Origin of the sequence: Natrinema sp. LN54 (assembly GCF_052439245.1) — an archaeon.
In the GTDB taxonomy this organism is placed as follows: domain Archaea; phylum Halobacteriota; class Halobacteria; order Halobacteriales; family Natrialbaceae; genus Natrinema; species Natrinema versiforme_A.
Map to the genome: position 1 here is coordinate 108914 of NZ_JBQVRP010000006.1, position 208261 is coordinate 317174.

At 65.5% G+C, this 208261-nt stretch carries 204 protein-coding genes, 3 tRNA genes and 1 pseudogene (1 of these 208 only partly in view); 110 read left to right on the plus strand and 98 right to left on the minus strand.

Annotated features, from left to right (window positions below; all coding sequences use genetic code 11):
• A protein-coding gene (locus ACT4ML_RS17630; RefSeq protein WP_444722038.1) for a class I SAM-dependent methyltransferase crosses the window boundary here: on the plus strand, positions 1 to 355 show its 3' portion. 326 nt of this gene lie to the left of the window's left edge; only the last 355 of its 681 coding nucleotides appear in the window; the start codon falls outside the window, past its left edge; its stop codon occupies positions 353 to 355.
• Between the two features lie 32 nt (positions 356 to 387).
• On the opposite strand, the gene ACT4ML_RS17635 is transcribed toward ACT4ML_RS17630, so the two are convergent.
• Both ACT4ML_RS17635 and ACT4ML_RS17640 read right to left on the minus strand, forming a co-directional pair.
• Positions 388 to 2250: a PAS domain-containing protein gene (locus ACT4ML_RS17635; RefSeq protein WP_444722039.1), complete on the minus strand. Its 1863-nt coding sequence runs from the start codon at positions 2248 to 2250 to the stop codon at positions 388 to 390.
• A gap of 237 nt (positions 2251 to 2487) precedes the next feature.
• Complete coding sequence (locus ACT4ML_RS17640; protein ID WP_444722040.1) at positions 2488 to 3720, minus strand: GNAT family N-acetyltransferase; 1233 nt, start codon at positions 3718 to 3720, stop codon at positions 2488 to 2490.
• Positions 3721 to 3987: 267 nt separating this feature from the next.
• Here ACT4ML_RS17640 and ACT4ML_RS17645 point away from each other — a divergent pair, with 267 nt between their 5' ends.
• Positions 3988 to 5217: a sensor histidine kinase gene (locus tag ACT4ML_RS17645; protein WP_444722041.1), complete on the plus strand. Its 1230-nt coding sequence runs from the start codon at positions 3988 to 3990 to the stop codon at positions 5215 to 5217.
• 95 nt (positions 5218 to 5312) lie between these two features.
• Here the strand turns inward: ACT4ML_RS17645 and ACT4ML_RS17650 are convergent, their stop codons facing one another.
• The 3 genes from ACT4ML_RS17650 to ACT4ML_RS17660 form a co-directional block, all read right to left on the minus strand.
• Positions 5313 to 6470: a pyridoxal phosphate-dependent aminotransferase gene (locus ACT4ML_RS17650; RefSeq protein ID WP_444722042.1), complete on the minus strand. Its 1158-nt coding sequence runs from the start codon at positions 6468 to 6470 to the stop codon at positions 5313 to 5315.
• Between the two features lie 2 nt (positions 6471 to 6472).
• A complete protein-coding gene (locus ACT4ML_RS17655; protein WP_138245313.1) occupies positions 6473 to 6958 on the minus strand; it encodes an Lrp/AsnC family transcriptional regulator in 486 nt (161 codons plus the stop codon).
• 374 nt (positions 6959 to 7332) lie between these two features.
• Positions 7333 to 7968 (minus strand): hypothetical protein, encoded by a 636-nt coding sequence (locus tag ACT4ML_RS17660; RefSeq protein WP_444722043.1) that lies wholly within the window; start codon positions 7966 to 7968, stop codon positions 7333 to 7335.
• A gap of 117 nt (positions 7969 to 8085) precedes the next feature.
• Here ACT4ML_RS17660 and ACT4ML_RS17665 point away from each other — a divergent pair, with 117 nt between their 5' ends.
• From ACT4ML_RS17665 to ACT4ML_RS17675, 3 genes are all read left to right on the plus strand, one after another.
• Complete coding sequence (locus tag ACT4ML_RS17665; protein ID WP_444722044.1) at positions 8086 to 8664, plus strand: thioredoxin family protein; 579 nt, start codon at positions 8086 to 8088, stop codon at positions 8662 to 8664.
• A 93-nt stretch (positions 8665 to 8757) separates the two neighbouring features.
• On the plus strand, positions 8758 to 9546 hold the full coding sequence (locus ACT4ML_RS17670; RefSeq protein ID WP_444722045.1) for an HpcH/HpaI aldolase family protein: 789 nt from the start codon (positions 8758 to 8760) through the stop codon (positions 9544 to 9546).
• A 127-nt stretch (positions 9547 to 9673) separates the two neighbouring features.
• Complete coding sequence (locus ACT4ML_RS17675; RefSeq protein WP_444722046.1) at positions 9674 to 10834, plus strand: mechanosensitive ion channel family protein; 1161 nt, start codon at positions 9674 to 9676, stop codon at positions 10832 to 10834.
• Between the two features lie 33 nt (positions 10835 to 10867).
• Here ACT4ML_RS17675 and ACT4ML_RS17680 read toward each other — a convergent pair whose 3' ends face one another.
• A complete protein-coding gene (locus ACT4ML_RS17680) occupies positions 10868 to 11986 on the minus strand; it encodes an NADH:flavin oxidoreductase/NADH oxidase (protein WP_444722047.1) in 1119 nt (372 codons plus the stop codon).
• A 135-nt stretch (positions 11987 to 12121) separates the two neighbouring features.
• Here ACT4ML_RS17680 and ACT4ML_RS17685 point away from each other — a divergent pair, with 135 nt between their 5' ends.
• Positions 12122 to 12994: a BtpA/SgcQ family protein gene (locus ACT4ML_RS17685; protein ID WP_444722048.1), complete on the plus strand. Its 873-nt coding sequence runs from the start codon at positions 12122 to 12124 to the stop codon at positions 12992 to 12994.
• 17 nt (positions 12995 to 13011) lie between these two features.
• Here the strand turns inward: ACT4ML_RS17685 and ACT4ML_RS17690 are convergent, their stop codons facing one another.
• From ACT4ML_RS17690 to ACT4ML_RS17705, 4 genes are all read right to left on the minus strand, one after another.
• Positions 13012 to 14250, minus strand: coding sequence for a tripartite tricarboxylate transporter permease (locus tag ACT4ML_RS17690; protein ID WP_444722049.1), 1239 nt, complete (start codon positions 14248 to 14250; stop codon positions 13012 to 13014).
• 159 nt (positions 14251 to 14409) lie between these two features.
• Complete coding sequence (gene rpl12p / locus ACT4ML_RS17695; protein ID WP_444722050.1) at positions 14410 to 14763, minus strand: 50S ribosomal protein P1; 354 nt, start codon at positions 14761 to 14763, stop codon at positions 14410 to 14412.
• A gap of 21 nt (positions 14764 to 14784) precedes the next feature.
• Complete coding sequence (locus ACT4ML_RS17700) at positions 14785 to 15828, minus strand: 50S ribosomal protein L10 (RefSeq protein ID WP_444722051.1); 1044 nt, start codon at positions 15826 to 15828, stop codon at positions 14785 to 14787.
• Between the two features lies 1 nt (position 15829).
• A complete protein-coding gene (locus tag ACT4ML_RS17705) occupies positions 15830 to 16462 on the minus strand; it encodes a 50S ribosomal protein L1 (protein WP_138245323.1) in 633 nt (210 codons plus the stop codon).
• 298 nt (positions 16463 to 16760) lie between these two features.
• Here ACT4ML_RS17705 and ACT4ML_RS17710 point away from each other — a divergent pair, with 298 nt between their 5' ends.
• Complete coding sequence (locus tag ACT4ML_RS17710) at positions 16761 to 17339, plus strand: hypothetical protein (protein WP_444722052.1); 579 nt, start codon at positions 16761 to 16763, stop codon at positions 17337 to 17339.
• A 237-nt stretch (positions 17340 to 17576) separates the two neighbouring features.
• Here the strand turns inward: ACT4ML_RS17710 and ACT4ML_RS17715 are convergent, their stop codons facing one another.
• The 4 genes from ACT4ML_RS17715 to ACT4ML_RS17730 form a co-directional block, all read right to left on the minus strand.
• Positions 17577 to 18065 (minus strand): 50S ribosomal protein L11, encoded by a 489-nt coding sequence (locus ACT4ML_RS17715; protein ID WP_444722053.1) that lies wholly within the window; start codon positions 18063 to 18065, stop codon positions 17577 to 17579.
• 91 nt (positions 18066 to 18156) lie between these two features.
• Entirely contained in the window at positions 18157 to 18459 is a 303-nt protein-coding gene (gene cutA, locus ACT4ML_RS17720; protein WP_444722054.1) for a divalent-cation tolerance protein CutA, read from the minus strand.
• Between the two features lie 57 nt (positions 18460 to 18516).
• Positions 18517 to 18708, minus strand: a complete 192-nt coding sequence (locus tag ACT4ML_RS17725; RefSeq protein WP_444722055.1) for an HEWD family protein — start codon at positions 18706 to 18708, stop codon at positions 18517 to 18519.
• Positions 18709 to 18839: 131 nt separating this feature from the next.
• Positions 18840 to 20351 (minus strand): phosphoenolpyruvate carboxykinase (ATP), encoded by a 1512-nt coding sequence (locus ACT4ML_RS17730; RefSeq protein WP_444722056.1) that lies wholly within the window; start codon positions 20349 to 20351, stop codon positions 18840 to 18842.
• A gap of 295 nt (positions 20352 to 20646) precedes the next feature.
• On the opposite strand from ACT4ML_RS17730, the gene ACT4ML_RS17735 reads away from it, so the two are divergent.
• The gene (locus ACT4ML_RS17735) at positions 20647 to 24072 is read left to right on the plus strand and encodes a chromosome segregation ATPase (RefSeq protein ID WP_444722057.1); all 3426 of its coding nucleotides are present in this window, start codon (positions 20647 to 20649) and stop codon (positions 24070 to 24072) included.
• A 96-nt stretch (positions 24073 to 24168) separates the two neighbouring features.
• Here ACT4ML_RS17735 and ACT4ML_RS17740 read toward each other — a convergent pair whose 3' ends face one another.
• Both ACT4ML_RS17740 and ACT4ML_RS17745 read right to left on the minus strand, forming a co-directional pair.
• Positions 24169 to 24300, minus strand: coding sequence for a rubrerythrin-like domain-containing protein (locus ACT4ML_RS17740; RefSeq protein ID WP_444722058.1), 132 nt, complete (start codon positions 24298 to 24300; stop codon positions 24169 to 24171).
• 120 nt (positions 24301 to 24420) lie between these two features.
• Positions 24421 to 25647, minus strand: a complete 1227-nt coding sequence (locus ACT4ML_RS17745; RefSeq protein ID WP_444722059.1) for an MFS transporter — start codon at positions 25645 to 25647, stop codon at positions 24421 to 24423.
• A 165-nt stretch (positions 25648 to 25812) separates the two neighbouring features.
• Between ACT4ML_RS17745 and ACT4ML_RS17750 the strand changes: the two genes are divergently transcribed.
• Positions 25813 to 26412: a class I SAM-dependent methyltransferase gene (locus ACT4ML_RS17750; protein ID WP_444722060.1), complete on the plus strand. Its 600-nt coding sequence runs from the start codon at positions 25813 to 25815 to the stop codon at positions 26410 to 26412.
• Positions 26413 to 26539: 127 nt separating this feature from the next.
• Complete coding sequence (locus ACT4ML_RS17755) at positions 26540 to 26680, plus strand: rubrerythrin-like domain-containing protein (RefSeq protein WP_138245333.1); 141 nt, start codon at positions 26540 to 26542, stop codon at positions 26678 to 26680.
• 46 nt (positions 26681 to 26726) lie between these two features.
• On the opposite strand, the gene ACT4ML_RS17760 is transcribed toward ACT4ML_RS17755, so the two are convergent.
• From ACT4ML_RS17760 to ACT4ML_RS17770, 3 genes are all read right to left on the minus strand, one after another.
• Positions 26727 to 27197 carry a hypothetical protein gene (locus tag ACT4ML_RS17760; RefSeq protein WP_444722061.1) on the minus strand — a complete coding sequence of 157 codons (471 nt, stop codon included), beginning with the start codon at positions 27195 to 27197 and terminating at the stop codon, positions 26727 to 26729.
• A gap of 66 nt (positions 27198 to 27263) precedes the next feature.
• Positions 27264 to 28529: a M20 family metallopeptidase gene (locus ACT4ML_RS17765; RefSeq protein WP_444722062.1), complete on the minus strand. Its 1266-nt coding sequence runs from the start codon at positions 28527 to 28529 to the stop codon at positions 27264 to 27266.
• 114 nt (positions 28530 to 28643) lie between these two features.
• A complete protein-coding gene (locus ACT4ML_RS17770; protein WP_444722063.1) occupies positions 28644 to 29090 on the minus strand; it encodes a hypothetical protein in 447 nt (148 codons plus the stop codon).
• 186 nt (positions 29091 to 29276) lie between these two features.
• On the opposite strand from ACT4ML_RS17770, the gene ACT4ML_RS17775 reads away from it, so the two are divergent.
• The 4 genes from ACT4ML_RS17775 (at position 29277) to ACT4ML_RS17790 (ending at position 32503) form a co-directional block, all read left to right on the plus strand.
• On the plus strand, positions 29277 to 30062 hold the full coding sequence (locus ACT4ML_RS17775; RefSeq protein ID WP_444722064.1) for an HAD-IIA family hydrolase: 786 nt from the start codon (positions 29277 to 29279) through the stop codon (positions 30060 to 30062).
• Positions 30063 to 30148: 86 nt separating this feature from the next.
• Positions 30149 to 30376, plus strand: coding sequence for a hypothetical protein (locus tag ACT4ML_RS17780; protein ID WP_444722065.1), 228 nt, complete (start codon positions 30149 to 30151; stop codon positions 30374 to 30376).
• Between the two features lie 61 nt (positions 30377 to 30437).
• The gene (locus ACT4ML_RS17785; protein WP_444722219.1) at positions 30438 to 31619 is read left to right on the plus strand and encodes an ATP-binding protein; all 1182 of its coding nucleotides are present in this window, start codon (positions 30438 to 30440) and stop codon (positions 31617 to 31619) included.
• 89 nt (positions 31620 to 31708) lie between these two features.
• Positions 31709 to 32503: a TrmB family transcriptional regulator gene (locus ACT4ML_RS17790; protein WP_444722066.1), complete on the plus strand. Its 795-nt coding sequence runs from the start codon at positions 31709 to 31711 to the stop codon at positions 32501 to 32503.
• Positions 32504 to 32575: 72 nt separating this feature from the next.
• Here ACT4ML_RS17790 and ACT4ML_RS17795 read toward each other — a convergent pair whose 3' ends face one another.
• Entirely contained in the window at positions 32576 to 33025 is a 450-nt protein-coding gene (locus ACT4ML_RS17795; protein ID WP_138245340.1) for an acyl-CoA thioesterase, read from the minus strand.
• A 169-nt stretch (positions 33026 to 33194) separates the two neighbouring features.
• Between ACT4ML_RS17795 and ACT4ML_RS17800 the strand changes: the two genes are divergently transcribed.
• From ACT4ML_RS17800 to ACT4ML_RS17815, 4 genes are all read left to right on the plus strand, one after another.
• Positions 33195 to 34964, plus strand: a complete 1770-nt coding sequence (locus ACT4ML_RS17800; RefSeq protein ID WP_444722067.1) for a TraB/GumN family protein — start codon at positions 33195 to 33197, stop codon at positions 34962 to 34964.
• A complete protein-coding gene (locus ACT4ML_RS17805) occupies positions 34964 to 35629 on the plus strand; it encodes a metalloprotease (protein ID WP_444722068.1) in 666 nt (221 codons plus the stop codon). The genes ACT4ML_RS17800 and ACT4ML_RS17805 overlap by 1 nt, the downstream gene beginning before the upstream one ends.
• A 56-nt stretch (positions 35630 to 35685) precedes the next feature.
• Complete coding sequence (gene purM, locus ACT4ML_RS17810) at positions 35686 to 36681, plus strand: phosphoribosylformylglycinamidine cyclo-ligase (protein WP_444722069.1); 996 nt, start codon at positions 35686 to 35688, stop codon at positions 36679 to 36681.
• Positions 36682 to 37018: 337 nt separating this feature from the next.
• On the plus strand, positions 37019 to 37189 hold the full coding sequence (locus tag ACT4ML_RS17815) for a hypothetical protein (protein ID WP_444722070.1): 171 nt from the start codon (positions 37019 to 37021) through the stop codon (positions 37187 to 37189).
• A gap of 144 nt (positions 37190 to 37333) precedes the next feature.
• Here ACT4ML_RS17815 and ACT4ML_RS17820 read toward each other — a convergent pair whose 3' ends face one another.
• Both ACT4ML_RS17820 and ACT4ML_RS17825 read right to left on the minus strand, forming a co-directional pair.
• The gene (locus tag ACT4ML_RS17820; protein ID WP_444722071.1) at positions 37334 to 37903 is read right to left on the minus strand and encodes a macro domain-containing protein; all 570 of its coding nucleotides are present in this window, start codon (positions 37901 to 37903) and stop codon (positions 37334 to 37336) included.
• A gap of 74 nt (positions 37904 to 37977) precedes the next feature.
• Entirely contained in the window at positions 37978 to 38301 is a 324-nt protein-coding gene (locus ACT4ML_RS17825; RefSeq protein ID WP_138245351.1) for a hypothetical protein, read from the minus strand.
• A gap of 240 nt (positions 38302 to 38541) precedes the next feature.
• On the opposite strand from ACT4ML_RS17825, the gene ACT4ML_RS17830 reads away from it, so the two are divergent.
• Positions 38542 to 38709, plus strand: a complete 168-nt coding sequence (locus ACT4ML_RS17830; protein WP_444722072.1) for a hypothetical protein — start codon at positions 38542 to 38544, stop codon at positions 38707 to 38709.
• 128 nt (positions 38710 to 38837) lie between these two features.
• Here the strand turns inward: ACT4ML_RS17830 and dpsA are convergent, their stop codons facing one another.
• Positions 38838 to 39383 (minus strand): DNA starvation/stationary phase protection protein DpsA, encoded by a 546-nt coding sequence (gene dpsA, locus ACT4ML_RS17835; RefSeq protein ID WP_138245352.1) that lies wholly within the window; start codon positions 39381 to 39383, stop codon positions 38838 to 38840.
• A gap of 205 nt (positions 39384 to 39588) precedes the next feature.
• On the opposite strand from dpsA, the gene ACT4ML_RS17840 reads away from it, so the two are divergent.
• The gene (locus ACT4ML_RS17840; protein WP_444722073.1) at positions 39589 to 41058 is read left to right on the plus strand and encodes an aldehyde dehydrogenase family protein; all 1470 of its coding nucleotides are present in this window, start codon (positions 39589 to 39591) and stop codon (positions 41056 to 41058) included.
• 62 nt (positions 41059 to 41120) lie between these two features.
• Here the strand turns inward: ACT4ML_RS17840 and ACT4ML_RS17845 are convergent, their stop codons facing one another.
• Positions 41121 to 42242: a hypothetical protein gene (locus tag ACT4ML_RS17845; RefSeq protein ID WP_444722074.1), complete on the minus strand. Its 1122-nt coding sequence runs from the start codon at positions 42240 to 42242 to the stop codon at positions 41121 to 41123.
• Positions 42243 to 42325: 83 nt separating this feature from the next.
• Here ACT4ML_RS17845 and ACT4ML_RS17850 point away from each other — a divergent pair, with 83 nt between their 5' ends.
• The 6 genes from ACT4ML_RS17850 (at position 42326) to ACT4ML_RS17875 (ending at position 48018) form a co-directional block, all read left to right on the plus strand.
• Positions 42326 to 43285: a carbohydrate kinase family protein gene (locus ACT4ML_RS17850; protein ID WP_444722075.1), complete on the plus strand. Its 960-nt coding sequence runs from the start codon at positions 42326 to 42328 to the stop codon at positions 43283 to 43285.
• A gap of 70 nt (positions 43286 to 43355) precedes the next feature.
• Positions 43356 to 44528: a YhjD/YihY/BrkB family envelope integrity protein gene (locus ACT4ML_RS17855; protein WP_444722076.1), complete on the plus strand. Its 1173-nt coding sequence runs from the start codon at positions 43356 to 43358 to the stop codon at positions 44526 to 44528.
• 69 nt (positions 44529 to 44597) lie between these two features.
• A complete protein-coding gene (locus tag ACT4ML_RS17860; protein WP_444722077.1) occupies positions 44598 to 45020 on the plus strand; it encodes a hypothetical protein in 423 nt (140 codons plus the stop codon).
• A gap of 186 nt (positions 45021 to 45206) precedes the next feature.
• A complete protein-coding gene (locus ACT4ML_RS17865; protein ID WP_444722078.1) occupies positions 45207 to 46259 on the plus strand; it encodes a metal ABC transporter substrate-binding protein in 1053 nt (350 codons plus the stop codon).
• The gene (locus tag ACT4ML_RS17870; RefSeq protein ID WP_444722079.1) at positions 46256 to 46993 is read left to right on the plus strand and encodes a metal ABC transporter ATP-binding protein; all 738 of its coding nucleotides are present in this window, start codon (positions 46256 to 46258) and stop codon (positions 46991 to 46993) included. Before ACT4ML_RS17865 ends, ACT4ML_RS17870 begins: the two co-directional genes overlap by 4 nt.
• Positions 46993 to 48018: a metal ABC transporter permease gene (locus ACT4ML_RS17875; RefSeq protein ID WP_444722080.1), complete on the plus strand. Its 1026-nt coding sequence runs from the start codon at positions 46993 to 46995 to the stop codon at positions 48016 to 48018. Before ACT4ML_RS17870 ends, ACT4ML_RS17875 begins: the two co-directional genes overlap by 1 nt.
• A gap of 6 nt (positions 48019 to 48024) precedes the next feature.
• On the opposite strand, the gene ACT4ML_RS17880 is transcribed toward ACT4ML_RS17875, so the two are convergent.
• Positions 48025 to 48480 carry a hypothetical protein gene (locus ACT4ML_RS17880; protein WP_444722081.1) on the minus strand — a complete coding sequence of 152 codons (456 nt, stop codon included), beginning with the start codon at positions 48478 to 48480 and terminating at the stop codon, positions 48025 to 48027.
• 216 nt (positions 48481 to 48696) lie between these two features.
• Between ACT4ML_RS17880 and ACT4ML_RS17885 the strand changes: the two genes are divergently transcribed.
• The 3 genes from ACT4ML_RS17885 to ACT4ML_RS17895 all read left to right on the plus strand — a co-directional run bounded on the left by ACT4ML_RS17885 (position 48697) and on the right by ACT4ML_RS17895 (position 52393).
• Positions 48697 to 50808 (plus strand): acetate--CoA ligase family protein, encoded by a 2112-nt coding sequence (locus tag ACT4ML_RS17885; protein WP_444722082.1) that lies wholly within the window; start codon positions 48697 to 48699, stop codon positions 50806 to 50808.
• Entirely contained in the window at positions 50805 to 51965 is a 1161-nt protein-coding gene (locus ACT4ML_RS17890; RefSeq protein ID WP_444722083.1) for a phosphotransacetylase family protein, read from the plus strand. The genes ACT4ML_RS17885 and ACT4ML_RS17890 overlap by 4 nt, the downstream gene beginning before the upstream one ends.
• Positions 51966 to 52099: 134 nt before the next feature.
• On the plus strand, positions 52100 to 52393 hold the full coding sequence (locus ACT4ML_RS17895) for a PRC-barrel domain-containing protein (protein ID WP_138245363.1): 294 nt from the start codon (positions 52100 to 52102) through the stop codon (positions 52391 to 52393).
• Positions 52394 to 52425: 32 nt separating this feature from the next.
• On the opposite strand, the gene ACT4ML_RS17900 is transcribed toward ACT4ML_RS17895, so the two are convergent.
• Positions 52426 to 53883, minus strand: coding sequence for a DHH family phosphoesterase (locus ACT4ML_RS17900; RefSeq protein ID WP_444722084.1), 1458 nt, complete (start codon positions 53881 to 53883; stop codon positions 52426 to 52428).
• A 164-nt stretch (positions 53884 to 54047) separates the two neighbouring features.
• Here ACT4ML_RS17900 and ACT4ML_RS17905 point away from each other — a divergent pair.
• Positions 54048 to 54121, plus strand: a tRNA-Lys gene (locus tag ACT4ML_RS17905).
• 119 nt (positions 54122 to 54240) lie between these two features.
• Here ACT4ML_RS17905 and ACT4ML_RS17910 read toward each other — a convergent pair.
• Together ACT4ML_RS17910 and ACT4ML_RS17915 are read right to left on the minus strand one after the other, a co-directional pair.
• On the minus strand, positions 54241 to 55008 hold the full coding sequence (locus ACT4ML_RS17910) for an SDR family oxidoreductase (protein WP_444722085.1): 768 nt from the start codon (positions 55006 to 55008) through the stop codon (positions 54241 to 54243).
• 148 nt (positions 55009 to 55156) lie between these two features.
• Positions 55157 to 55413 (minus strand): annotated as a pseudogene (locus ACT4ML_RS17915) (IS4 family transposase); the annotation flags it as partial.
• 46 nt (positions 55414 to 55459) lie between these two features.
• Here ACT4ML_RS17915 and ACT4ML_RS17920 point away from each other — a divergent pair.
• Positions 55460 to 56395, plus strand: a complete 936-nt coding sequence (locus ACT4ML_RS17920; RefSeq protein ID WP_444722086.1) for an alpha/beta hydrolase — start codon at positions 55460 to 55462, stop codon at positions 56393 to 56395.
• 78 nt (positions 56396 to 56473) lie between these two features.
• Here ACT4ML_RS17920 and ACT4ML_RS17925 read toward each other — a convergent pair whose 3' ends face one another.
• Positions 56474 to 57985 (minus strand): hypothetical protein, encoded by a 1512-nt coding sequence (locus ACT4ML_RS17925; protein WP_444722087.1) that lies wholly within the window; start codon positions 57983 to 57985, stop codon positions 56474 to 56476.
• 236 nt (positions 57986 to 58221) lie between these two features.
• Between ACT4ML_RS17925 and ACT4ML_RS17930 the strand changes: the two genes are divergently transcribed.
• The 14 genes from ACT4ML_RS17930 (at position 58222) to ACT4ML_RS17995 (ending at position 73477) form a co-directional block, all read left to right on the plus strand.
• Positions 58222 to 58896: an MBL fold metallo-hydrolase gene (locus ACT4ML_RS17930; protein WP_444722088.1), complete on the plus strand. Its 675-nt coding sequence runs from the start codon at positions 58222 to 58224 to the stop codon at positions 58894 to 58896.
• Positions 58897 to 59105: 209 nt separating this feature from the next.
• Positions 59106 to 62267, plus strand: coding sequence for a molybdopterin-containing oxidoreductase family protein (locus ACT4ML_RS17935; RefSeq protein ID WP_444722089.1), 3162 nt, complete (start codon positions 59106 to 59108; stop codon positions 62265 to 62267).
• On the plus strand, positions 62267 to 63448 hold the full coding sequence (locus ACT4ML_RS17940; protein ID WP_006429982.1) for a 4Fe-4S dicluster domain-containing protein: 1182 nt from the start codon (positions 62267 to 62269) through the stop codon (positions 63446 to 63448). Before ACT4ML_RS17935 ends, ACT4ML_RS17940 begins: the two co-directional genes overlap by 1 nt.
• Before the next feature lie 7 nt (positions 63449 to 63455).
• A complete protein-coding gene (locus ACT4ML_RS17945) occupies positions 63456 to 64160 on the plus strand; it encodes a TorD/DmsD family molecular chaperone (RefSeq protein WP_444722090.1) in 705 nt (234 codons plus the stop codon).
• Positions 64157 to 65188 (plus strand): ethylbenzene dehydrogenase-related protein, encoded by a 1032-nt coding sequence (locus ACT4ML_RS17950; RefSeq protein ID WP_444722091.1) that lies wholly within the window; start codon positions 64157 to 64159, stop codon positions 65186 to 65188. Before ACT4ML_RS17945 ends, ACT4ML_RS17950 begins: the two co-directional genes overlap by 4 nt.
• Positions 65185 to 66087, plus strand: a complete 903-nt coding sequence (locus ACT4ML_RS17955) for a HEAT repeat domain-containing protein (protein ID WP_444722092.1) — start codon at positions 65185 to 65187, stop codon at positions 66085 to 66087. Before ACT4ML_RS17950 ends, ACT4ML_RS17955 begins: the two co-directional genes overlap by 4 nt.
• Complete coding sequence (locus tag ACT4ML_RS17960; RefSeq protein WP_444722093.1) at positions 66084 to 66776, plus strand: hypothetical protein; 693 nt, start codon at positions 66084 to 66086, stop codon at positions 66774 to 66776. The genes ACT4ML_RS17955 and ACT4ML_RS17960 overlap by 4 nt, the downstream gene beginning before the upstream one ends.
• Before the next feature lies 1 nt (position 66777).
• Positions 66778 to 68055: a P-loop NTPase gene (locus tag ACT4ML_RS17965; protein ID WP_444722094.1), complete on the plus strand. Its 1278-nt coding sequence runs from the start codon at positions 66778 to 66780 to the stop codon at positions 68053 to 68055.
• A gap of 97 nt (positions 68056 to 68152) precedes the next feature.
• Positions 68153 to 68704 carry a molybdopterin-guanine dinucleotide biosynthesis protein B gene (mobB, locus tag ACT4ML_RS17970; RefSeq protein WP_444722095.1) on the plus strand — a complete coding sequence of 184 codons (552 nt, stop codon included), beginning with the start codon at positions 68153 to 68155 and terminating at the stop codon, positions 68702 to 68704.
• 133 nt (positions 68705 to 68837) lie between these two features.
• Positions 68838 to 69800: an extracellular solute-binding protein gene (locus ACT4ML_RS17975; RefSeq protein ID WP_444722096.1), complete on the plus strand. Its 963-nt coding sequence runs from the start codon at positions 68838 to 68840 to the stop codon at positions 69798 to 69800.
• Positions 69797 to 70726 (plus strand): ABC transporter permease, encoded by a 930-nt coding sequence (locus ACT4ML_RS17980; protein WP_444722097.1) that lies wholly within the window; start codon positions 69797 to 69799, stop codon positions 70724 to 70726. The genes ACT4ML_RS17975 and ACT4ML_RS17980 overlap by 4 nt, the downstream gene beginning before the upstream one ends.
• A 133-nt stretch (positions 70727 to 70859) precedes the next feature.
• Positions 70860 to 71528 carry a helix-turn-helix domain-containing protein gene (locus ACT4ML_RS17985; protein ID WP_444722098.1) on the plus strand — a complete coding sequence of 223 codons (669 nt, stop codon included), beginning with the start codon at positions 70860 to 70862 and terminating at the stop codon, positions 71526 to 71528.
• A gap of 181 nt (positions 71529 to 71709) precedes the next feature.
• A complete protein-coding gene (locus ACT4ML_RS17990; protein WP_444722099.1) occupies positions 71710 to 72474 on the plus strand; it encodes an enoyl-CoA hydratase/isomerase family protein in 765 nt (254 codons plus the stop codon).
• A gap of 100 nt (positions 72475 to 72574) precedes the next feature.
• A complete protein-coding gene (locus ACT4ML_RS17995; RefSeq protein WP_444722100.1) occupies positions 72575 to 73477 on the plus strand; it encodes a hypothetical protein in 903 nt (300 codons plus the stop codon).
• Between the two features lie 134 nt (positions 73478 to 73611).
• Here the strand turns inward: ACT4ML_RS17995 and ACT4ML_RS18000 are convergent, their stop codons facing one another.
• The 4 genes from ACT4ML_RS18000 to pyrB all read right to left on the minus strand — a co-directional run bounded on the left by ACT4ML_RS18000 (position 73612) and on the right by pyrB (position 77711).
• On the minus strand, positions 73612 to 74919 hold the full coding sequence (locus ACT4ML_RS18000; protein ID WP_444722101.1) for a hypothetical protein: 1308 nt from the start codon (positions 74917 to 74919) through the stop codon (positions 73612 to 73614).
• A gap of 268 nt (positions 74920 to 75187) precedes the next feature.
• Positions 75188 to 76033, minus strand: coding sequence for a hypothetical protein (locus tag ACT4ML_RS18005; protein WP_444722102.1), 846 nt, complete (start codon positions 76031 to 76033; stop codon positions 75188 to 75190).
• A gap of 252 nt (positions 76034 to 76285) precedes the next feature.
• On the minus strand, positions 76286 to 76774 hold the full coding sequence (gene pyrI / locus ACT4ML_RS18010) for an aspartate carbamoyltransferase regulatory subunit (protein WP_444722103.1): 489 nt from the start codon (positions 76772 to 76774) through the stop codon (positions 76286 to 76288).
• The gene (gene pyrB / locus ACT4ML_RS18015; RefSeq protein ID WP_444722104.1) at positions 76767 to 77711 is read right to left on the minus strand and encodes an aspartate carbamoyltransferase; all 945 of its coding nucleotides are present in this window, start codon (positions 77709 to 77711) and stop codon (positions 76767 to 76769) included. Before pyrB ends, pyrI begins: the two co-directional genes overlap by 8 nt.
• A 167-nt stretch (positions 77712 to 77878) precedes the next feature.
• Here pyrB and ACT4ML_RS18020 point away from each other — a divergent pair, with 167 nt between their 5' ends.
• Entirely contained in the window at positions 77879 to 78505 is a 627-nt protein-coding gene (locus ACT4ML_RS18020) for an RAD55 family ATPase (RefSeq protein ID WP_138245385.1), read from the plus strand.
• Positions 78506 to 78535: 30 nt separating this feature from the next.
• On the opposite strand, the gene ACT4ML_RS18025 is transcribed toward ACT4ML_RS18020, so the two are convergent.
• Complete coding sequence (locus ACT4ML_RS18025; RefSeq protein WP_444722105.1) at positions 78536 to 79531, minus strand: hypothetical protein; 996 nt, start codon at positions 79529 to 79531, stop codon at positions 78536 to 78538.
• A gap of 90 nt (positions 79532 to 79621) precedes the next feature.
• Positions 79622 to 80587, minus strand: coding sequence for an FKBP-type peptidyl-prolyl cis-trans isomerase (locus ACT4ML_RS18030; RefSeq protein ID WP_138245387.1), 966 nt, complete (start codon positions 80585 to 80587; stop codon positions 79622 to 79624).
• Positions 80588 to 80675: 88 nt separating this feature from the next.
• On the opposite strand from ACT4ML_RS18030, the gene cyaB reads away from it, so the two are divergent.
• The 5 genes from cyaB to ACT4ML_RS18055 all read left to right on the plus strand — a co-directional run bounded on the left by cyaB (position 80676) and on the right by ACT4ML_RS18055 (position 86130).
• Entirely contained in the window at positions 80676 to 81218 is a 543-nt protein-coding gene (cyaB, locus tag ACT4ML_RS18035; RefSeq protein ID WP_444722106.1) for a class IV adenylate cyclase, read from the plus strand.
• A 104-nt stretch (positions 81219 to 81322) separates the two neighbouring features.
• The gene (locus ACT4ML_RS18040; RefSeq protein WP_444722107.1) at positions 81323 to 82528 is read left to right on the plus strand and encodes a methionine adenosyltransferase; all 1206 of its coding nucleotides are present in this window, start codon (positions 81323 to 81325) and stop codon (positions 82526 to 82528) included.
• Between the two features lie 167 nt (positions 82529 to 82695).
• Positions 82696 to 83955 carry an MFS transporter gene (locus tag ACT4ML_RS18045; RefSeq protein ID WP_444722108.1) on the plus strand — a complete coding sequence of 420 codons (1260 nt, stop codon included), beginning with the start codon at positions 82696 to 82698 and terminating at the stop codon, positions 83953 to 83955.
• An 82-nt stretch (positions 83956 to 84037) separates the two neighbouring features.
• Positions 84038 to 85216 carry a tRNA sulfurtransferase gene (locus tag ACT4ML_RS18050; RefSeq protein WP_444722109.1) on the plus strand — a complete coding sequence of 393 codons (1179 nt, stop codon included), beginning with the start codon at positions 84038 to 84040 and terminating at the stop codon, positions 85214 to 85216.
• Positions 85217 to 85497: 281 nt separating this feature from the next.
• Positions 85498 to 86130 (plus strand): DUF5804 family protein, encoded by a 633-nt coding sequence (locus tag ACT4ML_RS18055; RefSeq protein WP_444722110.1) that lies wholly within the window; start codon positions 85498 to 85500, stop codon positions 86128 to 86130.
• 24 nt (positions 86131 to 86154) lie between these two features.
• Here the strand turns inward: ACT4ML_RS18055 and ACT4ML_RS18060 are convergent, their stop codons facing one another.
• The gene (locus ACT4ML_RS18060; protein WP_444722111.1) at positions 86155 to 86844 is read right to left on the minus strand and encodes a hypothetical protein; all 690 of its coding nucleotides are present in this window, start codon (positions 86842 to 86844) and stop codon (positions 86155 to 86157) included.
• Between the two features lie 97 nt (positions 86845 to 86941).
• The gene (locus ACT4ML_RS18065) at positions 86942 to 87925 is read right to left on the minus strand and encodes a PLP-dependent cysteine synthase family protein (RefSeq protein ID WP_444722112.1); all 984 of its coding nucleotides are present in this window, start codon (positions 87923 to 87925) and stop codon (positions 86942 to 86944) included.
• 226 nt (positions 87926 to 88151) lie between these two features.
• On the opposite strand from ACT4ML_RS18065, the gene ACT4ML_RS18070 reads away from it, so the two are divergent.
• Positions 88152 to 88526 carry a TlpA family protein disulfide reductase gene (locus ACT4ML_RS18070; RefSeq protein WP_444722113.1) on the plus strand — a complete coding sequence of 125 codons (375 nt, stop codon included), beginning with the start codon at positions 88152 to 88154 and terminating at the stop codon, positions 88524 to 88526.
• Between the two features lie 87 nt (positions 88527 to 88613).
• On the opposite strand, the gene ACT4ML_RS18075 is transcribed toward ACT4ML_RS18070, so the two are convergent.
• The 4 genes from ACT4ML_RS18075 to ACT4ML_RS18090 all read right to left on the minus strand — a co-directional run bounded on the left by ACT4ML_RS18075 (position 88614) and on the right by ACT4ML_RS18090 (position 92730).
• Complete coding sequence (locus tag ACT4ML_RS18075; RefSeq protein ID WP_444722114.1) at positions 88614 to 90797, minus strand: thioredoxin domain-containing protein; 2184 nt, start codon at positions 90795 to 90797, stop codon at positions 88614 to 88616.
• 225 nt (positions 90798 to 91022) lie between these two features.
• Complete coding sequence (locus tag ACT4ML_RS18080) at positions 91023 to 91562, minus strand: dihydrofolate reductase (RefSeq protein ID WP_444722115.1); 540 nt, start codon at positions 91560 to 91562, stop codon at positions 91023 to 91025.
• Positions 91559 to 92575: a thymidylate synthase gene (gene thyA / locus ACT4ML_RS18085; RefSeq protein WP_444722116.1), complete on the minus strand. Its 1017-nt coding sequence runs from the start codon at positions 92573 to 92575 to the stop codon at positions 91559 to 91561. The genes ACT4ML_RS18080 and thyA overlap by 4 nt, the downstream gene beginning before the upstream one ends.
• 26 nt (positions 92576 to 92601) lie before the next feature.
• Entirely contained in the window at positions 92602 to 92730 is a 129-nt protein-coding gene (locus ACT4ML_RS18090; protein WP_444722117.1) for a hypothetical protein, read from the minus strand.
• 384 nt (positions 92731 to 93114) lie between these two features.
• Here ACT4ML_RS18090 and ACT4ML_RS18095 point away from each other — a divergent pair, with 384 nt between their 5' ends.
• Positions 93115 to 93324 carry a hypothetical protein gene (locus ACT4ML_RS18095; RefSeq protein WP_444722118.1) on the plus strand — a complete coding sequence of 70 codons (210 nt, stop codon included), beginning with the start codon at positions 93115 to 93117 and terminating at the stop codon, positions 93322 to 93324.
• 457 nt (positions 93325 to 93781) lie between these two features.
• Complete coding sequence (gene purD, locus ACT4ML_RS18100; RefSeq protein WP_444722119.1) at positions 93782 to 95074, plus strand: phosphoribosylamine--glycine ligase; 1293 nt, start codon at positions 93782 to 93784, stop codon at positions 95072 to 95074.
• A 65-nt stretch (positions 95075 to 95139) separates the two neighbouring features.
• On the opposite strand, the gene ACT4ML_RS18105 is transcribed toward purD, so the two are convergent.
• From ACT4ML_RS18105 to ACT4ML_RS18125, 5 genes are all read right to left on the minus strand, one after another.
• Positions 95140 to 96498, minus strand: a complete 1359-nt coding sequence (locus tag ACT4ML_RS18105; RefSeq protein ID WP_444722120.1) for an aminotransferase class III-fold pyridoxal phosphate-dependent enzyme — start codon at positions 96496 to 96498, stop codon at positions 95140 to 95142.
• Between the two features lie 41 nt (positions 96499 to 96539).
• Positions 96540 to 97838 carry an MgtC/SapB family protein gene (locus ACT4ML_RS18110; RefSeq protein WP_444722121.1) on the minus strand — a complete coding sequence of 433 codons (1299 nt, stop codon included), beginning with the start codon at positions 97836 to 97838 and terminating at the stop codon, positions 96540 to 96542.
• Positions 97839 to 97955: 117 nt separating this feature from the next.
• Entirely contained in the window at positions 97956 to 98231 is a 276-nt protein-coding gene (locus tag ACT4ML_RS18115) for a PadR family transcriptional regulator (protein ID WP_444722122.1), read from the minus strand.
• Positions 98232 to 98685: 454 nt separating this feature from the next.
• Positions 98686 to 98832: a hypothetical protein gene (locus ACT4ML_RS18120; protein ID WP_006429946.1), complete on the minus strand. Its 147-nt coding sequence runs from the start codon at positions 98830 to 98832 to the stop codon at positions 98686 to 98688.
• Between the two features lie 347 nt (positions 98833 to 99179).
• Positions 99180 to 99923, minus strand: coding sequence for a hypothetical protein (locus ACT4ML_RS18125; RefSeq protein WP_444722123.1), 744 nt, complete (start codon positions 99921 to 99923; stop codon positions 99180 to 99182).
• A gap of 316 nt (positions 99924 to 100239) precedes the next feature.
• On the opposite strand from ACT4ML_RS18125, the gene ACT4ML_RS18130 reads away from it, so the two are divergent.
• The 3 genes from ACT4ML_RS18130 to ACT4ML_RS18140 all read left to right on the plus strand — a co-directional run bounded on the left by ACT4ML_RS18130 (position 100240) and on the right by ACT4ML_RS18140 (position 103643).
• The gene (locus tag ACT4ML_RS18130; protein ID WP_444722124.1) at positions 100240 to 100950 is read left to right on the plus strand and encodes a DUF7117 family protein; all 711 of its coding nucleotides are present in this window, start codon (positions 100240 to 100242) and stop codon (positions 100948 to 100950) included.
• Between the two features lie 372 nt (positions 100951 to 101322).
• Complete coding sequence (locus ACT4ML_RS18135; protein ID WP_444722125.1) at positions 101323 to 103299, plus strand: OPT family oligopeptide transporter; 1977 nt, start codon at positions 101323 to 101325, stop codon at positions 103297 to 103299.
• A complete protein-coding gene (locus tag ACT4ML_RS18140) occupies positions 103296 to 103643 on the plus strand; it encodes a PqqD family protein (RefSeq protein WP_444722126.1) in 348 nt (115 codons plus the stop codon). Before ACT4ML_RS18135 ends, ACT4ML_RS18140 begins: the two co-directional genes overlap by 4 nt.
• 133 nt (positions 103644 to 103776) lie before the next feature.
• Here ACT4ML_RS18140 and ACT4ML_RS18145 read toward each other — a convergent pair whose 3' ends face one another.
• The 3 genes from ACT4ML_RS18145 to ACT4ML_RS18155 all read right to left on the minus strand — a co-directional run bounded on the left by ACT4ML_RS18145 (position 103777) and on the right by ACT4ML_RS18155 (position 106650).
• Positions 103777 to 104670, minus strand: coding sequence for a bifunctional methylenetetrahydrofolate dehydrogenase/methenyltetrahydrofolate cyclohydrolase (locus ACT4ML_RS18145; protein WP_444722127.1), 894 nt, complete (start codon positions 104668 to 104670; stop codon positions 103777 to 103779).
• Positions 104671 to 104768: 98 nt separating this feature from the next.
• Positions 104769 to 105581: an alpha/beta fold hydrolase gene (locus tag ACT4ML_RS18150; RefSeq protein ID WP_444722128.1), complete on the minus strand. Its 813-nt coding sequence runs from the start codon at positions 105579 to 105581 to the stop codon at positions 104769 to 104771.
• A 127-nt stretch (positions 105582 to 105708) separates the two neighbouring features.
• Entirely contained in the window at positions 105709 to 106650 is a 942-nt protein-coding gene (locus ACT4ML_RS18155) for a hypothetical protein (RefSeq protein WP_444722129.1), read from the minus strand.
• A 133-nt stretch (positions 106651 to 106783) separates the two neighbouring features.
• Here ACT4ML_RS18155 and ACT4ML_RS18160 point away from each other — a divergent pair, with 133 nt between their 5' ends.
• On the plus strand, positions 106784 to 106915 hold the full coding sequence (locus ACT4ML_RS18160) for a hypothetical protein (RefSeq protein ID WP_444722130.1): 132 nt from the start codon (positions 106784 to 106786) through the stop codon (positions 106913 to 106915).
• A gap of 37 nt (positions 106916 to 106952) precedes the next feature.
• Here ACT4ML_RS18160 and glyA read toward each other — a convergent pair whose 3' ends face one another.
• Complete coding sequence (glyA, locus tag ACT4ML_RS18165) at positions 106953 to 108200, minus strand: serine hydroxymethyltransferase (protein ID WP_444722131.1); 1248 nt, start codon at positions 108198 to 108200, stop codon at positions 106953 to 106955.
• 164 nt (positions 108201 to 108364) lie between these two features.
• On the opposite strand from glyA, the gene ACT4ML_RS18170 reads away from it, so the two are divergent.
• From ACT4ML_RS18170 to ACT4ML_RS18205, 8 genes are all read left to right on the plus strand, one after another.
• The gene (locus ACT4ML_RS18170; protein ID WP_444722132.1) at positions 108365 to 110506 is read left to right on the plus strand and encodes a hypothetical protein; all 2142 of its coding nucleotides are present in this window, start codon (positions 108365 to 108367) and stop codon (positions 110504 to 110506) included.
• Positions 110507 to 110898: 392 nt separating this feature from the next.
• On the plus strand, positions 110899 to 111717 hold the full coding sequence (tbsP, locus tag ACT4ML_RS18175; protein ID WP_444722133.1) for a transcriptional regulator TbsP: 819 nt from the start codon (positions 110899 to 110901) through the stop codon (positions 111715 to 111717).
• Between the two features lie 400 nt (positions 111718 to 112117).
• The gene (locus tag ACT4ML_RS18180; RefSeq protein ID WP_444722134.1) at positions 112118 to 112411 is read left to right on the plus strand and encodes a hypothetical protein; all 294 of its coding nucleotides are present in this window, start codon (positions 112118 to 112120) and stop codon (positions 112409 to 112411) included.
• Between the two features lie 160 nt (positions 112412 to 112571).
• Positions 112572 to 113276: an RNase P subunit p30 family protein gene (locus tag ACT4ML_RS18185; protein WP_444722135.1), complete on the plus strand. Its 705-nt coding sequence runs from the start codon at positions 112572 to 112574 to the stop codon at positions 113274 to 113276.
• Entirely contained in the window at positions 113260 to 113889 is a 630-nt protein-coding gene (locus ACT4ML_RS18190) for a class I SAM-dependent methyltransferase (RefSeq protein ID WP_444722136.1), read from the plus strand. The genes ACT4ML_RS18185 and ACT4ML_RS18190 overlap by 17 nt, the downstream gene beginning before the upstream one ends.
• A gap of 3 nt (positions 113890 to 113892) precedes the next feature.
• A complete protein-coding gene (locus ACT4ML_RS18195) occupies positions 113893 to 114378 on the plus strand; it encodes an Rpp14/Pop5 family protein (protein WP_444722137.1) in 486 nt (161 codons plus the stop codon).
• 4 nt (positions 114379 to 114382) lie between these two features.
• Positions 114383 to 115153, plus strand: coding sequence for an archaeal proteasome endopeptidase complex subunit alpha (gene psmA, locus ACT4ML_RS18200; RefSeq protein ID WP_444722138.1), 771 nt, complete (start codon positions 114383 to 114385; stop codon positions 115151 to 115153).
• A 137-nt stretch (positions 115154 to 115290) separates the two neighbouring features.
• Positions 115291 to 116016: a ribosome assembly factor SBDS gene (locus tag ACT4ML_RS18205; RefSeq protein ID WP_444722139.1), complete on the plus strand. Its 726-nt coding sequence runs from the start codon at positions 115291 to 115293 to the stop codon at positions 116014 to 116016.
• Positions 116017 to 116056: 40 nt separating this feature from the next.
• Here the strand turns inward: ACT4ML_RS18205 and ACT4ML_RS18210 are convergent, their stop codons facing one another.
• On the minus strand, positions 116057 to 116374 hold the full coding sequence (locus ACT4ML_RS18210; RefSeq protein ID WP_444722140.1) for an FUN14 domain-containing protein: 318 nt from the start codon (positions 116372 to 116374) through the stop codon (positions 116057 to 116059).
• A gap of 354 nt (positions 116375 to 116728) precedes the next feature.
• Here ACT4ML_RS18210 and hflX point away from each other — a divergent pair, with 354 nt between their 5' ends.
• Entirely contained in the window at positions 116729 to 118030 is a 1302-nt protein-coding gene (hflX, locus tag ACT4ML_RS18215) for a GTPase HflX (protein ID WP_444722141.1), read from the plus strand.
• Positions 118031 to 118098: 68 nt separating this feature from the next.
• Here hflX and ACT4ML_RS18220 read toward each other — a convergent pair whose 3' ends face one another.
• On the minus strand, positions 118099 to 118965 hold the full coding sequence (locus ACT4ML_RS18220) for a hypothetical protein (RefSeq protein ID WP_444722142.1): 867 nt from the start codon (positions 118963 to 118965) through the stop codon (positions 118099 to 118101).
• Positions 118966 to 119106: 141 nt separating this feature from the next.
• Between ACT4ML_RS18220 and ACT4ML_RS18225 the strand changes: the two genes are divergently transcribed.
• Together ACT4ML_RS18225 and ACT4ML_RS18230 are read left to right on the plus strand one after the other, a co-directional pair.
• Complete coding sequence (locus ACT4ML_RS18225; protein WP_444722143.1) at positions 119107 to 120264, plus strand: thiolase family protein; 1158 nt, start codon at positions 119107 to 119109, stop codon at positions 120262 to 120264.
• Positions 120261 to 120620 (plus strand): nucleic acid-binding protein, encoded by a 360-nt coding sequence (locus ACT4ML_RS18230; RefSeq protein WP_444722144.1) that lies wholly within the window; start codon positions 120261 to 120263, stop codon positions 120618 to 120620. Before ACT4ML_RS18225 ends, ACT4ML_RS18230 begins: the two co-directional genes overlap by 4 nt.
• 47 nt (positions 120621 to 120667) lie before the next feature.
• Here the strand turns inward: ACT4ML_RS18230 and ACT4ML_RS18235 are convergent, their stop codons facing one another.
• A complete protein-coding gene (locus ACT4ML_RS18235; RefSeq protein ID WP_444722145.1) occupies positions 120668 to 121456 on the minus strand; it encodes a DUF7547 family protein in 789 nt (262 codons plus the stop codon).
• A gap of 137 nt (positions 121457 to 121593) precedes the next feature.
• On the opposite strand from ACT4ML_RS18235, the gene ACT4ML_RS18240 reads away from it, so the two are divergent.
• The 3 genes from ACT4ML_RS18240 to ACT4ML_RS18250 all read left to right on the plus strand — a co-directional run bounded on the left by ACT4ML_RS18240 (position 121594) and on the right by ACT4ML_RS18250 (position 125120).
• A complete protein-coding gene (locus tag ACT4ML_RS18240; protein ID WP_444722146.1) occupies positions 121594 to 122250 on the plus strand; it encodes a DUF7504 family protein in 657 nt (218 codons plus the stop codon).
• Positions 122251 to 122440: 190 nt separating this feature from the next.
• The gene (locus ACT4ML_RS18245; RefSeq protein WP_444722147.1) at positions 122441 to 124300 is read left to right on the plus strand and encodes an AAA family ATPase; all 1860 of its coding nucleotides are present in this window, start codon (positions 122441 to 122443) and stop codon (positions 124298 to 124300) included.
• 67 nt (positions 124301 to 124367) lie between these two features.
• On the plus strand, positions 124368 to 125120 hold the full coding sequence (locus tag ACT4ML_RS18250) for a ribonuclease H-like domain-containing protein (RefSeq protein ID WP_444722148.1): 753 nt from the start codon (positions 124368 to 124370) through the stop codon (positions 125118 to 125120).
• A 140-nt stretch (positions 125121 to 125260) separates the two neighbouring features.
• Here the strand turns inward: ACT4ML_RS18250 and ACT4ML_RS18255 are convergent, their stop codons facing one another.
• On the minus strand, positions 125261 to 125542 hold the full coding sequence (locus ACT4ML_RS18255) for a HalOD1 output domain-containing protein (protein ID WP_444722149.1): 282 nt from the start codon (positions 125540 to 125542) through the stop codon (positions 125261 to 125263).
• Positions 125543 to 125788: 246 nt separating this feature from the next.
• On the opposite strand from ACT4ML_RS18255, the gene ACT4ML_RS18260 reads away from it, so the two are divergent.
• The 3 genes from ACT4ML_RS18260 to ACT4ML_RS18270 all read left to right on the plus strand — a co-directional run bounded on the left by ACT4ML_RS18260 (position 125789) and on the right by ACT4ML_RS18270 (position 129350).
• The gene (locus ACT4ML_RS18260; protein WP_444722150.1) at positions 125789 to 126418 is read left to right on the plus strand and encodes a hypothetical protein; all 630 of its coding nucleotides are present in this window, start codon (positions 125789 to 125791) and stop codon (positions 126416 to 126418) included.
• Between the two features lie 6 nt (positions 126419 to 126424).
• The gene (locus tag ACT4ML_RS18265) at positions 126425 to 126673 is read left to right on the plus strand and encodes a hypothetical protein (protein WP_444722151.1); all 249 of its coding nucleotides are present in this window, start codon (positions 126425 to 126427) and stop codon (positions 126671 to 126673) included.
• Between the two features lie 328 nt (positions 126674 to 127001).
• Positions 127002 to 129350 (plus strand): catalase, encoded by a 2349-nt coding sequence (locus tag ACT4ML_RS18270; RefSeq protein ID WP_444722152.1) that lies wholly within the window; start codon positions 127002 to 127004, stop codon positions 129348 to 129350.
• A 28-nt stretch (positions 129351 to 129378) separates the two neighbouring features.
• Here the strand turns inward: ACT4ML_RS18270 and ACT4ML_RS18275 are convergent, their stop codons facing one another.
• A complete protein-coding gene (locus tag ACT4ML_RS18275) occupies positions 129379 to 130650 on the minus strand; it encodes a cation:proton antiporter (protein ID WP_444722153.1) in 1272 nt (423 codons plus the stop codon).
• A 95-nt stretch (positions 130651 to 130745) separates the two neighbouring features.
• Between ACT4ML_RS18275 and ACT4ML_RS18280 the strand changes: the two genes are divergently transcribed.
• Positions 130746 to 131345 carry a hypothetical protein gene (locus ACT4ML_RS18280; RefSeq protein ID WP_444722154.1) on the plus strand — a complete coding sequence of 200 codons (600 nt, stop codon included), beginning with the start codon at positions 130746 to 130748 and terminating at the stop codon, positions 131343 to 131345.
• A 34-nt stretch (positions 131346 to 131379) separates the two neighbouring features.
• On the opposite strand, the gene ACT4ML_RS18285 is transcribed toward ACT4ML_RS18280, so the two are convergent.
• Positions 131380 to 132759 (minus strand): hypothetical protein, encoded by a 1380-nt coding sequence (locus ACT4ML_RS18285; protein WP_444722155.1) that lies wholly within the window; start codon positions 132757 to 132759, stop codon positions 131380 to 131382.
• Positions 132760 to 132852: 93 nt separating this feature from the next.
• Here ACT4ML_RS18285 and ACT4ML_RS18290 point away from each other — a divergent pair, with 93 nt between their 5' ends.
• The 3 genes from ACT4ML_RS18290 (at position 132853) to ACT4ML_RS18300 (ending at position 133946) form a co-directional block, all read left to right on the plus strand.
• Positions 132853 to 133308 carry a pterin cluster protein gene (locus tag ACT4ML_RS18290; RefSeq protein WP_444722156.1) on the plus strand — a complete coding sequence of 152 codons (456 nt, stop codon included), beginning with the start codon at positions 132853 to 132855 and terminating at the stop codon, positions 133306 to 133308.
• Positions 133309 to 133413: 105 nt separating this feature from the next.
• Positions 133414 to 133719, plus strand: coding sequence for a CGCGG family putative rSAM-modified RiPP protein (locus ACT4ML_RS18295; protein ID WP_444722157.1), 306 nt, complete (start codon positions 133414 to 133416; stop codon positions 133717 to 133719).
• Between the two features lie 95 nt (positions 133720 to 133814).
• A complete protein-coding gene (locus ACT4ML_RS18300) occupies positions 133815 to 133946 on the plus strand; it encodes a DUF7577 domain-containing protein (RefSeq protein WP_267877908.1) in 132 nt (43 codons plus the stop codon).
• 70 nt (positions 133947 to 134016) lie between these two features.
• Here the strand turns inward: ACT4ML_RS18300 and ACT4ML_RS18305 are convergent, their stop codons facing one another.
• Complete coding sequence (locus ACT4ML_RS18305; RefSeq protein ID WP_444722158.1) at positions 134017 to 135234, minus strand: TIGR04347 family pseudo-SAM/SPASM protein; 1218 nt, start codon at positions 135232 to 135234, stop codon at positions 134017 to 134019.
• Entirely contained in the window at positions 135231 to 135599 is a 369-nt protein-coding gene (locus ACT4ML_RS18310) for an Htur_1727 family rSAM-partnered candidate RiPP (RefSeq protein ID WP_444722159.1), read from the minus strand. The genes ACT4ML_RS18305 and ACT4ML_RS18310 overlap by 4 nt, the downstream gene beginning before the upstream one ends.
• A gap of 147 nt (positions 135600 to 135746) precedes the next feature.
• Here ACT4ML_RS18310 and ACT4ML_RS18315 point away from each other — a divergent pair, with 147 nt between their 5' ends.
• Positions 135747 to 136892 (plus strand): TIGR04053 family radical SAM/SPASM domain-containing protein, encoded by a 1146-nt coding sequence (locus tag ACT4ML_RS18315; RefSeq protein ID WP_444722160.1) that lies wholly within the window; start codon positions 135747 to 135749, stop codon positions 136890 to 136892.
• A gap of 438 nt (positions 136893 to 137330) precedes the next feature.
• On the opposite strand, the gene ACT4ML_RS18320 is transcribed toward ACT4ML_RS18315, so the two are convergent.
• The gene (locus tag ACT4ML_RS18320; RefSeq protein WP_444722161.1) at positions 137331 to 139166 is read right to left on the minus strand and encodes an acetyl-CoA carboxylase biotin carboxylase subunit; all 1836 of its coding nucleotides are present in this window, start codon (positions 139164 to 139166) and stop codon (positions 137331 to 137333) included.
• Between the two features lie 258 nt (positions 139167 to 139424).
• Between ACT4ML_RS18320 and ACT4ML_RS18325 the strand changes: the two genes are divergently transcribed.
• Positions 139425 to 140585, plus strand: coding sequence for an SPFH domain-containing protein (locus ACT4ML_RS18325; RefSeq protein ID WP_444722162.1), 1161 nt, complete (start codon positions 139425 to 139427; stop codon positions 140583 to 140585).
• Between the two features lie 138 nt (positions 140586 to 140723).
• Here ACT4ML_RS18325 and ACT4ML_RS18330 read toward each other — a convergent pair whose 3' ends face one another.
• Together ACT4ML_RS18330 and ACT4ML_RS18335 are read right to left on the minus strand one after the other, a co-directional pair.
• Complete coding sequence (locus ACT4ML_RS18330) at positions 140724 to 141092, minus strand: hypothetical protein (RefSeq protein WP_444722163.1); 369 nt, start codon at positions 141090 to 141092, stop codon at positions 140724 to 140726.
• 4 nt (positions 141093 to 141096) lie between these two features.
• A complete protein-coding gene (locus ACT4ML_RS18335) occupies positions 141097 to 142641 on the minus strand; it encodes an acyl-CoA carboxylase subunit beta (protein ID WP_444722220.1) in 1545 nt (514 codons plus the stop codon).
• 270 nt (positions 142642 to 142911) lie between these two features.
• On the opposite strand from ACT4ML_RS18335, the gene ACT4ML_RS18340 reads away from it, so the two are divergent.
• Positions 142912 to 144261 carry a sodium-dependent transporter gene (locus ACT4ML_RS18340; protein ID WP_444722164.1) on the plus strand — a complete coding sequence of 450 codons (1350 nt, stop codon included), beginning with the start codon at positions 142912 to 142914 and terminating at the stop codon, positions 144259 to 144261.
• Between the two features lie 21 nt (positions 144262 to 144282).
• Here ACT4ML_RS18340 and ACT4ML_RS18345 read toward each other — a convergent pair whose 3' ends face one another.
• Both ACT4ML_RS18345 and ACT4ML_RS18350 read right to left on the minus strand, forming a co-directional pair.
• Complete coding sequence (locus tag ACT4ML_RS18345; RefSeq protein WP_444722165.1) at positions 144283 to 145017, minus strand: SDR family oxidoreductase; 735 nt, start codon at positions 145015 to 145017, stop codon at positions 144283 to 144285.
• 68 nt (positions 145018 to 145085) lie between these two features.
• Positions 145086 to 145532: a response regulator gene (locus ACT4ML_RS18350; protein WP_138245442.1), complete on the minus strand. Its 447-nt coding sequence runs from the start codon at positions 145530 to 145532 to the stop codon at positions 145086 to 145088.
• 184 nt (positions 145533 to 145716) lie between these two features.
• Here ACT4ML_RS18350 and ACT4ML_RS18355 point away from each other — a divergent pair, with 184 nt between their 5' ends.
• Positions 145717 to 146382: a glycerophosphodiester phosphodiesterase gene (locus tag ACT4ML_RS18355; protein WP_444722166.1), complete on the plus strand. Its 666-nt coding sequence runs from the start codon at positions 145717 to 145719 to the stop codon at positions 146380 to 146382.
• A gap of 117 nt (positions 146383 to 146499) precedes the next feature.
• On the opposite strand, the gene ACT4ML_RS18360 is transcribed toward ACT4ML_RS18355, so the two are convergent.
• From ACT4ML_RS18360 to ACT4ML_RS18395, 8 genes are all read right to left on the minus strand, one after another.
• Positions 146500 to 146889 carry a hypothetical protein gene (locus tag ACT4ML_RS18360; protein WP_138245444.1) on the minus strand — a complete coding sequence of 130 codons (390 nt, stop codon included), beginning with the start codon at positions 146887 to 146889 and terminating at the stop codon, positions 146500 to 146502.
• 162 nt (positions 146890 to 147051) lie between these two features.
• Entirely contained in the window at positions 147052 to 147441 is a 390-nt protein-coding gene (locus ACT4ML_RS18365; protein ID WP_444722167.1) for a secondary thiamine-phosphate synthase enzyme YjbQ, read from the minus strand.
• A 93-nt stretch (positions 147442 to 147534) separates the two neighbouring features.
• Positions 147535 to 148560 carry a HEAT repeat domain-containing protein gene (locus ACT4ML_RS18370; protein ID WP_444722168.1) on the minus strand — a complete coding sequence of 342 codons (1026 nt, stop codon included), beginning with the start codon at positions 148558 to 148560 and terminating at the stop codon, positions 147535 to 147537.
• A gap of 129 nt (positions 148561 to 148689) precedes the next feature.
• Complete coding sequence (locus ACT4ML_RS18375; protein ID WP_444722169.1) at positions 148690 to 150720, minus strand: SpoVR family protein; 2031 nt, start codon at positions 150718 to 150720, stop codon at positions 148690 to 148692.
• A gap of 47 nt (positions 150721 to 150767) precedes the next feature.
• Positions 150768 to 152096, minus strand: coding sequence for a YeaH/YhbH family protein (locus ACT4ML_RS18380; RefSeq protein ID WP_444722170.1), 1329 nt, complete (start codon positions 152094 to 152096; stop codon positions 150768 to 150770).
• Positions 152087 to 154375 (minus strand): PrkA family serine protein kinase, encoded by a 2289-nt coding sequence (locus ACT4ML_RS18385; protein WP_444722171.1) that lies wholly within the window; start codon positions 154373 to 154375, stop codon positions 152087 to 152089. Before ACT4ML_RS18385 ends, ACT4ML_RS18380 begins: the two co-directional genes overlap by 10 nt.
• A 1-nt stretch (position 154376) precedes the next feature.
• Positions 154377 to 156449: a PrkA family serine protein kinase gene (locus ACT4ML_RS18390; protein ID WP_444722172.1), complete on the minus strand. Its 2073-nt coding sequence runs from the start codon at positions 156447 to 156449 to the stop codon at positions 154377 to 154379.
• A gap of 4 nt (positions 156450 to 156453) precedes the next feature.
• Complete coding sequence (locus ACT4ML_RS18395) at positions 156454 to 156663, minus strand: hypothetical protein (protein WP_444722173.1); 210 nt, start codon at positions 156661 to 156663, stop codon at positions 156454 to 156456.
• Positions 156664 to 157109: 446 nt separating this feature from the next.
• Here ACT4ML_RS18395 and ACT4ML_RS18400 point away from each other — a divergent pair, with 446 nt between their 5' ends.
• Both ACT4ML_RS18400 and ACT4ML_RS18405 read left to right on the plus strand, forming a co-directional pair.
• Entirely contained in the window at positions 157110 to 157541 is a 432-nt protein-coding gene (locus ACT4ML_RS18400; RefSeq protein ID WP_444722174.1) for a DUF5820 family protein, read from the plus strand.
• 96 nt (positions 157542 to 157637) lie between these two features.
• Entirely contained in the window at positions 157638 to 158084 is a 447-nt protein-coding gene (locus tag ACT4ML_RS18405) for a UPF0179 family protein (RefSeq protein WP_444722175.1), read from the plus strand.
• Positions 158085 to 158211: 127 nt separating this feature from the next.
• On the opposite strand, the gene ACT4ML_RS18410 is transcribed toward ACT4ML_RS18405, so the two are convergent.
• On the minus strand, positions 158212 to 158562 hold the full coding sequence (locus tag ACT4ML_RS18410) for a winged helix-turn-helix transcriptional regulator (RefSeq protein ID WP_444722176.1): 351 nt from the start codon (positions 158560 to 158562) through the stop codon (positions 158212 to 158214).
• Positions 158563 to 158697: 135 nt separating this feature from the next.
• On the opposite strand from ACT4ML_RS18410, the gene ACT4ML_RS18415 reads away from it, so the two are divergent.
• Positions 158698 to 159327: a flavin reductase family protein gene (locus ACT4ML_RS18415; protein ID WP_444722177.1), complete on the plus strand. Its 630-nt coding sequence runs from the start codon at positions 158698 to 158700 to the stop codon at positions 159325 to 159327.
• 30 nt (positions 159328 to 159357) lie between these two features.
• Here the strand turns inward: ACT4ML_RS18415 and ACT4ML_RS18420 are convergent, their stop codons facing one another.
• A complete protein-coding gene (locus tag ACT4ML_RS18420; protein WP_444722178.1) occupies positions 159358 to 159774 on the minus strand; it encodes an SRPBCC family protein in 417 nt (138 codons plus the stop codon).
• A gap of 121 nt (positions 159775 to 159895) precedes the next feature.
• Here ACT4ML_RS18420 and ACT4ML_RS18425 point away from each other — a divergent pair, with 121 nt between their 5' ends.
• The 5 genes from ACT4ML_RS18425 (at position 159896) to ACT4ML_RS18445 (ending at position 166951) form a co-directional block, all read left to right on the plus strand.
• Positions 159896 to 160816, plus strand: a complete 921-nt coding sequence (locus ACT4ML_RS18425) for an ABC transporter ATP-binding protein (RefSeq protein WP_444722179.1) — start codon at positions 159896 to 159898, stop codon at positions 160814 to 160816.
• The gene (locus ACT4ML_RS18430; protein ID WP_444722180.1) at positions 160813 to 162729 is read left to right on the plus strand and encodes an ABC transporter permease; all 1917 of its coding nucleotides are present in this window, start codon (positions 160813 to 160815) and stop codon (positions 162727 to 162729) included. The genes ACT4ML_RS18425 and ACT4ML_RS18430 overlap by 4 nt, the downstream gene beginning before the upstream one ends.
• The gene (locus ACT4ML_RS18435; protein WP_444722181.1) at positions 162719 to 163891 is read left to right on the plus strand and encodes an ABC transporter permease; all 1173 of its coding nucleotides are present in this window, start codon (positions 162719 to 162721) and stop codon (positions 163889 to 163891) included. Before ACT4ML_RS18430 ends, ACT4ML_RS18435 begins: the two co-directional genes overlap by 11 nt.
• A gap of 92 nt (positions 163892 to 163983) precedes the next feature.
• Positions 163984 to 165846, plus strand: coding sequence for a formate/nitrite transporter family protein (locus ACT4ML_RS18440; protein ID WP_444722182.1), 1863 nt, complete (start codon positions 163984 to 163986; stop codon positions 165844 to 165846).
• Between the two features lie 130 nt (positions 165847 to 165976).
• Complete coding sequence (locus tag ACT4ML_RS18445) at positions 165977 to 166951, plus strand: aldo/keto reductase (protein ID WP_444722183.1); 975 nt, start codon at positions 165977 to 165979, stop codon at positions 166949 to 166951.
• A 37-nt stretch (positions 166952 to 166988) separates the two neighbouring features.
• Here the strand turns inward: ACT4ML_RS18445 and ACT4ML_RS18450 are convergent, their stop codons facing one another.
• Positions 166989 to 167543: a hypothetical protein gene (locus tag ACT4ML_RS18450; RefSeq protein ID WP_444722184.1), complete on the minus strand. Its 555-nt coding sequence runs from the start codon at positions 167541 to 167543 to the stop codon at positions 166989 to 166991.
• A 140-nt stretch (positions 167544 to 167683) separates the two neighbouring features.
• Here ACT4ML_RS18450 and ACT4ML_RS18455 point away from each other — a divergent pair, with 140 nt between their 5' ends.
• Complete coding sequence (locus tag ACT4ML_RS18455) at positions 167684 to 168097, plus strand: MarR family winged helix-turn-helix transcriptional regulator (RefSeq protein ID WP_138245465.1); 414 nt, start codon at positions 167684 to 167686, stop codon at positions 168095 to 168097.
• Positions 168098 to 168176: 79 nt separating this feature from the next.
• Here the strand turns inward: ACT4ML_RS18455 and ACT4ML_RS18460 are convergent, their stop codons facing one another.
• From ACT4ML_RS18460 to ACT4ML_RS18480, 5 genes are all read right to left on the minus strand, one after another.
• Positions 168177 to 169079: a universal stress protein gene (locus tag ACT4ML_RS18460; RefSeq protein ID WP_444722185.1), complete on the minus strand. Its 903-nt coding sequence runs from the start codon at positions 169077 to 169079 to the stop codon at positions 168177 to 168179.
• A 123-nt stretch (positions 169080 to 169202) separates the two neighbouring features.
• Positions 169203 to 169448 (minus strand): hypothetical protein, encoded by a 246-nt coding sequence (locus ACT4ML_RS18465; protein ID WP_138245467.1) that lies wholly within the window; start codon positions 169446 to 169448, stop codon positions 169203 to 169205.
• 185 nt (positions 169449 to 169633) lie between these two features.
• On the minus strand, positions 169634 to 170311 hold the full coding sequence (tenA, locus tag ACT4ML_RS18470; RefSeq protein WP_444722186.1) for a thiaminase II: 678 nt from the start codon (positions 170309 to 170311) through the stop codon (positions 169634 to 169636).
• A gap of 120 nt (positions 170312 to 170431) precedes the next feature.
• Positions 170432 to 170971, minus strand: coding sequence for a CBS domain-containing protein (locus ACT4ML_RS18475; protein WP_138245469.1), 540 nt, complete (start codon positions 170969 to 170971; stop codon positions 170432 to 170434).
• 167 nt (positions 170972 to 171138) lie between these two features.
• Positions 171139 to 171495 (minus strand): DUF555 domain-containing protein, encoded by a 357-nt coding sequence (locus ACT4ML_RS18480; RefSeq protein WP_444722187.1) that lies wholly within the window; start codon positions 171493 to 171495, stop codon positions 171139 to 171141.
• 295 nt (positions 171496 to 171790) lie between these two features.
• On the opposite strand from ACT4ML_RS18480, the gene ACT4ML_RS18485 reads away from it, so the two are divergent.
• Positions 171791 to 171961: a hypothetical protein gene (locus tag ACT4ML_RS18485; RefSeq protein WP_175416408.1), complete on the plus strand. Its 171-nt coding sequence runs from the start codon at positions 171791 to 171793 to the stop codon at positions 171959 to 171961.
• Positions 171962 to 172142: 181 nt separating this feature from the next.
• The gene (gene psmB / locus ACT4ML_RS18490) at positions 172143 to 172874 is read left to right on the plus strand and encodes an archaeal proteasome endopeptidase complex subunit beta (RefSeq protein WP_006429909.1); all 732 of its coding nucleotides are present in this window, start codon (positions 172143 to 172145) and stop codon (positions 172872 to 172874) included.
• 147 nt (positions 172875 to 173021) lie between these two features.
• Here the strand turns inward: psmB and ACT4ML_RS18495 are convergent, their stop codons facing one another.
• Positions 173022 to 174146, minus strand: a complete 1125-nt coding sequence (locus tag ACT4ML_RS18495; RefSeq protein ID WP_444722188.1) for a Gfo/Idh/MocA family protein — start codon at positions 174144 to 174146, stop codon at positions 173022 to 173024.
• A gap of 352 nt (positions 174147 to 174498) precedes the next feature.
• Here ACT4ML_RS18495 and ACT4ML_RS18500 point away from each other — a divergent pair, with 352 nt between their 5' ends.
• On the plus strand, positions 174499 to 175194 hold the full coding sequence (locus ACT4ML_RS18500) for a ThuA domain-containing protein (protein WP_444722189.1): 696 nt from the start codon (positions 174499 to 174501) through the stop codon (positions 175192 to 175194).
• Between the two features lie 6 nt (positions 175195 to 175200).
• On the opposite strand, the gene ACT4ML_RS18505 is transcribed toward ACT4ML_RS18500, so the two are convergent.
• Positions 175201 to 176052 carry a translation initiation factor eIF-2B gene (locus ACT4ML_RS18505; protein ID WP_444722190.1) on the minus strand — a complete coding sequence of 284 codons (852 nt, stop codon included), beginning with the start codon at positions 176050 to 176052 and terminating at the stop codon, positions 175201 to 175203.
• Positions 176053 to 176138: 86 nt separating this feature from the next.
• Complete coding sequence (locus tag ACT4ML_RS18510) at positions 176139 to 176462, minus strand: DUF5783 family protein (RefSeq protein WP_444722191.1); 324 nt, start codon at positions 176460 to 176462, stop codon at positions 176139 to 176141.
• A 107-nt stretch (positions 176463 to 176569) separates the two neighbouring features.
• Between ACT4ML_RS18510 and ACT4ML_RS18515 the strand changes: the two genes are divergently transcribed.
• The 4 genes from ACT4ML_RS18515 (at position 176570) to ACT4ML_RS18530 (ending at position 179241) form a co-directional block, all read left to right on the plus strand.
• Complete coding sequence (locus ACT4ML_RS18515; protein WP_444722192.1) at positions 176570 to 176893, plus strand: hypothetical protein; 324 nt, start codon at positions 176570 to 176572, stop codon at positions 176891 to 176893.
• A gap of 285 nt (positions 176894 to 177178) precedes the next feature.
• Positions 177179 to 178255: an Mrp/NBP35 family ATP-binding protein gene (locus ACT4ML_RS18520; RefSeq protein ID WP_138245478.1), complete on the plus strand. Its 1077-nt coding sequence runs from the start codon at positions 177179 to 177181 to the stop codon at positions 178253 to 178255.
• Positions 178252 to 178509, plus strand: coding sequence for a hypothetical protein (locus tag ACT4ML_RS18525; protein ID WP_444722193.1), 258 nt, complete (start codon positions 178252 to 178254; stop codon positions 178507 to 178509). Before ACT4ML_RS18520 ends, ACT4ML_RS18525 begins: the two co-directional genes overlap by 4 nt.
• Positions 178510 to 178638: 129 nt before the next feature.
• Positions 178639 to 179241 (plus strand): uracil-DNA glycosylase, encoded by a 603-nt coding sequence (locus tag ACT4ML_RS18530; protein WP_444722221.1) that lies wholly within the window; start codon positions 178639 to 178641, stop codon positions 179239 to 179241.
• Positions 179242 to 179270: 29 nt separating this feature from the next.
• Here the strand turns inward: ACT4ML_RS18530 and ACT4ML_RS18535 are convergent, their stop codons facing one another.
• Positions 179271 to 179489, minus strand: a complete 219-nt coding sequence (locus ACT4ML_RS18535; protein WP_444722194.1) for a hypothetical protein — start codon at positions 179487 to 179489, stop codon at positions 179271 to 179273.
• A gap of 110 nt (positions 179490 to 179599) precedes the next feature.
• Here ACT4ML_RS18535 and ACT4ML_RS18540 point away from each other — a divergent pair, with 110 nt between their 5' ends.
• The gene (locus tag ACT4ML_RS18540; RefSeq protein WP_444722195.1) at positions 179600 to 180340 is read left to right on the plus strand and encodes a hypothetical protein; all 741 of its coding nucleotides are present in this window, start codon (positions 179600 to 179602) and stop codon (positions 180338 to 180340) included.
• 41 nt (positions 180341 to 180381) lie between these two features.
• A tRNA-Ser gene (locus ACT4ML_RS18545) sits at positions 180382 to 180465 on the plus strand.
• 906 nt (positions 180466 to 181371) lie between these two features.
• Here the strand turns inward: ACT4ML_RS18545 and ACT4ML_RS18550 are convergent.
• The 6 genes from ACT4ML_RS18550 to glmS all read right to left on the minus strand — a co-directional run bounded on the left by ACT4ML_RS18550 (position 181372) and on the right by glmS (position 188397).
• Positions 181372 to 182784: a GntP family permease gene (locus ACT4ML_RS18550; RefSeq protein ID WP_444722196.1), complete on the minus strand. Its 1413-nt coding sequence runs from the start codon at positions 182782 to 182784 to the stop codon at positions 181372 to 181374.
• 215 nt (positions 182785 to 182999) lie between these two features.
• Entirely contained in the window at positions 183000 to 184043 is a 1044-nt protein-coding gene (citE, locus tag ACT4ML_RS18555; protein WP_444722197.1) for an L-malyl-CoA/beta-methylmalyl-CoA lyase, read from the minus strand.
• A 59-nt stretch (positions 184044 to 184102) separates the two neighbouring features.
• Positions 184103 to 185230: a 2-methylfumaryl-CoA hydratase gene (mch, locus tag ACT4ML_RS18560; protein WP_444722198.1), complete on the minus strand. Its 1128-nt coding sequence runs from the start codon at positions 185228 to 185230 to the stop codon at positions 184103 to 184105.
• Entirely contained in the window at positions 185223 to 186506 is a 1284-nt protein-coding gene (locus ACT4ML_RS18565; protein ID WP_444722199.1) for a methylaspartate ammonia-lyase, read from the minus strand. Before ACT4ML_RS18565 ends, mch begins: the two co-directional genes overlap by 8 nt.
• A 1-nt stretch (position 186507) precedes the next feature.
• Positions 186508 to 187941, minus strand: a complete 1434-nt coding sequence (locus ACT4ML_RS18570) for a methylaspartate mutase subunit E (RefSeq protein WP_444722200.1) — start codon at positions 187939 to 187941, stop codon at positions 186508 to 186510.
• The gene (gene glmS / locus ACT4ML_RS18575) at positions 187942 to 188397 is read right to left on the minus strand and encodes a methylaspartate mutase subunit S (RefSeq protein WP_444722201.1); all 456 of its coding nucleotides are present in this window, start codon (positions 188395 to 188397) and stop codon (positions 187942 to 187944) included.
• A 160-nt stretch (positions 188398 to 188557) separates the two neighbouring features.
• Between glmS and mct the strand changes: the two genes are divergently transcribed.
• Together mct and ACT4ML_RS18585 are read left to right on the plus strand one after the other, a co-directional pair.
• The gene (gene mct / locus ACT4ML_RS18580; protein ID WP_444722202.1) at positions 188558 to 189730 is read left to right on the plus strand and encodes a succinyl-CoA:mesaconate CoA-transferase; all 1173 of its coding nucleotides are present in this window, start codon (positions 188558 to 188560) and stop codon (positions 189728 to 189730) included.
• A 262-nt stretch (positions 189731 to 189992) separates the two neighbouring features.
• Positions 189993 to 193787 carry a helicase-related protein gene (locus ACT4ML_RS18585; protein ID WP_444722203.1) on the plus strand — a complete coding sequence of 1265 codons (3795 nt, stop codon included), beginning with the start codon at positions 189993 to 189995 and terminating at the stop codon, positions 193785 to 193787.
• A 246-nt stretch (positions 193788 to 194033) separates the two neighbouring features.
• Here the strand turns inward: ACT4ML_RS18585 and ACT4ML_RS18590 are convergent, their stop codons facing one another.
• A complete protein-coding gene (locus tag ACT4ML_RS18590; protein ID WP_444722204.1) occupies positions 194034 to 194603 on the minus strand; it encodes a hypothetical protein in 570 nt (189 codons plus the stop codon).
• Positions 194604 to 194639: 36 nt separating this feature from the next.
• Between ACT4ML_RS18590 and ACT4ML_RS18595 the strand changes: the two genes are divergently transcribed.
• Positions 194640 to 195275 (plus strand): hypothetical protein, encoded by a 636-nt coding sequence (locus ACT4ML_RS18595; RefSeq protein WP_444722205.1) that lies wholly within the window; start codon positions 194640 to 194642, stop codon positions 195273 to 195275.
• 119 nt (positions 195276 to 195394) lie between these two features.
• On the opposite strand, the gene ACT4ML_RS18600 is transcribed toward ACT4ML_RS18595, so the two are convergent.
• The 7 genes from ACT4ML_RS18600 to ACT4ML_RS18630 form a co-directional block, all read right to left on the minus strand.
• Positions 195395 to 199024: an Eco57I restriction-modification methylase domain-containing protein gene (locus ACT4ML_RS18600; RefSeq protein WP_444722206.1), complete on the minus strand. Its 3630-nt coding sequence runs from the start codon at positions 199022 to 199024 to the stop codon at positions 195395 to 195397.
• A 325-nt stretch (positions 199025 to 199349) separates the two neighbouring features.
• Positions 199350 to 199532, minus strand: coding sequence for a hypothetical protein (locus ACT4ML_RS18605; RefSeq protein WP_444722207.1), 183 nt, complete (start codon positions 199530 to 199532; stop codon positions 199350 to 199352).
• A 449-nt stretch (positions 199533 to 199981) separates the two neighbouring features.
• A complete protein-coding gene (locus tag ACT4ML_RS18610; protein WP_444722208.1) occupies positions 199982 to 200341 on the minus strand; it encodes a DUF7344 domain-containing protein in 360 nt (119 codons plus the stop codon).
• Positions 200342 to 200432: 91 nt separating this feature from the next.
• A complete protein-coding gene (locus ACT4ML_RS18615) occupies positions 200433 to 201101 on the minus strand; it encodes a helix-turn-helix domain-containing protein (protein WP_444722209.1) in 669 nt (222 codons plus the stop codon).
• 169 nt (positions 201102 to 201270) lie between these two features.
• Positions 201271 to 201732, minus strand: coding sequence for a response regulator (locus ACT4ML_RS18620; RefSeq protein ID WP_444722210.1), 462 nt, complete (start codon positions 201730 to 201732; stop codon positions 201271 to 201273).
• Between the two features lie 221 nt (positions 201733 to 201953).
• A complete protein-coding gene (locus ACT4ML_RS18625; protein WP_444722211.1) occupies positions 201954 to 202259 on the minus strand; it encodes a HalOD1 output domain-containing protein in 306 nt (101 codons plus the stop codon).
• A 370-nt stretch (positions 202260 to 202629) separates the two neighbouring features.
• Positions 202630 to 203103 (minus strand): Lrp/AsnC family transcriptional regulator, encoded by a 474-nt coding sequence (locus ACT4ML_RS18630; RefSeq protein ID WP_444722212.1) that lies wholly within the window; start codon positions 203101 to 203103, stop codon positions 202630 to 202632.
• Between the two features lie 301 nt (positions 203104 to 203404).
• Here ACT4ML_RS18630 and ACT4ML_RS18635 point away from each other — a divergent pair, with 301 nt between their 5' ends.
• The 6 genes from ACT4ML_RS18635 to ACT4ML_RS18660 all read left to right on the plus strand — a co-directional run bounded on the left by ACT4ML_RS18635 (position 203405) and on the right by ACT4ML_RS18660 (position 207156).
• Positions 203405 to 203731, plus strand: coding sequence for a DUF5785 family protein (locus ACT4ML_RS18635; RefSeq protein WP_444722213.1), 327 nt, complete (start codon positions 203405 to 203407; stop codon positions 203729 to 203731).
• 72 nt (positions 203732 to 203803) lie between these two features.
• The gene (locus ACT4ML_RS18640; protein WP_444722214.1) at positions 203804 to 204574 is read left to right on the plus strand and encodes a GTP cyclohydrolase III; all 771 of its coding nucleotides are present in this window, start codon (positions 203804 to 203806) and stop codon (positions 204572 to 204574) included.
• A gap of 84 nt (positions 204575 to 204658) precedes the next feature.
• Positions 204659 to 205261 carry a CBS domain-containing protein gene (locus ACT4ML_RS18645; protein WP_444722215.1) on the plus strand — a complete coding sequence of 201 codons (603 nt, stop codon included), beginning with the start codon at positions 204659 to 204661 and terminating at the stop codon, positions 205259 to 205261.
• A 101-nt stretch (positions 205262 to 205362) separates the two neighbouring features.
• Complete coding sequence (locus ACT4ML_RS18650; protein WP_444722216.1) at positions 205363 to 206586, plus strand: phosphoglycerate kinase; 1224 nt, start codon at positions 205363 to 205365, stop codon at positions 206584 to 206586.
• Positions 206555 to 207070, plus strand: a complete 516-nt coding sequence (locus tag ACT4ML_RS18655) for a GNAT family N-acetyltransferase (protein ID WP_444722217.1) — start codon at positions 206555 to 206557, stop codon at positions 207068 to 207070. The genes ACT4ML_RS18650 and ACT4ML_RS18655 overlap by 32 nt, the downstream gene beginning before the upstream one ends.
• 12 nt (positions 207071 to 207082) lie before the next feature.
• Positions 207083 to 207156 (plus strand) — tRNA-Thr (locus ACT4ML_RS18660).
• Positions 207157 to 207905: 749 nt separating this feature from the next.
• Here ACT4ML_RS18660 and ACT4ML_RS18665 read toward each other — a convergent pair.
• The coding region (locus ACT4ML_RS18665) for a PGF-CTERM sorting domain-containing protein (RefSeq protein WP_444722218.1) at positions 207906 to 208261 on the minus strand (356 nt) is incomplete at its 5' end.

Below are 208261 nucleotides of genomic sequence, written 5' to 3' on the forward strand. Positions count from 1 at the left end.
CGCGGAGTCGCTCGCGGTTCCCGACGACGCCGTCGAACTGCTCACGGCCCGCCACCTCATCTGGACGCTTCCGAACCCCGGTGCGGCGATCGACGAGTGGCAGCGCGTCGTCGAACCGGGCGGCAGCATCCTCCTGATCGAGGGGTACTGGGACCACGACGAGCCGTGGGACGAGTACGAGGCAATCCACGACGAGTTGCCGATGTACGACGGCCGCCCGCCCGCCGACCTCCGCGAGTTCCTCGCGCGGAACGGCCTGACGGAGATCGAGCACGAACCGCTGTCGGACCCGGCGCTGTGGGGCCGAGAGCCCCACTACGAGTATTACGTCATGACCGGAACGGTCCCCCGCTAAGCAGTCCGCCTCGCTCTTCTCGTCCCGGCCGCCTACTCGAGGCGGCGCTCGAGGGTCGTCACGTCCCGGATCTCGACCCGGGTCCCGCCGTTCGCGCCGTTGGAGACGGTACACTCCCAGTCGTGGGCTTCGGCGATGGCCCGGACGAGAGCGAGGCCGAGCCCGTCGATCGCGGTGTCGTCGTCGTGGGTCGGATCGAGCACGCGGTCGTGTGCGTTCGGGGGGATTTCCGCGGCGTCGTCGAGGAGGAAAAAGCCGCGACTGCCGCCGTCCTCGAACCCGACGAGGCCGATCTGAATCGTCACGTTCACGTCGCCGTCGGCCCGCGCGACGGCGCTGTCGAAGGCCGTCTCGAGGAGGTGGACGAAGCGGTCGGGATCGGCCCGGAGCGCGGCCGAGCCGTCGACGATGACGCTGTCCGCGTCGAGGCGCGACTCGCTGACGGCGTCGGTGATCGCCGACTCGAGGCGGAGCCGACTGCGGGTGCCGACGGCCGAGGCGTTCCGGGCGAACTCCCGGACGTCGTCGACGAGCCCCTCGGCGCGGTCGAGCGTCGTTTCGACGGTGTCCTCGGCCAGCGGGAACTCCCACTCGTCGGCCGTGTCGTCCTCGAGCGCGTCGGCGACGGCCGTGAGTTGGTCTTTCAGATCGGTCGAGAGCACGTCTGCGACGGCCTCGAGGCGCTCGGTCTGGCGCTCGAGTTCGGCGGTTCGGTCCCGCAGGACCCGTTCCCGATCGGCCCGATCGAGGGCGGCCCGCGTGTTCTCGACGAGCGTCGAGATGAGGTCCACGTCGGTCTCGTCGAACTGATGCGGATCGAGCGCGCCGGTCATGAGAACGCCGTGGGTGCCGATCGGGGCGATGATCTCCGATCGCAGCGGCGTGTCCGGATTGTAGAGTTCCCCGACGGTCTCGAGGTCGTCGAACCGTTCGACCTCGCCGGCCTCGAAGACGTCCCAGACGAGGCCTTCGCCGGGGTTGAACCGCGGCAGGCCGCCGAACTCGTCGTGTGCGCCGGCGGTCCCGGCCACGGGCTCGAGATAGCCCTGTTCCTCCTCGAGCAGCCAGACGCCGCTGATGGGGAGATCGAGCAGGTCGCCGCCGGCGTGGACCGAGATCGCACAGATCTCTTCCGGATCGTCGGACTCGAGGAGCCAGCGGGTGATCTCGTGGAGCGACGTGACGACGCGATCGTACTCGTGTTGGTCGGTGATATCGCGAACGACGGCGGCGACGGTCGCGGTGTCGTCCTCGATCGGGACGAACCGGAACTCGCCCATCCGGTCGTTACCGTCAGGGCCGGTGTAGGGGAGTTCGAGTTGTCGCCGATCCGCGTTGCCGACGTCGACGTCGGTGATCGCCCGCCCGATATCGACGGCGTGCTGGTCGTCGATACCCGCCAGTTCGGTCAGGGTTTCGATGTGCTCGCCGTCCAGCGCCGACCGATCCGCGCCGAGGAGGGTTTCGGTCGCGCCGTTGATCGCGACGATTTCGCGGTTGCGATCGAGCGTGATGACGGCGTCGCGGATCGCCTCGACGACGGCGGCGTGCTGGGCCACCGTCGTCTCCTGTGCCCGCCGCTCGGTAACGTCGCGCATGTACACCGACAGCCCGGTCGTCGACGGGTAGGCCCGCGCTTCGAACCACGTCTCGAGGTGCGTGTGATAGATCTCGAAGGAGACCGGGACCTGTTCGTCCATCGCGCGGTGGAACCCGTCCGGGAACTGCGTCTCGACGGTCTGGGGGAACTCGTCCCACATGACCCGTCCGATCAGGTCCTCGCGGGAGCGCTTGAGCAGCGTTTCGGCCCGCTCGTTGAGATACGTGAACCGAAAGCCGGTATCGAGCGCGAAAAAGGCGTCCGTCACCCGGTCGACGATCGGCACGGATCGCATGGTCACGACTCGCCACCCCCATCGGACGACGGATTCGTCCCCCCTTCGTCTCCGTGGCAATCGCCTCTCGCGGCCGTTGACATCATCGACAGACAGTCAGCACATAGTTTGTGAAACCCCTATTTGAGTGTCGTGGCCGAGCGGTGGCATGACTCTCAGTCACATGGTTCGCCGCCCGGTCGCGAATCCCATCCGTCATCCCGAACCGAATGGACTCCCCGCGAACCGCCGACCTGCTCAGAACCGGTCTCCGAGAAAGACCGTCGTTTCGGGAAACAGCGCCGACATCGTCTCGAGCGACGACGCGTCCGTCGTCTCGAGTCGTCCCGTTCGCTCGAGAGCGGCCGCGGACTGGAACCCGACGACGAGCTGTGAGAGCGCGCCGATATCGAGGCGAACGTCGAACTCCGACTGTGGCTCCGAGCGATCGCGCAGCCGGCGACAGTCCGCGCGACCGTCCGAGACCGCAAGTCGGAACGTGCCGTCGTTCCACTCGGCGAGCGGGTCCTCGACGGCGATCGTCACGGTCGCGTCGCGGTCGGGGTAGGCGACTGCGGACAGCGTCTCCGCGACGTCGACGACGCGGACCATCGGCCCGTCCGCGACGGTCGTCTCGATCTGGTCCGGCTCTCGAGCGATCGCACGAAGCGGCACGTCGTCGGGCACGCGGAGGCGAACGCGCTGAACCTGTGACTCGTGATCGTAGCAAAAGGACAGCAGCGCCAGCACGGCGTCGTGATCGATGGCGGCGAGTTCGGAGACGACCATCGTCCGATCGCCGTCCGTCCCGTCCATCGTGTAGACGAGGTATCCCCGTACCTGCCCGTCGCGCTCGTACGCGTAGACGAAGGGGTCCCGCTCGGAGCCGGCGAAGACACGGTGTCGCCACCACTCCTCGTCGCGCTCGAGGGGGAGCGAGTACCGGTCGGCGTACGTCTCGTAGGCCGGTTCGAGCGCCTCGTACTCGTCGGCCTCGAGTCTGCGGAACGACCCCGCGTCCCGGTCGACGGCGTCGGCCGGGACGGAGAGCACGCTCGGGTCGCACTCGTGAGTGACGAGCCGAGTGCAGGTATCCCAGCCGTACTGCCGGTAGAACCGATACCGGAACGGCCACAGGACCGAGAACCGCACGTCGTGATCGCGGTACTCGGCGAGCGACCGGGCGAGCAACTGCCGGACGTAGCCGCGACGGCGGTACTCGGGCGGGGTCGCGACCGACGCCAGCCCGGCGGTTCGATGAACGTCGCCGCGGACGCGCGACTCGAGCCAGTAGTGCCGACAGACGCTGCGCGGCTTTGCGTCGTCAGCCGCCCCGTCCTCGTACACGCCGCGCCGGGAGCCGAGGGTGTCCCGCGGCGTTTCGTGGTCCGCGGGATCGTACGCCGGAACCCCCTCTTCGGGCCGGAACGCGTAGCTGCGATACTCGTGGAACACGTCCCGTTCGTCCGGAATGGGACGATAGTCGACCATACTACGGAGAGCGCGGGCGACCGAGAAAACTGTTGGCGAAAGCGACGGGAGACTTCGACGGTCGATTCGCGGAAACGCGGCGACGGGTCGTCGGAACGCGACCTCGAGACGCCGAACGGTCAGGAGAGCATTTACTGCCGGCGCGGTATCGACCACGTGCTCGGGCACGCACTCTCCGACGTGGAGGCTCCGCCCGAATAGACTACTTAAACAGATTGTATACTAAAAAGGGAGATAGAACCGTATCGGCCACCGCAGATAGCTATAGTGGTTGGGACTCCCGGCGGCTCCGAAACGGTGCTCGAATCGGACCAGCGTGACGCCAGTGGCTGGCGTCACGTGATTCCCGCACTGGGTGTCCTCCTTCTCATCGCTGCGGCCGGCAAATCGATCAGCGAACTGGCCGGTGACGGGCTGTTTCTGGAAGCAGTGCTCGATTTCGCTCTCATCAGTTTTCCGGGAATCGTGATGCTGTACATCGGACGCTGGTTACCCCATTCGGGCATCGAGCCCGAATTCTATCGCCGTATCGTACTGTGGATTCTCGGGAGCGTTGCGGTCATGGCCATCGTTCTCGGCCTACGGGTGCTACACCCCGGCGTCACCGTCCAGTTCACGTTCGGGACGCAAGCGGTCCTGTTATCGATCGGCTCCCTCGCGGGACTGGGGATCGGCGTCCACGAGGCGCGGGCGCTCACCAACGCCAAAACCCTCGCGGAGCAAAACGAGACGCTGCAACGGACCGAACGGCGCCTCGAGGAGGCGGTGGCAGAGTTAGAGGACTCGAACGAGCGACTGGAACAGTTCGCGTACGCCGCCTCGCACGACCTTCAGGAACCGCTCCGCATGGTGACGAGCTATCTGCAACTCATCGAGACGCGATACGCCGACGAACTCGACGCGGACGGGGAGGAGTTCATCGAGTTCGCCGTCGACGGGGCCGACCGGATGCACGCGATGATCGACGGATTACTCGAGTACTCCCGAGTCGAAACGGGGGGCGATCCGTTCGAACCGACGGATCTCGACGCCGTCCTCGACGACGTGCTCACCGATCTGCAGTTCAAGATCGACGACGCCGACGCCGAGATCACGCGGGAGTCACTCCCCACTGTCGACTGCGACGAGCGCCAGTTGCACCAGCTCTTCCAGAATCTGGTGAGCAACGCGATCGACTACAGCGGCGACGGCTCGCCGCGGGTCCACGTCTCGGCGGTCCGGGAGGGCGACGAGTGGACGATTTCAGTGCGCGACGACGGGACCGGTATCGACGCCGACGATACCGACCGCGTGTTCGAGATCTTTCAGCGCGGCCACTCGAGCGGCGAACAGGCCGGTTCGGGGATCGGGTTGGCGCTGTGCAAACGGATCGTCGAACGCCACGACGGGGCGATCTGGGTCGATTCGGAGCGGGATGTCGGCTCGACGTTTCGCTTTACCCTTCCGCCGGGTGCCGACCCGGTGGACGCTCCCGATGCCGCCGCACAGTGTGCGTAACCGATGCGCTACCCGGCCCACGCCGTTTCGCTACGTACAATCCTCCGAAAACTCGAGCGATCAGCAATGCGATCGCGCGCCGAGAACTCCGGCAGTCAGACGTGTTCTTCGACGAAGGCCTCGATCCGGTTCAGCGCCTGCCTGAGATCCTCGAGCCCGGTCGCGTAGGAGATCCGCAGGTGACCCTCGCCGCCGTCGCCGAAGACGTCGCCGGGGACGACCGCGACGCCCTGCTCGCGCAGGACTTCCTCGGCGAACTCCTCGGCGGTAAAGCCCTCGGGGACCTCGGGGAAGCAGTAGAACGCGCCCTTGGCCTCGAAGACGTCCAGCCCGATATCGCGGAATCGCGAGAGGACGAACTGCCGGCGACGGTCGTACTGGTCGACCATCTCTTGGACCTCGTTCGCACAGGAGTCCAAGGCCTCGAGGGCGGCGTGCTGGGCCGTCGTCGGCGCGGACAGCATCGTGTACTGGTGGATCTTGTTCATCGCGCCGATCGCGTCGGCGGGGCCGAGGGCGTAGCCAAGTCGGAGGCCGGTCATCGCGTGGGCCTTCGAGAAGCCGTTGAAGACGATGGTGCGCTCACGCATCCCCTCGAAGCTCGCGATCGAGGTGTGCTCGCCGTCGTACGTTAGCTCCGCGTAGATCTCGTCCGAGAGGACCGTCAGGTCGTGCTCGCGGGCGAAGTCGGCGATCGGCTCGAGGTCTTCGGCGGGCATGATCGCGCCCGTCGGGTTGTTGGGATAACAGAGGACCAGCATGTCCGCGTCGGCCGCGCCGGCCTCCTCGAGGCCCTCGACGGTGAGCCGGAAGTCGTCTTCCTCTTTCGTGGGGACCGGCAGCACCTCGCCGCCGGCGAAGACGACGCCGGGCTCGTAGGAGATGTACGACGGCTGGGCGATCGCGACCGTGTCGCCGGGGTCGACGAACGCTCGGAAGGCGAGATCGACCGCTTCGCTCGCGCCGGCGGTGACGATGATCTCCTCGTCGGGGCCGTAGCCCAACTCGAACCGGTCGGCGACGTAGTCCGCGATCGCCTCGCGGAGTTCGCGCTTGCCCCGGTTGGCCGTATAGGAGGTCTTGCCCTGCTCTAAGGACGTGATCGCCGCGTCGCGGGCCGCCCACGGCGTCGCGAAGTCGGGTTCGCCGACGCCGAGCGAGATGACCTCGTCGCGTTCCTCGGCGATCTCGAAGAAGCGGCGAATGCCCGAGGGCGGCACCGTTTGCACGCGGTCTGACAGTTCGAACGTCATGGTCAGGGTGAGAACGAGAGGCGGTCGTCGCCCTCGCCGTCGCCGAGTTCGATCCCGTTCTCCTTGTAGGAGGTCATCACGTAGTGGGTGACCGTCTGGGTGATCTCGGGGACCGGCGCGACCTTCTCGCTGATGAACTGCGAGACCTCGCGGATGGAGTCGCCCTCGACCTCCATATCGAAGTCGTAATCGCCGCTGATCAGCCGCAGGGCTTTGACCTGCGGGAACCGTGCGAGGCGCTCAGCGATGTCGTCGTAGCCCGTCTCGCGGTCGAGCGTGACGTTCAACTCGACCTCGGCTCGGACGCGTTCGTCTTCCAGTTTGTCCCAGTCGACGACCGCCTGGTACCCCCGGACGACGCCCGCTGCCTCGAGCTCCTCGATGGTCGCCTCGACCTCGGCTTCCTCGAGGTCGGTCATTCGCGCGATATCCGCCGCGGAGTAGCGCGCGTTCTCACGAAGCAACTCGAGCACCTCGCGTTCGCTCATATGCACCCTCATCGCAGGGTGGGCAAAAAGGCGTTGCTACTCGCCGTCGATTTCGGCGCTGGTCGGAACCTTGCTGGAGAACGGCTGCATAGGCGCTGAATAGACGCTTCCCGGAACCGCTGCCCTAATGCAGCGACGACTCACAGCGCGGACAGATCCGCGACTGCATCGGCACGCGTCGATTGCAATTGGGGCAGGTAATCTCTTCCTCGAGCTGGAACCAATGTGGACGACTCATCGTTGCCGGTCCGAGAGTTCCACGTCCGTCTTATAATACTCACTGCACGGGATGCTGACTGTAACGACGACGTGCTAGTCACGTCGTTTGATATCCGGCCGACGACTCGCTTTCGAACGCGAGCGCTCACTGAGCGCTACCGGTAGTTCTTGAACAGCAGCGCGCGCACGTCGTCTTTCGTCTGGACCTGCTCGGTCGAACCGTCCGGGAGTTCGACGGTGTACCGGTAGTCCGCCGAGTCCGACTCGTCCCACTTGTCGTCGTGGGTCTCGAGCAGGCTCATCATCTCGTCTAACATATCGTCGTCGTCGGCCGAGCCGTCACCGTCGCCGTCGCCGCTTTCGTCGCTGTCGTCTGCGGTCTCGTCGGCTTCGTCGGCCTCGGTTTCGTCGGCGGACCCATCGGTCGGTTCGGCTTCGCTCGAGCCGTCGTCCGTCCCGTCAGATTCGGAATCGGGGTCGTCGGCCTCCTCGTCGAGAACCTCGTCGGCCGCCGGAGCCTCGCCTTCGACGTAGGAGACCTCCTCGAGTTCGTGGGGATCGTCGTCGCCCTCGATCGCGGCCCCGACGGACGCGGCGACGTCGTCGGTCGCCGAGGAGTCGAACTCGCCGTCGACGTCGATCTCGATGTCCTCGTCGAGGTTATCGATCAGGAACTGGACGGCGTCGCGTTCGCGGACGAAGCCGTACTTGCCGACGACCGAGTCGGAGATTTCCTCGCGGAGGTGCTGGATGAACGCGTACTGTTCGTCGGTGACCTCGAGCGTCTTCATACCCAGTCGATGCGGCCGGGGGTACAAATATGTAAGTCGTCCCGGTCGTTGCCCGCGCTCGAGCGAGGCGACTGCCCGAACGTGATCATTAAGGACGAACGATTCGAAGTATCCGATATGGTTCTCCAAGAGTCCGAGTCGGAACTCGAGGCCGGCGACCCCGCGCCGGCGTTCGAACTCGAGGGCGTCGGCGGCGAGACGTACTCCCTCGAGAGCTTCGCCGACGACGAGGCGCTGCTGGTCGTGTTCACGTGCAATCACTGTCCGTACGCGCAGGCGAAGTTCGACCTGCTGAACGAACTGGCCGCGGAGTACGACGACGTGTCGGTCGTCGGGATCAACTCGAACGACGCCGAGGAGTACCCGGAGGACTCCGTCGAGAAAATGCGGGAGTTCGTCGCCGACGGGAAAATCCAGTACGACGCCTACCTCCGGGACGAGAGTCAGGCGGTCGCCCGCGAGTACGGCGCGGTCTGTACGCCGGACCCGTTCCTGTTCGAGAACACGGCGGCGCGGGCCGACGGCGCCGAGTTCCGACTGGCCTACCACGGCCGACTCGACGACGCCCCGAACCCCGACGACGAGCCGAGCCGGTTCGAGATCCGCGAAGCGATCGACGCCGTGCTGGCCGGCGAGGACGTCGACCTCGAGTGGCAGCCCTCTCGGGGTTGTTCGATCAAGTGGAAAGACGAGTAAGCCGTTTTCACCCGCCGTTTTAGCCCGGGCAACCCGGAAACTGCGTCGTTCGGCCCCAGACTTTAGTCGCCCGTCGGTGTGGAAGACAGCGGTATGAGTCAGGAACCGCGCGGTAACGCGCTCCGCGAGACGCTCGAGAACGACGAGGTCGCGCTGGGCGTCCTCGAGAACACGTACAGCCCGGCGGTCGTCGAACTCTACGCGGCCCTCGGCGCGGACTTCGTCTGGATCGACCTCGAGCACGGCGGGCCGAGCCCGCGGGACGCGGAGACGCTGGAAGCGCTCCTGCGGGCGGCCGACGGCACCGACACGGAGCTACTGGTACGCGTGCCCGACACCGATCCGTCGCTGGTCCGGAAGGTACTGGACGCGGGCGTTCGGAACGTGTTCCTCCCGCGGGTCGGCAGCAGCGAGGAACTCGAGGCCGCGGTGCGTGCCGGCCGGTTCGAGTACGACGGCGAGCCCGGCCGGCGCGGGATGGCGAACCCGCGCGCGAGCCGTTGGGGGCTGACCGACGACTACGCGACGAGCGAAGACGACTCGGTCGTCGTCGGCGTCACGATAGAGACCGCGTCGGCGCTCGACGACCTCGAGTCGATCCTCGAGGTCCCGGAACTCGGGTTCGTCTTCATCGGTCCGCTGGATCTCTCGGTCTCGCTCGGCCATCCCGGCGAATTCGATCATCCCGAGGTCGAGGAAGCCGTCGAGACGATTCGGTCGGCGGCCGTCGACGCGGGCGTACCGGTCGGCGGGCTCGGGTTCGGGATGGACGACGTCAACGAGAAAGCGCGGAACGGCTACCAACTGCTGAACATCGGGACGACGACCGGCGCGTTACAGTCCTCGGTCACCGGCTGGCTGGACGACTACGACGGCCGATAACCGACTCCTAACCCCCGTTGGCCGTCTCTCGGCGATCGTCCGGCCGACGAGACCGACTGGAAGCGATGGGGGGTTGCAACTGCTGGGGAGGGCCTCAAATACGCCGACTCGCTATCATCGACGCCGAATGTTTCGTGTCCTCTCGAGTCCCTTTCCGCTTCGATCGTTCCTGCGACCGGAGCCGATCCCGTGGTTTCAGGAGACCTACCTGTCGTCGTTCGAGGCGCAGGTGGTCGCGACCCTGCTGGTCGTCGCGTTGCTCCCCGTCGGGATCAGGGGTGCCTCGTACGTCCGCTCGATGGTCCGCCGTCGCAACGGCAGGCAACTCGCCGAAGCGAGCGCCGTCCTCGTGCTCGCGATCGTCGTGGTCCTCTCCGTCTACGCGTTCAGCGTGATCTGGCAGGTTACCTACGTGCTCAGGATCACCCTCGAGACGATGCTGATCGACCGGTGGCTCGCCGCCCAGCAACTGATCAGCGCCGGGGTGGTCGTCACCGCCTACCTCGCGATCAGGTTCGTCAATCGATCGATCGACAAGCTGGCCCAGACGAACGCGCTCACCAAACACCAGAGCGAGGTCGCCTATCACGTCACGGATATCGGGATCGTCGCCTTCGCCGGGACCGTCTTGCTCACCCTCTGGGGGATCGACCTGACCAATATCTTCATCGGCGCGGGCGCGATCACGGCGGTCGTCGCCCTGACGGCTCGCGAAACGCTGACGGCCATGCTCGCCGGATTCATCCTGCTGTTCTCGCGGCCGTTCGCCGTCGGCGACTGGATCGAGGTCGACGAGACGACCGGCATCGTCACCGACGTCACCATCTTCACGACCAAGATCCAGACGTTCGGCGACAAGCACGTCCTCGTCCCCAACGATCAGGTCACGAACAGTCCGCTGACGAACTACTCGAAGAACGACCAACTCCGGATCGACGTCGATGTCGGCGTCGACTACACCGACGACCTCGAGGACGCCAGATCGGCTATCGTCGACGCCGTCGGCGACCTCGAGGAGATCAAGAACGCGCCCAACCCGCAGGTGATCGCGAAGCGGTTCGACGAGTCGGCGGTGGTCCTCGAGTGTCGCGTCTGGATCGGCGATCCGACGATGCGGCGCAAGCTCGACGCCCAGACGGCGATGATCGAGGCGATCATGGACGCGTTCGACCGCGAGGGGATCACGATCCCCTACCCCCAACGGGTCCACGCCGCTCGCGACGAGCCCGGGTTTCGGGTGAGCGGCCCGAATCCCGAAGAGACGGGGATCAGAACGGTCAACGACTGAGCGGGCGGCTCCCGTCGCGATCGAGAGCGGTGGCTACCGCTGGACCGCGCGACGGTACTGGATCGGCCACTCCTTCGCGGCCGCCTCGGGATCGCGCTCGAGGTCGCCGGCCGCGCGCAGCCCGAAGTACGGATCGCGGAGGAACTCCCGACCGACGAGGACGAGGTCGGCCCGGCCGTTCCGGACCAGCGCGTCGGCCTGTTCGGGTTCAGTGACGCCGCCGACCGCGCCGACGGCGATATCGGCACCCTCGCGGACTCGCTCGGCCAGCGGCACCTGGAAGTTCGGCCCCGCCGGGGGAGCCTGTTCGGGGTGGAGCCCGCCCGAACTGACGTCGACCAGATCGACGCCCAGTTCGGCGAGGTCGTCGGCCAGTCGCACCGACTGCTCGATGTCCCACGAGTCGCGGTCGTCGAGCCAGTCCGTGCCGGAAATACGGACGAACACCGGCTTGCCGTCCGGCCAGACCTCGCGGACGGCCTCGACCACTTCGCGGACCAGCCGCGTCCGGTTCTCGAAGCTGCCGCCGTAGTCGTCCTCGCGGGTGTTGGTGACCGGCGAGAGGAACTCGTGGAGCAGGTAGCCGTGTGCCGCGTGGACTTCGGCGATCTCGAACCCGGCCTCAAGCGAGCGCTCGGCCGCGGCGCGGTAGGCGTCGATCACGCCCTGAATGTCCTCGGCGTCGGCCTTCCGCATCGCCGGCCGGTCGCCGTCGAACGGCGGATAGGCATCCGGCGACGGCGAGAGGACTTCCCAGCCCGACGCGCCGTCGGGATCGGTCTCGTCCGGCCCGATCGGGAGGTTGCCGTCCCACGGGCGCTTCTTGCTGGCCTTGTGGCCCGCGTGGGCGAGCTGGATTCCCGGCACCCCGCCCTGCTCGCGGACGAACTCGGTGATCGGCTCGAGCGCGGCCGCGTGCTCGTCGCTCCAGATGCCGAGGTCGTGGGGGGTGATCCGGCCGTCGGGGGAGACGGCGGTCGCTTCGGTCATGACGATGCCGGCCCCGCCGACGGCCCGGCTCCCGAGGTGGACGCGATGCCACTCGGTCGGCAGCCCGTCGGGGTCACAGGAGTACTGACACATCGGCGAGACGGCGATTCGGTTCGATGCCTCGATATCGCCCACCGACAGCGGAGAGAGTACGTCGGTCATCGACCGGCCGTTGTCACGGCGGCGGGAAAACGGCCGTGAACGGGGATGGCATTGCCGCCTACTGTGCCACTACGTCGCAGATCGCACCGCGGCGGTCCCACGACCACTTATCCCGATCGCGGGCAGAAAGTCGGTATGACCGCCTCGAGTCCGTTCGATGCAAGCCCGCCCGTTTCGGCCCTGTTCGAGACTGACTGCCCAGTCATCGGCATGGTTCACCTCCCGCCGTTGCCCGGCGCACCGGGGTTCGGCGACGGGGCCGAAGACGGCCGCGAAGCCGTCCGCACCCGCGCGCTCGAGGACGCCGCCCGACTCGAGGCGGGCGGGATCGACGGCATCATCCTCGAGAACTTCGGCGACGCCCCGTTCTATCCCGAGGACGTGCCGAAACACGTCGTCGCGGAGATGACCGCCCTCGCGACGGCGCTGACCGATGCCGTCGACGTACCGGTCGGGGTCAACGTGCTTCGCAACGACGCCGCCGCGGCGCTGTCGGTCGCCGCGGCCGCCGACGCCGACTTCGTCCGCGTCAACGTCCACGTCGGCAGCGCCGCGACCGATCAGGGGATCCTCGAGGGCCGCGCCCACGAGACGCTTCGGTTGCGCGAGCGACTCGAGGCCGACGTCGCGATCCTCGCTGACGTCCACGTCAAGCACGCGACGCCGATCGGCGAGACCGAGATCGGACGCGCGGCCCGCGAGACGGTCGAGCGCGGCGGGGCCGACGGCGTCATCGTCTCCGGCCCCGGAACCGGCGCGGAAACGCCGCTCGCAGATGTCGAGCGCGTCGCCGAGACGCTTGACGGTCCCGACGGCGACCGCGCGCCGGTGTTCGTCGGCAGCGGCGTGACGAGCGAAACGGTCGCCGACTGTCTCGAGGCGGGCGCGGACGGCGTCATCGTCGGTACTGCCCTCAAACGGGCCGGCGAGACGACGAATCCCGTCTCGCGGGAGCGCGTCGAGAGACTCGTGGCGGCCGCTGGAGCGACCGTCTCGAGCGACGACTGAATCCGGTCGCCGGCGAGTCAGAGGCCCAGCATCAGCGGCCCGATCAGTACGCCCATCAGGTGCACTCGACGGCATCGCAATCGGACCGGGACCAGTCCGATCACGGTCGCTGCGGCGAAGATCGCGACGCCGAGCGGGCCGGTAAACAGGTACGAGAGGACGAGCAGCAGGGCGAGAACGGCGGCCGAGATCTTCCAGTAGGTGAGCCGGCCGACCAACTCGAGATAGGCGTCCCCGACGACGATCACGAGCGCGAAGCCGAGCAGGCCCGCGAGGACCACGCCCGCGAGCAGGATCGGCAACTCGAGCGGCGCGGCCGTTTCCTCGAAGGCGACCAACACGCCGGTTCGGGGCTGACCGAGGGCGACCAGCGCGAACAGCGCGAAGATGGTGTTCGCCGTGTCGACGCCGCTGGTCGCGACGATGTAGCCGCGGTCGCTGGCCCCGTCCGGGACGACCGCCAGCACCGCGACGGCGGCGATGGCCGCCGAAATCCCCGGGATGTAGCCGACCACGGCACCCGCCAGCGCGCCGGCGACCGCCGTCGTCCCGACGAACCGCCGAGACGTCGTGACCCCCTCATCGTCCTGTGGCGGAATACCGCTCCCGCGAATCGCGTCGATCAGTACCGGCGCACCGAAGAGTCCGGCGAAGAGTGGCGCGAGGGTGCCGCCCGCCTCGAGCGGGGCGTCCGCCGAGAGGTCGAGCGTGAGCGCGCCGAGGCCGGTCGCGAGCGCGAACGAGGACAGCCCGCCGAACCGGCCGCGCCACGTTGGCTCCGAGGCGATCAAGGCGACCGCGACCATCGCGAGAACGAGCGACAGGTGCGCCCGAATCGTCGGATAGGCGGCCGTCACGGCTCGAGTCACGGGTAGGGCGAGCGGGACCGCCGCGAGCACGGCGAGGACGCTGCCGAGCGCGGAGAGTCGGATCGCTTCGGAGCCCCGGCCCTCGAGTACCAGCCGATGGCCCGGCAGCGCGGTGATCGCCATCTCGGCGTCGGGCACCCCGAGCGCCATCGCTGGGACCGCGTTCAGGAAGGTGTGGACGACGCCCGCGGCGAGCATCGCACAGCCGACGAACAGCGGCGGGCCGGGAACCGACGGCGCGACCCCCGCGAGCAGGAACGCGAAGTTGTTGGCGTGGAGCCCCGGAACGAGCCCGCTACAGCCGCCGAGCAGCGAACCGGCGAGCACCCACGCGAGGAGTTGCAGTGTCAGCGCCGGCTCGGTGACGACCTCGACTGAGGCGGGCATCGGCGGCTCTGGCCGCGCCCTCGTTTATAGGCTCTCGGATCGGCACTCGCCGCTCGAGCCAGCAGCCGGGCTGGTCCGAGACGGACGGCGTCGCCACTCGCCCTCGAGTCGAAAGAAAAATCGGTGTTGACAGCTCGTCGAAACCGGATCGACGCGACGTTATCCGAAGAGTTCGCCGAGGCCTTCGCCGTCTGCCTCGTCGTCGTCATCGTCGTCGTCCGTCGTGTCCGGCACGTCGCTGGTCTCTTCGGCTTCCTCGTCGGCTTCGTCGCCGCCTTCGTCAGCGGCGGCCTCGCCACCCGCGGCACCGCCTGCGGCGGCCCCGCCAGCGGGGACGGCTGCGGCCTCGGAGACTGCCTCGTCGATGTCGACGTCCTCGAGCGCGGCGACGAGCGCCTTGACTCGGGACTCTTCGACGTCGACGCCGGCGGCGTCGAGCACGTTCGTCAGGTTGTCTTCGTTGATCTCTTCGCCCGATTCGTTCAGGATGAGTGCAGCGTATACGTATTCCATTGTTGTGTCCTCGTGTAGTCGTTATCCGAACATTTCGCCGAGACCGGCCGCGCCGTCGCCGTCGTCTTCGTCGTCGTCATCGTCGGCGTCGGCGTCTTCGGTCTCAGCGTCGTCTTCGGTCTGGTCGTCGGCCGATTCGTCTTCGTCGTCGGCTGCCGCCGGTTCGGCGGCCGCCGCAACGTCCTGAAGTTCGTCAGGAAGCGCCTCCTCGTCGTCGATCTGGGCAGCGATCGCACGCAGCTGTGCGTCGGCCTTGCTGACGAGGTCGGGCATGAGGGCTTCGTCCTCGATCGCGGCCTGCAGGCCGAGGCTCTTGGCCTCGCCCGTGGCCTTCGCGACGAGCGTCGACGCGGTCGACTCGGTCGGGTAGCTCGCGTTGACCGAGAGGTTCCGAGCGCGAGCGGCGGCCGTCGCCACGTCGCTCCGGTAGGCCTCGATGTCGATGTCGAGATCCTCGGGATCGAAGAGGACACCGTCGGCGATGACGGCGCGAAGGTCGAGACCGACCTCCTTGGGCTCGATGCCGAGTTCGTTGAGGACGTTCGCCAGATCCACGGAGACTTCTTCGCCGGCCTCGAGGACCGTCGAGTCTTCCATGACCTGGATCGACCCTTCTTCGATGCGCGCGTTCGCACCGATTCCCTGGAGTTCACCGACGAACGGCCCCGGGTCGACACCGGTGTCCCCTTCGGGGATGACGATGTCGTTCGGGGCGACCTCGCCCTCGTTGATCGGGGCGGGGGTCTTCGATGCCTCGAGTTCCTTGTAGAGCGAGAACGGGTTCTCGTTGGTCGCGATAATCCCGACCTGTCCCCCGATGTGCTCGACGAGGTCGTCGAGTCCGGCTTCCTCGAGTGCGTGCGTCTGCAGGGTGTTGCGGCTGACGCGCAACACGGCGGTCCCGTACAGGTCGCGGCGCATGTCCTGGAGCTGTTTCGAGGGAATGCCGGCGATGCCGACGATGCCGACGCTCTCGTAGTCGTCGATGATCTGTGCGAGCTCGTCGACTTCCTCTCGCTTCCACTGGGGAAGGTTCTCGGTTTTGCGTTCAGCCTGTGCGCTCATATTAGGCTACCTCCACGGACGGGCCCATCGTCGTCTTGACGTAGACGGCGTCGATGTTCTGGGGCCCCTTCTCGAGGTCGGCGTGCAGTCGACGCAGAATAACGTCGATGTTGTCGCCGATGTTCTCGGCGTCCATGTCTTCGGCGCCGACGAGCGTGTGGAACGTTCGTCGGTCGCCGGAGCGAAGCTGCACGGTATTTTTGAGCCGGTTGACGGTTTCGACGACGTCGTCGTCGGGCGCGAGCGGGTCCGGCATCTTCCCTCGGGGACCGAGAATGGTACCGAGGTGCCGGGCGATGTCTTGCATCATCGCCTCTTCGGCGATGAAGAAGTCCGTCTCGTCGGCCATGTCCTTCGCGTCGTCGTCGTCCAGATCGGCCACGTCGTCCACCGAAAGGACCTCGTCCGCCGCCTCTTCGGCGCGGACTGCGGTCTCTCCTTCGGCGATGACGACGATCCGAGTCTCCTGGCCGGTTCCGGCCGGCAGGACGATCGACTCGTCAACGCGGTTCGACGGTTCGTTCAGGTCTAAGTCGCGCAGATTAATCGCGAGGTCTACCGTCTCGGTAAAGTTCCGGTCCGGCGAGTCCTCGAGTGCGCGGGCTACTGCTGTTTCAATATCCGAATCTGCCATCGTTCACCTCCGTAGTACGCAGGGTTTGCTCCTACGGGTCAGTGAAACAGGCGATGCCTGTCTCCCTTGGACCAAGTGCCATCCCGAACTTAAACCCGTCGAACTGCCAGTACACTCGTCGCACGGCAGTTCTCACCGTCTCGCTCGGCCAACGCGGTACTGCGGCAGTCGAGACCGGGATACCGAACTGCCGCGTTCCGTGATAGTCATCGATTAGAGACAGTCCCATCAATCGAAAGTTCTATAATGCAGGTTCATGTAACATAGGTCCATGGGGCCATTAGACTTATATACTATAATGGGGGCGGCGGCGTTCGACTCGGTCGCCACGCTGTCGTCCGGTGGTGGACTCGAGGCGTATCGCTCGCTCGAACCGTTCGTTCGGGCGGGGATTCAGTTCGCGGGGACCGTACTCGTCGCGATGATCGTGCTCGGATTGTGCCAGCGCGCTGGCACGCAGGCCGTGGCGAAAGCGCGCCGCAGTCCGATCATCTCGATCTGTATCGGGCTGCCGGGCCTGCTCGTCATCGGCGGGCTCGCGAGCACGGGCTATCTGATCGTCGACTCGAGTCTCGGAACGTTCTTCGGCATTCCGCTGGTGGTTCTCGGGGTGACGGTCCTGCCAGTGACGACGGCGATCGGCTTCGTCGCGATCGGCCGTACCGTCGCCTCGCGGTTCGGCGACGACCGGTTCAGTGTCGGCATCCTCGTCGGCGCACTCCTCAGCGGAATCGCCGGACTGTCGCTGCCGGTGACCGTCGCTCTCGCCGGTCTCGCCGGCGTGCTCGGCATCGGCGCAAGTCTCCGTGTCGTGTTCGGTGCGGCCGGGACGGCGCGTCCGGACGATCGGACCGTCCCGCCCGCAAACAAGATTTAGAGATCCGGTCGGCCGCGAATCTGCGGTCCGTTCTTGTTCCTTCGACTCCAGCACAGCGCCGCTTTCTCTGTCTCACCGACGCCGTCGAACGCCGGTACTCCGACTCGGTCCGTCGAGCGATCGAGAGACGACTCACTCGCGCGTGGACAACCCAATAGAGAGGGAAACCGGTGACGCGTCTCTTCTAAGACGGAAAATCGAAAGAACGGGTTCTCGCTCGCGTCTCGAGCGCGTCGATTACGCTTCCGCGCCGTCGAGGAGCACGTCGTCGTACTCGCCGTCGTCGACTCGCTGCTTGAACTCTCGAGCGTCGTTGCCTTCGATGGTGACGCCCATCGAGGCGCAGGTGCCGACGACTTCCTTCGCGGCGTTGATCGTGTCGTAAGCGAGCAGGTCGGGGTGTTTCTGCTCGGCGATCTTCTTGACCTGTTCGACGGAGATGTCCGCGACGAAATCCTTCTGGGGCTCGCCGCTGCCGGTCTCGAAGCCGGCCTCGTCTTTGACCAGTGCGGCCGTCGGCGGGACGCCGACGTCGATCTCGAAGGAGCCGTCGTCCTCGTAGTCGACGGTGACGGGGACTTCGGTCCCGTCGAAGGCTTCGGTCTGATCGTTGATATCCTGCACGACAGCTTGCACGTCGACGGGGGTCGGTCCGAGCTCGGGACCGAGCGGTGGGCCAGGGTTGGCCTGGCCACCCGGAACGAGCACTTCGATGGTTCCAGCCATACCCGTCACAACCCGTGCGCGAGTTTTAAGGGTTGCTAATTCGGGCAGTCATCGTCTGTGAGCGACTGACGTACGCTCCCCGCGACCGCGATTACTCGACGCTGTCCGCCCGCCAGTCCGCGAACGACTCGAGGACGTCGTCCTCGTCGAAGCGCTCGATACAGGGGACGTCGTAGGGGTGGAGTTCCTGGACGCGCGCGACGAGAGCGTCGTAGGCGTCGTCGGTCGTCTTCGCGAGCAACGCGATTTCGTCGTCGTGGTGGATCTCGCCCTCCCACCGGTAGGTCGAAGTCGTCGAGAGCTGATTGACGCAGGCGGCGAGTCGCTCTTCGACCAGCGTCTCGGCGAGTTCGTCGGCCGCGTCGGGCGGGGCCGTAATGTAGACGGTCGGCATGGTAGCCGCTACGCTTGAGGCGGGGAAAAGGACTGCTCTCGGCGGCGCCGACCTCGATCAGCTATCCGTCGCGTCGACCGGCGTGAAGGTGCCGGTGATGTCCCACTCGTGGATGCAGTGTGGGTTGCCGACCTGTTTCTCGCCGTCGTCGCGGGCGATTTGCCAGGCCTCGAGGTTTTCGTCCCACTGTTCGCCTCGACCGCACGCTTCGCATACTCTCGCGGTCGGTTTTCGTACCTGTGCGCTCATTACCCAACCGTGAGAACTCGACACATATAACGGTATTCGTGTGCGGCAAGTGCCGCCCCGCAGTTCGGGAGTCGAACCGGGTCTGAAAACCGGGTGATTCGTTCGCGCGTCGATACGTGGGGAGCGGCCGATCAGTAGACGGCCGCTTTGATCTCCTCGCGGAGTTCGTCGAACTGCTCGAGGTAGTCGCGGCGTTCGGCGCGCAGTTCCGCGAGCGCGTCGTCGTAATCGTCGACGTGGTCCGGGACGTAGTAGTCCTCGATGTCGAGCCCCGGGACGGAATCGGGGATCGTCAGCCCCATCTGATCGTCGTGACTCCACTCGATGGTGCCGCGGGCGGCCTCGGTGAGGATCGTCACGGACTCGGTGACGCCGATATCTTTCGATTTCTCGCCGAGGTAGCCCGTATTGATCACGTAACAGTCGGCGTCGAGGATGTCGATGAGTTCGTGGAAGATGTTCCCTTCCTCGCCCTCGGGGCCGATGATGAAGGGGTTCGTCCCGACGACGCGGATCGACTCGCCGGCCCGCGACGGGTCGCCCGCGCTGGTCTCGATCGACTCGCCCAGCATGAACGCGACGGCGGCCTGCTCCTCGTCGAGTTTGGCCACCGGCGGCATCAGCGGATTTCGAGTGATGAAGAAGACCTGATCCAGCCGGTCGAGATCGATCTCGTCGGCCGCGCTCTCGAGTTCGTCGCGCCGGATGATCGCCCGGGAGTTCGAGGTGTAGCGGTCCTCGTCGAAGTGGACGGTGCCGTCGTCGTCGACCGCGACGTTCTCGAGGATCGCCGACTCGGTGGTCGCGGCCTCGTAGAGTTCCGGCTGCTCGTCCTCGTCGAGGCCGATCGTCTTGATGAACAGTCCCTCGCCCTCGCTGCCGGCGACGGAGCCGTCCGAGAGGAGGCCGCAGACGTCGTCCTGCAACATCGCGGCGTCTTCGGGCTCCTCGAGCCAGCAGCCGTGAGAGGTCAGGGTCGATTTGCCGGTCGCGGAGAGGCCCATGAACACCTGTCCGACGGTCTGGAGTTCGCCGTCCGCGTCGCGGACGCGGACCCGTTTGCTGCCCGCGTGAAGCCCGAGGCCGCCCTGCTGTTTGATCCGGTACATGTACAGCCGGAGGAACGACTTCTTGGCTTCGCCGATGTAGTCCGTTCCGAGGACGGTCGTGACGCCGGTGTCGGGCCGGACGCGGATCGCGGTTTCGTCGTAGTCGGGCAGGTGGACGGTGTAGAGATCGGGGTCTCGTCCGTCGGTCGGCTCGAACAGGCTCGCCCACGCATAGGCGATTCGAGCGTGCTCGACGGGGACGAACAGGCGACAACAGAACGTCGCCTCCGAATGACGCCCCATCAGTCGATCGACACAGAGCATCTCGCGGTCGCCCGCGATGTCGAGCGCGTCGTCGACGAGTTCGTGATCGCGGTCGGTAAAGTCGTCGTCGACGGCGTTTTTCGTCAGGTCCGCGCTCCGCGAGCGGACCTCGCTGACGTACGACGCCGATCCGAACTCGGTCGTCGTCTCGGCGGGCTCGGCCAGTTCGCGCAGTTCCTCGAGCGACGGATTGTACCGAACGTTCGACGCTGTGGTCGGATCCGGAAGCTGTCGGACCAGCGGACGGGTCTCCGTCCCGGTTTCAGACATACAGGTGACCCACCACTGCCCTGATGTATAAACATGGAGGATTTTGATCGTCGTGTGTCACGACCTACCAGCGATGCAGTGAGATATGGCGTTTCATACGCTGTATAGGGTCCGAGTAACAGTTTCATTATTACTCAAAAACAGTCAAAGTTCAGAGGGGTATGGAATAGGTACTCGGGTGAGAAATAATTCTATCGGAGGGTGCCGGGAGCGGACCGACACCGGGTGCGGACCGATTTTCACATCTGGTACTGTGGGGCGAACTTCCAAGAGGGCGGTTCGAGTTGCCGAGGACATGGATTACGGTCTCGATATCGGACCGGAGGCGATCCGGGCCGTCACCGACGCGGGCGACGGCTCGACGATCGAATCGGTCCCGCCGGTCGCGATACCGGTCGACGACGCGGCGCTCTCGGGGGAGGGCCACACGATCGAGGAGGACGGAACGACGTACGGGGTCGGCTCGGACGCTCGAGCGGCCGCCGAGGAAGCGGCGGAAACGCCCCGATCGCTGTTCGAGAGCGGGGTACTCGCGACGGGGACGACACCGTCCGCGACGGCGGTCTTGGACGCGCTCATTGACGACATCCTGTCGGACGCGACGGACGGCCGACTCTGTTACACGACGCCGGGCCCGTTCGCCGACGGGTCGGCGTCGACCGACGCACACCGCGAGGCCGTCGAGTCGGCCCTCGCCGACCGCGGGGTCGATGCGACGCCGATCAGTAAAGGGTTCGCCGTCGTCTACGACCAACTCGCGGCCGACAACTACACCGGCCTCGGCATCTGTCTCGAGTCCCAGACGACGAGCGCCGCGCTCGCGTACTACGGCGTTCCGGCGATGGCCGTTTCGATCCCGAAGGGCCGCGAGTGGATCGTCGAGCGCGCGGCCGCTGAAACCGGTCACGCCCCGTCGCAGGTCGCCGGCGTGCTCGAGGAGTTCACGCTCGACCCGGACGCGGCCGCGGGCGGGATCGAGAGCGCGCTCGCGGCGGCCTACGACGACCTGCTCGCCGCGTTGATCGACGCGATCCGGGACGAGGCCGACGAAAGCGACGTCCAACAGGGGCTGTCCGTCCCGATCGCGATCGCCGGCGAGGGCGCGATCGAGGGCGTCGAGTACCTGATCGGCGGTCGGTTCGATGCAGCGGCGCTCCCGTTCTCCGTTCGGGGCGTGCGACTCGCGGACGACCCCGCGACGAGCGCTGCCACCGGCGCGCTCGCGGCGGCTCGAGACGATGTCGAGGCCGATGTGACGATCACCCGGTCAGCCGCAGGTTCCGAAAGCGACGACGCCGACGGCACCACCGAACCCTCGAGCGCAGACGAGGCGGCCCCGGCGGGCGGGGCGACCGAATTCGCGTTCGATGACGGATCGGCCGCCGACCGGGCGACCGAGCGCACCGACGACGCCATCGACCAGTTGTTCGACCGGCTCGCGAACCGCGACGCCGAGATCGAGTCCGTCCGCGAGGACCTCGAGGCCCTGTTCGACGACCTCGAGTACATCGAGGAACGAACGGCCGCGGCCGAAACGGTCGACGAACTCGACGAGCGCCTCGAGTCGTTCGCAGACGACCTGACCGATCTCGAGGCCGAGAGCGAAACCCACGCGAGCGACGACGCGGTCGACGACCTCGGTGACGATCTCGAGGATCTCGACGACGACCTCGAGGCGCTTTCGGAGTCGCTTACAGCGCTAACGGACGAGGTGGACGATCTCGACGCCGAACTCGAGGCCGTCGAGACCGCCGCGGCCGACGAGCGAGGGGCCCTCGACGAGCGGCTCACAGACGCGACGGCCGACCTCGAGACCGTCGCCGAGCGGACGGACGCGGTTGAAGACGGACTCGATGCCGTCCGGACGGACCTCGACGAGATTCGGACCGCTATCGCCGACCTCGAGGAGACCGCCGCGACCGAAGCGGCCCTCGAGGAGGTGAACGATCTCGTTTCCGAACTGACCGGCGATCTCGACGATCTCGAAGCGGACGTCGATCGCGCCGAAACGCGAATCGACGGTGTGTCCGGGCGACTCGAGGAACTGAGCACGCGGATCGACGGCGTGTCCGGGCGGCTCGAAGAGCAATCCGAGCGGATCGACGCGCGGTTCGACGCGGTCGAATCGACCGTCGATGAGGAGATCGCGGCCGTCGACGACGAACTGGAGACCGTCCGCGAGACGGTAGACGAACGCACCGCGGCCCTCGAGGCCGTTCGGGACGCGATCGACGATCTCGAGGAAACGGCGGCGGACGACGAGCGAGTCGATGCCGTCAGCGACGATCTGGCGGATCTCGAAACGTCTGTTTCGGACCTCGACGACGCGATCGACGGCGTCTCGGAAACGCTCACTGACCTCGAGTCGCGGACGGCCGCCGTGGAGACCGTCGACGGACTGGCGGCCGATCTCGAGGCCACTGACGAGGACATCGACGCCCTCGAGTCGGAGCTAGGGTCGCTCGAGGAAACGCTCGAGCAGCAACTCGACGAGACGGCCGCGGACCTCGAGAGTCGGATCGAGACCGTGACGGACGCGATCGACGACGATCTCGCGGGACTCGAGGCGACCGTCGAACGGCTCGAGGACGAAACGGTCGCAGGCGACGAACTCGACGAGGTGCGCGACTCGCTTGCCGACGCGACCGACGAGATCGATGCGGTGGCCGCGTCCGTGGACACCGTTGCGACGGACCTCGAGGCCATCGCGGACGAGGTGGACGACCTCGACGATGCGCTCGAGGCGGAAGTGAGCGAGATCCGGACGGCCCTCGACGACCGGGTGGGCGACGTTCGAGCGACGGTCTCCGAGGATGTCGACGAGGTCGAGGAGGCAGTCACCGAACGGGTCGACGAGGTCGAGGAAGGGGTCTCCGACCGGATCGATGACGTGGAGGCGACGCTCGACGAGCGCGTGACGACGGCCCGAACGACGCTCGAGGACGATATCGACACCCTCCAAGCCGACCTCGAGCGCGAGACCGAATCGCTCGCCGAGACGGTCTCGGAGACCGGCGACCGAGCCGCCGACAACGACCGACGGCTGGACGAACACGACGACCAGTTCGAGGCGGTTACGTCGACGATCGAGGCCGTCGAAACCGATATCGACGGCGTGAGCGACGACCTCGCGACGCTCGCGGATCGGGTCGACGAGGCCGCCGAAATCGCCGACACCGCCGCGAGCGACGAGGATCTCGCGGCGATCGAGGACGACATCTCGGGCCTCGCCGACCGCCTCGAGTCGCTTCGAACGGATCACGACGACCTCGCTGGGGCCGTCGACTCGCTCCCCGACGACTCGGCGGTCGAGACGCTCGATAGCGACGTCCGGACCCTCGACGGCGAGGTCCAGACGCTCCGTGGCGACGTACAGGCGGCCGATGACGATATCGACTCGATGGACGAGCGCGTGACGACGGTCGCCGAGCAGCTTTCGGGGCTCGAGCAGCAGATCGAGGCAGTCGAGAATCGAGTCGACGATGTCGAGAAAGAGACGGGCGAAGCCGAGGAACTCGAGGCGATCCGGGCAGACCTCGAGGCCGTTCGGGCGGACGCAACCGCCGAGCCGTCGCTTCCGCAGGCGGTCGTCGCGGGCGGTGGCGGCGCGGGTGTCGTGGCCGGAAGCGTCGCCGCGGTCGCGGGCGACGCGATGATCGGTGGCAGCGCGGCCCTCGTCGGCCTCGTGCTGCTCGGGGTCGCAGTGGTGCTCGCTCGCTGAGTCACTGCGGTCTGGTGCCACCTCGCCCCGGGGTGCTGGCGGAACGGCGCGACCGCTCGAGGGAGCGGCTACTGGTGTGGCCGATTCCGGGTGTCGTTAGTCGCGGACCAACTCGGCGTTTCGCATCTCGCCCCCACACTGCTGACAGGTGCTGAGGAGGGCGTCCCCGACGGATTCCCGCCGCCCGCACTGGACGCAGACGTATTCGCGTCGCTCCTCGAGTGCCATACGATACCATACGCTCGAGAGTGTGTTAACTCTTTGCATGGTTGTTCACAGGATTCCGTCGCAGCGGGGTGGCGTCGCGGCGAGGGGTACGGCTACGCGGTGGATCGCCGCCCAGCGGGATCACTCTCGTTCGGAAAGCAGGAGCACGCCGGCGAGGAGCGTGGCACCGACGATGGCCGACGCGAGCAGCCAGAACGCGGCCCTGAAGCCGGCGGTTTCCGAGAGCGCGCCGACGATCGCGGGCGCGATCGCGCCGGCACCCATTAACAGCGTTCGGACGACCCCCAGCCCGCCGCCGGCGACGTCGTCCGGGATGGCGGACATCAGGTACGCGCCCCTGACGGGTCGGAAGCCGTGCGAGCCGATCCCGACGGCGACGAGCAGTCCGCCGAGCAGGACCGGGTCGCTCGTCCCGGTCAGCGAAACGAACGCGACCAGCGCGACCGAGGCGAACCCGAGCGTCGCGACGATGATGGGCAGTCGCCCCACCCGGTCGCTGAGATTGCCGGTCACCAGCTGTACCAGACTCGCGAGGAAGAGGCTACTGTAGAGCAGGCTCGCGGTCGCCGTCGTGAGCCCCGCTTCCGCGGTGAGGTATCGCGGCGCGAACGCGACCAACCCGTTGTAGGTAAACGAGAACAGGATCGTCACCATGGCGAACGTCGAGAACCGCCAATCGCGGAAGAGTGACGCGTACTGTGCGATTCCGCCGCCGCGCCCGCTCGAGGTCGGTTCGACCCCGCTCGATTCGTCCGGGAGTCGGCTGGGAACCCGAACCCGGAACGCCGCCGCGAGCGCCACCCCGACCAGCCCGCCGCCCAGAAAGAGCAGCCGCCAGCCCGCAACGGGGCCGAGCGCCAGCGACGCGACGCCGACGACGACCGCGGGCGCGACGACGCCGCTGAGCGCGCCGAACGTGTCCAAGACGCCGAGCGCTCGCCCCGTCCGGGCGGGGTAGGCTCGAGAGAGCAGTCGGACGGCGACAGTCTTGTGCGCGCCGGTGCCGGCTCCGATCATGAGCATCGCGCCGACGAGGACGACAAAGGGCGAGTCGACGACCAGCGCGAGCGCGGCGGCGGCCGCGACGGCCGCGCCCGCCGTGATGACGGTCACCGAGCCGAGCCGGTCTGCGAGCACGCCGGAGGGAAACTGCATGGCCGCATAGACGAGCAGCAGTCCGGAGAACGCGGTTCCGAGCACCGCGTCGGAGACGCCGTAGCTCGCCTGAAACGAGTCGAACAGCGGCGGAAAGGCGTAGCGCAGAAATTTCGCGAGAAACCAGATCGCGGCGGTCAGGACGAGGGCGTCGTAGCGCGCGAGCCGTCCGGCCGTTCGTCGAACCGACATTCGTTCGGTCCGTGAGTCGCGACCGGACGACCGAGTATCCACCGATCCCGTCCCCGTCGGTCGGTGACGAACGTGGGTGAGATCGAGTCCGAGAGTCGACTTCCGCAGCGACGCGGCAACCGGCGGTAACACAACGCCGAAGGTCGGGCGGTCCGCAGAGATCGTATGGGATTTCACACGTATCCCGTCGACCGCGCCGACGCCCTCGAGGACCCGTCTCGCTACCGGTACTGTTCCCGCGAGGAACTGCTCGAGATGCTCGAGCCGGCGGCCGACGGCGTCGTGGCGGACCTCGGCTCGGGAACGGGGTTCTACGCGGACGACGTCGCCCCGTTCGTCGACACCCTGTACGCGGTGGACGTGCAGTCGGCGATGCACGACCGCTATCGGGAGAAAGGTGTCCCCGACGCCGTCGAGTTCGTCACGGCCGAGATGTCGTCGCTCCCGTTCGACGACGGACAGCTCGACGGTGCGTACTCGACGATGACTCACCACGAGTACGCGTCTCCGACGGCAGCGGACAACGCGGAGCCGGCTCCGGCCGCCGACACTGACGGCGCACTCGCCGAACTCGCGCGGGTCGTCCGGCCCGGCGGCCGACTGGTCACGGTCGACTGGTCCGCCGACGGCGAGTCGGCAGCCGGCCCGCCGCTCGAGGAGCGGTTCGACCTCGCGACGGCGACGGCCCGGCTCGAGGCGGTCGGCTTCGAGATTACGTTCGCCCGCGAGCGGCCGGAGACGTTCGCGATCGTCGCGACTCGGTGAACACTCCTACTGAAAGGGTGGTGCACGAATGTCCAGTGTTTAATCGAATTTAGTCACTTATTGTTGTATGAGTGGTTGGGTTTGACTCTCCGTAACGCTTTTTCGCGATGGTGGCCCAATGTGTGATATGGTGTACCAAGATCCGTACACGCCCGAGCAGTCGTACTACGAGTGTCTGGACTGTGGCCACAGAGAGCGAGCGGAGTCCCTCGAGTCCTGCCCCGACTGCGGCGGCCGAACGCGGAACATCGCGGTCCCTCGAGAATAGCGACGCCGTCGAGCGCTCGACCGCACGACCCGCCGATAGCTACCGATCAGTCGAAATCGGGCAGGTCCTCGGGCGGTTCGTACTGGGCCTCCCAGTCGACGTACTCCTCTTTGAGCGTGACCGATACGATCTGGCCGAACTCGGTGAGTTCGGCGTTGATCGAGGAGACCGTCCCCCACGTGTCGAGGTCGGGGTGGTACTCGCGAGTCTGCCAGTCCTCCGGAATGCCGGGCGCGTGATAGCCGACGCGGTCGGCGAAATCGTCCCAGAAAAAGTCGAAGGCGGCGAAGAGATCGAGGTCGCGCGCGATCCCATACTCGTTCTCCTCGAGGTCCGTGTCGTCTCGCCACTCGTCGAACGCTTCCGCCCACGCGCCCTCCTCGAGGAACACCTGTAACTCCTCGCGGCGGTAGTCGATCTCCTCGGCACCGTCGGCGCTGACGGTCGCGTCCTCGTACTCGTTCGGGTCGACGAACTCCAACTCCGGCGGCTCGGGGGGTTCGACCTCGAGTGTCATGGTCGGTCGTAGGTCGGGTTCCCGGATAAGAATTCCCACCTCGCGGGCAGTGCCGGGCAGCGCTGGTCAGTCGGCGCGTACCCGTACAATCTCGAAGGGGAGCCGAGCGTAGACGAGCGCGTTCCGGCGGAGTTTGTCGACGGTCGTGTACTCGTCGACTGCGTGTGCCGTCCCCGTTCCCGTCGCGAACTCGACGGTCGGCACCCCGTTGTCCCGGAAGACCTGCGCGTCGCCGCTTCCAGTCGCGAACCGCCGGTACACCGGCGTCGGGAGGGCGTCCTCGGCGACGGACGTCACCGCCCGGACGATCGCGGACTCGGGGGCCGTGTACGAGCCCGCCTTACTCGTGACGTCCGCGAGCGTCGCGCCCTCTCGCTCCGCGAGGCAGTCCCGGATCAGCGATACGATCGCCGCGGCGTCGACCGACGGCAACGCGCGAACGTCGAGCGTGGCCTCGGCGCTCGAGGGAACGGTATTGACCGCATCGCCGCCGCTGAACGTGCCGAGGTTGACCGTCGGAGAGCGAAACAGGGCCGTCGCGGTCTCCCGATCGAGGTGGGTCGCGTAGTACTCGATGCTCTCCTTGAGGATCGCCTCGTCGATGCCGTCGGTCGGCGCGTCGAACCGTCGCAGCCGCCGTCGACACGTCTCGACCAGTTCGTAGAGGGCGTCGATCGCGTTCTCGCCGAACATCGGCCGTGAGCCGTGGGCGGCGCGGCCCTCGTATCTGATCGTGGGCCAGACGTATCCCCGGTCGCCGACCGCGATCGAGTTGCTCTCGCGCCGGCCGGTCGCTTCGCCGATGACGCAGGCGTCGGGGGACAGTCGATCGCTTCGTAACCGCGCGCTGAGCCCGACCTCGCCGCCGACCTCCTCGTCGCTCACGAGGGCGAACTGGAGGGTGACCGGCGGTTCGGTGTCGGTCCGGGCGTACGCGCGGGCGACCTGCAGCATCGAGCCGATGGCCCCCTTCATATCCGTCGCTCCCCGGCCGTACAGTCGATCGCCCTCGATCTGGCCGAGCGGGTCGGACTCCCATTCGGCTTCGCGAAACGGGACCGTATCGAGATGGCCGTTGTACAGGAGCGTGAAGTCGCGTTCGCCCGGCAGCGTCGCGACGAGGTTCGGTTTCATCGGGTCGACGGCGAACCGCTCGCAGTCGAAGCCGAGCGACGCGAACTCGTCGTCGAGCCACTCGGCGAGCGCCCGCGTGTTCCCCGGTGGGTTACGGGTATCCGCGCCCACGAGCCGACGGGTCGTTTCGAGCAGTTCTCGAGGGTGCTCCTCGAGAGACGCACACACCCGACCGACGCGGTCTCGCTCGTCGTCCATGTCGGCTCGCTTCGACGGTCGGCGACTAAATCCTCGTCCCGGAGCCTGCAGTGGCACCGCAATCGGGGCGGAGTCGACCGCCGCTCGGTCACCGGCGGCGTCGGGTCGCCGCGCTCACTCCCACGAATAGCCGAACTCGTTCCCGTCGCTATCGATGTAGTCGCTCTCGAGTACGTCGCTGACGATCCGGCCGAGCGAGTCCAGTTCCTCCTCGATGTCCTCGATATCGTTGTCGTCGAGGTCGGCGGCCCCCTCCGCGTCCGTCGGAACCGGCGGCGACCGGTAGCCGACGTCCGACGCGGACTGGTTCCAGTAGAAATCGAACGACTCGAGCAAGCCGAGTTCGCGGACGGTCCGAAACTCGCCGTCGGTCAGGTAGGTGTCCGTGGCCCACTCCTCGAAGGCGTCCTCCCACGCGCCCGCTTCCAGCAGCCCGGCCAGTTCCTCGCGGCGGGCCTCGTCGCCCGTCCACTCCTCGGGCTCGTCGACGGCGTCGTAGTCGCTCGGGTTCTGCGGTCCGTGGAGCGTCGGCGGGTCTGGAATCTCGACGTCGAGTGACATACATTCTCATTCGGTCGGCAAGGGTATGGGGCTTTCCCGGCGAGAGACCGGTCCGAACTGCCTCGAGCCCTCGAGCGCCAGCGCCGACGGGGACCGAGCGGGGGCGGCGGCCCGACAGATGCGTTCGCCGGAACGTCGCGACGGGCAACCAAACACTCAATCGCCGGCCGGTCGTACCGGGAGACGATGACCGACTACGAGGCGGTGATCCTCGACGTCGACGGAACGATCGTCCGAGGCGAGGAGTTGCTCCCCGGCGCGACCGACGGATTGCGCGCGCTCGAGGCGGCGGGCTGTTCGCGGCTGCTGTTCTCGAACAACCCGACGCGGGGGGCCGACCACTACAGAGAGACGCTCGCGCCGCACGGAATCGACGTCGACCCGGGCACCGTCCTCACGTCCGCGACCGTCTCGGCGGAGTACCTCGCGGCGACCCATCCGGACGCGGCGGTCTACCTCGTCGGCGGGGAGCGACTCGAGGCGATCCTCGACGACGCGGCCGTCGACCTGACGACCGAGCCCGAGGCGGCCGAGGTCGTGCTCGGCTCGTTCGACAAGGGGTTCTCCTTCGGCACGCTCTGGGAGGCCCTGCGCGCCCTCGAGGGCGACGTGCCGTTCTACGGCACCGACCCGGATACGACGATCCCGGTCGACGAGGGCGAGATGCCGGGCTCGGGCGCGATCCTCGCCGCGATGGAGGCCGTCGCCGGCCGCGAGCCCGATGCGATCCTCGGCAAGCCGTCCTCGATCGCGGCCGCGGCGGCCATGAACCGACTGGACGTCGATCCCCGGGACACGCTGGTCGTCGGCGACCGGCTCGACACCGACATCGAACTCGGGAACCGCGCGGGCATGGAGACCGCCCTCGTACTCACCGGCGTCACCGACCGCGCGGATCTCGCGGCGGCCGACGCCGACGCCAGACCGGATCACGTCCTCGAGGCGTTGTCCGCGGTCGACGAACTCCTCTGATCCCGGATCGGTCCGCAGTACCGAACCAGTCCCAACGCGTGCGCTCGAGAGGTATATTTATCCGTCATAGTCACCATTGTCGACACATGAGAGAACGTCTTACCGCAGTGTTGCTCCGTGCCCGATACGCCGCGATCGGTGCCGCCGTCGGCGCGGCGATCGGCGGCCTGTTCAGCCGAAACGCAGCGAGTACCGGCGGTGCGATCGGCGGGCTCGTGGGGGCGACCGTCGCGGACACCCGCGGGACCCTCGACGCGCTGCTCGAGGACGTCAGAGAGCGGGATCCCCGGTCGCAGGACGCCGACGCGGAGTAAGGACCACCCGGTGGGAACCGCCGGGAGCGCCACCTTGATACGATTCGGCCGCCAGAGACGGATCGTGGAACGGTCGAACGGCTTCCGCGCTCTCGGCGGGAGGGAATTTCTCGTCGTCCTCGGGGGCCTCTACATCGCGTTCGCACTCGGCTACCCGCTCCTGCCGGGCATCGAGGCGACGCCGATCGGAACCGACCTCGTGATGGCCGTTCTGGTCGGCGGCCCCGGCCTCGTTCTCTGCTACGGCGGCTACCGGTTGCCGAGGTACGATATCCGACCCGAAGTCTACCCGGTCATCGTCAAATGGTGTGTCGGCGGTATCGGGGTGATGCTCTGTCTCCTCGGCCTCACGGCGCTGGCCGCCGGGCTCCGAGATCCGATCCAGAACGTCCTCATCCTCACCGCGATCGGGAGCGTCTCCGGATTTGCCGCCGGCACCCACGACGCGCGCGCCAAAACGCGGGAACTCGAGCTTCGGGAGACCGTCGAACAGCTCCGAACGGCGAACGAGCGCCTCGAGCACTTCGCCTACGCCGCCTCACACGACCTGCAGGAGCCGCTCCGGATGGTCTCGAGTTACCTCCAGTTGCTGGAGTCTCGATACCGCGACGATCTCGACGCGGACGCACGAGAGTTCATCGACTTCGCGGTCGGCGGCGCCGATCGCATGCGGGCGATGGTCGACGGCCTCCTCGAGTACTCGCGAGTCTCCACCCACGGCGTGCCTCTCGAGCCGACGGACACCGAAGCGGTCCTCGACGGCGTGCTCGATGATCTCCAGTTACGGATCGACGAGACCGACGCGACGATTACCGCCGACGAACTCCCGACGGTGACGGGGGACGCGGACCAGCTTGCGCAGGTGTTTCGCAATCTGCTCTCCAACGCCCTCGAATACAGCGGGGCGGAGCCTCCGCGGATCCACGTGGACGCCGAACGCACGGACGGCGAATGGCGGTTTTCAGTCGCCGACGAGGGGATCGGCATCGATCCCGAGTTCCACGAGCAGATCTTCGAGGTGTTCGAGACGCTTCCCACCGATACCGACGACCGGAACGCCAGTGCGGGCGGGATCGGGCTCGCCCTCTCCGAGCGGATCGTCGAACGCCACGGCGGGAAGATCTGGGTCGAGTCCGAACCCGGCGGCGGAGCCACGTTCTACTTCACGGTTCCGGCAGTCGATTCCCACCGACCCGCATCCATCGCTCGCTCTCAGGAACCTGTCTCCGATACCGCAGTCTAACGGTCGCTGGAGAGCGGATCTGAACGACCCGTCGCTCGAGCGGGCGTCGCCGTCAAACGGGTTAACCGTCTGAAGGCCCTTGCTACGCTATGTCCAGCGAAGAGTCCGCCGTCACGGCCCTCGAGCAGTTGGGACTGACCGAGTATGAGGCGCGATGCTTCGTCGCGCTCACCCGTCTCGCACAGGGAACGGCGAAAGACATCAGTCAGGTCTCCGAGGTCCCTCGGTCGAGGGTCTACGATACGGTCGACCGGCTCCATCGGCGCGGCCTCATCGATATCCAGCAGTCCGATCCGCGGGAGTTCCGTGCCGTTTCGAAGGCCGATGCACTCGAGAAACTGCGCCAAGACTACGGCTCGAGCATCGAGGCGGCGGACGAAGCCCTCGAGAAGGTCGAATCGACCGAGACCCAAGCGGACGAGGGGGTGTGGGCGATTTCGAACGCCGACCACGTGACCGACCAGTTGGTGACGCTCATCGACGGCGCGGACGACCGCATCCATTTCATCGTCGCCGACGAGACGATGCTCGAACGGGACGCTCTCGACCGATTGGCGGCAGCCAGTGACCGCGGCGTCACGGTCGCCGTGGAGGTGCCGCCGAACACGGTGAGAGATCGCGTCGAACGGGCCGTTCCGGATGCCCGCGTCACGGTAACGGAGAGCCTGCGAGAGTTACAGACGGTCGTCCAGAAGTGGCCCGGCCAGTTGGCCCTCGTGGACGAGCGAGCGGTCCTCGCGAGCGGCGTCGCGGAGAGCGACCTTCCGGGAGTCAAAGACGAGACCGCGATGTGGACTCACGGGCGCGACCACGGGTTCGCCGCGTGGATGCCGGAACTGCTCGAGGACAGAATCGCCGAAGACGGGCAGCCGAACGAGGGGTGAGACCGGCCGGTACGGCCGCGGTCGGGGTCTGTGTGCATCGCGACCGACGCTATTCGCTCGAGGCACGTCCCCTCAGTCGGCACGTCCCGCCTCGTCCGCGAGCGCCTCGTCCCGGAGCTGTTCGCCCTCCGCGGTGCTGACGGTTAATTCGGGAACCGTCGTCGGGACGTTGTCCTCGTCGATCGCGACGTAGACGAAGTACGACTCGGTGGTTCGCTCGCGCTCCCGGGTCCGGAGGTTCTCGCGCTCGGCGACCAGCCGGACCCGCACGCTCGAGGTGCCCGCGTCGTAGACGTAGGCGGTGATGTAGGCCGTGTCCCCGACGGGAATCGGCCGCTCGAAGTTCATCTGATTGACCCGCGCGGTGACACACATCTCGCCCGAAAACCGCATGGCACTCATCGCGCCGACTTCATCCATCCACTTCATCACGTTGCCGCCGTGGGCGACGTCGAGCATGTTCGCGTGGTTCGGCTGGACCATCTCCCGGTTCTCGATCACGGTCTCCATGAGGTCGGTCATCGGCGGACGTTTCCCGACGCCGACAATCAGTCTTGCTTTCAGCGCGCCGGGATCGGGTTCGGGACTCGAGGCCGGTCGAACCGCCATCGGGTCGCGGCGCACCCGATCACCAGTTCGTTCCGTGTCGTGTCCGATACTGGTAAAAGTCGCCGCCGAGTTGAAGCCAGTAATGAGCGATGCAGGCGAGGCCGACGTGCCGGAGCCGCCAGCCCCACCCGACCGCGAGCGCGGCTCCGTCGAGGTCCTCGGGACGGCACACGTCTCGCAAGCGAGTGTTGACGAAGTTCGCGAAACGATCGATCGCGAGGACCCCGATGTCGTCGCCGTCGAGTTGGACGAGGGCCGGTACCGCCAGATGCAGGGCGGGACGCCCGACGACATCGAAGCGGGCGACCTCCTCTCCGGGAACACGGTCTTCCAATTTCTGGCCTACTGGATGCTGTCGTACGTCCAGTCGCGGCTGGGCGACCAGTTCGATATCGAGCCCGGCGCGGACATGCGGGCGGCCATCGAGGCCGCCGAAGCGAACGGCAGCGGCGTCGCCCTGGTCGACCGCGACATTCAGGTGACGATCCAGCGGTTCTGGAGCCGGCTCTCGTTTACGGAGAAACTGAAGATGGTCGGCGGCCTCGCGCTCGGCGTCACCGATCCCCGAACGCTCGGGCTCACCTTCGGCGCCGTCGCCGGCGCGCTCTTCGGATTCCTCGTCGCCGCGTTCCTCGCCCCCTTGCTCGGGTTCGGTGACCTCCTGTTAGTCGGGCTGTCCGACCCCACGATACTGCAGTACGCCGGCGGCGCCGTGATCGGTGCGCTCGTCGGCGCGTTCGTCGGCCTCGTCTTCCTCCCCTCCCTTGAGTCCGCCGGGCGGTACACCGGCGGCTACCTCTCCGGATTCTCGGCCCGGGTCCTCGCCGGACTCGCCCTCGGTATCGGCGGCTGTCTCGCGCTCGTCGCGACCGGAACGTTCGTCGGCCCGTTTTCGGCCTCGACCGTCGAGAGCGCCGGTATCTATGCGGTCCGCGGGACGACCGGGACGCTGGCCGGTCTCGGCGTCGGCGTCGCCGTCGGTGCCGTCCTCGGGCTCTTCCTCGACACCGTCAGCGGCGACGTCGAAGACGTCGACGAACTCGATATGGAAGAACTGACCGACGGCGACGTCGTCAACGCCATGATGGAGGAGTTCCGCCGGTTCAGCCCCCGCGGCGCGAACGCCCTGATCGACGAACGCGACGCCTACATCGCACACAACCTCCACGAACTCCGCGAACAGGGCTACGACGTCCTCGCCGTCGTCGGTGCCGGCCACAAGGCCGGGATCGAACATCACCTGCTGAATCCCGACGAGATCCCCTCGCTCGAGTCGATTTCGGGGACCGCCTCGAGCCGCCGGTTCTCGCCGCTGAAGATCGCCGGCTATCTCGTCACGGTCGGCTTTCTCGCCTTCTTCTTCCTGCTGATCATGGCGGGCGTTCGGAACACGTTCCTGCTGAAGCTGTTCGGCGCGTGGTTCCTGTTCAACGGCGTCTTCGCGTTCACGCTGGCGCGACTGGCCGGCGCGCGCTGGTCCAGTGCCGGCGTCGGCGGCGCGGTCGCGTGGTTGACGAGCATCAACCCGCTGCTCGCGCCCGGTTGGTTCGCCGGCTACGTCGAACTCAGACACCGGCCGGTCAACGTCCGGGACATCCAGACGCTCAACGAGATCGTCGGCGACACCGAGCGCCCCGTCGGCGAGGCCCTCGACGCGATGTTCGACGTGCCGCTGTTCCGGCTCATCATGATCGTCGCGCTCACGAACATCGGGAGCATGATCGCGACGGGTCTGTTCCCGTTCGTGGTACTGCCGTGGCTCGCCCCCGAAATCGGAGGTGTCAACGCCCTGATGGGTGAACTGATCGCCGGGGCCGAAAACAGCCTCGAGTTACTCCGGGGGCTCCTCTGATGGGCTACCGCACGACGCGGCAACACGAACCCGAACCCGAACCGGAACTGCGGTTCAGCGATACGGAACTGCGCGACCTCGCGGTGGCGTGGATCGCACTGAGCGTCGCATTCGCGTTGATACGGTCGCCATTCCACAGAGGGCTGGCGAGTTTCGGGGCGTTCGTCCTCTCGGTTCTGGTGAGTTTCTTGACGGTGGGTGTCGGCTTCCTCCTCCACGAGATCGCACACAAGGTCGTCGCGATCGAACACGGCCAGATCGCCGAGTTCAGAGCTGATTATCAGATGCTCCTCCTGGCGCTCATGGGTGGACTGGTCGGCTTCCTCTTCGCCGCGCCCGGTGCCGTCTACCACCGCGGCCAGATTACGACGCGAGAGAACGGCTTGATCGCGATTGCCGGACCAGTGACGAATCTCCTGCTTACGGTGCTCTTTCTCCCGCTCCTGATATTCTCCGCAACTCCCGGGTTTTTCCCCCAAGTTCTCGCGATGGTCGGACAGATGGGTGTCGCGATCAACCTCTTCTTGGCCGCGTTCAACATGATCCCCTTCGGCCCGCTCGACGGGAAGTCCGTCCTCGAGTGGCACAAGGGCGTCTTCGCGCTGGTTTTCGTCCCCAGCGCGGCGCTCGCCGCCTTCGTGCTCTTCCGTGTCGGACTGTTCTGAGATGCCGACTCCGCCGGACCGGTGACCTTTTGCTCGCGCCGGGAGGTCGTTCGGGTATGACCGAGACGGACGACGAGCGAGGCGATTCGGAGGGACTCACCTACGCCGAGACCGGCGTCGACATCGAGGCCAGCGAGGACGCGACCGCGGCGCTGCTCGAGGCCTTCGGCAGCGACCTGCGAACCGAGTACGCCGGCCTGATCGACATCGGGGACCGGTATCTCGCGCTGGCGACCGACGGCGTCGGCACCAAGCTGTTGGTCGCCGAAGCCATCGAGGACTTCTCGACGATCGGCATCGACTGCATCGCGATGAACGTCAACGACCTCGTGGCCGCGGGCGTCGAGCCGGTCGCGTTCGTCGACTACCTCGCGATCGACGAGCCCGACGAGGACCTGACCAACCAGATCGGCGAGGGCCTCGCGGTGGGGCTCGAACAGGCCGATCTCACCATGCTCGGCGGCGAGACGGCGGTCATGCCCGAAGTCGTCAAAGGGTTCGATCTGGCGGGCACCTGTGCGGGACTCGCCGGCAAAGACGAGATTTTCGAGGGCGAGGCACAGGTCGGCGACGCGCTCGTCGGGTTCCCCTCGAACGGGATCCACTCGAACGGGTTGACGCTGGCCCGCGAAGCGGTCACGCGAGACCACGAGTACACGGACGCGTTCCCGCTCGATCCGGAGCGGTCGATCGGCGAGGAACTGCTGCGACCGACTCGGATCTACACGGACTTGCTCGAGCCGATGCGCGACCACGATGTCCGCGCGGCGGCCCACGTCACGGGCGGGGGATGGACGAACCTGCTGCGGATGGGCGACCGCGAGTACGTGATCGAGGACCCGCTCCCGGCCCAGCCGATCTTCGAGTTCGTCCAGCAGGAGGGGAGCGTGACCGACGAGGAGATGCACCGGACGTTCAACATGGGGACCGGATTCGTCGTCGCGCTGCCCGAGGAACAGGCCGAGAGTCTCGTGGCCGAAACCGACGGACAGGTCATCGGCCGCGTCGACGACGGCGACACCGTCGAGATTCGCGGGCTCTCGCTGTCCTGAGAGCGGGGGTCTCTATCGAGCGGCTCTCGAATTCGATCTCGAGCGGGAAACGCGAGAGCGCACGGTTCACAGCTGACGAACTCTTTTTCAGCAAGCTAGCAGTAGATATAAGGCACAACAGGTCAACGAGTATACTGGAAGCCGCGCTCCGGAACCAGGGGGCTGTCTCGAAATGCCCCGGGTGGTGTGACACCCGAGACGTGGCTTCCATCCGAGCGGATTGAAGCCATGTTTGCGTTGATTCTTCCGGGATATAAACGTCCCGCACGACGGCAGAATCGCCCGACACGACCAGCGACAGCGTTGCAGCGCCGATTACTCTCGCGGGGGAGACGGTATGCGTAGCGGTCCCGACGAGAGCGACGACGGCGACGGGATGTCACCGCTTCCCGACTGTCCGCGCTGTGGCAAGCCGGTCGGGTTCGTCACCGCGACCGGCCCCATGACGGCCTCGGCCAGTCCCTGCGGCTGTTCGGTGCCGCCCGGGCTGGGCCACCGAGACGACTGACTCGGGGCTCGGACTCGAGCCCCGACGATCGGCCGGTCGCTCGGCGATGGGGACGAAACCACCACACCACCCCGCCGACATCGGTCGTCGAGCGGCCGGCTCGGAACCGGGCCTCGGGTCACCGGTCCGACTCGCTTGCTTCGATTATTTCGAGCGTTCGGGCTCCCCGGTCGCTGCCCGAATCGTGTCGTACTCCTCGTCGCTGTAGGCGATGAGCCGCACGTCTTCGAGCGTGTCCGGCTCGTAGGTCGCGATCTCCTCGCCGATAATCTCCGCACCCGTCGCGAGGTCGAACCCGGCGACGCCACAGCCCAGCGCCGGGATCACGAGCGACCGACAGCCCAGTTCGTCGGCCCGCTCGAGGCTGTTGCGAGTCGCGTCCCGAATGCTGTCCGCGGTCGCTTCGCCGTCAGCACCAGAACCGGAGGTTCTGGTTAGCTCACGAGACTCCGTCGGAGTCTCGTGAACCCCGTAGTGAGGCATCGCCGCGGCGTGGATGACGTACTCGGCGTCGAGGTCGTAGGCGTCGGTGACCGCGACCGCGCCGAGGTCGATCGGGCCGTTTTCCATGGCGTCCTCGTTGATTCCCTCGCCCCCGCCGCGACGGAGCGCGCCGGCGACGCCGGACCCCATCCGGAGGCTCGTGCCGGCCGCGTTGACGAGCGCGTCGGCGGACTGTGCGGCGATGTCGCCCTGAACGACGTCGTACTCCATACTCGAGACTGCCGGATCGAGAGCAATGAAACTGATCGTCGATTTGGTCCTTCGAATCCCCCTCAGTCGGTGGCTCAGTCCGTCCGAACCCAGTCGTCCCGAACTGGTCGGGGGACGATGTCGGCGTTTGCGATCCCGTAGAACTTCTCGCGGCCGACCGGCGTCCGGAGCCGGAGGACGCAGGTGTAGTCGGTCACCTCGAACGCGGTCACCGTTCGGGTAGACCGTTGGTGAGCGAACCGAAAGAGCTGATTCGCCTCCGCGCCGGTGGTGACGCGATCGCCGAGCGGCCAGCTCAGCGACTCGACGTATTCCAGCTCGATGTCGAACAGAGAAGCGATCAGGTCCCGACCGTGTCGGCCCATTGTTCCCTGTGACCGGTTCTCGTGTGAGCTCATACACCGAACGTTTCGCTCCGTCCCGAAAAAAGATGCTATTTCGCGTGGCCATCTCTCGCACGGACAACTCGGATCACTCGAGCGAGAGCGTAGCAAAACACGCCGTCTCATCGCCTTTCCCAGTCGACTATCGTCGTCGGCGGCAATCACACCAGTGATAGTAGTCGCACGAACCGCCTCGCCTCGCGATCTTAGGCTAACCAAAACCTTTTTAGATTTAGGCTCGCCTAACTCAACGTGATGGACGTACCCGCGCGCAGGCAGGACCCGGAACTCACCGAGGATATCGAGGAGCCGGCGGCGGTCGTGACCAGTCACGAGACCCGCCCCGGAAAGATCGTCTTTACCGAACGAGATAACAACGACGGCTGGATCGCGACGGACCTGACCGTCGACCTCGAGCCCTGAACGCGCCGTTACTCGAGTCGATCGGTCCCGACCCAGTCCCGACTACGGACTTCTCGCCGTTCTTCTCAGCCGCAAAAAACTGATTCGACGGTCCGACGCTCGTCGACGCGATTCGTGTACGCCTCGGCTCAGTGGGTCGCTTCTTCGAGCACCAGCGTGTCGTCCTCGAGGTAGTGTTCGAAGTGGTGGCCGTCGTCCTCGAGCGTGACGAGGATCTCGCGCAGGATCTCGGCGGTCGCGGGATCGCCGAGGTTCTCTGCGAGTTCGATGCTGTCGCGCATCGACTCGATGATGTCGCCGTACATCTCGAGGTCGTTTTCGAACATCGTGCGGACGTCGTAGACGTCTTCGCCCTCGAACTCGACGGTGGCGCGTTCCTCCTGGTTCGACGGGCCGGAGACGGGGACGCCGCCGATCGCCTGTGCGCGCTCGGCGATGACGTCTGCCCCTTCCTCGACGTGTTCGTACGCTTCCTCGAGGAACTCGTGGAGCGGCAGGAACTCGGCGCCCTCGACCACCCAGTGGTGTTTCTTCAGCTGGTGGTAGAGGACATAGGAGTTGGCGAGCTCCGTGTTCAGCGCGTCGACGATCTGCTCGGCCTTGTCTTGCTCGAGGCGAAGCGCGTTCTCCTCGACACTGTCAGCCGACTGGCGGACTGTCTTTTGGGTGCTCATCCTACTCCTTCATACACGCGCGTATCACTTAAAGGTTGCCCATGCAGAAACATTTCTTTGGTATACCTAAAGAATCGTTTCGTTATTGGGCGTTACATTTGGATGTCAGTCTCAATGAACGTGTTGCCGAACGGCACCGTCAATATACTCTTTGTTTTTTCACCCCTGAGTAAACATTTTCAGTGCGGAGGTTCAAGGGACGGGTATGGCAACGAGAATCGCACAGCGGCGAGAGCGGATCTACGTCGACGGCGAGTGGCTCGAGACCGACGACGAACTGTCGGTTTCGGACCTCGCCGAGGGCGAGACCTTCGCGCGGGTGGCCGCCGCGGGCCCGACGGAGGCCCGAACTGCACTGGCTGCTGCCCACGAGATCAAACCGGAACTGCGCGAGACCACGGTCGTCGAACGCGCCGAGTGGTGTGAGACGATCGCCGACGGACTGCGCGAGCGCGAGGAGGAACTCGCTGAGGTCATCGTCCGGGAGGCGGGCAAACCGATCTCGTCGGCCCGCGGCGAAGTCGGACAGGCGGCCGAGCGCTTCGACCGCGCGGCCGAGGAAGCGCGTAACATCGTCAGCAAGGGCGAGTTCCGCGAGGGTTCGACGGCGGGCCACGAGGGCTGGCAGGCGATCGTCAAACACGAACCGATCGGTGTGGTCCTCTGTATCACGCCGTACAACTACCCGCTCGCGACGACGGCCCTGCAGGTCGCACCCGCGCTCGCGGCCGGCAACAGCGTCCTGCTCAAGCCCGCGAGCAAGACGCCCATCTCAGCGGCGATCCTCGCCGATGTCATCGCCGACGTCGACGGAATCCCGGACGGCGCGTTCAACTTCGTCCCCGGCGAGGCCAGCGAGATCGGCGACCTCATGGCCGGCGACGACCGCATCAACGCGATCGCGATGACCGGCTCCTCGGGCGCGGGCAAGCACGTCGCCCGCGAGAGCGGCATGGTCAATCTACACATGGAACTGGGCGGCAACGCGCCGGCGATCGTCTTCGACGACGCCGACCTCACCGATGTCGCGGGCAACTGCGCGAAGGGCTCGTTCAAGTACGCCGGCCAGCGCTGTTCGGCCATCTCGCGCGTGCTCGCCCACGAGTCCGTCCACGACGAACTCGTCGACCTGATCGACGGCCAGATGGACGCGTGGCAGGCCGGCGACCTCTTCGACGAGGACACCGCCTTCGGCCCGCTCATCAGCGAAGAACAGGCCGACTGGGTCGCCGAATTGGTCGACGACGCCGTCGAGAAGGGCGCGGAGATCGTCCGCGGTGGCGAGCGACGCGCGCCCGAGGGCGTTCCGGACGACCTCGCCGACCAGTTCTTCGAGCCGACGCTGCTCGCGAACGTCCCTCACGACGCCCGCATCGTCGACGAGGAGCAGTTCGGCCCCATCGCCGCCATCACGACCTTCGAGGACGAGGACGAAGCCCTCGAGATCGCCAACAGTTCGGATCTCGCGCTCGACGCCGCGGTCTTCACGAGCGACTACAAGCGCGCGATGCGGATGGCCGAGCGCGTCGACGCCGGCGCGGTCCGGATCAACGGCGCGCCGAGCCACGGTCTCGGCGACGTTCCGTTCGGCGGCAACAAGGACTCGGGCATCGGCCGCGAAGGGCTCGACGCCTCGATCCACGAGATGATGCGCGAGAAGAGCATCATCCTGTAGGTCGGCCGATCGATCGTCTCCCCGCTGCCCGTTCTCGTCTCTAAATCTCTCGATCCGATTCTTCAGAACGAGACGGTCTCGGTGAAGAGAACGTTCTTCGTGTCGCCGGCAACCGCAACGACGGTGATCGTCGCCGTCGTACCGGATTCGTACTCGAGCGTCTCGGTCTCGCCGACCTCGGTTAACTCGGCGCGGACCCCGCTCTCGTCGCGTACTTCGATCCGGTCAGCAGTGCCGCTCGACTGATACGTCACGGTGACGGTGTTCGACTGCCGATCACGGTCGAAGGTCACTCCCGCGTACGGCTCCGTCGGTTGGCTTCCGCGTTCGGCGAACATGTCCCGATATTCGTATTCCGCGGTCGGGATCGTTTTCGTTGCGACGCCGACGTTGCCGTCCGTTTCGATCGTCAGATTGCCGGACCGGTCCGCCATCGTGTCCTCGAACTCGGCCGTCCCACCGGCGTCAGCATAGACGGCGAGTCCCGAATACGTCGCCGTCTCGGCACCGAGCGTCCACGAGAAGGCGGCCCCGGCGCCGTCGTCACTCCCTTCGTATTCGCCCCACAGGAACGTACTATCGCCGACTCGTTCGGCCAACTGTGCGAAGTTTCCGTGTGCATCGATCCGTCGATGGATCCCTTCGACGCCCGCCGCGAGGATCGCATCGAGAGCCGCACCGTCGGACGGACTGACGACGACAGTGTCCTCGGAGACGGCGACCGAGACGCCGTCGCGCTCGAAGACTTCGAAATCGCCGGCCGCCGGCTCGCGGTCCGCGTCGATCGCACCGGGATCGAACGAGCCGGAAACGACGACGTTCCCGGCGACGCCCTTGGAACCGAACCGACAAACGGCGTCCACTGCTGGCTCGCCGTCCGCGACCTGCTCGACGAACTCGCTGCTCTCTCCGTCCGGCAGCGTCGGCACGGATTCGACCACGTCAGTCCGAAGCGCATCCTCGTACTGCCGAACTGCGGTGAGGTCCCGGTAGTGAAACAGGAGTTCGGAACTCCCCGACGCGGGCACCCAGCGCTCGAGCGGCGACAGGTCGCTCCCACCGCTCTCGTCCGTGTTCTCCGAACTGCCGTCATCGTCGTCCGACAGTCGACCGAGACAGCCCGCGCTGAACGCGACGAGACCCGTCCCCGCCGAGAGCAGTCCGCGGCGCGAAACCCGTTTCATACTGTTATAATCGGGATATAATCGATTTCGTATATAGTTTATCAGTCGACAGAACTACCCTCGTCGGCGGCTCACGACCGAACATGGCCCGCGAGGTGCTCGTCGCCGGCGAAACGCTCATCGATTGCATCCCTGAGCGACCGGGGCCGCTCGAGGACGTCGCCGGATTCGAGCGTCGCCCCGGCGGTGCGCCGGCGAACGTCGCCGTCACACTCGCCCGACTCGAGCGTCCGCCGCTGTTCTGGACCCGCGTCGGCGCCGATCCGTTCGGTCGATACCTCGAGCGGACGCTCGCCGACCGCGACCTGCCGACCCGGTTCGTCGAACGCGACGCGGACGCGAAGACCACGCTCGCGTTCGTCACGCACGACGAGACCGGCGACCGCGAGTTTACCTTCTACCGGAACGGGACCGCCGACACGCGCCTCGAGCCCGGCCGAATCGACGACGAGACGCTGGCCGACTGCGAGTGGGTCCACGCCGGCGGGGTGGCGCTGGCCAGCGGGTCGTCCCGCGCCGCGATGTTTGACCTGCTCGAGCGCGCCGCCGGCGCGGGGTGTACGGTCTCGTTCGATCCGAACCTGCGGCCGGAGCTGTGGGCGGACACCGAAACGTTCGCGAACGTGGTGGGCGACGCGCTCGCACACGTCGACGTCTGTCTCGCGACGGTCGAGGAACTCGCGGCGCTCGACTTTGCGGGCGAGTCGCCGACGGCGAGCGCACGCGCGGCGGTCGAGCGCGGGCCGGTTCATACCGCCTTCGTGACGCGGGGCGGCGACGGTGCGGTCGCGGTCGCGGGTGCGGATGCGCCGTGGCCCGCAGCCGCGGTCGACCACGCCGGATTCGCGGTCGATGCGGTCGATACGACGGGCGCCGGTGACGCCTTCGTCGCCGGGGCGATCGCCGCCCTGCGAGAGGGGCGGGACCTTCGGGAAACGGTGGCTTTCGCGAACGCGGTCGCGGCGACGACGACCACCGCTCCGGGTGCGATGACGGCGCTACCGACTCGAGATGAGGTCTCTCCGCTGCTCGAGCCGAAATAGGCCGTCGACGGCACGAGCGCCGTGTGGTTGCAAGCCGGAGCGCTATCCGGGTCTGTGACGGACAGCGAGTATGGGTCTCAACGTTCGCGGAGCGGCTCCTTTCGCGAAGTCGGTGGTGGCGGGGATTCAGGAGAAGAACGTGACGTTCATGGCGGCCAGCATCGCGTATCAGGCCTTTATCTCGCTGATTCCGCTGCTCGTGCTCGTCTTCTTTCTCGTCTCGTTTCTCGGCGGCGAAGGGCTCGCCCAACAGGTGTCGTCGGCGACCGAGGGCTTCCTCCCGGAGAGCGGCCAGATCATCCTCGAGGACGGGATCGAAGGCTCGACCGGGAGCGCGGGAACGTCGATCATCGGCCTCCTCGTCCTCCTGTGGGGGTCGCTGAAGATCTTTCGCGGGCTGGACACCGCGTTCTCGGAGATCTACGCGTCGACCGAAGAGAATTCGCTCGTCAGCCAGTTGGCCGACGGAGCCGTCGTCTTCGGGACGATCGGGGTCGCGCTCGCGGCGGCCGGAGCGACCAGCATCGTCTTCGCGTTCTTCCCCAACAGCCTCTTCGTCGGGCTGTTGAACCCGCTGTTGCTCGTCGTCGGGCTGACGATCGCCTTCCTGCCGATGTACTACCTCTTCCCCGACGTCGATGTCTCCGTCCGCGAGGTGTTGCCGGGCGTCCTCGTCGCCGCCGTCGGCTGGGCGGCGCTGCAGTCGCTCTTCCAGGTCTACGTCGCCGTCTCGAGCAGTTCCGACTCGGCGGGACCGATCGGTGCCATCCTCCTCCTGTTGACCTGGCTGTACTTCGGCGGGCTGATACTGCTCCTCGGGGCCGTCGTCAACGCCACCCACTCTGGACACATCGATATCGAACCCGATGCGACGGACGACGGAGCCGACGCGCTCGAGGGCATCCCCGAGGACGGGGAGCGGGGCTCGTTCGTCGACTCGGACCGGCGCGACCGCGAGCGACTCGAGGCCCGACTCGAGCGACTCCGGCGCGAGCGCGATCAGTTACAGAACGACCGCGAATCCCAGCGGACGCGTCGCTATCGGCTCGAGGATCGGGTCGACGACCTCGAGGTGCGGATCGAAACGCTCGAGGCGGAAAACCGGGCGCTCGAGGACGAAAACGAACAGCTTCGACGCGACCTCGCGGCCCGTCAAGGATCGTCGTGGCGGCGGCGATTGCGCGGCGCGCTGGCGCGGGTTCGGACGCTGAACGTCGCCGTCGTCGAGAACCACGAGGAGTAGCGCCGCCTCGCCGCGATGGTGGCGTTCCGAGTCGGGACACCTTAGTGAGTTCCCGTCCCACCGGGAACCGTGTCCCATCCAGTCCGGGCCGCCCGGCGTCGAATCCAGTCGGAACACGTGTCGGTCGTCGACGGGATCGACGCCTGTGCCGACGCGATCGCCGATCCGTGGGATACCTCGCGAACCACCGACGGCGACGCGGTCGCCGACGGACTCCACCGCGCCCTCGAGGAGGCCGGGATACTCCGGGCCCTCCCGGAAGTGCTCGCCGACGCCGTCGATGCGACGGGCCACGAACTGCAGGCCGATCCCGTCCCGGGGCCGCCGTACGTCGTCGTGACCAGTCGCGGACCCGTCCTCCGGGCGACGATCGGTCCCGGACGGCTCGTGATCCGGTTCGACGCGTTCGAAATCGTTCCTGACGCCGATCCCGGTCGCAAGCCCGCCTACCGCCGGCTCGACGGGATCCAAATCTCGGTCTCGCTCGAGTAGGGCGTCGACTGCCACGCGCCGATGCGTGCCGTCCATCCGGCGGCGACGGCCCCCGACGACCGCGATAATAACTCGGATCGCTATACCGCCTATTTTTGTTAATAGCCTCGGCCATCGAAGGCGAGAGTTAACAATAATTGGCTCAGAGATAATAACTCTTATACTCCGGTAGACTTAGTCTCGAGTATGAACCTGACACGACGCGCGCTGGTGAAAGCGGGTGCCGGCGCGGTCGCGACCGGCGCCGTCGCCGGCTGTCTCGAGGACTTCGACCCGGCGAATCAGGAACTCGACGCCGGCTACGCCGCCTTCTTCACCCTGTGGGACTGGGCCGAAACGGTGAGCGGCGACGCGATCGCGTTCGAGGACCCGGTCGGGGCCGGACAGGCCGGCCACGGCTGGTCGCCGAGCGGCGACCTCACTCGGGAGATCGTCGACGCCGGCGCCTTCGTCTACCTCGATACCCCCGAGTTCTCGTGGGCACAGGATATCGCGACCACGCTCGAGGCCGACTACGACACCGTGACCGTCATCGACGGGCTCGAGGGGTTGGACGACCAGTTGCTCGACTGGGGTCACGAGGTCGAGACGGGGAGCCACGACGACCACGGCCACGAGGAGGGAGACGGCCACGATCACGACGAAGACGGGAACGAGAGCGGCCACGACGGTCACGACCACGACGGTTCGTCGGTCGATCCCCACGTCTGGCTCGATCCCGTGATCGCACAGGACATCGTCGACACCATCGCATCGGGACTCGCCGACGCCGACCCGGACAACGCGGCGACCTACGAGGAAAACGCCGACGCGTACACGTCGGACCTCGAGTCCCTCGACCAGCAGTTTCAGGACGTAAGCGACGCGGCAGACCGGCACATCGCTGTCTTCGCCGGCCACGACTCGTTCACCTACCTGCAGGATCGATACGGGTTCGAATTGCACACGCCGGCCGGCGTCTCACCCCAAGAGCAGATCACCAGCGAGCAGATCGCCGAGACGATCGACCTCGTCGACGCGGAAGGGATCGACACGATCCTCTACGATCCCTTCATCGCGCCCGACGGCTCCTACCAGTTGGTCGAAAACATCCTCGAGGGGAGCACCGCCACCGAAACCATGCCGATCACTCACCTCTCGGGGACCCTCGCGACGTGGCGGGACGACGGCTGGGGCTACCGTGAGCAAATGGAAGAAATAAACCTCCCCGCGCTCAGAGAGGTACTAGACGCACAGTGACCGTCGTCGATCTCGAGAACGTAACGTTCGCCTACGGCGAGCAGCCGGCGGTACGGGACGTCTCGCTGACGGTCGACCAAGGGGATTTTCTGGGGCTGGTCGGGCCGAACGGCTCGGGGAAGACGACCCTCCTGCACCTCATGCTCGGCCTCCACCGGCCCGACAGCGGCTCGATCGAACTCTTCGGCGAGCCCGTCGATCAGTTCGACGACGGCGAACGGATCGGCTACGTCTCACAGCAGGCGACCAGCGGCGGCGGGTCGATGCCGGTCACCGTCTGCGAGGCCGTCACCATGGGTCGATTCGCCCACGCGGGCCACGGACGGCTGACCGACGACGATCGCGCGATCGTCGACGACGCCCTCGAGACGGTCGGCATCACCGAACTGGCCGACCGGCAGGTCAACCAGCTCTCGGGCGGCCAGCGCCAGCGAGCCTACATCGCACGCGCGCTGGCCTCCGAGGCCGATCTGCTGGCCCTCGACGAGCCCACCGTCGGCGTCGACGCCGAATCCCGTGACGCGTTCTACCAGTTGCTCGAGTCGCTCAACGAGCGGGGGATCACGATCATCCTCATCGAGCACGACATCGGCGTCGTCACGGACCGGGCGAACCGGATCGCCTGCATCAACACCGAACTCTACCACCACGGGGACACCGAATCGTTCGTCGAAAGCGACGCGCTGACCGAGGCCTACGGCGCGACGGGTCAGGTCGTCCACCACCACCACTGATGAGCCGGACCGGATCTCTCCCCCTCCGTCGACGGCTCGAGCGGATCGGGGTCGGGCTGACCGCCGTCCTCTCGGTCGCGATGATCGCCCTGCTCGCGATCGACGCGCTGCGGACGTATCCCGTGGTCGGCGGCGTATACGATCAGACGCGGATCGCGGGCCGAATCGCGGACTACTACCTCGGGACGAGCGTCTTCTCCCATCCGTTCATGTGGCGGTCGATCGCGACGGGGATCCTGATCGGCGTCGTCGCGCCGCTGGTCGGCACCTATCTCGTCCACCGGGAGATGGCCCTGATCGGCGAGACGCTCGCCCACACGGCCTTCGCCGGGGTCGCGGTCGGGCTCCTCGTGAGTTCGGTGACCGGCTGGAACGGCTCGCTGATGCTCGTCGCCCTAGTCGTCGGCATCCTCGGCGCGCTGGGCGTCCAGTGGCTCGCCGAGCGGACAGACACCTACGGCGACGTGCCGATCGCGATCATGCTGACCGGCAGCTTCGCCGTCGGGACGCTCATCATCAGCTACGGCGACGGGATGACCGGAATCAACATCCGGGACTACATTTTCGGCGATATCTCCGTGGTCACCCCGTCGGGCGCCCAGCTGATGGCCGTCATCAGCGTCGTCGTCGTCGCCGTCACCGTCGCGACCTACAAACAACTCCTGTTCATCACTTTCGACGAGCAGGCCGCCCGCGTCGCGCGGCTCAACGTCACGTGGTACAACACCCTGCTAATCGTGATGACGGCCGTGGTCGTCGTCGGCGCGATGCAGATCCTCGGCGTGATCCTCGTCGCCGCGATGCTCGTCGTTCCCGTCGCGGCCGCCACGCAGGTCGCCCACAGCTTCCGCGAGACGCTGTACCTCTCGATTCTCTTCGGACAGGTCTCGGTCATCGGGGGCTTCGTCTTCTCGATCTCGCAGGGGCTGCCGACCGGCGGCTCGATCGTCGTCGTCGCGATCGCCTGTTACCTGCTCGCGGTGCTGGCCTCGAGCCGGTCGACGGCCGCGATTTCGACGCACTGAGCGCCGTCAGGCGCGGTTTTCAGTACGAAACTCATCGACGAGGTGGAGGATCGCACCGATTCCGGAGCACCCGATACCGACGGGAACGAGCAGGAGACCGATACCGGATCCCGACGTCAGCAACGTGGGCGGCAGCCCGCCGACGACCTGTGCGATCAGCATCGGCACGACGAGCAAGAGGACGGAGCAGCTGCCGGCAGCGGCTCCTATCGAGAGCAACTGTCGTGTCCGTTCGGTCGGGTCCCGAAACCGCGCGAGGAGAAACAGGAGTCCCGCCTCCGCGAGCGTGAGCACGCCGATGATGAGACACAGCATCACGAAGAGGCCGGTGAGACCGGCCGCGAACCCGTCACCGGGCGGGTTTTCGGGAATCGTCGTGAAATACAGCGCCGCGGTCAGTAGACTGACCACGCCCAGCAATGCAGTAACGGCGGCGATCGTACGGGGGAGCGGGCGGTTCATGGGAACACCGCTCGATTGACATGACACCGTAATAACGGTATCGACAGCAGCGGCCGATCGTATCTCGAGCACGGTGTCCTCGGACGGCTGCGCTTCGCCCGTAGTCGGACCCCGCTGCCGTGGCGCGAATCGGACCGGTACATGAACGGTCTCGCGACTCCCCGCGGGCTGGAACACGCCACACGCTTAACACGCTACTCGGCCAACGCTCGAGCGATGGGACGGTTATCCGCACTCTTCGATCCCGAGACCGTCGCCGTGGTCGGCGCGACCGACCGCGAGGGCGCGGTCGGCCGCGCGATCCTCGAGAACCTGCGCGACGGGTTCGCCGGCGAGGTCGTGCCGATCAACCCCTCGCGCGAGGCGGTCCTCGGGCTCGAGTGTTACGAGGACGCGACGAGCGCGCCGCCGATCGATCTGGCGGTGGTCGTCGTCCCGCCAGATATCGTGATCGAATCGATGCGCAACCTCGCCGAGGCCGGTACCGAAAACGTCGTCGTCATCACGGCCGGGTTCGCCGAAACCGGCGGCGAGGGAGCACAGCGCGAGCGACAACTTCGCGAAATCGCCGCCGAGCACGACCTCAACGTCGTCGGTCCTAACAGTTTGGGGATCATGGCCACGGCCACGGGCATGAACGCCACGTTCGGCCCCGAAGACGCCCTCGAGGGCTCGATCTCCTTCATGAGTCAGTCGGGGGCGTTCATCACCGCCGTGCTCGACTGGGCCAACGAGCAGGGGATCGGCTTTCGGGACGTGGTCTCGCTGGGGAACAAGACGGTCCTCGACGAGACGGACTTCGTCCGCGAGTGGGGCGACGACCCCGAGACCGACGTCATCATCGGCTACTTGGAGGACGTCGACGACGGACGGGGGTTCATCGACGCCGCCCGCGAGGTGACCGACGACACCCCGATCGTGCTCGTCAAGTCCGGCCGCACCGACGCCGGCGCGCAGGCGGCCTCTTCCCACACCGGCGCGATCGCCGGCAGCGAGCGCGCCTACGAAGCGGGCCTCGAGCAGGCCGGAGTCCTCCGGGCCCGCTCGGTGCAGGAACTGTTCGACTACGCGCGGGCGCTCTCGGGGCTGCCCGAGCCCGAATCCGACGGCGTCGCCGTCGTCACCAACGCGGGCGGGCCCGGCGTGCTCACCACCGACGCCGTCGGCGATTCGACCCTCGAGATGGCCGACTTCACCGACGAGACGATCGACCGGCTCGGCGAGGCGATGCCCGACGAGGCCAACGTCTACAACCCGATCGACGCGATCGGCGACGCCGACGTGGAGCGCTTCGGTGAAGCCCTCGAAATCGCGCTCGCAGACCCGAACGTCGGCAGCGCGGTCGTCGTCGCCGCGCCGACCGCGGTGTTGTCCTACGACGACCTCGCCGAGACGGTCATCGAGAAACTCGAGGCCCACGACACGCCCGTCGTCACCTGCCTGATGGGCGGCGAGCGGGCCCGCAACGCCGAGGGGACGCTGCGCGAGTCGGGGGTTCCGAACTACTTCGACCCCTCGCGGGCGGTGTCGGGACTCGACGCGCTCGCTCGCTACCGAGACATCCGGGATCGGACGGTCGAGCGCCCCGAGACGTTCGACGTCGACCGCGAGCGGGCACGCGAGATCTTGGCGCGGACCGAGCGCCGGACGGACAACCGCCTCGGCGTCGAGTCGATGGACCTGCTCGAGGCCTACGGGATTCCGACGCCGGAGGGCGAGATCGTCGACGATCCCGACCGCGCCCGCGAGGTCGCCGAGTCGATCGCGGGCGACGTCGTCATGAAGATCGTCAGCCCAGATATTTCCCACAAGTCGGACATCGGCGGCGTCAAAGTCGGCGTGGCGGACGAGGACGTGTACGACGCCTACGAGGACGTCGTCGCTCGAGCGCGCAACTACCAGCCCGACGCGACGATCACCGGCGTTCAGATCCAGGAAATGCTCGACCTCGAGTCCTCGACCGAGACCATCGTCGGGATGAACCGCGACCCGCAGTTCGGCCCGCTCCTGTTGTTCGGGCTCGGCGGCATCTTCGTCGAGATCCTCGAGGACACGTCGGTTCGGGTCGCGCCGATCGACGAGGGCGAGGCCCGCGAGATGGTCGACGAGATCACGGCCGCGCCGCTGTTGCGCGGTGCCCGCGGCCGCGAACCCGCGGACATCGAGGGCGTCGTCGAGACGGTCCAGCGGCTCTCCCAACTGGTGACCGACTTCCCGTCGATCCTCGAACTCGATATCAACCCGCTCGTGGCGGGCCCCGATGGCGTACAGGCGATCGACCTGCGACTCACCGTCGACGCGGACGAACTCGACACGGAGGAACCATGACCGACACCGACCGAGACCCCGACTCCGGGGCCACCGACAGCGAGACCAGCACCGACACCACCGACAGCGAACCCGGCGCAGGCGCGACCGCCACCGGCGACACCGACACCCTGCTCGTCAGTTCGCTCGAGGAGAGCACCGGCAAGACGGCAATCACGCTCGCGCTCGCCCGCCTCGCGGCCGCCGAGGGCGAGCGCGTCGGCTACATGAAACCGAAGGGGACCCGCCTGCAGAGCAACGTCGGGAAGACCTTGGACGAGGACCCGCTGCTCGCCCGCGACCTGCTGGATCTCGAGGCAGAGATGCACGACTTAGAGCCCGTCGTCTACTCGCCGACGTTCGTCGAGCAGGCGATCCGCGGCCGCGAGGACCCCGACGAACTCCGCGAGCGCGTCGCGGAGGCGTTCGACACGCTCGCGGGCGACCGCGACCGGCTGTTCGTCGAGGGCGGCGGCCGGTACGACGTCGGCGGGATCGTCGACCTCACCGACGCCGACATCGCCGACCTACTCGACGCTCGCGTCCTGCTGGTCGCGCCCTACGAAATCCCCGCGGACGTCGACGACGTACTCGCCGCCGCGGCGGACTTCGGCGACCGGCTCGCCGGCGTCGTCTTCAACGACGTGCCCGACGCGGCCTACGACCAACTCGAGACCGACGTCGTTCCGTTCCTCGAGGGGCGAGGTATCCCGGTCCACGGCGTGCTCCCGAGCGAGCGAGAGCTATCGGGCGTGACGGTCGCCGAACTCGCGGACGAACTCGGCGCGTCGGTGCTCGTCGAGGAGGGCCGAGACGCCTACGTCGAGCGCTTTACCGTCGGCGCGATGGGGCCCGACAGCGCCCTGCGTCACTTCCGCCGGACGAAAGACGCCGCCGTCATCACCGGCGGCGACCGGGCCGAGATCCACACCGCCGCGCTCGAGGCCCCCGGCGTCCGCTGTCTCATCCTCACCGGCGGCCACCGGCCGTCGGGCGCGATCGTGGGACAGGCCAGCGAGAAGGGCGTCCCGATCCTCTCGGTCCAGACGGACACCCTCACGACGGTCGAGCGCGCCGAGGACGTCGTTCGCAGCGGCCGGACGCGAGACGCCGAGACCGTCGACCGGATGGAACGGCTGCTCTCGGATCACGCGGCCGTCGATTCGATTCTGGGGTAGGGACTGGGCCTCGAGACGGTCGATTTCTCGCATGGGCTTGGGTCCCGCCTCTTTCCTCGTCGCCGCCGCACGTTCGGTCCGGTGACTGTCGCGTCTGACCAAAAGTTAAGAGTCCGCCACGCATGAGCCCAGACATGGACGACATTCCCCAAGAAATCACGTCTCTCGTCGGCCGCGAGGTCTACTCGAACAACGGCGTCTTCGTCGGCGAAGTGGAGGATCTCCGGCTGAACGTCGACGGCGAAGCCGTCACCGGACTGGCGCTCGCGAACCTGAACAGCGAACTGTTCGCCGACGAAGCCCGGAGCGGACAGGGTATCATCGTTCCCTACCGCTGGGTCCGTGCCGTCGGGGACGTGATCCTGATCAACGACGTAGTCGAGCGCGTTCGCGACCCCGACGAGGAAGAAGACGAACTGCTGGCCTGAATCCGATATCGACTCGCGTTTTCGTTCGGTTCTCAGCTTCCGTTCGAGCCTTCGCTGCTGCTGCCCCCTTCGACCCCCATCGCGTCGAACAGGGTCCGCTTGACCGCTTCTTCGGTCAGGTCGAGCAGGGTGTCCCGCGTGTCCTCCGAGATTTCGATCCCGGTGAAGATGCCCAGCGGGATCTCCGCGCTGGCCTGCGTGGAGTGGCCGGCCGTCTCGCCGATCTCGCCGTAGGCGTCGGCGAGGACCTTGCCGATGTTGATGCGGATGTCCTTCGAGCGACCCGCGAGGAAGATCGTCTCGTCTGCGATGCCGAAGACCGCGGTGGTCGTGACTCCCTCGAGGTTCAGGAGGTGGCTGGCGGCCTGGGTCAGCGCCTCGCGGTCGCGGACGAAACCGGCGTTCGAGACGAGGTGGCTGCCCTGTACGTCGCGGTTCGTGATCGCCTCCGCGAGCACGTCCAGCGTCTCGGGGGACATCGACGGCGACTCCACCTGCTCTAAGGTGTCGTGGTTCGCGAAGGGGTAGAGATAGGCGGCCGCAGTGAGATCGGCGGGGGTGGTGTCGCGTTTGAAATCCAGCGTCTCCGCGCGGATACCGTAGAGTAAGGCCGTCGCGACCTCCTCGGAGACGTTCATGTCGAACTCCTGAATGTACTTCGTCATGATCGTCGACGTCGAGGACATGTTCGGCCGGATGTCGACGAACTCGGGTTCGAACTCCGACTCCGTCTCGTTGTGATCGATGACGATGTCGACCGGGAGCTCCATCTCGCTCGAGGTGGCGTGATCGACCAAGGCGACGGTGTCGTAGATCGAGCGGTCCTCGATCTCGTCCCACTGGACGAGGTCGATCCCGAGCAGGTTGACGAACGCGCGGTTCTCCTGATGACCGACATCGCCGAGGTAGATGATGTCGGATTCGATACCGAGATGGTCGGCGATCGCCTGTAAGGCCGCCGCGCTGGCGATCGAGTCCGGGTCCGGACTGTCCTGCGTGATGATCGCCAGCCGGGTCGAGGTCTCCTCGACTAACTCGGCGAGTTTGCCCGCGTTGTACTCGAGTTCGCCCGACTCGAGGGCTCGGAGCGCCGATTCGGCGATGACCGAGGACGGGTTGATGACGATGTCGGCCCCGAGTTCGGAGAGTTCGTCGCCGGAGACGGGATCGCTCGCACGGGCGACGATGAACTGCGTGTCGCCGTTGTTGCGGATATGCTCGACGGCGCGCTTGTTCGATTCGACGTCCGAGGCGAGGATGAGGACGACGTCGCGGTCGGCCACTAACTCGGCGATCTCGGACTCGCGAATGTCGGCCGTCTGGGCGTCGAGGTCCTGATCCCGGAGGGATTCGACGCGGCTCTCGTCTCGATCGATGATGGACACGTCCTTGCCCTGTTCGACGAGTTCCTCCGCGACCGCGTACCCCACGCTCCCACAGCCCAAGATAGCGTAGTCAGAAATCGACGAAATCGTAACCCCCGTGCTCATATGCCCGAGTGGTCGGACCGGTCGCACTTAACGGTCCCGAAGCGTCCTACGTCGTGAAACTCCGAACCGGACGACTCGAGGGCGGTGACGCCCCCCGTGGACCACTGCCACGGTGCCCGCCAAGGGAAACGTATTTGAACGACCGAGGGAAAGTCGGAGGTACAGGGCCGGTAGCTCAGTCCGGCAGAGCGTCTGACTCTTAATCAGACGGTCGCGTGTTCAAATCGCGCCCGGCCCGCTACTCTGCTGCGAACAAATTCGTGAGCCGTCAGTAACGGATCCGAAGCGATTTGAAGTAGACGAGTCGCAGCCCGCGAAACGAAGTGAAAAGGAACGTCTCGGCGTCGGAGTGATATGTTAGGTGTTCGATTGGCCACCGTCAACGACGAGCGACTCGCCGTTCACATAGCCAGCGAGGTCGTCTGAGGCAAGATAGAGCGCTGCACCCGCGACGTCCTCGGGCTGACCGAGCCGTTCCATCGGTGTGTTCTCCGCGCTTTCCTGCGTTGCGATCGGGACATCGTCTTTGGTCATCTCAGTCTCAATAACGCCCGGGTGAATTGCGTTCACTCGAATCCCCTCCGGCCCGAGTTCGTCTGCAAGCGAGTACGTGAGCAGGCGTATCGCCCCCTTCGTGGTGTGATAGACCGAGAACGTCGCCTGACCGATGATGCCGGCGACGCTAGACATGTTGATGATGGTGCCCCCGTCACCTTGCTCGAGCATTTTCTTTGCTGCGGCTTGCGCTCCGAAGAACACTCCTTTGACGTTGATGTCCATCATCTGGTCGTACTCGTCTTCTGTCACCTCCACGAAATCCTTCTGACGGAAGATCCCGGCATTGTTCATCATGATATCAATCCCACCGAACTCATCTGCCGCGTCTACTGCCTCAACGAGGCTATCGGTGTCCGTAACGTCGCAGTCCACGAACTTCGCATCAACACCATACTCGTCTGCAACGAGTTGGTGGGTTGGTTCTCCACCTTCTCGTGGGCTCTCTTGAATGTCCGCGACTACGATATCTGCCCCTTCTTCGGCATAAGCCTCCGCAATCGCACGACCGTTCCCGCTTGCGGCACCTGTTATTACTGCAACCTTTCCATCGAGAAGTTGTCCAGGCATGCAAGTATCTCTCCGATCGATGGATATAATACACTTCGGGACGCGGAGGAAGTGTTCTCCTACCCCAACGACTTTCCCGGCTGGTAAATAGCTAAAAAGGCATCGAGATCGAAGTAGATGATACTCGGATGGCTGAATTACCGCCGTTCAACGCCCTAACGTGAGAACGGAAGTCACCCCCGCATTCTGGCGGAAAGACCATTTCATCGTCTACCTGTTCGGTGACCGGATCGAGCAAATCACGACTTACCAGCAGTGACAGCAACGCCGCATACAACAGCATCCAACGAGATACGTCTTGCTCGTATCGAACTCGTCCAGTTCGTACTGTGTCTTCAACGTACGGAACAGCGATTCCACCCCTCATCGATAGCGATGGATCGTCGCTATATCTGCGGGGAGAAACTACTGGACCGGAAATGCTTTGTCCGGTTCGTCAAACCGTCTTGACATGAACGCAGACAGGATCGATCCGCAGGCGAAAGCGGCACTCGAGCGCCAGCAGCGGATCCCGATGCCACACAGCCGCTACGGACTGAAACTCCTCCGGCTCCTCAGCGGACCGCTGATGCGGCTTCGGAACCGAAACGGGCCGGCCGTCGGGCGGACCATCGATCGAACGATCCCCGGTCCCGCGGGCGATCTCGACGCTCGTCTCTATCTGCCCGACGCGAGCGGGCCGTTCCCCACGGTCGTCTTCTTCCACGGGGGCGGGTACGTGCTGGGGAGCATCGAGACGCACGACTGGCTCTGCCGGCACCTCACTCGAGAGAGCGGCTGTGCCGTTCTCTCCGTCGACTACCGACTCGCCCCCGAGCACCCCTTCCCCGCGGCGGTCGAGGACGCCTACGCCGCCGTCGAGCGGGTTGCCGCACACCCCGAGGCGGTCGCCGGGGACGGGCAGGTCGCAGTCGCGGGCGATTCCGCCGGCGGGGCGCTCGCGGCCGTCGCCGCGCTCATGGCCGCCGAGCGCGACGGCCCCGAGATCGAGTATCAGGCGCTTTGCTATCCGAGCGTCGGCATCGACGCGGACCAGCCCTCGGTCCGGGAGCACGCCGGCATCGTCCTCGGAGAGGACGATATGGAGTGGTTCCGGGAGTGCTACTACGAGAGCGAGATCCACGAGCGCAACCCCTACGCCGATCCGACGAACGCCGGTGACGTCTCCGGGGTCGCTCCGGCGACGGTCGTCACCGCCGGGTTCGATCCGCTCCGCGACGGCGGCAAGGCCTACGCCGAACAGCTCGTCCGCGACGGCGTCCCGACGCGCTACGAGAACTACGAGGACATGATTCACGGCTTCATGACGCTCCGCGACGTCGATCGCGCCCGCGAGGCGATCGCGGACGTAGCCGGGGATCTCGCCGACGCGCTCGAGCGCGACTGACCGCGCCATTACACGGTCGACTCGCGCTCGACCCGAACCGACGAGAAACGGCCCGCGACGAGCGACGCGACCGGCGCGCTACCGATCGTCCCGAACGCCGTCGGGGAACTCGTTGGCCGCGAGAGAGACGGAGCCGGAGTCGTCGATGATGCGCAGCGAGTAGCCGTCACCCGCGGAGGCGGCGCGGGTGTCCTCGATCGCGACGCCGTCCGCGCCGTTGACAACGATCGGCGTGTGCGTCGTCTCGAACTCGGAGTCCGCGACGGTGGCGTCGTCACCTCGGATCTCGAGCCCGCGGCGCTTGTCGGGTCCCCGCTGGTCGACGGACAGGCCGACGAACCGACACTCTGATCGCTCGCAGAAGATCGCGTGTCGAAGCGTCGTTCCGGCCGCGTCGCCGGTGATCCGGACATCCTCGAGGTCGACCCCCGTGGCGTCCGTGCCGAGGATCCGGACCGCGTTCCCGCTCCCGTCGATCTCGATGTCGACGTCTTCGATTGTCGCCGACCCCACTCCGGGATCGATCCGAATCCCGCTGTTCGGCCGGTCGCCGACGGCGATCCGTGAGTCCGCAATCGACGCGCGCTCGACGTCGTTCATGACTCTGATCGCGTCGCCGTTCGGTCGCGGCGCGTCGACGGTCACGCCCTCGAGTTCGAACCGTCCCCCGCGATCGAGTCGAATCGCGTGCTGGCCCCTCGAGTCGTGTGGGTTCTCGTCGACGGTGATCGTCGCGTCCCTGATCTCGCCCGCCGTTCCGCTGAGTCGAATCGAGGCGGTGCCACTGTTTCGGAACCGGCCGCCGTCGACGCCGACCCGCCCGGTCTCGCTCGAGACGTACAGTCCGTTGTCCGGGAAGCCGCCGAGCACGCAGCCGTCGAAGACGAGCGTTCCGCGGTGGTGGTGGTCGACGCTGATGCCGGTCGGCCCGCGCCACATGGTCCCCGCGTTCGGCGTCTCGTCGACGTGGCGGCCGCCGTCCGACGCACAGAAGCGTTCGACGCGACCGCTCCCGTCGGGGTCGGTGACGTTGAACAGGCCCGGCCCCCACGTGCCGCTGTCGTGGACGCCGTCGACGAAGACGTTCGCCACGACGAGGCCGTCTTCGACCTGTGCGCTGAGGACGCGGATACCCGTCTCCGACGCCGTCTGATCGACGCGGAATCCCTCGAAGCGGAGGTCCCGCCCGGGAGCGTCGCTGGTCCCCATTCGGAACAGGCGATACTGCGGCCCGTCGAACTCGCGGTAGGTCGCCGGCACCAGCGTCGCGTCCTCGCCGACGAACCCGACGTTCTCGAAGTCGGTCAGCCGGAGCTGTTCGTCCATGTAGTACCGCCCCTCGGGGAACTCGAGTAGCGTATCGTCGCCGACGTGCTCGCGCAACACGGGCGTGACGGACTCGCTGCCGCCGTCGTCCGCACCCGCCTCGACGACGTCGACGACGGTCTCGTACTCGTCTTCGCGGTCGTTCTCGCTGTCGGTCGCCGATACTACGCCACCGGCCGAGACCGCCGTCCCGAGTCCGATGAGACAGCCTTTGAGGTACGATCGCCGCCGATACCGCCGATTGAGCGACTCGTTCGAAGTCACATCCGAGCGTGGGCAGCGGACGACCTTTCGTATGCTCGGCGTAATTCCGTTCGAGATTGCACCGGTATCTGAACTGTCGTGAAATTCGTCGGAACCCGGCTGAAGTCGTCGCTAGAACGGTTTCGTCTGGAGGGAACTTTCCGATAATTGTCAGCTAGGCGCGAGCGACGATCACCGCTCTCGGCGCGGCAAACGGCCGGCCTATAAGCCGACTCGGCCCGTACGCTCGAGCGATCATGCCCGTCGACAGCGTCGACTACGAGACCCTGACGTTCGAGCGACTCGGCCACGCGAGCGTGCGCCTCGAGACCGACGACGGACTCGTCGTCTACGTCGATCCGTGGGGCGAGGTGCTCGCGGACGAACCGGGCGACGGCGACGTGGTGTTCGTCACCCACGACGATATGGATCACTACGATCCGGACGCGCTCGAGGCCGTCGCGGCGGCCGACGCCACCGTCGCGGCCTACGAGGGGGTCGACACCAGCGATCTCTCGTTCGAGGTCATCGACCTGCCCCTCGAGGGCGAGACGACCGTCGCGGGGATCGACGTGCGGACGGTGCCGGCCTACAACGATCCCGAGGGGGACCACCTCGACGAGGACGGAGAGCCGTTCCACGCCGAGGGCGAGGTGACCGGCCTCCTGCTCGCGCTCGAGGGGACGACCGTCTTCTTCCCGTCGGATACGGACTTCCTCCCACATCACGAGTCGATCAGCGCCGACGTCTTCGTCCCGCCGATCGGCGGCCACTTCACGATGGACCGCCGCGAGGCCGCGGCCTTCGCGCGCAGCGTCGATCCCGACCTCGTCTTGCCCGAACACTACGACACGTTCGACCCGATCGAGACCGACGCCGAGGCGTTCGCCGACGACCTCGCTGCCGACGGGATTCGCGTCGAACTGTTCTGAGACGACTGTTTTCGGCGGCTGTCGGTTCACCGGGATCGTCACCACCCTTCTGATCCAGAGATACCTCCCTGGATTTAAAGACCCCCAATTCGGCGGATTTCGGCGGTAGCGTCCCCAACGCGTGGGAACGTGCGGGTTCGGTTAAAGAATAGAGTGAAAACGTCGTCGTGTATGCTACCGAAACGCTCCGCCACACGAGGTGGTCGGTGATGAGTCTCTCGCGACGCGATTTCCTGGCGGCGGCCGGGACGGGGTCGGTCGGTGCCCTGCTCGGCTCCGCGTGGGGAGCGACGCAATCGGTCGACACGATCACGCAGGTCGACAACCCGCTCAAGTCCTATCCCAACCGGGACTGGGAGCAGGTCTACCACGACATCTACTCGTACGACAGGGTCGACTGGACGGTCTGTCACCCCAACTGTACGCAGTCGTGTGCGCTGAACTTCTACATGAAAAACGGGGTGCCGATCAGGGCCGAACAGATCTACCACGAGGAGGAGGGCAGCCCCGGTCCGGGAAGTCCCGGCGGGTACGAGGAGGCGGGCGTCAGCCGCCACTGGAACCCGCGGGGCTGCATGAAGGGGCTGACGCTCCACCGCCGCACGTTCGAGCCGAGTCGGATCAAGTACCCGATGGTCCGCAAGGGATGGAGTCCCGACGACCCCAACCCCGAGGGCCGCGGCGAGGACGAGTTCGAGCGCGTCTCGTGGGACGAGGCCATCGACCTGATCGCTGAGAAGATGGCGAGTCTCGAGGACGAGAAGCGGTTCCACATCTTCAACGCGATCAAGTCGGACGGGCTGATCACGCGCCACGGTGCCGGGCGACGGCTGGCCTCGATCTTCGGCGGCTGCGAGTGGACCGAATACGACTGGTACGCCGACCTGCCGCCGGGCCACGTCATCACGACGGGCTACCAGACCAGCGACGCCGACGCGTCGGCGTGGCGGGCCGCCGACTACACCATCATTCAGGGGAAGAACCTGATTCACAACAAGCTCGCGGACAACCACTTCCTCCAGGAGACCCGCGAGCGCGGCGGGAAGATGGTCGGCGTCTACCCGGACTACTCGCCGACGGTCCAGAAGTGCGACCGCTGGCTCCCCGTTCGGCCGGGCAGCGACCCCGCGTTCGCGCTGGGCGTCGCCCACGTCATCATCGACGAGGAACTGTACGACGCCGACTTCATGCGGAAGTTCACGACGCTGCCGCTCCTGATCCGGCAGGATACCGGGAAGTATCTCCGCGCACACGAGGTGTTCGCGGACCACGAACCGCCCGCCGAGGACAGCGAGCAGCGCCACGAGGAAAACGACTGGGGCGACTTCGTCGCCCTCGACGAGAACGGCGACCCCGTCCCCGTCACCCGCGAGGAGGTCGGCGACGAGACGCCCGTTACGCCCCAGCTCGAGGTCGATACCGACCTCGAGTTGACCGACGGCAAGTCGGTCGGCGTCCACACCGACTTCACCCGGCAGAAGGCGAACATCATGGCGAACTACGATCCGGAGACGGTCGAGGAGATCACGACGATCCCGGCCGACGCGCTCCGGACGACCGCCCGGGAGTTCGCCGACGCCGACAAGGGCCAGTGGTTCACCGGCGAGGGGATCAACCACTGGTTCCACTCGAACGACTCGCTTCAGCGGACGATCTTCTTCGTCCAGTCGATGCTCGGCAACATCGGCGAGCGGGGGGCCGGCTACTACAACTACTCCGGCCAGTACAAGATCGAGTTGCTGGACGGCTACCCGTCCTACGTCAACCCCGACGGGAACTCGGCCCACGGGATGTATCCCGGCTACGCGTTCGCCTTCTTCGGCGGCGAGCAACTCGACGCCCACGAGATCCGCGGGGACTTCGACCGCGAACTCGATCTGGTTCCGCAGGGCGACGCCGAGGAGCCGGTGATGCCGACCAACGCCGAGTCGTACACGATGTCGAAGCCGACGGTCCTGTGGACGATGAACTGCAACCTCCTGAACCAGACCAAACATCAGGAGCACGTCATCGAGAACTTCGTCAAACATCCGGATACGAGCAACGAGCTCTCGATCGTCTCGGACATGCACATGACCTACTCCGCGCGCCACGCGGACATCGTGCTCCCGGTCCCCTCCTGGCTCGAGTGTGACTACCCCGACATCACGGTCGGGCCGGAGAACCCGTTCATCCACATGGACCACGGGGTCATGGACTCGCTGTACGACACGAAACAGGACGGTGAGGCCGTCGCGCTCGTCGCCGAGAAGTTAGACGAGAAGATCCCGCCCGAAGAGCGCAACGTCGACTCCTACCGGGCGTACTTCGACAAGTTCCTCGACGACGACGAGGACGTCCGAGACTACATCCAGCAGACGCTGGACGCGGGGATGACGACCCGCGACATCGACGTCGAGGACATCGAGGACGGCCCCGAGCGACTCCAGCTGAAGACCTATCCGCGGATCCCCTTCTACTCCCAGATCAACGAGGACCGGCCGTTCTACACCAAGACCGGCCGCATGGAGTTCCACAAGGAGGAAGACCGCTTCCTCGAGCTCGGCAGAGCGGATCTGGACCACATCGAGAGCCCCGAGGGGACGCCCTACGGGGTGAACCAGAAGTGGGAGGACGCGAAAGACGAGGAGAACCCGCTATACCACGACGAGGAGTACCAGTTCTACTACAACACGCCCCACCCGAAGTACCGGACCCACTCCTCGTGGGGGATGACCGACTGGAACCTGATCTGGTCGGCGCGTGACTTCGGCTCGACCAACGCCGACCCAGAGGGGACCGAGCGGCTGGTCGACGACTTCTCGTTCCCGCAAGGGGAGGGCGAGACGGAGGAAACCCCGCCGTTGGGCGAAGCCTTCGTCGAGATGCACCCCGAAGACGCCGCGAACATCGACGTCGAGAACGGCGATTACGTCCGCATCAGCGGCAAGCGCGGGGACCTCGTCGTCCGTGTGATGGTCAGCGAGCGCCAGCGGCCGCGCTCGGCCGGCGACATGGGCCAACTGACCCTCTGGCACGGCTGGTGGCCCCAGCAGTTCCCGGACGACGAGGAGCAAGGAGACGGCGTCAAGGGGTACAACGTCACGACGAACATCTGGCTCGATCCGGCCCAGGAGACCGACGACCTCGTCCACAAGGCCGTCTTCGGCGATCCGAACATCTCCGAGCACGTCGAGGACGACATCGCGTGGAAGGGGGCCGAACTCGAGCACGGCTACGAGGAGACCGTCTGGGCACCGACCGGCACGAACCGGGACGACCTCGTGGAAGTCGAGAAGTACGAGGAGGCGGACTGGTGGCCGGGCGACGCACGGAAAGACGAGTTGGTGCAGGACTATATCGGCGGTTCGTTGCAGGGAGGTGACAGCTGATGCCGGAAACCTACAATCCACAACTCGGGCGCGAGCACAGCTACCCGTACGAACACCGCGAGGAGGAACGCGACTGGCACTGGGGGATGATCATCAACATCAACCGGTGTATCAACTGCAACACCTGTTCCTTCGCCTGCAAGTCCACGTGGACGAGCGGAGAGGGCGAGGAGTACATGTGGTGGATGAACGTCGAGACCGAGCCCTACGGCGGCTACCCGATGGGCTGGGACATGCGGCTGCTCGACGACCTCGGCAAGGACGAGACGATCTTCGAGGCCGCCGAAGAGGGCGAGGCCGCCAAGGGCTACGTCGCCCAGAAAGAGGAGTGGGAGTACCCCGCGCTGGGCGACGACCAGGTCCACGGCGAGTACCCCACCGGCGACGTCGTCGAGAGCGACCTCGAGGAAGACGAGTACCACGACATGTGGCAGTTCTACCTGCCGCGGCTCTGTAACCACTGCAAGAACCCCGCGTGTCTGGCGGCGTGTCCGCGGAAGGCGATCTACAAGCGCGAGGAGGACGGCATCGTCCTGCTCGATCAGGAGCGGTGTCGGGGGTACCGCAAGTGCGTGAAGTCCTGTCCGTACCACAAGCCGATGTACAACCCCGAGACGGGCGTCTCGGAGAAGCCGGTCGGCTGCTTCCCGCGCATCGAGGAGGGGAACGTCCCGCGGTGTGTCTCCTCGTGTATCGGGAAGACGCGCCTGCACGGTAACATCAACCGCGGGCCCGACGCCGGCCACCCCAACGGGAACACCGACGCGGCGGCCGGCCGGAGTCCGGTCAACTACCTCGCGAAGAGCGACGAGAAGATAGCGCTGCCGCTGTACCCGCAGTTCGGGACCCGGCCGCAGGTGTTCTACATGCCGCCGTACCACGTGCCGCCGGAGTTCCTCACGCAGATGTTCACGCCGAACACCGACGAGAAGCGCAACGACTGGCCCGGCAGCACCTTCGAGGAATCGATCAAGATCGTCCAGGACCGCGTCCGAAATCCGAGTCACCACGTCCTCGGTATCCTCCAGTTGTTCGGCGCGACCACCCGCCTCATCGAGACCTACACCGTCAAAGAACACCGCGTGAAGGGGTGGGACCGCAAGGGGAACAAGGTCGTCGACATGCCCTTCGAGGAAGAGATGGAGGTCCGCGAGGGCGAGATGTGGACCAATCAGCCCTAACAGACCGATGACACCGACCACTCACACAGCCGATTCCGACTACCACGCCGCGCGGGCCACGCTGTACTGTGCCGCCGCCGCGGCGCTTACCTACCCCGACGAGGGCACCGTTCGCGAACTGCTCGACCCCGAGGCCCGCGAGGGCATCGAACGCGCCGCCGAGCAGCTCACCGTCTCCGCGGAGGCAACCGCGCTGCTCGAGGCCCTCGAGGAAACCCCGGTCGAGGACCTGCAAGTGGCCTACAACCAGCTGTTCGGGCTCCCCAGCGACGACGGGACCTACGCCGTGATCCCCTACGAGGCCCATTACACGACCCGCGACGAGATCAGCAGCGAGCAGCGCCGGATTGCGACCGTCGTGGGGCTCATGGAGGAGTTCGGCCTCGAGCCGAGCGATGACTTCGCCGAGCGTCAGGACCACGTCGCCGCCGAACTCGAACTCGCGCAAGTACTCGCTGGCCAGCGGGCGGTCGCAATCGAGTCGGGCGAGACCGCGGCCGCCGAGCGCGTCGGGCGGGCCGAGGCGACGGTGCTCGCCGACCATCTGGTCGAGTTCGTGCCGGCGCTGGCCCACGACCTGCGGCGGGCGACCGAGGAAGACGCGTACGCGGCCGCGGCGGATCTCCTCGAGGAACTGGTCACCTACGACAACGGCCAGCATCCGGAGCCGACGGTGTCGGCGGAGGCGGCGAACGAGGGTGAGACCCCGTGAGTTCGCGATCCCTCGAGATCGGCTCGGTTTCGATCGACCGCAGCGCCGCGCGCTACGCGACGAAACTGGCCGTGATCGTGTTGTGTCTGGTGCTGATCGCCCAAATCGCGGTGGTGGCGATCTTCACGGGCGGTCCGCTGCCGTTCACCTCGGTCAACACGGTGCCCGCGGAGCCGGACGCCGCCGCGTGGGACGACGCATCGACGAAAACGGTGTCCCTGGACAAACAGCAGATGGCACGACCCCACGGCGGCGGGAGCGTCGACAACGTGACCGTCCAAGCGGTGACCAACGACACGCACGTCGCCTTCCGCATGGAGTGGGAGGATCCGACCGCGGACACGGAGATCAACGAGCCCGACGCCTACAGCGACGCCGCGGCGATCATGCTCCGCAGCGGCAGCGAGCCGCCGGTCGCCATGGGCGCGGCCGGCGAGCCGGTCAACATCTGGTACTGGCGCTCGAGCTGGCAACACTCCGACGCCGATCCGGGCGGTGACATGTACTCGTACCCGCACCCGGACAACGAGACGAAGCCGGGCGAGGCCGCGGGGAACCCGCTCTCGCAGTCGTCGTTCAACCGCTACGGGCAGAACTACTACGCCACCGGTTACGGCTCGCTGACCAACGCGGAGACCCAGCCGGTGGCGGCAAACGGCGAGCGGACCGAGGACGGCTGGGCGGTCGCGTTCCAGCGCGAACACGAGGCCAGCGGCGAGCACGACGCCTCCTTCGAGGAGGGCGAGCAGATGTATCTCACCTACGCCGTCTGGAACGGCAGCGCTGGCGAGGCGAACGGCGAGAAGTCGCTGTCGTACCAGTTCCTCACCCTGGACACCGACGACGGAACGCTCAGCGCGGCGGACTCGGACGACGACAGCGCCGACGCGGAGCGCAACGACGGCATCGTGGCCAGCGCGATGGCATCGGCGAGTTGGCTGGCCGGGGCCGCGACCAACTGGCCCGCAGCGATCGTCCTCGCGACGGTCGCCGCGTGGCTGGTCAGCTACTGGAGGGCGAAACCATGACCGAATACGCGAACCGAAGCGCCCGCGGCCGGGCGCCCGACGACGACGAAGCAACGCTCCGGAGCCGACTCGAGGCCGACCGGGAGCGCGACCGCCGGCGCGCCGCGCTCGGACTGATCGATCTGGCCGACGAGGGCGGGCTGGCACCGCCGACGATCGAACAACTCGCCGGACTGGCGGCCGACGACGGCTCCGAAGACGTGCGGCAGTTCGCCGTCGAGGCGCTCGGCCTCGCCGCGAGCAGCGCGGCCGAATCGGCTGCGAGAGACGCGGCCAGCGAGGCGATCCGATCGGCACTCGCCGACGACCGCGAGTGGGTCCGCGCCGAGGCCGTCGTCGCGCAGTCTCGAGCCGCGCCCGGGAACGAGACCCCGCTCCGGGCGGCACTCGAGGACGACAGCGGCTGGGTGCGGCGCAACGCCGTCATCGCCCTGTCGAAGACGGGCGCGGCCTCTCAAGACTTGCTGATCGACCGGATCAAGAACGATCCCCACTCCGGCGTTCGGGAGTACGCGGCCGACTACCTGCGGGAGTACGCCGACGACGTGGGCGAGAGCGTCCGCATCCTCGCGGCGGTGCTGGCCCGCGACCCGGAGGCGTTCGTCCGGGCGAAGGCCGCGACCAGCCTGGGCGAACTCGGCACCGAGCGCGCCGAGGCGGTCCTCGAGCGACACGGACTGAACGACCGCAGCGACGACGTGCGACGGTCGGCGAAGCGGGCGCTCGCGACGGCCCGCGGCGTCGATCCCGACCAACTCGACATCGAACTGGACGACGAGGCCGCGCCCGGCGGCGGTCCGGGCTCGCGGCGGGAGCGCGAACGCCAGGGTCCCGGTCCGGGGCGCGGCCCCGCGAACTCGATCGACGGACTGACGCAGGGACAGCGTGATCGACGATGACCTACGAACTCGACAGCACACCCACGGACGAATCGCAGCCGGCGGACGACCCGCCGGCGACCGGCGAATCGAACGCGGCCCACGACCGCGAGCACGACGGCTCGGACGAGGGCTGTACGACCGAGAGCAGCGCCGCGGGGACGGGGTCGGGCATAGAGGAGTCCCTCGGCGTCACGATCCCGGACGACCACGTCGGCGCGTTCGTCGCGCAGGCGTTCGAGGACGTCGAGCGCTCGACCGAGTGGACGGAGGCCGTCGAGGCCGTCGTCGCCGACGAGGCCCGCGACGCGTGGCGGTCGCTCTCCGCGCGGCAACAGGTCGTCGAACTGCTGACGATGGCCGACCGGTACGACGAGCGGGCGACCGACCTGCTCGAGGGGATCCCCCTCGATCGGGGCGGGCTCGACGACGACCTGCGCGAGCGGTTCGAGGAGGCGACGCGGCTGCGCCGGAACGCGGACGTCCTCCGGGACGGTATCGCCGCGGGCTACGCCGAGGGGCGGGTCGGCGACGACGAACTGGTCGCGGCCGTCGAGGACTTCGAGTTCGATACCGCGTCGATCGCCGAACGCGAGGACGCGCTCGACACCGTCGCGAACACGTACGATCTCGACTTCCGCCCCTACGGCGGGACGTTGATGACCGAGCGGGAACCCGACGAGGACGCCGAGGAATTCGAGGCTTGGTAACATGGCAAAACACGATATCGTCCCCGAGGAGGTACCGACCGACGACCTCGAAGACCGCGTTCGCGCCGGCCTGCGGTCCGTCGAGGACCCGGATCTCGGCGGGAGCGTCCTCGAGTCCGGACTGGTGACGGACGTGTCGGTCGACGATCGGACCATCAGAATCGCCGCCGATCTCACCGGCTTCGACGAGCCGACCGCGGAAGACATCACCGAGGCGCTCCGGCGAAACGCCCTCGCCACTCCCGGCGTCGAGCGCGCGACCGTCGAGGGCGAGACGCCCGCGGACGCCGCGGCCGAGGACATCGACGGCGCGGCGGGCGTCGACACCGTAATCGCGGTCGCCAGCGCCAAGGGCGGCGTCGGCAAGACGACGGTCTCGACGCAACTCGCTCGAGCGCTGGCGGCCGACCCCGACCGCGATGTCGGCCTCTTCGACGCCGACCTCTACGGGCCGAACGTGCCGGACCTGCTGGACCTCGAGGGGCCGGTCTCGGCCGACGCGGAGGGGAACGCCGAACCGATCGACGACGGGAATCTCACGGCGATGAGCGTCGGGCTCATCGCGAACGACGAGCCGCTGGCGTGGCGCGGCGCGATGGCCCACGAGGCCGTCAGCGAACTCTTCGAGGACACCGCGTGGGGCGATCTCGACGCGCTCGTCATCGACCTGCCGCCGGGGACCGGCGACATCGTCCTGACGGCGCTGCAGTCGCTCCCGATCGACGGCGCGGTACTGGTCAGTACGCCACACCCGACGAGCGTCGGCGACACTGCCCGGAGCGCCACGCTGTTCGAGGAAAACGGCGTCCCGCTGCTGGGGACGGTCGTCAACATGCGCGGCTTTACCTGCGAGTGCGGTCGCGAACACGATCTCTTCCCGGAGACCGACATCGAGGCCGAACTCGACCAGCCGGTGCTGTGCGAACTCCCCTTCGACGAGCGGGTTCGGGACTTCGGCGCGGACGTGCCGGCCGAGACCGCGGCGCTGGCCGACGCCGTGCTCGAGCGACTGGACGACGTCGGCGACCTCTCGGTGCCCGACCACGCGCTCGACCTGCGCGGGCTCCCGAAGTCGATCCGCCACGAGCAGGCGATCGAGGAGTTCCGCGCGACCGAGCCCGGCGAGGCGTTCTACCTGCTCAACGACCACGACCCGTCGCCGCTCGCGGGCGAACTCGTGACGGCCGTCGGGCTCGAGGGACCGCCCGGCGACGCGTTCGAGGAGTACGCGGTTCGTCGGCGGGCACCCGACGAGTGGGTGATGGTCGTCGAACGATAGCGTCGGATGTCGGTCGGCGCCCGTCTCGCGGGACCGCCCTCCGGCCCACCGGCGATCGTTCGAACGGATCTTGTCGCTGTGACGATGAGCGAAACACATGTCTCAGGACTCGAGGCTGCGGGTCGTCTGTCTGGCCGGCCCGAGCGACGCCGGGAAGACGACGCTCATCGAGGCCCTCGTCAGCCGCCTCGCCGCGGACAGTCGCGTCGCGACGGTCAAGTCGATCCACCACGACATCGAGATCGACACGCCGGGGACCGACACCCACCGCCACCGGACCGCCGGTGCCGAGACCGTCGTCGGCATCACGCCGACCCTCACCTTCGACATCACGACGCGCGGCAAGCGAAATCCACCCGCGTCCGCGGCCGACCCCCTCCTCGAGTCCGACGACCCCGAGATTCGCGCGCTCGCGAGCACCCTCGAGCGACTCGCGCGCCGCGGCTACGACCTCGTGCTCGTGGAGGGGTTCGCCGAGTCGCCGCTGCCGACGATCCTCGTCGGCGACCGAGAGCCCTCCGCGGTGGGTGGGCCCGTCGTCGGGCGCGGCGACGACCCGATCGACGAACTGGCCGCGACGATCCGCTCGCTCGAGGGACTCGCGATCGATGACCAGACGACCGGAGAGTCGGACGCAGGGGCGGAGTAACCGCCCGAGAACATCGCAATTCGGACGCCAGCGGCGAGCGGAGGCTTCGGCTTCGAGTAACCACATTCGGTTATCTTCCCACAATATAGGAACCGAAACCAGTTGTATTTATGCCGGAGATCGAACGGGACGTATGCACAGTCGCGACGGTCGCGACGACCGCGCCGGACCGACCCGCTGGAGTCGGCGGAACGCGCTCGTCGCGGCGGGCGGACTCACGGCGGGGCTGGTCGGCGCGGCGGGCTGTCTCGGTGGCACCGACGGCGTTCGCGTCCTCGCCGCGGGCAGTCTCGCGGTCGCCCTCGAGGACGGCGTCGGGCCGGCCTTCGAGTCCGAGTCGGGGCTGGGATACGAGGGCGAATACTACGGGACGAACGCCGTGTTGCGGCTGGTCGCGGACGGGACGAAGCATCCGGACGTCGTGATCGGAGCCGACGTCGACCTCCTGCGGGAGCGGCTCTATCCCGCGCAGGCCGACTGGGACGTCGAGTTCGCGGCCAACGAGGTCGTGATCGCCTACGCGCCGGAGACGGGGCCGGGCGCGCGACTCGCGGACGGCGAGCCGTGGTACGAGGTCTTCGCCGACGCCGAGGACGGCGCGATCGCGATCAGCGACCCGGACCTCGACCCCCTCGGCTACCGGGCGCTTCTCCTCTTCGAACTCGCCGAGCGCGAATACGGCCTCGAGGGCTTTCGCGACGCGATGGCCGACCGGGTCGCCCGCGTCGCCGACGAGCCGCAACTGCTCGCCGGACTCGAGAACGACACGCGAGCCTGCGCGGTCGCCTACGGCAACATGGCCGCCGAGCGCGACGTCGCCGTCCGGAAACTCGACGACGCCTACAACTTCGGCGACCCCGCGTCCGCGGACCGGTACGCGCGGGCGAGTTACACCACCGCGGACGGCCAGACGGTCGAGGGGTCGCCGGTCGTCTACAACGCGACGGTCCGCACCGACGCCGACGACCCGGACGCGGGCCGGGAGTTCGTCTCGTTCCTCCTCGAGAACGGCGACCTGCTCGCCGACCACGGACTGCGCGTCGACGACTCGCTGCCCCGATTCCACGGCGATCCGCCGGAGGGGATCGACCTGTGAGCCGCACGGATCGGGGCCCGAATCGGGACCGGAGCTCGAATCGGAATCGGGATCGGGACCGAACTCAGAGCCGCGACCGCCATCGCGACAGCGACCGCGAGCCAGCGGAGTCGACCGCGGGCGCGTCCCGGTTCGACGCGGACCTCGAGCGACTCTCAAGCGGACTCGCCGTGCCGGTGCTGCTCGGCGCGGTGTTGCTCGCGTATTTCGTCGTCCCCGTCGCGGTCTTTCTGTCCCGAATGCGGACGGTCGACGTTCTCGGCGGGCTCGCGGATCCGACGGTTCGGGACGCGATCCGGACCTCGCTGGTGACGGCACCGGTTTCGACGGCTATCGCGACACTCTTCGGCGTTCCGCTGGCCTACGTCCTCTCGCGGGGTTCGTTCCGCGGGAAGCGGCTGGTCGAAGCCGTCGTCTTGCTGCCGCTGGTCGTCCCCCCGATCGTAGGCGGCGTGATGCTGTTGACCGTCGTCGGACGGTACACGCCCGTCGGCGCGGCCGCCGCCGCGCTCGGCATGCCGCTGACCGACAGCCGCGCCGGCGTGGTCCTCGCACAGACGTTCGTCGCCGCGCCGTTTCTCGTCGTCACCGCCCGCGCGGGCTTCGACGGCGTCGATCCGCGGCTCGAGGAGGCTTCGCGGACGATGGGGTACGGACGGCTCCGAACGATCCGGCTGGTGTCGCTGCCGCTCGCGCGCAACGCCATCGCGGCCGGGATCGTCCTCACGTTCGTCCGGGCGCTCGGCGAGTTCGGCGCGACGATGATGGTCGCCTACACCCCGCGGACCATGCCCACCCAGATCCGCGTCTCGTTTATCGCCCGCGGGATCGACGCCATCGTCCCGATCGCGCTCGCGCTTCTCGCCGTCGCCGCGATCGTCGTCCTCGCCGTCCAATTGCTGGTCGGGACGCCCCGTCGACGCTAACCCGCCGCGTCCGCGACGCTGTCGCGGCTCCCGCAATCGAACCGATCAGAACGCGTGTAATTCGCTCAAACCGCTTCTAAGTGCTTTGGAAGTGGGGTTATGGACGTTGTCGCCATATCCATAGATGAGACTCATGACATCCATCGCAGACATCGAGATCCCGGCCGACGGAACCGGAACCGGCGAGCTGTTCGAGGCCGTTCCCTCTCTGGCGTGCGAAATGGAGCAGGTAATCGCCTCGAGCGGCCACGGACTCTGGCTGTCGGGACCGTCCCAGCCGGAGATCGAGGACGCGCTCGATGAGGCCGGTGCGATCGGGACGTATTCCCAGATCAGCAGCGACGAGGACCGCTGGCTCTACGACATCGAGTTCGAGCCCGACACCGTCGACCCCTTCGAGATCATCCTCGAGGAGGGGGGGACGGTCCTGAGCGCCTCGGCCTCGAACGGCACGTGGCTGCTCAGCGTCCGCGTGGTCGACCGCGAGAGCGTGAGTTCGCTGTACGACCGCCTCGATAACAACGACGTGACGCCGACCATCGTCCGGCTGTTCGATCTGGCCGAGGAGACCCACTCCCAGTGCGGCCTGACGACCCGCCAGTACGAGACGCTGGTCGCGGCGATCGATCACGGCTACTTCGAGATCCCCCGCGAGGTCTCGATGCAGGAGCTCTCCGAGGAACTCGGTATCTCCCATCAGGCGCTCTCCGAACGCCTGCGCCGGGCCTACCGCGCGCTCGTCACGTCCGAACTCAACGTGACCGAAGAGGACACCGCCGCGCCGCCGATCCCGACGAACTAACTCGCGACCGCACACCGACGGCCCGTCCACCGGCTAGACTCGATGCTTTTCGGCGACCACTCGACCGACAGTGAGTCGAATCGCCGGTCGGAAGCGGCCGCTCGAGCCAGCAAACGGATCCCGATGCCGTGTGGCTCGCGGACCGCCGACCGTTAAGAGCCGGGCCTCCGTTCCTTCCGGTATGCAGATCGACACCGACGACGGCGTGTTGCGGCTGCGGTTCGACCGACCCGACGCGCGCAACGCCCTCACGACCGAGACGGCCGGCGAACTGGCCGAGACGATCGAAGCCGCGACGCCCGACGAGTACGACGCGATCGTCATCACCGGCGAGGGAACGGCGTTCAGCGCCGGCGGCGACCTCGAGTCGCTGGCGGAAACCCCGGAGTCGTCGCAAGCGGCCTACGAGGAGGTCACCGAGACCTTCGGCCGCGTCGTCGAGGCGATGCTCGAGTGTCCGGTGCCGATCGTCGCGAAGGTAAACGGCGACGCCATCGGCGCGGGGCTCTCGATCGTCGCGCTCGCGGACCTCGCGTTCGCCGCCGACGACGCGACGTTTTCCTGTGCGTTCGTCAGGGTCGGGCTGATCCCCGACACCGGCGGGACCGTCATGCTGCCCCACATCGTCGGGCTGCGGGCCGCGAAACGGCTCGCCTTTACCGGCGAATTCTTCGACGCCGATCGCGCGGCCGACCTCGAGTTGGTCAACGAAGCGGTTCCGGCCGACGAACTCGACGATCGGGTCGCCGAAACCGTCGCGGGGCTCGCGAACGGGCCAACGGCCACGATCGGGATGATGAAACAGGCGATGCACGAGAACATGAGCCGCTCGTGGGACGAGGCGCTCGATTACGAGAACCTGCTGCAGGCACAGGCCCGCACGTCCGAGGCCCACGAGGAAGGCGTCGCCGCGTTCCTCGAGGATCGGGACCCGGACTTCGAGTAGCTGGACGGTAGCGCTCGGCGTATTAGTCACCCACCGGACACGTCCGCAAGCACCAGCAAGCACCACGGCCTTGCGGGGATATACCGTTAGTAAAAGTGCAATGTCCCCACAGTTTACCGACGACGACATCGGCAAGCACGTCGTCAACGCCGACGGTGAGGAGGTCGGGATGGTTGCCGACGTCCAGCAGGGTACAGCACACGTCGAACCGGATCCGGGCATTACGGACACGATCAAGGCGGCGCTCGGCTGGGGCGGCGGCGGTGAGGAGACCTATCCGCTCCAGGATCAGGCGGTCGGTCGCGTGACCGACGACGAAATCCACCTCGAGAGCGATCTCTCCGGGAGCGGAACCGGAGCGACCGGTGGCAGCGCGGGAACGGAGACCGGAACGACGGATACCGGCACCGAAACCGGGATGACCGACACCGGCACCGGCACCGAGACCGGGATGACAGACACAGGCACCGACACCGAAACCGGGATGACAGACACAGGCACCGACACCGAAACCGGGATGACAGACACAGGCACCGACACCGAAACCGGGATGTCCGACACCGGAACGACCGGAGCCGCCGGCACCGGCACGGACACCGATCGAGGAATCGATCGGGACGAGGACGATATCAGCGGCACCGACGACGAGGGCGTCATCCGCGACGATGACGACGACGAACTGCTCGGCGACGACGATGATAGCCTCATCGGCGACGACAGCAACGACAGACGCGGCACCAGCGACGATGACGGCCTGATCGGTGACGACAACGACGACGATCTCATCGGCGACGACAACGACGACAGACGCGGGACGAACGACGACGACAGCCTGATCGGCGACGATACCGATGATCGTCGCGGGACGAACGATGACGATGGGCTCATCGGTGACGACAACGACGACGACAGCCTCATCGGTGACGACAACGACGGTGATGACGACGATGGGCTGCTAAGCGACGATGACGACGATACCCGTACCGGCAGCAACACCCGGTAATACCGCTTCTCAGTCCCCCTCGAGTCGACTGCCGCGGCTGCGACCGGAATCCGTTTTTGTTTCGACGACACTGCACCCTCCCAACAACCCCTCGAGCGGCGGGTCAGCGCGGTGTTAGCCCGTTGAGACGGGGATCACTCCTGATTCGTGCGCTCCTCGTCGGTGCGGCCGCCGTCGTTCGACTGGGGCTGCTCGGACGTGATGTCCGTTTCTTCCATGGCGCGCCGTTCGGGCGGGCCCGTCTCGCCACGATTCCGGTCGCGATCGGTCGCCTCGGAGTCGCGGCGCTGGGTGCCCTGTGCGGGCGACTGCCCGCCGCGTTGCTGGGCGTCCCGCGTGGCCGGTCGGTTCCGTTCGCCACCCTCCTGCCGGTCGGTCTCGATCCGCTGTGAGTACTGATCGCGCAGCCGTCCCTGATCGGTCTGTCCCGGAGCGGACTGGGTTCGAGTCGTCGGCTGGTCGTACTCTCGGCCGCGTCGAGACTGGTCGCCAGTTTGAGACGGCCCGCTCTGCTGGCTCGAGCCCCGTGGCGTCCCGGACTGCGGCTGTGATCCCTGCGGCTGCGTCTGCCGTCCCTGCTGGTGGCCCTGCTCGAACTGGCCGGAGGGCGACGCTCGCTGGGAGTCGCGCTGTGACCGGGAACCACCGTGTTGGGACTGGCGGCCGCCCTGCTGGGACTGCTGTCCGAACTGCTGGGAGTCGTCCCCTCGAGAGTGAGCGGGCGCGGCGGTCATCGGCTGTTGCTCGTAGCCGGTCGCACCGGCGGATTCGCCGCCGTACTCGTCCGGCGAGACCCACTCCCCGGTTTGTTGGAACTCGCGGGGCTGCTGTGACTGCTGGGACCGGGATTGGCCGCTCGATCCCTGCTGGCCGCCCATCTGTGCGTGCGACTGCTGCGGTTGCGACTGTGTGTGCGGTTGCGTTCGCGGTCCCTGCCCGCTCATCTGTCGGCCGCTGCGTTGCTGACTCCCCATCTGTTGGCCGCCGGGCTGGTGGCTCCCCATCTGCTGGCCGCCCATCCCGCCGCTCTGACCGCGCTGGCTCATCCCCTGCTCGGTCGTCCGAGACTGACCGCTCATCTGCTCTCCCATCCCCTGCATTCGACTCCCCATCTGGTTCATCTGGGGCTGTGCGGCGGCCTGCATGCCCCGTTCCATCACCTGCTCCATCTCCGGCATGACGGCCTCCATCCCTTGGAGATAGCTCTCCATCATCGACTCGGTGAACTGCGGGCCCGGCGCGTTCTCGAGCATCGATTTCGTCATCTCGAGGCCCTGTTGCTGGGCGGTCTCTTGCCACTCGAGCGCGCTCAGCGTCATCCGGGCCATGTTGCGCTGGAGATCAATCAGTTGCTCCATGGCCTGCTGGCTCTGGTTCATCGTCGATTCCGCCATCCGCTCCGTGTCCGTCTCGGTGGACTGCTGGGTCTGTCGGTCTCTCATCTGTGTCACCTGAGGATCCGCGGCCGGCGTCGTCGATCCTCGGTCACGACAGAGAGCGACCGAGACGCAAATAAAGGTCGTCGTCAGTTGCAACCGATCGCTCGAGCCCAATCGCCCGTAACCGGCGGTCGCTGCCGGGGGCCGCGGCCCGGCGAGGCGACCGCGCTATCGCCGAGTAATCGGCGATAAGATCGCTGTACACCGACGTAATATCCGCTTAGGAACAGTTTCGCGGACTGAGAACCTTCGTCAGATCGGCGGGTCGCGTTCAGCCGTCCGCGCCGGAGTCCGGTTTGCCGTGTGTCACGCCGTCGCGTTCGTCGGCTCGCATCCGGCGCAGCGCCGCGCGCCCGTTGCTCGCCTCGTAGCCGAAGAAGACCCCGTTGGCGTACTCCTGGGCGACTTCGACCGCGTGAATTAGGTTGTCGACGTCGACGTTGACCGCGTACAACTCGATATCGAACGGCGTCTCGAGCGCGCTCTCGAATCCCTTCGCGATCGTCTCGAGCCAGTAGGTCGTGCCGTAGGCCGTGTCGTACAGCGGCACGACGAACTCGTCGACGTACTCCTCGATCGCCTCGAGGTCGATCCCGGCGCGCTCGTAGAGGTGGCCGGGGTAGGGATCGGGGTAGAGCGTCATGTAGACCGTTCCGGGGATGCGGTCGGCGGCTTCGGCGACGAACTCGGTGATGACGCCGGCCCGCCACTCCATGCGGTCGTCGTACTCGCTCCGTTCGAACTCGCGCTCGCAGACGCCACAGCGGCAGTACTCCGCGCGGGGGAAGCCGATGTCGTCGAGGCGCACGTCCTCGTTTGCGGCGACGCAGTCGTCGATGATCTCGAAGAGACCCTCCCGATAGTCCTCTCGGGAAGGGCAGATATAGGCCCAGTCGAAGTACGATCGCTCGCGGTCGGCCGGCCGGCCCATATCGTCGACGGGGAGCAGCGACGGGTCGGCGTCGGCGGCGGCGTTGTCGCCGAAACAGGAGACCATGTTCACCCCGTCTTCGATCGGTTCGGCGGACCGGCCGGTCACGTCTTTGACCTCGTAGAAGCCGCGGTCGAACTCCGGCCACCGTACTTCTTCGGCGTTACGAGTGACGACGCCGTACATAGCTCAGTGTACGCCGCCGTCCCCGTAAGCCGTTCGGAATCGAGCGCTACTCTTCGGTCGGTTCGAAGTCGACTTCGACGTCCGACGAGCCGCCGAAGGCGACCTTGTAGAGGACGGCGATGACGAACAGGGCGAGTACGACTTTGACGGTACGTGACATGTACGAGTGGAGAATGCGTCGGCAAACACTTAGCTATTCTGGATAGTCGTCCCGACGTGAAAATCCGACCTCGAGCGCCGCGCTCATCCGACTCAGGTATCGATCAACGACGCGATCTCCTCGCGGACGATCGTCTCGCAGTACGAGCAGCGAACGCCGTCCTCGAGCACCGAAAACCGCGAGGTCACGGGCTCGTCGCCGGTCGTGATACAGCCGGCGTTGGGACAGGAGAGCACGCCCTCGACGACGTCGGGCCGTTCGACGCGGTGTTTCTCGACGACGTCGTAGTTCCGGACGATGTTGATCGTCGCGTCGGGCGCGATCAGCGAGAGGACGTCGACCTCGTCCTGGCTGAGTTCGCGGCCCTCGACCTTGACGATGTCCTTGCGCGCGAACCGGTCGGAGGGGACGTTCATCCCGACCGAAACCTCTTCACCGTTGGTGCCGTCGATGCCCAGAATCGCGAGGACGTTCAGCGCCTGTCCACCGCGGACGTGATCGATGACGGTGCCGTCACGGATCTTGCTGACGCGCAGTTCGTGGTCGGCATTGCCGTCGTGGTGGTCGTGTTCGTCATTCATCGCCATCACCCCAGATTCCCTTGTCGTCGCTCAACAGGAGGTCGAGCAGCGCCATCCGGACCGGGACGCCGTTGTGCGCCTGTTCGAAGTAGGCCGCGTGATCGGTCTCGTCGATCTCGGGCGCGATCTCGTCGACGCGGGGCAGCGGGTGCATCACCGTCAGGTCGTCGCTCGCGGCCTCGAGCGTGTCGGCGTCGATCTGGTACTCGCCGGCGATCTTCTGGTACTCGTTCTCGTCGGGGAACCGCTCGCGCTGGATCCGGGTGACGTAGAGCACGTCGAGCGAGGGCAGGATCTCCTCGAGGGAGTCGTGTTCGCGGATTCCCGCGCCCTCCTGTTGCTGGTGGAGGTCGTAGACGACTTCCCGTGGCAGCTGCAGGCTCTCCGGGCTGATGAAGTGCTGGCGGGTGTCGAAGTTCGTCAGCGCGTAGGCCAGCGAGTGGACGGTCCGGCCGTACTTCAGGTCGCCCATGATGCCGATCGTCAGATCGTCCAGTCCGGCGTTTTCCCGGATCGTGTAGAGGTCGAGCATCGTCTGGGTCGGGTGATGTCCCGCCCCGTCGCCCGCGTTCAGCAGCGGTACGTCGACGAACTCGCTGGCCATCGTCGCCGCGCCCTGCTTGGGATGGCGCACGACGAGCGCGTCGGCGTAGCCCTCGATGACTCGGACGGTATCGGCGAGCGTTTCCCCCTTCTTCACGCTCGAGGAATCGACTGGCCCCATGTCGACGACATCGCCACCGAGGCGCTTCATGGCGGTTTCGAAGCTCATCTTCGTCCGCGTGCTCGGCTCGAAAAAGAGCAGGCCCAGCAGCGTCTCCGCGTGCCGGTCGGCGACGGTCGACGGATCGTCGTCGATCTCGGCCGCGTGGTCGAGGATGTTCTCGATGTTCCCCCGAGAGAGTTGTTTGCTCGTGATGAGGTGATCGTGGCGCATTCGTTCGTGTAGGCTGTGGCGTGCCCCTTGAATCTCTCCATTCGATGATGCCCCAGGGCAGACCGAAGCCGAACCGTGGATCGACGCCCGCAACGCCCCGTGGTATCAGTGTCCGTGAACGTAAGGCAAAGAGTTATACAGGCACTACAGCAATTGATCACAATTGTATGGTCGGTCGGCTAGAGACGGGGATCGACGTGCTCGATCGGAAACTCGACGGGGGGCTTCCGCCGGGGTGTATCGTCGCGTACACCGCGGAGCCGGCCAGTCAGTCCGAACTCCTCCTCTACGAACTCACGGCCGCACGCGGAACGCTCTACCTCTCGACGGAACGCTCCGACGACGCCGTCCGCCACGCCATCGAGACCTCTCCGTCCTCGGTCGGCAGCCCGACGGTCAGACACGTCACCAGCGACGACCCGCTCGAGGAGGCGACCCGGCTCATCGGCGCGCTCCCGGACGGTGCCAACCTCATCATCGACACGATGGACGTCCTCGAGCGGGCCGACACGGACGAGTACGTCACCTTCCTCAACGAACTCAAAACGAAGATGCTCGAGACCGGCAGCATCGCCGTCCTCCACTGTCTGAAAGCCGACGACGAACCCGAAAACCGGTCCCGGACCTACCACGCCGCCGACGCCGTCTTCGATCTTCGGACCGCGATCGCCGGCACCGAACTCGAGAACCACCTGACGATTCCGAAGTTCCGCGGCGGGAGCCAGCCGACCGACGCGATCAAACTCGAGCTCACGGAGGAAGTGGCGATCGACACGAGCCGCGACATCGCGTGAGTCGCGGCGTCACGGGTCGCTCGCCGCCGGTCACACCTCCTGTTCCGGCGTCGTAAACGGCGTGATGGCGGCGGTCCGTTCGGTGACCGTCGCCGTCCGCAGGATGTACGCAAAGAGCGTCGTGAGCGGCAAGACGCCGACCGCCACGGCGATCGGAAAGACGACCGCGCGGACCGGCCGCCCGAACGGCGGCCCCGTCGCCGCGGTCATCACGAACAGCGCGGCGATCGCAGTGCCGATTGCGGGGATCCCGGCGTAGAACAGGTACCGCGAGAGGCGGGAGAGTTCGACCTGCAGGTAGACGGATTTGAAGTACTGTCTGGCGATGTCCATCTCCCGCAATCGATTCAGCAGGTCGTCGATCGCCTCGTCCGTGTCCGCGGACAGCTCGTCGCCGTATGTGCGCCGGAACTCCTCGAGTCGCTGTATCTCGTGAGCGAAGTTCGTCTCGAGCATCGTCGAGAGCGTGTTGAAGATCCCGGCGTCGGACTCCTCGACGAGCCCGTCGATCCGGTCGAACTCGTTCGTGAGGTCCGTGACGATCTCGTCGACTTCGTCGCGGCCGTCCGCCGAGAGGTCGTCGATCGCCGTTCCGCCGAGTCGCTGGGCGTCCCGGCGCGCGCTCTCGACGACGAGGCGGAGAAACCCCGACGGCTCCGCCGGCGCGGTCCGGTTCGACACCGCTTCGACCTCCTCGCGGTAGTCGACGGTGTCCTCGATTTCGGACTCGAGTTCGCCCGGCGACTGCAACTCCTGTGAGAGCAACAGCTGATTGATCGAGACGACGACGGTAATCAGCGTGAAGTTGCCCGAGACCAAGCCGCTGAACGCGTAGAACAGCGGCTGGCCGTTCGCGATCGGAGCGACGCCGGCGGTCGAGAGGGCGACGTACGTGATCCCGAACGCGGCCGCGACGGCGGCGGCGATCACGAACCGGTCGCCGTCGAGGAGTAGCCACTGTTTGAGCCGAGCGGTCGCAGTGTCTGACACCGGCTTCGCCTCGTCCTCGCTCGTCGAGCCGACCATCGCGGACGCTCGGAGCGTACAGGTTCGCGGGCGAAAAAGTCGATCCGCGCAGGTTCCGGTCGCCGGCCGTGCCGTCGACCGCAGGTCGCGTTACTCCTCTGCGCCTTCGAGTTCGTCGACGATCTCGTCGGCATCGACGTCGGCGTCCTCGAGGGCTTCCTCGATGTCGCCGCCGCCCATACCGCCCATGCCGCCCATCATACCGCCCATGCCCATGCCGCCCATGCCGTCGATGACTTCCTGGACGATGACGCGGTCGACGCCGACCTTCTCGATGATGTCCTGGCCGATCTGCTGTTTGCCCATCATCCACTGCTGGTTCATGGTCATCTGAGGCGTGGCCTCGAGATAGAGCGTCTCCTTCTCGACGGTTTCGGTCTCGAACTCGGGCTCTGCGTCCTCGTCGTCCTCGTCGGGTTCGACGGGGACCTCTTCCTCGACTTCGTCCGTCTCGATCCAGAGCTCGGGCTCCATCCCGAGGTACATCTCGAAGAGGCCGGCGGCCTGCTGTTCGCGGTCGTCGACCTCCTCGGTGACGGTGTACTCGTACTCGACGTCCTCGCCGGCCAGCGGGTGGTTGAAGTCGACGCGGGCGCGGCCGCCGATGATCGTACTGATGTAGCCCTGCTCGCCCTCGATCGTGACGTTCGCGCCGGGGTAGCGGTCGTCCTCGTCGATCTTCTCGGCGCTGACGGTCTGGACGTCGTCCGGGTCGTACTCGCCGAAGGCGTCCTCGGCGGCGATCGTCACGGTGCCGGAGTCGCCGGGTTCGGAGCCGATGATGGACTCCTCGACGCCCTCGAAGATGTGGCCCTCACCGAGGACGATCGTTCGCGGCTTGAACTCCTGTCCCTGGTCGTCGACGCCCTCTTCCTCGGCGACTTCGGGGTCGGTCGTGTCGACCAGCTGTTCGTCTTCGGTGGTGTACGCCGTGTATTCGAGTTCGACGAAATCGCCCTCCTGAAGCCCCTCGGCTCCGTCGGCTGCGTCCTCGCTTACTTCTTCATCGACGTCATCGGCCTGCTCCTCGAGCTCGGCCTCTTGTTCCTCGGTCATACGTGGTACGTCCGGCCGTCTACATTTAAGTACCGCGTTTTCGAGCGAGAGCGACCGATACTTACGACCGCCGTCCGTCCACCCGCCCATGTACGAGGTCGAAGTGAAGGTCCCCGCCGATCTCGCGGTCGTCCGGGACCGTCTCGCGGCGCTCGAGGCGACGCCCGAGGGCGCGGTCGTGCAGGTCGACACCTACTACGACGCGCCCCATCGGGAGTTCGCCGAGACCGACGAGGCGCTGCGGATCCGCTCGGAGCGGCCCGAGGACGGCGACGCCGAGACCCGCGTCACCTACAAGGGGCCGCTCGTCGACGACGAGTCGAAGACCCGCGAGGAGGTCGAGACGAGCGTTGCGGACCGCGAGAAGACTGACGCGATCCTGACGAACCTCGGCTTCGAGGCCGCCGCGACGGTCCGAAAAGAGCGCGAGCGGTTCTCGCTCGCGGGCTACACCGTCACCCTCGATTCGGTCGACGACGTCGGCGAGTACGTCGAGGTCGAGACCGAGGTCGAGGACGAGTCGGACCTCGAGGCGGCTCGAGACGGAGCCTACGATGTCCTCGAGCGATTGGACCTCGATCCGGACGACCAGCTCAGGACCTCGTATCTCGGCCTGCTGCTCGAGTCTTGAGTCCAGTCCCGCGCGGCAGCCGTCGTGTCGAATAACCTGCAAGCATTTTATGGGGCGTATCTGTTTCCGCAAGTTATAGGACTCCGCTCCGTCAAGTCCCGGCAATGAGCGAGCGGAACATCCGAATCGAGTCTATCGATCGGCAAGCGGTCGAGGATCAGGAGGTCGAAATCGTCGAGCGAAAGGGGATCGGACACCCCGACTCCATCTGCGACGGGATCGCCGAGAGCGTCGCGGGAGCGCTCGCCCGCGAGTACTTGGACCGCGTCGGCGAGGTGCTGCACTTCAACACCGACGAGACGCAACTCGTCGCGGGCGAGGCCGCGCCCGCCTTCGGCGGCGGCGAGGTCATCGATCCCATCTATCTGCTGATCGTCGGCCGCGCGACCAAACACTACGAGGGCCAGACCATCCCCGCCGAGACCATCGCGCTGCGGGCCGCCCGCGAGTACCTCGAGGCGAACATTCCCCAGCTCACCGTCGGCGAGGACATCGTCGTCGATGTCAAACTCGGCGAGGGCAGCGGCGACCTCCAGGAGGTCTTCGGCGAGGACGAAGTCAGCGTCCCGATGGCCAACGACACCAGTTTCGGCGTCGGCCACGCGCCGCTGACCGAGACCGAACAGATCGTCCTCGAGGCCGAGCGCCGACTGAACGGCGAGTACGCCGAGGAAAACCCGGAACTCGGCCCGGACGTGAAGCTCATGGGCAAGCGCGAGGGCGACGAGATCGACGTCACCGTCGCGGCGGCGATGGTCGACGAGCACGTCGCCGATCTCGACGAGTACGTCGAAGCCGTCGAGTCCGTTCGCGAGTTCGTCGACGGCGTCGCGCGCGAGCACACCGACCGCGCGGTCGACGTGCACGTCAACACGGCCGACGACTACGACGAGGGCTCGATCTATCTCACGGTCACGGGCACCTCCGCCGAGCAGGGCGACGACGGCTCCGTCGGCCGGGGCAACCGTGCGAACGGGCTCATCACACCCAACCGCTCGATGTCGATGGAAGCGACGAGCGGCAAGAACCCGGTCAACCACATCGGGAAGATCTACAACCTGCTCTCGACGGAGATCGCCGAGGGCGTCGTGAGCGAGGTCGACGGTATCCGCGACCTGCGCGTGCGACTCCTCTCCCAGATCGGCCGGCCGATCGATCAGCCCCACGTCGCCGACGTGCAGGTCGTCACCGACGAGGGCGTCGCGGTCTCGGACGTCGAGGACGACGTCGAAGCGATCGTCGACCGCGAACTCGCGGACGTGACCGAGATCACGCGCAGCGTGATCGAGGGCGAACTGTCGACGTTCTGAACCGCTGTTTTTCTACGCACACGTCGCTTCCTCGAGACTCGAGACGGGTCCGGGTCCGATCCGGTACCGCGAGTCGATGGTCGAAACCGGCATAGCGAGTGTGCCGCCCGAATACTCAAGAACGCATCCGGTGTACCGGGTTACGAATCGAAACGAAGTGACCGCCAGTGGCAGACTCGAGTTCCGAATCGACCGCCCGTCCCGTCGTCTACGCCGTCGTCGCGAGTACCTTCTTCGTCGGCTTCGGCGGCGGCGTCGTCTTCCCGATCCTGCCGAACCTCGGCGAGGTGCTGGGGATCTCGGCGTTTCTGGTCGGCGTCATCCTCTCGGCGAACCGCTGGACCCGGCTGGTCGCGAACGGGCCGGCCGGCGTGTTGGTCGACCGAATTGGGACACGAAAACCGTTCGTCGCCGGGTTGGCGATCGAGGGGCTCGCGACCTTCGGCTACGTCGTCGCGATCGAGTCCGCGATGCCGGAGGTCTGGTTCATCGTCGCGCGGATCATGTGGGGGATCGGGAGTTCGCTCGTGTTCGCGACGGCGTACACGATCACCGCCGATGTCAGCGAGGCCACCACGCGGGGAACGAGCATGGGCATCGTGCGGGCCGGGATCACCTTCGGCTTCCCCGCCGGCATGGTACTGGGCGGGATCGTCAGCGAACTCCGGGGGAACGTGACCGCGTTCGTGCTCGCGGCCTCCTTTGCCGCCCTCGCGAGCGTCATCGCCTTCTTCATCGTCCCCGAGACCCACGTCGAGTCGGCCGACTCGTCGATCAAACCGTGGGACCTCGAGACGACGCTGCCCGCGCTCACCGTCGGACTGGTCAACTTCGGGCTCTACTTCGCGTACATCGGCGTGCTCTTCTCGACGCTCGTCCTGTACCTCGAGGTCGAGTCGCTGACCCTCTCGCTCGAGTTCGCGGGCTACGGCATCGACTACGGCGAACAGGGGACGTCCGGACTGCTGATGGCAGTGTCGGCCCTCTCCGGCGCGGTCTTTACCGTCTCCGGCGGGAAGATCAGCGACGCCGTCGGCGCGCGCATGCCCGTTCTCCTCGCCTTCCTCGCGACCAGCTGTGCCGGGTTCGTCGTCCTCACGGTCGCGCCCTCCTTCGGTGCCGTCGTCCTCGCCTGCGGGCTGATCGGCGCGGGACAGGGTGGCGTCGGCGGCCCGCTGACGGCTCTGCTCGCGGATCTCACGCCGGAGGATCGCATGGGCAGGGCGATGGGGACGAACAACATCTTCGGCGACGTGGGCGGCGGTCTCGGACCGCTGATATCCTTGCCGTTCGCCAACACGGTCGGGTTCGACGTGCTGTACGCCCTCAGCGCGGTCGTCCCGCTAGTGGCCGGCGTCGTTCTCGTCGCCGGCATCTACAGCTACACGGGGCGTCTGAGTCCGACGGTCGAGGAATCAGTCGTCTAATCGTCAGAGGGACGTTCCGCGGCGGCTCGAACCGATACCGTCCTCGTAACCCCCTTATAGCCGCGGCCGTCTATCACAGTTCATGCACCCGCCGGGAGCCGACACGGTCCTCATCCGTCACGGGGACCTCAACACCAAGAGCAACACCGTCAAGCGGTACATGGAGGGGCTCCTCGTCGAGAACCTCGAGGCCCTCCTCGCGGCGCGGTCGGTTCCCGGCGAGGTCGAGCGCCGGTGGAACCGGCCGCTGATCCACACGGACCCAGAGGCCGTCGAGGATGCGACCGCGGCCGCGGCGGACACCTTCGGCGTCGTCTCCGCCAGCCCCGCCCTGACCGTCAGCACCGAGAAGGCGCGGATCCTCGAGGTACTCGAGGAGACCGCCCGCGAGCACTACGACGGCGGGACGTTCGCGGTCGACGCCCGCCGCTCGGACAAGAGTCTGCCCTACGACAGCGAGGAGTTGGCCCGCGAGGCCGGGACCGCGATCTGGGAGACCGTCGAAGACGAGTTCGAGCCCGAAGTCGACCTCGACGATCCCGACCTGACCTTCGGCGTCGAAGTCCGCGAGGACATCGCCTTCGTCTACCTCGAGCAGGTCGAGGGCCCGGGCGGGCTCCCGCTCGGCTCCCAGGAGCCGGTCATCGCGCTGGTCAGCGGCGGCATCGACTCGCCGGTCGCGGCCTACGAGATGATGAAACGCGGCAGCCCGGTCGTCCCGGCCTACGTCGATCTCGGCGACTACGGCGGGATCGACCACGAGGCCCGCGCGATGGAGACGGTTCGACTCCTCTCGGAGTACGCGCCGAACTTCGACATGCAGGTCTACAGAATTCCGGGCGGCGAGACCATCGACCTCCTCGTCCGGGAGATGGAACAGGGCCGCATGCTCTCGCTGCGGCGCTTTTTCTACCGCGCCGCCGAATCGCTCGCCGACCGCGTCGACGCCAACGGCATCGTCACCGGCGAGGCCGCCGGCCAGAAGTCGAGCCAGACGATCCGGAACCTCGGCGTCACCAGCCGCGCGACCCGGCTCCCGATCCACCGCCCGCTGCTGACTCGAGACAAACAGTACATCGTCGCTCAGGCCCGCGAAATCGGTACTTACACCGACTCGACGATGGACGCCGGCTGCAACCGCGTCACCCCCGATCAGGTCGAAACCAACGCCCGGCTGAAACCGCTGCTCGAGGCCGAGCCGGACGACCTGCTCGAGCGCGCCGAAGCGGCCGCAAAGCGGGCGGAACTCGTCGAACCCTAACACTGTGACTCACCCGTGTCCCCGCTGCTCGTCGCTGACTCAGCTAGCCACCGCCGGGTGGGACTGAAAGGGGCTGGCTCTCTCGAGGAAGACGGGCGACGCGAGCACTGTCCGAACGCAGTGAGGACAGCGCACGGCGAGCCCCTCGACTCGAGAGAGACAGGGGCTTTCAATGCGGTCGCGATTCCGGAGAGAGCCGCGTTGTGGCTACCGTCCGATCTATCGGGAATCCCATCTAGAAGCCGAAACCGACATTACACCGTCGCTCCCACCACAATATAGTGACCCGCGTCTGTCTCATCGGCGAGGCCGGGACCAACCTCCAGTACGAACTGCTCTCCCGCGAGACGGCTCGCGAGGCGCTGGCGACGTACGACTTAGCGCGGCCGTTCGAGAACTCGCTCGCCGTCCGTACCGTCAGCGTCGGCGCTGCCGTCTCGCTGCTGAACGACCTCAACTGGTATCTGACTCGATTCGTCGACGAGGCGCTCGTACAGGAGCCCAGCATTAGCGACGACGAGTGGCTCTCGCGGCCGCTGGCCAAAGCGCTCCGAAACGGCGATATCGAACCCGCAGCGACGGCCGAATTCTGCAAGATCTACGGCCTCGAGCGAGTCGAGCCGGAATCCGCGTCGCCCGACGATGTCGGGGCCGCCGACTCGAGTCCGGACACTGGCTCCGGTCCGAACGCGGCTGCCGGGACCGAGAACGAGGTCGACGGTGGGACGGCTGGGACGGCAGCTTCCGGTGACGACTCGAGCGAGGCCGAGCGATCGGCCGTCACAGCGCCGACGTATCGCCTCGTCGAGCCGCTGTACGTCCGCCGAACCGACGGCGAGATGCCCGAGTACGATCTCCGAGACGTCGAGGACACCCTCGTCGTCCGGCTGACCGAGGCGGAATACGCGCCGTAACTCGCCGCTCAGCAACCGTTCGCGTTACTCGCCGTCCGAGTCGCTGTCCGCGGAACTGTCGGTTTCGTTCGCGCTCTCGTCGTCGGCCGTGCCGTCGCTCTCGCTCGTGCTTTCTGACACGCTCTCGCTGGCTACCGCGATCCCGTTGGCCTGTCCGTGTCGGTCCGTGATACTGACCGAGAGCTTCGACAGCGGCTCGGACTCGAAGGTCGCCCGAACGAGCCGGCCGACGGTCGTCTCCTGTGTGGCACAGGCCTCCGTCTCGTCGGACGTCTCCTGCACTGCCGCCCTGAGCGCGAGCGCGTCGTCGTTCTCCTCGCTCTCGTCGATCCCGATCGACTCGAGGACCATCTCGTGACACGGGGAGGGTGCGCCGGCCTCGAGTCGGGCTAGCACCGACACCTCGAAGTCGGTGTCCTCGATGAAGTCGGTCAGCGACTCGGGTGGGGAGTCTCGCACGTCGAGCCAGTCGTCGGCCGCGTCGCGGTCGCGGAGCAACTCGGCGCTCGGCGATGTCGTCCGGTCCGGGGACTGGAAGGGCTGAGTTTCGTAACTGGCCAGCGCGTCGGGGAGGTCGTTGGTTTCGCCGTCCTCGGGATCGCCGGTTCCGTCGTCGGGCGACCCTTCGTCCTCATCACCGGTGAGACAGCCGGCCGACAGCGCGATCAGCGACGCCGTTCCGCCTAATACCGCTCGTCTGGAGGGGCATGTCATCTGACATGAGTGTAGGGGGCAACGGGTAAAAGGGATTCGGATAGGTGAAAGAGCGCTTTTCGTTGCGGCGGGCCGACAGATCGTCAGCCCACTCGGCTCAGTCGAAAAGGCCGGTCGAGAGGTAGCGCTCGCCGCTGTCCCAGAAGACGGTGACGACGAGCGGGCAGTCGTCGGCCGCTCGTCCGCCGTCCGTTTCGGGAGAGGCCGGCTCCGTCCCCTCGTCGAACGCGGTCGGGACCTCCGGACACTCGAGGTCCGGTTCGGCGATCTCCCGGGCGATGCGCTGGGAGACGAGACTCGTCGCACCGCTCGACTGGCCCACGAGGACCCCCTCGTCGCGGGCGAGGCGACGGCACTCCGCTTCCGCGTCCTCGAGTTTCACGGTCTCGACGCGGTCGATGAGATCGAGATCGAGGTTGTCGCTGACGAAGCCGGGGCCCATCCCCTGGAACTCGTCCTTGCCGGACTCGCCGGTCGAGAGGACGGCGTTTCTGGCCGGTTCGACCGCGACGATCTCCATTTCGGGGAACTCCTCGCGGAGCCGCCGACCGATCCCCGAAATCGTGCCGCCGGTGCCGACGCCGGCGACGAAGGCGTCGATCTCGCGGCCGTCGACCTGCTCGAGGATTTCGGGGCCGGTCGTCTTGTAGTGGGCTTCGGGGTTCGCGGGGTTCTCGAACTGACCGAGTTGGATCGCGCCCTCGGCCTCGAACGCTTCGGCGCGGGCGCGGGCGTCTTCCATGTCGCCGTCGACTAACTCGAGGTCCGCGCCGTAGGCGGCCATGACCTGCCGACGCTCCTTCGATTTGTCCGAGGGCATGACGATCGTCAGGTCGTAACCGCGGGCGGCCGCGACGAGCGCGAGGCCGATGCCGGTGTTGCCGCTCGTGGGTTCGACGAGCCAGTCGCCGGGTTCGATCAGGCCGTCGCGTTCCGCGGCCCGAACCATCTCGCGGGCCGGCCGGTCCTTGGCCGAGCCGCCGGGGTTGAACGATTCGATCTTGGCAGCGATCGTTGCACCCTCCGGCGAGTCGACCTGGACGAGCGGCGACCCGATGGTGTCCAGGATGCTCCCTTTCATTGGCCAGCCATTGGTAGTCGAGACGTATACTGTTTGCTGTAACGAGTTACACGAAGTCGGCAGTGTCGTCTGCGGTCTCTTCGAAGCGAGACCGGGGACCGCAAACACCTCGAAAGTCCCACCCGGCGGTGGATGGTCGGCCGGCTACGAGAGAGCGGGTAGCCACTCGAGCGAAGGGGCCGTCGGAAACACCGCGGTTAAGCCCGCCGAGACGTAACCCGTGCGTATGAGTCTCGAGACCATGCGGCCGAACCCCACGTGGGACGCGGCGTCCTACGAGGAAGCGGTCGACACGCTCGCAGCGCACAACGACGAACTGGTGTACAAGGTCTGGGGCGGCGACTGGTGTAAGGACTGTCGCGCCCTGCTCCCCGATTTCGGCGCGGCGCTCGAGGCGGCCGAAGTCCCCGACGACCGGATCGAGGAGGTCGACATCGATCAGGACAAGCAGGGGCCGGGCGTCGAGGCGTACGACATCGAGTACATCCCGACGATCGTCGTCGAAAACGATGCGGGCGAAGAGCTCACCCGCTTCGTCGAGGAAGAAGCCGTGCCACCGGCGGTCTGGATCGCCGAGCAACTCGAGAGAGAACTGGCGTAACTCCCGTTTTCGGGATCGGATCGCGGTATCTATCCTTTCCACATTCGGCGGCCGTCCCGCCGCGGAGCGGATCGATTCAGCGACGGCTTAGAACGGACTCCCCGATTCCTCGGCTGAGGACCCGCTCGAGCCCTCGACTGCCGCGTTCTCGCCCAGCCACTCGAGCGCCTCGGTCACCTCGTGGGTCGGCGGCGAACACGTCCGATCGCGACAGACGTACAGCGTCGGCTCGCCGTCGCGGGCCTCGCGGCCGGCCCAGATCGGCGGGGCGTCGTCGAGCCCCAGCGTCTCGAGCCAGTCGTCGAGGCCCGCCTCGGTCGGCGGCCGCAGCGCGAACAGCCGGTCGGGCACGTACCGCGACGCGAACTGCTCGCGCCACTCGGTCGGGAGGGCGTCGGCGGCGACCGTCACCTCGAGCGCGCCGGCCGCGAGCCGGTCGGCCGCGAGACAGAGCGTCGCGTGCTCGAGCGCGTTCGACTCGAGTTTGTTCGCGTGGGTCTCGAGGACGGTCGCGGCGATGTCCTCGAAGTCTTCGGCAGCGAACTCGTCGAGGGCGAGCAGGGCTTCGACCGCCACGCCGGTCGCGGAGGGCGTCGACTGGTCGCCGAGTTCCTGCGGCCGGGTGACCAGCGACTCCCCGCTCTCGGGCGTGAAGTAGAGCGTGCCGCGGTCCGCGTCCCAGAACTCGGCCTCGATGACGCGGGCCAACTCGAGTGCGAACGCGAGGTGGTCGACCTCGCCGGTGGCCTGATAGCAGTCTAATGCGGCCCGCGCGAGGAAGGCGTAGTCCTCGAGATAGCCGTCGACCTTGACGTCTCCGTCTTTGTAGCGCCGCGAAAGCCGCTGTTCGTCCTCGTTCCAGAGCCGATCGCGGACGAACTCGAGGGCGTCGACGGCGGTTTCAGCGTAGTCGTCCTCGCCCAGTACGAGCGCCGCCTCGGCGTAGGTCGAGATCATCAGCCCGTTCCAGCCCGCCAGGACCTTCTCGTCGCGATCGGGCCGGGGCCGTTCCTCGCGGGCCTCGAACAGCGTCTGGCGGGCCGAGTCGAGCCGTTTCAGGATCTCGCTCTCCTCGAGGTCGAACTGACCGGCGAGTTCGGACACTTTGGCCACGCGGTTGGGCTGGTTCCGCCCCTCGAAGTTCCCCGACTCCGAGATGTCGTAGCGCGCACAGAAGAGCGCGGCGTCGGTCTCGTCGTCGAGCGCCTCGTGTACTTCCTCGGGCGTCCAGACGTAGAACGCCCCCTCCTCGCGCTCGCCGGTCTCGGGCGATTCGCTCTGGGCGTCGAGGGTACTGAAGAAGCCGCCCTCGTCGTGGGTCAGTTCGCGATCGACGAACTCGAGGGTCTCGGAGACGACGGTGGCATAGCGGTCTTCGCCCGTCAACTGATAGCCCGAGAGGAACGCCCGCGGGATCTCGGCGTTGTCGTACAGCATCTTCTCGAAGTGGGGCACCGTCCAGTCCCGATCGACGCAGTACCGATGGAACCCGCCGCCGACGTGGTCGTAGAGCCCGCCCGCGGCCATCGCGTCCAGCGTCTCCTCGAACACCTCGCGGTACTCCTCGCGCCCGGTGCGGTCGTACGCCCGGGCGAGCACCCTGAGACGCGAGGGCTGTGGGAACTTCTGGCCGGAGCCGAACCCGCCGTGCTGACGGTCGGCGCTCCGGAGAACGACGTCGGCGGCCGTCTCGAGCACGTCGCTCGAGGGCGGCTCCCCACCGGCCCCCGCGGCGTCTGGAGTCTCCTCGAGTTGATCCTTCGCCGCGTCGGTCCACTGCTCGGCGCGGTTCTCCATCTCGGCGCGGTCCTCCTCGCTCTCCCACGAGTCACTGATCCGCTCACAGAGGTCGAGGAATCCGGGCTGGCCCTGCTTGCCCTCCCGCGGGAAGTAGGTCCCGACGAAAAACGGCTTCCCTTCGGGGGTGAGCCACGCCGAGAGCGGCCAGCCGCCCCGGCCGGTCACGAGCTGGCAGACGGTCATGTAGATGCTGTCGACGTCCGGGCGCTCCTCGCGGTCGACCTTGATCGGGACGAAGTTCTCGTTGAGGACCTCGGCGACCGCCTCGTCCTCGAAGCTCTCGTCTTCCATCACGTGACACCAGTGACACGCCGAGTAGCCGATCGAGAGGAAGATGGGCACGTCGCGTTCCTTCGCGGCCGCTAAGGCCTCCTCGTCCCACGGCTGCCAGTTGACGGGGTTGTCCGCGTGCTGGCGCAGATACGGACTCTCCTCGTCCTCGAGCCGGTTGCGCCGGGTCGGGTCGGTCATGGACGGTCCTACGGCCGGCGCGGCTAAAAGACACAGGTGATCCGGAGCCGGCTGTTCGATCCGCGTTTCGCTCGAGTCCGCGAAACCGAGCCGCGACGAGGTGCCGGTGAAGTCTACCGGGTGGTAGTTTTCGCCGAACACGACGACCCGCCGCCCCCGTCCTGAGCGGTCACCCCCTCCGTTCCCCGGAATCAGTGACCGCAGTTGTCGGCACGGATCGTTCGGTTACCGCTCGCGGACGAACTCCGCGAACGCGAACCCGTCGCGTTCGTCTCGAGCCGTCTCCGTCCACGCCGCCCGATCCCAGTCGGGGAAGTAGGTATCGCCATCGGGCGCGTCGTGGATTTCCGTCAGGACCAGCCGATCGACCGCGGGGAGGAACTGCTCGTAGACGGTCGCGCCGCCGGCGACGAAGAGTCGGCCGACATCACCGTGGCGCTCTCGAGCGGCCGTCTCGGCCGCGTCGACGGCGTCCTCGAGATCGTGTGCCACCACGGCGTTGTCCGGCGTCTCGAGGTCGAGACTCGTCAGAACGATCGTCGTCCGACCGGGCAGCGGTTCGCCCAGCGTCTCGAGGATGCCCTCGTAGGTCACCCGGCCCATGATGACGGGGTGGTCCGTCGTCGTCTCCTTGAAGTGCTGCAGATCGGCGGGGACGTGCCACGGCATGTCGCCGTCGGCCCCGATGACGCCGTTGTCGGCGACGGCGGCGATGGCCACGAGTTCGCGGTCGGTCGCCGGAATCCGGCTTCGATCCTCGCTCATTCGGCCACCGAAAACTCGAGTCCGTCGTGTGACTCGTAGTCCCGAAGCTCGACGTCGTCGGAGGAGAGTTCGTCGATCGAAACGTCCGCCACCTCGAGGGTCGGGCGTTCGAGCGGGTCTCGGGAGAGTTGCTCGAGCAGGCCGGGGACGTGATCGAGGCGCTCGTCGCCCTCGGCTTCGTCGGGCGCTTCGGACTCGAGCCACTCCCGAATCTCGAGGTACTCCTCGCGGTCGTCCACGTCGGCGAGTTTCGATTGGAGCGTCTCGAGGTTGTCGGCGTACCAGTCGCCGCGGTCGCCGCGACCGCAGTAGACGTGCGTGTCGACGACGGTGTGGGCGAAGGTGCCCGGTTCGAAGCCGGTCTGCTGGGCGATCACTTTCGTCAGCAGCGCGTAGGCCGCGATGTTGAACGGAATGCCGAGTGCGGTATCCCCCGAGCGCTGGGTCAGATGGCAGTTCAGCCGGTCGCCCTGGACGTTGAAGACGAAGGAGTAGTGACAGGGCGGCAGCGTCGAGACGGCGGCGTTGGCGGGGTGCCACGCGTTGACCACGAGCCGTCGCGAGTTCGGCGAATCCGAGAGCGTGTCGATGACGTACTGCAGTTGATCGAAGGTTTTCCGGCCGTCTGCCTCCTCGGTGACCCACTGTTGGGTCTCGTCGGGCCAGGACTCGCCCTCGAGTCGGGCGTCCCCGTCCGGGACCGGGAACCGACGCCAGAAGCGGCCGTACGCGGTATCCAGTAGTCCTTCCTCGTCGGCCCACGCGTCCCAGATTTTGGTCTCTTCCCGAAGGTTCCGGATGTGCTCCTCGCCGGAGAGATACCAGCAGACCTCGTGGAGCATCGAGTTCCAGCGGTAGCCGTCCATCTCCTTGGTGGTGAGCAGTGGATACCCCTCCTGGAGGTCGACCTCGTAGTGCTCGCTGAACGACGAAATCGTGTCGACGCCGGTCCGGTTGGGCTTGTGGGTGCCCTCGGAGAGGACCGTGTCGACGAGATCGAGATACTGTTGCATTGTCGCCCCGTTTCGCATGCTCGTTCTTAGTCGTTGAGTTTTGAGACTAGTTCCTCCCGCGATCGGTCCTCCGACTTGCGAATCGCGTTCCGTAGCTCTTCGGCTTCCGTTTCGGAGAGGGTCCCTGCGAGCTCGAGCAGTGTTCCGTGGTTCATGTCCTTGCGTATGTCCGAACCGTGCTTAACTGTTGGACCAGTTTCGCGGGCAGTATCGGCTACTGTATACTATTCCGTGAATCCCGACATAACGAAATTCTACCCCACGGCTTGTCCCGCAAGCCGATGCGGATGGGACTGAAAAGAGCCATCATGGTGATTACGACCGTTTCGACGATGTTTCCGTGTGATCTGAACGCGACCGTCTTCCAGAGAATCGACGACTACGGTTGCATTCACTTCCACTCTGGGGACGTGCTGCGTTAGTCGGCGCTCGAGGCCCACCTCCGCGACGGAGAGTACGGCAGGGATCCGCGGCCGCCGCTGTTTCACAGCTAAAATAAGATCAATAGGTTAACATCTGTGCAGGAACGAGTACGGGATATGCCCGCCCTTGAAACCGCACTCCTCGAGCGGGTCGGTGCCCGAATTATCCGGATTCTCATAAGCGCTTTCGCCGGCTATCTCGCGATTCGCGTCGTCGACGGATTCTTCGCCCAGTTAGCTGCGGTCGTTGTCTTCGCCGTCGCGCTCACCGCACCGTGGGAACTCGTAAATCACCTCAGAGGAAGCGACTCGGACGACCGTGAGTGACATCGTCGAGTTCGAGAAAGACGAGTTACGGAGCAGTATCGACGGGTTCGCACTCGAAGCCCGCATCCGAGGAGCACGGTGAGATCGGCGGCGTCGCTGCCGTTCGATCCGACTATCAAAAGAACTATTATTTTCATCCAACACGACTGTACTATGTCTGCGTTCCGATCTGTGTCAATCGAGAGGGACCCCGACCGAATTTACAAGGCCCTCACAGCCGGAGCGGCGGTGTCTCTTTCGCTGGGTGTAACGGATAGTGCGTTCGGTGCCGTCGTGACCACTGCACTCTTGCTCACCGGATTCAGTATCCTCTGGTCAGTCGGAACGCAAATCGCTGACTGATCACCGACCACGAGTTCGTGAGCCATCGATATTTCCGATACGCCCCCACAATCGTGCATAGGTTCGCCTCGAGGAAAGAGCAACGCTTACAGGTTCGTGCGTTCCGCTATCGACCATGCGAGAGAACGTCCTATTGATCGGGGGTGGCGGCCGCGAGCACGCCATCGCCCGCGCGCTCGCGGACAGCGAGGCAGACCTCTACGCCTGTGCCGGCAACCGAAATCCCGGCATCGCCCGCATCGCGTCCGGGTTCGAGACGCTCGAGACGACCAACCCGACGGCGGTCGTCGAGTACGCCGAGGAAATCGACGCGACGATCGCCGTCATCGGCCCGGAAGCGCCCCTCGAGGCCGGCGTCGCGGACGAACTCGAGGCCGCGGGCGTCTACCCGTTCGGCCCGAAGGAAGCAGACGCCCGAATCGAGACGGACAAGGCCTTCCAGCGCCGGTTCATGGCGGAGAACGATATCCCGGGCTGTCCGGACTTCGAGACCTTCGACGACATGGAGGCCGCCTGTGACTTCATCGACGAGTACGACGGCGACCTCGCGATCAAGCCCGCCGGGCTGACCGGCGGCAAGGGCGTCAAGGTCATCGGCGATCAGGTCACCGCCGAGGAGGGCAAGGAGTACATCCGCGAGTCCGACTACGACCGGATCGTCCTCGAGGAACGGCTGATCGGCGAGGAGTTCACGATCCAGGCGTTCGTCGCCAACGGCGAGTTCCGGACTGCGCCTGCAGTGCAGGACCACAAGCGCGCCTACGAAGGCGACGAGGGGCCGAACACGGGCGGGATGGGCAGCTACTCCGACGCGACGAACGAGCTGCCGTTCATGACCGAATCCGACTACGACGAGGCCGTCGAGATCATCGAGGCGACCGTCGACGCCCTCGAGGACTACCGGGGTATCCTCTACGGCCAGTTCATGCTGACCGAGACCGGTCCCCGCGTCGTCGAGTTCAACGCCCGTTTCGGCGACCCCGAGGCGATGAACACGCTGCCGGTCCTCGAGACCGACTTCCTCGAGATCCTGACCGCCGCCCGCGACGGTAACGCGCCGCCGGCACTCGAGTTCGCCGAGCAGGCGACGGTCTGTAAGTACGCCGTGCCGGACGGCTACCCGACCGATCCGGAGTCGGGTGCGAAGGTCCAAGTCGATGAAGAGAGCGCGGGAGAGGCCCTCCTCTACTATGCCAGTGTAGACGAACGCGACGACGGGATCTACACGACCACCTCGCGGTCGTTCGCGCTGGTCGGCGTCGCCGACTCGATCGACGAGGCCGAGGAGATCGCCGAGGACGCGCTCGCGGTCGCCGGCGAGGAGGGACTGCGCGTACGCCACGACATCGGCACAGCCGACCTCATCCAGCGCCGGATCGACCACATGGCGGAACTCCGCGGCGAGTAACGGCCCGATCGACCGAGCCGCGTCGGAAACAATGCGTTCGAGCCCGCGATCGACGATTTCGATTTCTATGCAGAGTGTTCCGCCGCGACGTCTGCGATCGTCTCGAGCAGCAGTCGCGACCCGAGTTCGATCTCGCGCTCGGTGACGTCGAGCGGCGGCAGCAATCGCAGCGTCTTGTAGCCGCAGCCGAGGGTCAACAGGCCGCGGCGGAACGCGCCCTCGAGGACCGCGTCGCGACGCTCTTTGGTATCGAATTCGACGGCGAGCATGAGTCCGCGACCGCGGACCGCAACCGCGCCGGGCGCGTCGCCGTCCGCGATGGCGTCCTCGAGTCGCGCGCGGAAGTGCTCGCCGCGCTCGCGGACGTTCGCGAGCAGGTCGTCCTCGTGGATGGTATCGATGGTGAGCACGCCCTGCATGGCCGCGATGAGATCGCCCGCGCCCCACGTCGAGGAGAGACGGCTCTTCTCTTGCGGGAAGACATCAGAGCGCGAAATCGTCGCGCCCACGCGCAGACCCTTCCCGCTCGTGATGACGTCCGGCGTGAGATCGAGGTGGTCGACGGCCCACAGCTCGCCCGTCCGTCCGATCCCCGACTGGATCTCGTCGGCGATGATTCGGAGGCCGTACCGCTCGCGGAGCGCCTCGAGGTCGCGGGCGAAGTCGGGATGGGCGACCCGGTAGCCGCCCTCGCCCTGGATCGGCTCGAGGATGAGGTAGGCGACCTCGGCAGAATCGATGACGCCGCGCTCGGGGTGGAGGGCATCGGCGACGACGTTCCCGCCGGGCCCGTCGGTTCGCCAGCGGGTTTCGTAGGCCTCGTCGGTCGCGGGATAGGGGACGCTGACAACGCCCGGAATTTCCGGGTAGCCGCTGCGGTGGACGGCTTTCGAGCGGTTGAGCGAGAGCGCGCCGAGCGTTCGGCCGTGGAACGCGCCGTCGAAGGTAACGGCGCGGTGGCCGCCCGCGGCGTAGCAGATCTTGATGGCGTTCTCGACGGCCTCCGCGCCGGAGTTCGAGAGGAAGACCCGGTCCATGTCGTAGTGCTCTGTCATCGCGACCAGCCGGTCCATCAACTGTGTCGGGCCGGGGAACTCGGGGTCCTCGGGTCGGCCGCCGCCGCTGACGTAGAAGTCCTGCCCGGCGATCTTCAGCGGGTCGACGAGGTCGAACTCGCGGAGTTTCTCCCGGATCGTCGGATTGTTGTAACCGAGCGGCGCGGCCGCGACGTGGCTCGTGAAATCCAGCAAGACGTTGCCGTCGACGTCGGTACAGAACGGGCCGACCGCCTCACCGCCGGCGTCCCAGACGAACTCGTAGACGTACGTGCTCGGGGCGGCGAACCGGTGGTGGTAGTCGACCCACTCGCTCGCCCGTTCGCCGGGAATCGCGTCCACCTGCGGTTCGACCGTTGCTCGGTCCATACGATCCCTTCGGCCGCCGGCGGCTAAAACTACTCGACGCCCTAGATGACGATGAGAATCGACGCGATAGCCCCGCCCAACAGCAGAATCGTGCTGTAGGCAGCGACCCGGTTCCGGAAGCCGTCGTTCGTCGAGGTCGCCGCCAGCAGCGCCTTGACCACGATGCTCGAGACCGTCGCGAGCAGGATGGCGATCGTCGCCTCGGCCGGGCTCAACTGGCCGCCGCGGTAGAGGACGACCGCCGAGGTCGTCGCGCCGGCGCTCGAGACGAAGCCGCTGGCGACGGCCGTCGCGTAGAAGCCGAGGGTTCCGAACCACGTCTCGGCCAGCGAACCGAAGACGAGGACGGCGAGGAAGACGGCCCCGAACGCGAGGGCGTTCTTCAGCGAGAACGGGCTCTCGAGTTCCATCGGACCGGACTCGCTCCAGTCGGCGGTGAGCGCGGCGACGGCGAACGCCAGCAGGATGACGGCACCGAGCGGGACGACGGCCTCGATCAGGATGTCGCTCCCGCTGCCGGCCGTGAAGCCGACCGCGATCGCGAGGTTGCGGGCGGCCATAGCGGCGTTCGCGAGCAAGATCGCGGCGACGGCGTAGGAGGACGCTTCGGGCCGCTGGTTGACGTGATCGAGCATCGTCCCGACGACGGCCGTCGAGGAGGCCAGCCCGCCGAAGAAGCCGGTGATCGCGATGCCCCGGCCGCCGTAGGTCGAGACGATCGCGTAGTTCGCGATGCCGATGCCCGCCACGGCGACGACCATCAGCCAGATGACCTGGGGCTCGAGCGGGATGGTGATGCCCGCGATTTCTGGCTCGTAGGTCGCGGGGAGGATCGGGTAGATGACGAACGCGAGGATGGCGAACTCCGTGGTCGAGCGCATCTCCTCGCGGGAGAGTCCCCACGCGAACTCGTGGAGTTCCCGCTTCAAGATTAGGAGCAGCGACGAGAGGACGGCGACCGTGACTCCCTCGATGATGAACCCGACGGCGACCAGCGAGCCGACGCCGTAGGCGACGAGCATCGACACCGAGGTCGTCAGCGAGAGGCCGGTTTCCGCCGGATCGTCCTCGGTGAGCCCCTGGACGGCGAGCAGGACACCCTGAACGATGACGAGCAGTCCGCCCAGTAAGAGGAGGCTCTCTCCGACGCCACCCTCGTTGACGAGTACCGTAAAGACCGCACCGAGCAGGCTAATCAGGGAGAACGTCCGAATCCCGGCGGACTTCTGGGACCACTCGCGCTCGAGCCCGAGGAACATCCCCAGCGCGCTCGCGAGGGCGAGCCGGACGACCGTCTCCTCGAGGGGCGGATCGGTGAGTTGCAGCGCGACCTCGTTCACTGCTGATCATTTGCCGTGATTGCATATAAGCGACGTGCCGGGAGATCGGAGAGCGGTAGCGATCGCTGCAGGGGGCCAGTGACGTGACGGAATCGAGTCTCCGACGAGCGGGACGCGCTACAGATCGACGTACTGGGTCTCCCACTCGCGGCGCGCCTCGAGTTCGCGGCGGCCGCGGCGGGTGAGCGTATAGAAGTTCGTCCGCCGGTCGCGCCGGCCCTTTTCGACGAGCCCCTTGTCGACGAGGGTGTCGAGGTTGGGATAGAGCCGCCCGTGGTGGATCTCCTTCTCGTAGTAGTTCTCAAGTTCCTCTTTGATCGCCAGTCCGTGGGGCTCATCCTCGCCAGCGATGACGTAGAGTAGGTCACGCTGGAATCCTGTCAGGTCGTACATTGGGAAAGTACCACTCTCACTTACTGTCGAATTTTAATAAGGCTATCGGGTTGTTACGATCGAAAGAGGCCTATTACCAGCGAGGAGTCTCGTTTTCACTGCTCACGATTCATAACACCCGTGACGAATCCCCCGCCGAACCACACATAATGCGCAGTTCATGTTTACAGTTCAGTAGTTACGTTTCGGTACAATTATATTGAACGAGCACGATAGCCAGCGGCTCGAGATCGATCGAGACGATCCACAAGCGTCGCCACTGTGTCGTGTGAGTTCGAAACAGGAAAGCAGATCGCGTGACGGAAAAATGTCACGCGATCGCTTGCCGCCCTGAATTGGTCCCCGCTGACGCTTCGGCCCTCCAAGCGAAGCGTCACGTGGATGATTCCGCTGAGTGTACTTAAATGTAACGACACAGGACAGCCACGAGTCGTGTCGGGTCCGCTCTACGCGATCAGATGTGTTCTTCCTCGAGCACCCAGCCGATCGCGCGCTTGTAGTAGGTGAACATCTCCTCGACGCCGTCGTGGCGCATCTCGTCGCTCTCGAGATGCTCTTTGAGGAACTCGTACTGCTCGCGGATTTCGTCTTCGTCACGCATACCCGTCACTACCGACCGAGAGGGGAAAAAAGTCGTCACGCGGCGGTTCGATCGGCGAGCGAGACCGCAGACGGCTCGCTCGCGGCATTGCTCTCACCGTTTCACTCGAGAACGACCCGGTTTCCGCCGTGGAACGATCGCGAACGGTCGGTCTCACAACGGGACGATCCGCCGATCCGACCACGCGGATCTGACCCGCAGATCCGCCGCTCTGCTCGAGGACGCGAGTAGTCGTTCGACGGCAACTGGTCAGGATCTGCGATACCGAAAAAGGAGGCCGCACAACAGTCAATCTCGAGCGGATACGACCCACTACGGAACCACGACACGACGGGGCGACGGGTCGATTACTCGCTCTCGTTGTCGGCTTCGCTTTCGTTGCCGCTCTCAGTCTCGTTACCGCTCTCGGAGTCGGTCTCGTTCCCCGCGCCGTCGTCGCCGAACGTCAGCGTGACTTCCTCGTCGTCGCCGTCGATCTCGACATCGTCTTCGGTTTCCTCACCCTCGTTTTCGGCGGTGACGGTGTATTCTCCGTCCTCGAGTTCTTCGAACTCGACTTCGCCGTTCTCGTCCGTCTCGTCTTCCATCGGGAACTCCTGACCGGTACCGGTTCCGGTCGTGGTCTCGTTGTCCGACTCGTTCTCGGACTCGTTCATCCCCGATTCGTCGTCGGTCATCGACTCGTTATCCGACTCGTTTTCGGACTCGTTCATCCCCGCCTCGTCGTCGGTCATCGACTCGTTGTCGGACTCGTTCATCCCTGCCTCGCCGGTCGTCGACTCGTTGTCCGATTCGTTGTCGGACTCGTTCATTCCCGAGTCGCCGCCGAGCGAATCGGCTTGCTCGAGCGTGACGGTCGCGCCTTCGACCGACCCCTCGCTGTCTTCGACCGTGACGGTCAGGGTATACGTCTCGTCACCGGATTCCGTTTCGTCTTCGGTCTCGTTTCCGGACTCGTTGTCCGTTCCTTCCTCGTCTTCGGTCTCGTTATCGCCGCCGGGGCCGCTGTCGGCACAGCCGGCCAGCGCGAGCGCACTTGCTGTTCCTGCTGCGGTCACGAACGTCCGTCGGTTCAGTCGCTTACGGGACATATATCTGGGTAGGACGTTCCGTCTGGTTTCGATGTGGCCTGCACCTGCCGTCCGTTAATCACCTATTGAACGACGCCCAGAAACTGGTGATCGTCATCGCCTTCGCACCATCAACGAGACGGAAATAACACGGAAAGCGACACTCTCCGAGAGGTCGACGGTGTCACTGGCCGAACTGTTCGGCCGACGTTCATACCGTGTCCGGTGACTTACCCGGACTACTCGCCCCTCGAGCCCGCAGCCGAATCCCAAAGACAGGACACCGCGTCGCGGCGGGTCCGGTGAAACTTTCGGTGTCCCGACCGTACCCCCGCCCATGAAGATCCGGGGTGAGCGCGAGTGCAAGGCGTGTGGGACCCGTTGGTCGTACTACGAGACCGGCAGCGTCGGCTGTCCGGCCTGTGGCAGTCTGCGCAGCGTCGGCGTCGACGAACGCACCGAGCACACGGACCTGCAGGTCGCGTTCGATCTCACCCCCGTTCGGAACGCGATCGACGAGGCAGCGACCGACGACATCGCCGAGCGGGCCCGCGACCGCTGTCGCGAGTACGTCCGCCGCCGCGGATTCGTCAACGCCGGCACCCTCCGCGAACTCGACGACACCTACCTCGCGGCGACCGAACTGCTCCACGTCGCCGACATCGTCGCCCGCGAGATCCGACTTGAGGACCGCGAGGAACTGTACTTCCTCTCCTTGCTTCGGGACGCCGATCAGGGCGAGCGCCCGCCCGTCGAGGAAGTTCCCCAGACCTTGCGGGCAGCCCGCGGGCTCGCGTACGCGAATGCAGTCCGTGAGTACCGCCGCGATATCCGGACGTGGGCCGAGGACCGCGATCTGACCGCGAGCGAGCGGACCGCGCTCGAGACGCTCGGCGAGCACGTCAAGCGGATTCGGATGCTCGACGGCGACGTCGACCCGCGGACCGCCGAACGGCTCGTCGGAGCGACCCGCGATCTGGCCGACGGCCTGCGCGGCGACGAGGTCGCGTTCTCGCAGGCCCGAGAGCGACTGGATAGTCTCGAGTGAGGAGCGCCGGGGCGATAGCAGGTCGCGGACACGGTTCCGTCAGGTCACGGTCGACGCGACCGCAGCGATCCCCGCGATTGATCCGCGGAACGGTGACTCCGGTGGAGCGGACGAATCCGAGACCGCGTGGCAACTGATCGCTGATACGACACGATCGTTCCGAATCTTGTTACATTTATACGCGGACCGGCTATCGACCGAGCGAACGGAGCGGACCCCGTCCGGACTCGCTCCTCCCGAGCGTCGACCGTCGGGTCGACCCGACCGGTTGGCCGACCCCTCGCCCACTGAGATCGGAACCGACCGCGTCGGTCGGCGCGGCGTTCGGTCTCTCCGGAACGGAGCCGATCGGGCTGTTCGCTGCACCAGACTATGTCACACGGACCATCGGAAGAAGGAACGGAACCGCGCGACAGTCGTATCGGTAGTGACCAAGCGGCGGGCGACGGGCCGACACCCTACGTTCCCGCCGGACGAAGCGTCGCGGAGCTCACCGTCAAGGCGGTCCTGATCGGTCTCGCGCTCAACGTGGTGATGCTGACCGCGAACATGTACCTCGGGATGCGTTCGGGGATGACGATCAGCGCGTCCATCCCGGCCGCGGTCATCAGCATGGGCGTCTTCTACGGGCTTCGCCGGGTCGGAATCGGCGGCACGATCCTCGAGAACAACATCGTCCAGACGATGACCTCCGCCGGCGAGGCGCTGGCGGCCGGCGTCATCTTCACGATCGCCGGCGTCACGTTCCTCGACCAGCCCATCGACATCGCCGGGACCGCCGCGGTCGCGGTACTGGGCGGCCTGCTCGGAGTGCTGTTCATGATCCCGATGCGGCGCTATCTCATCGTCGACAAACACGAGGAACTCCCCTATCCTGAGGGGACGGCGTGTGCCGACGTACTCGAGGCCGGTTCGCGCGGCGACGAGGGCGTGAAGCTCATCTCCTTTGGCTTCCTCGTGAGTTTCCTCTACATGTGGCTGGCCAACGGTATGGCCGCGTTTCGGACGACGATTCAGACGGCGTTCTCGGCGGGAGAGACCGACGGGTTCGCCATCGGCGGCGACTTCACGCCCGCCCTGATCGGCGTCGGCTACATCATCGGTCCGCGAATCGCCGGCTACGTGTTCGGCGGCGGGCTGATCGCCTGGATGATGCTGATTCCGCTGCTCATTACGGGCGGATTCGTTCCCGAGTCGGCCGCCGACGCAGCGCTGATGGCACAGGCCGACGCGGTCTGGGACGAGTACATCCGCTACGTGGGTGCAGGGGCGATGATCGTCGGCGGCTTCTACGCGATCCTCTCGATGCGGGGGACGATCGCCGACGCGCTGGGAACCGCGGCCGCGGAGGTCCGTGGCTCCGGTGCGGCCGCGACCGGGGACCGCAAACGAACCCAGCGGGACCTCCCGATGAAGGTCGTCGTGGGTGGTGCGATCCTGATCGCACTCGCGCTGGTCGCGGTCCCGCAGGTCCAGGTCGGCCTGCTGGGCGGCTTCATCGCCGTGATCGCCGCGTTCCTCTTCGTTGCCGTCTCGGCGTACCTCGTCGGAGTCGTCGGCAGTTCCTCGAATCCCGTCTCCGGGATGGCCGTGGCGACGATCCTGATCGCAGCGCTGGCGTTGCGCTCGACTGGCGTGAGCGATCCCGTCGTCGTGCTGGTGACCGCGTCGGTGGTGGCGATCGCCGCGGCAGTCGCGGGCGACACCTCCCAGGACCTCAAGACCGGCTATCTCCTCGGTGCGACCCCCCGAAAGCAACAGCTCGCACAGATCATCGGAATCGCACTGTCGGCCCTCTTCGCTGGCTGGGTCCTGTACTTCTTCCATCAGGCCTACGGCATCGGCAGCGACACCATTCCGGCACCGCAGGCCGGGATGATGGCACTGATTTCCGAGGGCGTTCTCACGGGCACCGCACAGTGGGGAATGATCCTCATCGGAGCCGTCTTCGCGATCGTCCTGATCCTCATGGACGTTCCCGTCCTGCCCTTTGCGGTCGGGATTTATCTGCCGATCACGCTCGCAACGCCGATCTTCCTCGGCGGCCTGCTCCGGGCCGGAATCGACCGGTACATAGCGCGGAAAGACGACGAAGACGGATCGCTCGCCGAGCACACGACCTCGAGGGGCCGGATCGTCGCGGCCGGGTTGATCACCGGTGAGGCGATCATGGGTATCGTCATCGGCGCACTCTATATCACCGGCAGAGGTAACGCGGAAGGAGCGCCGTACCCGCTCGGACTCGCCGGCGAGACGCAGGCGATCCTCGGCGTCGCGGCGCTCGTCGCGCTCGTCGGCCTCTTTACCGTCAGTGTCCTACGAAATGCACCCGAGACGGCCGAAAAATGAGCACACACGGGCCGAACGCGGTTCCGCGCCGCGCCGTGGACGACTGGGAAGAGACCACCGTCGACGGTGACTCACGCGTCTCGATCACCCGTACGAAAACCCCGCGGAACCGGCTCGATCGGTTCCTGTTCGACCTCTTCGGAACGAGCCGAGAACGCGAACTCACGCTGGATCCGGTCGGAACGACCGTCTGGTGGCATTGCGACGGCGACCACACGGTCTCGGAGATCGCGTCGATCGTCGCCGACGCACATGATGCCGACCGCGTCGAACCGGTCGACGAGACGCTCGCACACTTCCTCATGCGACTCGAGGAACGCGACCTGATCCGGTTCGACGAGTAGTCGCCGGGACGGGTCCTCGGACGACACCTCTGTGTCTCCCGTTTGCGCTGCGCTCGTTCACGGTGTTCGCCACGGGTATCAGCGGTGATGGGTCCGCCGCTCTCGAACGATCGGGAATCGACCGTCAAACAGGTCAGGGAAGCTCAACGTCGATGTCTTCCTGCAGGCTCGCGGCTTTGACGGTATTGTAGAGTAACATCGCGCGCGTCATCGGTCCGACGCCGCCGGGGACGGGCGTGATCGCGCTGGCTTTCTCCTTTGCACTCTCGAACTCGACATCGCCGACGAGTTCGTACCCCTTCTCGGTGTCGGCGTCGACGCGGTTGACGCCCACGTCGATGACGACCGTGTCGTCCTCGAGCATCGAGCCGTCGACGAGTTCCGGGACGCCGGCGGCGGCGACGACGATGTCCGCGGTCCGGGTCTTCGCCGCGAGGTCGTCGGTCCGGGAGTGACAGACCGTCACGGTCGCGTTGCCGTCGTCGGCCTTCTGGATCAACAGGTTCGCGAGGGGTTTGCCGACGATGTCCGAACGGCCGACGATGGTCACGTCCTTGCCCTCGGTGTCGATATCGGCGGACTCGAGGAGCTTCTGGACGCCGTGGGGGGTACAGGGACGGAAGCGGGCGTCGCCGGCGACGAGTCGGCCGACGTTCTCGGGATGGAAGCCGTCGACGTCCTTCGCGGGGTCGACCCGGCGGATCACGTCGCGGTAGTCGACGTGGTCCGGGACCGGGGCCTGCACGATGTAGCCGTGGACGTCGTCGTTCTCGTTGAGATCGGCGATGGTGTCGAACAGCTCCTCGGGCGGGGCATCGCCGTCGACGTCGACGTGGTGGCTCTCGATGCCGACCTCCTCGCAGTCGCGCTGTTTCATGTTCACGTAGGTCTGGCTCGCGGGGTCGTCGCCCATGAGCACGGTCGCCAGCCCCGGCCGCGAACCCGCGTCGGCGAGTGTCTCGATCGCGTCGGTCAGATCGTCCCGAATCTCGCTCGCGACGGCGTTGCCGTCGATGATCTCGGTCATTACCTGAGTTGGCGGCCGCGAGGCTCATTAATCCCCGGATTCGTGCCCAGAACGGTCCCAAACTCGGGCCGAATATACACTTCCGTGTACAACCCGTCTCAGAACCGCGCGTCGAGGAACGCCCTGATCGCGTCGGTTACCGGCTCCGGGTTCTCCAGCGTCGAGGTGTGGCCGGCCTCGGGAATCAGTTCCATCTCGGCGTCGGGCAGTTCCTCGAGCATCGGCTCGGCCCGCGACGGCGGGAGCGTCGAATCCTCCTCGCCGTGGACGATGAGGGTCGGCACGTCGATTTCGGAAAGTCGATCGGTCACGTCCTCGCGGCCGAGCCACGAATTGAGTTCGTGGTAGACGGCTTTCCCGGGGTAGGTCGCCCAGCGGTCGACCCACGCCTCGACGAGTTCGCGGTTCTCCTCGAGTGTCGTCTCGCCGAACAGTTCGGCCGTCGACCCCGCCGCGATCTCGCGGGGCAGCGGCTCGAGTGCGTCCTCGTACGGCTCTACCAGTGCGCTGTACTCCGCGCGCTCCTCGTCGGGATGTGGGGTCGCGATCGAGTCGATCAGGACGAGCCCGTCGACGCGGTCCGGATACGCGAGCGCGAACCGGAGCGCCGTGAAGCCGCCCATCGACATGCCGGCGATGACGGCGCTGTCCTCGCCGAGGCCGTCGAGCAACGCCGCGCAGTCGTCGGTGAGGTCCCACAGGTCGTAGCCCGGCGCGTACCGGTCCGTCCGCGCCCGCAGGTCGTAGGCGATGGCCCGGTACTCGTCCTGCAAGGCCTCGAGTTGCGGCGCGAACATCGTCCGGTCCATCAGCGTCCCGTGTGCGAAGACGATCGGCTGTCCCTCGCCGAGGTCGGTCGTCAGCGCGTCGGTTCTGGATCGATACATCTCGGTGGCTGTCTTGTCGACCATGTGAATTGGTAACTACAATCCCTCTGAAAAGGATACGTTATGCGGAAGAACACGACACGCGCCCGTACGGCGGCGGACCGGCGACCGAGACGGTCGATCTACCGGCGCTCGAGGCACACGCGGAGCGCTACCGATTCATGCCCGGTTCGGCCACGTCCCACTCGGTCGTGTCACGCGCGTCGGTTACTATCGGCGCGTACTCGTCGGCCAAACCCTCGTACTCGGTCGTTCCGGCCGCGTCGATCAGCTCGCGGGCCTGTCGCTCGTGGACCGCTCGAGCGACCGCCAGCGCGTCCGGGTCCACGTCGACGCTCTCGGCCTCGAGTTCGGGTCCGAGTCGTGCCGTCCAGACATCGTCCTCGAGCAGGCAGACGGCCCGCTCGTCGGCCGACAGCGGCGGGACGCCGGCGACGTGGTCGCCCGTGCCGACGAGGTCGAAGCGCTCGATCGCCTCGAGAATCCCGATCACGTCGGTCGCCGGGGCGTCGCGGTCGGCCGCTGCGAGCGCCGCCTCGAACGCGTCGGCGTCGATCGGCGCGCTCATGGTCTCGGGCCGCGGCGTCGGATCGCCGCGGTCCTCGTGTGCGATGACCTCCTCCGCGACGGGGTCGCTGTCGTCCGCGACGCCCGGCAGCGGGTCGGCGCGGTAGGTCTCCCCGTTGTCGAACCGAACCGGGACGAGACCGATCGTCTCGCCGGTCGTGATGGCGTCGAACAGCAGCGGGTCATCGGTATCGTAGCTCTCGAGGTCGAGCCCGAGCCCTTCGGGCGGGTCGGCTCGGACCAGCGGATCGGGGACGGGGGCCACGATTTCGCCCCCTTCCTCGCGGAGTTGCCGCGGATACGGCGCGTCGGCGGTGGCCGCCTCTTCGATCCCGCTGCAGACGAGCATGGGAACGTCCTCGTAGTCGTCGACGTCCCAATCGATGTGGTCGCCGCTCGCGGCACCCATGTGGTCGGCGACCGGCGTCACCACGACCGCCAGCTCCGAGGCCGCCGTCTCGTCGGTCTCCCGGAGCGCGAGCAACCGATCGTCGTCCAGAACCGTTCCGGTCGGACGTGTAGACATTGGCCGCGGTACGGTCAGGCCGCGGAAAAGCCGCGTGCCGGCGAGTGACAGGCGCCGTTGCGAGCGGTCAGCGAGCGACTCGAGGACTGAGTCGAAGCGTACGTTCTTCCCCTCGGGGTTCGAGGGGCTACCTATGGCCTCGAGATCGACGACGCGCGAATCGGTGCGCTCGCTCTCACCGGTCGTCGGGGTCGGTCTCACCGTGGCGATCACGCTGGCCGCGGCGATCGCTCTCGGCGTACTCGCAATAATTATAGTCGGCTAAGAAGTATCGAATCGTAACCGGGCCAACCGCCGCTATCTTACTCGTACAGCGGGTTTTCGTCGCACAGCGTCGCGACTTCCTCGCGGACCTCCTCGATGACGGTCTCGTCCTCGGGAGCGTCGACGACGCGAGCGATCAGGTCGCCCACCTCGCGGCAGTCGTCCTCGTCGAAGCCGCGCGTGGTCAGCGCCGGCGTTCCGGCGCGGATACCACTGGGATTGAACGGCGAGCGCGTCTCGCCGGGGACCGTGTTCCCGTTGAGGACGATGCCGGCGTCCTCGAGTGCTTCCTCGGCGTCGCCGCCGGAGGTGTCGGGGTGGCTATCCCGCAGATCGACGAGCACGAGGTGGTTGTCGGTGCCGTCCGAGACCAGCGAGAAGCCGTTCTCGGAGAGGCTCTCGCCGAGGGCTTTCGCGTTCGCGACGGTCTGCTCGGCGTACTCCTCGAAGGCTGGCTCGAGGGCTTCCTTGAAGCCGACGGCCTTGCCGGCGACGTTGTGCATGAGCGGGCCGCCCTGTCCGCCGGGGAAGACGGCGGCGTCGATGTCGTCGGCGTACTCCTCGCTCGTCATGACGATGCCGCCCCGGCCCGAGCGGATGGTCTTGTGGGTCGAACCGGTGACGAAGTCGGCGATGCCGACGGGCGACGGGTGGACGCCCGCGGCGACGAGTCCGGTTATGTGGGCGATGTCCGCGAGGTGGAGCGCGTCGACGTCGTCGGCGGCGTCCTGAATGCGCTCCCACTCGATCTCGCGCGGGTACGCGGAGTAGCCCGAGACGATGATGTCCGGGTCGAACTCGGCGGCGTGGTCGGCGAGGTCGTCGTAGTCGATGTAGCCCGTCTCGGGGTCGACCTCGTACTGCTCGACCTCGTAGAGCTGGCCCGTGAAGTTCGCCGGGTGACCGTGGCTGAGGTGGCCGCCGTGGTTCAGGTCCAGCGACAGGATCTTGTCGCCGGGCTCGAGCATCGCGAAGTAGACCGACTGGTTGGCCTGCGTGCCCGAGTGGGGCTGGACGTTGACGTGCTCGGCACCGAACAGCTCTTTCGCCCGCTCGATCGCGAGTTCCTCGACCTCGTCGGCGTACTGACAGCCGCCGTAGTAGCGCTCGCCGGGATAGCCCTCGGCGTACTTGTTCGTCAGGGCGCTGCCCTGCGCGTCGATGACGGCCTCGCTGACGTGGTTCTCGCTGGCGATCATCTGTAACGTCTCTCGCTGGCGGTCTACCTCGCCCTCGAGGGCGTCGGCGACGGCGGGATCGACGTCCCGAACCTGATCGTGGTTCATAGTCGAAGTGGGGTCTGGCGGCTGCATAAGTGTACCCTTCCCCGGCAAGTCGAGCCACTATCGCCGATCAGCGCGGCGACCGAACCGGCCGGTCGCGGCCCGTGTTTGACACACCAGCACACCCCGATACAACTAACTTACCAGAGTGACATTCAGCCAACTGAATGATAGAGTGGGCGGTAGACGGCGACACCCTCCACGTCACCGATGCGGACACCGCCGAGCTACCGGTCGGCGGTGACGAACTCGTCGTCGAGGGCTCCGGTGTCGACATCCCGCGGCCGGTCGACGACACGGTCGTCCTGACGGCGAGCGAACTCCGGTTCCCGCACGCGGTCGTCTACGCGTTCTCCCGCGACCTCGAGGAGCAGTACGAACTCGACCCCAGCGGGGAGCCGCTTGCGCTGTCGCCCGGCGAGTACGTGATCGATATCGACACGGAGATCAAGTCCTATCTCAGCTTCGACGGGCGGGCGACGATCGAAAAGACCGACGACTACGAATCGATCGTCGTCTCCTTTCCGGACCGAACTCGGGTCACCCTCGGCGTCCGCTGTCGCCACGAGTTCCCCGCCGGGTCGATCACCGTCCCCGACTCTCCGTCGGCGATCGCCGAGGCCCTCACACACATGGCCGCCTCGCACAAAACGGACGGGCCGGACCGGTCCTACCCCACGCTCCGGGGCCACCCGTCGCTGATCGAGCACGGCGACGAACTCGAGATATCCGACTGTATCCGAGCCGATACCGCCGATCACGGGATCGAACTGGTCGTTCCGCCGGACTACGAGTCGCTGTTCGTGACCGCGCCGCTGGCGTACTACCTGCAGGCGACCGTGCGAACGACCGACGAGGTCCTCGGTAACCGAATCGGTTCGACGCGCGACCGGCCGCGACTTCGACTCCGCGATCATGCGGTCGAAGAGGAACTCTCGCCGATGCCCGACCTGGAACGCGACGTCGAGCGACTCCTCCGGAAGGTGTTCTTCCTCGACTGTCTCGTCCGGAACGCCGGCCCCTACGGGACGACCCTCTCGGAAGGCAGCCTGCTCGAGGCACTGGACCTCGACGCCGAGGCGCTCTACCACGCCACCCCGCAGGAGCGACTCGCGACCTATCTCGAGGTCTCCTACGCGGCGATCGAACACCGCCTCCCCGACTGGCACCTCTCGACGTACGTCGCGCCGACCTACGACAGCGTCGAAACGCTGCCGTTCCTGCTCGACCGCCTGAGCATGATCTACACGCCCCGAACCTCCGAACTCGAGGGGCGGGAGCTGGTCGAGCGCTCGCTCGAGGACTTCTATCGGGGCGCGGAGCCGGGAGCCAGCGGAGCGGACGAAGCCAGCGCAACGAGCAGAGCCAGCACCGGCCGGGTCGCCTCGGTCGACATCGTCAAACCCGACCTCCGGAGCGGCCGAACCCACGGCTGGCTCGCCGACGGCGTCCCGATCGACGTCTTCAAATCCGCCCCCGAGGCCTACCACAACCGCCTCGAGTTCCTCGAGCGGACGAGCGATTCGACCTCGATCTGTGTCGTCCTGAACGATCCGGAGATGGCCGGCGAACACGAGGATGTCGCCGAGATCTACCGCCAGCGCTCCGAGGAGCTGGCGATAGATGTCACCGTCGCGGAGTCGCTCGAAACGGCCGAACTCGCCCGGGTCTTCGAAGACGACCACGACTTCGTCCATTACATCGGCCACTGCGAGACCGACGGGCTGTGCTGTCCCGACGGGACGCTCGCGACCTCGAGTCTCGGCCGCTGTAACGTCGAGACCTTCTTCCTCAACGCCTGTGGCTCCTTCTACGAAGGGTTGGAACTGATCGAGAAAGGAAGCGTCGCCGGTGCCGTTACGGTCACCAAAGTGCTGAACGACCACGCGATCAAGGTCGGCTCGACGTTCGCCAAACTACTGGTCCACGGCTTCAGCATCGAACGCGCGATGGGGCTCGCACGCAGGCGAATCATGATGGGCAAAGACTACGCCGTCGTCGGGGACGGCACACACTCGCTCACGCAGGGCGAACACCAGCTCCCGACGACCGCGACGCTCGAGGAACTCGAGAGCGACGGCGACCGGCGCTACTCGCTGACCCTCGACTGTTACTCGACGCGGGCGACCGGTTCGTACTACTTCCCCCACACCGAGACCAACGAGTTCGCCTACCTCTGTGGCAACGAATCGAGTTTCACGCTGACGGAGTCGGAACTCGCGACCATGCTCGGGGAGACGGAGGCATCAGTGATCTACGACGGCGATATCTACTGGTCGGAGGAACTGAGTAAGCGGTTCGATCGCTAACTGTGGCTACGGCCCGCCGTACGTACTGACTCGCTTCGCTCGCATCGCGAACTGTCGGGGCAATCGACCGGTTCTCGCCCGGTTTCCTGTTCGGTCGACCAACTCGTGAACGATCCACCACAGCCGTTCGTGTTGGACAGCCATACAGTACCGTACTATACTCCTTGTATATAGTTATTGTTGATAGCTATACGACCGTCATCCGGCGGTTTGCGTGCGACCAACATCCGGAGATCCGTGCCGTCCGAGGCATATAAGTGATATCTGTATTTCATCGGCGAACTAACGGGTTATGGGACAAAAATTACCGGTACAGGCCCCAGAGGACAAGTTCTGGTGTGCAAATGGCCACCAAAATTAAGTGGAGTGCTCTCGATTACTTCTGTATAGGCATGACCTCGAATTTACTCAACCACCAGATTGACGATATTCTCGAGTCCGTTCTCGAGGATGCGAGCGGCGACATCTACATGGTCAACCCGTCTCGAGACGCCATCGAAGAGTTCGTTTCGGTCGCGACCGGGTTCGACGGCGAGCTGCCGTCGGTCCACATGCTCGCCGACGAACGGACGCTGAAAGACGTCATGGACGACTTCATCGTCGCCTCGAACGCAGCGGACCTCATCAGCGAGGGCGCACTCTCCCTGCGAACGCTCGAGGAGGCACCCGAAAACTCGCTGGTCGTCAGCGAGGACCGCGTCGTCGCCATCGTCCACGCCGGCGACCGCGTCGGCGGGCTCATCACGGACGACGAGAGCTTCGTCGCAGACACCTACGACACCTACGCCGACCGCTGGGCGGACGCCGCCGATTTCAACCTGCGCACGCCGCCGATCACGGACGTTCGCGAAACGCTCGCCGACGAGATCAGTCCCGCCGCCGAGGAGGATTTCACCGCCATCCTCAACTCCCTCGAGACCGCTCGCGGCGACGGCGACGGCCTCGACGAGGTCACGATCTCGCTGCTCGTGGCCGCCAAGAACGAGGCCCTGCTCTACGACATCAGCAAGTGGGGCGAGGACGTGGGAATCGCCTCGAAAGCCACCTTCAGCCGGACGAAGACCAAACTCGAGGACATGGGCCTGATCGACACCGAGAAGGTCCCGATCGATGTCGGCCGGCCACGCCTGCGCCTCAAGATCGGCGACGACCGGCTCAACGAGGCCGACAACGGCCAGCTCGCGACCGTCGCACAGTCGATCTTGAACTAGGACCAACGAAATTTTACGCTGCGGTCTGTTGCGCTGGCGGCTTCGCCGCACAGCGCAACGTCCCTCGGCAAAATCCTCAAAAGAGCGCGAAGCGCTCTTTTGGACATCGCGGAGCTTCGCTCCGCTCAGTTTCGATCAAAAGCACTCCTCCTTCCGTTCGTTCGTCCCTTCAGTCCTCACTCACATCGGTCGTCGGCCCGCTCGCTCAGCCTTCGGCTTCGCTCGCGGTCGGAATCTGGTAGCCGCCTGCCCTCCCCCGAGTCGCGCGCCCTCACAGTTGTTCGGGCGCGCTCCCGGCCATGTAATTCTGTACGCCCCTCAGTAGCGGATCGAGAGTCAGTTCCGGCGGGGCGTACGGTCGGCAGATACATATCCGCCGTGATCGTAGTGTCGGCTCAGTGTGACGATTGACACCCGGCAGCTCTATGTCGTCGGTCTCGTACTGGGACTGATCGGAAGTCTCCTGACTGTCGTCAGCCTTGTACTCGCTGGGTTCGTGACCACCGCGGTTATCGGGCTCGTAACGACGTTCGCCTTCGCGGTCAGTCTTGAAAACGTCTTCACGAGGGAGGATCTCGATCGGGAGCATTCGTTGAGTTACCGCGTCGTCAACTGTGGCGGTGCCGTCATCGTGGTCGCCCTCGGTCTCCTGATGCTCACAGTGGGGATGATGTCTTTCAGAACGTTCGTGTGACGCATATCTCGTCACCGGCCGACTGCGTCACTCTCGTCTGCTACGACTTAGCTACGGTTTGGAACTGCCGAACACTCCCTCAGCGATCGAATATCAGTATTCGATCGGTCGGTCGCCGCATGACGCAAACCCCAAGTCGCCGCCGCGAGACGACTCGAGTATGTACGAGGCCGTCCACGCCCGTCCCGACGGAGAGAGCACGGTCGCCAGGTTCGCGAAGACGGCGGCCGACTACGGGTTCGAGGGTGTGGTCGTCCGCAATCACGACGGCGCTCGAGCGGCGTACGATCCCAACGAAATTCGCGACGAGTACGGAATCGATGTCGTCGAGGGCGTCGAGATTCGGGCCGACGATCCACAGCAGGCGAGCGGGTCGGTTGGAAACTTCCGAACGTCTCACACGGTCGTCGGGATACACGGCGGGACGACGGCGCTGAACCGCTTCGCCGTCGAACAGGCGAAAGTGGACGTGCTCGCACATCCGATGACCGGCAACGGGGATTTCAATCACGTCTTGGCGAAAGCCGCCGTCGAGAACGGCGTTCGCATCGAGTTCAATTTCGGCGGGGTGCTCCGAGAGAGCGGTGGCCGCCGCGTCCGGATTCTACAGTCGCTGCGGAAACTGCGGGAGATCGTCGATCACTACGACGCGCCCTACGTCGTCAGCGCCGATCCGACTTCCCACCTCGAGTTGCGGTCGCCACGCGAACTCAAAGCCCTCGGCGAGGAGATCGGGTTCTCCCGCGAGTTCGTCGAAGACGGCCTCGCGGAGTGGGGGCGAGTGGCCGACCGCAACCGGCACGTCCAGTCCGAGTCGTTCATTGAGCCGGGGGTCGAACGTGGCAGGTATGAAGAAGAGTCTTGAGGAACACGCCGCCCGGTTCGACGAGAAAGCCGGCGAGTACGACGAGTCGAAGTCCGAGGAGTACCACGCCTGCGCGAACCTCGTGGTGGAACACGCCGCCCCCGAGAGCGACGATGTCGTCCTCGATCTCGCCACCGGAACCGGCGCGATCGCGCTCGCGCTGGCCCCCGACGCGGAGCGGGTCGTCGGCCGCGACATCAGCGAGGAGATGATGGCCGAAGCCGAGGAGAAGGCCGCCGACGAAGGCCTCGAGAACCTCGCGTTCGACCGCGGAACGTTCCGCGAACCTAACTACGACGGACAGGTCGACGTGGTCACCTCGAACTTCGCGCTGCACCACCTCTCGGACGACGAAAAGCGCGAGGCGATCGCGGTCATCGCCGACCTCGAGCCCCAGAAATTCGTGCTGGGAGACGTGATGTTCTTCGGCGAGCCCGACCCCGAGGAGCCGTTCTACTCCCCGGAGGTCGACGATCCGGCGACGGTCGGCGTGCTCGCGGACGCCTTTACCGACGCGGGCTTTTCGCTGACGGCGGTCGAGCGCGTCCACGATCAGGTGGGCGTACTGGTCGCCGAGCGGAGTCCGACCGCGGACGAGACGGCCGCCGAGTAACGCATGAAACACCTCCCCAAACACCTCCGACCGCGCTGGCGGTACCTCGCCGTGGAACTCGAGACGTGGCCCGACGAGCGGCTCGGCAGGCGGTCGTTCCAGCGCGAGCTGTGGTACGCGGGCCAGAACCTGCTGGGCGATCCGGGCAGTGCCGACGCCGATCTCAGCGTCGTCAGGTTCCGGTTTACCGACGGAACGGGGGAGGCGGTCGTCAAAGTCCGCCGCGGAGAGACCGAATCGGCTCGAGCGGCACTGGCCTGTATCGACGAGATAGACGGCGCTCCCGTCGGGATTCGGGTCAGCGGTATCAGTGGCACGATCCGGGCGGCTGAAGAAAACTATTTAGGACGGGACGGGCAAGATTCCGAAGAGAGAAACGTCGTGTTCGGGAACGAGGAGCGAGTCGCCGTCCTGCGGGACGACGTTGGGGACGTGCGACTCGATGAGGCGTTCGTGGGCGCGACAGACCTCGATTACCATTTAGTGTGATACTATGCAGGGACAACAACAACAGCAGGCGTACGACCGCGGCATCACGATCTTCTCGCCCGACGGCCGACTCTACCAGGTCGAGTACGCTCGCGAGGCGGTCAAGCGAGGCACGGCGAGTATCGGTGTCCGAACGAACGACGGCGTCGTCCTCGCCGTCGACAAACGAGTCCCCTCCCCGCTGCTCGAGGACTCGAGCGTCGAGAAGATTCACAAGGCCGACGACCACGTCGGCATCGCCAGCGCGGGCCACGTCGCCGACGCCCGCCAGCTGATCGACTTCGCCCGCCGCCAGACGCAGGTCAACCAGCTGCGCTACGGCGAGCCCATCGGCGTCGAGACGCTGACGAAGGAAGTCACCGACCACATCCAGCAGTACACGCAGGTCGGCGGTGCCCGACCGTTCGGCGTCGCGCTGATCGTCGGCGGCATCCAGAACGGCGAGCCGCGCCTGTTCGAGACCGATCCCTCGGGGACGCCCTACGAGTGGAAGGCGCTGGCCGTCGGCTCCGACCGCGGCGAACTCCAGACCTACCTCGAGGAGAACTACGACGACGAGGCCGACCTCGACGGCGGCATCCGACTCGCACTCGACGCGCTCGCGTCGGTCAACGACGGGTCCCTGCTCCCCAACGAAGTGGGGCTGGCGACCGTCGACGTCGAAACCGAGTCCTTCGAGCAGTTCGATCAGGACCGGATCGCCGACCACCTCGAGGAGAACGACGTCCTCGCCGACGGCGAGGACGAGCCCGAAGACGACGAACCCGCCGAGTAATCGAGACGCCGTTCGGTTTCCGACCGCCGTTTTCCGACTTCGTTGTGTGAGTCTCCCGTCTGCAAGCCCCGACCAGCGACCGGCTCGCCTGATCAAATCGGGAAACACTCTTTTCATTGGCGGCGGAACCGTCAGGTATGATTTCGCTTGACGAGGCAGTGACGGCGCGACTCGAGTCACACGGGGCGCGCTTCGAAGTGTTAGTCGATCCCGACGCGGCACTCGAGATCAAACGCGACGAGTTCGAGGGCGACCTCGAGGACGTAATCGCCGCCGAGGACGTCTTCGAGGACGCCTCCCGGGGCGACCGGCCCGCGGAGGCCGACCTCGAGAAGGTCTTCGATACCACGGAGCCGCTCGAGATCATTCCCGAGGTGATCAAGCAGGGAGAGATCCAGATCACGGCCGATCAGCGCCGCGAGATGCAAGAACAGAAGCGCAAGCAGTTGATCGACACGATCACGCGCAACGCGGTCAACCCGCAGATGGACAACGCGCCCCATCCGCCGGAACGGATCGAGAACGCCCTGGAGGAGGCCGGGTTCACCGTCGATCCGATGGAACCGGTCCAAGAGCAGGTCGACGACGCGCTCGACGCATTGCGGCCGATCATCCCGATCCGGTTCGAGGAGGTCACCGTCGCCGTCAACGTCCCCGCCGACCACGCGGGCAGCGCGCAGGCGAAGATCCGCCAGTTCGGCGATTTAGAGCGCGAGGAGTGGCAGAACGACGGCTCGTGGATCGGCGTCCTCACGTTCCCGGCCGGGCTCCAGAACGACTTCTACGACACGGTCAACGAACACACCAGCGGCGAGGCGGAGACGGAAATCGTCAAAGACAAAGACGACCTGCGAACGCGATAAGCCTCGAGTCGATCAGCGCACTCGAGACGCCAATTGCCGGCTATCCGCGATGAAATCCGATCAGGAAGCCGCTGGTAAAGCCCGCGCCGATCGACAGCGTCGAGACCATCGACTGGAGCCAGTGGATGTCCGCCGCGCCTTGTGCCCGCTCTTGGGTCTTCAAAATTCCGGCCGAGAGCCGGTTCCAGTCGACGATGACGATCCCCTGTGACTCGAGGTAGCGAAAGGCCATCAGTTGGACGCCGACGATAATCGCCAGCAACTTTGCGATCTTCTTCGTAGCGAACCCGATGAGACCGCCGACGACCGCGCCGCCCCCGAACTCGAGGCCGAGGGTCGTCGGATCGAGATCTATCATTACCCGGTCCCATTCGAGTCGGTTCCTATGACTGTTGTGGTCGAATGCACGGCCGGGTATATCGGCCACTCGCCGGTCGATCGGCGCCGCTCGAGCGTGCGAGCGGCCGAGCGAGCGAATCGCGAGAGGGAATCGGGCGCGGGATTCAAGACGGTTCGTCGCGTACGGACGAGCATGAGTCACGTCCGTCCAACGGAGGTGTGCGACCGGCATCGTTAGCGTCTCCGGGTTCACGCGGCGGTGTCCGCAACGCCGACACGGCCGGCGCGTGCGCGCGACGAATCGCAGGCTCGACGAGCGACGGCGCTCGAGCGAGCACGACCGACCACGCCCGGCAGCGAGACAGCTACCTGTATGAACACGATCATCGTCAAGCGCGTCGATTCCGGCACCGCCGATACGAGCGAGATTCGCGATCTGGCCCGCGCGGCGGGATACACCGTCGTCGGCGAGGTCACGCAGTCCAGACGGGCCGATCCGGCCCTCCAGATCGGCGAGGGGAAAGCCGAGGAACTGGCCGACCTCGCCGCGGCAACCGACGCCACGACCGTCATCTTTGACAACCGTCTCGGCCCCTACCAGACGTACAACCTCGGACAGCTCCTGCCGGAGGGCGTCGAGGTCATCGATCGATTCACGCTGATCCTCGAGATCTTCGGGCAGCGCGCCCAGACGCGCAAGGCCCAGCTCCAGGTCGAGTTGGCCGAACTCCGCTACGAACTCCCCCGAGCCGAGGCGAAGACGAGCCTCGCCAAACGGGAGGAACATCCCGGCTTCATGGGGCTGGGCGAGTACGACGAGAGCCGCGAGCGGGACATCAAAGACCAGATCAGCCGGATCAAAGACGAACTCGAGCGGATCGAGCAGACCGAACAGCACCGGCGGGAGCGCCGCCGGGATTCCGGCTTCGATCTGGTCGCGCTCGCCGGCTACACGAACGCCGGCAAATCGACGCTGCTGCGCCAGCTCGCGACCGACCTCGAGGTCGAGGAAAACGACGGACTCCATCAGGATCTGGATCCGACGGCCGAGTCACAGGACAAACTGTTCACGACGCTGGGGACGACGACCCGGCGCGCGGCGATCGACCGCCGGGACGTGCTGGTGACCGACACCGTCGGCTTTATCAGCGATCTCCCCCACTGGCTGGTCGAGTCGTTCAAGTCGACGCTCGACTCGGTCTACCGGGCGGATCTGGTCTTGCTGGTCGTCGACGTGAGCGAGCCCGTCGACGAGATCCACGAGAAGCTGGTCACCTCCCACGACACCCTCTACGAGCGCAACGAGGCCCCGATCGTGACCGTGCTGAACAAGATCGATCAGGTGAGCGACGAGGAACTCGCGGAGAAACGCGACGCGCTCTCGTCGCTCGCACCGAACCCCATCACCGTCAGCGCCAAAGAGGGACTCAACGTCGACGGCCTGCTCGAGCGGATCGATCAGGAACTGCCCGACTGGGAGGAAGAGCGGCTGCTGTTGCCGATGACCGACGACACGATGAGCGTGATCTCGTGGATTCACGACAACGCACACGTCGACGACGTCACCTACGGCGACGAGGACGTTACCGTCTCCTTCGAGGCCCGACCCGCGGTGATCTCGCAGGCGCGCTCCCGTGCGAGCGAGTTGCGGACGGCCGCGGCGGAATCGGCGTAACCAGCGGCCTTCCGCGCTGCGTCGCTGACCCGGTGCTGGCTCCTACTCTGTGTCCCATCGCGCTCGAGCTACGCGTCGATCGCTTCGACCGTGAATTCGTACTCGAGGCGGTCGGCGACCTCCCGAAGCGCCCCGGCGAACTCGGCGGTCGTTTCGCGATCGGGGAGGGACACTCGACTCGGCGGCTCGGTCGAGCCCCGACCGACGACGGTTCTGTACGCACGCCGCGTCCACGAATCCGTCGCGGGCGAGTCCCAGCGCAACAGCAGTTCCGACCGTTCCGGGACCAGAGAGACGGCGCGGAGCCGGTCCAGATCGAACGTCTGCCACCGGTCTCCGTCGGTACTTCGGCGAATCGATCGCGCGGTCACGGCGTACCGATACTCCGTCGTCTCCCACGTTCCCAGCCCGTCGAACGGGACCACGCCCGCCCCGGGGATCGACTCGAGCGAAGCGGTCACGTCGTCGAGGAAGCCGTCGACCGCGTTCGCGTTGAGTTCCCGAATGTGATCGTGGTGGGGAACCGACCGATACAGCCACGCGTCGTCGGTGACGACGGCGAATTCGGCGATTCCGAACACGCGAGCGAGCCACGCGTCCGTGTCCTCTCGGTCGACCGAGAGACACGCCCGCACGGCGTCGCGGTCGGCCGGGAGGGTCGCTCGGTACTCCGGTTCGCCGCTTGCCAGCACTCGGTCCGATTCCCGGACTCGGTGCAGGCGATCACAGGCCTTCGTCCGCGCCGGATCCGCCGCGTCGAGAAAGGAGCGATCGAGACAGCAGTGGACGGCATCGCCACTGTCCATTGCGATTTCGACGATCCGATTTTCGACGGCCAGCGGATCCGGTCGATCGCTCCCGGCCGCTGCCGACGGCGATCGAACGACGAGCCGATGGGTCGGATCGATGCGGTCGAACGGGGCAGCGAACGTCATCGTATCGCGTCTCGACCGCCACGACTGAGAGCGTTGCGACCGAGTCGAGTTCCCGTTCGGAGCGCACGGATCGGCGAAACCGAATCAGCGATCGCCGTCGCGACCCCCACTTATAAATCGTTGACTCGAGTCCGGTAAGTTATGGAACGTGTTGCAATCATCGGTGCCTCGATGACACAGTTCGGGCAACGCGAGGGGGAGTGGATCCAGGACCTCCTCGCGGAGGCCGGGATCGAGTGTCTCGAGGACGCTGATGTCGAGGCCGACGATGTCGAGCACCTGTACGTGTCGAACATGGCGAGCGGCGAGTTCGAGGGGCAGACGGGCGTTCCCAACGCCCTGGCACACGACCTCGACGCGATGCCGGCGTACACGCAACGGGTCGACCAGACGAGTTCCAGCGGCGGCGCGGGCATCTACGCCGCGTGGCAGTCGGTCGCCAGCGGGGCCAGCGACATGACCCTGCTCGTCGGCGGCGAGAAGATGACTCACAAGACGACCGGGGAGGCCACCGACGTGATCGCGTCGCTGACCCACCCCGCGGAGTACAAACACGGCGTCACGCTGCCGTCGTTCGCTGGATTGACGGCGCGACACTACTTGGAGCGGTTCGACGCACCCCGCGAGAGCCTCGGCAAGGTCGCGGTCAAGAACCACAAGAACGGCGTCGACAACCCCCACGCCCAGTTCCAGAAGGAAGTCGATCTCGAGACGGTCCTCGAGTCGCCGATCGTGGCCGATCCGCTGCGGCTGTACGACTTCTGTCCGATCACGGACGGCTCGGCGGCGCTCATGCTCTGTCCCGAGTCGGTGGCAGAGGAATACGCCGACGAGTACGCCGTCATCTCGGGCATCGACGGCGCGACGGACACCCACGTCGTCCACGAACGCGAGGACCCGACCGTGATGGGCGGCGTCGTCGAAAGTGGACGTGGGGCCTACGAGATGAGCAACACCAAACCCGAGGACATCGACGTGGCCGAACTCCACGACATGTTCACCATCCTCGAGTTCCTCCAGATGGAGGGGCTCGGCTTCGCCGAGCAGGGCGAGGCCTGGAAACTCGTCGAGGAGGGCTACACCGAGCGGGACGGCGAGTTACCGATCAACACCTCGGGCGGGCTCAAGTCGAAGGGCCATCCGCTCGGCGCCAGCGGCGTGGCACAGGGCGTCGAAATCTACGAACAACTCGTCGGCGAGGCCGGTCCCCGACAGGTCGACGCGGACGTGGGGCTGTGCTGTAACGTCGGCGGCTTCGGCAACTGCGTTATCACCACTATCATGGAGGCAGCACGATGACGATGGAAGCGACGCGCTACGACGACGGATCGATCACCTACCCCGGCCACCCGCGCGGGCCCGGCGGCGCGGAGCCGGTCGAAACGATCGACCTCAGCGAGTACACCGCCGAGGTCGTGACGTGGACGACGAGCACCGCGACGCCGCCGGGCGTCCGCGAACCCAACCACCTCGCGATCGTCGAGTTCGACGTGGAGGGCGAGTCGGTCCGCGCGATCGGGCAACTGACCACCGGCGACGTCGAGACCGGTGACGAAGTGCAGCCGGTCTACGCCGAGGAACTCCGCGAGCCCGGCGCTGGTATCAGAGAGCCCGACAGTCAGGACTGGGACGGCTACCGGTTCGAGCCGGTCTGACGGCAGGAACGAGGTCTCAGTATCGCGCCGATTCGATCGGCGCCGGCTCAGTTTTCGTCGTCGTCCTCTCCGGCCCCGTCAGCGCCGGCGTCGGTGTCGTCCGCAGCCGCGCCGTCGCCGTCGTCGTTCGTATCCGGTTCGTCGTTCCTCCCTGCGGCGCCGGGATCGGTCTCGCTCGAGCCGTCCTCCTCGTCGGCGTACTGATCCCGCAGCGTCTCGAGTTCGGCGTCGACGTCGACGGCGGAGTCGCGGCCGTCGGCGTCGTCCGCTGCCGTCTCGTCGTCGGTCAGCGGCCCGTCGTCGATATCGATCGTGACCCCGCCTTCGGGCTCGGTTCGATCGGTTCCGGTCTCGGCCGTTTGCGACTCCCGGTCGGCAGCGTCCCGGAGGCGGCTATCCACGTCGTCGCGGAGGTCGCGCGCCTCTTTGAGGAGGTCTCGAGCCGTCTCGTCGGCGGGCAACCCGCCGTCGGACGCGGCGCGCTGGAGTTCCGCCAGCACGGTATCGAGTTGGGAGAGCGTCGTCCGCCGGAGTTCGTTCGCGCGCTCGCTCGTCGCCTCGACGGCCTCGCCGGTTCGGTCGCGGGCCTCGCGTTCGGTCCGGACGACGCGCAGGCTCCGCTGGAACGCCTCGAGCGCGCGGACGCTGGTCTCGAGGACGGTCAGCGCGGCGGGCAGTGCTATCTCGTCGGTGAACCGCAGGAGTTCTCTCGGGGTCGGCGGGCGAAGGGGCGGCCGCCGTCGCGAGCGGGGCCCCTCGAGTTCGTCGCGGAGGTCGTCGATCGTCCGCGCGAGTTCGCGAACGGCGTCGACGAGTTCGTCGTCATCGTTGGCCATGCGCGAGCTACGGCCGCCGGTGTCAAAAACCGGACGATTAGACGGATCACTGAGACGACGATTTCCGATAGCGATCTCCTTTTCTAATCGAATGATGCCACAATTTTTATGATGGAATCGGTTGATCGATAGGACGAATGGAAGACGAGTGTGGGGACGCCGTGCCGGATCGGGCGACGTTCGCGCGGACTCTGAGCGCGCTCAAGCGAGAGGGGAGCAACATTCTGCTCGTCGGCGCAGCGCCGGCGGCACACGAGCGGGCCTGTCATCGGTTGCTCGGCGCGGCGAACCACGACTCCCGCTATCGGCTGATCGTCACGACCGACGGCGATCGCGTCGCGTGCGAGAACGCCGCCAGCGCTGCGACCGAACAGGTCCACACGATCGACTCGAGGGCTGTGCTCGAGACCGAGGCGGAATCGGCGGCCGAAAGCGGGGCGTCGTCGCTCGGCGCGCTCGGAATTCGAATCGTCGAGACCATCGACGAATTCGACGCCGCCGCCGGCGGGTTCGATCCGTCGGCGCTTCGCGTCTGCATCGGTTCGCTCGTTCCGCTGCTTCGGGAGTACGATGCCGAGACGGTGTTTCGCCTGCTACACGTGATGACGTCGCGGGTCGACCGTGCCCGCGGCATGGGACACTATCACGTCCCGCTCGCGTCGGACCACGACGCCGTCGCGCTCTTCGAACCGCTGTTCGATGCGGTCGTGACGGTGCGGTCCCGGCGCGGGACCGACGAACAGCGGTGGCGCCTCCGAGAAACGGAGACCACCACCGACTGGCTCGAGCTGTAGAGCGAGCCAGTCGCGGGCCGATATCAAATAATATATCGGACACGTATTCGATCGTGTATCTCCGTCGGCGAGAGCGGCCGCGAGTAGAACGGCGCGTTCGTCCGTCTCCGGCCGTCTCACTCCAGCATTATCCGTGTTACGGCATAAGGTCTATATATCGAACGACCTATCGGTTCAAAGAGTAGCATACATGGTCGAAGCTAGTACTGAGCTTCTCGGTGGAGCCGCCGTTACCGTTTTCCTCGCGCTCTTGTTCTTCGGCGTCGTCGTCCTCTGGGACGTGGCCCTCGCTCTGCGGAGCGTCGGCGACAAGATCGACAAACTCGAGGACAATATCGACGACGATCTGACGGATATCGCCCATAGCTTAGATGGAATGTCGAACGGGCCCGGCGGCGGTGGCGGGACGCAACTCCACCTGAGCGGCGGGACGATCAGTTCCGGTCCGGGCGCGAATCAGCCCCAGCAGGCACAGCAGGCCCAACAGGGGGGACAGCAACAGGCGATGGGGCCACAACAGGCCGATGCCCGTCGACAGGATGCGCCAAACGCCGGGCCACAGCCTGCGTCCCATCCCCAGTATCAACAGCGGTCGGAAGCGGGCCGGCGGGAACCCGAATCGGACGCGGAGCCGGCCGCGGCCGACCCGGCGGAAGCGGACGAGGATATCGACGAAACCGGTGACGAGAGCGCCCAGTCGGCCGACGGCGAGCACGACGAGCCGGAGGGCGAGTGGCCAGACGAAGAGCCGGCGGCCGAGGCGTCCGACGCCGAGGACGAACCGCTCGAGCACCCACACGCCGAACGCAATCGCGGCCGGTTCATCACCTCGCCCGATCGAACGGCGTGGTACGCCACGCCGCTGGACCGCGAGGCGATCGACGCGGCCCGCCCGACGATCGCCGGCGCGCTCCCGGACGGCTCGGAATCGGAACCCGACGACTCGGCGGTGATCGCCGCGGGTCCGGGCGACGAGAGCGAAGCGGCTGCGAGCGACGAGGACGACGCCGTGGCGACGCCGATGCCGGGCGCGGCGACGACGCCAACTGACGAGGATTCCGACGAGAGCGAGGACGCCGGTGACGGCGACGACGCGCCCGCAGACTCGGCTGCCGACGACCCGGTGGCCGACGCGGAAGCCGAGTCCGCAGTCGAATCCTCCGACGAAGTGGACGCCTCGGACGACGCTGACTCGCTCGAGGAAGCCGACGGAAGCGACGGCGAAGACGCCGACGGACCCGAGTCCGACGGAAGCGACGCCGAGGTCGAGAACGAGGACGAAACCGACGCCGACACCGGTCTCGAGGGAGACGAGTCGGCAGACACGACCGCCGACGAAATCCCGCAATCGCCCGAGGAGATCGACGTGCTGTCGTTCGACGACGGAACGGAGGACGAATCCGATTCCCGATCGGCCGCCCCCGCCGAGGACGGGGCCGATGGCGAGGACGAGAACGAGACCGGTGGTGAGGACGGCTCCGGTGACGAGGACGCGCACGCAGACGTTCCCGACCTCGTCGATGACTCGAGCGAAACTGAACTTGCGGCCGCCGAGTCCGACGCCCAGACGGCCGAGGACGAACCCGGACCCGATACCGTCGACGGCGAATCCGAGGCTGACGACGCCGAGGACCCGCCCGTGGACGCGCTCTCCGGGTTCGAGTTCGACGATGAGGAGTTCGAACCAGAGGAGGAAGACGTGACCGTCGAGGAGGCCGTCGATACGATGAACGAGGACGCGCCGGCACCGGAACTCTCGAGCCACCGGTTCGACGTCACGGCCGAGGAGACCGACGACGGAAGCGCGGTACTGACCTTCGAGTTCGACGCCGAGACGGTCGATATCACCGGGTCGACGGAACGGCTGCTCCAGTATCAGATGCGGAGCTTCGCTGATCAGGCGTCGACGCCGGACGGCGACGTGACTATCGGTCGGAACCGGATCGTCATCGAGATTCCCGACTCGGACGGGGCCGCGATTCAGCAGTGGGGCGAAGCCGCCGTCAGCATCATCGATCGAACGCTGTATCTCTCCGACAACAGCAACTGACGGCTGCCGTCCGCCGACACCGCTTGCGATCCAAGCGTTTTTACCCGCTCCGTGCCCCCCAACAGGTGTGCGAATCGAGAACAGTTTCATTCCCGTTCACGGGGTCGGAGAAGCCACCGAACGACGCCTGTGGGAGAACGGTATCACCCACTGGGACGAGTTCGACGGCAGCGTCGTCGGCGCGACGCTTTCCGACCGCATCGAGACGTTTATCGACGAGGGCCGGACCCACTTGGACCGGGGGGACGTGTCCGTCTTCGCGGAGGCGCTGCCGGCCGCGAGCCGCTGGCGGTGTTACGAGAACGTCCGCGACGACACGTGTTTCCTGGACATCGAGACGACCGGACTCGACGCCGCCTGTAACGACGTGACGACCGTGAGCCTCCACCGCGGCGGTGAGACGAAGACCTTCGTCAAAGGACGCGACCTCACGAGCGAGCGCCTCGAGCGAGAACTCGACGACGCGGCGCTGCTCGCCACGTTCAACGGCCAGCGGTTCGACGTTCCCTTCCTCGAGACGTGTTTCGATGTCGACGTCGACGTTCCCCACGTGGATCTGATGTACCCCTGTAAGAAGCTCGGCCTCGACGGCGGACTGAAGGCGATCGAACGCGATCTCGGCATCGACCGGGACATGCCGGACATCAGCGGTCGCGACGCCGTCCGCCTCTGGCACGAGTACGAAGCCGGCGACGAGAGTTCACTCGAGACGCTCATCGAGTACAACCGCGCGGACACCCGGAACATGGAGCCGCTGATGGAGATCGTCACGGACCGGCTCCACGAGAACGTGTTCGAAGCGGCGACGGCCGGCGACTGAGCGCGGTTTTTCTCGGCGAGACCGATAGCGTTCCACCATCTCTCCGGCGTCGATCCGCACGGAGATGACTCTCGCGACGAGATCACAACGGCCGTTTCACTCCGCGATAGCTGATTTGGCGACCACGGTACCGACGCGGGTTACTCGAGCGGAGAAACGTCGACGTCGCCGTCGCTCGTGACGACGACGTGATAGCCACAGAACGGGAATTCGACGCGGCCGGTCGGCCGATTTCGGCCGTTCTCGCGGGTCGCAAAGAGCGCGTCGAGCGCCTCCGGATTGATGACATCGTACAGAGCGTCGTATTCTGGGGGTTCGAGTTCCACGGGGTCGATTCCTTCCCGTTCGGCGACGGCAGCGATAACGTCGAAACTGATAGACTGCTCGGCTGAGGCTTCCGACCGATCGACTGAGAGTAGCATTGGCCGGACTCTTTCCTCGATCCGATATAAATCCTCTGGCCCTCCCCCGACGGTGGTGGCCACTTCTGGACGTGATCGGATATACATGATCATCGTCGTATTATTTTGGCACTAATTATACACTGATTCTATGTCAGTCACGATTTCTAAAACGGTTCAGGGGGCGATAGCTATCGTACAAGCACCGGTTGTAGCCGCCTGTCCGGGCAGTCGTGGCGGTTCGGATCGGCCATCAAACCGCGTCACATGTTCGGGGAGAGCTACTGGACGATCGGGAGCGTAGTCCGCGATACAATGAATCCCTTCTCGAGCGGGCGATCGGCGGACGCCGACGGCGAGGGTAGCTTCGACGAACCGGACGCGTTCGTCCCGGACCACCTGCCGGACCCGGGGCCGTTCCTCGAGGACCACGACGTGCTCGAGGGCGAGGCACACGTCGCTTTCCACGACATCGCGCGGGACCTGTTCGAAGAACGGGGCGTCTACGACGCGACGTTCGGCTACAATCTGGCGCGGCTCAACCTCGACCGGCGTCACCCCGAGGCGGGCTACCGATACGCGGTCGACGCCGACGACCCGACCGTGCTCCGGGCGGAGTTCAGCCCCACGACGGAATTCTGCCCGCAGGCGGACGCACTCGTCAAGGGCTCGTTCCGCGCGTGGAACGGGCTGAGCGACAGCCACGAGTACGACCTCGTGCGCGTTCGCGTCCGGCCGTCCCACCACCAGTCCGAGTCGCTCAACGAGACCCTCGAGTCCCTCGAATCGCAGTACCGCGAGTCCGGCGAGGTCCCGAGCGAGTCGGTCGGCGGCAGACCGGGGAGCGGAGCGCGGGGACGAGAGGAAGACGACACGACCGTCCAGTCGCCGTTCTGATCGGCGATGGCCACGGGGTCCGGAAACGCGACCGCCACCGTCACGCGCTGGTCGCGCGCGTTCGTCGCGGTCGGCATCGGCGATCGAACCGCGCGGTGGTCGGTCACGGCGTTACTGGGAGGGCTGGGCCTCGAGGTCAGCGGGTCGTTGGGATCCGTCTCGCCGCTCGTCGGGGCGGGCCGCTGGCTGTCCGTCCTCGGCGCGGCGCTGTACGCTGCCGTCCTGTGGACGATCGTTCTCGAGCGGGTGGGCTGACCGCGGTTCGGCCCAACTCGGGTTCGCGACGGGTCGGCTCGAGCAGCGTTCGAACGATCGTTACCGGACTTCGGGCCCGTTTCCGGCTTCCGATCTGCGACCGACGCCTTGCAAGTGACCGCCCGACGCTTACACCGCTCATTCTGGATGGTGGAGTACGCCGGTCGGGAACAGCATCGATGGCCGCGAGACGCGAACGCCGAACCGAGCGGGCGACGGGGAAGTCGAATCCGTCCGCGACCCTGTTTGGACACCGTCGGCCATCAGTGACGGTATCGATGCGGACCGATCGGTCGAACGCGCAGCGAACGACCCCCCATTTCGAACCATGCCAGTCGACGATTCAAACCCCGACGAACGAGACGACCAGCAGCAACGGGCGACCGACGGCGGATCGGACGAGCCCGACGCGATCGACGACCAATCAGACGACGAAGCGACGAGTGACGACGCGGAGCGGCGGGAGATGGCCGACGGCGGCGCCGACGAGTCGCAGTCCGCTTCGGAGTCGAGCCGAGCGGGCACGAGCGACGCCCACGAGGGCGAGACGGACGAGAACAGCAAGCAAGAGCAACTCGAGGAGGTCCGCGAGAACTCCGAGGGCGAAGAGCTGACGAGCGACCACGGCGTCAAGGTCAGCGACACGGACAACTCCCTGAAGGCCGGCGAGCGCGGGCCGACGATCATGGAGGACTTCCACTTCCGGGAGAAGATGACCCAGTTCGACCACGAGTCGATCCCGGAACGGGTCGTCCACGCTCGCGGCAGCGGCGCCCACGGCTACTTCCAGCCCTACGAGGACCCGGACCTCGGCGAGTACGACGACATCTCCGAGCTAACCAAGGCCGCGGTGCTGACCGATCCCGACCAGAAGACGCCCGTCTTCACCCGGTTCTCGACGGTCGTCGGCTCGAGGGGCTCCGCCGACACGGTTCGGGACGTCCGCGGGTTCGCGACCAAGTTCTACACCACGGAGGGCAACTGGGACCTCGTCGGGAACAACATCCCGGTCTTCTTCATCCAGGACGCGATGGAATTCCCCGACCTGGTCCACTCGATCAAGCCCGAACCCGACGACGGGATGCCACAGGCCTCGGCGGCCCACGATACCTTCTGGGATTTCGCCTCCCTCAAGCCGGAGATCACCCACATGATCATGTGGGTGCTATCGGGACGAGCCCTGCCTCGCGCCTACCGCATGATGCAGGGCTTCGGCGTCCACACCTTCCGACTGGTCAACGACGAGGGCGACGCGCGGTTCGTCAAGTTCCACTGGACGCCGGCGCTCGACACCAGCCAACTCGTCTGGGACGAGACCCAGAAGATCGCCGGCAAGAACCCCGACTTCAACCGGATGGACCTCTACGACGTCATCGAGGCGGGCCACGAACTCGAGTGGGAGCTGGGCGTCCAGATCTTCGACGAGGAGGAGGCCGCCGAGTTCGACTTCGACGTCCTCGACCCGACCAAGATCGTTCCCGAGAGCGAGGTGCCGGTGCGCCCGATCGGGAAGATGGTCCTCAACGAGACGCCGGACAACTTCTTCGCGGAGGTCGAACAGGTCGCGTTCCACCCGGGCAACGTCGTACCCGGAATCGACTTCTCGAACGATCCGCTCCTGCAGGGACGGCTCTTCTCCTACCAGGACACCCAGCTCAACCGCTTCGGCAGCGCCAACTGGGACGAGATCCCGATCAACCGCCCCGTCACCGAACGACACAACAACCAGCGGGCCGGCTTCATGCGCCAGGAGATCAACGAGGGCAAGGCCTCCTACAAGCCCAACTCGATCGGCGACGACGATCCCCGGGAGGTCCCCGAGGGTGAGGGCGGGTACGAACACCACGCCGAGAAGATCGACGGGAAGAAGATACGCAACCGGTCGGAGAGCTTCCAGACCCACTTCGATCAGGCCCGGCTGTTCTGGAACAGCATGACCGAACCCGAGAAGGAGAACATCATCGACGCTGCCCACTTCGAACTCGGGAAGGTCGATCGCATGGAGATCCGCGAGCGGATGGTCTACGACCTGTTCAACAACGTCGACCACGAGTTCGCCAAGCGGGTCGCGGAAGGCATCGGCGTCGAACCGCCCGAGGAGCCCGGCGACGAGATGCCGACGCACGACCGCGAGGACTCCCGCCTGAGCATCGAGGAACGCCGCGACGCCGACTCCATCGAGACCCGTAAGATCGCCGTCCTCGTCGACGACGGCTACGACGGTGAGGCCCTCGAGACGATCCGATCGACGCTGGAAGACGAGGGCGCCCGCGTGAAGGTCGTCTCGAAGATTCTCGGCGACAAGACGTCCGAGAACGGCGACACGGTCGAGGCCGACAAGAGCCACGTGACGACCGAATCAGTGCTGTTCGACGCCCTCTTCGTCCCCGGGGGCGAGGACAGCGTCGACGCGCTCCTCGAGCAGGGCGATGCCAAGCACTTCGTCGCGGAGACGTTCAAACACAAGAAACCGATCGCCGCCCTCGGCGAGGGGACCGACCTGCTCGAGACGGTCGAGCTACCGGACGTGGAGATCGCCGACGACGGCGAAACGGTCTCATCGGACGGCGTGGTGACGGGACAGGACGACGACCTCGAGGCGTTCGCCGAGGCGTTCGTCGACGCGATCGCCGAGCACCGTCACTGGGAGCGGAGTCCGAAGGAAGTCCCCGCATAGCCGTCGTTCGGCGAGTCCGACGTTTGACTCACTTGCGGGCTTCGGCCCGTTTCTCGAGCCAGCGGACCGCCGGCGTCGCGGTGATGCCGTGGACGATGATCGAGATGAGGACGACCGCCCCGACGGTGGCCCACAGGAGGTCCGCGTCGGGGAACGCGCCCTCGTTCAGTCCGTGTGCGAGGTAGTAGAACGAGCCGATCCCGCGCACGCCGAAGAAGGCGATCGTCGCCCGTTCGGCGGGGTCGCGGTCGAACCCGAGAAACCCGATCAGCCCCGCGAGCGGTCGCACGAGGAACACGATTGCGACCGCCGCCGCGATCGCCTCGAGCGTGAGCGGCTCGAGGAGGCCGCCGACGATCGCCCCGCCGAAAAAGAGCATGATCAGCGCCATCATCACCTGTTCGGCGAACTCGCTGACTTCGTGGAGCGACCGGTTGTAGTCGTGGGATCGCTCGTAGTGGCGGACCATCAGTGCGGCGACGAAGACCGCGATGAAGCCGTAGCCGCCGACGAGTTCGGTCGCACCGTAGACGAGCAGAGTGCCGGCGATCGCCTCGAGTCCCTGAACCGACTCCGCGACGGGGGTGTCGGGCTCCGTCGCGAAGACGGCACGAGCGGTCAGATAGCCGAGGACGACGCCGACGATCACGCCGACGACGATCCGGTAGCCGACGTCGACGAGGAGCCACTCGCCGAGCCAGTTGCCGGGCGCGATCCCGACGAGGGCGATCGCGATCGCCAGATTCGTAAACGGGAACGCGAGCCCGTCGTTCAGTCCCGCCTCGGAGGTGAGCGCGAACCGGACCTCGTCTTCCTTTCCGGCCGCGTCCTCGAGGGCTTCCTCTTCGCTGCCCATTCCCGGGCCGCCGACCTGGACCTCCGACGCCAGCACGGGATCCGTCGGGGCGATACACGCGCCGAGTAGGACCGCGGTCGGAATCACGAGCCCGGTCCACCAGCCGAGCAGCGCCGCGCCGGCGATCGACAGCGGCATCGTGATCGCGAGCAGCCGCCACGTCGACGCCCACGCGCGCAGTCCCGGCAGGCGGTCGATCTTCAGTCCGACGCCCATCAGGGCGATGATGACCCCGAGTTCCGCGAGGTGTTCCGTCGTCGTCCCCTGCTCGAGCGGGTCGGGCGCGGGGAGGCCGATCGGGAGTCCGAAGACGAGCATCCCGAAGGCGACGAAGAAGATCGGCAGCGAGATCGCTCGATCGGAGACGAATCGGGGGAGCACGGCGACGCCGAACAGTCCGATACCGAGCACGACCAGACCGACGTTGTACAGCTCGAGGGCCATCTGGGGCACTCCACCCTACGACAAATCGGCCCTTCATCCCGGTGCCGGCGTTTGCAGAACGAATCCATTTGCGCCGGGAGGGCGAGACTGTATGCATGACTCGGAACGCGGACGACGGACGCGAGCGGTCGACGCGGCGGCGGTTCCTACAGGCCGGGTCCGTCGCCGCAGCCGTCGGACTCGCCGGCTGCATCGAGGAAATGGGAACTGAGTTCCCCCAGAACACGGAGTGGCCGGTCTCGGAGTACGTCCCCGACCTCCCCGTCGAGGAGCGAAGCACGATCCTCGAGGACCGGATCCCGGAACTCGCGGCCGCCGATATCGCCGATCCCGAGGGCCTCGCGTCGACGCTCGAGGAGTACGAGATGACCGTCGAGTCGGTCGAACGCGACCGGGACGTGCTCACGCTCGAGTACGTCAACACGGATCGCTCCGACGAGGGGAACGTCCACGACGTCGCCCTGATCGCGGGCGGCTACGCGGCGCTGCTCGACGCCGGCTACGACGCCGTCGCGCTGGGGGCGACGATCCTCGACGACGCGCCCGCGTCGTACGGCTCGGCGACGGTCGAGACCACCCATGCGGCGGAGTACAACGCGGGCGAACTGACGGCCGCCGAGTACGGCGAACTGGTCGTCTCGACGATCGAATCCCAGCGGTACGAGCCGGAGGTCGACGTGTCGCCCGAGGAGTAGAATCGGCCGTTCTGTGCTGATCGGCCGCTCTCGGTCACTGATCGGGCGACACGTCCACATCGGGCTCGCCCCCTGTTGTAGCGCGGTCGTCACCCGACTCGAGCGCGCTCGCGAGAACGCCCGCGATCCCGTCGGGACCGTGGCGGTGGATCGTCAGCAGCATGTTCGCGACGAACAGGCCCACGCCGAGCGTCGCGAGGACGCTGCTCGCGGTGACTGCAGCGGCCGGGAACCCGACCAGCGGTGCCGCCGAGAGGCCGCCGAAACCGACGAGCGTGGTCCAGAAGTCCGCTCGCTCGAGGCGGTCGTCGTAGAGGTCGTCGATCATCGGGACCTGCTCGAAGCCGAGCCGGTCGCTGTAGCGCTCGATCCAGATGATGAAGGGGACGATGTGGTAGAGCGAGCCGATGACGACGAAGCCGAAGACCCCGAAGAGCAGGAGTCGCCGCGCGTCGGGGTGGCCGAACAGCGACACGTAGGCGGTCGGCTCGGCCCACCACGTCGGCGCGGCGAGGGCGATCCACGCGGTGAGCGCCGCCACGACGACCCAGTAGCGGGCGAGCATGGGCGACCGCTCGACCGTCGCACCGGCCAGCAGTCGGCCGATCACGATCACGAACGCGGCGAGTCCGACGAGGAACGCGACCGCGCCGACGCGAGCCAGCGCCTCGAGTGCGAGCCCGCGTCCCAGCACGAGCGCGACGATCCCGGCGGGGACACACAGCTGCTCGAGGGTCAGCAGGCGCTCGCTGTACCGGTCGGGTTCGGCTTGGGTAAACATCTTCGCGAGCTGGAAGAGCGCGCCGACGACCGTCGCGAGGAGGGCCCCGAACAGCGCCAGCGTCGCGTGGGAGAGGTGGACCTCGAACCGGGTGATAGAGAGCGAATCGAACACGGGCGTCGTGAAGTCGACCGCCAGCAGGGCGCCCAGCGGTGCGACGAGGCCGAACGACGCGAGCGCGACCGCGAAGTGTCGCTCCGTGAAATCGAACGGGCGCGCACGGGCGAGGGTTCGCCCGACGTTGTAGACGAACAGCCAGATTCCCGCGAGCAAGAGCGCGCCGCCGAGCGGCAGCCACTCGAGGGAACCCGCGAGCAGCGCCGCGGCGAAGGCGGCCAGTCCGACGGTGACGAGCCACAACTGGGCGACCGCCAGCCGTTTCGAGTGGATCGTCACGCCGGACCAGACCGGGACGAACTGCGTCATCGCGCCCATGATCGTCACGGCGATCCAGCCCACGAGCAACGCGTGGAGGTGCGCCAGACTCGAGCGTCCGGGAAGCGTTCCGACGGCTATCGCCGTTCCGCCGCCGACCCCGACGACGAGGAATCCCAGCGCGAGCACGAAGTGGCGTAGCGGGATCGCCATCGGGGGCTGCTGGTCGGTCCGCAACCCGCCCGGTATTCCGTTCATGTCTCGCGGTTCGGTCCGCACGGCCGTGCCGTTCGTCCCGAACACGTTCGGAACGGAGGGTTTGCCGGCTCGTCACGTACCGTCGTCCGAATCATGGACCCTAATCGAGCCGCGACCGCCGCCGAGGAGCGAGCGGGCGGAACCACCGCCGATAGACCGTCGGCCCCGGTCACCGACCGAGACGCCGCCACGACGACCGTCACCGTGCGCTGTACCGGCCACGTCCGCGACGCCGTCGGCGCGCACGAACTCGAGTTCACCTTCGAGGGCGACCGACTCCGGGACTTCCTCGAGTCGTTCTTCGACGAGTACGACCTCGAGGAGATGCTCATCGCCGAGACCGAGGCGGACGCGACCCACAGCGGGTGGGCACCGGTGCCCGACGACCTGCCCGGCACGTGGCGCAAGAACCCGGAGGGCGAACAGACGCGGCCGTACGCGCGGGTCTGCATCAACGGGCGGTTCAACGAACACCTCGGCGGATTCGAGGCGGAGTTGGTCGACGGCGACCGCGTCGCGCTGATCTATCCGTTCATGTTCTGTTGCTGAGGGCAACGACGGCGAGGGCAGTCGCCGAGGCCGGCGGTCGACCTCGGCGGACTCCCGAACACGTTCGTCTCAGCCCTTACGCCCGTTCGGGACCGAGTGACGACTATGACCGAAGACGTCTCCGGCGTCGAACCCGTGACGCGCAACGAACACGAGGCGTCGTGGTCGGCGAACCTCGAGGGGCCCGAACACGCCGCGGACCGGGACCTGATCGTCGAGGAGGCCAAAGACGCCGTCGACGCGACGACCGCCGGCTCCCACGTCAACCTCGTCACTCACGGCGACCACGGCCGCCCCGAGACGTACCTCTGGGACGAACTCGAGGCCGCGTTCGACGGGGTTCGACTCGAGTACGTCGACCGGTGTGGCTGTGGCGGACACGTCACCCGCGTCCACGTCGGCGACGAGTGATCGGCTCGGCGATCGCGGCGAAATCGGGGGACGGCCCGCATTTCCTTGCAATCGTCAGCCGGAGCGATATCTGATCCCGCTCGCTACAGTCGGTGATGAGCACCCGAGCGAACGCGACCGACGAACCCGTCACCTGCCGGATCTGTGGCACCGAAAACGAACACCTCTACACCTACTGCCGGCACTGTCTCGGGCAGCTTCCCGCGAGACCCGATTCCCGGCGCTGAGTTACTCGCAGTCGCTCGAGTGAAGAACAGTGCAAATTTTCTTGAAACCAAGCAGCGGGTGCGAGAGCGCTCAGTCCGCGGCACCGCCGGCGACCGGTCCCGAACCCTCGTCGCGTACCTCGTCGTCGCTGAGGTAACACTGCGGATCGGGGGCGAAGAGGTCGCCCGTCGTGGCGAGCGCCCGCAGCCGCGACGCGCCGCGACAGATCGACTGATACTGACAGTCCGCACACTTCCCTTTCAGGCGCTCCTCGCGGTTCCGAAGCGCCTCGAGCAGCGGGTTCGACTCATCGCTCCAGATCTCGCCGAACGGGCGGTCGCGGACGTTGCCCAGACTGTACCCCTGCCAGAACTGCGTCGGGTGGACGTTGCCCTGATAGTCCACGTCGGCGATCCGCTCGCCCGTCGGGTCGCCGCCGTTTCGCTCGAGGTGGTCGTAGACCGCTCGGGCCTTCGCCTCGCCGAAGTTCTCGCGGGCGTACTCCACGAGGAAGGCCGCGTCGGCGTAGTTGCCCACCAGCAGCGTCTCGATCTCCTCGCCGCGGTCGTGGTACTCGAGCGTGAGATCGGCCACCTGCTCGATCGCCTCGCGCTTCGCTCGGGGCGAGAGGTCGGCGTTGACGATCTCGGCCCCGCGGCCGCCGTAATCGAGGTGGTAGAAACAGAACCGGTCGAGGCCCTTGTCGACCAGCAACTCGACGACCCCCGTCAGGTCCGGCGCGTTCGCCTCGGTGATCGTGTACCGCAGCCCGGTCTTGAGCCCGGCCTCGAGACAGTTTTCGATACCGCGAACGGCGGCGTCAAACGCGCCGTCTTCGCCCCGGAACCGGTCGTTTCGCTCGGGGAGGCCGTCGACCGAGATGCCGGCGTACTGCAGCCCGGCGTCCCGGAGCGCCGCGGCTTTCTCGGGGGTGAGCAGAGTGCCGTTCGAGGAGAGGACGGGGCGGAGCCCGCGGTCCGCGGCGTAGGAGACGAGTTCGACCAGATCGTCGCGCACGAGCGGTTCGCCGCCCGAAAAGAGGATGACGGGTGCGCCGAAGTCCGCGAGCTGGTCGAGGAACGATTTCGCCTCGGCCGTCGTGAACTCGCCGGTCGCGGGGTCGGTCTCGGCTCCGGCGTAGCAGTGCGAGCAGTAGAGGTTACACCGGCGGGTCGCGTTCCAGACGACGACCGGTCGTCGCTGTTTCTCCTCGGTGATCTGGGGCTTGTCCGACTCGTCGGCCGCGTCGTAGCGCAGGCCGTCGCCCTCGGCGTCGAGATCGCAGAGCAGTTTGCTGATCGAGATCACAGGCTGTTCACCTCCGAGGCACCCGCAGTCTCCTTGTAGACGCGCGGTTCCTCGCTCTCGTCGTCCTTGTCGCCCCCGTCATCGTCGTCTCCACTGGCCTCGTCGGGCCGGTCCGCGGCGTCGTCCGCGAGGCCGCGCGTCGAGTACCGTTCGACTTCCTCGGCCGGACAGAGCCAGACGTCGGCGGCGTACCAGCCGAACAGCCGGGACGCGTGTTCGTGCGCTTCGGTCCCGCTGGCGGCGGCGACGCTGCCGACGTGGCGCATCGGGTCGCCCGCCTCCTCTCGGACGAAGACCTCCCACTGCCGAGTCGGGTTCCCTCGTTCGTCGCTCTCGACCGCCGACCGGCGTGCTTTCTCGACCATATCGAGACCTTCGGGACGAGACCGAAGGTCGTTGTGCGACCTCCCAGTGCGCGGGAACACCGGCCCGAACCGGCGAACATCTTCCCGTCTTCCCGAGCCGCGGGAACGAGAGGGGCGCTTTCGGTCGCCCGAGACCCAGCCCCCGGTATGCGCCCCGGCAATCTCGATACGTCCGAGCGACCGTTCGTCCTCATCTGGGAGCTCACGCAGGCCTGCGGGCTCGCCTGCGATCACTGCCGCGCCGACGCGAAACCCCAGCGCCACCCCGACGAACTCTCGACGGCCGAAGGGAAGGAACTGCTCGAGGGAGCCGCCGAGTTCGGCGACGGCCAACTGGTCGTGCTCTCGGGGGGCGACCCGCTCGTCCGCGACGACGTCGCGGAGCTGATCGCCCACGGCGACGACCTCGGACTGCGGATGACGATCACGCCGAGCGGAACCGGCTCGCTGACCGCCGATCGGATCCGAGAGATGGCCGACGCGGGGCTCAAACGGATGGCGGTGAGCCTCGACGGGGCCTCGCCGGAGACTCACGACGCCTTCCGCGGCGAGGACGGCAGCTTCGAGGAGACGATCCGCGCCGTTGAGGACGCCCGCGCGGCCGGCGTCCCCGTACAGGTAAACACCACCGTCTGCCGCCAGACGGTCTCCGAACTCCCCGAAATTCGCGACCTGCTGACCGAGATCGGAGCGGTCATGTGGAGCGTCTTCTTCCTCGTCCCGATCGGGCGCGGGCGGGTCCTCGAGCCGATCGAACCCGAGCGGGCCGACGCCGTGATGGAGTGGCTGGCCGAGGTCAGCGACGAGGAACCGTTCGGCGTCAAGACGACCGAGGCACCCCAGTATCGGCGGGTCGCGATGCAGCGCCAGCAAGGGCAAGCGAGCGACGAGGCGGAGGGGGATGGCAGCGACGGGACGCCGAATCCCGGTATCAAACGCCGAACCGGCATCGTCGCGGGCGACGGCTTCGCGTTCGTCAGCCACACGGGAGAGGTGTTCCCCTCCGGGTTCCTGCCGGAGTCGGCCGGCAACGTCCGCGACCGGCCGGTCACCGAACTCTATCGGGACTCCGACCTGTTCCGGTCGCTCCGGGACCGCGATCAGCTCTCGGGCAAGTGCGGTGCCTGTCCGTATCGCAACGTCTGTGGCGGCAGTCGCTCCCGGGCGTTCGCCCACACCGGTGACCCGCTGGCGAGCGATCCGCTCTGCCCGTTCGTCCCCGAGGAGTACGACGGGCCGTTACCGTGGGACGACGCCGACGGCGGGGATCGCAGCGTCTCGAGCGGGGACTGAATACCGTCTCGAGCTTTCTCGTCCGAACCCGCTGAGTGTCACGACTCGAGCGATCCTCGATCGGGACTGACGGCTCTCGCTCTCGGAGACGGCAATACGAGAAAACGACTCGAGCGGCGTCCGAGATCGCGTGGCCGATCGAACGGCCGGAACGTCCACGCGGGGGCGCAAGTCCCGCGATCGCACGGTCTCGAGCGCCGCCGACGATAGCGCGGTGGAGCCGCCGCATCGAGACGCCGGTTGTCCAGACCGGGCGTCGAGCGCACGCGCCGCCATGGCAGGGATGTATGGATGGTGGTCGCGCAGGCAACCGCTTCCGTCGACCGCTCGCAGGGCGGACCGGTGGCGCGTGCGGTTACGAAACGAGCGGGAACCGCCTTCGACGTTCTCCCGAAGACGTTCGCCGACGGTTGCGTCGATGTCGTCTCGCGGCGACCGTTACTCGAGGACGACCAGCGTGTCGCCCATGTCGACGCTCTGGTCCTCCTCGACGGCGATCTGAGTGACGGTGCCGCCCTTCGAGGCCACGATGTCGTTTTCCATCTTCATGGCCTCGAGGACGACCAGCACGTCGCCGGCCGCGACATCGTCACCCTCGTCGACTTTGACGTCGAGGATCGTCCCCTGCATCTCGGCGTCGACGGTCTCGCCCTCGCCCTCGAGTTCGGACCCGCCGCCGCTTTCCCCGCCCGCCGGCTCCGGTCGGCTGGCCTGTGCGCCGCCGGCGTCGACGTCGCCGGTCGGGATCGCGGGCGCGCCGCGTTCCTCGAGTTCGACCTCGAAGCGCTTGCCGTTGACCTCGACGGTGAACTCGCGTTCGACGGACTCCTCGTCGTCGCTCGCACCGCCGTCGCCGGTGTCGCCGCCCCACTGGTCTTGGGCCTCCTCGATGCGACTCTCGTCGAGTTCTTCGTCGAGGTACTTCGTCGTGTGTGTGCTCTGAACGAACTCCTCGTCGGTGAGCATCAGCCGGTGGAACGGGATGATCGTCGGGATGCCCGCGATCTCGTACTCCCGCAGCGCGCGCAGCGAGCGCTCGATACACTCGTCGCGGTCCTCGCCCCAGACCACGAGTTTGGCGATCATCGAGTCGTAGTCGGTGACGAGTTCGTCGCCCTGCCGCAGAGCGTCATCGAGTCGAACGCCGACGCCGCCCGGCGGGTCGTACGTCTCGAGGGTCCCGCCGGTCGCGGGCGCGAAGTCGTTAGCCGCGTTCTCGGCGTTGATCCGGAACTCCATCGCGTGGCCGTCGATGTCGACGTCATCCTGTGCGAAGTCGATCTCCTCGCCCGCGGCGACCTTGATCTGGCGCTTGACGATGTCAATCCCGGTGATCTCCTCGGTGACCGTGTGCTCGACCTGAATGCGGGTGTTGACCTCGAGGAAGTAGAAGTTCGCGTCGGGGCCGAGCGGGCCGTCGCGACCGGGTTCCTCCTCGACGAGGAACTCGACCGTGCCGGCGTTGGTGTAGTCGGCCGCGGCGACGCCGCGGCGGGCGGCCTCGCCGATCTTCTCGCGGAGTTCGTCCGTCAGCGCCGCCGATGGTCCTTCCTCGATGACCTTCTGGTGGCGTCGCTGGAGCGAGCAGTCGCGTTCGCCGAGGTGGCGCACGTTCCCGTGCTGGTCGGCGACGATCTGGACCTCGATATGGCGGGGCTTCTCGAGGTAGCGCTCGAGGTAGACCGAGTCGTTGTCGAAGTAGGCCTCGCCCTCGCGCTGGGCGCTCTCGAGTTGGTCCTCGACCTCGCTTTCGTCCCAGACGACCTTCATCCCGCGGCCGCCGCCGCCGCCCTCGGCCTTGATGGCGATCGGGTAGCCGTGTTTCTCGCCGAACTCTTTGACCTCTTCGGGGTCGGTGACGGGGTCGGTCGTCCCGGGGACGATCGGCACGTCGGCCTCGTTCATGATCGTACGAGCCTTGGTCTTCTCGCCGAGGGACTCCATCGCGTCGCTGGACGGGCCGATCCACGTGATCCCCTCGACCTCCTCGACCTTGCCCGCGAACTCGGCGTTCTCCGCGAGGAAGCCGTAGCCGGGGTGGATGGCGTCGGCGTCGGCCTTCCGCGCGGCCTCGATGACGGCCTCGTGATCGAGATAGGAGTCGGCCGCGCGGGCCGGCCCCACGTTGTACGCTTCGTCGGCGTAGCGCACGTGTCCCGAGTCCGAATCGGCCTCGGAGTAGACGGCGACGGTCCCGATGTTCAACTCTTCGCACGCCCGCATGACGCGGACGGCGATTTCCCCGCGGTTCGCCACGAGAACCTTCCTGAACATTCCTGTGGGAACAGTCGTCAGGGGCCCACCTTACTTTTTCGCAACGGGTTCGGCGAACCGACAGTCCTCGGCGACTGCCAAATGCGGCCGACAGCGGTCGCTTTCGGACAGATCGTCCCTAGTACGGGACGATGCGACGCCAGTTCGGGACCCGACGCGACTCGAGGCAGATTCCATCCGTGGCACTGAACCGCAAGTGACTTCATCACATAGTATGCATGGCCAACAGTTATTCGGCTCGAGTCCATGGCATAGACGATGTACGAACTGGCCCCCGGCCCGTTGCAGACGCAATCGGTGCTCGAGGACCCCCTGTTGCTCATCGGCGGAGCCGTGCTCGTCCTCGCGGTGATCACGGTCTGGCAGATGGTCGAAATCGTCGATGCCTACGACAGGGCGGCACTGACCGTCTTCGGGGAGTACCGCGAACTCCTCGAGCCGGGGTTGAACATCGTGCCGCCGTTCGTCTCCCGGATCTACACGTTCGACATGCGGACCCAGACGATCGACGTGCCGAGTCAGGAGGCGATCACGCGGGACAACTCGCCGGTGACCGCCGACGCCGTCGTCTACATCCGAGTCATGAACGCCAAACGGGCGTTCCTCGAGGTCGACGACTACCAGCGGGCGGTCTCGAATCTGGCCCAGACGACCCTGCGAGCCGTGATCGGCGACATGGAACTCGACGACACCCTCTCCCGCCGGGAGATGATCAACGAGCGCATCCGCCAGGAACTCGACGAACCCACCGACGAGTGGGGCATTCGCGTCGAGTCCGTCGAGGTCCGCGAGGTCACCCCCTCCCAAGGCGTCAAGGGAGCGATGGAGGAACAGACCTCCGCGGAGCGCCGCCGACGGGCGATGATCCTCGAGGCACAGGGCGAACGCCGCAGCGCCGTCGAGAAGGCCGAAGGTGACAAGCAGTCGAACATCATCCGCGCCCAGGGTGAAAAGCAGAGCCAGATCCTCGAGTCACAGGGCGATGCGATCTCGACCGTGCTGCGCGCCCGCTCGGCCGAATCGATGGGCGAACGTGCGGTCATCGACAAGGGGATGGAGACGCTGGGTGAGATCGGGCAAGGCGAGTCGACGACCTTCGTCATGCCCCAGGAACTCACCTCGTTGGTCGGCCGCTACGGCAAGCACCTCTCGGGCAGCGACGTGGAAGGCAACGGTGCCGACCTCGAGAGCCTCGAGTTCGACGAGGAGACCCGCGAGCTGATCGGGTTAGACGACATCGCCGACATCATCGGCGAAATCGACGAGCAAGCGGAGATGGACGTCGAGGCGATGGAACAGGAAGCGCAAGCGATCAAGGAGGGCGATGACATGGGTTCGGACGTGGGTCCGGACCCCGACGAGCCGATCACCATGTCCGACACCGACGACGAGCCCGAACTCGGCTCCGACTCGGAGTAACGTCGCCCGCCGCGAGCGGCTGGCGGCTCGCGGTCGACGGCCGATCGCAGTCACGGGCCGGAAAGATCGTCACGGCCACATCGCCGACGCTTCTCTCGAGAACTCGATCTCGCGAATCGAAAACAGCGTTGCCGGCGCTCAGAACCGGTCCGTCCGTCCCGCGGCCGACCACGGATTGGTCGGCGCGTCTCGAGGCACGCGGACGGTCCGGTGTTGCTGTGTCCGGACCTTGCCGGCGAACGCCCAGCGCTTGTCGTCCCACGTCTCCTCGCCGTCGGCCGCCGCTGCGGCGGCCGCAAGCGCCTGATCGTGGAGGTGTGCGCCGATAGCGGCCGCGATGGCCGCGGCCTCCTCGTCGTCCGCGTCGTCGGGCAACTCGAGGTCGACATCCGTCGGCAGCGCCGCCTCGAGACCGGTCGACCCGCCGTCGTCGCCGTTCGAACCGTCGGCACCGGCGCTCGCAGGTCGCTCGCCGTCGTCGGTCGTCGGCTGTTGCTGGGAGGTCATCTGACTACAGCGGGATGTTGCCGTGTTTCTTGTCCGGGTTCGACTCGCGTTTCGTCTCGAGCATCTCGAGGTCGTCGATCAGCCGCGGCCGGGTCTCGGTGGGGACGATCACGTCGTCGAGGAAGCCCTTGTCCGTCGCGGTGTAGGGGTTGGCGAACTCCTCGCGGTACTCCTCGATGAGTTCGTCCCGGAGTTCGTCGGGGTTCTCGGCCTCCTCAAGTTCCTCGCGGTAGAGGATGTTGACCGCGCCCTGCGGGCCCATGACGGCGATTTCGGCGGTCGGCCACGCGTAGTTGACGTCCGCGCCGAGGTTCTTCGAGGCCATCACGCAGTAGGCACCGCCGTACGCCTTCCGCGTGATGACGGTCAGTAACGGCACGCTCGCCTCGGCGTAGGCGTAGAGGAGTTTCGCGCCGTGGCGGATGATCCCGCGGTGTTCCTGATCGGTTCCGGGCATGTAGCCGGGGACGTCGACGAAGGTGACGATGGGGATGTTAAAGGAGTCACAGAAGCGGACGAACCGCGAGCCCTTCATCGAGGCGTCGACGGTCAGGGTGCCGGCGTTGACGCGGGGCTGGTTGGCGACGAGACCGACCGAGCGGCCGTCGAGGCGGCCGAAGCCGACGACGAGGTTCTGGGCGAAGTTGTCCGCGACTTCGAAGAACGAGCCCTCGTCGACGACGCTGTCGATGACGTTCGTCATGTCGTAGGGCTTTTGCGGACTCGGCGGGACGATGTCGGTCAGCGCGTCGTCGCGGCGGTCGGGATCGTCCCACGGCTCGACCCGGGGCGGGTCCTCGACGTTGTTCTGTGGCAGATAGGAGAGCAGTCGCTTGATATCGTCGAGGGCCTGTTCCTCGCTCTCGCAGGCGAACTGGGCGACGCCGGTCTTGTTGGCGTGGGTCATCGCGCCGCCGAGTTCCTCGTGGGTGACCTCCTCACCGGTGACGGTCTTGGTGACGCCGGGCCCGGTGATGTACATGTGGCTCGTGTCCGTGACCATGAAGATGAAGTCGGTGATCGCGGGGGAGTAGACGGAGCCGCCGGCACACGGCCCCATGATCCCCGAAATCTGTGGGATGACGCCGCTGGCCTCCTGATTCCGGCGGAAGATTTCGGTGTAGCCGGCAAGGCTCTTGACGCCCTCCTGAATGCGGGCCCCGGCGGAGTCGTTGAGCCCGATGACGGGCGCGCCGACCTCCATCGCCATGTCCATGACCTTACAGACCTTCTCGGCGAAGACCTCGCCGAGCGAGCCGCCGAAGACGGTGAAATCGTGGGCGAAGACGAACGTGGTCCGTCCGTTGACCTCGCCGTAGCCCGTGACGACGCCGTCGCCGGGAATCTGCTTCTCCTCCATCCCGAACTGGCTCGTCTGGTGGGTCCGGAGCTGGTCGAACTCCGTGAACGTCCCGTCGTCGAGGAAGTAATCGATCCGCTCGCGAGCGGTCATCTTCCCCTTGTCGTGTTGCTTCTCGATCCGCGCTTCGCCGCCGCCCTTCCGTGCCTCCTCACGGAGTTCCTCGAGTTCGTCGATGCGGTCTTCCATCGTCATGCCGGGAACACCCCTGCTCGATTCATACGCCGTTGTGCGAGGACCAACAGGAAAAGGATTCCGTAATACCTTCACGATTTATCACTCCTCGAGTCGACCGGTCGCGTCCGATCGAGGCATCGACCGACTATCATTTATACCGGTAACACGATCGGACCGGTTCGGGATTTTAGCCGTCTAGACAGCGAATTGTCGTCTTCAGTCGGTCTCTCTCATTCTGGAAACCAGGAACAATTATATAGTATCTCTTTCAAACCGACCCACATGGCACAACGCGAAACATGGGCAACGAGAGCAGGGTTCATCCTCGCCGCCGTCGGCAGCGCGGTGGGATTAGGTAACGTCTGGAGATTTCCGTATCAAGTCGGTGAATACGGCGGCGCGGCGTTTCTCGTCGTCTACCTCGCTTTGATCGCGGTCATCGGGTTCCCAGTGATCTTGGTCGAGTTCACTGTCGGCCGGTACACGGATCGGAATCCCGTCGGTGCGCTCAAGCAGATCGGAGAGGGTGCGTGGACGAAAATAGGCTGGGTCTTCGTCACGGCCGGCTTCGTTATCCTCTCGTACTACAGTGTCGTCGCTGGCTGGGTCCTGCAGTACACCGTCTACGGACTGCAGGGGAACTACGCCGCAGACGGTGCGGCACAGTTCGGAGCGACCACGGGGGGAATGCTGTCGATCCTCACACACGCGATTTTCATGGCGGCGGTCATCGGCGTCGTCGGATTCGGTATCCGTCGCGGGATCGAGTTCTCGGTTAAGCTGATGGTTCCCGCGATCATCGTCCTCTTGATCGGTCTGGCAGTCTACGCCGGCACGCTCCCGAGCGCCGGGGAAGCCTACGCGTACTACCTGTCACCGGAACTGAGCACGATTACCGCAAACTGGATGGATATCTTACCCGCGGCCGCCGCACAGGCGTTCTTCACGCTCTCGCTCGGGATGGGCGTGATGATCACCTACGCATCCTACCTCGGGGAGGATCGGAACCTCGCCAAAGACGCCGTCATCATCGTCGGATTGGATACGGCGATCGCGTTCACCGTCGGCCTCGTCGCGTTCCCGGTCCTCTTCTCCGGAGACCTCGCTGTCGCCGACATCGTCGCGATCGGCGACGGGCCCGGGTTCATCTTCATCGCGCTTTCGCAGGCGTTTAGCAACATTCCGTTCGGCAGCGTTCTCGGCGCGGTCTTCTTCGGGACCGTCTTCATCGCGGCGCTCTCGAGCGCGATCAGCATCATGGAGGTCGTCGTGTCCTACCTGATCGACGAACGCGGCGTCGATCGCGTCCCGGCGACGCTGCTCATCGGGACCGCGATCTTCCTCTTCGGCGTTCCCGTCGCGTACGACGGAAGTCTCTCGTGGCTTACGGTCTACGACGAACTCGCTAACAACATCCTGCTCATCCTCGGCGCACTGTTGTTGTCGATCTACATCGGCTGGGTCGGGACCGACATCGGCCTCGAGGAACTCGGCAAAGGTGTTCGAAACCTCGGCGGCTGGGGAACGGCCTGGATCTGGGCCCTTCGAGTTCCCGTCGTCGTTACGCTGGTCGTGATCCTCGGACTGAACGCGATCGGTGCGTACGAGGCGATCAGCGGTATTCTCGGCTGATCGGCGGTCCGTTTTCGCCGATCAGGCCTCGCCGTACACTGGCACAGCAGCGCCGCTGGTCACCGCGGCCCCGTCGCTACAGAGGAAGGCCACCACGTCCGCGATCTCGAGGGGATCGACCCACGAGTCGTGGTCCGCGTCGGGCATCATCTCCCGGTTCATCGGCGTGTCGATGACGCTCGGCATGACGCTGTTGGCCCGCACCGTCCCGCTGTTTTCCTCGGCGATCGTCTCCATCAGCAGCCGGATGCCGGCCTTCGTGATCCGGTAGGGGCCGTCCCCCTCGCCGCCCTCGAGCGAGGATCGAGCGCTGATGCTGACGATCGAGCCGTCCGTCTCCTGGAGGTGTGGCAGGGCGTGTTTCGAGGCGAGAAATGCGGTCTTCAGGTTGATGTCGACGAGCATCTCGAACGCCTCGAGGTCGGTCTCCTCGACGTGGTCGCCGCCGCGCCACGTCCCGGCGATGTTCAGGAGGTGATCGATCCGGCCGTGGTCGTCGACGACGGTCTCTATCAGGGCCGCGACGTCGTCCTCGTCGGTCAGGTCCGTCTCGTAGAACGCGAGGGCCGATTCGTCGTCGGGATCGCGCTCGAGCTGGCTGTCCGCCTCGGCCGGCGCGATCACGTCGACGGCACAGACGGTTGCCCCCGCCTCGAGAAATCGGTCGACTGCGGCGCTGCCGAGCGCGCCGCTCGCGCCGGTGATCACCGCGACGGTCCCGCTGAAGTCGACGTCGAACGCGGTCGTCACTGCCATACGAGACGTTCGCGGGCCGTTCGCATGAAAGGGCGGGGCCATCGGACGGCCGGTCGACCGCGTCGGCGTTACGAGGAGTCCGTCGGCAGCGCGGCTCGCCTGAACCAGAAGTCGGCGACCGCTTCGACCATCTCGGCGTACTCCTCCGAATCGGTCGGTTTCGTGAGATACGCGTTGGCCGCGAGTTCGTAGCTCTCGTGGATATCCTCGACGGTCGCCGATTGGGTCAACACGAGCACGGGGAGTCGCGCGAGCGTCGGCTCGTCCGTCAGCGCCTCGAGGAACTCGAGGCCGTCCATCCGCGGGAGGTCCAGATCCAACAAGACGAGGTCCGGAACCGACGGCGGCTCGTCGCCGCGGTCGGTCAGCCGCAGGAGCGCCTCGTCGCCGTCGGTGGCGACGTGGATCGAGATATCGAGATCTAACCCACCGAACGCATCGCGGATGAACTGCACGTCCTCGTCGTCATTTTCGACGAGGAGCACGTCGATCGGTTCGTCGTGTCGACTGCTCATACTGTTCCCATGACGAATACGTCAGTGACTGTTTCATCCACTCCAGTAATCATGCACTTCTAGTCAGAGTATTCGTTTAAGGCTACTTGCTAAGTGATTTGGAATCCCGCGGCGAATCGCACCAGCCGCCGTGGATGCAACTCGACGGACGACTAAAGCCGCCGGAGATCGATGAGGGCACTGAATGCGACTCATCGCACACCGGGGGTTCGCCGCGACAGCCCCCGAGAACACGATCGGTGCCGTCCGGGCTGCAGCCGAGCACGCCGACGCCGTCGAGTTCGACGTGCGGCGGTGTGGCTCCGGCGAACTCGTCGTCGTCCACGACGACACCATCGACCGCGTCACCGACGGCTCCGGGACCGTCGCGGACGCCACCGTGAGCGAACTCACCGCTCACTCCGTCCTCGAGTCCGACGAGTCGATCCCGACCCTCGACGCGATGCTCGCGGCCCTGCCGCCGACCGTCGAGGTCAACCTCGAACTGAAAGAGCCCGGTATCGCGGGCGACGTGCTCGCGGCGCTCGAGGACGCGGATATCGACAACCGGGTCGTGACGACCTCCTTTCTCGACGGCGAACTGCGGACGATCCGCGAGCGCGACCCGAGTCAGCCGATCGGCTTGCTCGCCAGTCGCCACCTCGAGACGCCGGTCACGACGGCGGTCGAACTCGACTGCGACGTCCTCGGCGCGAGCTGCTGGCGCTGTCTGGCGACCCGGATCGTGCCGCGTGCGAAAGCCGTGGGGCTCGAGGTCCACTCGTGGTCGATCGAACGGCGACCGATGGCGACGCTGCTCGAGCGGCGCGGCGTCGACTGCGTCTCGGCGGATCGGCCGATCCGCGTCTGACCGCTCGGTGCGGAGTGTCCGGCTATCCCACGACCGGCCTCGAGAGTCCGGTGATTCGCAGTCCACGTCGGACGGCGCAGTGGCCCGGTGGTCCCGTCGTCAGCCATCGGTTTCGCGCTAGCGCCCCGGCCGCTGGAATTCGATGGTCACGACGCCCTCCGCGAGTTCGTCCGTCGAGCGTATCGCTCCGGTTCGGTACGTCGCGTTTCGGTCCACATCGGCTTCGGCCGGCGGGAAGAACAGCACCCGTTCCCGGGTGTTCTCGTACCGAATAACGCGCGTCTCGTATCCGCTCCAGTAGAGGTCGGCGAGAAACGATTCGCCCTCCTGTACCGAAACGGACGGCTTGTACTCGAGGGGCCGAGAGACGACGCGAAACCGCGCGTCCGGATGCCAGTCGCTGCCGTACAGTCTGGCCCGGTCCTCGCGTTCGTTTCGAGCGCGTGTCCGTTGGGCACCCAGCAGTCCGAGGACGGAACTGCCGAGGAGCAACGCTGCCCGTCGCACGGCCGCTCGTCGCGAGACGGGGACCGCGCCCGAGTCGTCCGTATCTATCTCGCGCGCTCTCGAGGCCTCTCGAGTCAATTCATCGGGCGTACGCCGCGCTGGTACTTGAACGAGATCTGTGAAAATACAGGGCCGCGGTACCGCCCGTTTGAGAGTCGAGCGCTAGTCGCCGACGGTCGTCACGGACACCGTCCGCGTTCGCGGGCCGTCGCACTCGACGAGCAACACCGACTGCCACGTCCCGAGCGCCAACTCGCCGTCTGCGACCGGAATCGTCACGTCGGGACCGATCAGCGCCGCTCGCAGGTGCGAGTCCGCGTTCCCGTCCAATTCGTCGTGTGCGTGCCCCTCGTCGGGCACCAGATCTCGCAGGAACGACTCGAGGTCCCCCCGGAGCCGCGGTTCGTCCTCTTGGACGACGAGGCCGGCCGTCGTGTGCTCGACGAAGGCCGTACAGGTCCCGGATTCCAGATCGTCGGGGACGGCCGCGACGATGCGATCGGTCACGTCGACGGTCGTCAGTCGCGACTCGGTCTCGACGGGAAAGGCCATGTGCGAGTCCACAATCGCGAGAACGGAGTGCGTTCCGGTCGCCGCGGTCGGCGAGAACTGTGGACGGCGTCGTCGCCGTCCTCGCCGCAGCCGCTACGAGAGTTGCGTGACGGCCCACGCGGCGCGGTCGCGAACCGTCGGTGCCGGGTCCTCGCTCGCGAGATTCTCGAGGTGAGACACGGCCGCCTCGACGCGACCGTACCCGAGCGCGGTGCAGACGTTCGCCCGGACGAGCGGGTGATCGTCCGCGAGCAACTCGAGGAGCCGTCCGCGGACCGGTTCGATCGCGGGGTCGCTCTCGGCGGCGACGCGGGCGATCGCGTCCGCGGCGACGGCTCGCGTCTCCGGATCGTCGCGCGACAGCGCCGCGCCGAGTTCGTCACAGACCGGTTCGACGGCGGCGGGATCGCAGCGGGCCGCGTCGCCGAGACAGCCGATCGCGGCGTGGCGAAGGGCCGTCTCGTCGTGATCGACGAGCGCGGCAGCGTGGGCGACGAACTCGAGGGAGGGCAGCGTTCCGTCGGAACGCGCCAGCCGGCCGAGGGCCCGAAGCGCCTGGAGCCCGTACTCGTCCGGGCCAGACGCCAGCGCGTCGGTGAGGACCGGTACCGCGGGCTCGATCGCCGTCGGCTCCTCCCTCGAGACGTGCGCTATCGCCTGCAGCCCCTCTCGATCGTAGCCGCGTCGCTCCTCGAGTACGTCGGCGATCGCCGCGGCGTGATCGGCCACGACGTCCGGCCGCTCGGCAGCGACGGCGGCGATGCATCGAAGCAGTTCTCCCGTGGCCGGCTGCTCCGTGCGTTCGACGGCGACGCCGACGATGGCCGCGGTCGACGGCGCGACATCGGTGGGCGCTTCGGTCGCCAGATCGGCGAGACAGGCGGCCACCTCGTCGTGAAAATCGATTTCGGGCCGCTCGAGCAGCGCTCGGAGCTTCGGAACCGTCGGCGCGTACGCTGCGGTTTGCCCCCGTTCGTCGATTGCAGTTCGAATTCGTCGGACCGCGGTTCGTTGTGCAGTCGGTTCCTCGGCGTCGAGTCGCGTCAGGATCGCTGGCAGATCGACTCCGGTGGCCCCCCGGCCCCGGGGCTCGATGGCCTCGCCCCCGTCCCCAGTCATCGTGTCCTGCATTGGAGATGGGCTATAAAACCGTTCTGGCCGATCGAGTCCGTACAACCGGTTGTTCGAGCCGGATGTCGGCGAAACCGAACCTGTTCGAAATCGGAAGCGAGCGGCAGCCGAGTGACTCTACGCCAGCCACTCGTCGGGCTTGGTGTCGTAATCGACGTCGTCGGCCGCGAGGTGTTCGACCTCCTCCCACGGCACGTCCTCGGTCGTCATCGTCTCGCCGTTGTACCGGATCAGCTTGCCCTGCTCTTCGGGCTCGGGCTCGCGGTTGCGGCGCTTGGCGACCTCGATGTCGTGTTCGTCGACCTCCTTGACGATCGTCAGGAGGTTCACCGGCCGTCCCCACAGCTCGAAGATGCGCTTGAGCGTTTCCTTCGCCTGCCCCAGATCGAGCATGACGCCGTTGTACTGGTGGCCGAGCAGCAGTTCGTTGGCGTTGTTGTAGTTGCCGTCGTAGACCGCGATCGTCGGCTTCCCGAAGTTGGTGAACTGCAGGAGCAGTTTCTTCTTGACGTCCTCGGCCGCGTCGCTGGCGACGTGGAACTGCCCGGTCGCCTGGGAGTGTTCGTAGGTGAAGTAGTTGTTCTCCGTGATGAACTCCTGGGTCAGGAACTCGTCCAAGAAGGTCACGTCGTTGTGGCTCTCCCGGACGTCGAACATCCGATCCCAGCCGGCCGTGAAGTCGACGTTCTCGAGCGCTTCCTCGACCGACGAATAGCGGGCGTCGTCGAACAGGTAGCGGCCGATCCGCTCGAGTTCGTTCTGGTTGACCCGCGCGAGGAAGCCGCGGTTCTGGCGCTTGACCAGCGAGTAGTGCCGGCGGGCCAGCCCCTCATAGGTCAGCACCTTCCACGGGTATTTCGACACGTCGATCTCGCCCTCGCGGGCCCGCTCGAGGGCTTCGTGGTCGACCCACTCGTCCGGAACCTCCTCGAGCTGATCGAGCGTCTCCGGGGTGATCGTCTCGATCGCCGTCGGCGGCTCGAGGGTCTCGAGGACCGCCTCGAAATCGACGACGTCGGTGAGATTGCGCCACGAGACGCCCTCGACGCGCAGGAGGTGCTCGAGCACGTCCCGGCGGTTGGTCGTGTTCTCGACGTACTCCCAGAGTTCCATGCCGAGGCTGTAAGGGTTCAGCCCGCCGGAGGCGAGCACCTTCGCCATGTGGTCGGCGTAGTTCAGGAACTCGTCGTCGCCGGCGAAGACCTCGTCGGTCATCATCGTCGACTCCCAGTAAGCGGCCCACCCCTCGTTCATCACCTTCGTCATCTTCTGGGCGGCGAAGTAGTAGGCCTCGGCGCGCATCATATCGAGGATGTCGCGTTGCCATTCCGCCATCTCGACGCCCCGGTCCGCCTCGTCGTCGTACTGCTTGCCGTGCTCGCGGACGAACGCCAGCACGTCCTTCTGGGGCTGTTCGGGGAAGCTCCCCGTGATGTCCTCGTCCTCGAGTTTCTCGACCCACTCCTCGTTGAACACTTCGCCTTTGATCTCGTCGGAGAGCTCGAGTTCGTCTAGCTTTTCGGCGAGGTCCCCGTCGATCTCCTCGATCGCGGGCCCGTCGACGTCGAGCCGGCGGGTGAACACCTGATGCTGGTCGATGTTGTCCTCCAGCGAGAGGCAGTGGTCGATCCACTTCTCGACCTCGGCGCGGTCGATCTCGGGATCGGACATGTACTCGTCGATGGCCCGCGCGTGGCGCTCGAGCATGGCGGCCGCGTTGACCTGATCCTCGTCGGCGCGCCCGCTGGTGAACATGCCGAACCAGTCGTTGTTCGCGAAGAAGTCCGAGTGGGCCTCGACGTGGGTGATGACCGCCTTCTGGTCGGCCACCGTGTTCGACTCCTGGAGGAACGCGTGGGCCGGGTTGTCGTTGTTAACGATCTCGAAGGCCTTCCCGCCGCCGTACTGGCCCTGCTTTTGCTGCTTGTCGTACTGCATGCCCCACCGCCAGTGAGGGTACCGGCTCTGGAACCCGCCGTAGGCGATGAGTTCGTTCATCTCGTCGTAGTCGATGATCCAGTACTTCACCGGGTAGGGATCGAGGCCGAGATTCGTCGCGAGGTTCCGCGCCTCCTCGACCGGTTCCTCGAGGTCGCTGGCGATCGCCTGTTTGCGGAATCGGTCCGCGTTGGAATTTGACTTACTCATGGAAACCACCGGGGTTCGTGAGTTCGAAGCGAACGGCGTTCGCTTCGTTACTCATCTCGCTCACCTTCCGTGCTGAGGATGTCGTAGATCGCGTCGGTCACGTCGTCCTCGCCGTTGACGTACGCCACCGCGACGTCCTCGGCGTCGGTGCCGAAGTGGCGCTCGAGTTCCTCGGCGTGGGTGGCGTTGATCGCGTTGCCCGACGGCTGGGTCTCCACGTAGGCGTGGAGGTTCGCCGGGATCTGTTCCATCATCGGGATCACGCGCTCCTCGGTGTCGTTCGAGGAGTTCTCGGAGTCGCCCGCGGCGAAGACATAGCGGTTCCAGTCGCTCCACGGGTACTCCTCTAACAGTTCGTTCGCGAGCTCGTACGCGCTCGAGATCTTGGTCCCGCCGCCGCTGCGGATGCCGAAGAACTCGTCGCGTTCGACCTGCCACGCGTCGGCGTCGTGGGCGATGTAGACGAACTCGGCGTTGTCGTACTTGCCCTGGAGGTACCAGTCCAGCGGCGTGAAGGTCCGCTCGACGAGTTCGCGTTTCTTCTCGCGCATCGAGCCGGAGACGTCGCGGATGTTGACGACGACGACGTTCTTCTCTTTCTCCTCGATGATCTCGGGGTGACGGTAGCGCTCGTCTTCCCGTCGGAAGGGGACGTGTTTGACCCCCTCGCGGCGGATCTTCTGCTGGACGCTCTCGCGCTCGACGTTCTCCTCGACGTCCTCGATGGAGTCCCATTTCCCGCGTTCCTCGTCCGGAACGTCGTCGTAGGCCTCCTGAATCCAGGCCATCGACACCGGGAGGTTCTCGCCGCGGGCCCACTCGAAGACCTCGCGGGGCGAAATCCCCTCGACCTTGCAGAGTTCCCGCAGGAACTCCTCGTCGAAGTCCATCGCGAGCTTTCGCTTGAGCCCCTCCTTGAACATCCGCTCGAAGTCGAGCGTGCTGTTGGGACCGGTCCGGGTGAGGTCCGTGAACGGCCCCTCCTTTTCCTCGATGACCTTCTTGCCCTTCGGGTCGAGGTCGAGCCCGAGTTCCTCGTCGAGTTCCTCGGCGAACTCCTCGGGATCCATCTCGTAGTACTCGTGCTCGCCGCCCTCCTCGCCGGGTTCGCCGTCCTCGCCGTCGTCGTCGCCCGGCTGGGGCTGGGGTTGGCCGACCGGCTGGCCGGTATCGGGCGTGCCGTCCTCGCCCTGGCCGACCCCGCCCTGATCGCGCTGGTCGTACTCGAACTCCGGCAGCGAGACGATCTTGACCGGGATGTTGATCTCGCCCGGCCGGCTCTGTCCGAGGTCGCCGTACTGGATGAAGTCGGCCAGATCCTCGCGGCGCTGCTCGCCGACTTCGCGGAATCGCTCGAGGTCGTCTCTCAGTCCCATCTGTAGCTCACCTGTCCCATGACGTGTCGGCTGGTCAGTTCGGCCGACGCCTCCGAGTAGCCGAAGAGGTCGACCATCGTGTCGATCGTGTTCGCTTTCACGGCGGCCGTCTCGGTCCCGCTCGGCGGATCGCTCCACTGCCGCGGGTCGAAGTCCTCGAAGGTCCGCTCGACGTCGTCCCAGTCGTGGCTCTCGAGGACGGTCTTGATCACCGGGATCGCGGTCAGATCGACGTCCTCGACCGAGAAGTCCTCGTCGCGGTGTTCCCACGCGTGGCGGTTCAGCGACGTGATGACCTTCTCGCGCCGGAAGTTCCGGACGCTCTCGCGGGGCTGGTTGCCGTCGTACTCGGACTCGGAGAACCGACCCAGATGCTCGATCTCGAACAGCTTCATCGTCAGCGGGTCGGGTTCGACGCGCTCGCCGCGGTCGTTGTACAGCGGCTCCTCGGTCTCCCACGCGTAGACGTGTTCGACGTACTCGGCGACGGTCTCCTCGTCGACGCGTTTGTCGTGCATGATGGCCTCGATGACGTCGCTCTCCTGCTGGTCGTAGATGTAGTTCTTCACCGGGACGACGCGGTTCTCGAACTCCGAGCGCTCGCCCGTCGAGAAGACCGGGGCGTCGATCAGTCCCTCGACCATGGCGTTGAGGACATCTCGGGGCATGACGATGTCCTCAACCGACAGGTCGGCGTGGTGGCGGTCCCGATCGGTCTGGAGGAGTTCTGCGAGCCGATCCCGCGTGTACGTGACCGGGATCCCGTGATCGCCGTCGTCGCCGTCGTCGCCGAAGTCGAACTCGTCTTTCTCCCGGCGGCTATCGCCCTCCTGCAGGAAGCCCTGATCGTAGATGAGTGCTTTGTCGACGAGGTCCAGCCCGTTCGGGAGGTCCTCCTCGTCTAACCGCGTGACAACCGCGTACAGCGCCGCCGCCTCGATCGCGTGCGGGGCGAACTCCTGAACCCGCGTCTCGCCGTCGCGATCCTTGACCGTCACCCGGACCGGCGCGCGGATCCGATCGGCGAGTTCGTCGTAGCTCTCGGCCTCCCAGACGTTCGTTTCGTTCGTGAGTTCGCGCCGGATCAGTTCCGTCTCGAGGCTCAGGTTCGTCAGGTAGCCAAAGCGGTGCTTATCGAGCCGCCGTTTCAGCGCCTTCAACGGGTCCATGCCGTTCCGATCCGAGTGCTGGTTGAGCTGGGCCTCGAGGTCGGGGTTCGAGATGATCAGCAGTTGCGAGTCGACATCCATCCCGATCCCCTTGTCCAACTTCACGGACTGCTCGTCGGGGACGTTCAGCAGCTTCTGGAGCAGGTCGGCGTGTTGGGCCGCGTCCTCGACGATCGTGAGGACGCCGTTGCCCTGCGAGAGCACGCCGTCGTAGCTAAAGGCCTGCGGGTTCTTGCGCCCGCGCGAATCCAGTTCCTGCAGCATGCCGTGCATCCACGAGCCGACGAGCCGTTCCTTGGGCGGGCCGTCGTCCTCGGAGTGGAGGACGCCGACGCCCTGTCCCGTGTCGACGACGTAGTTCTTCACGCGGAGGTGGCTCTCGTCGGTGATCGCCGAGAACAGCTCGTCCTCGCCCTCGCGGCGGTAGCGCTCCTCGAGGAAGTCGTAGGCCTCGCGGGAGAACGGGTCGAGTTGGGCGTCGACCTGCACGGGGACGTGATCGTCGAGTTCCCCGTTGAGTTCCTCGAGCAACTCCTCGCGGACGTTCTCGGGGAACACCGACAGCGGGTGAGCCTGGACGGGGCTCTCGTACCAGTTCTGGTCGTCGGCGGCGCTCGCGGCGTCGCTACCGTAGCTCAGCCCGCGGTCGCTGCCCTCGGCGGTCGAGATGTTCCACTCGACCGTGTAGCGCCGGCCCTCGGGGGTCTTCGAGTACTCCCGAAGTCCGTTGACCAGACAGCGCTTGAGTTCGGACTTCCCGGTCGCGGTCGGGCCCTCGAACCAGATGATCTTCTCGTCTTTGGCCCGGCCCGCGGCGATCGACCGCAGGTCGTCGACGAACCCGTTCAGCACCTCGGTGTTGCCGAGAATCGCGTGCTCGCCGTCGTTGTGCGGATCGTCGAAGAAGCGGTAGCGCTCCTTCTCTTCGCCCTCCTCGACCACGGTTCGGGTGCCCGCGGCCTCGATCGCCTCGAGTAGATACTTCGACGCGTGGGAGGCGATCGACGGGTTCTCGAAGATCCGATCGACGTAGGAGGCGAGGGTCATCGGCTCCTCGTAGGTCTCCTCGAGGGCGCGGTCCGCCTCGGTGACGTAGTCGTGTCCGGTCATGCTAGTCTTCCATCTCGGCCTTGGCGACCTCCGCGCCGGCGAACTCGAGCACCTCCTTTGCTCCGCCCTCGGAGTAGCCCTGTTCGATCAGCGCGTCGATCCACGCCGAGCGCTCGTCGTCGTCGAATTCGTTGGCGCTGACCAGCGCGGAGAAGTTGATGTTGTGTTTCTTGTCCTCCCAGAGTTTGCGCTCTAAGGCACGGCGCAGGCGCTCGTTGTCCTGCGGGTTGAACGCCTCGCCCTCGCGGGCCCGGCGGCTGACCCAGTTCGAGACCTCCTGCCGGAAGTCCTCCTTGCGGTCCTCGGGGATGTCGAGTTTCTCCTCGACGGAGCGCAGGAACGTCTCGTCGGGTTCCTGCTCGCGGCCCGTCAACTCGTCTTCGATAGTGTCGTCGTCAATGTAGGCCATCACGTGGTCCATGTACTTCTCGCCCTGGCGCTGGATCTCGTCGATATCGTAGGCCAGCGCGTGGCGGACGTCCTCGATAGCCCGCTCCTTGTACTCCTCGCGGACGGTCTCGAGGTAGCGGTAGTACTTCTCGAAGTTCTCCTCGGGGATGGAGCCGTGGTGCTCGAGGTTCTCCTCGAAGAAGTTGAACACCGTCAGCGGCGAGAGGAACCCGCGCTGGCGGTGTTTCGAGTCCATGATGGCCTCGGCGATCTCGTCGCCGATGAACCGGGGCGAGACGCCGACCATGCCCTCGCCGATTTCGGCCTTCTGCTCGGCCTCCTCGCGGAGTTTCTTGATGTCGAGGTCGTCGCCCTCGTCGATCTCGCCGTTGTAGGCCTTGGCCTTCGAGAGCAGTCCGACGGTCTCGGTGTCGGGCTCCTCGATGCGGGTGAGGACGCCGAACAGGCCCGCCATCTCGAGGGTGTGGGGTTCGACGTTGATGTCCGGCACGTCGGCGTTGGAGAGCATCTTGTCGTAGATGCTGGCCTCGTCCTCGTAGGAGAGGACGTAGGGGAAGTCGATCCGCTTGGTGCGGTCGTTAAAGGCCTCCATCTTCTCGTCGCCCTTCTTGTCCTTGTACTCGGGCATGTTCGTCCGGCCGACGATCACCTGATCGATGTCGATTCGGGGGTTGTTCTTTGGCTTGATCGTCTGCTCTTGGGTCGCGTGCAGGAAGTCGTAGAGGAACTCCCGCTGGAGTTTCAGCAGTTCCTCGCCGGAGAAGATGCCGCGGTTCGCGTTACAGAAGGCCCCCGAGTAGTCGAACGCGCGCGGGTCGGACTCCCCGTAGATGGCGATCTTGGAGTAGTTGACGTCGCCGGTCAGCTCCGTCTCGTCCTGGTTCTTCTTGTCCTTGGGCTCGAAGGTCTCGAGTCCCTGTCGTTTGTTCTCGTCGGCGACGAAGCGGACGATCTCGATGTGGTTCTCGAGGACCTGCTGGAGGTCGTCGTCGTAGTACGCCAGCAGCCTGTCCATGTAGAACTCGCTTTCGGGGTCGAGCGCCTGCTCGTTTTGAATCGTGTACGGCGCATCGAGGTTCTCGTTCAAGTCGTCGATGACCCGCTGGCGCTGCTCTAAGGGGAGGAGCACGAGCGGGTCCTGATTCATCGGGGACCGGACGGTGTCGTCGGCCGGGTCCTGATCCTGAATCACGTCACAGAGGTTGGTCCAGCGGAAGGTGTACATCCGGCCGTCGTCCCGGAGCGTGTAGTCCTCGAAGTACTTGCGGACCTGCTTGTCGAAGTGGGACTTCCCGGAGCCGACCGGGCCGAGCAGGAGCTTGATCCGGCGCTCGGGACCCAGCCGCCGGGCTCCCGACTTGACCTTGTTGACGAACTCGTGGATCGACTGATGGATCACCTTCCCGTAGAAGGTGTTCTCGCCGTCGCCCAGCGGGTCCTCGCTCGCGAGTTGGTACTCGACCATCCCTTCGGTCTCGTCGTAGGTGGTGCCGTAGTAGTCGAACATGTCCGCGACGCGCTGGTGGGCGTTGCGGGCCACCTTCGGGTCCTCGTACACCTCCTCGAGGTACCAGTCGAAGGACTTGGTCTCCCGCAGGTCTGCGGGCATCGATTCCTTGTAGTCCGTACTGAGCTGCTCGAGTGTTTCGATGTCACCGGTCATGGTATCATGGGGTTCCCCCGTCTGCAGTGCGGTCGTCCGCGCGAGTGCGGACGGTGTGAGCGGACGTCGTTCGACCAGCCGCGTCTCGTGGCCGAACCGTCGGAATCCGTCGCCTCGCGTCACCCGACGTGAACGCGTCGTACTCGTCGACCTCCTCGAGCGGGCGCTCGGGGAGCGCGACCCTGTCGCGGGCGGCGTGGATGTGCCGTGTCATATGTCATCTCGTACCACTTGACGTTGCGCGATGCCTCGTCAGGGCTCGGGCAACGATGCGCCGGGGACGGGCGCGGAGTGGATCGGTCCGGCAAACGGATACCGATAGTATTTAATGAGTGAGTAATCCAGCTACTTAGCCTTAGCCCCAAAAGGTATTTGTCAGAACTTTATTGCAGGAAAATACTGCCAGAACTCTGTGCTGATGTTCGGTATCACACCCCACATTCGGGGGTCGGCGGCATAAGCTACCGGCCTGCAACGTCCACGTGAACTCGCGCGCGCTGGCTGAATGGTAACGCGACACTCGATTCGGGCCACGGGGGCACCAGCCGAGGCGACCGCGCCGGATCGGCTCGATCCACCGGGACCGACCGCGCCGAAGCCGCCCTCGCGACCGACAGCGGTGACGACGAGGATTTAGGGCGGGCGGTCCTACCGGTAGCCATGTCGGATTCGGATGCGGACGACGGGCTGGACCGCTCGAGGCTGCCGGACGGCTGGACCGTCTGGAGCCGCGGCGAGGACGGCCGGCTCGTGCTCGCGTATCGGCCGGACGTCTTCAACGCCGAGGACTTTCCCGCGCCGTGTCTGCCGACGCTGTATCTCACCCACGGCAAGCGGACCCGCCGCCCCGGCGTCAACCCCGCCGACACAGCCGACGCCGAGGACTGGTTCGTAACGCTCTACCTCGAGCCGGACGTGTCGCTGAACGAGACGCTGCGATTCCCGACTCGAGGCGAGGCCCTCGAGCGGACCGTCGAACTCGCGACGGCGTTCGACGCGGGTGAGGTCGACTACCGGGGGCTGTATCAGGTGCCTCGAGAGACGTACTTCGAACGACTCGATGACCTCACGGGCGACGGTAGCGACGACTGACTGCTCGATTTCGGGCCCGTGAGCGGTCCGTGCCGCGGTTCGGGACCGCGTACTCGGGACGTGAGCCTTAACCGCCAGTGGCGAGTAGCGGCTACTATGTCGACCGTTACGCTCATCGGCTCCCAGTTGGCCGAGCCGGGAACCGAGTTCGTCTACGAGGGCGAAGCCGACGCCTGCGCCGGCTGTCCCTACCGCAGTCAGTGTCTCAATCTCTCCACCGGCACGAAGTACCGCGTCACGTCCGTCCGCGAGAACGCCCAGACCCTCGAGTGCGCCATGCACGACGGCGGCGTTCGCGCCGTCGAGGTCGAACCCGCCCCGACGCGGGCGAACATCACCTCGAAGGGTGCCTTCGCCGGCAGCAAAACGAGCCTGCCGGGCCCCTGTCCGTACGTCGAGTGTCCGAGCCACGAGTACTGCGAACCCGACGGCGTCGAGTTCGACGAGGAGTACCGAATTTCGGAAATCGTCGGCGAGCCGCCACACGATGTCTGTCACCTCGACCGCTCGCTCGAGTTGGTCGAACTCGAGACCGAGAGCTAACGGATACCGGCAGCTCTCCACGCTCTATCTCTCCGACTCGAGCCGCTAGTCGGGCGATTTCGGTTTGCTGCAGTGAGAAAGGTCCGTGCGATCGGTAGCCGACAGTTTAGCGACGGTATCGCCCTCGTCAGTCCTCGAGCGCGCTGTCCTCGAGCCACGAGCCGGCCCAGCACTCGATCTCGTTGAAGACCGGCTCGAGGGACTCGCCCTTGTCGGTGAGGCTGTAGTAGGTCGCGACCGGCGCGTCCTCTTCGATACGGCGTCGGACGAACCCCATTTCGCCGAGGTCGTCGAGCACGCGCGAGAGGGTCCGCGCGTTCGCGCCGGTCGAGCGCTTGAGTTCGTTGAAGCGCTGCTCGCCGTCCAGCAGTTCGTGGAGCACCGCCAGCCGCCACTGGGAACCGATCTGCTCGAGCGAGGCGATGACCGGGCAGGCGTCGTCGAGTTGCTCGCGGGATTGCGTTTGCGGGGATGACATCGATGGGTTCTGCTAGCGACTACGTCGCGAACTGCTTTAGTAGTTCGGATCCGAACCGGGTAACATTGTGTTAGTAGATTGCCGGCGAACGCCTGTGATAGCAGCGACCGCGGATCGGTCGTCGGAGGCCGGACGATGACGGACGACGGGTCGACGGCCGGCGGCGAAACTGGCGCCCTCGAGATCGACGTCGACGAGCGCGAGGGCTCGCTCTACCGAATCCTCTCGAGTGTGGTCGTCCCACGGCCGATCGCGTGGGTGAGCACCAAAAGCGAGGACGGCGTCGACAACCTCGCGCCGTACAGTTTCTTCACCGTCGCGTCGGTCGAGCCGCCGGTCCTGCTGTTCGCGCCGGTCGACGATGCCGACGGGCTCAAGGACACGCCGCGGAACGCCCGCGACACCGGCGAGTTCGTCGTCAACCTCGTGACCGAGGACCTCGCCGAGGCGATGAACGAGACCAGCGCCACGCTGCCGGCCGGCGAGAGCGAGTTCGATCACGCCGGCCTCGAGCGGGCCGACTCGACCGCGGTCGACCCGCCGCGCGTCGCCGGCGCGAAGGTGGCCTTTGAGTGTACGCTCCGCGATCTGATCGCCGTCGGCGGCTCAACGCTCGTCCTCGGCGAGGTCCGCCACGTCCACCTCGCGGAGTCGGTGACGACCGACGGGAAGATAGACATCGACGAAATCGACGCCGTCGGCCGGCTCGCAGGGAGTCTGTACGCGCGGACGGATGATCGCTTCTCGCTCGAGCGGCCCCCATAGCTGATCTCGGGCCTGGGGCCGGGTCGATCCTTACTGTTCGCTGCCGCCCTCAAGCACCGTTTCCAGGTTCTCCAGCGCTCGCAGACAGACGGGGACGTACCCCGCGCCGTGTGGCGGCAGTTCGAAGGCGATCCGACAGCGATCCGCGCCGAGGTCGTCGACCCGGTGGCCGGCGGCGGGGAACCCGGTCACGCGCCACGTCCAGCGGCGGGCCGTACACGATGTGATCCGAAACGGCAGCCACGCGCCGGGGACGCGAATCCGGCCGGTCGTGTCGGCTCGAATCCGCCGGTCCGTCGCCTCGACGCCGGTTATCAGCGGCGACCACTCCGGCCACTGTGTCGTATCGACGAGGGCGTCCCACGCCTCGACCGCGGGGACGGACAGGACGTGCGAGACCTCGAGCCGACGCCCGTCCGGGGTCCGCGCGGTCCGGATTTGCGTCATCGGTCGGGGCTACGGGGTCCACGACAATGGGGGTTTCCGCGACGCGAGCAGCAGTCGCTCGAGCCGGACAGTCGCCGGCCGCTAGACTTTACTGGGGTGGCTCCCTCCGTCGGCCTATCCAATGGCCATACTCGAGGTACATGACCTCCGGAAGGAGTACGGTGGCTTCACCGCGGTCGAGGGCAGCTCCTTCGAGATCGAGCGCGGCGAGGTCTTCGGCGTGGTCGGTCCCAACGGCGCGGGCAAGACGACGACGCTGAAGATGCTGGCTGGGCTGATCGAGCCCACCGCCGGCACCGCCGTCGTCGCCGGCCACACGCCCGGCGAGCCAGCGATGCAGCGCCGCCTCGGTTTCCTTCCCGAGGAGTCCCCGCTGTACGAGGAGATGACCGCGATCGACTACCTCGAGTTCTTCGCCGACCTCTACGACGTGCCCGCAGACGTGGCCCGCGAGCGGATTCACGACTCGCTGGATCGACTGGATCTCGAGCACCGCGACCGGCGGATCGGCAACATGTCGAAGGGGATGCAGCGCAAGGTCGCGATCGCGCGGGCCCTGGTCAACGACCCCGACGTGCTGATCTTCGACGAGCCGGCGTCGGGGCTGGACCCGCTGACGACCAACTACATCATCGAGTTCACCCGCGAACTGAGCGAGGAGGGCAAGACGATCGTCTTCAGCGCGCACAACCTCTTTCACGTCGAGAGCATCTGCGACCGGATCGTCATCATGAACGACGGTCGGATCGTCGCCCGCGGCACGCTCGAGGCGATCCGAGACGCCCACGGCGGCACGGAATACCACGTCTACGCGACCGACGACGGCAGCGCCGGTCTCGACGCGACGGCGGGGCCGCTCGAGGTCACCCGCGAGAACGGACAGGTCCGCCACGTCGTCGGGGACATGGCCGCCGTCGACGCGGTCCGGGACGCCGTCGAAGCGGCCGGCGGCCGCGTGACCGACATCCAGACGGAGACGCCGAGCCTCGAGGAGATCTTCCTCGAGGTCGCGAGCGAGCCAGCGGAGGAGTCCGAGGCGTGAGCGACGGTCGCCTCCGCGGAATCGTCGCGCGATGTCGGCTGTTCGTCCGTCACCTCTGCGGTGTCGCCACACGCACGGCCCGAATCGCCCGCTGGGAAGTCTCCCGAAGCGTCGGCACCGTCGACCGGAAGACGGCGCTGGTCCTCCTCGTGATGGCGCTCGCGATCGGCACCGCCGGGTTCACGGCCGCCGGCGACGGGCTCGGTCTCGAGCGGGAGATCTACGTCGTCGGCGTCGACGAGGACAGCCGCTATCACGACGTCGCAGTCCACAGCGAGCAGTTCCGGCCAGTGTCGCTTTCGGAGATCGAGTCCGAGGGCGGCGGCGATGCGAACGGCGATACCGTCTCGATCCGCGGCGACGCGACCGTCGACGTCGTGGTGACTCGAGACGGGCGGATCGGCCACACCGGCGACAACGGCGAGGCCGCCTACGACGCCTTTCGCGACGCCGTCGGTGAGTACAACGCGAAGCTGATGGACGAGGAGGACGATCAGGCGGCCGCGTATCCGGTGCTCGTCTCGCTGGAGTACCAGCAACGCGACCTCGGCGGCTCGAGCGATTCCGGAACGACCGACGGGAGCGGGAGCAGCGGCGGTGGGACCGGGGACGGAACCAGCGGCGGAGACGGAGCCGGCGGGAGTGCGGACGGTAGCGGCGGGGACGGACCCGCGACCGACGGAGGGACGGGCGGTACCGACGGCGGCGGGGACGGCCCCCTGCAGGTTCCGAACGTCGGCGACGGATCGACGGCGTTGACGGCGCCGGGCACGCCCGGTTCGATCGCGCCGCCGTTTCCCTTCCAGTCGCTCGTGCTCGCGTTCCTGTTCGTCGTCCCGATGAACTTCGTCATTCAGGCCTACGGGAGCACGATCATGGACGAACGGGTCAAGCGGCGAGGCGAACTACTGTTGGTCTCGCCGGTCTCTCGCTACGAGATCGTCGCGGGGAAGACGCTGCCGTACCTGCTCGGGCTGATCGGCATCGTCGTCGCCATCGCGCTCGCGATCCGGGGCGGGCCGATCGCCGTCGCGGCGGCACTGCCCATCGCGTTGCTGTTCTTGGCGGCAACGTTCGCCGGCGCGATGCTCGCCCGCTCGTTCAAGGAACTGACCTTCGTCACGGTCACGATCAGCGTCGTGCTGACGACGTACACGTTCATTCCGGCGATCTTCACCGACGTCCACTCGATCGCGCTGATCTCGCCGCTGACGCTGGTCGTGACGGACCTCCAGGACGGGTCGATCCGACTGGGGGAGTACCTCTTCTCGACCGGCCCGTTCTACCTGTGTGCGGCCGTGCTCTTCCTGCTGGGGATCGGCGTCTACCGCGAGGAGGATATGTTCGCCCAGAAGCCGATCCCGACGAAGGTCGTCGACGCGATCGCGAGTCGCATCCGCGGCCGGCGGAGCGTCTTCGTCCTCTCGATTCTCTTCATCCCGTTCGTCTTCGCGGGCCAACTCCTCGCCGTCGCCTTGCTGTTCGCCCTGCCGGAGTCGTTCGCGGTGCCGGTCATCGTCGTCGTCGCCGCCGCGATCGAGGAAGTCGCGAAGAGCGTCCACGTCTACGCCGGCTTCGCCCGCTCGCGGTTCGACGCGACGCTCCGGACCGCCGCCGTGCTGGGCGTACTCTCCGGAGCCGGCTTTTTCGTCGGCGAGAAGCTGACTCACGTCGTCCAGTTCGTCGGCCTGCCCGACCTGTCGGTCGGCCTCGCCGCCTTCGGCCCGGCCGTCTCGAGCGACCCGCTGATACTCGCAGCGGTCTTTCTCGCGCCGCTCGCCTTGCACGTCGCGACCGCCGTCTGCTCGGCGCTCGGCGCGAGCCGCGGTCGAACGGGCTACGCGGTCGGCTTCCTCGCCGCGACGCTCGTTCACGCGGCCTACAATCTGGGGGTGATCCTCCTTGTCGCGTGATCGCGAGCGCGGTCGTGATCCCGAGCGGCAGTCGGACTCGAGCCCTCGTCGACGAGGCCCGAATCCGCCCGCTCGACCCGACGGCGGCACCGAGTCGGGCTCGACATGGGGTGCCCGCTGGGCGGTCGCTCGCCGAGAGCTTCGCTCGCTGCGCTCCGAGAAGACGATCGTGCTGGCGCTGGCGATTCAGCTGTTCATCGCGGCCTTTTCGTCGTTTCTGGTCGTCGGGCTCGTCTCGCTGTACGATCCGGGCTCGGTCGACGGCTACCAGACGGAGGTCGCCGTCACCGGCGACGACACCGAGACCCTCCTTTCGGTCGCGAACCAGCGCGACGGCGTCACCGCCCAGCGGTACGACGACCGCACGGCCGCCTACGAGGCGTTCGAAGCCGGCGCGGTGTCGGCCGTCCTCGACGCGAACCGGAACGACGAGGGCCGGCTTAGCGTCACCGTCACCGCCCCCGAAGAAGGGTTACAGACAACCCTGCTCGTCGTTCAGCTTCGAGACACCTTAGAGAACGTCGAGCGCGTCGAGCGCCAGCAAAACGCCGAGTCCGGGCGACTCGAGCAGTCGCCGGTTCCGGTCCCGTCTCAGATTCAGGCGAGCCCCTACGCCGGCTTCACCTACACCATCCTGCTGCCGCTGCTGTGTTTCCTGCCGGTGTTCATCAGCGGCTCGATCGTCGTCGATTCGCTGATCGAGGAGCGCCAGCGGGGGACCCTCGAGTTGCTCCGGGTCGCGCCGCTCTCGCTCGCGGACGTGATCGACGCGAAACTGTTGGCGATCGCGGTGCTGGCACCGCTGCAGGCGATCGCGTGGCTCTTCCTGCTGACGGCGAACGGTACGTCGATCGCGGGTCCCGCGGCCCTGGTCGTGTTAGTGGCCGCGCTCTCCCTGCTCGTCGTCGCCGTCGGAGTCGCGATCGCGCTGTGGGCACCGGACCGCCGACAGGCGCAGTTGCTCTACTCCGTTGCCACCGTCGGCGCGCTGGTCGTCGCGACGATCCTGCCCGAACACCCCGCGAACACCGTCGCGAAGTTCTCGATCGGGAATCCGACGGCGACGACGTGGGCGTTACTCGCCGGCTACTGCCTGCTCGCGGTCGGCGCGTTCGTCGCGCTCAGGCGGTGGATCGACCGTCTCGAGCCGGATTCGCTGTAGGCGCTCGAGGCGGATTCGACCCGCCCGGACTTCGGAACCGCTGCAATGGCAGATCCTAAACGCTTTGTCCGTCTACGAGTGCGTGTCTGCTAATGAGTAATCCAGATCAGGAGCGGACGGACCGCGATCCCCCCGACAGGGAGCGGCGGGGCCGAGAGGCGCCCGAACAGGAACAGGTCCGAGAGGCTGTCGAGCGCTCTCGGAGCGGCGCACCGGCGGTCGGTGCGGTCGTTCGCGATCGCTTCTCGGCCGACGAGGTCTTCCAGCGGATCGTCGCCGCGGCCGACGAGGAGGTCACCTCGGGGAGTCGCGAACTGTTCTTCAGCGGGATCGCCGCCGGCTTCGCGATCACGATTACGGTCCTGCTCTACGCCTCGCTGTACGGGTCGACCGACGGCCACGCGATACTGAGCGCGCTCCTCTATCCGCTCGGGTTCATCTACATCATCATCGGCGGCTACCAGCTCTACACCGAGAACACGCTGCCGCCGGTCGCGCTCTCCCTCGAGCGGATCGCCAGTATCCCCGCGTTGCTCCGCCACTGGACGATCGTGCTCGCCGGTAACTTCACCGGCAGCGCGATCGGTGCGGCAGTGCTCGCGTGGGGCGGTGTGCTGTCCCCCGAGGCGGCCGAAGCCGCGATGTACCTCGGAACCCACGGCGCGGAGACGGCGTGGTGGGACCTGTTCTTCAAGGCGGCGTTCGCCGGCCTGATCGTCGCCGGCGTCGTCTGGGTCGAGTACGCCGCCCGCGAGACGATCGCTCGGATCGTCATCGTCTACATGGCCTTCCTCGCGATCCCGATCGGGAACCTGTTCCACGTCGTCACCTCCTTTACGGAGATGGCCTACGTCGTCTTCCTCGGCGAACTCGGCCTCTTCGTCGGCCTCTCGCAGTTCGTCCTGCCGGTCCTGCTCGGGAACACGATCGGCGGGATCATGCTGGTGACCGTCGTCAACTACTTCCAGACGAGCGAGCGCCGCCTCGAGTCGGCCCGGTTCGAGGGCAACGAGCGCCAGCTCTCGATGCGGGAATGGCTGTTCGGAGGGTACGCCGGTCGGTCGTACGTTCCCCTGATCGACACCGCGGAGTCGTCGGTGACCGACAACGGCGAGACCTACCGCGTGCTCGTCCCGATCTCGAACCCCCGAACCGAGTCGCGGATCGTGGACCTGGCCTGTACGCTGGCAAACAACCACGAGAACGCGGTCGTCCACGCCGTCCACATCGTCCAAGTACCGGACCGGCGATCGATGCGGTACGGCTCCGGGCGTAACCAACGGATCGTCTCCGAGTCCGAAAACCAGATGGAGGAGATTCGCGAGACGGTCTCGTCGTACGATATCGGCTGTGAGACCTCGACGGTCGTCTCCCACCGCTCGTTCGAGGACGTCTTCGACACCGCGGAGCGCGAGCGAGCGGACCTCGTCGTGCTCGGCTGGGGCGACGATCGGCCGTGGGGCGCGGGCCGCTCCGAGGGCCGAATCAGCAATCTGACCAGCAACCTCCCCTGTGACTTCCTCGTCCTGAAGGATCGGGATCTGGACACCTCGAAAATCCTCCTCCCGACCGCGGGCGGTCCGGACTCGGACCTGAGCGCCGAAGTCGCGCGAACGCTCGAGCAGGCGGACGGCTCGTCAGTCTCGCTCCTGCACGTCGTCGACGACGCCGAGGAGCGCGCCGGCGGCCGGACGTTCCTCGCGAACTGGGCCGCCGAACACGACCTCGAGAACGCCGATCTCACGATCGACGACACCGGCGACATCGAGGGGGCGATCTGTCGGGAAGCGGCCGATCACTCGCTCGTGATCATCGGCGCGACGGAAGCGGGGCTGCTGTCGCGGCTCGTGAGCGACTCCCTCCACATGGACGTCGTCAACGAGGTCGACAGCTCGGTACTGCTGGCCGAGCGACCCAGCAAGCGGAACGTCCTCCGGAGACTGTTCGGACGGTAACCGGAATTTCGCCCGACCGCCGGCGACGCCGTCTCCTCGTCGCCCGTCGTCGCACGAACCGAAGCGTGACGAGCCCGTGATCGATTGCCGCCCCACGTACTGTTTTCCCGCAGTTTCGCGTAGAACCGGTATGGAGTACACGACCCTCGGTTCGACCGGGATGGAAGTCAGCCGGCTCTGTCTGGGCTGTATGAGCTTCGGCTCGAGCGACTGGCGCGAGTGGGTCTTAGAGGACGAGGAAAGTACGGCGATCATCGACCGCGCGATCGACCTCGGGATCAACTTCTTCGATACCGCGAACCTGTACTCGAAGGGCGAGTCCGAACGGATTCTGGGAGAGGCACTCGAGGGCCATCGCGAGGAATCGGTCGTCGCGACGAAGGGCTACTTCCGAATGCGCGAGGACGACCCGAACTCGGGCGGGCTCTCGCGCAAGGCGATCGAACAGGAACTCGCCGCGAGCCGCGAGCGACTGGGAATGGACACCATCGACCTCTACCAGATCCACCGCTGGGACGACGACACGCCAATTGAGACGACGCTGCGTGCGCTCGACGACGCCGTTCGACGGGGTTACGTCCGATACATCGGCGGCTCCTCGATGTGGGCCCACCAGTTCGCCGAGTCGCTGCACGCGAGCGACCGGCTCGGCCTCGAACGGTTCGTCACGATGCAGAACCACTACAACCTCGTCTACCGCGAGGAGGAACGGGAGATGCTGCCGCTCTGTGAGAAGGAAGACGTGGGCGTCCTCCCGTGGTCGCCGCTGGCTCGCGGGTATCTCACGCGTCCCCACGAGGAGATCGACGCCACGACCCGCGGCGAGACTGAAGAGCACATGTACGACCACCCCTACCGCGAGGGCGGCGGCCGCGAGATCAACGACCGCGTCGCCGAGATCGCCGCCGAGAAGGGCGCGACGATGGCCCAGATCTCGCTCGCGTGGTTGCTCCGCAAGGACTGGGTCGACGCGCCCATCGTCGGCACGACAAGCGTCGAACACTTAGAGCAGGCCGTCGAAGCCCTCGAGATCGAGTTATCGGAGTCGGACGTGGCGTACCTCGAGGAGCCCTACGAGCCGGTTCCGGTGTCGGGCCACAGCTGAGCGAACCGGTGCTCGCGACGGTGGGCCGCCACGTTCCTCACGGAAGCTCCTCGACGACCTCGAGCAGGTCGTCCTCGGTGTGCCACTCGTGGAGCCGGTCTGCCGACTCGAGCAGATCGAACACCCCGTCCTCCATCCAGCCGTAGGGGTGGTCCGCCTCGGCGTCGGGGTAGGTCCGCTTGAGCACGTGGGTCTTCTCGAAGTATTCCTCGGTGCCCGCGAGCAGCCCCTGTTCGACGAGGAAGCCGCTGGGTTCCCGCTCGGCGACGCCGACGACGTGGCTCACGAGGTCCGCGAGCAGGCAGAACTTCTGGATTCCGTTGTCCCACTCGCCGCGGACGTCGACCATCCGGAAGGCGTAGGCGTCCCGACGGCGGTTCAGCCGGTCGACGACGAGGTTCAGCCGGCGGATCGGCTCGCTGTCGTAGTTCCCGAGGACGAAGTACGACCGCTCGCTCTCGTAAATCGGCCGGAGTTCGCTCAACGCGTGGAGCACCTCCTCGTTGTCCGCGAGCGAGAGGTCCTCGGCCTCGAGTCGCTCCGTCGCGCTCGCGAGAACGTCCTCGGGAACCGGCGGATCGTCGCCTGTCATACCCCCTGATTCTCGTGAATTACTGATAGTGGTTTCCGTGTCGTTTCCGTTTCCGATACCGTCGAGAGGGAGAGGGGGTTTACCGCAGAGTAATTTACTGCAGGGTAAACTACTTGGTGCCGCGATCCGTATCCGGCCGTATGAGCACCGACGTGGGGACTCCCGAGGGGCAGACCGCCCGCGAACTCGTCCGCTTCGTGACCCAAGAAACGCGCTTTGCGCTGCTTTCCAATATCCTCCAGCATCCCGAGAGGCTGCCGTCGATGTACGAACTCGAGCAGCTGAATCCGAGCGTGAGCGACGCGACGGTCTACAAGCACGTCCAGAAACTGATCGACGCCGGAATGGTCGAGGCGGTCGCGCTGCCCGAGGACGAACGCCAGCAGGGCTATCCGTGGAAGTTCTACCGCCTGACCGACGAGGGCCGCGAGTTCCTCGCAAACCACAACCTGCTCGCGGCCGAGGAAACGCTGCGACGGATCTACGAGACGATTTCCGATAAGCCCGAGAAGATGATCCGATACGAGAACGCGCCCCGTCCCGACCTCGAGTGAGTCCCCCGGCGCGCACCGCTTTCACCGAGCGGTGACCGCCGACCGGTCATCGACCGCCGCGCCTCGAGATAGGTCCGGTTCAGTCCTGGCTCGAGTCGCCGTCGCTCGCCCCGATGGTGAGCACCGGCACGTCCGCGTGCCTGACGGTTCGTTCGGTCGTACTTCCGAGGAGATAGCGCTCGAGTCCGGTTCGACCGTGGGTCCCCATCGCGATCAATTCGATGTCGTTCTCGTCGGCATACTCGACGAGCCCGGTAGCCGGAAGCCCCTCTCGGACGGCGGTAACGGCGTCCACGTCGGCGTCTCGCGCTCGCGTTGCGACCGCTTCAGTCGCCGCTTCGCCCTCGGATTCGAACGCGTCGAGGAGGTCGCTCGGCGCGGCAACGTGCGGACTGGCTGCGAGGTTGCTGACATCGACGATGTTGAGCGCATGCACGCGTGCGTCCGCCCGCTTTGCGATCGCGAGCCCGTGCTCGACCGCGGCGGCCGCGGCGTCGCTCCCATCGGTGGGCAGGAGAATTTCGTCGTAGTTCCCGACTGACTCCTCGCGATCGGTCGCCCGCGCGGTCAGCACCGGAACGGGTGACTGGCGGACGACGCGTTCGGTGACGCTGCCCGCGACGTAGCGGTTCACTCCCGTTCGGCCATGGGTCCCCATCGCGATCAATTCGATCCCGTGCTCGTCGGCGTACTCGAGGATTTCCTCGGGTGGGTATCCTCTGCGGATCGCCGAGCGAATGTCGTCCCCCTCGGTCGCTATCGCTTCCATTCGCTCGATCGCCGCCGCGCCGTCTTCCTCGAGTCGGGCGACGAACTCCTCGTCGACGCCGCCGGCGTTGAAGAGCCCGCCCGCGGCGGCCACGTCGACGACGGTGAGGAGGTGAACCGGCGCGTCGAACCAGCGGGCGATGGCCAGCGCGTGTTCGGCGGCCCGGACCGCGTGCTCGCTGCCGTCCGTCGGGACGAGGATAGCGTTGTACATCGTCGACACCGTTTTTCCGTTGGGTCGCGCGCTCCTTAAGCCACCCCGCAATTCCTGCGTATCGGGACCGTGCCGCTTGGCGAGCAGCGAGGTGTCTCTGAATCAGTCGGCACACCGCCGTGACTACCAGCACTCGAGTGCAAGGGAGACGAGGAGCCCGCCGTGCCAGACGACGACCGCGGCCGCGTACCGCGGGTCGGTCGCCGGGACCGGCGGGTGGCGGACGACCGCCTCCCACAGGAACAGCGTCGCCAGCAGTGCGCCACCGAGGAGTCCGTATCGAGGAGTGATCCCGGTGTAGAGCCCGACAGCGGCACCGAGAAGCAGCGACGCGAGCATCCCGGCGAGCAGTCGATCGTAGTAATCCATCCCTATCCGAGGCTAGTATCTCTTGCAGGAAAAATCGGCAGTCGGTTCCAACGCGGTTGGAGTCGGGACGGGAATCTACGGTCCGTCAATTCGGACGTGACACGGCTCCTCGAGGCGCTCATCGAAACCCAACTCGCTGCGGCCAGTGCCCCCTCTCGAGAACTCGATCGCCGGTTGAGAGCGAGCTACTGCTCGTCCCCCGGAATTCCCCACCCCTCCTGTCGGTAGGCCATCTCCCAGAACCGGTACTCGAGTCGGGCGCTCGTGAGGAAGGCGTCTTCCATCGCCTCGTACTGGTCGGGGTGGCGCTCGCCGCAGCGATCGACGAAGGTCCGCATCCAGTCGACGACCTCACGGAACTCGTCGCTCGTGTACGTCTCGATGAAGGGCGTGTACCGGTGGTCTTCATCGGGTGCCAGTTCGGCCATGTGCTCGGCGATGTCGAGGTAGCCCTGTCCGCAGGGGTAGATCGCGGCCGCGATTTCCGGAAGCGTGCCCTCGTGGGCGGTTCGCAACAGGAAGTTCGTGTAGGCGACACAGGTCGGCGCCTTCCGGACCGACTCGAGGGCCGCCGGAGAGAGCCCGTAGTCAGCGGCGAACTCGCGGTGGAGGTCCATCTCCTCATCGAGTGTGGTGTGTGCGACCCCGAACAGGTGGGTCATCGTGTCCTCCTCGCGCGCCTTCGTTCCCGCGATCGCGAATACGCGCGCGTAGTCGAGCAGGTACCGGTAGTCCTGTCGCACCCACGTTCGAAACGCGTCGTCGGCGAGCGTGCCGTCCGCGAGTTCCGTCACGAAGGGATGGCTCTTCTGTGCGTCCCAGACGTCTGCGCCCGCCTCGAGGAGTCGATCACTGGTTGCCATGATCGGGAAGACGGACGCCACGCTAATATTAGTGGTTGATATGAGTGGGTTGTCGACGAGCGGCGATCGAGACTAGTTCGGAACCGAATCGGGTCGAACAGCGGCAAATCGCGGAGTCGCCTAGGACAGTCGTGCGGCGATGTCGGCTTCGGTGATGATGCCGACGGTTTCGCCGGCCTCGGTGATCATCACGGCCTTGTAGTGCTCGAGGAGGTTGCTGATCTCGTCTAACGTGGCGTCCTTCGAGACGGTCGGGAAGCTCTCGCTCATGTGCTCCTCGATGGGTTCGTCGCGGTCCTCGGAGTCGAGGTGGACGAGGTCGCTCTGGCTGATCGATCCCACGGGAATGCCGTCCTGAATGACGGCGAGTTGGGAGTAGGCTTCCTCCTCCATCTTCTGGGCGGCGTCGCTGACGGGGTCGCCGGGACCGACGCTGACGACGGCCTCGTTCATTAGGTCCTCGGCACGGATGACGTCGCTTTCGGCCTTCTCCAAGGCGTTGACGATCCGGCGGAGCGTCGAGAGACGCGGGTCCACGTCGCCGCCCTCGATCCGGGCGATCAGCGGCTGCGAGACGTCGGCCGTGTCCGCGAGCTCGCTCTGCGTGAGTCCGAGTTCGGTGCGGCGCTGTCGGAGATCCGCAGGCGTCGGGAGTTCCATACGAATGGATAACCACGGGTTATAGAAAGTACTTTGGGTTGGTTTCGGTTTCCACCGCGGATCGATGAATTGGCGGTCGCGGTGCGTTCGAGTGCCGCCGCTTCGTTCCCGCGGTGTTCGGTACTGAAACGAGTCGAAAACCGGACCGGCGACGCTGCAGCGTGGCCCTATTCGTCCTCTTCTTCGGTCTCTATGATATCGACGACCGACAGCGGCACGTCGCGCAGCGCCCCGCCGACTTCGCTCTTTGCGATTCGCGAGGCGTGTTCCTCGCCGTCGGCGTTGAAGACTTCCATCTCGAGTGCGAGTCCGACGAGCGCGGTATCGGCCGCGATAAAGGCGGAGTCGAACGGTTCGCCGCAGGCGGGACAGCCCGTCGCGCCGACCTCGACTTCGACGTAGTCCATGTCTTCGCTGTTGAGTCGCTTCCCGGCTTCGCTGACGGCGACTCCGATCGCGTCGTCGATCGCATCGACGTCACGAACGAGCCATGCCGCTTCCATCGCGACGAGATAGTTTCCCATACGGGGTGGTTGGTCCGAGGGGTTTCCTGCTTTGCGGTTCGTCCGCGCCGTCGCGCTCCCGGCCGCCGAGCGTGCGCACGTGAACGGGATAATTCTCATAAGTTACGAGACACCCCCGCATCGATTGCCACCGACATACCCGTACATCGACTCGAGTACACCTCCAGTTGCTCCCCCAACAACTACAGTTTAATCGCAAGCGGGCGTCGACCCAATTGAGTGTTAACTACCGTTATAAATACAGTTTTTCAAGAAGGCTTATATACACCCTCCGTCTGGGCATCGATGAACGCTGATGATATCCCGCGCGTACCACGCGACCCTGTTCGCACTGTACCAACTCTGTATCGTGGTCGGCATCGTCGCGATGCCGGTCGCAATGGCCGCCCGTCAGGCCGGTCTCACCCTCCCGATCCACCGGGTCCTCGCAAACGTCGAAGAAGCCTACGAAGACACGCAGCGATAAGGACGGCACTGATCGACGGCGATTGATCGCCGACTGATTTTCCCGCCCACCGACCGCCGACCCGCAGGACTCGAAGCCGCGGCCGGCTCGCCGCTCGAGCCGCGATCGGGGGCCGAGGGAAGCGGAAACCGCAGTGGTGACCGCCGGTGTTTTATACCGTCCCGGTCGTACGGTACGATCAATGCGTACGCCCACACACGACTCCGATTTCTCTCGGACGGTCGACCAGTTGGCCGACGATCCGAACCCCTACGAGCCGGAGGTCGGATCGATGCCCCAGAACGACCTCACGCAGGCCGATCTGGACAACGTCAACAAGACCGGGACGACGACGATCGGCATCTCCACCGCCGACGGCGTCATCATCGCGACGGACATGCGCGCCAGCCTCGGCGGCCGCTTCGTCTCGAACAAGAACGTCCAGAAGGTCGAGCAGATCCACCCGACCGCCGCGCTGACCCTCGTCGGATCGGTCGGCGGTGCCCAGTCGTTCATCTCGACGCTCCGCGCCGAGGTCAACCTCTACGAGGCCCGACGCGGCGAGGGGATGAGCATCGACGCGCTGGCGACGCTGGCCGGTAACTTCGCCCGCGGCGGCCCGTTCTTCGCCATCCACCCGATTCTGGGCGGCGTCGACGAGGAAGGGAGCCACGTCTACAGCATCGACCCCGCCGGCGGCGTCATGGAAGACGACTACACCGTCACCGGGAGCGGGATGCAACTCGCCTACGGGCACTTAGAACAGGCCTACGAACCGGACATGTCCAACGAGGAAGCGAAGACGGTCGCCGCCCGCGGCATCAAGTCCGCCGTCGAGCGCGACACCGGCTCGGGCAACGGCGTCTTCCTCGCGGAGATCACCGACGAGGGCGTCGACATCCACGGCCACCACGACTTCGACGAGGTTCTCTAACGCGGTCGAAACGGGCAGTTTCTCTGTTTTCTCCGCCGACCAGCGGTCAGTCCGTCGAGTCAGCGACGTTTCAAGTTCGACGGGTAGAGTACACGAGGACCGTGCGAGCGAAGCGCCCGCGAATAAACGACGGGAGAAAACTGCCGACTAGTCGAGTCGCGTCGTCTGCTCGAGTTGCGCCTCCGAGATCCGGGACTCCTCGAGCCGGGTGGCCCGTCCGGACTCGCTCGAGCGGTAGATCGCGTCGATGACCCGTTGGACGGTCAGAGCCTCTTCGACCGTGTTCGACTCCGGCGTCGCACCCACGGCGATCGCCTCGAGGAACTGCTCGTCTTGCTTCCCGTAGCCGGTCAGCGTCTCGTCGCCGGTCATATTGACGTCGGCGTAGTGGTCGCAGCCGGCCGTGCCGGCCTCGAGAATCCGCAGGTTCGTGTCGCCGATATCGAACTGGGCACCCGCCTGCGTGCCGCGGACTTTGAAGTCCATGCTCTCCTCGCGGTTGGTCGCCCACGCGGCCTCGAGGGAAATCGTCTGACCCTCTGCCGTGCGGATGAAGGCGCTGACGGAGTCGTCGACCTCGTAGGTCTCCGCTTCGGCGTCCCAGTTGTCGCCGAAACCGTCGGGATCGGCGTACTCCGCGTCGGTACCGAACGTCGTCCGGGCGACGCCGCTCACTTCGGTGATCTCGGGGAAGTCGAGCGCGTAGAGTGCGAGGTCAAGCGCGTGGACGCCGATATCGAGTAAGGCACCCCCGCCGGCGAGTTCGGGGTCGGTGAACCACGAGCCGGGGCCGGGGACGCCGCGCCGGCGGACGTAGTCGGCCTCGACGTGGGTCAGGTCGCCGAAGCGGCCGCGGGCGTGTTGTTCGTCGAACATGGCCATCGACGCGGCGTGGCGGTTGTGAAAGCCGACCATACAGATGCCGTCCGATCGGGCCGCCGCCTCGGCGATCCGTTCCGCGCTCTCTACGGTGTGTGCGAGCGGTTTCTCGACGAGGACGTCGAGTCCCTGCTCGAGGGCAGCGACGGCGATCGGTTCGTGGAACCGGTTGGGCGTGGTAACGATGACGGCGTCGACCGCGTCGTCGACGACGAGTTCGTCGTGGGTCTCGTAGGTTTGCGCGCCGAACTCCTCGGCGAAGCGGTCGCGTTGCTCCGGGACGAGGTCGACGCCCGCAACGACGTCAGCGCCGAGGTCGCGAACGCTTCGTGCGTGGAGGTTGCCCATGCCACCGAGGCCGACGATGCCGACACCGATCCCGTCGCCGATCATGTGTCGGCCCTCGGTTCCGTCCCAGCAGAGAGAGAGGTGCAGTGAGAAACCATTCGTTTCGATGTCAGTTGTGTCCGATCCCGTTCCATAGAGGATGGGAGTCGGCGATCGAAATAAGGGTTGTGACCGATTAATCTGTACAACCATTCCGTATTTCACGTATTACTATACAATTACGGCAGCACACTTCAGATGTATTGACTGGATCTAGTATTCCAATTCGACGTTTACGTCGCGCGGATCGACCGAGCGATACCGGCGATGTGACATCGACGCGTTGCCGCGATCGCTCGTCGGAATCACACGGGTAACAGCCGATAGTATAAGCATCCGTCGCGCGGACCGGTCCGCCATGGTCGCAGTCACGATCTGGAACGAGTTCCGCCACGAACGCGAGGACGACGCCGTCGCGGCCGTCTATCCCGACGGCATCCACGAGACCCTCGCCGAAATCCTCGTCGACGACCACGAAGTTCGGACCGCGACGCTCGACGAACCCGAGCACGGGCTCACCGACGACGTCCTCGAGTCGACGGACGTCCTGCTGTGGTGGGGCCACGAGGCCCACGACGAGGTCGCCGACGAAATCGCCGACCGCGTCCAGGAACGCGTCCTCGAGGGGATGGGCTTTCTCCCCCTGCACTCGAGTCACTACGCGAAGCCCTTCAAGCGGCTCATGGGAACCTCCTGTGACCTGCAGTACCGCGAGGACGGCGGCACCGAGCGGCTCTGGGTCGTCGATCCGGGGCATCCGATCGCCGACGGACTCGAGGAATCGATCGAACTCCCGAAAACCGAGATGTACGGCGAGCCGTTCGACGTTCCGGAACCCGACCGGCAGGTGTTCGCCAGCTGGTTCGAGGGCGGCGAGGTGTTCCGGTCGGGTATCTGTTATCGGCGCGGCAACGGCCGGATCTTCTACTTCCGCCCGGGCCACGAGACGTATCCGATCTACGAGAACGAGGCCGTTCGGCGGGTGCTACGCAACGCCGTCGACTGGGCCGCTCCGAGGGAGGGCTCGCCACGGACGTTCGGCGAGCGCGCGTGAGCGCGCTTACAGTTCCTGTCGGCCTTCGTCGGTGACGACGCTCTCGAGCAGTTCGACCGGCGTCGCGTCGTAGGCGGGGTTCTCGACGTCGAACCCGTCGGCGGGCTCGGGCATGACCTCGCTGCCCGGCCGGAACTCGTTTTCGAAGACGAACCCCTCGCTGACGATCTTCGAGGCCGAGCCGAGGACGGTGACCGGTACGTCGAGTCGGGCGGCCGTCGCCGCGATCGGGAACGTCCCGACGCGGTTGTACAGCGTGTCGTCGACGATACAGTCCATGCCGACGATGACCCGGTCACACTCATCGAGGTAGAGCCCGTGGGCGCTGTCGGTGATCAGCGTCGTCTCGACGCCCTCGAGGTCGGCGAGCGTCCGGGCGGTCTTGCGTCCGATGTACCGCGGCCGGGCCTCGGTGACGTAGATCTCGAACGTCTTGCCGGCCGCAGTCGCCTGCTCGAGTGCCTGGATTACCGTCGAAGAGTAGTCGTGGGTCAGGATCGTCGCGCCGTCCTCGAGGACCTCGACGGCGTTTTCGGCCGCCAGCCGCTTCCCGGACTCGATCCGCGAGACGACCTCGTCGATCTTCTCGCTGGTGAGCCGACGGGCCGCCTCGACGGTGTCGGGATCGGCGTCGGTCACGTCGTCGACGACCTCTCGCACCGCGTTCTGCAGCGAGGCGTGAGAGGGGTTCGCCCGCCGGAGCACGGAGCCGTTGCGCTCGAGGGCGCGGGTGTACTCCTCGACGGTCGCGAACTCCCGCTCGACTAACTCCTCGAGGGCCTGGGCCGCGTGGACCGCAACCACCGAGGAGCTGTGCGTCTGCATCTCCCGAATTTCCTCGGCCGTCTCGTCGATCATACTCTGATGGTTTCCGGTCAGCGCAAAAGGTGTTCCGGGTGCTCTCAGCGGTCCCGTCGCGCGGTCGCCGGCCTCCGCCGCCGTCGTTACGCGTCGCCGTCGAATTCGAATAGCCGCTGCAACTCGCTCTCGATTCGGTCGACGAGTTCCGCGAGGACGGCGTCGAACTGCTCGTGGTCGGCCACCGCACCGACTCGCTCGCTCGGGTTCTCGGGGAGTTCGACGCGGAACTCGCCGTCTCCGTCGTAAAACGGCTCGCTCTCGCTCAGCACCTGCCGGTCGATCGCTTTGAGAACCGTCGAGTCGTATCGGCCGTGGAGCTGCTGGTAGGCCGCCGAATAAGCCTCCTCGAGTTCCTCGAAGTAGTAGACGTACTTTTCCTCGAATTTCTCCGGGTCGAACTCGGTCATAGCCGTCCGTCGGAGCGCGGCCGGGTAAACGGTTCGGGACGCCGCCGTCTCCCCACAGTCTCGCCGCCGCCCGCACGCTTACGTTCTCGAGGTCCCTAGGATCGCCGATGACAGTCTCCGTCCGGTACACCTGTCCCCACTGCGGAGCCGTCGTGAGCCTCGAGCGCCCGCCGGATCTGGCGGACCGGTCGGTGACGACGGTCAGCCAGCCGGGCTGGGAGTACGCCGCCCCGGACGATCCAGACCGCGAGTCGGCCGACGGGATCGAGTTCATCTGCGGCGAGGACGGCGCCGTCACCGACCTCGAGGGCGAGCCGGTCGAGGGCTGTGGCCGGCCGTTCTACCTCAATTTCGTGCGCTACGAACAGGGGGTCGAACTCGATCCCGATCCGCCGACCTACGGCGGGCCGCGGTTCGATTTCAACGCGTAGGAACGGTGGTAACTGCGGCGGTTAGAGTACGAGCGAAGCACCCGCGAGCGACCAACGGGAGCGAGGGGCTTTTTTCGTCTCTTTGCGAACGAAGTGAGCAAAGGTCAGCGAGAGCTTCGCTCTCGCCAGACAGATTTGTTCGAGCGGTTCGACTGAGCGGAGTGAGGGAGGTCGTTCGAAACGGCTCCGCCGTTTCGTGATGCGAGAAACCCGAAGGGTTTCTCAGCAACCCGAAGAAAAAGGTGGGAACACAACCCTTTTCGACGCTGGCAAGTAGCTAGTGACATGGACGAAGACGCCGTTCGCGACCATCTCCGTGCGGTCGAGGATCCGGAACTCGGCGACGATATCGTTTCGCTCGGGCTCGTCAACGACATCACCGTCGACGGCGAACAGGTCGACATCGACCTCGCGCTGGGGGCTCCCTACTCGCCGACCGAGAGCGACATCGCCGCGGAGGTCCGCGAGGTCCTAACCGCGGAGGGCCTCGAGCCGGACCTGACCGCGAGCGTCCCCGATCGCGACGATCTGACCAGCGAGGAACAGGTGCTGCCGAACGTCAAGAACGTCATCGCCGTCGCCTCCGGGAAGGGCGGCGTCGGCAAGTCGACCGTCGCGGTCAACCTCGCCGCCGGGCTCTCGCAACTCGGGGCCCGCGTCGGGCTGTTCGACGCCGACGTCTACGGGCCGAACGTCCCGCGGATGGTCGACGCCGACGAGCCGCCGATGGCCACCGAGGACGAAACCCTCGTTCCGCCCGAGAAGTACGGCGTGAAGCTCATGAGTATGGCCTTCCTCACCGGCGAGGACGACCCCGTCATCTGGCGCGGCCCGATGGTCCACAAGGTCATCACCCAGTTGACCGAGGACGTCGAGTGGGGCCATCTGGACTACCTCGTCGTCGACCTCCCGCCGGGGACCGGCGACACCCAGCTGACGATGCTCCAGACGATGCCCGTCACCGGCGCGGTCATCGTCACGACGCCACAGGACGTCGCGCTCGACGACGCCCGCAAGGGCCTCGAGATGTTCGCCAAACACGATACCGTCGTGCTCGGCATCGCCGAGAACATGTCGACGTTCGCCTGCCCCGACTGCGGCGGCGAACACGACATCTTCGGCTCCGGCGGCGGCGAGGAGTTCGCCGACGAGCACGAACTGCCCTTCCTCGGCTCGATCCCGCTCGATCCGGCCGTCCGCGAGGGCGGCGACGGCGGCAAGCCGACGGTCCTCAAGGACGCGGACGGGACCAGCGACGCCCTGCGGACGATCACCGAGAACGTCGCCAACAACACCGGGATCGTCCACCGGCAAGGGATCTCCCAGACCCGGCGCAGCGAGGCCGCCTCGCCCGACCGATGAGCTCCGGCCGTGACGACGGCGGGGAGGACACCGCCGCCGACGACGGGTTCGACCCCGATCCCGAGCGCGTCGAGCGCCTCCGCGAGATCGCCGATGACGTTCGCGGCGACACCAGCGAGAGCAAACAACTCGCCAACATCCTGTACCGAACGAGCGACCTCTACGACGAGAACGAGGAGACCTCGCCCGAGGAGATCGTCCGCAACGTGAAGTTCATTCTCGAGGTCAACGAGCGCGGCGGTCTCGGCCGCTGAGCGCGCCGTCGAGGCACCCACCCTTGCGGACGGCGGACCGAGAACCAGCGGGAGCGCGTCGCTTTTGGGGCTGCCACGCGAGGAACGAGTGTGGACGCGAATCAACGGTCTCGAGCGAACCCCTACGGCATGGACGAGGAGTGTACGAACTGTCCGGCGCTCTGTGAGACGCGCACACAGGTCGTCCACGGCTACGGCGACGTCGGCGCTGACTTCCTGTTCGTCGGCGAGCGCCCGACGGCGCGGGCGGACGAGACCGGCATCCCCTTCGCCGGGGAGGGCGGCAGCGACGGCGACGGCGGGTTGCGACGGATGCTCGAGCGACTCGGCCTCTGTGACGTGACCGCGCCGGCCCAGGAACCCGAACTCGAGAACGTCTACCTGACGAACCTCACCCGCTGTCGGGACCCCGACCGGCGGCCGACCGACGAGGAGATCGGCAACTGCGAACCCTATCTCAGCGCCGAGATTCGGATGATCAACCCCGAGATCCTCGTTCCCGTCGGCGAGCGGGCGCTGACGGAACTCGGCGTCGAGTACACGACGACGCCGGTCGAGGACCTCGCGCTGCCCGACGATCACGCCGAACGGATCCGCGGCCGCGGGTTTGAACTCGTCCCCATGATCGAGCCGCGCGAGCAGACGGACGACCAGACCCAAGCGTGGCTCGAGGCCTTCGCGGAGCTGATGGCGACGGACTATCGGCAGACGAAGGGCCGGCGGGGACGATAGGTGACTGCGATATCTGCGACTGCAGGTGACTACCAGTAGGCGTTCTCGAGCCAGCGTTTCGATCGGGCACCGACGAGGGTCAACGCGCCGACGACGAGGACCACGACGGCGAGCACGCCGATCGTGGACGCGAAGTACTCGCCGGAGGTATTGGTCAGATAGCCGCTGCCGAATCCGTAGACGCCGAGGGCCGCGAGCGCGACGATCACGAGCGTCGCGAGCAGGCCGGCGATCGATCGTTCGTCCATATCGGCCCGGAGACGCTACTCCGTTATAATTCGTCGCCATTCCGTCGCTCGTTCGGCCGCTCGATCCGCGGAAGCGCCGCGTTCAAGGACCGCGCGCTCGAGTATCGAGTATGATCGTCGTCGTTCCGGTCGATCCGCCGCGAGACGGGCTCGTCCTCTCGTCGCTCGTCGACCAGACGCCGCTGACCGACGCCGAGGCGGTTTCGCTCTACGAGGCCGCCGTCGCCGATGTCCTGTGGGCCGTCGCAGGGAGCGGCGGCGACCTTCTGCTCAATTACCGCGACGCGGAGACCCTTCCGGAGGCACACGCCGACGGCGACCCCGAGGCCGAGGTTCGGGCGCTCGCCCTCGACGCGCTCGGCGGCGATGCAGAGGTCCGGTTCGAACGGCAGGTCGGCTCGAGCCGGTCGGCTCGCGTCGGCAACACCGTCACGCACCTGCTCGAGCAGGAAGGGGCCCAGAGCGTGGGTGTGCTCGAGCCCACGGTGCCGCTGGTCAACCGGACGGAGATCGACGGCGCGGCGATGTCGCTGCGCCGCCACGAGGTCGTCCTCGGGCCGGCCGACGAGGGGCGCGTCTATTTCGCCGGCTTTTCGGACCCGATCGATTTCGCCGATGCGTACGCCACGCCGGCGCTCTCGACGCTGAGCCGCCGCGCGAGCGAGAGCGGTCTCGGCGTCGGCTTCGCGCCCACGCTCCCGACCGTGGCGACCCCGGCCGGGCTCCGGGCGACCGTCGCCGGACTCGAGGCCCGGCGGGCCGCAGAGCGGCCGGGCGCGGAAGCGACGGTGGCGCTCGTGGACGAACTCGGGCTGACGGTCGGGGACGACGGCAGCCTCGAGCGCGAATAGACCGACAACCCTTTTTGAACGTGTGGCAAAGCGGGAGGTGAGGTGGGGTGGCAGAGCGGCCCAACGCGCCTGCCTTGAGAGCAGGTGGCTGTCAAGCCTCATGGGTTCAAATCCCATCCCCACCGTTTTCCGCGAGGTAATACGACGAGCGAAGCGAGGAGTCTCTCGAGCGGAAAACGAAACGGTGGGATTTGAATCAGGGAGTGAAACGAGCGCAGCGAGTGGAACGACCGTGGTTCAAATCCCATCCCCACTGCTTCCTTGCGATTATGGTGAAACCGATTACCAGATTATCAAAACTCGACTCGCTCTCACCTAGATAAGATTGACCCACGGTGATAAATATCCGCCACGATGGTCCAAGGCTAATCGAAGTAGGATTGAATTCTGAACCGTGATTACCCTAGTCCGTTACAGCATAGGGTGGGTTTCTTTCCGGAAGTGTCCGTAATAGCGTCTGTTGCATGCTATAGCTATGCTATTCCCCGCTATACGGCAAATAGTGGCTCTATAGGCCCACTATTCACCACTTTGCGACACTATATGCACCATGTGGTGCAAGAGTTAAGTAGGAGAGTTGCAAATATGCAACTGGCTTAGTGACGGTCCCGACTGAGTAAGTCGGAACCCCACTTACTACAACATCCTCAGTAGCTTCGCAACCAATACTGCAACTTCTAAGACCAACTTGATGCACTCAAGGCTACTTGGGATGGAATCGATATCATCGTCTTTCTTCTGCTGTTGATCCTCTTGAGGACTTTTCTTACACTTGCTCATAGCCACCGCTCTTGGTGTAGCCCTATTGAGAACCAATCGGCTTAGTGACGGTCCCAACTCGGACTACATCCTTGTTGATGGGAGTTACCTACTTAAAATCCCCCTTTGGGGTGGATGCGCACTGAAAAGGCGGCGAAACTTGAGACAAGAGAATTCTGTTGAATAATCCCATTATACCGAAATCCGCGCATACAGAGATGGGTCCCAAAGAAGGACTTGCTCGAGAGAGAAAACCGAAAACTGGCTCCGAATTACGCGAGCGGGAAGAGCGTCGAGAGCAGCAGGCTCGTGAGCAGTCCGGAGACGGAGATGATCGTCGTCAGGACGGTCCACGTTCGGAGCGTCTCGCCCTGCGTGAGTCCGCCGATCTCCTTGACCAACCAGAAGCCGGAGTCGTTGTACCACGAGAAGATGTTGGCACCAGCGCCGATCACCATCACGAGATAGGCGACGTGCACCTCGAGCTGGCCGGTGAGCGGGGCCATGATCCCGGCGGCGGTGAGCATCGCGGCCGTTGCTGAGCCCTGCGCGATGCGAACGATCGCGGCGATGAGCCACGCGGTGACCAGCAGGCCGATACCGATGCCCTGGAGGGCACCTGCGAGGTAGTCGCCGATCCCGGAGGCGGCGAGGAGCGCACCGAAGGCACCGCCGGCGGCGGTGATCGCCGCGATGTTCCCGCCGCTTTTCAGCGCCTCCGTGAGTTCGTCAGTCCACTCGCTCTGGGAAAGGTTGTTGTGCCGCATGAAGGTGTACGCCGCGGCGAGGGCGGCAATCGTGAGCGCCACGTTCTTGCCCCCGAGGAAGGCCGCGACCGGCTCGATGGCCTCGAGCGCGGGCACGACTTCCTGGAACCCCTCGACGACGGTCAGCGAAGCGATGAGGACGACGGCCAGCACGATCGGTGCCGACGACTCGAGCATACCCGGGAGGGAACTCGTCGGCTTGTCGGCGACGGTCTCGAGTTCCTCGGTCGTCGTCGACATCGTGTCGCGCAGCGGGATGTCGAGCCTGGCGTTGATCCACCGGCCGTAGACGAGGCCGGCGACGATCGCCGCCGGGATGGCGGTCGCGATTCCGATGGCGATCGTCATCCCCAGATCCGTCTCGAGTTCGGCCGCGACGGCCAGCGGCCCCGGCGTCGGAGGGACGAAGACGTGCGTGGTCGCCGCGCCGGCTCCGACGACGACGATGAACAGGGTGTAGTCCCGACCCACGCGGGCGCGCATCGAGCGTGCGAGGGGTGCCATGAGGTAGAAGACGCTGTCGAAGAAGACGGGGACGGCGAGGAAGGAACTGCTTCCCAGCAGGGAGATGTCCGAGTTGGACTCGCCGAGGACGTTCTGAAAGCTCCGGACGATCCGCTGGGCCGCCCCGCTCTCGAGCATCGATTTGCCGATGACTGCGGCCATCAGGATCGGGATACCGATCCCGGCCATGTTCTCTCCGAAGGCGGTCGCGACTTGAGAGCCGGCATCGGACGCGCCGAAGTCGGCGACGAAGACCGTGTTGACGACGCCGACGGTGAACCCGGCGATGATCAAGCCGATAAACGCCGGGAGGTCGAGCCAGACCAGCAACGCGACGACTGCGATAAGACCGATGACGAACGTAATTAACGGACTATGCGCGAAGTCCACCGCTTGCAGCGGTATAAACGCCATGCGTGAATCGTACCCATCCCACACCTATTATTAATCCTTACGATCATAGTAAATTATTGTTTTCCGTCTGTCAGGTCTGATAACTACTCGACGCCGGCGAGAGTCGCGGACACCGCTACCGAGAGACGGACGGCAAACGGTGAGCGGCTCCGATACCGATCTACCGACGCCGAAAACGAGATCGATCGGCCGGCGATTCAGCGTGATTCGACCGTTCAGCGGTACGACAGTTCGAGGTCGCGCGCCCGGTCGAGTAGGTCCTCGTCGTAGTACTCTTCGGTCTGGCCGGGGCGCATCTCGTCGATCGCGCGGACCTGTTCGACGGTGTTCTTGAAGTTCTTGAACGTCGCCTCGTCGACCATCTGGCCGTCGAGCGTGACTGCGCCGGTGCCCTCGCGCTTGGCCTCGTTGAACCGCTCGATCTTGCTCACGTCGCGCTCGAGTTCGTCGGGGGTGGGCATGTGGACGGTGTTGGCTTGGACCGTCTGCTTGGGGTACAGCGACCACGAGCCGTCGAGGCCGAGTTGCGCTTCGTGTTCGACCTGATCCGCGTACTCGTCGGCGTTGTAGTAGGTCAGGCCGGCGCGTTCCTTGAACAGATCATCGAAGGGACCGCCGATCGAGAGCAGGCCGCCGGCGCTGGCCTCGTTCGAGAGGGCCTCGAGCAGGCCGTCCCAGCGGGGCATGCCGTCGCCGAGGTCGCGGCCGCCGAGTTCGGCGGCGTAGTCGACCGGACCGAAGACGAGCGCGGTGAGTCGGGAGTCCTCGCCGAACTTGGAGATTTCGCGCAGGTCCGAACGGGCGCGGCCGGTTTCGATGATGATCGAGAGGCCGATCGAGCCGTCGTCGTAGCCGTGTTCGGCCTCGGCCTCGGCGACGACCTCGGCGGCGCGTTTCACGTCCGCGAGGCGGCCGACCTTGGGGACGACGACGCCGTCGATCTCGTCGCCGATTTCGCCGACGAGGCGGTCGATCTGGTCGCGCCCTTTCTCGCAGTACTCCTCGTCCTCGTAGCTCCACTCGACGCGGGGCCAGATCTCGCCGGGGAAGTCATACTGGGGCACCTTCTCGATGGTGTTCTCGAGTCCCTCGGCTTTCATGTCGGGGGCCGTCCCGTCTTCCATGTCGGGGACGAGCCAGTCGGGGGCCTGGAAGCCCTCCGCCTCGAGCGCGGAGGTCAGGTACTTCGCCGAGTCGTCTTTCGGAACGGCGGCCGGTGCGGTCTGGAACGTGCGGCAGAGTCGAATGTCCTCGCTCATGTGTCTGTGGTCGTGTCTGAATTTGCGGTTGGCTGCGGTCGTTCGTCTGGTCGTGCGTCTCAGTTCGGTCGCGTTCGGATCTCGGCGGTTCGCGTCCCCGAGTAGACCGGTTCGTCGTCCTGATTGAACGCGATGTGCTCGAAGGTGACGGTGCCGGCCTCGTCGCTCGAGGCCTCATCGTCGGCCTCGAGCACGCGCGTGAACGCGTAGACGGTGTCACCCACCGCCACGAACGTGTGGAACGATTCGTCGTCGAAGCCGACCTCGCGCCACGTCCGCTCGTCCGAGCGGGCGTGGCCCAGCGCCGTCGACCGGGTCACGTCGCCGTAGGTGACGATGTCGCCCGACGGCGAACCGGCCATGATGTCGACGTTGTGGTGCTGTTTGGCCGTGTTGAGCGTCGCCAGCGGCAGGGACGCGACGGTCACGTCGTCCTGCGTGCGGCCCCGTTCGTGGCGATAGGCGACGGCCGCGTTCTCGTCGCCGGCTCGCTCGAGGGCCTCGACGAAGTCCTCGTAGTAGCCGCCCTCGGGCGAGATGAACTCGTCGGGGAGTTCGGGCTCGTCGCCGTCTTCCTCGGCGGCCGTGGCACTGCCGCTCCCGTCCGTCGCCACGGGCTCGCGGCGCGGGATCATGTTCGTGCGCTCGTAGGAGCAGAGCACGTCGCCGGTTGCGGCGTCTTTGCCGCGGGTGCGCCACGAGACGATGCCGTACTCGGGCCGGGAACTCGAGGTCGCGCAGTTGACGACCTCGCTCTCGACGTGGAGTTCGGTGCCCGAGTAGACCGGCGTCCCGGGGAACCGCACGTCGGTCCGCCCGAGGAAGTAGCCCCCCTTCTCGCTCAGGTCCTCGACGGTGATGCCGAGGGTGGCGGCGGTGAGGTAGTCGGGATGGATCGGCGGCTCCTCGAACCCGCGTTCCGCCGCGGCGTCGCTCCGCCAGTAGGCGGGGTCGTGGTTGAGCGTCTGGCTCATCCACTGTTGGTTCCCCCACTCGGTGAGCGTGAGTCCGGGGTCGTGCTCGACGAGGTCGCCCTCCGCGAAGTCCTCGAAGCAGTTTCCCTTCTCCTTGGTCTCGGCCCGCTCGAGCGCCTGTGCGAACGTGTCTGGGTCCGTCCAGTCAATCGGTCGCGGTTCGCTTCGCTCTCCGCTCCCGTTGTCGGAATCCCGTTGTGATTCCCTAGTCATCTGCAGTCACCTCGTCAGTGTCCGTGTCGGGTGTTAACTGTTCCCGTTCCCGTCTGGCGATCGTCCGCCGCATCTCGTTCTCGACGATCATGTACCCCTCGTCGAAGCCCATCCCGGGCTTTGCGAGCACCTGCGCGGCGTCGGTCGCGAGCGCGACGTGGGCGCAGGCCCGCGCGGAGGTCTCCGTCTCGTTGCAGGTGCCGCCGAGGTAGGCTCGTGTTTCGGTCCCCTCACAGTAGCGGACGGCCTGCCCGCTGCGGTGGATACCCCCGAGGTCGGGCGTCTTGACCTGTACGAGGTCCGCCGCTTCGGCGTCGACGAACGCTTGCACGTCCTCGAAGGTGTTACACCACTCGTCGGCCACGATGTCGACGCCGACGCCGGCGTCTTTCAGCCCCTCGCGGAGTTCGACCATCGCGTCGATCTGATCCGCGCGATTCCCGGCGTCCATCGGCCCCTCGATCTGGATCGGGTACGGGGCCGCGGCCGCCTCGAGGTCGGCGAAGTAGTCGACCACTTCCTCGCGGTCGTAGGGGGCCGCGAAGATCTCGCCGATCATGCCGTAGACGTCGATGTGGAAGCGGGGCTCGTAGCCCTCCGGACCCAGTTCCTGCGAGCGCTCGACGAGCCACTCGACGTACTCGAGCAGGACCTCGCCGTTCTCGCCGATCTTCTCGACGCTGTTGATCAGCGCGTGGGGCAGGACCGGCACGCCCTTGACGAACATCTTTTCCGTGTTGTTGTACCGGTCGTCGCCGGACTGGCCGAAGACCGGCACCGGCTCCGTCGCGGGCTCGGTGCCGAGGGCGTCGGCCATCACGTCCGTCCGCGTCGTGTTCTCGGCCTCGGCCGCTGCGGCGAGCAGCGCCTGTGAGACGCCGTAGCGGATCGCCGTGTGCAGCCGGTCGCCGTTTACTTGCATGTTCTCGAGGGCCTCCGCGTTGTCGAGGAAGTCAGTGGCGTCCCGCCCCTCGAGTTCGTCGGCGACGGGGCCCTCGATGACGGGGGCGTACTCCGCGGCCTGAAAGAGCGGGTCGCGCCCGCCGGCACCGGAGTACTGGACCGCGGCGCAGTCGCCCCGCACCACGGTTCCGTCGGCGAGTTCGACGTCGACGATGATCGTCTCGCCGGCCTGTCGAATCTCGTCGAAGCCGTCGGTGACGGGCTCGCCCTCGTAGGTGAACCCGTCCTGCTGTGCGCCCCGCTTGATCGCGCGCTGGTCGTCGAAGAAGAACCCGGAATAACCGGGCGTGGCGTGTATTCCTGTGATTTCCATATCAGACGTCACCCTGTGGTCGGCCGATGAGTTTCCCGTCGCTGATCGCGTCGACGTCGTCCGCGACCATCCGGAACGACTGGTCGCGGCCCTCGGTGTCGGCGCGCTGGGACAGTCTGGCCTTGTGAATCTCCTTGATGTCGTCGTCCATCTCGAGGTCGGCCCACTCGAAGATGCGGACGCGACCGTCGTCGTCCCGCGCGGGCAAGACAGCGCCCGCCGCGCTGTCGCTGGGTGCGAACGGCACGTCGAGCGCGCCGGAGTCGAAGGCCTTGAGCGTCCCTTGGACGACGTCGCCGTCGCCGTGCTCGAAGATGGTGTCCATCAGACACCGGGTCTCGCGCTCGATGAGGTCCTGTTCCTCCTCGATGCCGTCGATGTCGATTTTCTGTTCTATCGCCATGTCGATGACCTGTCGCGTGGTGCGCAGGCCGGCCGAGTTGGCCTCCTTGGTCGGAACCCCCTGGAACTCCTGTGGGGACTTGGTGATGACCTTGTCCGGCCGGGCGATGGCAGCGGTCATGCCCCCGAGGCTGATGACGCCGTTGGCGCGGGCCTCGTCCGGCGGGAAGCCGCCCATCCACTCGTGGAAGACGGTCGTGACGACGACCTCGTCGGGGAGGTACTCGTTGCCGAGTTTCTTCAGGGCGTTCAGGGCGGCCACGTCTTGGACGACGTTGCCGACCTGCCCGTAGCCGAGCGTGATCGAGCGCACGCCCTGCGTCGCGGCGAGCTGGCCCTCGACGATCATGATTGCGATCGCGATCGACGGCGGGACCAGGGTTCCGGTGAGCGGGCCGAACGGCTCGCGGTTGATCCGAACGCCGCGTTCGGTGTAGGCCCCCGCCAGCCGGTCGACGAACTGCCACTTCTCGATCGTCTCCTCGAGTCCGTGCCGTTTCGTGTACGGGATGTTGTAGGAGATCGGGCCGCCCTCGAAGCTCTGGAAGCCGCCGGCGAAGGTGATCGCGGCGAGCAGCCGAGCGTCGGGCGTGCCGTGGCGGACCTCGATCGGCGCGTCGATCGCGTCGATCAGTTCGCGACAGCCGTCGACGCCGTGGTTCACCGCCGGGAAGCCGTTGAGCGTGTCATCGCCCGTCTCGAGGGCCTTGTCCAGCCCCTGCTGGGCCTTCTCGTACTCGTTGTCGCGCGTGTACGAGTCGATGGTCGTCGGCAGGAGGTCCGCCTGCCCCTCCTGATGGAGGTATCGCAGCAGTTCGATCTGGTCGTCGAGCCGGGGGACGCCGGCCCGCGGTTGGAGGAGGGGTTTGTCGGCCGACTCGAGGACGTCGGCGAATCGCTTGTGATCCGGCAGCGACTCGTGGTACTCGATGGCTTCCTCGAAGTCGACGTCTTCGCCCGTCGGCCAGTTCGACCGAATTTCCTCGTCGATACGCCGTAGCTCGTCGGACGGAATCCGTTCGTCTCGTATCATCTAGGAACTAATCGTGGCGCGTTCCGACTCCGTCGGTGTGATCTGGAGATCCTCGCGCAGCGCGGCGATCGCGTCTTCGGGATCGGTCTCGGAGTCGAAGACGCGGTCGAATCCGAGCTCCCGGAAGGTCTTCCGGGTCTGCTCGAAGTCGTCCTGTCCGACGGCGAGGTTGCCGCCGATGTAGCTGACCGCGTCGACGCCCCGCTCCTCGAGGACGCCGTGGAATCCCTGACAGTCCTGCTCGGCGTGGCCGTAGAGCGACGAGACCAGTACAGCCTGTGCGTCGTGAGCTACCGCCGCTTCGGCGAACTCCTCTTGGGAGGTCTGAACGCCGAGGTTCACGACATCGAAGCCGGCTGCACTGAAGGCTTGCTCTAAGATTGTGATGCCAACGACGTGGGCGTCGGAGCCGATCACGCCGAGGACGACCGTTTGGGACATCGTGTTCGGAACCATGAGGAACTCGGGTATAAACTTAATGATCTTCCATGATAATACTCCTTAAACATCCTAACAGCGTCCCTATGGCGATCGTTCACACCCAACGCGATAATCGGGAATAACTTCATGATCGATAGTAAAGTTTAGGTGCTGGTTTCGCAAGGTGGCTACACACATGGGAGCACTCTCGAACCTTCGCGTCGTGGATCTGACCCAGGTGCTCGCTGGGCCGTACTGTACGATGTTGCTCGCGGACCTCGGAGCGGACGTCGTCAAGATCGAGCGACCGGGCGGCGATATGATCCGATCGAACCCGCCGTTCGTCGACGATCCCGAGGAGGAAGCCTACGGGGGCTACTTCCAGAGCGTCAACCGCGGCAAGAAGAGCATCGAACTGGACTTCGGGGAGGAGCAAGACCGCGAGGACTTCCTCTCGCTCGTCGAGGAGGCCGACGTCGTCGTCGAGAACTACCGTTCGGGCACGATGGAGAAGTACGGGCTGGGCTACGAGACGCTCACGGAGTACAACGAGGACCTCATCTACTCCTCGATCCGGGGCTTCGGCGACCCGCGGACGGGCGAAACCGAGCGGCAGGGCCAGCCCTCCTTCGACCTCATCGCGCAGGCACTGGGCGGCGTCATGGAGACCACCGGCCAGCCCGACGGCCCGCCCACGAAGACCGGTCCCGGCGTCGGCGACCTCTTTACCGCGACGCTGAACTGCATCGGCATTCTGGCCGCCGTGAACCACCGTGAACAGACCGGCGAGGGCCAGTACGTCGACACCGCCATGTACGACTCGATGCTCAGTTTCACCGAGCGCGCCATCTACCAGCAGTCGTACACGGGCGAGGCCCCCACCCGCCGGGGCAACTCCCACCCGACGCTGTTCCCCTACGACGCCTTCGAAACCGCCGACGGCTACGCCGTCGTTGCCGCGTTCAACAACAACCACTGGGCCGAACTCTGCGACGTGATGGGCCGCGAGGACTTGGCCGAGGAGTACCCCACGACCCCCGAGCGGCTCGAGCACCGCGAGGCCCTCCGCGAGGAACTCGCCGCGTGGGCCATCGAGCAACCCACCGACGAACTCGTCGGCGCGCTCGAGGGACGGGTCCCAGCCGCCCCGGTCCAGACCACCGAGGAGATCTTCGACGATCCCCACGTCGCGGCTCGAGACATGCTCGTGCCGGTCGAACAGCCGGGTGCCGACAGGGACGTCGAGATCGCGGGCAACCCGATCAAGATGAGCGAGACGAACCCCGAACCGCGCGGTCGCGCGCCACTGTTGGACGAGCACCGCGAGGAAGTGCTCGGTGAGGACGTAGACGCCGCGGCCGACGACTGATTAGATATATACCTCACCTCATCACTGAAACGTAGATAGCGATACAAGACAGTCCCTCTTTCGGATGGTTCCTGACAAACTGAAATAGTCTTGGAGCTATTTTTGAACACCCGTTCCGACTCTGTTCGGATTTTCTGTGAATGAGTCGTCGTACTTTCGTTTTAAGTTGTGCATACACAGTCAGTGCGCAATATGACATAATATATAGGATATATTGTATTCGCAGAACGTTTTATCAATATGGAATAGCGATACACTGTAGATGCTCTCTCTGGATCCGATCGTCGACAATACCGATTCAACCCTCGAGGAGACGTACAAGAAGGTCGTTCCATTGAGCGAAGAGATTCGAATTTCGACGGGATACTTCTACCTCTCGGGTTTCGATCTGGTCTCGGAAGATCTTGAACAACTCGCCGATCCCGAAACGCTCGGTCGATCCCCGATGCGTATTCTGATGGGGAGAAAGACGGATCAACAGACCGCTTCAGAGCTTGAGGAAGGATTTTCGCTTCGAGATCAGTTCAAAGAGGAACTCAGAGAAGACATCGAGAGCCTGAATCGGGCTCAGATCAAACGGTTAGATCGACTTCGGGACTTCATTGCGAACGATCTCATCAACGTTCGAGTCCGCATCCCAGAATCGGGGTATTTCCATGCGAAGGGTGCGTGTTTCAGAGCGCCACCCGAATCCGAGGAAGCGAGAGAGCGAGCGGAGGACAAACGAGGGGTAGTGACGATTGTCGGATCCTCGAATTTTTCAGCGAGCGGGCAGCGAAGAAACGTCGAACTGAACATGACGAGTCAGGATCGACGGGAAGCGGAAGCGTTCGAGGAGTGGTACGACAACCAGTGGGCCAACGCTGAGGAATTCAGCGATGACATCCTCGAGATCATCGAATCAAGCGAGAAGTACCAGGAGTGGCGAGAAAAACAGGAAACCGAGTCGGAGACCGCACAGAATACCGGCGAACTCGGAACCTATCTCGAGCCCTTTGAACTCTATAAACTCCTCGCGTACGACGAACTCAACGGCAACGTTAGCACGCGTGATAGCCCGCTCTACTACTTCCAGCGACTCGGCTACGAGAGTGCGAAGGAGAAACTCTCAACGTACAACGGCTGTATCATCAGCGACAGCGTCGGTCTCGGTAAGTCGTTTATCGGTTCGGAACTACTCTACGATTACCGGCAGCGTGGCGACCGATGTCTGCTGATCGTTCCTGCAAACCTCACGGAACAGTGGATGGATTTGCTTCAGAACGTGACGGACGAGGACGGTAGCTCGTTCTTCGGTCTCGAGGTCGACGGTACCCATCTCGACGTAATGAGTATTACCAAATTCCAGAACCTCCCTTATGAAGAAGTCCAGACGCTTCGGGATACATTCGATATCGTTCTGGTCGACGAAGCTCATCGGTTCCGTAATTACGGGAAGTGGCGACCCAATCCGGATCACGACAACGACTACAAGGGGACGCGACGGCACGCCAATCTCCGTCAACTACGTGGAAAGACGATGATCATGCTGACGGCAACGCCAATCAACAATTCCGCAACCGATCTCAAGAACCTCATTAGCCTCTTCACGAGTGCCGAAGAATTACGAAACAAGGCGAGTCTCGACTTCGATTCGTTCGACGAATACATCGATCTCGCAGCAGAACGAAAACGGATCGCTGCGGAGAAAGAAGAAGTCGACGAGGCGCGCCAACAACAACTGACTGAGAATCTGCAGCATCAGTCCCTCGAAATCTCGAAAATACTGAACGAAGTGATGGTCCTCCGTACACGGAAACATGTCAAAGACAATATTCTGGACGAGGAGGACTTCGAGATGAGTTTCAAACCACCGCAGCTTTCGAAAGAGGAGTACTCGCTCCCAGCAGCCTATCAACCGATCTATCGAATGCTCCCCGACGTAATGGACGCGCTCCATCTGCCCCATATTACTGTCAAAAACCCGCAATCAGGGACTACGCTCAAAGCACTCTACAAACTCAATCTACTGAAGCGACTCGAATCGTCTACATACGCGTTCGTCCAGTCGCTCGAAACCCTCCATCAAAGCGAACGAAGACTGCTCGGACTGCTCGAGGAACTTCCCGAGGACGAGGACATCAGCGCACTTCGGACATTCAAAGAGGGTGATAACAGCGCAACGCTCGACGACTTCGTCGATGGAGAAGACGCAGCGGCGGAACTCGAGCAGACGCTCGAAGAGTTCGGCTTCGATACCGGTGTCGTTCGTGGCGACGAGGGAACCTCGGAAGACGAACTCGCCAATGCCACGGTCGGCGAAGTGAGAACGTACATCGAGGAGGACCTGACGCTCCTCGCGTACTTCCTCGCACAGTTCATCGGAGACGTTGCCCGGGACGCGGACATCGTGCGCGACCACGCCGTCGAAGCGAGGGGCTGGCTTCACGATCACGACGCCGGCGTACTCCCCGACGTTCCGGAGGACGACCTCAATCCAATCCTCTACCCGGATAGTGACCTGAGTTCCGTCGACAAAGCGACTCGAGAGTTCTACGAGAGCGTCTTCGGCCTTCAGGAGTTCCGCGATCCGAAGATCGATCGACTGGGAGAGATTTTGAACGGGTACGACAAGAAAGTCCTCGTCTTCACCCAGTATCGGGCGACAGCCGATTACGTCTACCGGACGTTACGGGACGATCCGAATTCGCCACTGACCGAACAGAACAGCGCAGTCATCAAAGGTGGAGACGAGAACAAACAGGCGATCATCAAGCGGTTCGCACCCGAGGCCGCCGGCTATCAGCAGACGCTCTCGGAGTCCGACGAGACCGAACTCCAGTACGTGATCGCAACCGATACGCTGAGCGAGGGCGTGAACCTGCAGGACGTCAACGTCGTCGTGAACTACGATCTACCGTGGAATCCGATGCGGATCGTCCAGCGAGTCGGCCGCGTCGACCGGATCGGGAGTACTGCGGAGAAGTACGTCCACAACTTCTATCCCGACGGCGATATCGAAGCGGCGATCAAACTCCTCGAGCGACTCCAAGCGAAGATCAATGACATCGCGTTGATCGTCGGTAAGGAGAACAACATTCTCGATCCCAATGAGGACCAGATCCTCGAGCAGGCGGGCGTCGAGACCGAGAAGACGATCGGCGAACTCGAGGTCGAAGAGATCGAGCAATCACTGAAGCGTTCGCGCGAAGTGAACGACATCAACGAACTCGACGACACGAGTAAGAACCCGCTGTTGCGCAACGCCGGGAGCGACGAACGGGCAGCGTACGAACGGTACCTACTGAAGAACGAGTTGAACGAGGAGTTCGATCTCGAGGTCGACGACTTCGAATTCGCGGAGGAGTACTTCGAAACCTCGCCCGACGAGCGGGACCTGCTCTATACGAACGCCGTCGATCACGAGAAGGGACCGCGACCGGGCGTGTTCGGACTCGCACACCTCTGGTTCGAGGGCGAAGCCGCTCCCTTGGGTCGGGTCCAGCGCGGGTTCTACTACAAGCCATTCGGTGGGGACGTGAACGAACGGTTCGTCGGGACGCTCAAACTCACGCCAGACGTCGACGGCGAACCGATCACCGACGCGGAGACCTCACGGATTCTCTCCGATCGCGAGCAGATCGAGGAACTCGTCGCGGACCGACTGGACGAGATTCGCGAGAGTCAGGTCGAAGGCGCGTACCTGCAGGGCGGCCAGCACTCGAAGGAACAGGAGACGATCATCAGCTTCTGCAAACAGTACGTCGAACCGAAACACGGTGACGATCCGGATCCGAGTGGGGAGTACGACTCACTCGAGGACTGGTCGCGAGACCTTCGCGATCAGTTGAGCGACGTTGGGCTCAAGAATACCGACGAAGACCGCGTTCTTCGGGACTGGTTCCGAGACAATTCGGAGTACGAGTCACTGCCGGACTGGCCCGCGGTCGAGTTCCTCGAGACGGTCGAGGAATTCCTCGAGGAGTACGTGGAGGGATCGACGGAGTATCAGGACACGCTCGTCGCCGAGAGCGAGGTTCGAGCGCGGTTGATGTGTTGGGGAGTCATCGGTCGCTGACGAAAGAACTCGTTCAAACTACTCTCGAGAATAGGACACTTCTCAGTCGGGAAGGTGGGCTAAATTCGTCCCAACCTCGTACGCACCCTTACTGAGTTCTGACCGCTCCTCAATTCGGCGGTCGATTTCACGGCGGAGTTCGTCGAGATCCATCGTTCCCTCTTCCATAGAACGATAGCACACAAAATACCTCGGCTGGTTCCGGGAGATGGTGGGTGAGGACTCCAAAACAACGCTCGATTCTCGTTACCGCAATTGCTCGAGGATCTGCAGGAACCGAAACGCAGGTTCACCATACGTCTTCGTCTCTTCGGCTGCGATGGCTCGAAGTTCGTCGACGCGTTCGGTGTAGGTCTCGTTGATGACGAGATCGATCGGTTCGGCATGCTCATGTTCGTCCTCGAAGTCAGCGGAGAGTTTCTCGAGTCCGTCGGTGAGATAGCCGTCCGAGAGATACGGTGCCCAGAGCTGGAAGATGTACTCGTCGGCGTCGTCGAACACCCGCGTCACGTAGTCGTAGTCCGACCGGAACTTAGCCTCGAGTTTCTCAAGGGAGTACTGGTAGCTGTCGTTGCCGTAGTCAGCCCACTTGTCGCCGTCCGGCGTCCCCGAGTACGCCGAGCCGTTGAGGTGGGTGATGACCTCGCAGGCGTAGACGGTCTGGGTGCCGTCGCTCGAGTCGATCGCGACGACGTCGATCTCCATCTGTTCGCCGGCTTCCTTGGATCTCGAGTTGTAGCTGACGACCTCGGCGTCGGTGATGAGCTTGTGGTACGCACCGACGATGAGTTCGCCTATTTGAGCGTCTGAGACCATCCGTAGTCACCCAGTTGAGGACGTATCGTCGACACGGTGGCTCTCGAAATCGATTCGATCGATCGTTTCGTCAACCTGGGCCAAGAGATTCTCTCGAGAGAAGTATCGAACGAGATTCAACTTCAAACACGCTCGGGCGGTTGCTCGCCGTTTGCGTGCCTCCTCGGAATCGGTTCGTTCTCGGAGTTGGTTCGATTCGATGGCGGAAACGGCATCGCTGATCGACGTTCTGGCGATATCGTCGTAGACGGTTCCCGTGTCGAGGTCTTTGAGCCAGAGCGTCCAGTGAAAGCCGTCCGTTCCGATACCGACGAGCACGCCCGGCGGTTGGTTTCGTGCGTATTTGCAGAAGGTATCGTTAGCCAAGTACGCGGCGATATTCTCTGTTGCTTTCCCGTGATCTTCCAGCGGCTCACGGTTGATCGCTTTCACTTCGACGACACACGTGAGTTGATCGTGGACGTTCCGCAGTTCGTAGTCCGGACGTTTTTGCTCGACTTTGGGGTATTGAGACGGCTGACGGCCGAATTGTGGATTACCGGTCGATACGTCGTCCCGATCGGGGTCGGCGTATCCGAGTGCGTCGAGGCACGGTTGAATGAGTTCGTGTTCCGTGAAGTCTTCCGGCGCCTGCTTGATCACACCACCATCGAGTTCCTTCTCCTCCAGTAACCTCCGAAGTTGTGCCCCCTCCTGCCTGTTTTCGAACTCCCTGACGAACGATCGCAGAGCCCCGACGAGCCGACCAGCACGATCGTCGTCTCGTGTGTGATCGAGGAGACTGCTCTGCGTCATGGATGGGGCCCCGTCTCTGCCAGTTCGTCGTACTTCTCGAGCACCATCTCGAAGTACGCCTCGTCCATCAGCCGGGGGTTCTCGACGCAGTGGAAGTCATCGAGCACGAACTTCGTGTCCTCGCGCTCGAGTCCGTAGGCGTGGAACGCGGCCGCGTCGATCTCGGCCTGCAACTCGCGGCGCTCGGCCTCGTCGGTCGCGGGGTCAATCCCACCGAGACGTTCGCGCATTTCGGCGAACTCCTCGCCGTAGCAGTTGAGGCGGGCGGCGCGGGAGGAGATGTAGTGGAACCAATCGTCGCCGTCCGTGAGGCGAGGAACTTGTGACTCCTCCAATTTGTATTGAACAATATGAACGTCGACTTTCCTTCGTAATAGGTAATCAAACGGAATGCTATTCAGCAGTCCAACAATAACAAACGTTTCTTCATCAGAGTATGCTCTATCGTAACAATTGTGTAAGGGAATCTCTGTCAGATCTTCTTCTGTTGGGTTCAATTCGTATGGGGGAAAGGTTTGAAGCGTGTTCACACACACAACATCCTCAGGGAGAACCGTTGCGACCATCGTGCGTTCATTTGTCGACTTCGTAATATCCCGGTAGACTACACGGTATTCGGTGTAGTCTGGTAAAACGTCATCAGGGCTGAGTGGCTTCTCCCGTTTTCGCTCAAGTAATTCATCTACAAACTTCTTCTGAGATTTCGATGTATCTCCACCATCACATTCATCGTAAATCGATTTTTTTAGATTCCCGCTATTGTAGGCCCGTTCTCTAACACGATATTTCGCGCTTTCTTCTGGTTGATCTTCGCCTACGCTCCATAGATATGGGTCAGCTATCTCAATACCTACGCTATCGTCATATTGGAATTGATGTATATTCTTTCCTTCATAAACTGGATACTCCCCTTTCTCCTTATTTTCTATAAATCTGTCTGAGGCACGTGTCCGATCTAATTCTCTACTAATATCCACATTCCATTTGCCATCCAGATCCTTACCTATCGGTTCCTTTTCGCCTATACTTTCAATGATCGATATTTGTTCTGAGCTAGTTACGTTGGGGAAGACTTTACCCTTTAGTGAGAAGTTCTCCAAGACCCCTCGTGGTATATTCAAAGAATGATTCGATAGATCTCGAAGAACCCCAACATCTGTTTGGTCAAAAATTCCTCTAAGGGTGTCTGTCTCGCCACTGTTTCGAAGAGTGATGACTGCGAATTTGTATCTTGTGTCGATGTCTTTGAAAATGCCTTTATTCTCAAAACCAACTAGATCTATTATAGAAAACTCATTTAGCATCTTAAGACGAATGTCCTTTGAAAAAGATCCACTAAAAATAACACCAGGGATTACTTGCGCCACATATCCATCGTTAGAAACCAGATCAAATACTCTTTCCAAGAAAAGTGCCGCGAGATTATTTTCATTTGGATCTTTTTTGCCGTCTACCTCTGGCTTCTGTAACTGATATACTGGACCATCTGTGAAGTACCTCATTTGCTTCTCGGTTTTTTCCTGATATTCTTCCCATTCTCGTTGGATTTCTGGGTCAGATAGGAGTTCCTCTTGTTTCTCATCCTTATCAGAAGGTAGCCTTATTCTGAATTTCTCATCATATTTAACAAAGAAATCGTCACGACTGGCTCGGAGTTGGTCCCAAGGTGGATTACCAACTACAATATCAAATCCACCATCACGATATACTGGAGCAAACTCAAGAATCCAATGGAAGGGATCAAACTCGTCAACTTCGTCAGCGCTTATTCCCGATAAACCTGCTTCACGAAACTGCTCAAACACCTTTTCATCCAACTTTTTACTGTGTGTGGCTATTTGTGATTCAGCGAAATTACGGGCATTCGTGGCTTCCTTCGCACTTCTTGCCTCTTGGTGCCGCTCAATTGCATCAATAACGTCTTTATATAATTCTTTGACCCCCGTGCCAGCACCTTCACCAAAGTTAGCCAAAGTTGCGTCTCTATTATCATTAGCAGATTCGACTAATTCAGTGAACCCGATCAGCGAATTCCCCTGCCGAATGTTGAAGTCGATGTTCGGCAGCGGCTCGACCTCGTGGGGCTCGTCCTCGATGTCGGCCACCATCGAGAGCCACAGCCGGAGCTTACAGATCTCGACCGCACCGTCGTCGATGTCTACCCCGTAGAGGTTGTTCAGGATGATCTGGCGCTTCGCGTACAGCGACTTGCTTCCCTGTCGATCCTGGATCGCCTCGAGTTCGTCACGTGTTCGACTGGCTAATTCCCAGCCCATGCCGTCGGCCTCGAGTTCCTCGAAGTACTCGAGACACTGCAGGTAGATGTCCAGCAATACGTCCTGAGCCGCGAGCAGGAACGCACCGCTACCGACGGCCGGATCGAGGACTCGAGCGTCCTGTAGGATGTCGAAGTACAGCGTCTCGACGTGTTCGGTCTGGACCTGTTCCGTCGGGGCCTGCTGAGTAATCGTCCCGCCGTCGGCGACGGCTTCGCCCGCCGTCGCACCGGCGTCGGGAGCCGAGAGACCGAACACGTCGTCGATCTCGTCGTAATCGGCATCGATCGCCTCGTTCAACTGATCGAGCAGGTAGGGATGGATCGAGCGCCGGGCCATGAACCCGGTGATTTCCTCCGGCGTGTAGTAAGCCCCCATCTCTTTCTGGTTGACCGTTTGCTCGAAGATATGGCCCAGGACGGCGGGCGAGAGATTCTTCGGATCGACGATGTCCAGCCGCTCGTCAACGTTCCAGTTCCAGTCCGAGAGAAAGTCTAGAATACGGCCGAACAGGTCGTTGGTCTCCTCGGTCGAATCGCCGAGTTTCGCGTCCGGAAACTTCTCCTCGACCGGATTCGTACTGAACAACCCGCCGTTCAGATACGGGAGGCTCCCGAACTCGGGATCCTGTTTGCCCTCCGCGAGCAGCTCGAAAAAGAGCGGATGATAGAACTCTTCGTAGACGTCCTCGCCGTCGGCGACGATTCGGTCATGATGTTGGTGGAGATAGTCCGGCTCACGATCGAGCAGCCGCTTTTCCTGGATGAAATAGAGGAAGATCATCCGATCGAGCGTCACCTGAACGTATCGCTGTTTCGCGTCCCCGCGGTCTTCGGGAACGTTGGCGACTTCTTGAACGAGATCGGTCCGTAAGGATTCGAACTGTTCGTAGAACTCGTCGACGATCTGCTGGGTGTCGTAGAGATCACCGTATATCGCCGTCGACGAACCGTACTCGATCTCGTTCAGTTTCTGAAGGATGGTATTCTTCTGTCCGCTCTCATTGGAGAACTGTGATTTGTTGAACGAGAGTTTCTGGTGTTTGATCTGTCCGTGTTGCTGTCCGAAGGTTCGAATTCGTGTGAGAAAGGTGAACTCCTCGAAATCGTTCGTTGCGACGAGGTTCGTATGCCGACGATCGACATCGTTCGGCTTGAAATCGGTCGCGGATTCACCGGGACCGGCCTCGACCAGCGTAATGAACTCGTCGTCAGCGAGTTGGAGGACCAGCGTGTTGTCCTCACTGAGGTCTGGTTTTGGTTCCAGATTCCGTTTCTTGAAGGTAGCTGCGATATCCTCGAGAGAATCCCAGCCCGCGATATCCGTCGTAGTGATTGGCTGGATAGTCATACGGTCATGGAAACATTAGGGTCATATGAAAGTACTGTCCCGCTGCGAGTAGATGGTGGTCTAGAGAATCGACGAACGCAGGATTTGGCAGCACACACAGGCAAAACTACGTCGTTTTCTTGCGACTGAGTTCACCACACCGTTTGCTGCGCGGTCGTTTCTCGAATACGAACAAAACCAGTTTGAATAGAAAATCGTATCGAGCCCCCGTTCACGGACCGACCGATCGACGGCCGATGTCGGCGAACGTGGTGGTGGTGTGGTGGTTGCGGTCGCCACCGCCGACCGGCCGGCTGTCCGCCGGGGCTCGAGTCCGAGCCCCGACCTACTCCTCCCGCTCGAGCAGTCCGGGCGGGACCGAGCAGCCACACGGACCCGCGGTGCCGGTGTGGGGTCCGGTGGCGGTCACGTGGGCGACGGGCTCGCCACAGCGGGGACAGTCGGGGAGCGACGACGAGTCGTCGGTACTCGAGCCAGCGTCACCGCTCGAATCGAGATTGCTACGCATCGCGATCAGGACTCGAGTCCAGTTGCAGCGTCGAGTAGAGTCGTGTCGGGCGATTCGACGGTCGTGCGGGACGTTTATATCCCGGTAGAATGTACGCAATCATGGCTTGCTAACCCTCTCGGGTTGGAAGCCGAGTCTCGGGTGCTGGTTCCACCCGGGACGTTTCAATCGCGTCCCCTGATTCTGGAGATCGGCTTCCGTTCTAACCGTTGACTCGTTGTGACTTATATCTACTGCAAACGGCGTGAAAGAGAGTCCGATCGGGCGCGACCTCGAGCGAGGCTCCCGGTCGCGAACGCGAGCGGAGCGCGATTTCGTCGTCCAGAGAGACGGGTGAAATGGAGGGAAACAGTTCGATACCGACGGCTGCAGACTGATCGTTGGCTACGCGCTACACAGCGGAAAGGACGATCACTGCACCACGACGCTCGAAATGGTTCCGGCCAGCCTCACAGCGCAACTGGCGCTTCAAGCTCAGGGTCAGCGTCAATGACGGCCGAAAGCTGGGGTTGCAACTGGTCGAACTGAGGGGTTGGTTCCACGAGTTGGCGTTCCTGATCGTAGTGAACGAGCGAGAGGCGTTCCAGCTTCGGGATATGCATGTGGTGCAGAGAGACGCGAATCTCCCGCGATTCCTCTTCGGAAATCTCGAGCAGAGGCGCATGATGGTTGTGTTTGACGATCGCCTTCGTGAGATCGTTCACCGTTAGCGACCGCTTCTCAGTTGCGAGAACTGCGAGGATGATACGGCGGTGTCGCTCTTGACACAGTTCAAGAACCGTATCGAACTCGGTGGAGGTCGTAACCATACATGGATAAAGCGTCTCCTTGCGGAAGAGGTGGAGGGCTGTATAGTACTACTTCGAGAGTGGCCCGGCCGGATACGCTGTCCCTGGTGAATTATTCGTCGCTCTCATCGGGATGGCTGATCGTCAACGTACTCGTCACGAGATTGCTGTATGCGGCGCGAAATCGGTTCGAGAGTGTCTGTTGAGCAACCCCCAGTTGGTCCGCCAGTTCCCGCATCGTCACTGCCCGTGGGGTCTCGTAGTAGCCCGCTTCGAGCGCAGCGACCAGCGTCTCCCGTTGCGTCGGCGTGAGGTCGTACTGGGCGCTCGCCATCGGCTGTTCCTGTTCTTGGGTTCGATTGAGTTCGATCGAAATATCGTTTGCATCACAGTAGTCTTGAAATTCGGAGAGGGAGTCGTGGTTATCGAACCGCATTCGCAGTTCCCAGTCTTCCGCTTTGCCGATTGCCTGCATGAGCGTCGCCCCCAGTTCCACATATGCATAGATGATGGTCTCGACGTTGTCCGTCCACTCGGCACGATACAATCGCGCGTCCTCTACCTCGTCGATAACAGTGATGTTTCTCACGGAATCATCGTTCTGAAACGCGACTTCAAACTCCTCGTGATCGCCACCACTCACCCAGAAATACGGCATCAGCCGATCTTCCATCGTCGCCACGACCTGCTCAATCTCGACAATCATCTGTGGCGCCTCTGTGAGTGCGTGGTTCAATGCGAGATCGTCCGACTTGACGGAAAACTCGGCAATAATGCTCATACCACCGATTGGTGGGCAAGCACAATAAGTCGCGGATTCTGGGAACCCTGCGCTCTCTGGATCGAGTGTCCAGTCCAGTACCTGTCGAACACACGTTTCGAGTCCAACGCAGAATAACGGACCCGTCTGACCGACTTCTGAGACGGCATGAGCCGACCGCTCGACGTGATCACGGGTGCTCGCCGTCCTCAGGCTCGCTGGGCGGGAGCCGGACGATCTCGAGCCAGAAGTCCTCGAACGAGCGGACGACGTCGATGAACGCCGCCGATTCGACCGGCTTCTGGACGTAGGCGTTCGCGCGGAGTTCGTACGACCGCGCGACGCGTTCGGCTTCGTTCGAGCCCGAGAGGACGATCACGGGGACCCCCTCGAGTTCGGGATCGGCAGTGAGGTCCTCGAGAAGCCGGTGGCCGTCCATCTCGGGGAGATCGATGTCCAGCAGGATCAGGTTCGGCTGGACGGCGTCGGAATACTCGCCCCGTCGATGCAGGAAATCGAGCGCCTCACCGCCGCTCGAGACGGCGTGGATGCGACTCGCGATTTTCTCGTTCTCGAGGGCCTCGAAGAAGATGCGGACGTGCTCGGGGTTCGGATCGATCAAGAGCGCCTCCACGGGGTGAGAGTCGGTCATCGGACGAGATACTCGGCCTATGCTAGGTGACGGGATGACGTGCATGCTTTCGAACCAAAGGCAATTCGGCTCCGATTCTCACGGTCGATTTCGACGATGAACCGCCAGACAGCCACCGAGAGCCGGGTTTTTCCCGATCGAGCACGCGGACTCGTTCGGTCGACAGTCAGCCGCGGCGATAGTGAATCCGAACTCCGGCGGACCGTCCACGCAGCGCCGCGCTATCGGCCGATGTCGGTTTCTGACTGCATCGACTGCTGCGTTCCGGGTTCGCCGACGGAGACGTCGCCATCGCTCCCGACGGTGATGTCGTAGCCGTTGTATTCGAACGACACCCGGACGGCCCCGGTGTCGGCGTCGCCGTCCGCCGACGAAACGAGCGCGTTTAACGCCTCGGGATCGACCGCGTCGTACAGCGGGGGCTGGAGCTCCATCGGTGCGACGCCTTCGCGGTCCGCGACCGCTTCGACGACGAGGGTGACGGGTGTGCTGGCACTCGTTGCACGGGTAGTGTCGTTGTGTTTCATTATGCCATTGCACCCGTCCTGAACGGATAAAGCCTCGGTCGACGTTCAACTAACACTGAATAGATCGGATGCAGTTTGATAATTTAGTAGCTATCGCTATAATATTCGGCTCATCTCGGTCAGTCTTACCACCGTCTCCGCTCCGAGCCCGCGCTGTCGAGTGGAGAGGTGACGGTCGGTTCGATCGGAACGGCTGACGGCGGGCAGGTCCGTTCGATCCGAAACCGATCGACTGCACCCGTCCTCGAAACGACGTCGGCGTCTGTCGCCGATTTCGTCTCCCGGCGACGACCACGTCGGCGGCTACCGAGGTCTCCCGGCGACGCGTCTCGGCTCGGGCGTTACCGACCGTCTCCTCTCCGAGTTCGAGTCAGGAAAACTCCTTTCCGAAGTGGTTGAACGGCTGAACGTACTCTTCGTCCATCACCTCCGACCGCACGATCTCGAGTCCGCACTCGCGGATCGAGTTCGCGATCTGGGACACGTCGTCCGTGTCCGACCCGACGACCGTCACGTGGTAGTTCTCCTCGCCGGCGAGCAATTTCCGCACCGTGACGACCCCGTGTTTGTCGAGGAGATCCTCGGCGACCGATTCGGACGGATCGCTCGCAGTGCAGGTAAAGAGGATCACGAGCTGATAGCCCGCTCTCTCGTAGTCGATATCGGGAACGTATCCCCGGATAACGCCGGCGTCCTCGAGTTTCTCCATCCGATTTCGCACCGTACCGGCGGAGACGCCCACCGCTTCCCCGATCTCTCTGGTCGTGTTGTCCCGGGCGTCTTTCTGCAGCATGTGGAGGATTCCCCGATCGACCTCGTCGAGTTCGGGCTCGGTTCCGCCCATACGTTCCGTTCCCCGGATTCGCGGATATACGTTGTGTCAGCATGCCAATGGCGAGTCCGGTATGCCGGAGCTCCGGAGGGATGTGTCCCACCCCCGTTGGAGAGGAGTGTGCGCTTCGAGACGGGTCCGGCGCGAGCGCGGTCCGATTGCCGGTGGAGCCAACCGTCCGTCACGTGAAGCGAGCCGAGATCGCCGTCGGTCGACCGAGTTGCCACTGCACACGCCCGGACGTGACCGTCGCCGACGAGGACGACAGCCGCGGAGAGTAATCCTTTTGCGGGTCCCCTGCACACGTCGGAGTATGAGCAGTAACTGGCCGGTCGATCCCGACGGCGAGGAGGGCAGCGAGGGGATGCGCAAGTACGATATGCGGATCATCGCGGACAAGGTCGACGAGGAGGAGGACTTCCCGATGGACCGCGACGAGTTCGTCGAGGAGTACGGCGACTACCCGATCCGGATCAATCACGAGACGGTCGTCGCGCTCAGCGATATCTTCGAGTACGTCGAACCCGCGGAGTTCGAGACGTTGGTCGACATGCACAAGGCCGTCGGCGCGGCGATGCGGGCCGGCGACTTCTGGACGTACCACCCGCAGGGCGAGAATCCGGAAAAGAAACACGCATAACGGGCCGTTCCCCGCATCACGAATCTGGATTACGTATCACTTATACGACGGCGTTCGAAAGAGTCGGTCACCGTGACTAACACGCAGGTGACGCTCGTTCAGATCGACAACTACGGGCCGTGGACCGTGACGCCGGAGCCGCGACGGGAGGCCGACCTCCAGACCATGCAGTCCCGGCTGTTCGCGGACATCTCTCAGTTTATCGGCAATCGCGGCGGCTACACGTTCTTCACTCGCTTCGACAACATGATCGCCGTCACGAACGGCTGCTCGCTCGAGGACCACGCGCTCCTCCAGGAATCGGTCGGCAACCGCTACCCCGTGACGCTCAGCCTCGGCGTCGCGACCGGCACGAGCCCGGTCCAGGCGCTCTCGGACGCGACCGAACGCCTGCAGGAGGCCGGCAGCGCACAGGACAAGAACCGCCGCGAGTGTCTCGAGGGACGGGTCATCGAGGACGACCACCGGACCGCCGACGACGTCCAGATCGCCCACTTCGACGTGATCAACGCGACCGGCAACTACACGGACGAACTCAACGCCTTCGACACCTTCATCGAAATCGAGCAGGGCTACGCGGAACTCATGCGCCACATGCGCCACGCCCACGAGAGCCTCTCCTTCTTCGTCGGCGGCGACAACGTCATCGTCGTCTGCCCCGACCTCGAGGAGCCCGATTACGAAGAGGCGATCGCCCACGTCGAGGCGGCAGTCGACGTCGAGATGCAGGTCGGCGTCGGCCGCGGCGAGAGCGCCCACGAGGCCGGCTTCGAGGCGAAACACGCCCTCGAGACCTGCCGGGCCGACGGGACCCGCGTCGAACTCGAGTGGGAGACGGCCTGAGTCGCGGATCTATTGGACTTCGCCGCCGATTTTCTTAAGTGTAGTGGAGGTAGCTTTTAGCCCGTCCGTGGGTTTCATTCACACATGGAATCGGAACTGTCCGTCAGAGACGTGTTGACGACCGATTACGTCGGCGTCAGCGAGTCCGACGCGATCCGCGACGTCGTTCGGCTCATGCGCGAAGAACGGACGAGTTGCGCGCTGGTCGTCCGCGGCGCGGAGCCGGTCGGCATCGTCACCGAGTGGGACGTGCTCGGACTCGTCGCCGACGCCCGCGATCCGGGCGAGACGACCGTCGGCGACACCATGACGACGCCGGTCATTACGGTCGGCCCCGACCGATCGCTCACCGACGTCGCGACCACGATGGCCCGCCAGAACATCCGCAACGTCGTCGTCGAAGACGAGGACGGCATCGTCGGACTGGTCACCCAGCGGGACGTCATCGCCGCCGCGGGCTCGTTCCAGGCGACGATGACCCCCGCCCGCTCGAGCGAGCCCCCGGTCGACCGCGAACCCGGGGCGACCGCGGCCGCCCGCGCTTCCGAGGAGGGTGACGCCCAACTGCGTCCCAACGGCGGCGACGAGTACACCACGCAGGGCGTCTGCGAGGCCTGCGGCTCGCTGGCTGACTCGCTGTGGGACGCCAACGGACAACTGGTCTGTGCGGACTGTCGAACGGTGTGACCGGTAGTCGGCCCCTACGACAGCGTAGTCCGTGCCAGCAGCCGCCACCCCGTATCTCTCCGATAGAAAGACCTTTCGGGTGGCGCGGTGAGGGGTCGATAATGATCGAGACCCTCGACGACCTGGACGTCGAAGGGACTACCGTCGGTGTCCGCGTCGACGTCAATAGTCCGATCGACGACGGCGGCAGGCTCGCGGACGACGCCCGGCTCCGCGCCCACGTCGACACCCTCTCGGAACTGCTCGACCGCGGCGGCCGCGTCGCCGTCCTCGCTCATCAGGGTCGGCCCGGCGGCGACGATTTCGTCTCGCTTCGGTCCCACGCCGATCGCCTCTCGGAACTGCTCGGCCAGCCCGTCGACTACGTCGATGCGACCTTCACCGAGGCCGCCCGCGAGGCCGTCAGGGGCCTCTCGAACGGCGACTGCGTCGTCCTCGAGAACACGCGCTTCTACAGCGAGGAGTACATGGAGTTCGACCCCGAGCGCGCCGCTCGGACCCACCTCGTCGAGGGCCTTGAGTCCGTCCTCGATGCCTACGTCAACGATGCCTTCGCCGCGGCCCACCGCTCGCAGCCCTCGCTCGTCGGCCTCCCGACCGTCCTCCCCGGCTACGCCGGCCGCGTGATGGAGTCCGAACTCGACGTGTTGGGCTCTATCGAGGAGACCGACGAGCCCCGCGTCTACGTCCTCGGCGGCGCGAAAGTCCCCGATTCGATCGACGTCGCGTGGTCGGTCTTGGAGAAGGGGCTGGCCGATCACGTCCTCACCGCGGGCGTCGTCGGCAACGTCTTTCTCATCGCCGACGGCGTCGACCTCGGCGACGCCAGCTCGGATTTCATCTACGATCAGGGCTACTGGGACGAGATCGACCGCGCCGCCGACCTCCTCGACGCCTACGGCGATCGAATCGCGCTCCCCCGTGACGTCGCCGTCGCCCGGAACGGCGAGCGCCACGAACTCGGCGTCAACGCCCTGCCGCCCGGCGACGAGGAGTCCGCCATGGACATCGGCGGGTCGACGCTCGACTACTACCGGCGGATCCTCGACGACGCCGAGACGGTCATCCTCAACGGCCCCGCCGGCGTCTTCGAGGACGACCGGTTCCAGACGGGGACCAAACAGCTCTACGGCGCCGCCACGGAGATCCCGACGAGCATCGTCGGCGGCGGCGACACAGCCTCCGCGCTGCGACGGCTCGGCATCGACGACTTCTCTCACATCAGCACCGGCGGCGGCGCGGCGCTCCGAATGCTCACCGCCGAATCGCTCCCCGCCGTGACCGCACTCGAGAATGCCCCCCACCAACCCGCAGCCGACGATTGAGCCCGCCGACCGGGACGATCTCGACGCCCTCGCGGACATGTGGGTCCGCCTCGCCCGCGACCAGCGACAGTACGACTCGGCCGTGCGCGCCGACGCCAACCGCGAGACCATGCGGGAAACGCTCGCGGCCTACCGGATCAACGACGGCCTGCTCGTCGCCCGCCTCGAGGGCCGACTCGTCGGCTTCGCTTCGGTCTCGCTCGAACGGGGCTCGCTCGACCTCGACACCACCCGCGGCCTCCTCTCGAACATCTACGTCGAACCCGCCGCCCGCGGTCAGGGTATCGGCTCCGCGCTGCTCGAGGCCGCCGAGGACGCGCTCGCACAGCGGGGCGCGGACAGGATGCTCCTCGAGGTGATGGCCGGCAACGGGGACGCCCGCCGATTTTACCGCCGCGAGGGGTACGACGAGTTCCGGGTGACGATGGGCCGATCGCTCGAGGACCGGGCGGAAAACGATACACACTCAAAGGAGGACGGCTAACCCACGGCCTGCGCCAGGGGAGCATGGGCGGTTCATGCACTCGACTTGTAATCGAGACTTCGTGGGTTCAAATCCCACCCCTGGCTTGAATCCTTCTGTTCAAAGCCCATACTAACTGGTACCGACAGCTTCTGGGGTTCCAAGAACACGGCTAATCCGAACCGAAGGTTCAAACCGCTTCTACAGCCGGGTCGAACGGAGGTGTCGCGGCTTGAGCTCTGAGAGCGACTACTTCGATCAGCTCCCGCCGTGTCCAGAGTGACATCGGATCCTCAGCGACCGACTCGATCACGACTCGACACGCCGTGTCGCCACTGTCGGATGGTCTTCGACGCCCACGAGGGATTCCCGCGATGAGCGAAGCGCTCTGGCAGGAACGTCTCAACGAGGTGGAGTCCGTCTCGAGCCCGAGGTAACTCCGGATCGGTACGATGTCGACGCTGTCGACGAGCTTGAAGCGCTGTCCAACGCCTCCCTTGGGGCGTATTCGATGCGCGCTTCGGCTTGATTGCGCTCGACAATCACCATGCAGCGGCGGAGAAGCTGGAGGTAGCCGCACGAGTGCTCTCCCGCGATCACCCGAAAAGAGCCGTAATTTCCTCGAGAAGCTCAAAGACCGCGTCGACCTGCTGTTTGAGGATGTTGTCGATCTCCAGACGACCGCGGAGAACCACCAGAAACGGACCGGCTAGCTCGTTAACGCGCTTGCGGAGGTCGACACCCGGACGAAGCGCAACAGCGAGCGGGTATAGTGTGCTCTCGCTGGTGGGGTGTAGTGTGCGATAAAAGAAAACCGCGGAAGTTAGGGCCGGCGTGAGCCGGGAGTTGTTACAGCTTAGTTCTGGCGGCGGAGTGCCAGCATGGCAGCGCCGAGCAGCGCGACGAGGGCAACGCCGACACCGAAGCCAGGCGTACCGTCGTCACCGTCATCGGAGCTACCGGAGTCGTCCGAGTCACCGGAGCTGTCCGAGTCGGAGTCACCGGAGCTGTCCGTACCAGAGTCGGATTCGTTACCGGAATCCGAGCCGCTGTCTTCGACAACGTGGAGGGTGCCGCTTTCGGTGGTGTCACCGTAGGTGACCTCCCAGTCGATGTCAGCGGTTGCGCTGGTATCGAAGTCGTAGCTCTCCTCGAAGGAGTCGCCGCTAGCGACTTCGAGTTCCTGCTCGTCGACGACTTCACCGTCGATGG

Bases quoted from the DNA above. Each gene is read 5' to 3' on its own strand.
- ACT4ML_RS17635 (WP_444722039.1), bottom strand. From the start codon at position 2,250: ATGCGATCCGTGCCGATCGTCGACCGGGTGACGGACGCCTTTTTCGCG.
- ACT4ML_RS17640 (WP_444722040.1), bottom strand. From the start codon at position 3,720: ATGGTCGACTATCGTCCCATTCCGGACGAACGGGACGTGTTCCACGAG.
- ACT4ML_RS17650 (WP_444722042.1), bottom strand. From the start codon at position 6,470: ATGACGTTCGAACTGTCAGACCGCGTGCAAACGGTGCCGCCCTCGGGC.
- ACT4ML_RS17655 (WP_138245313.1), bottom strand. From the start codon at position 6,958: ATGAGCGAACGCGAGGTGCTCGAGTTGCTTCGTGAGAACGCGCGCTAC.
- ACT4ML_RS17660 (WP_444722043.1), bottom strand. From the start codon at position 7,968: ATGAAGACGCTCGAGGTCACCGACGAACAGTACGCGTTCATCCAGCAC.
- ACT4ML_RS17665 (WP_444722044.1), top strand. From the start codon at position 8,086: ATGGTTCTCCAAGAGTCCGAGTCGGAACTCGAGGCCGGCGACCCCGCG.
- ACT4ML_RS17670 (WP_444722045.1), top strand. From the start codon at position 8,758: ATGAGTCAGGAACCGCGCGGTAACGCGCTCCGCGAGACGCTCGAGAAC.
- ACT4ML_RS17675 (WP_444722046.1), top strand. From the start codon at position 9,674: ATGTTTCGTGTCCTCTCGAGTCCCTTTCCGCTTCGATCGTTCCTGCGA.
- ACT4ML_RS17680 (WP_444722047.1), bottom strand. From the start codon at position 11,986: ATGACCGACGTACTCTCTCCGCTGTCGGTGGGCGATATCGAGGCATCG.
- ACT4ML_RS17685 (WP_444722048.1), top strand. From the start codon at position 12,122: ATGACCGCCTCGAGTCCGTTCGATGCAAGCCCGCCCGTTTCGGCCCTG.
- ACT4ML_RS17690 (WP_444722049.1), bottom strand. From the start codon at position 14,250: ATGCCCGCCTCAGTCGAGGTCGTCACCGAGCCGGCGCTGACACTGCAA.
- rpl12p (WP_444722050.1), bottom strand. From the start codon at position 14,763: ATGGAATACGTATACGCTGCACTCATCCTGAACGAATCGGGCGAAGAG.
- ACT4ML_RS17700 (WP_444722051.1), bottom strand. From the start codon at position 15,828: ATGAGCGCACAGGCTGAACGCAAAACCGAGAACCTTCCCCAGTGGAAG.
- ACT4ML_RS17705 (WP_138245323.1), bottom strand. From the start codon at position 16,462: ATGGCAGATTCGGATATTGAAACAGCAGTAGCCCGCGCACTCGAGGAC.
- ACT4ML_RS17710 (WP_444722052.1), top strand. From the start codon at position 16,761: ATGGGGGCGGCGGCGTTCGACTCGGTCGCCACGCTGTCGTCCGGTGGT.
- ACT4ML_RS17715 (WP_444722053.1), bottom strand. From the start codon at position 18,065: ATGGCTGGAACCATCGAAGTGCTCGTTCCGGGTGGCCAGGCCAACCCT.
- cutA (WP_444722054.1), bottom strand. From the start codon at position 18,459: ATGCCGACCGTCTACATTACGGCCCCGCCCGACGCGGCCGACGAACTC.
- ACT4ML_RS17725 (WP_444722055.1), bottom strand. From the start codon at position 18,708: ATGAGCGCACAGGTACGAAAACCGACCGCGAGAGTATGCGAAGCGTGC.
- ACT4ML_RS17730 (WP_444722056.1), bottom strand. From the start codon at position 20,351: ATGTCTGAAACCGGGACGGAGACCCGTCCGCTGGTCCGACAGCTTCCG.
- ACT4ML_RS17735 (WP_444722057.1), top strand. From the start codon at position 20,647: ATGGATTACGGTCTCGATATCGGACCGGAGGCGATCCGGGCCGTCACC.
- ACT4ML_RS17740 (WP_444722058.1), bottom strand. From the start codon at position 24,300: ATGGCACTCGAGGAGCGACGCGAATACGTCTGCGTCCAGTGCGGGCGG.
- ACT4ML_RS17745 (WP_444722059.1), bottom strand. From the start codon at position 25,647: ATGTCGGTTCGACGAACGGCCGGACGGCTCGCGCGCTACGACGCCCTC.
- ACT4ML_RS17750 (WP_444722060.1), top strand. From the start codon at position 25,813: ATGGGATTTCACACGTATCCCGTCGACCGCGCCGACGCCCTCGAGGAC.
- ACT4ML_RS17755 (WP_138245333.1), top strand. From the start codon at position 26,540: ATGGTGTACCAAGATCCGTACACGCCCGAGCAGTCGTACTACGAGTGT.
- ACT4ML_RS17760 (WP_444722061.1), bottom strand. From the start codon at position 27,197: ATGACACTCGAGGTCGAACCCCCCGAGCCGCCGGAGTTGGAGTTCGTC.
- ACT4ML_RS17765 (WP_444722062.1), bottom strand. From the start codon at position 28,529: ATGGACGACGAGCGAGACCGCGTCGGTCGGGTGTGTGCGTCTCTCGAG.
- ACT4ML_RS17770 (WP_444722063.1), bottom strand. From the start codon at position 29,090: ATGTCACTCGACGTCGAGATTCCAGACCCGCCGACGCTCCACGGACCG.
- ACT4ML_RS17775 (WP_444722064.1), top strand. From the start codon at position 29,277: ATGACCGACTACGAGGCGGTGATCCTCGACGTCGACGGAACGATCGTC.
- ACT4ML_RS17780 (WP_444722065.1), top strand. From the start codon at position 30,149: ATGAGAGAACGTCTTACCGCAGTGTTGCTCCGTGCCCGATACGCCGCG.
- ACT4ML_RS17790 (WP_444722066.1), top strand. From the start codon at position 31,709: ATGTCCAGCGAAGAGTCCGCCGTCACGGCCCTCGAGCAGTTGGGACTG.
- ACT4ML_RS17795 (WP_138245340.1), bottom strand. From the start codon at position 33,025: ATGACCGACCTCATGGAGACCGTGATCGAGAACCGGGAGATGGTCCAG.
- ACT4ML_RS17800 (WP_444722067.1), top strand. From the start codon at position 33,195: ATGAGCGATGCAGGCGAGGCCGACGTGCCGGAGCCGCCAGCCCCACCC.
- ACT4ML_RS17805 (WP_444722068.1), top strand. From the start codon at position 34,964: ATGGGCTACCGCACGACGCGGCAACACGAACCCGAACCCGAACCGGAA.
- purM (WP_444722069.1), top strand. From the start codon at position 35,686: ATGACCGAGACGGACGACGAGCGAGGCGATTCGGAGGGACTCACCTAC.
- ACT4ML_RS17815 (WP_444722070.1), top strand. From the start codon at position 37,019: ATGCGTAGCGGTCCCGACGAGAGCGACGACGGCGACGGGATGTCACCG.
- ACT4ML_RS17820 (WP_444722071.1), bottom strand. From the start codon at position 37,903: ATGGAGTACGACGTCGTTCAGGGCGACATCGCCGCACAGTCCGCCGAC.
- ACT4ML_RS17825 (WP_138245351.1), bottom strand. From the start codon at position 38,301: ATGAGCTCACACGAGAACCGGTCACAGGGAACAATGGGCCGACACGGT.
- ACT4ML_RS17830 (WP_444722072.1), top strand. From the start codon at position 38,542: ATGGACGTACCCGCGCGCAGGCAGGACCCGGAACTCACCGAGGATATC.
- dpsA (WP_138245352.1), bottom strand. From the start codon at position 39,383: ATGAGCACCCAAAAGACAGTCCGCCAGTCGGCTGACAGTGTCGAGGAG.
- ACT4ML_RS17840 (WP_444722073.1), top strand. From the start codon at position 39,589: ATGGCAACGAGAATCGCACAGCGGCGAGAGCGGATCTACGTCGACGGC.
- ACT4ML_RS17845 (WP_444722074.1), bottom strand. From the start codon at position 42,242: ATGAAACGGGTTTCGCGCCGCGGACTGCTCTCGGCGGGGACGGGTCTC.
- ACT4ML_RS17850 (WP_444722075.1), top strand. From the start codon at position 42,326: ATGGCCCGCGAGGTGCTCGTCGCCGGCGAAACGCTCATCGATTGCATC.
- ACT4ML_RS17855 (WP_444722076.1), top strand. From the start codon at position 43,356: ATGGGTCTCAACGTTCGCGGAGCGGCTCCTTTCGCGAAGTCGGTGGTG.
- ACT4ML_RS17865 (WP_444722078.1), top strand. From the start codon at position 45,207: ATGAACCTGACACGACGCGCGCTGGTGAAAGCGGGTGCCGGCGCGGTC.
- ACT4ML_RS17875 (WP_444722080.1), top strand. From the start codon at position 46,993: ATGAGCCGGACCGGATCTCTCCCCCTCCGTCGACGGCTCGAGCGGATC.
- ACT4ML_RS17880 (WP_444722081.1), bottom strand. From the start codon at position 48,480: ATGAACCGCCCGCTCCCCCGTACGATCGCCGCCGTTACTGCATTGCTG.
- ACT4ML_RS17885 (WP_444722082.1), top strand. From the start codon at position 48,697: ATGGGACGGTTATCCGCACTCTTCGATCCCGAGACCGTCGCCGTGGTC.
- ACT4ML_RS17890 (WP_444722083.1), top strand. From the start codon at position 50,805: ATGACCGACACCGACCGAGACCCCGACTCCGGGGCCACCGACAGCGAG.
- ACT4ML_RS17895 (WP_138245363.1), top strand. From the start codon at position 52,100: ATGGACGACATTCCCCAAGAAATCACGTCTCTCGTCGGCCGCGAGGTC.
- ACT4ML_RS17900 (WP_444722084.1), bottom strand. From the start codon at position 53,883: ATGAGCACGGGGGTTACGATTTCGTCGATTTCTGACTACGCTATCTTG.
- ACT4ML_RS17910 (WP_444722085.1), bottom strand. From the start codon at position 55,008: ATGCCTGGACAACTTCTCGATGGAAAGGTTGCAGTAATAACAGGTGCC.
- ACT4ML_RS17920 (WP_444722086.1), top strand. From the start codon at position 55,460: ATGAACGCAGACAGGATCGATCCGCAGGCGAAAGCGGCACTCGAGCGC.
- ACT4ML_RS17930 (WP_444722088.1), top strand. From the start codon at position 58,222: ATGCCCGTCGACAGCGTCGACTACGAGACCCTGACGTTCGAGCGACTC.
- ACT4ML_RS17935 (WP_444722089.1), top strand. From the start codon at position 59,106: ATGAGTCTCTCGCGACGCGATTTCCTGGCGGCGGCCGGGACGGGGTCG.
- ACT4ML_RS17940 (WP_006429982.1), top strand. From the start codon at position 62,267: ATGCCGGAAACCTACAATCCACAACTCGGGCGCGAGCACAGCTACCCG.
- ACT4ML_RS17945 (WP_444722090.1), top strand. From the start codon at position 63,456: ATGACACCGACCACTCACACAGCCGATTCCGACTACCACGCCGCGCGG.
- ACT4ML_RS17955 (WP_444722092.1), top strand. From the start codon at position 65,185: ATGACCGAATACGCGAACCGAAGCGCCCGCGGCCGGGCGCCCGACGAC.
- ACT4ML_RS17960 (WP_444722093.1), top strand. From the start codon at position 66,084: ATGACCTACGAACTCGACAGCACACCCACGGACGAATCGCAGCCGGCG.
- ACT4ML_RS17965 (WP_444722094.1), top strand. From the start codon at position 66,778: ATGGCAAAACACGATATCGTCCCCGAGGAGGTACCGACCGACGACCTC.
- mobB (WP_444722095.1), top strand. From the start codon at position 68,153: ATGTCTCAGGACTCGAGGCTGCGGGTCGTCTGTCTGGCCGGCCCGAGC.
- ACT4ML_RS17975 (WP_444722096.1), top strand. From the start codon at position 68,838: ATGCACAGTCGCGACGGTCGCGACGACCGCGCCGGACCGACCCGCTGG.
- ACT4ML_RS17985 (WP_444722098.1), top strand. From the start codon at position 70,860: ATGACATCCATCGCAGACATCGAGATCCCGGCCGACGGAACCGGAACC.
- ACT4ML_RS17990 (WP_444722099.1), top strand. From the start codon at position 71,710: ATGCAGATCGACACCGACGACGGCGTGTTGCGGCTGCGGTTCGACCGA.
- ACT4ML_RS17995 (WP_444722100.1), top strand. From the start codon at position 72,575: ATGTCCCCACAGTTTACCGACGACGACATCGGCAAGCACGTCGTCAAC.
- ACT4ML_RS18000 (WP_444722101.1), bottom strand. From the start codon at position 74,919: ATGAGAGACCGACAGACCCAGCAGTCCACCGAGACGGACACGGAGCGG.
- ACT4ML_RS18005 (WP_444722102.1), bottom strand. From the start codon at position 76,033: ATGTACGGCGTCGTCACTCGTAACGCCGAAGAAGTACGGTGGCCGGAG.
- pyrI (WP_444722103.1), bottom strand. From the start codon at position 76,774: ATGAATGACGAACACGACCACCACGACGGCAATGCCGACCACGAACTG.
- pyrB (WP_444722104.1), bottom strand. From the start codon at position 77,711: ATGCGCCACGATCACCTCATCACGAGCAAACAACTCTCTCGGGGGAAC.
- ACT4ML_RS18020 (WP_138245385.1), top strand. From the start codon at position 77,879: ATGGTCGGTCGGCTAGAGACGGGGATCGACGTGCTCGATCGGAAACTC.
- ACT4ML_RS18025 (WP_444722105.1), bottom strand. From the start codon at position 79,531: ATGGTCGGCTCGACGAGCGAGGACGAGGCGAAGCCGGTGTCAGACACT.
- ACT4ML_RS18030 (WP_138245387.1), bottom strand. From the start codon at position 80,587: ATGACCGAGGAACAAGAGGCCGAGCTCGAGGAGCAGGCCGATGACGTC.
- cyaB (WP_444722106.1), top strand. From the start codon at position 80,676: ATGTACGAGGTCGAAGTGAAGGTCCCCGCCGATCTCGCGGTCGTCCGG.
- ACT4ML_RS18040 (WP_444722107.1), top strand. From the start codon at position 81,323: ATGAGCGAGCGGAACATCCGAATCGAGTCTATCGATCGGCAAGCGGTC.
- ACT4ML_RS18050 (WP_444722109.1), top strand. From the start codon at position 84,038: ATGCACCCGCCGGGAGCCGACACGGTCCTCATCCGTCACGGGGACCTC.
- ACT4ML_RS18060 (WP_444722111.1), bottom strand. From the start codon at position 86,844: ATGACATGCCCCTCCAGACGAGCGGTATTAGGCGGAACGGCGTCGCTG.
- ACT4ML_RS18065 (WP_444722112.1), bottom strand. From the start codon at position 87,925: ATGAAAGGGAGCATCCTGGACACCATCGGGTCGCCGCTCGTCCAGGTC.
- ACT4ML_RS18070 (WP_444722113.1), top strand. From the start codon at position 88,152: ATGAGTCTCGAGACCATGCGGCCGAACCCCACGTGGGACGCGGCGTCC.
- ACT4ML_RS18075 (WP_444722114.1), bottom strand. From the start codon at position 90,797: ATGACCGACCCGACCCGGCGCAACCGGCTCGAGGACGAGGAGAGTCCG.
- ACT4ML_RS18080 (WP_444722115.1), bottom strand. From the start codon at position 91,562: ATGAGCGAGGATCGAAGCCGGATTCCGGCGACCGACCGCGAACTCGTG.
- thyA (WP_444722116.1), bottom strand. From the start codon at position 92,575: ATGCAACAGTATCTCGATCTCGTCGACACGGTCCTCTCCGAGGGCACC.
- ACT4ML_RS18090 (WP_444722117.1), bottom strand. From the start codon at position 92,730: ATGAACCACGGAACACTGCTCGAGCTCGCAGGGACCCTCTCCGAAACG.
- ACT4ML_RS18095 (WP_444722118.1), top strand. From the start codon at position 93,115: ATGCCCGCCCTTGAAACCGCACTCCTCGAGCGGGTCGGTGCCCGAATT.
- purD (WP_444722119.1), top strand. From the start codon at position 93,782: ATGCGAGAGAACGTCCTATTGATCGGGGGTGGCGGCCGCGAGCACGCC.
- ACT4ML_RS18105 (WP_444722120.1), bottom strand. From the start codon at position 96,498: ATGGACCGAGCAACGGTCGAACCGCAGGTGGACGCGATTCCCGGCGAA.
- ACT4ML_RS18115 (WP_444722122.1), bottom strand. From the start codon at position 98,231: ATGTACGACCTGACAGGATTCCAGCGTGACCTACTCTACGTCATCGCT.
- ACT4ML_RS18120 (WP_006429946.1), bottom strand. From the start codon at position 98,832: ATGCGTGACGAAGACGAAATCCGCGAGCAGTACGAGTTCCTCAAAGAG.
- ACT4ML_RS18125 (WP_444722123.1), bottom strand. From the start codon at position 99,923: ATGTCCCGTAAGCGACTGAACCGACGGACGTTCGTGACCGCAGCAGGA.
- ACT4ML_RS18130 (WP_444722124.1), top strand. From the start codon at position 100,240: ATGAAGATCCGGGGTGAGCGCGAGTGCAAGGCGTGTGGGACCCGTTGG.
- ACT4ML_RS18135 (WP_444722125.1), top strand. From the start codon at position 101,323: ATGTCACACGGACCATCGGAAGAAGGAACGGAACCGCGCGACAGTCGT.
- ACT4ML_RS18140 (WP_444722126.1), top strand. From the start codon at position 103,296: ATGAGCACACACGGGCCGAACGCGGTTCCGCGCCGCGCCGTGGACGAC.
- ACT4ML_RS18145 (WP_444722127.1), bottom strand. From the start codon at position 104,670: ATGACCGAGATCATCGACGGCAACGCCGTCGCGAGCGAGATTCGGGAC.
- ACT4ML_RS18150 (WP_444722128.1), bottom strand. From the start codon at position 105,581: ATGGTCGACAAGACAGCCACCGAGATGTATCGATCCAGAACCGACGCG.
- ACT4ML_RS18155 (WP_444722129.1), bottom strand. From the start codon at position 106,650: ATGTCTACACGTCCGACCGGAACGGTTCTGGACGACGATCGGTTGCTC.
- ACT4ML_RS18160 (WP_444722130.1), top strand. From the start codon at position 106,784: ATGGCCTCGAGATCGACGACGCGCGAATCGGTGCGCTCGCTCTCACCG.
- glyA (WP_444722131.1), bottom strand. From the start codon at position 108,200: ATGAACCACGATCAGGTTCGGGACGTCGATCCCGCCGTCGCCGACGCC.
- ACT4ML_RS18170 (WP_444722132.1), top strand. From the start codon at position 108,365: ATGATAGAGTGGGCGGTAGACGGCGACACCCTCCACGTCACCGATGCG.
- tbsP (WP_444722133.1), top strand. From the start codon at position 110,899: ATGACCTCGAATTTACTCAACCACCAGATTGACGATATTCTCGAGTCC.
- ACT4ML_RS18185 (WP_444722135.1), top strand. From the start codon at position 112,572: ATGTACGAGGCCGTCCACGCCCGTCCCGACGGAGAGAGCACGGTCGCC.
- ACT4ML_RS18190 (WP_444722136.1), top strand. From the start codon at position 113,260: ATGAAGAAGAGTCTTGAGGAACACGCCGCCCGGTTCGACGAGAAAGCC.
- ACT4ML_RS18195 (WP_444722137.1), top strand. From the start codon at position 113,893: ATGAAACACCTCCCCAAACACCTCCGACCGCGCTGGCGGTACCTCGCC.
- psmA (WP_444722138.1), top strand. From the start codon at position 114,383: ATGCAGGGACAACAACAACAGCAGGCGTACGACCGCGGCATCACGATC.
- ACT4ML_RS18205 (WP_444722139.1), top strand. From the start codon at position 115,291: ATGATTTCGCTTGACGAGGCAGTGACGGCGCGACTCGAGTCACACGGG.
- ACT4ML_RS18210 (WP_444722140.1), bottom strand. From the start codon at position 116,374: ATGATAGATCTCGATCCGACGACCCTCGGCCTCGAGTTCGGGGGCGGC.
- hflX (WP_444722141.1), top strand. From the start codon at position 116,729: ATGAACACGATCATCGTCAAGCGCGTCGATTCCGGCACCGCCGATACG.
- ACT4ML_RS18220 (WP_444722142.1), bottom strand. From the start codon at position 118,965: ATGACGTTCGCTGCCCCGTTCGACCGCATCGATCCGACCCATCGGCTC.
- ACT4ML_RS18225 (WP_444722143.1), top strand. From the start codon at position 119,107: ATGGAACGTGTTGCAATCATCGGTGCCTCGATGACACAGTTCGGGCAA.
- ACT4ML_RS18230 (WP_444722144.1), top strand. From the start codon at position 120,261: ATGACGATGGAAGCGACGCGCTACGACGACGGATCGATCACCTACCCC.
- ACT4ML_RS18235 (WP_444722145.1), bottom strand. From the start codon at position 121,456: ATGGCCAACGATGACGACGAACTCGTCGACGCCGTTCGCGAACTCGCG.
- ACT4ML_RS18240 (WP_444722146.1), top strand. From the start codon at position 121,594: ATGGAAGACGAGTGTGGGGACGCCGTGCCGGATCGGGCGACGTTCGCG.
- ACT4ML_RS18245 (WP_444722147.1), top strand. From the start codon at position 122,441: ATGGTCGAAGCTAGTACTGAGCTTCTCGGTGGAGCCGCCGTTACCGTT.
- ACT4ML_RS18255 (WP_444722149.1), bottom strand. From the start codon at position 125,542: ATGCTACTCTCAGTCGATCGGTCGGAAGCCTCAGCCGAGCAGTCTATC.
- ACT4ML_RS18260 (WP_444722150.1), top strand. From the start codon at position 125,789: ATGTTCGGGGAGAGCTACTGGACGATCGGGAGCGTAGTCCGCGATACA.
- ACT4ML_RS18265 (WP_444722151.1), top strand. From the start codon at position 126,425: ATGGCCACGGGGTCCGGAAACGCGACCGCCACCGTCACGCGCTGGTCG.
- ACT4ML_RS18270 (WP_444722152.1), top strand. From the start codon at position 127,002: ATGCCAGTCGACGATTCAAACCCCGACGAACGAGACGACCAGCAGCAA.
- ACT4ML_RS18275 (WP_444722153.1), bottom strand. From the start codon at position 130,650: ATGGCCCTCGAGCTGTACAACGTCGGTCTGGTCGTGCTCGGTATCGGA.
- ACT4ML_RS18280 (WP_444722154.1), top strand. From the start codon at position 130,746: ATGACTCGGAACGCGGACGACGGACGCGAGCGGTCGACGCGGCGGCGG.
- ACT4ML_RS18285 (WP_444722155.1), bottom strand. From the start codon at position 132,759: ATGAACGGAATACCGGGCGGGTTGCGGACCGACCAGCAGCCCCCGATG.
- ACT4ML_RS18290 (WP_444722156.1), top strand. From the start codon at position 132,853: ATGGACCCTAATCGAGCCGCGACCGCCGCCGAGGAGCGAGCGGGCGGA.
- ACT4ML_RS18295 (WP_444722157.1), top strand. From the start codon at position 133,414: ATGACCGAAGACGTCTCCGGCGTCGAACCCGTGACGCGCAACGAACAC.
- ACT4ML_RS18300 (WP_267877908.1), top strand. From the start codon at position 133,815: ATGAGCACCCGAGCGAACGCGACCGACGAACCCGTCACCTGCCGGATC.
- ACT4ML_RS18310 (WP_444722159.1), bottom strand. From the start codon at position 135,599: ATGGTCGAGAAAGCACGCCGGTCGGCGGTCGAGAGCGACGAACGAGGG.
- ACT4ML_RS18315 (WP_444722160.1), top strand. From the start codon at position 135,747: ATGCGCCCCGGCAATCTCGATACGTCCGAGCGACCGTTCGTCCTCATC.
- ACT4ML_RS18320 (WP_444722161.1), bottom strand. From the start codon at position 139,166: ATGTTCAGGAAGGTTCTCGTGGCGAACCGCGGGGAAATCGCCGTCCGC.
- ACT4ML_RS18325 (WP_444722162.1), top strand. From the start codon at position 139,425: ATGTACGAACTGGCCCCCGGCCCGTTGCAGACGCAATCGGTGCTCGAG.
- ACT4ML_RS18330 (WP_444722163.1), bottom strand. From the start codon at position 141,092: ATGACCTCCCAGCAACAGCCGACGACCGACGACGGCGAGCGACCTGCG.
- ACT4ML_RS18335 (WP_444722220.1), bottom strand. From the start codon at position 142,641: ATGGAAGACCGCATCGACGAACTCGAGGAACTCCGTGAGGAGGCACGG.
- ACT4ML_RS18340 (WP_444722164.1), top strand. From the start codon at position 142,912: ATGGCACAACGCGAAACATGGGCAACGAGAGCAGGGTTCATCCTCGCC.
- ACT4ML_RS18345 (WP_444722165.1), bottom strand. From the start codon at position 145,017: ATGGCAGTGACGACCGCGTTCGACGTCGACTTCAGCGGGACCGTCGCG.
- ACT4ML_RS18350 (WP_138245442.1), bottom strand. From the start codon at position 145,532: ATGAGCAGTCGACACGACGAACCGATCGACGTGCTCCTCGTCGAAAAT.
- ACT4ML_RS18355 (WP_444722166.1), top strand. From the start codon at position 145,717: ATGCGACTCATCGCACACCGGGGGTTCGCCGCGACAGCCCCCGAGAAC.
- ACT4ML_RS18365 (WP_444722167.1), bottom strand. From the start codon at position 147,441: ATGGCCTTTCCCGTCGAGACCGAGTCGCGACTGACGACCGTCGACGTG.
- ACT4ML_RS18370 (WP_444722168.1), bottom strand. From the start codon at position 148,560: ATGACTGGGGACGGGGGCGAGGCCATCGAGCCCCGGGGCCGGGGGGCC.
- ACT4ML_RS18375 (WP_444722169.1), bottom strand. From the start codon at position 150,720: ATGAGTAAGTCAAATTCCAACGCGGACCGATTCCGCAAACAGGCGATC.
- ACT4ML_RS18380 (WP_444722170.1), bottom strand. From the start codon at position 152,096: ATGGGACTGAGAGACGACCTCGAGCGATTCCGCGAAGTCGGCGAGCAG.
- ACT4ML_RS18385 (WP_444722171.1), bottom strand. From the start codon at position 154,375: ATGACCGGACACGACTACGTCACCGAGGCGGACCGCGCCCTCGAGGAG.
- ACT4ML_RS18390 (WP_444722172.1), bottom strand. From the start codon at position 156,449: ATGACCGGTGACATCGAAACACTCGAGCAGCTCAGTACGGACTACAAG.
- ACT4ML_RS18395 (WP_444722173.1), bottom strand. From the start codon at position 156,663: ATGACACGGCACATCCACGCCGCCCGCGACAGGGTCGCGCTCCCCGAG.
- ACT4ML_RS18400 (WP_444722174.1), top strand. From the start codon at position 157,110: ATGTCGGATTCGGATGCGGACGACGGGCTGGACCGCTCGAGGCTGCCG.
- ACT4ML_RS18405 (WP_444722175.1), top strand. From the start codon at position 157,638: ATGTCGACCGTTACGCTCATCGGCTCCCAGTTGGCCGAGCCGGGAACC.
- ACT4ML_RS18410 (WP_444722176.1), bottom strand. From the start codon at position 158,562: ATGTCATCCCCGCAAACGCAATCCCGCGAGCAACTCGACGACGCCTGC.
- ACT4ML_RS18415 (WP_444722177.1), top strand. From the start codon at position 158,698: ATGACGGACGACGGGTCGACGGCCGGCGGCGAAACTGGCGCCCTCGAG.
- ACT4ML_RS18420 (WP_444722178.1), bottom strand. From the start codon at position 159,774: ATGACGCAAATCCGGACCGCGCGGACCCCGGACGGGCGTCGGCTCGAG.
- ACT4ML_RS18425 (WP_444722179.1), top strand. From the start codon at position 159,896: ATGGCCATACTCGAGGTACATGACCTCCGGAAGGAGTACGGTGGCTTC.
- ACT4ML_RS18440 (WP_444722182.1), top strand. From the start codon at position 163,984: ATGAGTAATCCAGATCAGGAGCGGACGGACCGCGATCCCCCCGACAGG.
- ACT4ML_RS18445 (WP_444722183.1), top strand. From the start codon at position 165,977: ATGGAGTACACGACCCTCGGTTCGACCGGGATGGAAGTCAGCCGGCTC.
- ACT4ML_RS18450 (WP_444722184.1), bottom strand. From the start codon at position 167,543: ATGACAGGCGACGATCCGCCGGTTCCCGAGGACGTTCTCGCGAGCGCG.
- ACT4ML_RS18455 (WP_138245465.1), top strand. From the start codon at position 167,684: ATGAGCACCGACGTGGGGACTCCCGAGGGGCAGACCGCCCGCGAACTC.
- ACT4ML_RS18460 (WP_444722185.1), bottom strand. From the start codon at position 169,079: ATGTACAACGCTATCCTCGTCCCGACGGACGGCAGCGAGCACGCGGTC.
- ACT4ML_RS18465 (WP_138245467.1), bottom strand. From the start codon at position 169,448: ATGGATTACTACGATCGACTGCTCGCCGGGATGCTCGCGTCGCTGCTT.
- tenA (WP_444722186.1), bottom strand. From the start codon at position 170,311: ATGGCAACCAGTGATCGACTCCTCGAGGCGGGCGCAGACGTCTGGGAC.
- ACT4ML_RS18475 (WP_138245469.1), bottom strand. From the start codon at position 170,971: ATGGAACTCCCGACGCCTGCGGATCTCCGACAGCGCCGCACCGAACTC.
- ACT4ML_RS18480 (WP_444722187.1), bottom strand. From the start codon at position 171,495: ATGGGAAACTATCTCGTCGCGATGGAAGCGGCATGGCTCGTTCGTGAC.
- ACT4ML_RS18485 (WP_175416408.1), top strand. From the start codon at position 171,791: ATGATATCCCGCGCGTACCACGCGACCCTGTTCGCACTGTACCAACTC.
- psmB (WP_006429909.1), top strand. From the start codon at position 172,143: ATGCGTACGCCCACACACGACTCCGATTTCTCTCGGACGGTCGACCAG.
- ACT4ML_RS18495 (WP_444722188.1), bottom strand. From the start codon at position 174,146: ATGATCGGCGACGGGATCGGTGTCGGCATCGTCGGCCTCGGTGGCATG.
- ACT4ML_RS18500 (WP_444722189.1), top strand. From the start codon at position 174,499: ATGGTCGCAGTCACGATCTGGAACGAGTTCCGCCACGAACGCGAGGAC.
- ACT4ML_RS18505 (WP_444722190.1), bottom strand. From the start codon at position 176,052: ATGATCGACGAGACGGCCGAGGAAATTCGGGAGATGCAGACGCACAGC.
- ACT4ML_RS18510 (WP_444722191.1), bottom strand. From the start codon at position 176,462: ATGACCGAGTTCGACCCGGAGAAATTCGAGGAAAAGTACGTCTACTAC.
- ACT4ML_RS18515 (WP_444722192.1), top strand. From the start codon at position 176,570: ATGACAGTCTCCGTCCGGTACACCTGTCCCCACTGCGGAGCCGTCGTG.
- ACT4ML_RS18520 (WP_138245478.1), top strand. From the start codon at position 177,179: ATGGACGAAGACGCCGTTCGCGACCATCTCCGTGCGGTCGAGGATCCG.
- ACT4ML_RS18525 (WP_444722193.1), top strand. From the start codon at position 178,252: ATGAGCTCCGGCCGTGACGACGGCGGGGAGGACACCGCCGCCGACGAC.
- ACT4ML_RS18530 (WP_444722221.1), top strand. From the start codon at position 178,639: ATGGACGAGGAGTGTACGAACTGTCCGGCGCTCTGTGAGACGCGCACA.
- ACT4ML_RS18535 (WP_444722194.1), bottom strand. From the start codon at position 179,489: ATGGACGAACGATCGATCGCCGGCCTGCTCGCGACGCTCGTGATCGTC.
- ACT4ML_RS18540 (WP_444722195.1), top strand. From the start codon at position 179,600: ATGATCGTCGTCGTTCCGGTCGATCCGCCGCGAGACGGGCTCGTCCTC.
- ACT4ML_RS18550 (WP_444722196.1), bottom strand. From the start codon at position 182,784: ATGGCGTTTATACCGCTGCAAGCGGTGGACTTCGCGCATAGTCCGTTA.
- citE (WP_444722197.1), bottom strand. From the start codon at position 184,043: ATGAGCGAGGACATTCGACTCTGCCGCACGTTCCAGACCGCACCGGCC.
- mch (WP_444722198.1), bottom strand. From the start codon at position 185,230: ATGACTAGGGAATCACAACGGGATTCCGACAACGGGAGCGGAGAGCGA.
- ACT4ML_RS18565 (WP_444722199.1), bottom strand. From the start codon at position 186,506: ATGGAAATCACAGGAATACACGCCACGCCCGGTTATTCCGGGTTCTTC.
- ACT4ML_RS18570 (WP_444722200.1), bottom strand. From the start codon at position 187,941: ATGATACGAGACGAACGGATTCCGTCCGACGAGCTACGGCGTATCGAC.
- glmS (WP_444722201.1), bottom strand. From the start codon at position 188,397: ATGGTTCCGAACACGATGTCCCAAACGGTCGTCCTCGGCGTGATCGGC.
- mct (WP_444722202.1), top strand. From the start codon at position 188,558: ATGGGAGCACTCTCGAACCTTCGCGTCGTGGATCTGACCCAGGTGCTC.
- ACT4ML_RS18585 (WP_444722203.1), top strand. From the start codon at position 189,993: ATGCTCTCTCTGGATCCGATCGTCGACAATACCGATTCAACCCTCGAG.
- ACT4ML_RS18590 (WP_444722204.1), bottom strand. From the start codon at position 194,603: ATGGTCTCAGACGCTCAAATAGGCGAACTCATCGTCGGTGCGTACCAC.
- ACT4ML_RS18600 (WP_444722206.1), bottom strand. From the start codon at position 199,024: ATGACTATCCAGCCAATCACTACGACGGATATCGCGGGCTGGGATTCT.
- ACT4ML_RS18605 (WP_444722207.1), bottom strand. From the start codon at position 199,532: ATGCGTAGCAATCTCGATTCGAGCGGTGACGCTGGCTCGAGTACCGAC.
- ACT4ML_RS18610 (WP_444722208.1), bottom strand. From the start codon at position 200,341: ATGGTTACGACCTCCACCGAGTTCGATACGGTTCTTGAACTGTGTCAA.
- ACT4ML_RS18615 (WP_444722209.1), bottom strand. From the start codon at position 201,101: ATGAGCATTATTGCCGAGTTTTCCGTCAAGTCGGACGATCTCGCATTG.
- ACT4ML_RS18620 (WP_444722210.1), bottom strand. From the start codon at position 201,732: ATGACCGACTCTCACCCCGTGGAGGCGCTCTTGATCGATCCGAACCCC.
- ACT4ML_RS18625 (WP_444722211.1), bottom strand. From the start codon at position 202,259: ATGAAACACAACGACACTACCCGTGCAACGAGTGCCAGCACACCCGTC.
- ACT4ML_RS18630 (WP_444722212.1), bottom strand. From the start codon at position 203,103: ATGGGCGGAACCGAGCCCGAACTCGACGAGGTCGATCGGGGAATCCTC.
- ACT4ML_RS18635 (WP_444722213.1), top strand. From the start codon at position 203,405: ATGAGCAGTAACTGGCCGGTCGATCCCGACGGCGAGGAGGGCAGCGAG.
- ACT4ML_RS18645 (WP_444722215.1), top strand. From the start codon at position 204,659: ATGGAATCGGAACTGTCCGTCAGAGACGTGTTGACGACCGATTACGTC.
- ACT4ML_RS18650 (WP_444722216.1), top strand. From the start codon at position 205,363: ATGATCGAGACCCTCGACGACCTGGACGTCGAAGGGACTACCGTCGGT.
- ACT4ML_RS18655 (WP_444722217.1), top strand. From the start codon at position 206,555: ATGCCCCCCACCAACCCGCAGCCGACGATTGAGCCCGCCGACCGGGAC.